At 49.1% G+C, this 230686-nt stretch carries 200 protein-coding genes, 7 tRNA genes, 1 other RNA gene, 3 pseudogenes and 2 riboswitches (1 of these 213 cut by a window edge); of the genes and pseudogenes, 162 read left to right on the plus strand and 49 right to left on the minus strand.

The features are described from left to right. The 31 genes from IEW11_RS11320 to IEW11_RS11470 form a co-directional block, all read left to right on the plus strand. A partial coding sequence (locus tag IEW11_RS11320; protein WP_188531191.1) for a hypothetical protein occupies positions 1 to 249 on the plus strand: 249 nt, incomplete at its 5' end. Beyond that, positions 240 to 316 (plus strand) — tRNA-Met (locus IEW11_RS11325). The genes IEW11_RS11320 and IEW11_RS11325, both read left to right, overlap by 10 nt. A gap of 9 nt (positions 317 to 325) precedes the next feature. After that, a tRNA-Val gene (locus IEW11_RS11330) sits at positions 326 to 401 on the plus strand. Positions 402 to 444: 43 nt separating this feature from the next. Continuing rightward, positions 445 to 521: transfer RNA gene (locus tag IEW11_RS11335), tRNA-Asp, on the plus strand. A 16-nt stretch (positions 522 to 537) separates the two neighbouring features. After that, positions 538 to 613, plus strand: a tRNA-Phe gene (locus tag IEW11_RS11340). A gap of 40 nt (positions 614 to 653) precedes the next feature. Continuing rightward, positions 654 to 739, plus strand: a tRNA-Tyr gene (locus IEW11_RS11345). Positions 740 to 751: 12 nt separating this feature from the next. Then, positions 752 to 827, plus strand: a tRNA-Lys gene (locus tag IEW11_RS11350). 171 nt (positions 828 to 998) lie between these two features. Continuing rightward, entirely contained in the window at positions 999 to 1949 is a 951-nt protein-coding gene (locus IEW11_RS11355) for an MraY family glycosyltransferase (protein WP_188531192.1), read from the plus strand. Positions 1950 to 2045: 96 nt separating this feature from the next. Then, positions 2046 to 3170 (plus strand): PucR family transcriptional regulator, encoded by a 1125-nt coding sequence (locus IEW11_RS11360; protein WP_188531193.1) that lies wholly within the window; start codon positions 2046 to 2048, stop codon positions 3168 to 3170. A gap of 90 nt (positions 3171 to 3260) precedes the next feature. Beyond that, positions 3261 to 4385: an ABC transporter ATP-binding protein gene (locus tag IEW11_RS11365; protein ID WP_188531194.1), complete on the plus strand. Its 1125-nt coding sequence runs from the start codon at positions 3261 to 3263 to the stop codon at positions 4383 to 4385. Between the two features lie 103 nt (positions 4386 to 4488). Continuing rightward, the gene (locus IEW11_RS11370; protein ID WP_188531195.1) at positions 4489 to 4752 is read left to right on the plus strand and encodes a hypothetical protein; all 264 of its coding nucleotides are present in this window, start codon (positions 4489 to 4491) and stop codon (positions 4750 to 4752) included. Between the two features lie 131 nt (positions 4753 to 4883). Beyond that, positions 4884 to 5822 (plus strand): HPr(Ser) kinase/phosphatase, encoded by a 939-nt coding sequence (gene hprK / locus IEW11_RS11375; protein WP_188531196.1) that lies wholly within the window; start codon positions 4884 to 4886, stop codon positions 5820 to 5822. Between the two features lie 15 nt (positions 5823 to 5837). Then, positions 5838 to 6845, plus strand: a complete 1008-nt coding sequence (gene lgt, locus IEW11_RS11380; protein WP_188531197.1) for a prolipoprotein diacylglyceryl transferase — start codon at positions 5838 to 5840, stop codon at positions 6843 to 6845. Beyond that, on the plus strand, positions 6814 to 7485 hold the full coding sequence (gene ppaX / locus IEW11_RS11385) for a pyrophosphatase PpaX (protein ID WP_188531198.1): 672 nt from the start codon (positions 6814 to 6816) through the stop codon (positions 7483 to 7485). Before lgt ends, ppaX begins: the two co-directional genes overlap by 32 nt. Then, positions 7472 to 7963, plus strand: a complete 492-nt coding sequence (locus tag IEW11_RS11390; protein WP_188531199.1) for an acyltransferase — start codon at positions 7472 to 7474, stop codon at positions 7961 to 7963. The genes ppaX and IEW11_RS11390 overlap by 14 nt, the downstream gene beginning before the upstream one ends. A 236-nt stretch (positions 7964 to 8199) precedes the next feature. Continuing rightward, positions 8200 to 9426, plus strand: a complete 1227-nt coding sequence (locus tag IEW11_RS11395) for an ATP phosphoribosyltransferase regulatory subunit (protein ID WP_188531200.1) — start codon at positions 8200 to 8202, stop codon at positions 9424 to 9426. Continuing rightward, positions 9423 to 10067 (plus strand): ATP phosphoribosyltransferase, encoded by a 645-nt coding sequence (gene hisG / locus IEW11_RS11400; protein WP_188531201.1) that lies wholly within the window; start codon positions 9423 to 9425, stop codon positions 10065 to 10067. The genes IEW11_RS11395 and hisG overlap by 4 nt, the downstream gene beginning before the upstream one ends. A gap of 129 nt (positions 10068 to 10196) precedes the next feature. Continuing rightward, positions 10197 to 11486: a histidinol dehydrogenase gene (hisD, locus tag IEW11_RS11405; RefSeq protein WP_188531202.1), complete on the plus strand. Its 1290-nt coding sequence runs from the start codon at positions 10197 to 10199 to the stop codon at positions 11484 to 11486. A 37-nt stretch (positions 11487 to 11523) separates the two neighbouring features. Beyond that, on the plus strand, positions 11524 to 12123 hold the full coding sequence (gene hisB, locus IEW11_RS11410; protein WP_188531203.1) for an imidazoleglycerol-phosphate dehydratase HisB: 600 nt from the start codon (positions 11524 to 11526) through the stop codon (positions 12121 to 12123). A gap of 1 nt (position 12124) precedes the next feature. Continuing rightward, on the plus strand, positions 12125 to 12757 hold the full coding sequence (gene hisH / locus IEW11_RS11415) for an imidazole glycerol phosphate synthase subunit HisH (protein WP_188531204.1): 633 nt from the start codon (positions 12125 to 12127) through the stop codon (positions 12755 to 12757). Between the two features lie 54 nt (positions 12758 to 12811). Continuing rightward, a complete protein-coding gene (gene hisF / locus IEW11_RS11420; protein ID WP_188531205.1) occupies positions 12812 to 13570 on the plus strand; it encodes an imidazole glycerol phosphate synthase subunit HisF in 759 nt (252 codons plus the stop codon). Continuing rightward, positions 13567 to 14232 (plus strand): bifunctional phosphoribosyl-AMP cyclohydrolase/phosphoribosyl-ATP diphosphatase HisIE, encoded by a 666-nt coding sequence (gene hisIE / locus IEW11_RS11425; RefSeq protein ID WP_188531206.1) that lies wholly within the window; start codon positions 13567 to 13569, stop codon positions 14230 to 14232. The genes hisF and hisIE overlap by 4 nt, the downstream gene beginning before the upstream one ends. 18 nt (positions 14233 to 14250) lie before the next feature. Next, positions 14251 to 15057 (plus strand): histidinol-phosphatase HisJ, encoded by an 807-nt coding sequence (gene hisJ, locus IEW11_RS11430; protein WP_188531207.1) that lies wholly within the window; start codon positions 14251 to 14253, stop codon positions 15055 to 15057. 87 nt (positions 15058 to 15144) lie between these two features. Beyond that, positions 15145 to 16095, plus strand: coding sequence for a ribose-phosphate diphosphokinase (locus IEW11_RS11435; protein ID WP_188531208.1), 951 nt, complete (start codon positions 15145 to 15147; stop codon positions 16093 to 16095). A gap of 152 nt (positions 16096 to 16247) precedes the next feature. Continuing rightward, the gene (locus IEW11_RS11440) at positions 16248 to 17993 is read left to right on the plus strand and encodes a HEAT repeat domain-containing protein (protein ID WP_188531209.1); all 1746 of its coding nucleotides are present in this window, start codon (positions 16248 to 16250) and stop codon (positions 17991 to 17993) included. 172 nt (positions 17994 to 18165) lie between these two features. Beyond that, positions 18166 to 19113 carry a thioredoxin-disulfide reductase gene (trxB, locus tag IEW11_RS11445; RefSeq protein WP_188531210.1) on the plus strand — a complete coding sequence of 316 codons (948 nt, stop codon included), beginning with the start codon at positions 18166 to 18168 and terminating at the stop codon, positions 19111 to 19113. A gap of 199 nt (positions 19114 to 19312) precedes the next feature. Next, positions 19313 to 20260, plus strand: coding sequence for an ROK family glucokinase (locus IEW11_RS11450; RefSeq protein ID WP_188531211.1), 948 nt, complete (start codon positions 19313 to 19315; stop codon positions 20258 to 20260). 57 nt (positions 20261 to 20317) lie between these two features. Beyond that, positions 20318 to 21205: an RNase adapter RapZ gene (gene rapZ, locus IEW11_RS11455; RefSeq protein ID WP_188531212.1), complete on the plus strand. Its 888-nt coding sequence runs from the start codon at positions 20318 to 20320 to the stop codon at positions 21203 to 21205. Positions 21206 to 21217: 12 nt separating this feature from the next. Beyond that, complete coding sequence (gene mgfK, locus IEW11_RS11460; RefSeq protein WP_188531213.1) at positions 21218 to 22204, plus strand: gluconeogenesis morphogenetic factor MgfK; 987 nt, start codon at positions 21218 to 21220, stop codon at positions 22202 to 22204. A gap of 5 nt (positions 22205 to 22209) precedes the next feature. Further along, positions 22210 to 23139, plus strand: a complete 930-nt coding sequence (whiA, locus tag IEW11_RS11465; RefSeq protein ID WP_188531214.1) for a DNA-binding protein WhiA — start codon at positions 22210 to 22212, stop codon at positions 23137 to 23139. Positions 23140 to 23269: 130 nt separating this feature from the next. Beyond that, complete coding sequence (locus IEW11_RS11470; protein WP_188531215.1) at positions 23270 to 23539, plus strand: HPr family phosphocarrier protein; 270 nt, start codon at positions 23270 to 23272, stop codon at positions 23537 to 23539. A gap of 101 nt (positions 23540 to 23640) precedes the next feature. On the opposite strand, the gene sda is transcribed toward IEW11_RS11470, so the two are convergent. The 3 genes from sda to IEW11_RS11485 form a co-directional block, all read right to left on the minus strand. Further along, the gene (gene sda / locus IEW11_RS11475; RefSeq protein ID WP_188531216.1) at positions 23641 to 23943 is read right to left on the minus strand and encodes a sporulation histidine kinase inhibitor Sda; all 303 of its coding nucleotides are present in this window, start codon (positions 23941 to 23943) and stop codon (positions 23641 to 23643) included. 265 nt (positions 23944 to 24208) lie between these two features. After that, positions 24209 to 24790 carry an ATP-dependent Clp endopeptidase proteolytic subunit ClpP gene (clpP, locus tag IEW11_RS11480; protein WP_188531417.1) on the minus strand — a complete coding sequence of 194 codons (582 nt, stop codon included), beginning with the start codon at positions 24788 to 24790 and terminating at the stop codon, positions 24209 to 24211. 138 nt (positions 24791 to 24928) lie between these two features. Then, positions 24929 to 25003: transfer RNA gene (locus tag IEW11_RS11485), tRNA-Arg, on the minus strand. A gap of 255 nt (positions 25004 to 25258) precedes the next feature. Here IEW11_RS11485 and IEW11_RS11490 point away from each other — a divergent pair. The 16 genes from IEW11_RS11490 (at position 25259) to IEW11_RS11565 (ending at position 42452) form a co-directional block, all read left to right on the plus strand. Then, complete coding sequence (locus IEW11_RS11490; protein WP_188531217.1) at positions 25259 to 26290, plus strand: sugar-binding transcriptional regulator; 1032 nt, start codon at positions 25259 to 25261, stop codon at positions 26288 to 26290. Between the two features lie 115 nt (positions 26291 to 26405). After that, positions 26406 to 27410, plus strand: coding sequence for a type I glyceraldehyde-3-phosphate dehydrogenase (gap, locus tag IEW11_RS11495; RefSeq protein WP_188531218.1), 1005 nt, complete (start codon positions 26406 to 26408; stop codon positions 27408 to 27410). A gap of 233 nt (positions 27411 to 27643) precedes the next feature. After that, entirely contained in the window at positions 27644 to 27862 is a 219-nt protein-coding gene (locus IEW11_RS11500; protein ID WP_188531219.1) for a hypothetical protein, read from the plus strand. A gap of 238 nt (positions 27863 to 28100) precedes the next feature. Next, positions 28101 to 29282 carry a phosphoglycerate kinase gene (locus tag IEW11_RS11505; RefSeq protein ID WP_188531220.1) on the plus strand — a complete coding sequence of 394 codons (1182 nt, stop codon included), beginning with the start codon at positions 28101 to 28103 and terminating at the stop codon, positions 29280 to 29282. A 16-nt stretch (positions 29283 to 29298) separates the two neighbouring features. Further along, positions 29299 to 30051: a triose-phosphate isomerase gene (tpiA, locus tag IEW11_RS11510; protein ID WP_188531221.1), complete on the plus strand. Its 753-nt coding sequence runs from the start codon at positions 29299 to 29301 to the stop codon at positions 30049 to 30051. 1 nt (position 30052) lies between these two features. Continuing rightward, positions 30053 to 31600, plus strand: coding sequence for a 2,3-bisphosphoglycerate-independent phosphoglycerate mutase (gene gpmI / locus IEW11_RS11515; RefSeq protein WP_188531222.1), 1548 nt, complete (start codon positions 30053 to 30055; stop codon positions 31598 to 31600). A gap of 103 nt (positions 31601 to 31703) precedes the next feature. Then, complete coding sequence (gene eno, locus IEW11_RS11520; protein ID WP_188531223.1) at positions 31704 to 32999, plus strand: phosphopyruvate hydratase; 1296 nt, start codon at positions 31704 to 31706, stop codon at positions 32997 to 32999. A gap of 328 nt (positions 33000 to 33327) precedes the next feature. Next, on the plus strand, positions 33328 to 34104 hold the full coding sequence (locus IEW11_RS11525) for a sugar phosphate isomerase/epimerase family protein (protein ID WP_229725223.1): 777 nt from the start codon (positions 33328 to 33330) through the stop codon (positions 34102 to 34104). Between the two features lie 140 nt (positions 34105 to 34244). Next, positions 34245 to 34481, plus strand: a complete 237-nt coding sequence (gene secG / locus IEW11_RS11530) for a preprotein translocase subunit SecG (protein ID WP_188531225.1) — start codon at positions 34245 to 34247, stop codon at positions 34479 to 34481. A 291-nt stretch (positions 34482 to 34772) separates the two neighbouring features. Then, a complete protein-coding gene (gene rnr / locus IEW11_RS11535; RefSeq protein WP_188531226.1) occupies positions 34773 to 37499 on the plus strand; it encodes a ribonuclease R in 2727 nt (908 codons plus the stop codon). Between the two features lie 142 nt (positions 37500 to 37641). Then, on the plus strand, positions 37642 to 38124 hold the full coding sequence (gene smpB / locus IEW11_RS11540; RefSeq protein ID WP_188531227.1) for an SsrA-binding protein SmpB: 483 nt from the start codon (positions 37642 to 37644) through the stop codon (positions 38122 to 38124). A 183-nt stretch (positions 38125 to 38307) separates the two neighbouring features. Further along, positions 38308 to 38673: a transfer-messenger RNA gene (gene ssrA, locus IEW11_RS11545) on the plus strand. A gap of 273 nt (positions 38674 to 38946) precedes the next feature. Continuing rightward, entirely contained in the window at positions 38947 to 39216 is a 270-nt protein-coding gene (locus IEW11_RS11550) for a hypothetical protein (RefSeq protein WP_188531228.1), read from the plus strand. A gap of 66 nt (positions 39217 to 39282) precedes the next feature. Further along, positions 39283 to 39873 (plus strand): ScaI family restriction endonuclease, encoded by a 591-nt coding sequence (locus tag IEW11_RS11555; protein ID WP_229725181.1) that lies wholly within the window; start codon positions 39283 to 39285, stop codon positions 39871 to 39873. A gap of 1577 nt (positions 39874 to 41450) precedes the next feature. Beyond that, on the plus strand, positions 41451 to 42059 hold the full coding sequence (locus IEW11_RS11560; protein WP_188531229.1) for a DUF8426 domain-containing protein: 609 nt from the start codon (positions 41451 to 41453) through the stop codon (positions 42057 to 42059). Between the two features lie 12 nt (positions 42060 to 42071). Next, entirely contained in the window at positions 42072 to 42452 is a 381-nt protein-coding gene (locus IEW11_RS11565) for a hypothetical protein (RefSeq protein ID WP_188531230.1), read from the plus strand. Between the two features lie 200 nt (positions 42453 to 42652). Here the strand turns inward: IEW11_RS11565 and IEW11_RS11570 are convergent, their stop codons facing one another. The 5 genes from IEW11_RS11570 to istA all read right to left on the minus strand — a co-directional run bounded on the left by IEW11_RS11570 (position 42653) and on the right by istA (position 47012). After that, positions 42653 to 43564 carry a TnsA endonuclease N-terminal domain-containing protein gene (locus IEW11_RS11570; RefSeq protein ID WP_188531231.1) on the minus strand — a complete coding sequence of 304 codons (912 nt, stop codon included), beginning with the start codon at positions 43562 to 43564 and terminating at the stop codon, positions 42653 to 42655. A 319-nt stretch (positions 43565 to 43883) separates the two neighbouring features. Next, entirely contained in the window at positions 43884 to 44252 is a 369-nt protein-coding gene (locus IEW11_RS11575) for a hypothetical protein (RefSeq protein ID WP_188531232.1), read from the minus strand. 5 nt (positions 44253 to 44257) lie between these two features. After that, on the minus strand, positions 44258 to 44581 hold the full coding sequence (locus IEW11_RS11580) for a hypothetical protein (protein ID WP_188531233.1): 324 nt from the start codon (positions 44579 to 44581) through the stop codon (positions 44258 to 44260). 208 nt (positions 44582 to 44789) lie between these two features. Beyond that, positions 44790 to 45533: an IS21-like element helper ATPase IstB gene (gene istB / locus IEW11_RS11585; protein ID WP_174351843.1), complete on the minus strand. Its 744-nt coding sequence runs from the start codon at positions 45531 to 45533 to the stop codon at positions 44790 to 44792. Beyond that, positions 45534 to 47012, minus strand: a complete 1479-nt coding sequence (gene istA, locus IEW11_RS11590) for an IS21 family transposase (RefSeq protein WP_229725183.1) — start codon at positions 47010 to 47012, stop codon at positions 45534 to 45536. A 270-nt stretch (positions 47013 to 47282) separates the two neighbouring features. Between istA and IEW11_RS11595 the strand changes: the two genes are divergently transcribed. From IEW11_RS11595 to IEW11_RS11605, 3 genes are all read left to right on the plus strand, one after another. Next, the gene (locus IEW11_RS11595; protein WP_188531234.1) at positions 47283 to 48146 is read left to right on the plus strand and encodes a hypothetical protein; all 864 of its coding nucleotides are present in this window, start codon (positions 47283 to 47285) and stop codon (positions 48144 to 48146) included. Positions 48147 to 48415: 269 nt separating this feature from the next. Continuing rightward, positions 48416 to 48709 carry an AbrB/MazE/SpoVT family DNA-binding domain-containing protein gene (locus IEW11_RS11600; protein ID WP_188531235.1) on the plus strand — a complete coding sequence of 98 codons (294 nt, stop codon included), beginning with the start codon at positions 48416 to 48418 and terminating at the stop codon, positions 48707 to 48709. A 2-nt stretch (positions 48710 to 48711) separates the two neighbouring features. After that, entirely contained in the window at positions 48712 to 49101 is a 390-nt protein-coding gene (locus IEW11_RS11605; RefSeq protein ID WP_188531236.1) for a type II toxin-antitoxin system death-on-curing family toxin, read from the plus strand. Between the two features lie 377 nt (positions 49102 to 49478). On the opposite strand, the gene IEW11_RS11610 is transcribed toward IEW11_RS11605, so the two are convergent. Together IEW11_RS11610 and IEW11_RS11615 are read right to left on the minus strand one after the other, a co-directional pair. Next, positions 49479 to 52010: an HD domain-containing protein gene (locus tag IEW11_RS11610; RefSeq protein WP_188531237.1), complete on the minus strand. Its 2532-nt coding sequence runs from the start codon at positions 52008 to 52010 to the stop codon at positions 49479 to 49481. A gap of 85 nt (positions 52011 to 52095) precedes the next feature. Then, the gene (locus IEW11_RS11615) at positions 52096 to 52341 is read right to left on the minus strand and encodes a hypothetical protein (RefSeq protein WP_188531238.1); all 246 of its coding nucleotides are present in this window, start codon (positions 52339 to 52341) and stop codon (positions 52096 to 52098) included. Between the two features lie 609 nt (positions 52342 to 52950). On the opposite strand from IEW11_RS11615, the pseudogene IEW11_RS25340 reads away from it, so the two are divergent. From IEW11_RS25340 to IEW11_RS11650, 9 genes and pseudogenes are all read left to right on the plus strand, one after another. Continuing rightward, a pseudogene (locus tag IEW11_RS25340) lies at positions 52951 to 53145 on the plus strand (recombinase family protein); the annotation flags it as partial. A gap of 88 nt (positions 53146 to 53233) precedes the next feature. Continuing rightward, positions 53234 to 54133 (plus strand): recombinase family protein, encoded by a 900-nt coding sequence (locus tag IEW11_RS24895; protein WP_229725185.1) that lies wholly within the window; start codon positions 53234 to 53236, stop codon positions 54131 to 54133. A gap of 35 nt (positions 54134 to 54168) precedes the next feature. Then, positions 54169 to 54252: pseudogene (locus tag IEW11_RS24900) on the plus strand (hypothetical protein); the annotation flags it as partial. Positions 54253 to 54261: 9 nt separating this feature from the next. Further along, a complete protein-coding gene (locus IEW11_RS24905; protein WP_229725238.1) occupies positions 54262 to 54801 on the plus strand; it encodes a hypothetical protein in 540 nt (179 codons plus the stop codon). Between the two features lie 392 nt (positions 54802 to 55193). Next, positions 55194 to 56195, plus strand: coding sequence for an AAA family ATPase (locus IEW11_RS11630; RefSeq protein ID WP_188531239.1), 1002 nt, complete (start codon positions 55194 to 55196; stop codon positions 56193 to 56195). A gap of 12 nt (positions 56196 to 56207) precedes the next feature. After that, entirely contained in the window at positions 56208 to 58769 is a 2562-nt protein-coding gene (locus IEW11_RS11635; protein WP_188531240.1) for a S8 family peptidase, read from the plus strand. Between the two features lie 312 nt (positions 58770 to 59081). Beyond that, positions 59082 to 59372 carry a transposase gene (locus tag IEW11_RS11640; RefSeq protein ID WP_188531241.1) on the plus strand — a complete coding sequence of 97 codons (291 nt, stop codon included), beginning with the start codon at positions 59082 to 59084 and terminating at the stop codon, positions 59370 to 59372. Positions 59373 to 59578: 206 nt separating this feature from the next. Continuing rightward, the gene (locus IEW11_RS11645) at positions 59579 to 60259 is read left to right on the plus strand and encodes an IS3 family transposase (protein WP_308422731.1); all 681 of its coding nucleotides are present in this window, start codon (positions 59579 to 59581) and stop codon (positions 60257 to 60259) included. 81 nt (positions 60260 to 60340) lie between these two features. Then, entirely contained in the window at positions 60341 to 60664 is a 324-nt protein-coding gene (locus tag IEW11_RS11650) for a hypothetical protein (protein ID WP_188531242.1), read from the plus strand. A 30-nt stretch (positions 60665 to 60694) separates the two neighbouring features. Here the strand turns inward: IEW11_RS11650 and IEW11_RS11655 are convergent, their stop codons facing one another. Continuing rightward, on the minus strand, positions 60695 to 62257 hold the full coding sequence (locus IEW11_RS11655) for a copper amine oxidase N-terminal domain-containing protein (protein WP_188531243.1): 1563 nt from the start codon (positions 62255 to 62257) through the stop codon (positions 60695 to 60697). A 160-nt stretch (positions 62258 to 62417) separates the two neighbouring features. On the opposite strand from IEW11_RS11655, the gene IEW11_RS11660 reads away from it, so the two are divergent. The 6 genes from IEW11_RS11660 to IEW11_RS11685 all read left to right on the plus strand — a co-directional run bounded on the left by IEW11_RS11660 (position 62418) and on the right by IEW11_RS11685 (position 69099). Then, positions 62418 to 63209 (plus strand): sporulation protein, encoded by a 792-nt coding sequence (locus tag IEW11_RS11660; protein WP_188531244.1) that lies wholly within the window; start codon positions 62418 to 62420, stop codon positions 63207 to 63209. 133 nt (positions 63210 to 63342) lie between these two features. Then, entirely contained in the window at positions 63343 to 65151 is a 1809-nt protein-coding gene (locus tag IEW11_RS11665) for an AfsR/SARP family transcriptional regulator (protein ID WP_188531245.1), read from the plus strand. Next, the gene (locus IEW11_RS11670; RefSeq protein ID WP_188531246.1) at positions 65135 to 66598 is read left to right on the plus strand and encodes a PP2C family protein-serine/threonine phosphatase; all 1464 of its coding nucleotides are present in this window, start codon (positions 65135 to 65137) and stop codon (positions 66596 to 66598) included. Before IEW11_RS11665 ends, IEW11_RS11670 begins: the two co-directional genes overlap by 17 nt. Next, positions 66588 to 68204, plus strand: coding sequence for a PP2C family protein-serine/threonine phosphatase (locus IEW11_RS11675; protein WP_188531247.1), 1617 nt, complete (start codon positions 66588 to 66590; stop codon positions 68202 to 68204). Before IEW11_RS11670 ends, IEW11_RS11675 begins: the two co-directional genes overlap by 11 nt. 91 nt (positions 68205 to 68295) lie before the next feature. After that, positions 68296 to 68715: an ATP-binding protein gene (locus IEW11_RS11680; RefSeq protein WP_188531248.1), complete on the plus strand. Its 420-nt coding sequence runs from the start codon at positions 68296 to 68298 to the stop codon at positions 68713 to 68715. Between the two features lie 12 nt (positions 68716 to 68727). Then, positions 68728 to 69099: an STAS domain-containing protein gene (locus tag IEW11_RS11685; protein WP_188531249.1), complete on the plus strand. Its 372-nt coding sequence runs from the start codon at positions 68728 to 68730 to the stop codon at positions 69097 to 69099. Positions 69100 to 69209: 110 nt separating this feature from the next. Here the strand turns inward: IEW11_RS11685 and IEW11_RS11690 are convergent. Continuing rightward, positions 69210 to 69625: pseudogene (locus tag IEW11_RS11690) on the minus strand (YfbR-like 5'-deoxynucleotidase); the annotation flags it as partial. A gap of 79 nt (positions 69626 to 69704) precedes the next feature. On the opposite strand from IEW11_RS11690, the gene IEW11_RS11695 reads away from it, so the two are divergent. The 3 genes from IEW11_RS11695 to IEW11_RS11705 all read left to right on the plus strand — a co-directional run bounded on the left by IEW11_RS11695 (position 69705) and on the right by IEW11_RS11705 (position 73233). Next, positions 69705 to 70994, plus strand: a complete 1290-nt coding sequence (locus IEW11_RS11695) for a YecA family protein (RefSeq protein WP_188531250.1) — start codon at positions 69705 to 69707, stop codon at positions 70992 to 70994. A 529-nt stretch (positions 70995 to 71523) separates the two neighbouring features. Then, positions 71524 to 72789, plus strand: a complete 1266-nt coding sequence (hflX, locus tag IEW11_RS11700) for a GTPase HflX (protein ID WP_188531251.1) — start codon at positions 71524 to 71526, stop codon at positions 72787 to 72789. Between the two features lie 216 nt (positions 72790 to 73005). Further along, positions 73006 to 73233, plus strand: a complete 228-nt coding sequence (locus tag IEW11_RS11705) for a DNA-binding protein (protein WP_188531252.1) — start codon at positions 73006 to 73008, stop codon at positions 73231 to 73233. Between the two features lie 177 nt (positions 73234 to 73410). Here the strand turns inward: IEW11_RS11705 and IEW11_RS11710 are convergent, their stop codons facing one another. Beyond that, positions 73411 to 74409 carry an aldo/keto reductase gene (locus tag IEW11_RS11710; protein WP_188531253.1) on the minus strand — a complete coding sequence of 333 codons (999 nt, stop codon included), beginning with the start codon at positions 74407 to 74409 and terminating at the stop codon, positions 73411 to 73413. 101 nt (positions 74410 to 74510) lie between these two features. Between IEW11_RS11710 and IEW11_RS11715 the strand changes: the two genes are divergently transcribed. From IEW11_RS11715 to accB, 11 genes are all read left to right on the plus strand, one after another. Further along, entirely contained in the window at positions 74511 to 75320 is an 810-nt protein-coding gene (locus IEW11_RS11715; protein WP_229725187.1) for a DUF554 domain-containing protein, read from the plus strand. 112 nt (positions 75321 to 75432) lie between these two features. Next, positions 75433 to 76293 carry an MBL fold metallo-hydrolase gene (locus IEW11_RS11720; RefSeq protein ID WP_188531420.1) on the plus strand — a complete coding sequence of 287 codons (861 nt, stop codon included), beginning with the start codon at positions 75433 to 75435 and terminating at the stop codon, positions 76291 to 76293. Between the two features lie 227 nt (positions 76294 to 76520). Further along, a complete protein-coding gene (locus IEW11_RS11725; protein WP_188531254.1) occupies positions 76521 to 77288 on the plus strand; it encodes an IclR family transcriptional regulator in 768 nt (255 codons plus the stop codon). Between the two features lie 248 nt (positions 77289 to 77536). Continuing rightward, positions 77537 to 78412, plus strand: coding sequence for a carcinine hydrolase/isopenicillin-N N-acyltransferase family protein (locus tag IEW11_RS11730; protein ID WP_188531255.1), 876 nt, complete (start codon positions 77537 to 77539; stop codon positions 78410 to 78412). Continuing rightward, positions 78406 to 79866, plus strand: coding sequence for a sodium:solute symporter family transporter (locus tag IEW11_RS11735; protein WP_188531256.1), 1461 nt, complete (start codon positions 78406 to 78408; stop codon positions 79864 to 79866). The genes IEW11_RS11730 and IEW11_RS11735 overlap by 7 nt, the downstream gene beginning before the upstream one ends. Then, a complete protein-coding gene (locus IEW11_RS11740) occupies positions 79867 to 80025 on the plus strand; it encodes a hypothetical protein (protein ID WP_188531257.1) in 159 nt (52 codons plus the stop codon). Positions 80026 to 80116: 91 nt separating this feature from the next. Continuing rightward, positions 80117 to 80884 carry a LamB/YcsF family protein gene (locus IEW11_RS11745; protein ID WP_188531258.1) on the plus strand — a complete coding sequence of 256 codons (768 nt, stop codon included), beginning with the start codon at positions 80117 to 80119 and terminating at the stop codon, positions 80882 to 80884. 14 nt (positions 80885 to 80898) lie between these two features. Then, positions 80899 to 81690 carry a putative hydro-lyase gene (locus IEW11_RS11750; protein WP_188531259.1) on the plus strand — a complete coding sequence of 264 codons (792 nt, stop codon included), beginning with the start codon at positions 80899 to 80901 and terminating at the stop codon, positions 81688 to 81690. A gap of 298 nt (positions 81691 to 81988) precedes the next feature. Further along, positions 81989 to 82708: a 5-oxoprolinase subunit PxpB gene (pxpB, locus tag IEW11_RS11755; protein ID WP_188531421.1), complete on the plus strand. Its 720-nt coding sequence runs from the start codon at positions 81989 to 81991 to the stop codon at positions 82706 to 82708. Beyond that, positions 82705 to 83709, plus strand: a complete 1005-nt coding sequence (locus IEW11_RS11760; protein ID WP_188531260.1) for a 5-oxoprolinase subunit C family protein — start codon at positions 82705 to 82707, stop codon at positions 83707 to 83709. The genes pxpB and IEW11_RS11760 overlap by 4 nt, the downstream gene beginning before the upstream one ends. Positions 83710 to 83764: 55 nt before the next feature. Continuing rightward, a complete protein-coding gene (accB, locus tag IEW11_RS11765) occupies positions 83765 to 84217 on the plus strand; it encodes an acetyl-CoA carboxylase biotin carboxyl carrier protein (protein WP_188531261.1) in 453 nt (150 codons plus the stop codon). Between the two features lie 147 nt (positions 84218 to 84364). Here the strand turns inward: accB and IEW11_RS11770 are convergent, their stop codons facing one another. Beyond that, entirely contained in the window at positions 84365 to 86671 is a 2307-nt protein-coding gene (locus tag IEW11_RS11770) for a PAS domain-containing protein (RefSeq protein ID WP_188531262.1), read from the minus strand. Positions 86672 to 86817: 146 nt separating this feature from the next. After that, positions 86818 to 87459 carry a phosphatase PAP2 family protein gene (locus IEW11_RS11775; RefSeq protein ID WP_188531263.1) on the minus strand — a complete coding sequence of 214 codons (642 nt, stop codon included), beginning with the start codon at positions 87457 to 87459 and terminating at the stop codon, positions 86818 to 86820. 168 nt (positions 87460 to 87627) lie between these two features. Between IEW11_RS11775 and IEW11_RS11780 the strand changes: the two genes are divergently transcribed. After that, a complete protein-coding gene (locus tag IEW11_RS11780) occupies positions 87628 to 89118 on the plus strand; it encodes a phytoene desaturase family protein (protein WP_188531264.1) in 1491 nt (496 codons plus the stop codon). A 97-nt stretch (positions 89119 to 89215) separates the two neighbouring features. Here IEW11_RS11780 and IEW11_RS11785 read toward each other — a convergent pair whose 3' ends face one another. Then, on the minus strand, positions 89216 to 89650 hold the full coding sequence (locus tag IEW11_RS11785) for a hypothetical protein (protein ID WP_188531265.1): 435 nt from the start codon (positions 89648 to 89650) through the stop codon (positions 89216 to 89218). A 329-nt stretch (positions 89651 to 89979) separates the two neighbouring features. Here IEW11_RS11785 and IEW11_RS11790 point away from each other — a divergent pair, with 329 nt between their 5' ends. Continuing rightward, positions 89980 to 94368 carry a helix-turn-helix transcriptional regulator gene (locus IEW11_RS11790; RefSeq protein WP_188531266.1) on the plus strand — a complete coding sequence of 1463 codons (4389 nt, stop codon included), beginning with the start codon at positions 89980 to 89982 and terminating at the stop codon, positions 94366 to 94368. Positions 94369 to 94472: 104 nt separating this feature from the next. Here the strand turns inward: IEW11_RS11790 and IEW11_RS11795 are convergent, their stop codons facing one another. Continuing rightward, positions 94473 to 95291, minus strand: coding sequence for a hypothetical protein (locus IEW11_RS11795; protein WP_188531267.1), 819 nt, complete (start codon positions 95289 to 95291; stop codon positions 94473 to 94475). 355 nt (positions 95292 to 95646) lie between these two features. Between IEW11_RS11795 and IEW11_RS11800 the strand changes: the two genes are divergently transcribed. From IEW11_RS11800 to IEW11_RS11850, 11 genes are all read left to right on the plus strand, one after another. Beyond that, entirely contained in the window at positions 95647 to 96657 is a 1011-nt protein-coding gene (locus tag IEW11_RS11800) for a LacI family DNA-binding transcriptional regulator (protein ID WP_229725189.1), read from the plus strand. A gap of 161 nt (positions 96658 to 96818) precedes the next feature. Further along, the gene (locus IEW11_RS11805; protein WP_188531268.1) at positions 96819 to 98606 is read left to right on the plus strand and encodes an L-fucose isomerase; all 1788 of its coding nucleotides are present in this window, start codon (positions 96819 to 96821) and stop codon (positions 98604 to 98606) included. An 87-nt stretch (positions 98607 to 98693) separates the two neighbouring features. Continuing rightward, on the plus strand, positions 98694 to 100307 hold the full coding sequence (locus IEW11_RS11810; protein ID WP_188531269.1) for a response regulator: 1614 nt from the start codon (positions 98694 to 98696) through the stop codon (positions 100305 to 100307). 15 nt (positions 100308 to 100322) lie between these two features. Continuing rightward, the gene (locus tag IEW11_RS11815; protein WP_188531270.1) at positions 100323 to 102119 is read left to right on the plus strand and encodes a cache domain-containing sensor histidine kinase; all 1797 of its coding nucleotides are present in this window, start codon (positions 100323 to 100325) and stop codon (positions 102117 to 102119) included. Further along, a complete protein-coding gene (locus tag IEW11_RS11820) occupies positions 102101 to 103099 on the plus strand; it encodes a substrate-binding domain-containing protein (protein ID WP_229725191.1) in 999 nt (332 codons plus the stop codon). Before IEW11_RS11815 ends, IEW11_RS11820 begins: the two co-directional genes overlap by 19 nt. Positions 103100 to 103214: 115 nt before the next feature. After that, positions 103215 to 104717 (plus strand): sugar ABC transporter ATP-binding protein, encoded by a 1503-nt coding sequence (locus IEW11_RS11825; protein WP_188531271.1) that lies wholly within the window; start codon positions 103215 to 103217, stop codon positions 104715 to 104717. 28 nt (positions 104718 to 104745) lie between these two features. Then, positions 104746 to 105735: an ABC transporter permease gene (locus IEW11_RS11830; protein ID WP_188531272.1), complete on the plus strand. Its 990-nt coding sequence runs from the start codon at positions 104746 to 104748 to the stop codon at positions 105733 to 105735. Between the two features lie 76 nt (positions 105736 to 105811). Continuing rightward, positions 105812 to 106849, plus strand: coding sequence for an ABC transporter substrate-binding protein (locus IEW11_RS11835; RefSeq protein ID WP_188531273.1), 1038 nt, complete (start codon positions 105812 to 105814; stop codon positions 106847 to 106849). Between the two features lie 91 nt (positions 106850 to 106940). Further along, on the plus strand, positions 106941 to 107585 hold the full coding sequence (gene fsa, locus IEW11_RS11840; RefSeq protein ID WP_188531274.1) for a fructose-6-phosphate aldolase: 645 nt from the start codon (positions 106941 to 106943) through the stop codon (positions 107583 to 107585). 14 nt (positions 107586 to 107599) lie between these two features. After that, entirely contained in the window at positions 107600 to 109126 is a 1527-nt protein-coding gene (locus tag IEW11_RS11845) for a xylulokinase (protein ID WP_188531275.1), read from the plus strand. A 197-nt stretch (positions 109127 to 109323) separates the two neighbouring features. Further along, positions 109324 to 111954 carry a PAS domain S-box protein gene (locus tag IEW11_RS11850; RefSeq protein WP_188531276.1) on the plus strand — a complete coding sequence of 877 codons (2631 nt, stop codon included), beginning with the start codon at positions 109324 to 109326 and terminating at the stop codon, positions 111952 to 111954. 79 nt (positions 111955 to 112033) lie between these two features. Here the strand turns inward: IEW11_RS11850 and IEW11_RS11855 are convergent, their stop codons facing one another. The 3 genes from IEW11_RS11855 to IEW11_RS11865 form a co-directional block, all read right to left on the minus strand. Beyond that, entirely contained in the window at positions 112034 to 114970 is a 2937-nt protein-coding gene (locus tag IEW11_RS11855) for a DEAD/DEAH box helicase (RefSeq protein ID WP_188531277.1), read from the minus strand. Then, the gene (locus tag IEW11_RS11860; protein WP_188531278.1) at positions 114967 to 116610 is read right to left on the minus strand and encodes an SWIM zinc finger family protein; all 1644 of its coding nucleotides are present in this window, start codon (positions 116608 to 116610) and stop codon (positions 114967 to 114969) included. Before IEW11_RS11860 ends, IEW11_RS11855 begins: the two co-directional genes overlap by 4 nt. A 151-nt stretch (positions 116611 to 116761) precedes the next feature. Continuing rightward, complete coding sequence (locus tag IEW11_RS11865) at positions 116762 to 118564, minus strand: cache domain-containing sensor histidine kinase (RefSeq protein WP_188531279.1); 1803 nt, start codon at positions 118562 to 118564, stop codon at positions 116762 to 116764. A gap of 80 nt (positions 118565 to 118644) precedes the next feature. On the opposite strand from IEW11_RS11865, the gene IEW11_RS11870 reads away from it, so the two are divergent. The 6 genes from IEW11_RS11870 (at position 118645) to IEW11_RS11895 (ending at position 125561) form a co-directional block, all read left to right on the plus strand. Next, positions 118645 to 120075 (plus strand): response regulator transcription factor, encoded by a 1431-nt coding sequence (locus IEW11_RS11870; protein ID WP_188531280.1) that lies wholly within the window; start codon positions 118645 to 118647, stop codon positions 120073 to 120075. A gap of 219 nt (positions 120076 to 120294) precedes the next feature. Then, on the plus strand, positions 120295 to 121749 hold the full coding sequence (locus tag IEW11_RS11875) for an ABC transporter substrate-binding protein (protein WP_229725193.1): 1455 nt from the start codon (positions 120295 to 120297) through the stop codon (positions 121747 to 121749). A 70-nt stretch (positions 121750 to 121819) separates the two neighbouring features. Next, on the plus strand, positions 121820 to 122704 hold the full coding sequence (locus IEW11_RS11880; RefSeq protein WP_188531281.1) for a carbohydrate ABC transporter permease: 885 nt from the start codon (positions 121820 to 121822) through the stop codon (positions 122702 to 122704). Between the two features lie 79 nt (positions 122705 to 122783). Next, on the plus strand, positions 122784 to 123638 hold the full coding sequence (locus IEW11_RS11885; protein ID WP_188531282.1) for a carbohydrate ABC transporter permease: 855 nt from the start codon (positions 122784 to 122786) through the stop codon (positions 123636 to 123638). A 21-nt stretch (positions 123639 to 123659) separates the two neighbouring features. Then, positions 123660 to 124691 carry a zinc-dependent alcohol dehydrogenase family protein gene (locus tag IEW11_RS11890; RefSeq protein WP_188531283.1) on the plus strand — a complete coding sequence of 344 codons (1032 nt, stop codon included), beginning with the start codon at positions 123660 to 123662 and terminating at the stop codon, positions 124689 to 124691. Between the two features lie 24 nt (positions 124692 to 124715). Further along, positions 124716 to 125561 carry a sugar phosphate isomerase/epimerase family protein gene (locus IEW11_RS11895; protein WP_188531284.1) on the plus strand — a complete coding sequence of 282 codons (846 nt, stop codon included), beginning with the start codon at positions 124716 to 124718 and terminating at the stop codon, positions 125559 to 125561. A 50-nt stretch (positions 125562 to 125611) separates the two neighbouring features. Here the strand turns inward: IEW11_RS11895 and IEW11_RS11900 are convergent, their stop codons facing one another. Continuing rightward, on the minus strand, positions 125612 to 126667 hold the full coding sequence (locus IEW11_RS11900; protein ID WP_373289321.1) for an ABC transporter substrate-binding protein: 1056 nt from the start codon (positions 126665 to 126667) through the stop codon (positions 125612 to 125614). Between the two features lie 234 nt (positions 126668 to 126901). On the opposite strand from IEW11_RS11900, the gene IEW11_RS11905 reads away from it, so the two are divergent. From IEW11_RS11905 to IEW11_RS11915, 3 genes are read left to right on the plus strand one after another with little or no spacing between them, the layout of a single operon-like run. After that, positions 126902 to 127885 carry a FecCD family ABC transporter permease gene (locus tag IEW11_RS11905; RefSeq protein ID WP_188531285.1) on the plus strand — a complete coding sequence of 328 codons (984 nt, stop codon included), beginning with the start codon at positions 126902 to 126904 and terminating at the stop codon, positions 127883 to 127885. Continuing rightward, positions 127882 to 128928 carry a FecCD family ABC transporter permease gene (locus IEW11_RS11910; RefSeq protein ID WP_188531286.1) on the plus strand — a complete coding sequence of 349 codons (1047 nt, stop codon included), beginning with the start codon at positions 127882 to 127884 and terminating at the stop codon, positions 128926 to 128928. Before IEW11_RS11905 ends, IEW11_RS11910 begins: the two co-directional genes overlap by 4 nt. Positions 128929 to 128948: 20 nt before the next feature. After that, positions 128949 to 129848 carry an ABC transporter ATP-binding protein gene (locus IEW11_RS11915; protein ID WP_188531287.1) on the plus strand — a complete coding sequence of 300 codons (900 nt, stop codon included), beginning with the start codon at positions 128949 to 128951 and terminating at the stop codon, positions 129846 to 129848. Here the strand turns inward: IEW11_RS11915 and IEW11_RS11920 are convergent. After that, positions 129838 to 131076 carry a helix-turn-helix domain-containing protein gene (locus IEW11_RS11920; RefSeq protein WP_188531288.1) on the minus strand — a complete coding sequence of 413 codons (1239 nt, stop codon included), beginning with the start codon at positions 131074 to 131076 and terminating at the stop codon, positions 129838 to 129840. The genes IEW11_RS11915 and IEW11_RS11920 overlap by 11 nt on opposite strands. 198 nt (positions 131077 to 131274) lie before the next feature. Between IEW11_RS11920 and IEW11_RS11925 the strand changes: the two genes are divergently transcribed. From IEW11_RS11925 to IEW11_RS11945, 5 genes are all read left to right on the plus strand, one after another. Further along, complete coding sequence (locus IEW11_RS11925; RefSeq protein WP_188531289.1) at positions 131275 to 132921, plus strand: response regulator; 1647 nt, start codon at positions 131275 to 131277, stop codon at positions 132919 to 132921. 101 nt (positions 132922 to 133022) lie between these two features. Continuing rightward, entirely contained in the window at positions 133023 to 134777 is a 1755-nt protein-coding gene (locus IEW11_RS11930; protein WP_188531290.1) for a sensor histidine kinase, read from the plus strand. Positions 134778 to 135042: 265 nt separating this feature from the next. Then, positions 135043 to 135948: an ABC transporter permease gene (locus IEW11_RS11935; RefSeq protein ID WP_188531426.1), complete on the plus strand. Its 906-nt coding sequence runs from the start codon at positions 135043 to 135045 to the stop codon at positions 135946 to 135948. A gap of 13 nt (positions 135949 to 135961) precedes the next feature. Next, positions 135962 to 136852: a carbohydrate ABC transporter permease gene (locus tag IEW11_RS11940; RefSeq protein WP_188531291.1), complete on the plus strand. Its 891-nt coding sequence runs from the start codon at positions 135962 to 135964 to the stop codon at positions 136850 to 136852. Positions 136853 to 136904: 52 nt separating this feature from the next. Then, entirely contained in the window at positions 136905 to 138458 is a 1554-nt protein-coding gene (locus IEW11_RS11945) for an ABC transporter substrate-binding protein (RefSeq protein WP_188531292.1), read from the plus strand. A 40-nt stretch (positions 138459 to 138498) separates the two neighbouring features. On the opposite strand, the gene IEW11_RS11950 is transcribed toward IEW11_RS11945, so the two are convergent. The 3 genes from IEW11_RS11950 to IEW11_RS11960 are packed head-to-tail and all read right to left on the minus strand — an operon-like array spanning position 138499 to position 142143. Next, positions 138499 to 139617: a Ger(x)C family spore germination protein gene (locus IEW11_RS11950; protein WP_188531293.1), complete on the minus strand. Its 1119-nt coding sequence runs from the start codon at positions 139615 to 139617 to the stop codon at positions 138499 to 138501. A gap of 1 nt (position 139618) precedes the next feature. After that, positions 139619 to 140695, minus strand: a complete 1077-nt coding sequence (locus tag IEW11_RS11955; protein WP_188531294.1) for a GerAB/ArcD/ProY family transporter — start codon at positions 140693 to 140695, stop codon at positions 139619 to 139621. 32 nt (positions 140696 to 140727) lie between these two features. Beyond that, positions 140728 to 142143: a spore germination protein gene (locus tag IEW11_RS11960; protein ID WP_188531295.1), complete on the minus strand. Its 1416-nt coding sequence runs from the start codon at positions 142141 to 142143 to the stop codon at positions 140728 to 140730. A gap of 127 nt (positions 142144 to 142270) precedes the next feature. Between IEW11_RS11960 and IEW11_RS11965 the strand changes: the two genes are divergently transcribed. After that, positions 142271 to 142783 (plus strand): acyl-CoA thioesterase, encoded by a 513-nt coding sequence (locus IEW11_RS11965; protein ID WP_188531296.1) that lies wholly within the window; start codon positions 142271 to 142273, stop codon positions 142781 to 142783. 655 nt (positions 142784 to 143438) lie between these two features. After that, a complete protein-coding gene (locus tag IEW11_RS11970) occupies positions 143439 to 144986 on the plus strand; it encodes an acetamidase/formamidase family protein (protein WP_229725195.1) in 1548 nt (515 codons plus the stop codon). A gap of 72 nt (positions 144987 to 145058) precedes the next feature. Here the strand turns inward: IEW11_RS11970 and IEW11_RS11975 are convergent, their stop codons facing one another. Both IEW11_RS11975 and IEW11_RS11980 read right to left on the minus strand, forming a co-directional pair. After that, positions 145059 to 146336 (minus strand): ATP-binding protein, encoded by a 1278-nt coding sequence (locus IEW11_RS11975; RefSeq protein WP_188531298.1) that lies wholly within the window; start codon positions 146334 to 146336, stop codon positions 145059 to 145061. 93 nt (positions 146337 to 146429) lie between these two features. Further along, positions 146430 to 146975, minus strand: coding sequence for a DUF421 domain-containing protein (locus IEW11_RS11980; protein WP_188531299.1), 546 nt, complete (start codon positions 146973 to 146975; stop codon positions 146430 to 146432). A gap of 153 nt (positions 146976 to 147128) precedes the next feature. Between IEW11_RS11980 and IEW11_RS11985 the strand changes: the two genes are divergently transcribed. Then, on the plus strand, positions 147129 to 148640 hold the full coding sequence (locus IEW11_RS11985; RefSeq protein WP_188531300.1) for an ATP-binding protein: 1512 nt from the start codon (positions 147129 to 147131) through the stop codon (positions 148638 to 148640). Between the two features lie 248 nt (positions 148641 to 148888). On the opposite strand, the gene IEW11_RS11990 is transcribed toward IEW11_RS11985, so the two are convergent. Continuing rightward, entirely contained in the window at positions 148889 to 149617 is a 729-nt protein-coding gene (locus IEW11_RS11990) for a FadR/GntR family transcriptional regulator (protein ID WP_188531427.1), read from the minus strand. Between the two features lie 168 nt (positions 149618 to 149785). Here IEW11_RS11990 and IEW11_RS11995 point away from each other — a divergent pair, with 168 nt between their 5' ends. The 3 genes from IEW11_RS11995 to IEW11_RS12005 all read left to right on the plus strand — a co-directional run bounded on the left by IEW11_RS11995 (position 149786) and on the right by IEW11_RS12005 (position 153225). Beyond that, on the plus strand, positions 149786 to 151201 hold the full coding sequence (locus IEW11_RS11995; protein ID WP_188531301.1) for an FAD-linked oxidase C-terminal domain-containing protein: 1416 nt from the start codon (positions 149786 to 149788) through the stop codon (positions 151199 to 151201). Next, the gene (locus tag IEW11_RS12000; RefSeq protein WP_229725197.1) at positions 151194 to 152567 is read left to right on the plus strand and encodes a (Fe-S)-binding protein; all 1374 of its coding nucleotides are present in this window, start codon (positions 151194 to 151196) and stop codon (positions 152565 to 152567) included. Before IEW11_RS11995 ends, IEW11_RS12000 begins: the two co-directional genes overlap by 8 nt. A 264-nt stretch (positions 152568 to 152831) precedes the next feature. Beyond that, positions 152832 to 152915, plus strand: a riboswitch (cyclic di-GMP riboswitch). Between the two features lie 88 nt (positions 152916 to 153003). Beyond that, positions 153004 to 153225, plus strand: coding sequence for a hypothetical protein (locus tag IEW11_RS12005; RefSeq protein ID WP_188531302.1), 222 nt, complete (start codon positions 153004 to 153006; stop codon positions 153223 to 153225). Positions 153226 to 153294: 69 nt separating this feature from the next. On the opposite strand, the gene IEW11_RS12010 is transcribed toward IEW11_RS12005, so the two are convergent. Both IEW11_RS12010 and IEW11_RS12015 read right to left on the minus strand, forming a co-directional pair. Further along, positions 153295 to 153600 (minus strand): hypothetical protein, encoded by a 306-nt coding sequence (locus IEW11_RS12010; protein ID WP_188531303.1) that lies wholly within the window; start codon positions 153598 to 153600, stop codon positions 153295 to 153297. Positions 153601 to 153625: 25 nt separating this feature from the next. Beyond that, positions 153626 to 153778: a hypothetical protein gene (locus tag IEW11_RS12015; protein WP_188531304.1), complete on the minus strand. Its 153-nt coding sequence runs from the start codon at positions 153776 to 153778 to the stop codon at positions 153626 to 153628. Positions 153779 to 153960: 182 nt separating this feature from the next. Here IEW11_RS12015 and rnhA point away from each other — a divergent pair, with 182 nt between their 5' ends. The 5 genes from rnhA to IEW11_RS12040 all read left to right on the plus strand — a co-directional run bounded on the left by rnhA (position 153961) and on the right by IEW11_RS12040 (position 159107). After that, positions 153961 to 154602 (plus strand): ribonuclease H, encoded by a 642-nt coding sequence (rnhA, locus tag IEW11_RS12020; RefSeq protein ID WP_188531305.1) that lies wholly within the window; start codon positions 153961 to 153963, stop codon positions 154600 to 154602. 73 nt (positions 154603 to 154675) lie between these two features. Next, a complete protein-coding gene (locus IEW11_RS12025) occupies positions 154676 to 154843 on the plus strand; it encodes a hypothetical protein (RefSeq protein ID WP_188531306.1) in 168 nt (55 codons plus the stop codon). Between the two features lie 211 nt (positions 154844 to 155054). Then, positions 155055 to 157160, plus strand: a complete 2106-nt coding sequence (locus tag IEW11_RS12030) for a HelD family protein (protein ID WP_188531307.1) — start codon at positions 155055 to 155057, stop codon at positions 157158 to 157160. Between the two features lie 51 nt (positions 157161 to 157211). Continuing rightward, entirely contained in the window at positions 157212 to 157586 is a 375-nt protein-coding gene (locus IEW11_RS12035) for an antibiotic biosynthesis monooxygenase (protein WP_188531308.1), read from the plus strand. 789 nt (positions 157587 to 158375) lie between these two features. Further along, on the plus strand, positions 158376 to 159107 hold the full coding sequence (locus IEW11_RS12040) for a ZIP family metal transporter (protein ID WP_188531309.1): 732 nt from the start codon (positions 158376 to 158378) through the stop codon (positions 159105 to 159107). A 345-nt stretch (positions 159108 to 159452) separates the two neighbouring features. Here the strand turns inward: IEW11_RS12040 and glpK are convergent, their stop codons facing one another. Continuing rightward, positions 159453 to 160943 (minus strand): glycerol kinase GlpK, encoded by a 1491-nt coding sequence (gene glpK / locus IEW11_RS12045; RefSeq protein ID WP_188531310.1) that lies wholly within the window; start codon positions 160941 to 160943, stop codon positions 159453 to 159455. Between the two features lie 208 nt (positions 160944 to 161151). Next, complete coding sequence (locus IEW11_RS12050) at positions 161152 to 161622, minus strand: hypothetical protein (RefSeq protein WP_188531311.1); 471 nt, start codon at positions 161620 to 161622, stop codon at positions 161152 to 161154. A gap of 213 nt (positions 161623 to 161835) precedes the next feature. On the opposite strand from IEW11_RS12050, the gene IEW11_RS12055 reads away from it, so the two are divergent. Further along, positions 161836 to 163296, plus strand: coding sequence for a CAP-associated domain-containing protein (locus IEW11_RS12055; protein WP_229725199.1), 1461 nt, complete (start codon positions 161836 to 161838; stop codon positions 163294 to 163296). 166 nt (positions 163297 to 163462) lie between these two features. Next, positions 163463 to 164773 carry an MEDS domain-containing protein gene (locus IEW11_RS12060; protein ID WP_188531312.1) on the plus strand — a complete coding sequence of 437 codons (1311 nt, stop codon included), beginning with the start codon at positions 163463 to 163465 and terminating at the stop codon, positions 164771 to 164773. Positions 164774 to 164906: 133 nt separating this feature from the next. On the opposite strand, the gene IEW11_RS12065 is transcribed toward IEW11_RS12060, so the two are convergent. Next, positions 164907 to 165818 carry a J domain-containing protein gene (locus IEW11_RS12065; protein ID WP_188531313.1) on the minus strand — a complete coding sequence of 304 codons (912 nt, stop codon included), beginning with the start codon at positions 165816 to 165818 and terminating at the stop codon, positions 164907 to 164909. A 167-nt stretch (positions 165819 to 165985) separates the two neighbouring features. On the opposite strand from IEW11_RS12065, the gene hprK (IEW11_RS12070) reads away from it, so the two are divergent. The 6 genes from hprK (IEW11_RS12070) to IEW11_RS12095 all read left to right on the plus strand — a co-directional run bounded on the left by hprK (IEW11_RS12070) (position 165986) and on the right by IEW11_RS12095 (position 171719). Continuing rightward, a complete protein-coding gene (hprK, locus tag IEW11_RS12070) occupies positions 165986 to 166897 on the plus strand; it encodes an HPr(Ser) kinase/phosphatase (protein WP_188531314.1) in 912 nt (303 codons plus the stop codon). A gap of 83 nt (positions 166898 to 166980) precedes the next feature. Continuing rightward, on the plus strand, positions 166981 to 168480 hold the full coding sequence (locus tag IEW11_RS12075) for an IMP dehydrogenase (protein ID WP_188531315.1): 1500 nt from the start codon (positions 166981 to 166983) through the stop codon (positions 168478 to 168480). Between the two features lie 394 nt (positions 168481 to 168874). Further along, positions 168875 to 169060, plus strand: a complete 186-nt coding sequence (locus IEW11_RS12080) for a cold-shock protein (protein WP_188531430.1) — start codon at positions 168875 to 168877, stop codon at positions 169058 to 169060. A gap of 153 nt (positions 169061 to 169213) precedes the next feature. Beyond that, positions 169214 to 169699 (plus strand): translation initiation factor IF-3, encoded by a 486-nt coding sequence (gene infC / locus IEW11_RS12085; RefSeq protein ID WP_188531316.1) that lies wholly within the window; start codon positions 169214 to 169216, stop codon positions 169697 to 169699. A 77-nt stretch (positions 169700 to 169776) separates the two neighbouring features. Beyond that, positions 169777 to 170520, plus strand: coding sequence for a glycerophosphodiester phosphodiesterase (locus tag IEW11_RS12090; RefSeq protein WP_188531317.1), 744 nt, complete (start codon positions 169777 to 169779; stop codon positions 170518 to 170520). Beyond that, positions 170517 to 171719 (plus strand): SLC45 family MFS transporter, encoded by a 1203-nt coding sequence (locus IEW11_RS12095; RefSeq protein ID WP_188531318.1) that lies wholly within the window; start codon positions 170517 to 170519, stop codon positions 171717 to 171719. Before IEW11_RS12090 ends, IEW11_RS12095 begins: the two co-directional genes overlap by 4 nt. Before the next feature lie 265 nt (positions 171720 to 171984). On the opposite strand, the gene IEW11_RS12100 is transcribed toward IEW11_RS12095, so the two are convergent. Continuing rightward, the gene (locus tag IEW11_RS12100; protein ID WP_229725201.1) at positions 171985 to 172893 is read right to left on the minus strand and encodes a DMT family transporter; all 909 of its coding nucleotides are present in this window, start codon (positions 172891 to 172893) and stop codon (positions 171985 to 171987) included. 72 nt (positions 172894 to 172965) lie between these two features. Beyond that, entirely contained in the window at positions 172966 to 173844 is an 879-nt protein-coding gene (locus tag IEW11_RS12105) for a helix-turn-helix transcriptional regulator (RefSeq protein WP_188531319.1), read from the minus strand. A gap of 164 nt (positions 173845 to 174008) precedes the next feature. On the opposite strand from IEW11_RS12105, the gene IEW11_RS12110 reads away from it, so the two are divergent. From IEW11_RS12110 to nthA, 12 genes are all read left to right on the plus strand, one after another. After that, complete coding sequence (locus tag IEW11_RS12110) at positions 174009 to 175415, plus strand: MATE family efflux transporter (RefSeq protein WP_188531320.1); 1407 nt, start codon at positions 174009 to 174011, stop codon at positions 175413 to 175415. 47 nt (positions 175416 to 175462) lie between these two features. Further along, positions 175463 to 175507: riboswitch (PreQ1 riboswitch) on the plus strand. A gap of 49 nt (positions 175508 to 175556) precedes the next feature. Next, positions 175557 to 176222, plus strand: a complete 666-nt coding sequence (gene queC, locus IEW11_RS12115; RefSeq protein ID WP_188531321.1) for a 7-cyano-7-deazaguanine synthase QueC — start codon at positions 175557 to 175559, stop codon at positions 176220 to 176222. Beyond that, complete coding sequence (gene queD / locus IEW11_RS12120; RefSeq protein WP_188531322.1) at positions 176219 to 176659, plus strand: 6-carboxytetrahydropterin synthase QueD; 441 nt, start codon at positions 176219 to 176221, stop codon at positions 176657 to 176659. Before queC ends, queD begins: the two co-directional genes overlap by 4 nt. Further along, the gene (gene queE, locus IEW11_RS12125) at positions 176652 to 177398 is read left to right on the plus strand and encodes a 7-carboxy-7-deazaguanine synthase QueE (RefSeq protein ID WP_188531323.1); all 747 of its coding nucleotides are present in this window, start codon (positions 176652 to 176654) and stop codon (positions 177396 to 177398) included. The genes queD and queE overlap by 8 nt, the downstream gene beginning before the upstream one ends. 24 nt (positions 177399 to 177422) lie before the next feature. Continuing rightward, positions 177423 to 177923: a preQ(1) synthase gene (gene queF / locus IEW11_RS12130; protein ID WP_188531324.1), complete on the plus strand. Its 501-nt coding sequence runs from the start codon at positions 177423 to 177425 to the stop codon at positions 177921 to 177923. Between the two features lie 479 nt (positions 177924 to 178402). After that, positions 178403 to 179827 carry an amidase gene (locus tag IEW11_RS12135; RefSeq protein WP_229725203.1) on the plus strand — a complete coding sequence of 475 codons (1425 nt, stop codon included), beginning with the start codon at positions 178403 to 178405 and terminating at the stop codon, positions 179825 to 179827. A gap of 36 nt (positions 179828 to 179863) precedes the next feature. Next, complete coding sequence (locus IEW11_RS12140) at positions 179864 to 180058, plus strand: hypothetical protein (protein ID WP_188531325.1); 195 nt, start codon at positions 179864 to 179866, stop codon at positions 180056 to 180058. A gap of 90 nt (positions 180059 to 180148) precedes the next feature. Further along, positions 180149 to 180991: an ABC transporter permease gene (locus tag IEW11_RS12145; RefSeq protein WP_188531326.1), complete on the plus strand. Its 843-nt coding sequence runs from the start codon at positions 180149 to 180151 to the stop codon at positions 180989 to 180991. Between the two features lie 24 nt (positions 180992 to 181015). Then, positions 181016 to 181807: an ABC transporter ATP-binding protein gene (locus IEW11_RS12150; RefSeq protein WP_229725206.1), complete on the plus strand. Its 792-nt coding sequence runs from the start codon at positions 181016 to 181018 to the stop codon at positions 181805 to 181807. 28 nt (positions 181808 to 181835) lie between these two features. Continuing rightward, the gene (locus IEW11_RS12155; RefSeq protein ID WP_188531327.1) at positions 181836 to 182894 is read left to right on the plus strand and encodes an ABC transporter substrate-binding protein; all 1059 of its coding nucleotides are present in this window, start codon (positions 181836 to 181838) and stop codon (positions 182892 to 182894) included. A gap of 29 nt (positions 182895 to 182923) precedes the next feature. Further along, positions 182924 to 183640, plus strand: a complete 717-nt coding sequence (nthB, locus tag IEW11_RS12160) for a nitrile hydratase subunit beta (protein WP_188531328.1) — start codon at positions 182924 to 182926, stop codon at positions 183638 to 183640. Beyond that, on the plus strand, positions 183630 to 184283 hold the full coding sequence (gene nthA, locus IEW11_RS12165) for a nitrile hydratase subunit alpha (RefSeq protein WP_188531329.1): 654 nt from the start codon (positions 183630 to 183632) through the stop codon (positions 184281 to 184283). The genes nthB and nthA overlap by 11 nt, the downstream gene beginning before the upstream one ends. An 89-nt stretch (positions 184284 to 184372) precedes the next feature. Here nthA and IEW11_RS12170 read toward each other — a convergent pair whose 3' ends face one another. Next, a complete protein-coding gene (locus tag IEW11_RS12170; RefSeq protein WP_188531330.1) occupies positions 184373 to 185359 on the minus strand; it encodes a LysR family transcriptional regulator in 987 nt (328 codons plus the stop codon). Between the two features lie 279 nt (positions 185360 to 185638). On the opposite strand from IEW11_RS12170, the gene IEW11_RS12175 reads away from it, so the two are divergent. From IEW11_RS12175 to IEW11_RS12190, 4 genes are all read left to right on the plus strand, one after another. Then, the gene (locus IEW11_RS12175) at positions 185639 to 186661 is read left to right on the plus strand and encodes an ABC transporter substrate-binding protein (protein ID WP_188531331.1); all 1023 of its coding nucleotides are present in this window, start codon (positions 185639 to 185641) and stop codon (positions 186659 to 186661) included. 18 nt (positions 186662 to 186679) lie between these two features. Next, complete coding sequence (locus IEW11_RS12180; RefSeq protein WP_188531332.1) at positions 186680 to 187030, plus strand: nitrile hydratase accessory protein; 351 nt, start codon at positions 186680 to 186682, stop codon at positions 187028 to 187030. Positions 187031 to 187081: 51 nt separating this feature from the next. Then, entirely contained in the window at positions 187082 to 187714 is a 633-nt protein-coding gene (locus IEW11_RS12185; RefSeq protein ID WP_188531333.1) for a cysteine hydrolase family protein, read from the plus strand. An 81-nt stretch (positions 187715 to 187795) separates the two neighbouring features. Further along, on the plus strand, positions 187796 to 189229 hold the full coding sequence (locus tag IEW11_RS12190; protein ID WP_229725207.1) for an MFS transporter: 1434 nt from the start codon (positions 187796 to 187798) through the stop codon (positions 189227 to 189229). A 68-nt stretch (positions 189230 to 189297) separates the two neighbouring features. Here IEW11_RS12190 and IEW11_RS12195 read toward each other — a convergent pair whose 3' ends face one another. From IEW11_RS12195 to IEW11_RS12225, 7 genes are all read right to left on the minus strand, one after another. Further along, positions 189298 to 190272, minus strand: coding sequence for an aldo/keto reductase (locus tag IEW11_RS12195; RefSeq protein ID WP_188531335.1), 975 nt, complete (start codon positions 190270 to 190272; stop codon positions 189298 to 189300). 22 nt (positions 190273 to 190294) lie between these two features. Beyond that, entirely contained in the window at positions 190295 to 191191 is an 897-nt protein-coding gene (locus IEW11_RS12200) for an aldo/keto reductase (protein WP_188531336.1), read from the minus strand. A 365-nt stretch (positions 191192 to 191556) separates the two neighbouring features. After that, a complete protein-coding gene (locus IEW11_RS12205) occupies positions 191557 to 192441 on the minus strand; it encodes an AraC family transcriptional regulator (protein ID WP_229725209.1) in 885 nt (294 codons plus the stop codon). A gap of 3 nt (positions 192442 to 192444) precedes the next feature. Then, positions 192445 to 193320: a sugar phosphate isomerase/epimerase family protein gene (locus IEW11_RS12210; RefSeq protein WP_188531337.1), complete on the minus strand. Its 876-nt coding sequence runs from the start codon at positions 193318 to 193320 to the stop codon at positions 192445 to 192447. 23 nt (positions 193321 to 193343) lie between these two features. Continuing rightward, a complete protein-coding gene (locus IEW11_RS12215; RefSeq protein WP_188531338.1) occupies positions 193344 to 194414 on the minus strand; it encodes a Gfo/Idh/MocA family protein in 1071 nt (356 codons plus the stop codon). A 14-nt stretch (positions 194415 to 194428) separates the two neighbouring features. Further along, a complete protein-coding gene (locus tag IEW11_RS12220; RefSeq protein WP_188531339.1) occupies positions 194429 to 195592 on the minus strand; it encodes a Gfo/Idh/MocA family protein in 1164 nt (387 codons plus the stop codon). A 260-nt stretch (positions 195593 to 195852) separates the two neighbouring features. Continuing rightward, on the minus strand, positions 195853 to 196179 hold the full coding sequence (locus IEW11_RS12225; RefSeq protein WP_229725211.1) for a LytTR family transcriptional regulator DNA-binding domain-containing protein: 327 nt from the start codon (positions 196177 to 196179) through the stop codon (positions 195853 to 195855). A 247-nt stretch (positions 196180 to 196426) separates the two neighbouring features. Between IEW11_RS12225 and IEW11_RS12230 the strand changes: the two genes are divergently transcribed. The 3 genes from IEW11_RS12230 to IEW11_RS12240 all read left to right on the plus strand — a co-directional run bounded on the left by IEW11_RS12230 (position 196427) and on the right by IEW11_RS12240 (position 201985). Continuing rightward, entirely contained in the window at positions 196427 to 197872 is a 1446-nt protein-coding gene (locus IEW11_RS12230; RefSeq protein ID WP_188531340.1) for a PDZ domain-containing protein, read from the plus strand. Positions 197873 to 197940: 68 nt separating this feature from the next. Further along, positions 197941 to 199845, plus strand: a complete 1905-nt coding sequence (locus IEW11_RS12235) for an LTA synthase family protein (RefSeq protein WP_373289322.1) — start codon at positions 197941 to 197943, stop codon at positions 199843 to 199845. Positions 199846 to 200113: 268 nt separating this feature from the next. Then, positions 200114 to 201985 (plus strand): LTA synthase family protein, encoded by a 1872-nt coding sequence (locus IEW11_RS12240; RefSeq protein ID WP_188531341.1) that lies wholly within the window; start codon positions 200114 to 200116, stop codon positions 201983 to 201985. Positions 201986 to 202082: 97 nt separating this feature from the next. Here the strand turns inward: IEW11_RS12240 and IEW11_RS12245 are convergent, their stop codons facing one another. Further along, complete coding sequence (locus IEW11_RS12245; protein WP_188531342.1) at positions 202083 to 203600, minus strand: VanW family protein; 1518 nt, start codon at positions 203598 to 203600, stop codon at positions 202083 to 202085. Positions 203601 to 203821: 221 nt separating this feature from the next. Here IEW11_RS12245 and ftsE point away from each other — a divergent pair, with 221 nt between their 5' ends. The 5 genes from ftsE (at position 203822) to IEW11_RS12270 (ending at position 209657) form a co-directional block, all read left to right on the plus strand. Then, complete coding sequence (ftsE, locus tag IEW11_RS12250; RefSeq protein WP_308422728.1) at positions 203822 to 204508, plus strand: cell division ATP-binding protein FtsE; 687 nt, start codon at positions 203822 to 203824, stop codon at positions 204506 to 204508. Next, positions 204498 to 205415 carry a permease-like cell division protein FtsX gene (gene ftsX, locus IEW11_RS12255; RefSeq protein ID WP_188531343.1) on the plus strand — a complete coding sequence of 306 codons (918 nt, stop codon included), beginning with the start codon at positions 204498 to 204500 and terminating at the stop codon, positions 205413 to 205415. The genes ftsE and ftsX overlap by 11 nt, the downstream gene beginning before the upstream one ends. A gap of 12 nt (positions 205416 to 205427) precedes the next feature. Beyond that, positions 205428 to 206606 carry a murein hydrolase activator EnvC family protein gene (locus tag IEW11_RS12260; RefSeq protein WP_188531344.1) on the plus strand — a complete coding sequence of 393 codons (1179 nt, stop codon included), beginning with the start codon at positions 205428 to 205430 and terminating at the stop codon, positions 206604 to 206606. A gap of 140 nt (positions 206607 to 206746) precedes the next feature. Then, complete coding sequence (locus IEW11_RS12265) at positions 206747 to 208213, plus strand: S41 family peptidase (protein WP_188531345.1); 1467 nt, start codon at positions 206747 to 206749, stop codon at positions 208211 to 208213. A 151-nt stretch (positions 208214 to 208364) separates the two neighbouring features. Then, positions 208365 to 209657 (plus strand): PDZ domain-containing protein, encoded by a 1293-nt coding sequence (locus IEW11_RS12270; protein WP_188531346.1) that lies wholly within the window; start codon positions 208365 to 208367, stop codon positions 209655 to 209657. Between the two features lie 94 nt (positions 209658 to 209751). On the opposite strand, the gene IEW11_RS12275 is transcribed toward IEW11_RS12270, so the two are convergent. Then, the gene (locus tag IEW11_RS12275) at positions 209752 to 210630 is read right to left on the minus strand and encodes an aldose epimerase family protein (RefSeq protein WP_188531347.1); all 879 of its coding nucleotides are present in this window, start codon (positions 210628 to 210630) and stop codon (positions 209752 to 209754) included. Between the two features lie 164 nt (positions 210631 to 210794). Here IEW11_RS12275 and IEW11_RS12280 point away from each other — a divergent pair, with 164 nt between their 5' ends. Continuing rightward, entirely contained in the window at positions 210795 to 210980 is a 186-nt protein-coding gene (locus IEW11_RS12280) for a YjfB family protein (RefSeq protein ID WP_188531348.1), read from the plus strand. A 57-nt stretch (positions 210981 to 211037) separates the two neighbouring features. Here the strand turns inward: IEW11_RS12280 and IEW11_RS12285 are convergent, their stop codons facing one another. Beyond that, complete coding sequence (locus IEW11_RS12285; protein WP_188531349.1) at positions 211038 to 212045, minus strand: DoxX family membrane protein; 1008 nt, start codon at positions 212043 to 212045, stop codon at positions 211038 to 211040. A 234-nt stretch (positions 212046 to 212279) separates the two neighbouring features. On the opposite strand from IEW11_RS12285, the gene IEW11_RS12290 reads away from it, so the two are divergent. The 3 genes from IEW11_RS12290 (at position 212280) to IEW11_RS12300 (ending at position 218435) form a co-directional block, all read left to right on the plus strand. Continuing rightward, a complete protein-coding gene (locus IEW11_RS12290; RefSeq protein WP_188531350.1) occupies positions 212280 to 216128 on the plus strand; it encodes a response regulator in 3849 nt (1282 codons plus the stop codon). A gap of 107 nt (positions 216129 to 216235) precedes the next feature. Beyond that, positions 216236 to 216955, plus strand: coding sequence for a response regulator transcription factor (locus tag IEW11_RS12295; protein ID WP_188531351.1), 720 nt, complete (start codon positions 216236 to 216238; stop codon positions 216953 to 216955). A 130-nt stretch (positions 216956 to 217085) separates the two neighbouring features. Then, a complete protein-coding gene (locus IEW11_RS12300; protein ID WP_188531352.1) occupies positions 217086 to 218435 on the plus strand; it encodes a putative bifunctional diguanylate cyclase/phosphodiesterase in 1350 nt (449 codons plus the stop codon). Positions 218436 to 218824: 389 nt separating this feature from the next. On the opposite strand, the gene IEW11_RS12305 is transcribed toward IEW11_RS12300, so the two are convergent. Beyond that, positions 218825 to 219043 carry a hypothetical protein gene (locus tag IEW11_RS12305; protein ID WP_188531353.1) on the minus strand — a complete coding sequence of 73 codons (219 nt, stop codon included), beginning with the start codon at positions 219041 to 219043 and terminating at the stop codon, positions 218825 to 218827. 366 nt (positions 219044 to 219409) lie between these two features. Between IEW11_RS12305 and nagZ the strand changes: the two genes are divergently transcribed. Next, complete coding sequence (nagZ, locus tag IEW11_RS12310; RefSeq protein ID WP_229725213.1) at positions 219410 to 220738, plus strand: beta-N-acetylhexosaminidase; 1329 nt, start codon at positions 219410 to 219412, stop codon at positions 220736 to 220738. Between the two features lie 8 nt (positions 220739 to 220746). Here the strand turns inward: nagZ and IEW11_RS12315 are convergent, their stop codons facing one another. Further along, positions 220747 to 221649: a manganese catalase family protein gene (locus IEW11_RS12315; protein ID WP_188531354.1), complete on the minus strand. Its 903-nt coding sequence runs from the start codon at positions 221647 to 221649 to the stop codon at positions 220747 to 220749. Between the two features lie 231 nt (positions 221650 to 221880). Between IEW11_RS12315 and IEW11_RS12320 the strand changes: the two genes are divergently transcribed. From IEW11_RS12320 to pssA, 4 genes are all read left to right on the plus strand, one after another. Continuing rightward, the gene (locus tag IEW11_RS12320; protein WP_188531355.1) at positions 221881 to 223458 is read left to right on the plus strand and encodes an ATP-binding protein; all 1578 of its coding nucleotides are present in this window, start codon (positions 221881 to 221883) and stop codon (positions 223456 to 223458) included. Between the two features lie 106 nt (positions 223459 to 223564). Then, positions 223565 to 224932: a DNA repair protein RadA gene (radA, locus tag IEW11_RS12325; RefSeq protein WP_188531356.1), complete on the plus strand. Its 1368-nt coding sequence runs from the start codon at positions 223565 to 223567 to the stop codon at positions 224930 to 224932. A 13-nt stretch (positions 224933 to 224945) separates the two neighbouring features. Continuing rightward, positions 224946 to 226025, plus strand: coding sequence for a DNA integrity scanning diadenylate cyclase DisA (gene disA, locus IEW11_RS12330; protein ID WP_188531357.1), 1080 nt, complete (start codon positions 224946 to 224948; stop codon positions 226023 to 226025). 117 nt (positions 226026 to 226142) lie between these two features. After that, positions 226143 to 226889 carry a CDP-diacylglycerol--serine O-phosphatidyltransferase gene (pssA, locus tag IEW11_RS12335; protein WP_188531358.1) on the plus strand — a complete coding sequence of 249 codons (747 nt, stop codon included), beginning with the start codon at positions 226143 to 226145 and terminating at the stop codon, positions 226887 to 226889. A 102-nt stretch (positions 226890 to 226991) separates the two neighbouring features. Here pssA and IEW11_RS12340 read toward each other — a convergent pair whose 3' ends face one another. Continuing rightward, on the minus strand, positions 226992 to 227387 hold the full coding sequence (locus tag IEW11_RS12340; RefSeq protein WP_188531359.1) for a nucleoside triphosphate pyrophosphohydrolase family protein: 396 nt from the start codon (positions 227385 to 227387) through the stop codon (positions 226992 to 226994). Between the two features lie 158 nt (positions 227388 to 227545). Here IEW11_RS12340 and IEW11_RS12345 point away from each other — a divergent pair, with 158 nt between their 5' ends. From IEW11_RS12345 to gltX, 4 genes are all read left to right on the plus strand, one after another. Continuing rightward, positions 227546 to 228643 carry a PIN/TRAM domain-containing protein gene (locus IEW11_RS12345; RefSeq protein ID WP_229725215.1) on the plus strand — a complete coding sequence of 366 codons (1098 nt, stop codon included), beginning with the start codon at positions 227546 to 227548 and terminating at the stop codon, positions 228641 to 228643. Positions 228644 to 228779: 136 nt separating this feature from the next. Then, positions 228780 to 229484, plus strand: coding sequence for a 2-C-methyl-D-erythritol 4-phosphate cytidylyltransferase (gene ispD / locus IEW11_RS12350; protein ID WP_188531361.1), 705 nt, complete (start codon positions 228780 to 228782; stop codon positions 229482 to 229484). A gap of 33 nt (positions 229485 to 229517) precedes the next feature. Further along, on the plus strand, positions 229518 to 230000 hold the full coding sequence (gene ispF, locus IEW11_RS12355; RefSeq protein ID WP_188531362.1) for a 2-C-methyl-D-erythritol 2,4-cyclodiphosphate synthase: 483 nt from the start codon (positions 229518 to 229520) through the stop codon (positions 229998 to 230000). A 111-nt stretch (positions 230001 to 230111) separates the two neighbouring features. Further along, a protein-coding gene (gene gltX, locus IEW11_RS12360; RefSeq protein WP_188531363.1) for a glutamate--tRNA ligase crosses the window boundary here: on the plus strand, positions 230112 to 230686 show its 5' portion. 892 nt of this gene lie beyond the right edge of the window; 575 of the gene's 1467 nt are visible here — the first part of the coding sequence; the start codon lies at positions 230112 to 230114; its stop codon lies beyond the right edge, outside the window.

The raw sequence follows: 230686 nt of genomic DNA on the forward strand, positions 1-230686 counted from the left end.
GGGGTGGAAGCGCAGCAATGCGTGCAGCTGACGAATACTAATCGGTCGAGGGCTTATCCTAACAACAGCAAGACAGCTAAAGTAATTCATGACTTTCGCATCCGGTTTTCAGGGCGCAATGCTTTGCATGGCTGCCATCGAGTATGGTATGCTTTGCATAATTTGCACACAGCATTTGGCGATGCTGTATACCTGAATAAATTCCCGAGTGGACAAGCATCGCATCGGGAAACCAATGTGGCGGCATAGCTCAGCTGGCTAGAGCGTACGGTTCATACCCGTGAGGTCGGGGGTTCGATCCCCTCTGCCGCTACCAACTACATAAGGACGCTTAGCTCAGCTGGGAGAGCATCTGCCTTACAAGCAGAGGGTCGGCGGTTCGATCCCGTCAGCGTCCACCATGATTTATTTAGCCATTTTGTATGAGATGGCGCTGCAAAATGTGGAGCTGTGGTGTAGAGGCCTAACATGCCTGCCTGTCACGCAGGAGACCGCGGGTTCGAATCCCGTCAGCTCCGCCATTTAATTCTTGTTTGAGGCTCGGTAGCTCAGTCGGTAGAGCAGAGGACTGAAAATCCTCGTGTCGGCGGTTCGATTCCGTCCCGAGCCACCATTTATTTTTACTTGTCAGCTTCACGGCGGCAAAGTAGTGCGGAGGGCTAGCGAAGTGGCCAAACGCAGCAGACTGTAAATCTGTTCTCTGACGAGTTCGGTGGTTCGAATCCATCGCCCTCCACCACTTCATTTTCAAGAGCCATTAGCTCAGTTGGTAGAGCACCTGACTTTTAATCAGGGTGTCGAAGGTTCGAGTCCTTCATGGCTCACCATTTTATGGACATTAATCCTTGCGGATCTCCGTAAGGATTTTTTTGTGTTGTGCAGTCGTTCTGCATTGTAGTAAGAGGTAAGCACCAATCTCGGTGTAGCTTTGATTACAAAAGGGCAAAATAGTGACTGCGGAAGCAAAATTCATGAAGGTATCCGAAAGGGGAGTCTGAATGAACTATCTGTTGGCAGCTGTAGTTGCCTTTGGGATTGTATATATTGCTGTACCGGTGCTGCGTGCTATTGCGCTTCAAACGGGATTTGTGGATCGTCCTTCTTCAAGAAAAATCCATACGGTGCCGATTCCGCTTCTTGGCGGCGGCGCTATATATATTGGTATTGTTGCTTCTTTTTTTCTGTTTCAAGGCATTACGAATCTCAGTATCACCGTGGCGGTCGGTGGATTGCTGCTTGTTACAATCGGTTTGATTGATGACCGTGCCAAAACGAAGGGCAAGGAATTTCCGGTATGGCCGAGAGTCATTGTGTATGCGGCAGCATCCTTTATTCCTGCCGCAACGGGCATTCGAATCTCAGGGGTTACTGATCCTGGTCCAGGATTGATGTTTATATTCCCTGAATGGGTTTCGGTATCCGCAACCGTCGTCTGGGTATTTGCCTTAATTAATATGATCAATTTCATCGACGGGGTGGATGGGCTTGCATCAGGCGTAGCGACTTTGTCATCCTCGACGCTTTTTATTACTGCACTTGTAAAAGGCCAGTTAGAAATCGCACTGTTGGCTGTAATTCTTGTCGGCTCGTGTATTGCTTTTCTGGTATATAACTTCTACCCCGCCCGTATTTTCATGGGGGACGCCGGTGCCACGTTTCTTGGTTATACGCTTGCTGTTATCGCTGTGGAAGGAGCATTTAAAAGCGCGACGCTCGTTACAATGGCTGTACCTTTATTAGCTTTGGGCCTCCCTATAATGGATACTGTCATTGTAATGACCCGAAGATTAATTAGCGGGAGGGGTCTACACAGAGCGGATAAATTGCACGCCCATCATTTGTTGATGCGCTGGGGTTTAAACCAGGTTCAAACAGTTTCTTTTCTGTATTTGATCGCTGCTTTGTTCTCCTTGCTGTCGATTGTTATTCTGTTTGTTGTGCGAAATTAAGTCCGCTGGTAAATGAGGAAAATATCTATACAAGATGTATCAATATGGTACAATGACGGAAAAGCGTTCTTTAATGCGGATAGGAGTTAAGGCAGAATGAGCGGTACGCAGTGGAAGGAGCAATTGGAACACATACTCGGAAGTCCTTTGCGCTTGAAGCAGATAAAGCTAACGGAGTGGCACAAGGCCACTGCCCTTTCTGCGGATAGTCCTTCATCTCCCGTGCAGTCAGGAGCTGTAAAGGTGGCCAGTGACCAGTGGCTGTGGTTTGCAGTTCAGGCGGACGGCAATAGCGTTGAAGTATTGGAGCTGAAAAACGGCGAGGTTACGGAAACAGAACGTAATTTGATCAGCTGGTCACTTTTGCATCTGCGCCAAGGAAAACGCGCTTCCGCATCTCCTGCGCATGAGGCGGAGCGTCTTGTAGAGGAGCTTGGAAATTGGATTCAAGAGGCGATCGATAAGGGGACGCTTCAAAGTGAAGTGCCTGACCATTTAACAGCGGGAGGGCGGCTTTTTGCGAAGATGATTCCCTTTCTGCTCGTAAGTGAGCAATCCCCACGCAAAAATACCTATGTTGAACTCGAAAAGCTGTTAAAATCCTTTTTCGCAGAAGAAGTCATGCTTATTCCTTTGAAAGAACAGGAATGGCTCATACTTGGCCCGCTGTCCTTGTTAAATGATACGGAAAATGAGGAACGCAGTGTGGAGGATGACGAGACAGAGGAGGATCTGCTCACCTCAATGTGCTCTGCTCTTCATGGGATGCTTGCGACCGAATGGATCGGGGAGTGCCATCTGGCTGTCGCGCACCCCAATACCCCTGCCAAATCGATTGTGGAGACGCTAGCATTGCTTAGGGAAACGGTATACCTTGGCCGGAAATTTCATGTGAGCGTAAACATTCACTTGCCTTGGCTACTTCATTTGGAACGTCTGCTTAATAGCATTCCTGAACCGCAGCGGGGCAGATTTATGGAGCAAGTTCTCAACCGCTCGGACGTGCTGCTTGAGCCGGAAATATTAATGACGCTTGAAACTTTCTTCAGCCTCGACTGCAATGTGAGTGAAACAGCTAAGAAATTGTATATACACCGAAACACGCTGCTCTACCGGTTGGACAAGCTGAAGCAGGAGACGGGATTGGATGTTCGGGTATTCAGAGACGCTGTACTTGTTAAGATTATATTGCTATTGTACAAAGTGACGAAAAGGAAGTAATTTTTTTGTAGAGTTTGTGCATAGTCATCTGAGGACGACTAAGATAAGATAGATTTATAACGAAAACCAATTGTTTAGGGGGAAATTCAAATGGCAGGCGTACGCTTAGAGCATGTTTACAAAAAATATCCCGGTTCGGAAACAGCATCCGTTACTGATGTTAATTTAGATATTAAGGACAAGGAATTCCTCGTTCTTGTTGGACCGTCCGGTTGCGGTAAATCGACGACACTGCGGATGATCGCAGGTCTTGAAGAAATTTCCGAAGGTAAGCTGTTCATCGGCGAGCGTCTTGTAAATGACGTTGCTCCTAAAGATCGTGACATTGCGATGGTATTCCAATCCTACGCTTTGTACCCACATATGAATGTTTATCAAAACATGGCATTCGGTTTGAAACTTCGTAAATTCAAAAAAGCGGACATCGACAAACGCGTTCGTGAAGCCGCTAAAATTCTTGATATTGAGCATTTGCTCGACCGTAAACCAAAAGCACTTTCCGGTGGTCAGCGTCAACGTGTTGCCTTGGGCCGCGCGATTGTTCGTGAACCACAAGTATTCTTGATGGATGAGCCGCTCTCCAACTTGGACGCGAAACTTCGCGGTCAGATGCGTGCGGAAATCAGTAAATTGGCTAAACGTCTTGAAACGACTGTTATCTACGTAACGCATGACCAAATCGAGGCCATGACAATGGGTGACCGGATTGTTGTTATGAAAGACGGGTTCATTCAACAAGCTGCTTCTCCAGAAGAGCTGTACAACAACCCGGTTAACATGTTCGTTGCAGGCTTTATCGGTGCGCCTTCGATGAACTTCATTAAAGGTCAATTGACTGAGCAAGGCGGAGCTGTCCGTTTCAAAGCAACTGGCGTGGATGTTACACTGACTGAAGGCAGAGCACAGGTTGTTCGTGAGAAAGGTTATATCGGCAAAGAAGTTGTTTTGGGTATTCGCCCAGAAGATTTCCATGATGAGCCGGTATTCATGGAAGCATCGCCGAACAGCATCGTCAGTGCGAACGTAGAAGTTGCTGAGAATCTTGGTCACGAGAAATACTTGTACCTGGCTGGACTGGGCAGCGACACAGTTATCGCACGTGTTGACGGCCGTTCCACAATCAAAGAGGCTCAAAACGTCAAGCTTGCAATCGACATGAACAAAATTCATATGTTTGATGCAGCGACTGAACTGAGCGTATTCGAAAACAAATAATAAGGCCACAGGCCCTGTACAATAACCGTCCGATCATTTATCGGGCGGTTATTTTTTATGTACATAGGTGTAACATTTCCAAGCTGTAGCCGTTATATCCACGATGGAGGACCGAAGGTGGGAGCCTGAAGTAGAAATCTGGAATTTTAGAGGGAACCAAGTAAAACCGACCACAGCAAGACGGATTCATGTGGCAGAGGGGAATGCCTATTTCCGGGTAGACTCAGCAGGCGGATGGTCTTCCACCGGAACAGAAAGCAGGTTCGGTTATGCGATACCTGAAGCGTCCTGCAAGCGGCCGTTAACATTTGAAATCAAGCGCTATCCGGGATATATCCTGCAGTCTTTTGAACTGAAAATTCAATAGAAATGCCGGTTGAGACGCCGAAATCATGGTAGACGTTGATTTCGGCGCTTAATTCATTTACGATGGTTACATTGGAAAAAAGCAGATTAATCGTACCCGGCGACATGCATGGGCGTGAGGGAGGCTATCAGATGCCCAAGAAAGTAAAGGTATCCGAGCTTGTTAAGCAATTTCAGCTGGAGATATTAGCGGGAGAAGACGGGCTGAAGCGGGGGATTACGGTTGATGATTTGTACCGGCCGGGCTTGGAGATGGCCGGTTATTTTCACTACCACCCGACAGAGCGCGTTCAAATTCTAGGGAAAACAGAGTTAGAGTTTCTGCAAACGCTTGATAGCGAAAATCGTTTGGATCGCATGTCCAGGTTATGTGATGAAGATACACCCTGTATTATCATTACGCGCGGACAGGAAGCACCGCAGGAGCTGTTGGACCAATCCAATGAGAAAAGCCTGCCTCTTCTTAGAAGTCCGCACGCAACGACCAGCTTGATTAGCCGAATTACGAATTTTCTTGAGAACAAGCTGGCACCAACTGCAACGATTCATGGCGTATTGGTCGACATTTATGGGATCGGCATGCTGATTACGGGCAGCAGCGGTATCGGCAAGAGTGAAACCGCACTGGAGCTCGTTAAACGAAGCCACCGGCTGGTAGCCGATGACGCAGTGGAAATCCGGCAAATGTCGGATGGACAGCTCGTTGGAGCGGCGCCTGAGCTGATCCGTCATCTTCTTGAAATCCGCGGGCTGGGAATTATTAATGTGATGACGCTGTTCGGTGCGGGTGCCGTACGGACAAGTAAACGCATTAGTGTTGTCATCAGATTGGAGAATTGGCAGCAGGAGAAACAGTATGACCGGCTCGGTCTCGACGAGGAAACAACCCGTATTATTGATACGGACGTTCCGCTTGTTACGGTACCGGTTCGGCCAGGCCGAAATCTTGCCGTTATTATTGAAGTAGCGGCGATGAATTATCGTTTGAAGCGAATGGGATACAATGCGGCGTTGCAATTTACGAATAAGCTCACCGAGACGATCGCCGATGATTTTGACGATTACGAATAAAGGAGCCTGCGATTCATGAATGTTTTGAAACTTGATCCGATTGCATTCTCACTTGGTCCAATCAGCGTGCATTGGTACGGCATTATACTGGGCACAGCGGCGCTTGTCGGACTCCTGCTTGCAATTCGTGAAGGGAAACGATTCGGCCTGCCTCCGGATTTCTTCATGGATTTATTGCTGCTTGGCGTGCCATCAGCAATTATTGGCGCACGTATATATTATGTGGCGTTTAAATGGGATGAATATCAGGATAATTGGATCGGGATCTTCCAGATCTGGAACGGCGGAATCGCGATCTATGGCGCACTGATCGGAGCCTTAATATGCGGCTTCTTCTATTTCCGTCACCATGGCTACAACTTTTGGAGGATTGCGGATATTTGTGCGCCGTCGCTGCTTGCCGGTCAAATGATCGGGCGGTGGGGCAATTTCATCAATCAGGAAGCTTATGGCGGGCCTACGACAGAAGAGTTTTTGCGCGGCTCGCTTAACCTTCCGGGATGGATCGTCAATCAGATGAATGTTGATGGTACATTCCATCATCCGGCATTTCTCTATGAATCCATTTGGAGCTTGGTGGGAATCGGGCTGCTGTTTGTGCTAAGACGGCAAAAGTTCCTGCGTGCAGGAGAGCTGTTGGCGTCATACTTTATCTGGTACTCGATTGGCCGATTCTTTATTGAAGGGCTTAGAACGGACAGCTTGGCGTTTCAAGGGCCGGCATGGCTGGAATCTTTAGTGGCGGGCCTTTGGTCCCCCATGACGGGTGTGTTCGAACCGGGTTACCTCGACCCGGGATACGGCAATGTGCGGATTTCGCAAGTGTTGGCGATATTGTTGATTATTGCGGGTATCGCCTTTATCGTCATTAGAAGGCTGACTGGCGCGGCCACGGCACGTTACAGTGATCCGATCGTTTCCAGTAAACAAGCCGCAGTAGAGAATAATGCAGCAGTAAAAGCCGGGTCGAAGGAAGATAAGGAGAAACACAATGACAACAAAGATTCAAACCGTTCTATTTGATTTAGACGGGACGATTCTCGATACGAATGAACTGATCATCCAATCGTTTATACACGCGTTGAAGGACATCGTTCCAACGGATTTTAACAGGGAGCATATTATTCCGAGCATGGGACACCCTCTTGCGGTGCAAATGCAGTTGTTTTCGCAGCTGGAGGATGTGTCGCACTTAGTAGCGGAATATCGCAAAATTAATTTGCAGCTGCATGATGAGCTGGTACGCCCTTTCCCTCATGTGCTTGAGGTGCTGGAAGCTCTTCATTCGGCAGGGCTGCAGCTGGGTGTCGTGACGACGAAGATGCGGATGACAACCGAACGCGGATTAAAGTATGTCGGCCTGTGGGATTGGATGTCGTCCATTGTAACGATGGATGATGTGCAACATCCCAAACCGCATCCGGAGCCGGTGCAGCGTGCGGTACGGGAGTTGAATGCGGATCCGTCATCTACATTGATGGTAGGCGATAGCGGCGTCGATATGGAATCGGCGCTGGCCGCCGGTGTCATTCCCGTTGGGGTGGCATGGTCATTGAAAGGTGAAGCGAAGCTGTGGGAGGCGGGCGCCAAGCACATGCTTCATGATATGCGCGATCTATATGAAATCGTCGGATTGGAGCGGGGTGCGCTTGAGAAAGGTTGAGCGATATCCGGTAGAGGGCCCGAATGCGCTGTGGCAGGTATATCGGACCGTCAGCCCATGGAAAGCGGTACGAAACTTTATCTTTATTCAACTGGCGAGGTACTGTCCGATCCTGCCGGTAAAAAATGCGATCTATAGGCGTGTCCTGGGGATGAAGGTTGGACGCCACACCGCATTTGCACTGATGGTGATGGTGGATGTCTTTTTTCCGGAGCGGATCGAGGTCGGCGATAATTCAATTGTCGGTTACAATACGACGATCCTTACGCATGAATATTTGATCAAGGAATACCGGCTGGGAAATGTGAAGATCGGCGAAGGCGTCATGATCGGAGCGAATACAACGATTCTGCCCGGCGTGACGATCGGCGACCACGCGGTCGTTGCCGCCGGCTCTGTCGTTCATAAGGATGTGCCGCCGCATGCGTTTGTCGGAGGCAATCCGATGAGGGAGCTGCGGAAGGCGCAGGAAAGATAACAGATAGCCGTACAATCAACCTGATAAGACCTGGCGGTAATCTACGCCAGGTCTTTCTCTCATCATAGAGGGTAGTCAATCATGATAAGTATTGTGAAATGAAGGCCGTTGTGAATCCGCGCATCCGGCTTGACGAGGTCGATTTTCCATGATAATATTACGACTAAACTCTTTATTTTGGCAGTATGGTAATATGGTATCGCGTTAATATACTAAAGTGTTTGTGGGTGAATCGATTGTCGAAACCAAAAGTATTTGAAAAACCGATCGGGGTCAAGGATTATTTGCCGCATGCCGTCACAAAGCTGCGCCATATTGAGCGTGAAGTGCTGGGGTGTATGCAGCGCTGGGGTTATGAGCAAATTATGACACCGACGATGGAATATTACGACACAGTGGGCGTAGCAAGCTCTACGTCCGATCAGAAGCTGTTCAAGCTGTTAAATAACCGCGGGACTACTCTCGTGCTGCGCTCGGATATGACGGCTCCAATTGCCCGGGTGGTGTCTTCGCTGCTGCAGGAGGCTCCGTTTCCGCTGCGCCTTTCCTATCATTCGAATGTGTTTCGGGCGATTGAAGAGGAAGCCGGGCGTGAGGCGGAATTTTTCCAAACCGGTGTGGAGCTGGTCGGAGATCCGACTGCTGAAGCCGATGCAGAGGTAGTGGCGCTGGCCATCGCTTCGCTCAAGGCAGCCGGTGTAGACCGTTTCAAGATCGCGATCGGCCATGTAGGTTTTCTTAATGGCTTATTCGAAGAGACGTTAAACGGCGATATCGAGACGCAGGAGGAGCTGAAGGCATGCTTGCTTGGCCGCGACTATGTCGGCTATCGTGAGCGGCTGCGCAAGCTGGAGCTGAGCGAGCCGCTGCTGCATGAGCTGGAAAGTATCCTTAGGCTGCGCGGCGGCAAGGAGATCTGCGAGCAGGCTCTTCATTTGAGCAGCAACCAGACAGCCCAGGCTTCGATCCGGCATTTGTGCGAGGTGTGGGAAGTACTTAAAGCGTACGGGGTATGTGAGGATGTGTTGATCGATCTGACGATGATTGGCGATTTCTCCTATTACACGGGCATGACGTTCGAAGGTTATGCTGCGGACCTCGGTTTTCCGGTTGTCAGCGGCGGCCGTTACGATAATCTGCTGAAGCAGTTCGGACGTCCGGCTCCGGCTACGGGTTTCGCGCTGAAGACAACGCGTATTCTTGAGCTGGTCGGTGATGAAGCCGGAAATGAGCCGAAGCGTGTGTTAATCGGCTATGATGCGAACAGCCGTGAGGGAGCGCTCGCAGCCGCACAGCGTTACCGGGAACAGGGAGACAGCGTCGTAACGGAGAGGGTTGAAGACTGGTCTGATTGGGAGCCCGGAAAGAGCGGCGAGACATTGCCGGTTATTTATAAGGGAGCCGCTTATTCGGTCGTTATTCCGTTTAACAGCGGCAATGCGAAGGGAGGTGCCTCCTCATGAACGGTCAGCGCAGCGATACGTTAAAGGTGGCTATGCCAAAGGGGCGGATTTACAAGCAGGCTTCGAAGCTGTTTCGTGAGGCGGGTCTGCCGATTCCGAGCGATTTCGATGATACGCGCAAGCTGATTATCGAAGTGCCGGAAGCAAGGATGGAGTTCATCATGGCCAAACCGGTTGATGTGCCTACTTATGTGGAATATGGGGTGGCGGATATCGGGATTGTCGGCAAGGATGTGCTGATGGAAGAGAACAAGGACGTCTATGAGCTGCTTGATCTGGGTATTGCCAAATGCCGGATGTCCGTGATCGGTCTGCCGGATTGGAAGCCGGCCATTCATCCGCGCGTGGCGACGAAGTATCCGAATGTGGCATCGCAATATTTCCGTGAGCAGGGGCAGCAGGTAGAAGTCATTAAGCTGAACGGCTCGATCGAGCTGGCGCCGTTAATCGGGCTTGCCGACCGTATCGTCGATATGGTGGAAACCGGGCAGACACTGCGGGAGAACGGGCTCGTCGAGATGGAGACGATCTTCGGCATCACAAGCCGGCTGATTGCCAACCGTGTGAGCTACCGGATGAAGAACGATGAGATTCAAAGCTTATGCGACCGGCTGCAGGCAGCGATTGCTGCGAAGGCATGAGGCGCATGGGTTGGAGATAGATGCATCAGCGCAGAAAGTGAACAATGTGCAGCTGGACGGCGGCGCGAAGGCTGAACAGCCCAAGCGGAATCGTCAGCGGTGCACGTGGAGTGAAAGGAGAGAAGAAGCATGCGTATCATTCCTGCAGAGGAGTTCAAGCTGAGCCGTGAGGTGGAGTATGGCACACCGGAGCAGAATGAAGCGGTCCGGGAGATCGTGGGAGCGATCCGGACTGAAGGCGACGCGGCGCTGCTGCGGTATACCGAGCAGCATGACCGCGTGAAGCTGGATGCGGCGTCACTTCGTGTGACGCAGCAGGAGATTGAGGCGGCGTATGAGCATGTGGACGCCGCTTTTCTCACGGCGATTCGCGAAGCGGCCGTGAATATTCGTGTTTTCCACGAGAAGCAAAAGCGCAGCTCGTGGATGGATCTGCAGCCGGACGGGACGCTGCTCGGGCAGATCATCCGCCCGCTGAAGCGGGTGGGCGTCTATGTGCCCGGCGGTAAGGCAGCGTATCCTTCGTCCGTGCTGATGAACGTGATTCCGGCCCAGGTAGCCGGCGTGCCGGAGATCGTGATGGTCACCCCGCCGGCAACCGGCGGACAGGAAGGGATCAACCCGTACATCCTGGTCGCTGCAGCGGAAGCCGGGGTGAAGGAAATGTACCGCGTCGGCGGTGCTCAAGCGATCGCGGCGCTTGCTTACGGCACGGTGTCGATTCCGCCGGTCGACAAAATTTGCGGACCCGGCAATATCTACGTTGCTCTGGCCAAACGCGCCGTCTTTGGCGTGGTCGATATCGACAGCATTGCCGGTCCAAGCGAAATCGCGGTGCTTGCCGATGACAGCGCCGATCCGGCCTATGTGGCTGCCGACCTGCTCTCGCAGGCAGAGCATGATGAGATGGCCTCGGCGATCCTAGTGACACCGTCGCGCAGGCTTGCTGAGGCGGTAGCGGCAGAAGTGGAGTCACAGCTGGCAGTACTGCCGCGCGAGCAGATTGCACGCCAGTCGATCGACAGCTATGGCGCAGTCCTGCTTGTGAAGTCCTTGGAAGAGGGCATCGACATCATTAACCGGCTTGCGCCGGAGCATCTTGAAGTGATGACCGAGGAACCGATGCAGCTGCTTGGCAGGATTGAAAATGCCGGCGCGATTTTCCTCGGGGCATACAGCTCGGAGCCGGTAGGTGATTATTTTGCCGGACCGAACCACATCATCCCGACGAACGGAACCGCGAGATTCTCCTCGCCGGTTAATGTGGATGACTTTATAAAAAAATCAAGTCTCATTCACTATAGTAAAGAAGCGCTGCTGAAGAACGGAGAGCACATCATTACGCTGGCCCGCCACGAAGGACTGGAAGGCCATGCAAGGGCGATCGAAATCCGGCTCGAGAAGGAACGCGGCAATTAACGATCCAATAAATATTGATTAAGAGAGAAGGGTTACGATGACAGAGAGCGTCAAGCGTGCGGCCGAGGTGGCTCGCAAAACGAACGAAACGGACATCAAGCTGGCATTTGCCGTGGACGGCACGGGTTCGGCTCAGATTGAGACGGATGTACCTTTTCTGAACCATATGCTGGATTTGTTCACAAAGCACGGCCAATTCGATCTGCAGGTCGAAGCGCGCGGCGATGTTGACATTGACGACCACCATACGGTAGAGGACATCGGCATTTGCTTAGGACAGACATTGCGTGAAGCGCTCGGCGACAAACGTGGCATTAAACGGTATGCAAGCGTGTTTGTACCGATGGATGAGGCGTTGGCGCAGGTTGTGATCGATGTCAGCAACCGGCCGCATTTCGAGTATCGTGCGGAGTATCCTTCCCAGCAAGTGGGCAGCTTCTCTACGGAGCTGGTTCATGAATTTCTGTGGAAGCTGGCGCTGGAAGCGCGGATTACGCTGCATGTGATCGTTCATTACGGACAAAATACACACCACATGATTGAAGCGGTATTTAAGGCGCTCGGGCGTGCGCTGGATGAAGCGACGTCAATCGATCCAAGAGTACAAGGAGTCCCGTCCACGAAGGGAGTGCTGTAGGATGATCGCGATCATCGATTACGGCATGGGCAATCTGCACAGTGTGAGCAAAGCGGTTGAGCGGCTCGGCTATGAAACGCTTGTGACCGCCGATCCGAAAGAAATTTTGGAAGCGGAGGGTGCGATTCTTCCGGGCGTAGGCGCATTCGGCGATGCGATGCAAAATTTGCATAATACGGGGCTGGATGAAGTAACCAAATTCTATGCCCAGTCAGGCAAGCCGCTGCTGGGCATCTGTTTGGGCATGCAGCTGCTGTTCAGCACAAGCGAGGAGCATGGCCTGAGCGAGGGGCTAAACCTGCTGCCGGGCAGCGTTGAACGCTTCCAAGGCAGCTATAAGGTGCCCCACATGGGCTGGAACCGCCTGACTTTTCATCAAGACAGCCCGTTGTTCAAAGGCTTGGAGCAGGGACATGTGTATTTCGTTCACTCCTACCATGCCAAGCCTGAGCGCGCGGAGGACCTGCTGGCGACGACCGATTATCATCAGCAGGTGACTGCGATTGTCGGCCGCGGCAATGTGTACGGCATGCAGTTTCACCCGGAGAAAAGCGGCGATCTGGGGATGCAGCTTCTCGATAATTTCCTTGCTATGACCGGAAGCAGCCGGCTGGCGGGAACGGTAACCGAATAATGAAACATAAGTAAGGGTTTTGCAGCGCAAAGCCATTTTGAGGAGGAGCAGCCAATGCTGGCTAAACGGATTATTCCTTGTCTGGATGTCAAGGATGGACGTGTTGTCAAAGGCGTTAATTTCGTCAATCTGCGCGACGCCGGCGATCCGGTCGAGCTTGCGGCCACGTATGACAAAGAAGGTGCCGACGAGCTTGTTTTTCTCGATATTTCCGCTTCCCATGAAGGGCGTGCAACGATGGTCGACGTCGTGCAGCGGACAGCTGGCGAGATTACGATTCCATTCACCGTAGGTGGTGGCATCGCGCATGTCGATGACATGAAAAGACTGCTGCGCGCAGGCGCGGACAAAATCGGAATTAACACAGCGGCAGTGAAAAATCCCTTGCTGGTATCGGAAGGGGCGCGAAAGTTCGGCTCGCAGTGCATTGTTGTGGCAATCGACGCGAAATTCAATCCGGCCTGGGGAGAATGGGAAGTGTATACGCATGGCGGCCGCAACGGCACCGGCATGCGCGCGCTCGAGTGGGTGAAGGAAGTGGAGCGGCTTGGAGCGGGAGAAATTTTGCTGACAAGCATGGATGCGGACGGAACAAAGGACGGCTTTGATGTGAAGCTGACGCGGGCGGTATCCGATCTGGTAGGCATTCCAGTCATTGCGTCCGGTGGTGCAGGCAAGGTGGAGCATTTTCATGAGGTATTTGATGCGGGCCATGCGGATGCAGGGCTTGCGGCAACGATTTTTCATTATAAAGAAATGACCATCGGCGAGGTTAAGGATGATCTCAGAGAGAAAGGAGTGGAAGTGCGATGAGCGAATGGAAGAATGAGATAAAGTGGAATGCGGACGGCCTCGTACCGGCGATCATTCAGGATGCGGTAAGCAAGGAAGTACTGATGATGGCGTATATGAACGAGGAGTCGTTGAACAAGTCGATCGAGAGCGGTGAAACCTGGTTCTGGAGCCGGTCGCGCGGTGAGCTGTGGCACAAAGGCGCGACTTCAGGCCATGTACAAAAGATCCGTTCCATGCGTTACGACTGTGATGGGGATACGCTGCTGGTGCGGGTTGATCAAGAGGGCTCCGCATGTCATACCGGAAGATACAGCTGCTTCTTTAACCAGATTGCAGTTCCCGGGGCAAATGACGATCCGAGAGAAGCAAAAGAGCGGTTTGCGATGCTGAATCAGCTGGAGGCCACGATCTCGCAGAGATATGCGGAACGTCCTGACGGCGCGTATACGACCTATCTGTTCGAGAAGGGTGTCGACAAAATTTTGAAAAAGGTCGGCGAGGAAGCGGCCGAGGTTATCATCGCTGCGAAGAACAAGGATAATGACGAGCTGCGAAGCGAAGTCAGCGATTTGATCTTCCATCTCATGGTACTGCTTCGCGAACGGGGACTGCCGCTGGATGAAGTGATGCGGGAGCTGGGCTTGCGACACAATAAACCGACAACGAACAAAATGCGATAGAAAGGCCGGTGCTGGGTCATGTTTATCGATTACCATACGCATCATGCACGCTGCGGCCATGCGGTCGGCTCGTTGGAGGAATACGTGAAGCGGGGGATCGAGATCGGCTTGGATCAAATCGGGCTGTCCGACCATATTCCGCTGCTGCACGTCGATCCGGCGACTTATTATCCGGAGATGGCGATGCCGATGGAAGAGCTTCCGCGCTATGTGGAGGAATGCTTCGAGCTGCAGGGGAAATACAAGAGCCAGATCGACGTCCGCGTCGGCTTGGAGGCCGATTATATCGAAGGCTGGGAGGAACAGATCGAACGCATCATCAAGGCTTATCCTTGGGATTACGTGATCGGCTCCGTACATTTTCTCGGCGAATGGGATGTAACGGATTTCCGCCAAACCCACGGCTGGGAAGGACGGGACAAGCTGGAGGTGTACGAGCGTTATTATGACGCGGTGCAGAAGGCGGCGGCTTCCGGCTTGTATGACTATATCGGCCATATTGATGTGATCAAACGCTTCGGTTTCAAACCGGAAGAAGATGTGACTGCGCTGGAAAATGCGGCGCTCGAGGCTGTCAAACGCCATGATCTGGCGATTGAGTTGAATGCCTCAGGCCTGCGGATGCCTGCAAAGGAGATGTTTCCGGGCAGAAGGATGCTTGAATATGCGCGGGATATCGGGCTTCCGTTAACTATTGGTTCAGATGCGCACCAGCCGGAGAGGCTTGGGCAATATTTGGATGAAGCGCGCGCACAGTTGAAAGAAATCGGATTCGGACAGCTGGCGACGTTTAAACAACGGAAGCGAATGATGGTCAATTTTTGAAAAATCGATAATTGCATGTATAATAATAGATGTCGAAACAAACTACGGCTAGAATCAGGTAATGGTTCAAACGCTCAGGAGGGTATCATGTTTAGCGACAAGTTGCGTATTTTTTCAGGTTCCTCAAATCCGATGTTGGCGGAGAGGATCAGTGCGGAGCTCGGACTTACGCTCGGAAAAATCAATATCTCACGTTTTAAGAGCGGAGAGATCTACGTCCATTATGAAGAGACGATTCGGAATTGTGATGTATTTATCGTACAATCGCTGTCCCATCCTATTAACGAACATCTTGTCGAATTGATGGTCATGATCGATGCTGCCAAGCGTGCTTCTGCCCGTACGGTGAACATCCTCATGCCATATTACGGTTATGCGCGGCAAGAGCGCAAAGCGGCACCGCGTGAACCGATTTCCGCTAAAATGGTAGCGGACGTTCTGACAACAGTCGGTGCACACCGGGTCATCACCATTGACCTTCATGCTCCAGCGATCCAGGGCTTCTTCAACATTCCGGTGGATCACTTGACCGCTCTGGATTTGATCAGCGATTATTTGAAAGCTAAGGATATCCAAAATCCGATTGTTGTCTCCCCGGATGCAGGACGTGCATCTACGGCTGAGAAGCTGGCAAATAATTTGGATTCTCCATTTGCAATCATGATCAAAAAACGGCCGGCCCACAATGAGTCGGTAATTACGCATGTTATCGGTGATGTAGAAGGCGCGACTGCTATCATAATCGAAGATTTGATTGATACGGGAACAACGATCGTCAATGTCGTGGAAAGCCTGAAAGAGCGTGGAGCAGCGGACATCTATGTATGTGCGACGCATCCTTTGTTCTCAGGCCCTGCACTGCAGCGTTTGGACCATCCACATATTAAAGAGGTTATTATTACGGATTCTATCGCTTTGCCGGAAAGCCATCCGGAACGATTCAAGGTGATTTCCGTTGCGCCAATGCTGGCGGAAGCCACCCGAATTATTATCGAAGGCGGCTCGATCAGCACATTGTTTAAGCATAAGGGAGTTTAATTGCCATGCCGCAAACAGCAAGCAGACATATGCTTGCTGTTTGCCTTCGGAAGAGGCTGCCTGGGTTAATTGCCACATATCAGTTGTGTATTGAACGTCAGGGCTGTGGTATAATCGTACCAAAATCGATGTACGCAGGAGGTGCCTTGCAGGTGAAAGAGAAAAAGCAAGTGGCTGTGAGCAACCGAGCGAAAGTCATTCCCATTCAACTTGATGCCACGTTCTTTTTCGAGAGAGCGGTCCGGTCTTTGGACCGATATCATTATGACAAGGCACTTAAATATTTCAGACGAGCGGTGGAATATGAGCCTGATAATCCGGTAAACCATTGCAACATGGCGGGTATTTTATCGGAGATGGGCAATTATGAAGAATCCAACCGGATTCTCAGCGACGTTCTGGGCAAGCTTGATCCGACAATGACGGAATGTCATTTCTATATGGCCAATAATTATGCGAATATGGAGATGTATGAAGCGGCGGAGGATGCGCTGGTTCAATACCTGGAAGAAGATGCCGAGGGACAGTTCCTTGACGAAGCGGAAGAGATGATGGAGCTGCTCCATTATGAGCTGGAACGGCCGCCTAGGCAGGCCAATGTGAAATCGCGCGAGGGCATGTATGAGCATGACCAGGCGAGGACTTTGCTCGAAGAGGGGAAATTTGTCGAGGCTGTACGCATCCTGGAGAAAATTGTTGAGGAGCAAGCTGATTTTCTTGCAGCACGGAACAATCTTGCTTTAGCCTATTATTACATGGGATTGTTTGATGAAGGCATGAAGACGATCGGCGATGTGCTGAAGCTTGAACCAGGTAACCTGCACGGACTTTGCAATTTGGCGATTTTCTATCAGCATGCCGGCAGGAAAGAAGACCTTGAACAACTGCTGGAGCTGCTGAACAAGACCTATCCATTCCATCACGAGCATGTCTTCAAGCTCGCTACGACAATGGGGATTCTTGGGGAGCATGAAGCGGCGTACCGCCATTTTCAGCGTCTTCTCAAGGATGCGGTACTGCAGCAGGATCCATGTTTATATCATTATACAGCCGTAGCGGCAACGAATATCGGGAAATTGGACGAAGCGCAGCGGTTATGGCGGCAGGCGTGCAAGCTGGACCCGGACTCTGATATTCCAAAGTATTATTTGGATCAATTGGAGCGGGTCCGCAGCGGGTTTGAACCGGCGCCGACAAGTTATCATTACCATCTTCCGTTCGAGGAACAGTTCAAGCTCTGGGAGAAATCATCCGGGGGACTGCCTGACCATCTCAAACGCGATCCGCTTGTGCGATCCTCCTTCTTCTGGGCGCTTAGGCATGGCGATCGCCAAACGAAGCTGCAGGTCATTCAGGCGCTGGGCTTGATTGCGGACAGTGAAGTAAAGGATGCGCTCAAGGATTTCCTGTTAGAGCCGGAGGAAGACGATTATCTGAAACGAATCGCAATATTTGTCCTGCGCACAATAGGTGTCCATGAATCGCTTCATGCGGTTCTCGAAGGCAAAGCTGCCGTCATTGATCCGAACCGTATGCCGTCCAGGCTCCCGGTCTGGGATGAGAAGTGGCAGGCCGTACTGGAAGCGGCGCTTTCCCGCATGAATAAGCATTATGACATGGTGCAGCAGTATGATCTGCTGACCTTGTGGGTGGAATATCTGTCGCGCGTCTATCCGGATGTGCCGAAGGTGAACAAGATAGAGCCCTGGGCCGCGGCGCTAGAGTATCTGACAGCCAAGATGCACCGGCGTGCGATCTCCTATCATGAAGTATCGCAGCGTTACGGAACATCGATCTCAACGGTCAGCAAATATGCGAAATGGATTGATGAAGCATGCGGCATTAAGGAAAAAATGAAATCAATCTTCCCTAAATTCGGAGAATTTCACCGAGAGTAATAAGCCGCAATGCGCCAAGAAACGATTGTCCATTCCAATATAAAGGATAGGGGTAATGATCGATTTAGAGGTGCGGGGTATCCGCCGGTTATCGATGAACCTGTTATTCTAATAAAAGGATGGCGAAGGCCGTTAATGGCTGGGAAGCCTATAAAGCGAGGAGGTTGTTGAAATGTACAAAGCGATTATTATCGGAACCGGTCCTGCCGGATTGACTGCAGCAATTTATTTAGCAAGGGCGAATATGAACCCGCTTATTATCGAAGGCCCGGAACCGGGCGGCCAATTGACGACGACAACCGACGTCGAGAATTTCCCAGGGTTTCCGGATGGAATCATGGGCCCCGAGTTGATGGCGAACATGCGCAAGCAAGCCGAACGTTTCGGTGCGGAATTCCGCACAGGCTGGGTGAATTCAGTGGATACGTCCAAGCGTCCATTCACACTGCAGGTTGAAGGCCAAGGCGAGCTGCAGGCGGAATCATTGATCATCTCAACCGGCGCTTCGGCAAAATACCTCGGTATTCCAGGCGAGCGTGATAATGTGGGCAACGGTGTGAGCACCTGTGCGACTTGCGACGGTTTCTTCTTCCGCGGTAAAAAAATCATCGTTGTCGGCGGCGGCGATTCAGCGATGGAAGAAGCGAATTTCTTGACAAGATTCGCAACGGAAGTCGTGTTAGTGCACCGCCGTGAAGAGCTGCGTGCTTCAAAGATTATGCAGGACCGGGCGCGCGAGAACGGCAAAATCACCTGGGCTTTAAACCGGACGCCGATTGAAGTCGTCACAGGCGGTATGGGAGTAACGGGCTTAAAGGTCCTTAACAATACTACCGGTGAAGAAGAGATAATCGAGACGAACGGATTGTTCGTGGCGATCGGCCATACGCCAAACACAAAATTTTTGGGCGGCCAGATTGATACGGATGAGACGGGTTACATTATAGTAAAACCCGGAACTTCGGAGACGAATGTGCCAGGAATCTTCGCTTGCGGTGATGTTCAGGATAATAAATATCGTCAAGCGATTACGGCAGCGGGCAGCGGTTGTATGGCTGCGCTCGATTGCGAAAAGTTTCTCGAAGGCAGCATGGTGCACGATTGGAGCCAGTCGCTTTAAGAGAGTGAAGCCGGCGTATTCGCTGAGAAATTGGCGAATGCGCCGTTTTCAATTTATAGGAGCCGCTCTTTTGCTTCGGCTCTTGCTTTTGGATGCAGCAGTGCCTTTGTCTACAAGCCCGTCTGTCTTGACCAGAAGGAAGTGTTCGCTTATAGTTGGTACAGAAGCAGTATACTAATTGATTGAGGTGGCAATAGTCATGTCTGAAAAGATCTACGTTGGAGCGGATATCGGGGGCACCACGATTAAAGTGGGTATTTGTAATGTAGAAGGTGTTCTCATCCAAACGTACGAAGGACCGACTGGAGTAGAAGTAGGTACGGATGAAATAATCAATAATATTGCGAAATATGCTCGCCATATCGTTGAAGAATCTCCCTATGCCTGGGAACAGGTAGCAGGAGTGGGAATCGGTATTGCGGGGTTTTTGGATATTCCGAACGGATTCGTTAAGCACTCGGTCAATCTCGGACTTCGTAATGTGAAATTGCGCGATATTCTGGAGGAGAAGCTGCAGAAGGAAGTTCGCATTAATAATGATGCCAACGTTGCGGCACTTGGAGAGGCATGGGGCGGCGCAGGTAAAGGCGTGCCCAATTGTGTATGTTACACTTTAGGCACTGGCGTAGGCGGCGGTATTATTATCAACGGCAAAATTATTGAAGGCTTTTCCGGCATGGCCGGAGAGCTGGGGCATATGCAGATCGTTCCCGATCTGGAAGCAATCCAATGCGGTTGCGGCAAAATGGGCTGTCTGGAAACCGTTTCCTCTGCTACGGGAATTATTCGGATGGCGAAGGATGCGGTTGCACGCGGCGACAGAACGTCTCTGTCACTTGTTGAGGATATTATGGCTAAAGATGTTGTCGATGCGGCGAAAGCCGGCGACGAGGTGGCCATTCGCATCGTCAACCGTGCGGCATTCTATCTGGGCAAATCACTGGCAGCGGTAGCAATTGTGCTTAACCCGCAAAGATTTATCATTGGCGGCGGAGTGTCCAAAGCCGGAGATTTCTTATTTGACCAAATTCGCGAGGTTTTCCAAAAGCTGACTCCTGATATCGCCCAAGAGGGTGTGGAGATCGTTCCTGCTGAGCTTGGAAACAATGCAGGCGTTGTCGGTGCGGCAGGCTTGCTTATCAACTAAAGGTTTGAGAAGCAATGAGCACGGCCTCAAACCTGTTCCGGTTAGGAGGGATTCATAATGGGCACGGAAGCAGCCGTGGCTAAACTTTTGATTATAACAGGCATGTCGGGTGCTGGAAAAACGATCGCAGTGCAAAGCCTTGAGGATCTTGGTTTTTTCTGTGTCGATAATTTGCCGCCTGTCCTGATTCCGAAGTTTGCCGAGTTAATTGAATCATCGAAAGGCAAGATCGGCAAAGTAGCGCTTGTCATCGACCTCCGAGGTCGCGAGTTTTTTACCGCATTATCCGAATCGCTATCTTATATTAAAGATCATTACACGATAGATTACGAAATCTTGTTCTTGGATGCAACAGACGGCGTACTTGTTCAGCGATACAAGGAGAGCCGCAGGCGGCATCCGCTTGCTCCAGACGGCCTGCCGCTGGAAGGGATCAAGCTGGAGCGGCGTTTGCTGGAGGATCTCAAAGGCTGGGCGACACAGGTGATTGATACGAGCAATCTAAAGCCTGCACAGCTGAAAGAGAGGATCATCTCCCGGTTTACGAATCTCGGGCAGAATAGCATATCCATTAATGTCACTTCATTCGGCTTTAAATACGGCATGCCGATTGATGCGGATTTGATCTATGATGTCCGGTTTCTGCCAAACCCTCATTATATCGACCATTTACGGCCGAATACGGGGCAAAATCCGGAAGTGTACGACTATGTGATGAAATGGCCGGAAACTCAGGTATTTTTGACTAAGCTCCTGGATATGCTTAATTTTCTCATTCCTCTCTATCGTAAGGAAGGAAAGAGCCAGGTTGTCATTGGGATCGGTTGTACCGGGGGTAAACATCGTTCCGTAGCGATCGCCGAATATTTAGGGCGCATGCTTGGCAGCAGTGATACAGAAGTGGTACGAGTCAGCCATCGTGATGCCGACCGTGACCGCCATTAACGGGGTGAATCGATGGAGCGAGGCTTGAAAACGATAGCGAAGCCCAGGATCGTCGTCATTGGCGGCGGAACCGGGCTATCGGTCATGCTGCGCGGCTTGAAAGAGAAACCGCTGGATATAACGGCGATCGTAACCGTGGCGGATGACGGTGGCAGCTCGGGCATTCTCCGTAATGAACTGCAGATTCCTCCGCCAGGTGACATTCGAAACGTATTGACGGCGTTAGCCGACGTGGAGCCGCTGCTTGCCGATATGTTGAATTACCGCTTTAGCAGCGGAACAGGTTTAGCAGGCCATAGCTTGGGCAATCTAATGCTTGCGGCAATGACTGATATTTCCGGTGATTTTGTAACAGGTATTCGTGAATTAAGCCGTGTACTAGCTGTCAGAGGGCGTGTGCTGCCGGCCGCCGGCCAGGCGATTGTACTGAAGGCGGAAATGTTGGATGGCACGATTGTCACGGGGGAATCGATGATTCCCAAAGCCCGTAATGCGATTAAGCGGGTGTTCATCGAGCCGCATAATGTCGAACCGCTTGATGAAGCGGTAGAAGCGCTGAAAGAGGCTGATGCGATTCTAATCGGCCCCGGAAGTCTTTATACCAGTATTATTCCGAATCTGCTTGTTCCAAAGCTAGCCCAGACCATCGTCGAATCGAACGCAGTCAAAATGTTCGTATGCAATGTGATGACCCAGCCAGGGGAAACGGACGGGTATTCGGTTAGTGATCATTTAGCCGCTGTGCATGCGCATGTAGGGCATCATCTATTTGATTACGTTATTGTCAACAATGGCGAAATACCTGCCCAGGTGCAAAGCAAGTACGCAGAGAAAGGCGCCAAAGCGGTCCATCTGGATCTGGAGGAAGTCAAGCGGCGGGGATATGAGGTCATAGCTGACCGGTTAGTGTTATTCCGTACGTATCTCCGGCATGATGCCGCCAAGCTTAGCAATCATATTTATCAGCTAGTGGAAAGCTGGATGTTACGAAAGAGGTGAGTCCCTTGTCCTTTGCGGCGCAAACCAAAAAAGAACTGACAATGATCGAAGCGGATCCCTGCTGCGAGAAAGCCGAGCTATCGGCGCTGATTCGGATGAACGGCTCAGTGAATCTCTCCAACCGGAAAGTCATTCTTGACATCTGCACGGAAAATGCCGCAATCGCAAGGCGGATCTACTCGCTCATCAAAAAGCTGTTTTCCGTACACACGGAGTTGTTGGTTCGCAAAAAAATGCGGTTAAAAAAGAATAACGTGTACATTGTAAGGATACCGGCGAAAGTGCAGGAGATTCTAAGCGATCTGAGCATCGTGACGGAAGGCTTCATGTTCAATCAAGGCATCGACAAAGAGATGATCCGTAAATCCTGCTGCAAACGTTCTTACCTGCGGGGCGCGTTTCTTGCGGGGGGCTCCGTGAATAATCCGGAGGGTTCATCCTACCATCTGGAGATTTCATCGTTGTACGAAGAGCACTGCAATGCCATGGTGGACCTTGCTAACCGCTTTAATCTGAATGCCAGATGTATCGAGCGGAAAAAGGGCTTTATCTTCTACATTAAAGAAGGCGAGAAAATCATCGAGCTGCTTAATATTATCGGTGCACACCAAGCATTGTTTAAATTTGAGGATGTACGGATTATGAGGGATATGCGCAACTCGGTCAATCGCATCGTCAACTGTGAAACGGCTAACTTAAATAAAACGATTGGAGCTGCTGTGCGTCAAATCGATAATATTAAGCTGATCCAAAAGGAATTCGGACTTGAGAACCTGCCTGAGAAGCTGCGTGAGGTCGCTGAAATCCGGCTGCAGCATCCGGATATGAACCTGACGGAAGTCGGTGATTTGCTCAAAGGAAAAGTAAGTAAGTCAGGCGTTAACCATCGGCTTCGCAAAATTGATGAATTAGCCGATAAAATAAGAAATGGCTGAACTTTTCAACCTAGTGCTCTCAGTGTTATAATGGATAATAGTGTACAAAAGATCATCCTCTTAATGATCTTGGTAATAAATGAACAATTCTAATTGTAGATTGAAATATGTTATAGGGGGTATGGTTTCCATGACAAGGCATCCTGTGGTCGTTCGATTAAAAACGGGTCTCCATGCAAGACCGGCTGCACTTTTTGTGCAGGAAGCAAATAAGTTTTCTTCCGAAGTGTTCGTGGAGAAGGACGACAAAAAAGTGAATGCCAAATCCATTATGGGGATAATGAGCTTGGCGATCAGTTCGGGCACCGAGGTTCACATCAGTGCCGAAGGTTCGGACGCAGATCAAGCTGTAACCGCTTTAGTCAACTTGGTAAGCAAAGAAGAGCTTGAGAACCAATAAAATGGATTGTGCCGTTGTATGAAAGCTCCTTTAAGGGGCTTTTTTGCGTTGGGACAAAAAGAGACCGCCAGATGAACTGGCGGTCTCGTTATGATTCACTATTATCGATTCTTCATCTCATGAACAGGTAGATTGCGCTGTTCCATTGCGTTCTCGATTAAACGAATGAAATCATCAGATAACCGCATCGCTTGTGCCTCGCGGTATACTTCAATGAGATGTTCGTCATTTAAGGGCTTAAGCAGTATGGTCTTGTCCTGATTAGGGTCATTCTCCACTTCAGAAGCCCGGGCAGGGACAAATCGGAGTGGTTGTTCTAATGATAACCTGCTATCATGACGGCGGCTCGAATAATTTAGTTTAATAAAATTTCTCATACAGAGAAATGGATTCGATATTTTCATTACATTGCACTCCATTTAATGGTTTGAAAAACAACCCTAGAGATGTATGAATATGGGAAGTTTCTATTTATCATCTTAACATGAAATGGGTACATCGTCTTGGTCAATTCGAAGCTCTGAATTTTTGTTGACAAATGTTAAAAATTATGATAAATAAAACTGGATTTTTTTGACCATAATTAAAGGTGTTGTACAGCTATACAAAAAAACGGCTTCCTCCTTCGTGAATAAAGGGGGAAACCGTTTATAGCACAGCGATCTGCGATTAGATTTTTTCGATGACTTTATCGACCAGACCGTAATTCATTGCTTCTTCAGCACTCATGAAATAGTCGCGGTCGGTATCCTTTTCAATACGCTCCAGCGGTTGGCCGGTACGTTCGGCAAGAATGGTGTTCAGCTTATCGCGCATTTTCAAAATCCGTTTGGCACGAATCTCAATATCGCTTGCTTGCCCTTCTGCGCCGCCGAGCGGCTGATGGATCATGACTTCGCTGTTAGGCAGTGCATAACGTTTGCCTTTGGCTCCAGCCGCAAGCAAGAAGGCGCCCATGGAAGCAGCCATCCCTACACAAATTGTTGAAACGTCTGGTTTAATAAATTGCATTGTATCGAAAATGGCCATTCCTGAAGTTATCGAACCGCCGGGGCTGTTAATGTACAAGCTGATATCCTTCTCCGGATCATCGGCTGCAAGGAACAGCAATTGTGCGATGATGGAATTGGCGACGACATCGTTCACACCGCTCCCAAGAAAGATAATTCTGTCTTTTAGAAGGCGGGAATAAATGTCATAAGCTCGTTCTCCGCGATTGCTCTGTTCAATGACCATAGGTACAAAATTCATATCCATTTGGGCTCCCTCCAATCAAAATAGGTGATGTAACCTCATAATAACGGATTCCAAAACAAAAGTCAAAGATAGTCAAACCCAGGTAATAAAAAAACCTGACTTCTGTCAGGATTGAATCAAATTGAAGCTTTATGGCGCGCCCGCGAGGGATCGAACCTCGATCTCAGGCTCCGGAGGCCTACGTCATATCCATTGGACCACGGGCGCAAGAAAGGATAGCGAGGTTTATTATATTGGATACGAAATCAAAAAGCAAGGGGGTAGTGAAAAATAAATTTTGTGAAAATAATGGCGGTAAACGGTTTCAATTGCGTCAATGTTATTGCGTGGTAGAAAAAAATTGGTTACAATAACAGTGGGACTAAAAATGAACTACTGGGACTTATTTGGTCCAATGCATTGCGAGGGCAATGCAAAGCATCATGAATACTATACCCGGGCTTACAGGAGTGAACGCCCATTATGCGCAAAATCATTGAACTGCAGCAGCAGCTAATGCCTGATCTGACGGATGTAATGAAGAAGCGATACAATATCCTGCAGCAGGTAAAACAGTCGGATTTTATTGGACGAAGAATGCTGGCTGCTTCGCTATCGATGACAGAGCGGGTGCTGAGAGCGGAGACGGACTTTCTGAAAGCTCAAGGACTGCTGGAAATTCAACCTTCAGGCATGCGCATTAGCGATGCGGGGAAACAGCTGCTTGATGAGATGGAGCCAATGGTGAAGGAACTTTTTGGCCTATCCGATCTGGAAGAGCGAATTCGCAGGTATTTCGGATTAAAGCAAGTATGGGTTGTGCCCGGTGATTCCGACACATCGCTGCATACCAAGCGGGAGCTTGGACGAGCCGGCTGCCATGCGCTGCGCAAGTACATGGGAACCGATGATGTGGTTGCCGTTACAGGGGGAACAACATTGGCGCAGGTTGCCAATCAGTTAACCTCACAGGCCCCGCTCAAAGGCATACGGTTTGTGCCTGCACGCGGTGGTTTGGGTGAAAGCGTAGATTATCAAGCCAATACGATTGTATCTACAATGGCCAAACGGACGGGAGCGCAATACCGTCTCCTGCATGTTCCGGATCATCTTGGAGAAGAAGCTTACCTATCCTTGATGCAGGAGCCTAACATCCGGGAAATTGTTGAAGTGATCCGTTCAGCCCGCATTGTGCTGCATGGCATCGGGGACGCTATGGTTATGGCCAGGCGCCGCAAGGTGGATGAGGCTATGGTTCATGCCATGAAAGACGAAGGTGCGCTGGCCGAGGCGTTCGGGTTTTATTTTGACCGGCAGGGCGCCGTTGTGCACCGTATGCCTACAGCAGGCTTGAGGCTTGAGGATATCCAGGCTGCCGAAGTGGTCATTGCAATCGCCGGAGGCAAAAGCAAGGCGGAAGCGATCGCTGCAGTCATGCGTTTCGGGCATGACGATGTGCTCGTCACAGACGAAGCGGCCGCACTTGCAATCGCAGAGCAGTTTGAAAATGAGTGAAAGTAGGCAACACTGAACTAGAGATCACGGCGGAAGCGGCATGTTAATCCAGGCTGTTAACGTCTTGAGATATATGCAATAACAAATCATTACACATTTTGGGAGGCAAAAAACAATGGTTAAAGTTGGTATTAATGGTTTTGGACGAATTGGTCGTAACGTATTCCGCGCTGCACTGAACAATCCTGATGTGCAAGTGGTAGCTGTAAACGATTTGACAGATACGAGCACATTGGCACACCTTTTGAAATATGACACTACACATGGCCAATTGGACGCAACAGTAGAAGCTAAAGAAGGCGCGCTGATCGTTAATGGCGTAGAAATCAAAGTATTCGCTGAGCGCGATCCTGGGAACCTGCCTTGGGGCGCACATGGCGTTGAGATCGTTGTTGAATCCACAGGGATCTTCACTGCAAAAGAAAAAGCTGAGCTTCACCTTAAAGGCGGCGCTAAGAAAGTTATCATCTCCGCTCCAGCTACTAACGAAGACATCACTGTTGTTATCGGTGTTAACGAAGATAAATACGATCCAGCTGCACATACCGTTATTTCGAACGCTTCTTGTACTACGAACTGCTTGGCGCCTTTCGCTAAAGTTCTGAACGACAAGTTCGGTATCGTTAAAGGTATGATGACAACTGTTCACTCTTACACAAATGACCAATCCGTACTTGATGTGCCTCATAAAGACCTGCGCCGTGCACGCGCTGCTGCTGAGAACATCATTCCTTCTTCCACAGGAGCTGCAAAAGCCGTTGCGCTTGTTCTTCCTGAGCTGAAAGGCAAATTGAACGGTATGGCAATGCGCGTTCCAACTCCTAACGTATCCGTAACGGATCTGGTTGCTGAGTTGAAAGTAAACGTCACTGTAGAAGAAGTTAACGCTGCTCTGAAAGCTGCTTCCGAAGGCCCGCTGAAAGGTATCTTGAACTTCTCTGAAGAGCCGCTTGTATCGAGCGACTACAACGGCGACCCGGCTTCCTCCACAATCGATGGCCTGTCCACGATGGTTGTTGAAGGCAACATGGTTAAAGTCGTTTCCTGGTACGACAACGAGTGGGGCTACTCCAACCGCGTTGTAGATTTGGCTGCTTATATTGCTTCCAAAGGTTTGTAATTAATCCCCCTAAATCCCCCTTTTCCAAAGGGGGACCCCAAGGGCTCTGCCCTCTGGACACCCGAAACGGTGAACCCGAGGCGGGAGCCGGGCTGCAGGAACGATGCGTTGTGCGGTGAACTGCCCGCTATTGTCCCTGGGGGACACGCTCCCATGCGGAGCACCCCCCCTGGACACCAGCTGCGCTGACTCGCCCCTGACGGGGCTTGCGGCCTGCCGGTGGAAGGGAAGGCTTGGACACCAGCTGCGCTGACTCACCCCTGACGGGGCTTGCGGCTGCCGGTGGAAGGGAAGGCTTGGACACCAGCTGCGCTGACTCGCCCCTGCGGGGCTTGCGGCCTGCCGGTGGAAGGGAAGGCTTGGACACCAGCTGCGCTGACTCACCCCTGACGGGGCTTGCGGCTGCCGGTGGAAGGGAAAGCTGGATACTTGCTGCGCTGACTCACCCCTGACGGGGCTTGCGATAGCAAGTGAATTACATAGGGCTCCGCCTAATGTAATAGCAAGAGTGCAAGATAAAAATTCTCGATTGATCGGAGTTAATTGTATATAGAGCGTGAGAGGAACGTTTCGGCTACCTATTCACTACAGCTTGGATCGCTTCGTCCCGGATTTGCCTAGCAAATCCGGGACACGCTATGATTATTGAGTAAACCTTCTACACCCCCATTATTAAGGAGGTTCCAGTTAATGAACAAGAAAAGTGTAAGAGACGTGGAAGTGAACGGCAAACGCGTGTTTGTACGCGTGGATTTCAATGTACCGGTTGAGAACGGCAGCATCACAGACGACACGCGGATCCGCGAGACGCTGCCAACGATCCAATACCTGATCGACAATGGCGCTAAGGTAATTCTGGCGAGCCACATGGGCCGTCCGAAAGGTGAAGTCGTCGAAGAGTTGCGTTTGAACGCTGCGGCTGAGCGCTTGTCCGAGCTGCTCGGCAAGAAAGTGGCGAAAGCTGACGAAGCAATCGGAGATGCAGTGAAAAGCCAAGTAGCCGCGCTGAACAACGGCGATGTGCTCTTGCTTGAAAATGTTCGTTTCTATGCCGGTGAAGAGAAGAATGATCCGGAACTGGCAAAAGCTTTTGCCGAGCTTGCAGACTTGTTCGTGAATGACGCATTCGGAGCGGCGCACCGTGCGCATGCATCGACCGAAGGCATCGCTCATCACCTGCCGGCTGTATCGGGCTTGCTGATGGAGAAGGAATTGGAAGTGCTGGGCAAAGCATTGTCTAACCCGGATCGTCCGTTTACGGCGATTGTCGGAGGTTCGAAGGTTAAAGATAAAATCGACGTTATTAATAAAATGCTTGAAATTGCGGACAATGTATTGATCGGCGGCGGCCTGTCCTACACGTTCTTCAAAGCGCAAGGCCATGAAATCGGCAAGTCGCTTGTGGACAACGAGAAGCTGGATCTTGCACTGGGCTTTATTAATAAAGCAAAAGAACTGGGCAAAAACTTCCTTCTGCCAGTTGATATTATCGTTACCGATGATTTCAGCGCAGATGCGAATACACGTGAAGTCGGAGTTGACGGCATTCCTGCTGACTGGGAAGGCATCGACATCGGGCCGAAAACGCGTGAGCTGTATGCAGATGTTATCAAAAACTCGAAGCTCGTTGTATGGAACGGACCGATGGGCGTATTCGAAATCGAGCCTTTCTCCCACGGTACTCGTGCGGTAGCGCAAGCTTGCGCGGAGACTTCGGCATACACGGTTATCGGCGGCGGCGATTCCGCGGCGGCAGCAGAGAAATTCGGTTTGGCGGATAAAATGGATCATATTTCGACTGGCGGCGGCGCTTCCCTCGAGTTCATGGAAGGCAAAAAACTGCCGGGCGTAGAAGCTCTTAAAGATAAGTAGAAGGGATGGATCTACGATGAGAAAACCGATTATTGCAGGTAACTGGAAAATGTTCAAAACAGTTTCCGAGGCAACAGCGTTTTTCGCTGATGTCAAAGGAAAAGCGGAAGTTGACGGCGTGGAAAGCGTCATTTGTGCCCCATACATTGCGCTTCCTGCTTTGGTAGAGGCAGCTAAAGGGACGACGATCGCGATCGGCGCGCAAAATCTTCATTTTGAAGACAACGGCGCTTATACGGGTGAAATCAGTGGCGTTATGCTGAAAGACCTGGGCGTGCAGTACGTCATTATCGGCCACTCCGAGCGCCGCGCTTATTTCGCGGAAACGGACGAAATCGTGAACAAAAAAGTTCAAGCGGCATTCAAACACGGCTTAACGCCTATCGTATGTGTCGGCGAGAAGCTGGAAGAGCGTGAAGCAGGACAAACGAAGGATGTTTGCAATGTGCAAACGACTGCAGCATTCCAAGGCTTGTCCGCAGAGCAGGCAGCGCAGGTTGTTATCGCTTATGAGCCAATCTGGGCGATCGGAACGGGCAAATCTTCGACTTCCGAAGATGCGGAAGACGTTATTGCCTACATTCGCGGCGTTGTTGCAGGCTTGTACAATCAAGCAACTGCAGACGCGGTACGGATTCAATACGGCGGCAGCGTGAAGCCGGGCAACATCGCTGAGTACATGGCTCAGCCGAATATTGACGGCGCGTTAGTCGGCGGAGCGAGCTTGGAGCCAGCTTCTTACATCCAACTGATCGAGGGGGCCAAGTAAGATGGCTGCCCCAAGACCGGTTGCGTTAATTATATTGGACGGTTTCGGCCTGCGTGGGGAAACTCACGGCAATGCCGTTGCACAAGCGAAAAAGCCTAATTATGACCGTTATCTCTCCACCTTTCCGAACACGACGCTGACGGCGTGCGGAGAGGCGGTAGGATTGCCGGAAGGGCAGATGGGCAACTCCGAGGTTGGCCATCTGAACATTGGAGCCGGCCGGATCGTATATCAGGATCTCACCCGCATTTCGAAGTCCATTCGCGATGGCGAATTTTTCGATAATGAAACCCTGCTGGGTGCGGTTAATCATGCGAAAAAGAATAACAAGAAGCTTCACCTGTATGGATTGCTGTCCGATGGCGGCGTTCATAGCCATATCGAGCATCTGTTTGCACTGCTTGAACTGGCCAAGAAAGAAGGCTTGACCGAGGTTTACATTCATGCGTTCCTGGATGGCCGCGATGTATCGCCGGACAGTGCACGCACCTACCTTGAGGCTGTTCAAGCGAAGATCCAAGAGCTTGGCGTTGGTCAAATCGCTACCGTTCAAGGGCGTTATTACGCGATGGACCGTGATAAGAGATGGGAGCGTACAGAGAAATCCTACCGCGCAATGGTATACGGAGAGGGTCCTCAGTACACTAATCCGATCGCTGCGGTCGTGCAATCCTATGAACAGTCGATCTTCGACGAGTTCGTGATGCCTACCGTCATTGTCGGTGAAGGCGGCAAGCCTGTTGGTCTGGTGGAATCCGAAGATGCGGTCGTATTCTTCAATTTTCGTCCTGACCGTGCGATTCAATTATCGCAGGTATTCATGAATGAAGATTTCCGGGGCTTCGATCGCGGTGCGAATCATCCTGTTAACTTGCATTTTGTATGCTTGACGCTGTTCAGTGAGACCGTTGGAGGCTATGTGGCTTATGCGCCAAAAAATCTCGACAATACACTGGGTGAAGTGCTCGTGCAAAATAACAAGAAACAGCTGCGGATCGCCGAGACGGAGAAATATCCGCATGTTACGTTCTTCTTCAGCGGCGGCCGCGATGTCGAGCTTCCAGGCGAGACGCGCATTCTCATCAATTCGCCAAAGGTTGCAACCTACGATCTGAAGCCTGAGATGAGCGCTTATGAGGTGGCAGAGGCGGCAGTCAAGGAAATTGAAGCGGAAAACCATGATGCGATTATCCTTAACTTTGCCAACCCGGATATGGTTGGACACTCCGGCATGCTGGAGCCAACGATCAAAGCGGTTGAAGCGACGGATGATTGCTTAGGTAAAGTAGTGGAGGCTGTGCTTGCTAAAGGCGGCGTATGTCTCATTACGGCTGACCACGGTAACGCTGACTTGGTGCTCGATGAGCTGAATCGCCCTTTCACTGCACATACGACAAATCCGGTGCCTTTTATCGTAACGGATGCGAATGTGGAGCTTCGTGAAGGCGGCATTCTTGCTGACATCGCACCGACAGTGCTTGACCTTCTGCAGCTGGCGAAACCGGCTGAGATGACGGGCAACACGTTAATTGCCAAATCTAAGATTTAATTAAGTTTTCTATTTAGAAATAAACGGTATAATAATCATTGGGACTGGCGTTGGTGTGATCCAATGGCCATACAAAAAACATTTAAAAGGAGTGTTTCTTTCCATGTCTATCATTACTGATGTATACGCACGCGAAGTGCTTGACTCCCGCGGTAACCCGACGGTTGAAGTCGAAGTAACCTTGGAATCCGGCGGCACTGGCCGTGCAATCGTACCTTCGGGTGCTTCCACTGGCGCATACGAAGCCGTAGAGCTTCGCGATGGCGACAAAAGCCGCTACCTGGGCAAAGGCGTGTTGAAAGCTGTCGACAACGTAAACTCCATTATTGCCCCGGAAATTATCGGTCTGGACGCACTGGATCAAGTTGCAATTGATCGTAAAATGTTGGAACTTGACGGAACGCCGAACAAAGCTAAATTGGGCGCAAACGCAATTCTTGCGGTATCGATGGCCGTGGCTCGCGCAGCAGCTGACGCACTGAGCATGCCGCTTTACACATACCTTGGCGGATTCAACGCAAAAACATTGCCGGTTCCTATGATGAACATCGTAAACGGCGGCGAGCATGCCGACAACAATATCGACGTACAAGAGTTCATGGTACTGCCGGTTGGTGCAGCAAGCTTCAAAGAAGCGCTGCGCATCGGCGCAGAGATTTTCCATAACCTGAAAGCCGTATTGAAAGACAAAGGCTTGAACACTGCAGTTGGCGACGAAGGCGGCTTTGCTCCGAACCTGGGCTCCAACGAAGAGGCAATCACAACGATCATTTCCGCAATCGAGCGTGCCGGTTACAAACCAGGCGTTGACGTATTCCTTGGTATGGACGTTGCATCCACGGAATTCTTCAAAGATGGAAAATACCATCTCGAAGGCGAAGGCCGTTCCTTCACTTCCGCTGAATTTGTTGACTACCTGGCTTCCCTTGTTGACAAATACCCGATTATCTCGATCGAAGACGGTTGTTCCGAAGACGATTGGGAAGGTTGGAAATTACTCACTGAGAAGCTCGGCGGTAAAGTACAGCTCGTTGGTGACGACCTGTTCGTAACAAACACAGAGCGTCTGTCCAGCGGTATTGAGCAAGGCGTGGGTAACTCCATCCTGGTTAAAGTAAACCAAATCGGTACACTGACTGAAACGTTCGACGCGATCGAAATGGCGAAACGCGCAGGCTACACAGCTGTTATCTCCCACCGTTCCGGTGAGAGCGAAGACAGCACAATTGCCGACATCGCTGTTGCGACTAACGCTGGCCAGATCAAAACAGGTGCGCCGTCCCGTACGGACCGCGTTGCAAAATACAACCAATTGCTTCGCATCGAAGATCAATTGGGCTCCACAGCAATCTATGGCGGAGCTGCTGCATTCTACAACTTGAAAAACTTCAAGAAATAATATCGGCCCCGATTGGCACTAGCCAATAGCCAGCCATTTCGATGGCAGCTGCCTGCAGAAAGCCCTCGCGTCTCAGTCTCAGTCGCGGGGGTTTTTTCTATAGGGAGAAAAAGTAAGAGTATTGGTCCAGGAGGTTTTAGTAATACTTAATAATACACAGTAATACTAAAGTTCCCTCCCTACCTCCACCGGGCGATTGGTCGAGGGGGATCTCCAATCTCACCAAAATTGCAAAAGAATGCACCAAAACCCGGCATAGCATCGCATTCTGTAAGCGCTATAATATAGAGAACGGCGCATAGGCGCGGCGTAACTAAACGAAATGGTGGTGTTCCCTTTGGCAAAACCGCAAGTAGGCATTCAATTGTATACGCTCCGTGATCAGACGGAGAATGATTTTTTGGGTACAATTAAGAAGGTAGCGGAAATCGGTTATTCAGTCGTTGAGTTTGCCGGATATTTCGGTACGCCAGCTAAAGAATTAAAAAAAGTGCTGGATGATACGGGCCTGAAAGCTCCATCGGCACATATCGGATTGAATTGGGAGGACCCAAGCAAACGGGAATCCGAATTGGCCGCTCAGATTGAATATGCACAGGAAATCGGCTTATCTTATATCGTAACGCCTTATGCTCCGCTGCCGGAAAACCCGACGATGGCGGATGTCGACCAATTCGTCTCCGTGATTGAAAAGGCGGCGCAGCAAGTCACTGCGGCGGGTTTGAAATATGGTTATCACAATCATGCGTTTGAATTCAAACAGGTGGAAGGTAAAGCCGTCATTGATCATCTGCTTGAGCGCGTTCCGGCTGACCTGCTGTTCGCTGAATTCGATCTGGGCTGGGTACATATGGGCGGCCAGAAGCCGGTAGATTACATTAATAAATATGCGGGCCGTGTTCCGCTAGCGCATTTTAAAGATTTCGGAGATGGACGCAGCGATACGGAAATCGGCAGAGGTGTGGTTGACTTTGACAGTGTGCTGGCCGTTTCCGAGCAAGCCGGTATTCTCTACTATATTGTGGAGCAGGAACAGTTCGAAGGCTCTTCCCTTGACAGTGCCGCGATCAGTCTGGAATTTTTCAAGCAGCGGGGCATCATCTGATTGCCTGTCTCCTGCAAGAGGGAAAACCGGATAAACCGAGGCAATATTGTCATCATAAGACATTTGTGATATAATTAGAGCACTGTGTTTTGTGAGATGGCTTGGGGTTGTGAATAACTCCTTAAGCAGGAGGTGGAACTGTGGAACTCGCATTGAAAATTGTATTGGTAATTTTCTCGTTGGGCTTGATTGCGGTTGTTCTTTTGCAAAAAGGAAAGAGCGCTGGTTTGGCTGGAGCAATCTCCGGTGGTGCTGAGCACTTGTTCGGCAAGCAAAAAGCCCGCGGTTTGGACTTGTTTTTGCAGCGCTTGACTGTTGTATTGGCAGTTGGATTTTTCCTGCTGGCGCTGGTTGTAGCGTACTTGGTAAAAGCTTAAGAAATAACGCGAAAAGCGAGGGACTAGCCCTCGCTTTTTTTTGTGCAAAGATGCAGCATTGGAGTGATTAAGCTTATTTTCACAGGGAAGACAAGAGACGGCGGCAGCCGTTTTGGGTTTGGTCTGGATGTTTAAGGGATGATGATTTAGGCCAATAGTGGTTAAATTAATAAAAGAGCTGTTATTGCAGCTAATTTGGAAAGAAACGGATGGCGTGTCGCATTTTCGTGTATACTGAAATGTATATGGGAATCTATCAATTAACGTCATGGTCTATGAGGTGAGAAAGTAATGGTAACAGAACAGGAATTGCTTGATTTTATGCGCGAAACCGCTTATAAACCGATGACATATCAAGAGTTGGAACAGCATTGGGGTACGGAGGATGCAACTGAATTCAAGGACTTTTTGAAATTATTAAATGAGCTGGAGGAAAAGGGCAGAATCATTCGCACTCGCAGTGAACGTTATGGTGTGCCGGAGAGGATGAATCTGCTGCGGGGCCGCGTACAGGCGCATGCGAAGGGTTTTGCTTTTCTGATACCGGAGGAGAAGGATCACCCGGATGTCTACCTGCATGCCAATGATCTGAAGACGGCCATGAACGGCGATATCGTGCTGGTTCGCATTACAGCCAAGAGCGAAGGCGGCGGACGCATGGAGGGCGAGGTTGTGCGCGTTGTCCAGCGGGCGATTACGCAGGTTGTCGGAACGTTTGAGAATCATGAGGCGTACGGCTTTGTTATCCCGGATGACAAACGGATTAACCGGGATATTTTTATCCCGCGGGGCGGTTATCAGGGTGCGGTCACCGGGCAAAAGGTTGTTGTGCGGATTGTGAACTATCCGGAAGGGCGATCAGCGGCAGAAGGTGAGATCGTCGAGGTGCTTGGCCATAAGGATGACCCTGGCGTTGACATTCTATCGATTATTCGTAAGCATCAACTTCCGGAGAGCTTTCCGGATGAGGTGATGGCTGAGGCGGAGGCGGCTCCGGATTCAATTACGGAAGAAGAGATTGTAAAGCAGGGCAGACGCGATCTGCGCGATAAAGTCATCGTCACGATCGACGGTGAGGACGCAAAGGATCTCGATGACGCAGTAAATGTGGAGCGCCTGGAAAATGGGAACTATGTGCTCGGTGTACATATCGCCGATGTCAGTTATTATGTGCGGGACAAGTCGGCGCTCGATCAAGAGGCGTTCCGGCGGGGCTGCAGCGTGTACTTGGTAGATCGGGTGATCCCGATGCTGCCGCACCGTTTGTCCAATGGCATCTGTTCCCTCAATCCGCAGGTGGACCGGCTGACGATGTCGTGCGAGATGGAATTTGACGCGAAGACGTTAAAGCGCGTTCGCCATGATGTGTTCACCAGTGTCATCAGGACAAAGGAGCGGATGACGTACAGCAATGTGCGCAAAATTCTGACCGGTGAGGATGACCATGAACAGCTGAAGGAAAGATATGCGGATCTTGTTGACATGTTCAAGCTGATGGAGGAGCTCGCGATGAGGCTGCGCAAGCAGCGGATGAAGCGCGGAGCGATTGATTTTGACTTCCAGGAATCAAAGGTTATTGTCGACAAAGAAGGCAAGCCCGTTGATATTATAAAAAGGGAGCGCTCGGTTGCCGAGCAGATCATTGAGGAGTTCATGCTTGTGGCCAATGAGACCGTGGCAGAGCATTTCCACTGGCTGCGGGTACCATTCCTTTACCGGATTCATGAAGACCCGGATTCAGAGAAGCTGATGAGCTTTGTACAATTTGCGGCCAACTTCGGTTATACCGTGAAGGGCAAAACAAATTCCATTCATCCGCGCGCGCTGCAGACACTGCTGGAGGAAATTCGCGGTACGAAAGAAGAAACGGTCATCTCGACGGTGATGCTGAGATCGATGAAACAGGCCAAGTATGATCATCAGAGCTTGGGACACTTCGGTCTGGCGGCCGAGTTTTATTCACACTTTACTTCACCGATTCGTCGTTATCCGGACTTGGTTATCCACCGAGTCATGCGTGAGGTGCTGGAGAATGGCGGCATGTTGCCTGAGGCTCGGCAGGAGGCGCTGGAGGCGCGTATGCCGGACATTGCGCAGCATTCCTCTGAGCGTGAGCGTGTGGCTGTCGATGCGGAACGCGACACGGACAAGCTGAAGAAGTGCGAATACATGCTGGACAAAGTAGGCGAGGAATTCGACGGTCTGATCAGCAGTGTCACGAGCTTCGGCATGTTCGTCGAGCTGGACAATACGGTTGAAGGCTTGATCCGGCTCAGCGATCTGACGGATGATTACTATCATTTCCATGAGCTGCATATGGCGCTCATCGGAGAACGGACGTCGAAGATCTACCGTATCGGCGACGAAGTGAAGATCCGCGTGGCACGCGTGAATATGGATGACCATACGATCGATTTCGAGATGGTCGACATGAAGCCGCGTGGCGGCGGCTTCCCAGGCGGCGGATTTGGCGGAGCCGCCGGAAAAGGCGGGCGCGGGCGCAGCGGTGCGTCCGGACGCGGTGGCGCGGCTGGGAGGGGTGAGCGCGCTGGCAGCGGAGCCGCCGGCAAAGGCGGTGGGCGCGGCGGATTCGGCGCCGCGGGAGCAGGACGCGGCGCGGCAGGTGGCCGCGGCACAGGAGCAGGGCGCACCGCAGAAGGGCGTGGCGGCGGCCGTGATGGTTCTGCCGCCGGCAGCAGCCGGGGCGGCAAGGACGCGTCCGCCGGCGGTGGCCGTAGCGGGCGCAAGGATATGTGGGGCTTGCCGATTAGCGGGCAAGCCCAGGGCGGCAGCGGCGCGGAAGGCGGCGGCTCCGGTGAAGGATCCCGTGGGGGCCGCGGGCCCAAGGGATTTGGAGGAGCCGGCGGCGGATCGCGCCGCAAGCGGACTGCGGAGAGCGGCGCCTTCGCAGGTGAAGCCGCGGCCGGAGCTACGGGAAGCGGCGGCGGGCCGAAGCCGCGCAAGAAGAAAAAGAACGGTAACGCGATGGCGGCTTTCGTTCGGAAAAAACGCAAGTAATAAATTGGTGATTTCCACCTTGGAACAGCCGGAATCTTGATTTCACGACCTAAAGTTGCTACAATGGACTCCTGATGAATCTGCGCAGGAGTCCATTTTCTAGCAACAGGCTCCAATCATAGCGTTAAAGGAGTGAATACTCATGGGCAAGAACAGCACACATGATCGTCCGCTCGCCCAGAACAAGAAAGCTTCCCATGATTACTTCATTGAAGAAACCTATGAAGCGGGGATCGTCTTAACAGGAACGGAGATCAAGTCGGTAAGGCAAGGCCGTGCGAACATTAACGACGCTTTCGCCACCATAAGAAACGGTGAGATCTTTATTCACAATATGCATATCAGCCCGTTCGAGCAGGGCAACCGCCATAATCCGACGGACCCTACGAGAGCTCGTAAGCTGCTGCTGCATAAATCACAGATTCATAAGCTTCTCGGCTTATCCAAGCAGGAAGGCTACGCCATCGTGCCGCTGAAGATCTATGCGCGCAACGGCTATGCGAAGCTGCTGATTGGCCTTGGTAAAGGGAAGAAGCAGTATGACAAACGCGATACAGCGGCCAAGCGCGACGCGCAGCGCGATATTCAGCGCGCACTGCGGGAGAAACAGAAGGTTGCACGATAATCCGATTTTTACGTTTTCCATCGGTTAACCAACGGTTCCAATAATCGATTGCGACATTGTGGACCGAATCGTGTTATACTATAAACACGGCATTGGATATGCCGAAACAGCAAGTATGCAACGGCTCGAGACCATCCTTTGAATAAGGATGCCGCTCATGATCCGAAGCGACCTTTCTATTAGGGGGGCGTTCTTGGATTCGACGGGGATAGTTCGAGCATGGGTTGCGGGTAGTGGGGACGCGTCCGCTTCATCAACGCTAAAGCCTATTAAACGGCAAACAACAAAACAACTACGCTTTAGCAGCTTAATAACCTGTTAGCGTGCTTCTACCTGGCATCGCCCATGTGACTAGGATAGGGGCTCAACTGTAGTGGGATACGCCGCTCGGTCTCCGCCTGGGGTCGACGGAAGAAGATAATCAGGCTGACCTTGGAAGAAGCCGGTTACGGGGCGTCCTCCTGGGTGACATCAAAACTGTGACTACACCCGTAGAAGTCTGTGTGGCGTTATCTTCGGACAGGGGTTCAAATCCCCTCGCCTCCACCAATACCATCAGAAGGGACACCTCAAGCGGTGTCCCTTTTGTCTTTTCTCTATACATGGTGGTTCCCTGAAGCCTTGATATTACTGGGATTGTACGAACTGGGACAGGGTATCAGAAAAGTTTTTGGCCAACTCAAGGTGTGGTACCGCAATGCATCAGACTAATTCTTTAATAGCACAACAGATATTAAATATACGCCAGTAACCATGTTCTTGAAGGAGATTTAATTCTTTTGCCGAATATACACGAAAAAGATATTCCGTGGAGGTTTGAAAATGGGGTTTTGGGACAAGTTGAAAAGCGTGGCTGACAGTGCGGCGGGTAAATTAGCGGAAAGGCAAGAAGAAATCCGCTCTCTGCAAGAAAAGTATAATTATAGGGATGCTGATTCATTAATTCATGAAATGAAAGCAAGAGTAAAAACTGAAGGTGTATTTTCAAAAGATGCTGCAGCGATAAAACTTGAATTGAGGGATAGAGGATACACTGACCAAGATATATCTACAATTATCCAGATTGATGCAGATATCGAAAGAATGAAATGATAATAAAGTGGGATACACCAGAAATCTACTAAAGGACTTCTGGTGTATTCAATTTAGAAATAGCTTGTGAATAGTCATCCTTTAAAACCTGAGGATATCGTAGAGGCTGTTTTAGAATCGTGGGAAGGTATTCTTACAACAAAAATTGCGGGGGAACTTCAACTTGGAGTTGATGTTTTCCCAGTGCCTCAGATTATGGGGAGTTTCTTACACGAACTGATCCCTGTAAAGCTCAGTAAAAAATATCCAGCTTCTTGGCGGCGTGAAAGGGATAAAGGAGATAAAGATTTGGTTTACATTCCAGAGGACTTCTACTCTATTGAAATTAAGACCTCGTCCAACAAGACAAATATTTTTGGTAACAGAAGCTACGGACAAGAGAACAGCGAAAATAATTCTGGAAAATCAAAGTCTGGGTTTTATATAACAATTAACTTCGAGAAGTTTGAGGACGATATTATACCTGAAATTACAAAAGTGCGATTCGGATGGATAGATCACTCAGATTGGAAAGCACAAAAATCAGCGACGGGACAACAAGCTTCACTTTCCAAAGAAGCAAGAGACTATAAGCTATTGCTGTTATACGAAAAAGAAAAGACGAAAAAGAAATCATCAGTTCTTGTTTTTGATAAAGGAATCATGAATCTATTTTGATCATAGCGATCTAGTATTTACATAATGTATTATGCGACCTCCCTAAACCGCCTCAACATCACGCTCCGGCGAATTGTGGTTTTGCACAGCCACGGTTCGAAAATTAAACCCTTGCCCATATATATAACCGTAATGGTTAATTTAGGACAGGGGTTCACTTATTCGGAATTACGTCTAAAAGCTTGTTTAAGGATTCAACATTCGTATCATCACATAATTATTTAATATTAGGATAAGATGGATTTAAGGAGGCGATGTCTTCTGAAAGGTTACTTTATCACACATCCACTTAAAAGGAGTGGCGATGTGCCTGGGAGATATCCTTTAGAGGCAGAGGTTAAAGTAATCGATCAAATAGGTTTAATTAATAATACATATCTTTCATTTCTAGGCGATGCGTATGGTGTGAATAATTTAGGGCCGAATATGGATCCTTGTATTTTCTCTGATCCGTTGCCTTGGTGTTGGTCGTACTGCAGAATGGGTAAAAGGGGGAATATTCATCAAACCTCACACAATACTGTAGTAGATGCGACAGGTGAAACTCCTTGGTTTCACCACGCCTATTGAACCATGAGGTTAAGTCAGGAGACATTGTTTTTTTTTGGTAATTATCAGTTTGATAATAATTACACAATATCTGAAATATGGGTGGATACGGTCTTTGTGGTTGGAGCCAAGGAAAAGTGGGACATTGGTAAGGTAGGAAGGAAGTTGGAATTAAAGAAGCCACCCAAATCAGATGAGTTTACTACCAACGATGATGTTTGGAAATATCATTTTGACGATCATAGGTTTTCACACCAATTTGTAACGATAAGGAGACCCTATTATTCGATTTTTGCTTCCATGTACCCTCCGAGTTTAGAGTTCCCACATTAGTCGTTCATTCCTTGGGTTTCTGATAAAAAGCCTTTTTCAATAACAGGTTTTCGTTTAACAGAATATCCGTTCAGTAATCTCGTTAAAATTATGGAAAATGCAAGGGTTAAAGTAAAAGCTCATGACGAGAGGGACTTAAGAAGGCCTTTATTGTTTAATGGGGACCTGGCCGCTTCCTTATGGAGCGCCATATGGAACAAGGCTACTTTACGAATCATCAAAGCGAAACCTTCCCCTCAAATACAGCCGTTTTGCCGCACTTGATTAGGCTACCTCCCCGAACAATCTAAGCAGCACGCGACGGCGAATTGTGGTTTGCACAGCCACGGTTCGCTTTTTTGAACCCTTGTCCATATAAAACCACAATGGTTTATGTTGGACAGGGGTTCAATTTCGTTCTCCAATGACGTAACGAGCAGATTTCAATGTGACAGTACCGTCGATTGCGTCTTAGTGACGCTTTTGTCCGTACTGTCTTTTTCTTTTTGATGAAGCTGGGAACAGAAGGATTCATTCAACCACAAGCTGCATGCAATATTTAGACATATCAAGACCATAGAGTTCACGTATGACCTAAAGAACACATTGAAGAGCATCTTCAAGATTGACAAGAATATATATGAGTGTTATTATTTTATATAGAGGTCCTTGAAGATCATCTTCAGGGATGATTAGATCGAGAGGAGCAATCTGCAATGGAGTTATTTCAATGCAAAACATATCCTCTAAATGTAGAGGATAAATTTAATGAGTTTTTGACCGGAGGATTTGTTGCAATTGGTTATCCTGGTTTGGGTGACTTAAGCGGTCTAAACAAACAGGAAATTCGCGAACGTTTAGAGCGTGTTTATCATGAAGATCCCGCACGAACCCGTTATCATCTAGGGATGGTTAATGCTTTTTGTAATACCATGTCGCCTGGGGATTTCGTTCTTATTGAGGATCGAAACAACGGCAACGTTCATGTTGGTATGTTAGGGGCCTATAGTTTCAAGGGGGATTTGGATGACGTGGGATTATCCCATCAGCGTTCTGTCGATTGGAAAGCAGTCATTCCTCGAAGTGAATTGATACCTGAATTGAAGGAATTCATCCGAAATCGACCAAGTATAACACAGTTCAAGCATCCGATTGAGGTCGCAAAGCTTGAAAGATACCTCAATCAACAACCAGCCGCTTTAGGCATTGAAATCAATGAGTTAATTAGCAAGGCTCTTTTGATACTTGCAGAAGAAATGGATTCAAAGGATATTGAGAGGAAAACACGCGCTGCAATAGCATTGTTACAATATTTCAAGAGTTAAGGGGTGTGTCTAATGATCCTCAGTGTTGAATCGGGTAAGGAAATAAACTGTGTTCCACATCGTACCGAGTATGAAAAATGGTTGAAGAAGCTACAAAAATTCGATAATACTGCTTATGATCAGGTACGAAAGGTATTGAATAACATAGCCGATTTAAATGAAGTTATAACATCGAGTTGGATCCCTGGGCATGACTGGCATGGAACGGTTTATCAACCTCTGTATTATGCACTCGGATATGACGATATATCTGCAGCAAAATTTTATGGTCTCATTTTGTTTGAAGTAATTCTCCACCGTCCTGAAACCTGGGGATTCGGTCGTTACTCTAAGGATGGACGTCCTATCAAGGGGATGACGTATTTCAGACTTTCAAATTGGCAGGTGTCCTAAGCCACCTCGCCAAACAGTCTCAACATCACACTCCGGCGAATTGTGGTTTTGCACAGCCACGGTTCGGAAAAATGAACCCTTGTCCATACAAAACCACAATGGTAATGCAGGACAGGGGTTCAGTATGTTAACTTTACAATCGATTGTAATCATTATCTATCGTTGAGACATGATAAACAGGAGTGCAATTATCGCTATAATTAACCATAGCCATGTGTAATTTGGAGTTTGGACGTCTGGTTTTTTGTCTGAGAATTGTGTGCCATTAGATGCCGCGACTTCATGAGTAGAATCAAAAGTTTCAATCTTTGCGGTTTGGTTTTTTTCATTCCATCCATATTCCCCAGTAAACTATAGCCACTTGCCGAGGTGTAAATCCCCTTAATCGAAAAGTTATAGCCCTTTTCTTTAGCGTATTTTTCTGCTGCGCGAAACTTTGCCTGATTAACTGGAGTGTGAATCTCATCGGAGAGTTTTACTTCAATGATGTACGTATCGCCGCTTTTGTACTTTATTAGTGCATCTGGGATGTACATTCTTGTTTTGTTTTCAAATTCATACGGAATTTTAAGTGGCTCTACTTGAAAGAATTCTACTTCCTTATCTCGAATTATTGATCGATAAACACGCTCCTCTAATGGACTACGACAAATAATAGGCCCGTCATGTTTGATGGACTCTAATGTCTTTGGATAGTTAGAATCCCTCTTTATATAGTTAGGTGAAGTATATGTGGTTGATTCATTAGTCGCTTTTACGTGCGTAGAGGTTTTAGATATATCACCCGTCGAATTTGCATATTGAGTTGCTGTTAGTTTTGAAGTAACTGATCGAATTAGCTTTATATTTCTTCTGTTGAGACTTGATAAATCAACTTGGGCCCAAGGGGTAATTGGTCTCTCGCTAGATTCATCAAGAACTCGGCAGATTTCGATTCTTGAAATGCGAAAGGTTCTCCATTCTTTTCTAAAATAACAGTAAGCGACCATATAACTGGCTTTTTCGACAGAAAATAAGTAAGCAGGTTCGACGATGCGATCTTTATCGTTGTAATGCATGTAGAGCTTTCTTCTCTCTTCTAAAGCCAGATCGATCTTTTGCTTTATTGTCATAATCCTTTCACCACCCTCGCCCAATGGATAGCAATATACTGTTGGGCTTAGGTATAGTAATGAAGGGACAACTTCTTGAGCTCACGTTACCTCACCAAACTTTCTCAACATCACACGGCGACGAATTGTGGATTTACTGATCCACGGTTCGGAAAAATGAACCCTTGTCCCTTTAAAACTACAACGGTTAAGATGGGACAGGGGTTCATCTCGTATTGAACGGAGTTACTTGAGAAGAATGCCGTTTTCTACAATTAATCTTAAAGATTAAAAGTAGTGATGCCCTTTTGACAAAGCTCATCGCGTACTTTTTTATGCATCAGCTATTTAAATAGATTGCTAGCCTAGAAAACGTCATTCCATGTGCATTGCGCATTAAGATTTCGAGGTTATCATCAATTCCCAGAGCATATTGATCACAGCATGGACAAATTGCGAACCATTGAGGATTTGGTTCTTCTATTATTGTTTTTGAGACGGTTCTTAATTTGCATCTTCGTTGTACCATATCGTGCAAGGTGTAGATATCAATTTCTACAAGCTCCTGTTCTTTACATTCTGGACATGTTTCTCCAGCATTAAGATTATGAGAAATCACAAGACACTCAAGAATTTTAGGATAGATTTCTTTTAACGTTACTTCTCTATTTTCAAGTTTCCAGTTAATTGATTTATCAAGTTCATACATTATTACTACTCCTCCGATTCGCCTATAGTTAATGTTAACCGCCAACATTCCATTCCTTCAGAATCTAAGCAAGTATCTAGGCTGCATGGGAGTGTAGAATCTATACTGATTCCTTTGCTATTTAGGTCAATTATCATACTTTCCTTATTTACGTTATCTAATCCCTTTTTTGGAATGAAGTATGTAAGAAAGTTATAACCGCTGTCAGACCACAATTGTGACACTATTTTACGGCGGTTATCATATGGAAATTCTTTCGTGCTTTTAACACGAGCATCATCAAATAAAGTCTCTCGTTTCCTTAAGATTTTGGGAACTAGTATTTCCATGTCAAACGCCTCCTCTATATGGTAATATACGACTATTGGTAATAAACGGTTGCAATTATGCAATTCTAGTTATTCGCTCTTAGGGTGAATATTTCGGTGCGGCAGAGCCGCTTGGTTAATGAATGAGAGCCACTATGTTAATGAAATAGAGCCACCTTATCGGAGGGGAGAGCCACCCCGGTTTGGGGCAGCCCTCGGGAACATTATCTTAGAACTGAGGTGCTTTCCTTTTTCTCATGGAATCTTCGCCGTCGATTAGCATTTGATATGAATTATGCACAATTCGATCCAGGATTGCGTCGGCCATTGTATGTTCGCCAATCTTCTCATGCCAACCATCCGGAGCGAATTGGGAGATGAAGATCGTCGAGGCGCTCTGGTGGCGGGCTTCGATGATCTCAAGCAAATCTCGGGCTTCTGTTGCAGTCAGGGGAACCAGCAACCATTCGTCCATAATGAGAAGGCTGATCTTCTTGTATTGGGCAATAACCTTCTTATATGTTCCATCTCCACGAGCGATAGCCAGGTCCGTTAGGAGCTCAGGTAAGCGGATATACTTCGTTGCATATAAATGACGACAAGCTGCGTTGCCCAGCGCGCACCCGATAAAGGTTTTCCCCGCGCCTGATGCGCCCATAATGATGACATTGTGCTTCTCATGAATATAATTGCCAGTTGCAAGCCGCAGGATCTGAGGTTGCTCTAAGCGTCGGTCTGAATGATATTCAATGTCCTCGACGCATGCACTCGGATAGCGTAGCGTTGCCTTTTTGAGAAGCCTGCTTAGCTGGTTCGTCTTCCGGCGTGCCCATTCTGCATCCACTACTAGCCCGAAGCGTTCCTCAAAAGACAGTGTGGAGTAAGACGGGTTCTGCATTTGCTCCCGCAGGGATTCAGACATGGCGCTTAAACGCATTTCATTTAGCTTCGTAATCGTCGTATTGGTTAACATTTAGGATTTCCTCCCGTAATAGTCTGCACCGCGTGTAAAGCCATGAGTATTCACGGAAGGCGCGCTTGGTTGTTCGATCGTTGCAGCTTCCTCAAGAGTGTCCAACCCTGATTTCAGGATGGTGCTGATATGCCTGTAGCTAGGATTGGGTGTGTAGCTAAGAGCCCGTGCACAGGCGGATTCAAGACGAACCAAGGAATACCGGTCTGCCAGCTTTAATACGCCCATGCAAGACTTGTATCCTTGTTGCTCTACCCGGTGACCTGCAAGTATGGCTTTGATGGCTGTACATGTATAAGGCCCCACCTGTTTTGCCCATGCGACAAAGCGCTCTGCATTCCATTCCACATACTGCTTATGCTTTTCCGACATGTGATCTGAAACGGTATGATATTGTCCCGGACGACCGTAAAGCCGGGGATGAGAGCAGATCCGATGATGGTTGTAGAACACTTCGATAACGCCGCGCGTAATTCGGACGTCTACCTTGTGTTTGATATATTCATAGGGAACGCTGTAATGCATATTGTCTACAGCTATGTGATAATTGAACTGTACGGTGGCAACTTTCCAGGTGGCACATTCGTACGCAGAAACAGGTAGCGGCTGCAGGGTGTGCTTCTCCTCGTCAAGAAACGCACTCAGCCTGCTGCCTGGCTTTTTCTGAAACGGCTTACGGTTGAAGGTTTCGAGCTTCACTGAGATGGCTTCGTTCAATTCGGAAAGAGTGAAGAATGTCTGCTTACGCAATGCCGCCAGAATCCATGTGGAGATGATCCCAACCGTCCCCTCCACGCTGGGTTTATCTTTGGGTTTTCTGACTCGGGCAGGGATAACAGCGATACCGTAATGCTCGGCCATTTCATGATAGGTCTTGTTGATAACGGGGGAGTACCAAGAGGATTGTTCCACTCCAGTTTTGAGGTTGTCTGGAACAAGGATTTTGGGGACGCCCCCGAAATGATTGAAGGCATTGACGTGCGCGGAAATCCAGCTTTCTTGTGCTTGAGAAAGAAAGCCTTCCACATATGCGTATTGGCTGGATGGAAGAGTTGCGACGAAGATGTATACCGGCATGATTTCGCCAGTTTCCCGGTCTACCAAAGAAGCTGTCTGACCAGCCCAGTCGACTTCCATATGCTCGCCTGGCTTACGCTGAATGTGCATGGTGGCTTTAGTTGTCGCGGCGTACTTTCGATAGTAATTGCAAAACTGAGTGTACATGAGGGGGATTTCGCCGCTTAAACGGCAGCTCTCGCAGTACTCGTTCCAGAGTAGACTAAGGGTCACGCCACTCTTGGCTAGCTCTCGATGGATGTATTCGCAGTCCGGAATCTTGCGAGATGAGACTTGGGCCTTCTCGGGGTAAAGCAAATACTGAAGGTCTGCTTCGACTACATCCTCCGGCAGCGGCCAGGACACCCCCTTCTCTTTCGCTCTGGTTAATACCTCTGAAACCGTGTTCCGCGAGCATTGCAAGCTTGATGCAATCGCGCTGGCTCAATCCCATGCTGTTGAGCCGTAAAATATCTCGGTACTTGATCATTCGATGACCTCCCATTGGAATTTGTGCTCTGATGACCAGCGGCACATTTCTCCATTCTACCAACGGGTGGCTCTCGCGACTAACATGATGGCTCTATTTGATTAACACGGTGGCTCTCACAGATTAACCAGATGGCTCCTCAGCAGCGAAATATTCATTAGGGCTGGTGTACACAGCATAATAATCAATGATGGGGTGTTTTAATGAAAAGAGATGATTTCTTGCGATCAAATTTAGTTAAGTCCTTCATAGATTGGATTTCAGATAGATTAGATAAACCGGATTCGTTTATCCATGTTTTTGACTTGAAAAAGCCGGTTAAAAGATGGGAATGTTCATCTATTTATTCAGCATTCGAAAATTACAGTTGGGCTTTTACATATAAAGATCCGTTAAGTGGGATGAAAGTAACAGGTAGCTCATTTAATGATAGCTTAGAGTCACTCGCGAAACTATCCAAGGGATTGATAAATAGTATAGAAGTATCAAATACTGAAGTATGCAGAAACCATTGTTTATCAATTTTAGACTGGGGTGGAGTTCTTCGAGGAAACGATAAAAAGATAGATACACTTGGAGCAGGAATCTGTAGTTATCTTGAAAGTACTAGAAGTAGGTTTATTTCCGATATTTCATCAGAATCGTACTATAACGAAAGAGTAATTATGAACTCAGGATTTACCAAAATTTATTCACTTTGTATGGATGACTTTATCATCTATGACGGGCGTGTAGGTGCTGCTTTAGGATTACTGGTTAGGAAGTACTGTGAGGACAATGCATTGAATGAAGTTCCCGTTGAGTTAGTTTTTGCTTGGGGAAAAGGAAGAGAGAGTACCTATATAAGCAGTAGCCAAAATAAACGCAATCCTGGAAGTGTGAAATACTCGTTCCCAGAGTTAATGTATAAAAACCCAGAACGGCATACTGAAAATAATATTAGAGCAAATTGGCTACTAAGTGAAATTGTTAATAATACGAATTCAAAATTTAACGATCTTGACAAAAAAGTTCGAATGAGGGCATTGGAATCGGCATTGTTTATGATTGGATATAAAGTTGTCTAATTCTTTAAAAAATAGAAATCTGTAATTAAGATGCCTGAGGATGGTTTATGCCACCTCCCCAAACATCCTAAGCATCACACTTCGGCGAATTGTGGTTTTGCACAGCCACGGTTCGCCTCCACCAATACCATCAGAAGGGACACCTCAAGCGTGTTCTTTTTGCTATGCAAGCATAGTATTTAACGTTATAATGTTATTACGTATTAACTTTAGTATTTAGTAATGTATTAACGGTTGCGAGTTGATCATACTATAGGAGGAGAAAACAAATGAATGGTGTGGTCAAAGTGAAAGGGAAAAAGGAGCAGGAAAAACGCTACATTCGTAAAATTGGACGGATGGGTAACAGTCTGGGTGTGAGTTTACCCAAAGAACTTGCAGAGAAGCTCAAAGTGAGCCAAGGGGAAGAACTCGAGTTCATTGAGAATCAGCAAGGCGATATTCTGATAAGAAAAGTTCGGCAAAACAAGCTCCCAGAGAATGTGCGTCCTGAGGTTCTAGAGGCCTTCTATGACGTCTTTCAGGAGGACGAGGGGATTCTTGATGATTTGAGGGATCGATGACGATGACAACATTTCTGACCAAAGAAGAGGTAATAGCAGCGCATTACTTTATGATGAAGAGAATGAACGATGCGGAGCAAGCAGGTGTGAAAGACCACTCATTGCTGGACTCCGCAGTACATAGGCCACAGCAGTCACTATTCGGGGAGGATGCATACCCGAACGTGTTTGATAAGGCTGCGGCATTATTAGAATTTTTAGTCAAGAATCATTGCTTTCATAATGGGAATAAGAGAACCGCTTATCTGGTTACGAAATCTTTTTTACTGATAAATGGGTATCATCTAAAAATGGAGCGGGGATCTGCCGTTGAATTTATTGTCGATATTGCTAAAGGGGTACTTTCATTAGACGAAATCAAGAGTGTTCTTGAAAGATTTTCCGAAGAGTAGAAGAGGAAGCGATCGCCTAGGTGACATCAAAATCGTGATTACACCCGTAGAAGCCTGTGAGGCGTTATCTTCGGACAGGGGTTCAAATCCCCTCGCCTACATACCAAATGAACGAAACGACAGCTAAAAGCGGCTGTCGTTTCGTTTTTTTGTATGCATGGAGCCTCGGGGAACCGCAGTACTAAAGGCTCTGTGGTTGCTCTTGCTTCGAATACATAAAACTTCGGACACTGTGCATGGGGGGTTGGCCCTCCGTCACCGTTTTGACGTCTCCCAAGCTCAACCGCAACCGGCTTCGCAAGGGTGCATGCTTCAGTCCTGTTTATATTATAAAAAAGCGGATAGCTGCCTCGATATAGGTTATCAGCCATAAAGCACTATTTCATTTTAATCAGCGGGTTGTCTTTAGTATAGAAAGTGTCAATAAATTCTGTTAGTAATTCTTTTTCTATATGAGGCAATTTGAAATTTTCAAGTACCCATAAGTAAATTACTTTGTTGATAGCATGATTAAGTAAAATTCCTGTTTCTGTGCTCAGCGTATTTCTAGAAATATCAGGAACAATATTTTTGTTGAGTACGTTTATCATAAAGTTTGTAACTTTTACTTTAGAAAGTTGCGTCATAAAGTGATAAGAAAAATCTTTTACAAATATATTTCTAATATATACTTTTCGTATTCGATTGCCGTATGAGTATATTTCATCCTTATGAGAAAAAGGAAAATATATCGTATTATTTTTTTCGAGGAATATGTTGGTCTGTAGCTTGTACACTTTTGTTGGGTATCCAAAGGCTTGACCTAAATTTCTCAAATCAGAGTAATGTAAATTATCAGAAATAATATATGAGTCTTCTGAGACAATACCAACATTAATGGAAGAGTCCGGTATTTCTTTATCGATGAAAATCGTAATCCATTCAAGATCATCAAAATCAGTTAGCTTACTTATTGTTTCATCTCGACTATCAAGTACATCGAATATTTTATCATAATCATCTGTAAAACCGTTACTAATAATAGGGATATTTAAATAGCGAACAGTATGGTCATGACATAAAAGAGATAGATCAAAAGACTCTTCATCATCAATTTTTATTAAGGAATTTCCATCGTAGTAATAGGGGACTCCAGCGTATGATAAATCATTCAAATATGAGTAGTGTAGAGACTTAGAAAGTTCTAGCTCTATGAAACCCTCCACATCAACTAAATAATTAGACAAATTTATAATAATTTTTTCTTTTCCGACTATAACATTATTTTTTAATGAATTTTCGATTGTATATATTTCATTCTCATTCGATCTTACAATTAAATTTAATTTATAGTCGTCGGTAAGGAAAAATTGCTGTAAAAAGTCCCGCACTTTAGTAATATTAAAACTAAATTCATTCATAAAATGATCATAGTTTAAGATCACCTCAGTTCCTTCAAATGATAAATCTTCGACTTCGTTTAAACATATGAAGGGACTGTCTTTGGTCATCTCAAGGTCGTAGCGGGTAAAGTTTTGATAATGTCTTGTTTTTATAACAAGATCATCCGACAACATAAAACACGCTAGAAACCCTATTCCAAAATTCCCAATAGGCTTATAATTAAAGTTTCTTAATGAGAAATCATCCGACTGATAATAGGAAACGCCTATATTCAGGAAATATTTTTTAAGTATTTCCATAGACATGCCTGTTCCATTATCCTTTATAGATACTTGCTTTTTCGCTGCATCTAGTATCACTCTAATGCTTGGGTTGTACTCATCCTCTCCATATTCCCTACGTCCTGCTTCTATCTCCCCACGCACTTTGCATGCGTCAATTGCGTTTTGAATTAGTTCTCGCAATCCTAAAATTCTGTCACCGTATATTTTTTCGCCCATTAATAAATTTGAAATGGCTTTGTAATCTATAGATAACCGTAAATCAGAAAGTGTATATCCTTGGGGCTGGATATTATTCTCTACCGGAAATTGGATTAGTAATTTGTATTTGTCATTCATTTGGGAGGTTATAGAATTAGCACTTTGAATCTCGTTATTAATCCAATCAATGTATCCCAGGATTTTCCTGTGTATTGAAGAATCTGAGCAATGACCATAAAGCACGATGCTTTTTTGGCCAGTTCTTTCATCTGTTTTTATCTTATCTCTATTTTCAATAACAAAGTGTTGTCTCCATTCTTCAGAACTATTCCCTGTTGGCTGAATTAGTTCAAATAATTTAGGAGGTGTTCTCTGACTATCAATATCAAGAATATCTGATAGTCTTAATAAGACTGCACAGAACTGTGTATTGAAGCTATACTCTCCTTTTTCACCATGTCGTTTTAGTTTATTTTTTAACCATGAACTATCTTGTGTATGACTTTCACATATTAAAGCTACTTCTTCCGAGAAGTTAGAAGCCGGTTGAGAAGGGAGGGACAAATAGTTCATTAATTTATTCCTAACGAAATCAGCAGATCTTTTGGCATGAATCCTTCTTATGTAGTCTTGAATGGCCTGAGCATGATCATCATTAAATTTCTTCAAAACGGCGTGATAATTAATTTCTGAAGAAAAACAATGTCCATTCTGTATGTTAATTATTTCTTCTTCGGAAACAAACATCCCAATGTCATGTAATAAAGCAGAGTATATTAGCAAAGCTATGTCTAAATCACTTATTTTTGTAACATCTGGAATTAGGTCATACATTGACTCTATAATTCTTATTGAATGCTCGATATTATGTAATGTATATTTCTTGAATGTTTGATGGATGCCTTCACTTAGGATAGGCTCAACCTCTCTGGCCATTGTAAGAATATTATCGGCAAACTCGCTGTTTTTCTCGATTAGATACTGTAGAAGTCTCGGTTGGTTTAGTTCTAATTTGCTCTTATAATCAGCTGCTCTTTGAGACATGCTTTTCCACGCTCCATATCTATCTTTGTTAATCTACGGTCAATGCAAGCTATTCACTTGTGGTATTTGAAATAGGTAGGTAAGGTTACCTGCTAGATCGCGTATTCAAGAGCTTGTGCGACGACCTCTTGGCTTTCTTCAGCTCGACGATGCCCATGTCGCCAGAGGAGTCGGTGCCAAGCAGATCGGGATATTTGTCGCTCTCGCCTATCGTTGCTCTGACTTGCCGACCGATCCAACGCAAGGTATCACCCTCGTCTTCCTCAAACAATACGTTAAGGCAGTTCTCCAGCCATTGCTCGAAATCATTTTCGTAGTCAATCTTGCCCATGACCACTTTCTCCAATACGCCTGAAGATAACTCATCATCGTTGTAAGACAGGCTGTAGAGTCCCGCTCCCTGTTCGTTAGTACATACTTTTTTTCTTGAATTGAATGAATGGATGCCCTGATATCCTGCCTACCGGCGTATGAGCATACAAAAAAGGTGCATCGTACCAATAATTGTACAACGTACCAGTTCGTTTGACTATGCTTTTGTAGGTCTTTGGGCGTAGTTTCGGATAAATCTTCTCTAACCGGTCAAATTCCTCTTCCAAATCGTTCAAAATTAATAAATACGATACTTCATTACTCTATAACCGGCAGAGAAGTTACTGCAGTCTTTGTATATATCGTACCATACCTGATTTGTAACCCTGTTAGCAAAATATTATTGATCTTATCTCTGTGCCTGTCCGATCAACTTGGATAGTACAGCTCTTGTGCATATAAATAGACAATCGCATAGGCAATCTGTAGTCGAGCGGCGACCGGATGAAGTACGGTTCGTTTTGAAGATGGCTCAATATTCCAATTAGCCGCCGCGGGATATGGGGGTAAGAAAATAGCTCGTATTCTCAATGATCAGCAAGGAGCAAAGTGAACCAATTGGCGACCGTCAACCGTACTGTCGATTTTAGCGAATCAAGCATACTGCGGGCATCGAATATGGAACAAGAAATGCGAGACAACAAAGATAAAAAATCCTCAGCAGAAATGGATTATCAAGAGAAACAGTCATCCTCCGATTATCGATGAACAATTATGGTCTGCGGCACAATCAGCCTTAATGGCCCGTAAGATGAACAAATGAATTGATGTTTTTCCATCGCAGGTATGCCCATTGTAGCGTGCCTGCTTTTTTATGCCCAAAATCCAATATACGAAGGAGATGTATGTAAATGAAAGTGGTATGTTATGTTCGCGTTTCATCAGATCGGCAAGAAGAGAAGGAATTATCAATTCCCACAAAGTTGAAGGCTATCCAACAATATTGTCAGCAAAAGCAATGGATTATCGTGCATGAATTCATCGAGAAAGGGCAGTCAGCTAAAACCGACGATAGGCCTGAATTTCAAAAGATGATTGCCATGGCGAAACGATCAAATCGTAACTTTGATGCTATCATCATTGATAAGTTTAATCGATTTTCACGTAAACGCGACGATCATATCTTCTATAAAGCATTGCTCGGCCAAATCGGCGTGAAGGTAATCTCTGTAACGGAGCAAACGGAAGAAAATACTCCTCAAAATATGCTGCTTGAATCAATGCTCGAAATCGTGTCGGAATACTTCAATGCGAATCTCGCGGCGGAAGTTCGCAAGGGAATGACCCAAAATGCGAAGAAGGGTTACAGCAACGGTGGTATGCCCCCGTATGGCTATCGTACTGAATATGTTGCTCTTGGCAATCAGAAGACGAAGGCTGTATGGGTTCCTAGTCCTCGCGAAGAGATAGATATCGTTCACTGGATATTCAATCAGTACGCCGTAGAGGATAAAGGCTACCACAAGATTGCATCTGAACTCAACGAACGGAAGGTGCCGACGCAAAAAGGCCACACATGGTCAACATCGACGATAAGAGCCATTATTCATAATGAGTCATACATTGGCAGGAGAGTCTGGAACAAGCAAGAGTATCAAACGAAGGGTGTAAAGTGGCGTGATCACTCAGAATGGGTTGTAACAGAGCATGCACATCCGGCGATAATTACGCTGGATTTGTTTGAGAAATGTCAGGAGAAGACCAAGAGACGGCAGAACGGAGGAGGCGATCCGCATCACCTTATTGGTTGAGAGGCATTATGGTATGCGATAAATGCGGTTCACGAATGATTGGCAATGTTACATCGGCGAAGACCGGTGGCCATAGATATTATGTCTGCGGAGGCTATCAGCGGAAGGGTAAGGAATTTTGTTCGTATGTGTCTTGGAGAAAGGAGAGAGCGGAAGAGATCGTATCGAATAAGTTGCGAACGACGTTGCTTCGATTATTAATGGATAACAATCTGGAGGAAGAAATTCGGATGTACCATAACGACAAGAACAAGCATGTGAGCGTCCAGCAATCCAATCTGGAAGCAGAGATCAGCTTTCTGAAGAAAAAAGTTCAAGCTATCGAGACGGACATAAAATCGGGCAAGGGAAAGCCATTCCATCAAGAGATGCTAGACGAGATGAATCAGGAGTTGCGGGTGAAGATGGCGGAGTACGAAGCACTTGCCCAAGGTAATACAACGGTCGATGTATCCGAAGAATACATTGCGTCTGTGAAGTACGACATTCGGACTTTTATCAGTCTGTTGGACGATGAGGTAGCCAATCGGCAGATGTTGCATCAACTCGCAGGGAAGTATATATCGAAGCTGTTAATCCAACGGGAAACCAAGAAAATGTATTTGACGAGACATTTTATGTATGATGACACAGTGTTATTTGAAAAAACCATTGTCATAGAGTGGTAAAGGCATTGTAAATAGCAGGAAATTGTCTGATTGTGTGGAAATTCATAGGGATAAAGGAAGTGAGATGGGAACATGTTCCCATCTCACTGCAAGCAAATATCAGATGGAGTTTATTATAGAGTTTGGTTGATTTATTCGATTTTATGATTCTTCTATAAGACCGAAGGAGGAATTTAGGAATAATAAGTAGAATCGGAGGTAACCATGGAATATTATACGTGTGTGATGCAGGGTCTTTTCTGATTGTTCATTTAAAAGTTTGAAATAACAGTACAGTGACGAGTAGATTGACATCGCTTATAATGACGATAAGATCAAGTTTATGCCCCGTTATTGTGTTAAGACACCATCCACACGTATAAACATTTCAACTGGAAGGGACAAAGTTCAATATGAACGCTGATTTGTTTAAGAGGCTTTTTAAAGCCATTTTTTCTGAGGATATAGTTGCGTTAAAAAAAATAGCTGATCTCATCATTTCGAGTGAACGAGAGAAGAACCATGGGGTTTTAGCTGATTCTCTTGAAAAGATCAAATACACTGAAAAGCCGAGAGTCAATAATGGATTCGCACAATATAGAAATGAAAAAAATAATAGCAGTGGCATGGGGGCATTACCTACGAGTAAACGCAATGACATGCCATTAGTTTCTTATGTTCCTCGTGACCAATTAAAGCATCATATGATTCTAAATGATGAAATTGAAAGCAGACTTTCATGCATTGAAAAAGAATATGCGGCAAAAGAGCGGTTGGCTAAGTACAATCTTACTCCCAAAAAAAAGGTTTTATTATATGGCGACCCTGGTTGTGGCAAGACCTTAGCAGCGGAACGTTTGGCATGGAATTTAGGATTGCCTCTACTAAAAGTTCGGTTTGATTCATTACTATCCTCATATTTTGGAGAGTCTGCTTCAAATCTGCGAGCTGTATTTGATTACTGTAAAAACGAACCTGCAGTTCTATTACTCGATGAGTGTGATTTTATTGCGAAATCTAGAACATCTGGTCAGGATGTAGGTGAAGTTCCACGGATTGTAAATATGTTGTTAATGTTACTTGACGAATATAAATCACCAGGATTAGTGGTGGCTACCACTAATTTGAAGGTTTCACTTGATGAGGCTTTATTTAGAAGATTTGATGATGTTATTGAGATACCGAAACCATCAATTAATGAAATAAGAAAATTATTGATAACTACCTTTTCTGCTATGAACGTAAGTAAAGATATTGATTGGAATGCTTTGTCTAATAAACTTGAGGGGCATTCTGCTGCAAATATTGTGTCTATAGCACAAAACGCAGCTAAAAGTTGCGTCCTTGAGGGATCCAATATAGTAAAAAAAGAACATATCATAGGAGTAATAAAGGATATTACCATGAAATATTAATGAGGTGGAACTATGGCTGATAGCAATGGGTTTTCACATCTTCCCTTACCGTTAGTTTTAGCTGGTAAACCGAAATTCCGGGGTATGAGGACACCTGATCCAAGGACAATGGATAATAGAAGAAATCGGGTGAACCATGGAGGATACATTAAAAGACAAGTTGCTCAGCTGTCTAAATTTTGGAAGGACAGACAAGAAGAACGACTGAGAGAACAATTGCCAGAAATTCAAACAGGGATTCCCATTTTATTGGAGATAGATCCAAGCAGCGATGTGAGTTTTCTGAAAAATCTTGGATTCGAAGTTATATCTGAACTGGAAGATGGTTTTGTAATAGTATCTAATGGAGAATCGGAATTTGCAACTTTAATTAATAAAACAGATGAGTTTATAAATGAAGTATCGAGGAATTGCAATACCCCGGCTCGAATATACGAATTCCATGAGGAAGACACTCGTTTAAAGAAAATACTTGGGAAAAAATTATTGAGCATTTGGACAACATTAAATGATGAGGAAAAATATGAAGTTGATGTAAGCATTAGTTGCTCTGGCAATGTGTTTTCAATTGATCAGCCACCTGAAAAACCTGATGACATTAGTGAAGAAGAGTATAAGAATAGTAGGAAGTATAAAAATTGGAAAGAAAAGTATTATGAGGCATATGATCTTTGGGATGAGTTAAAGTCAGAGAGAGAACAACAGTTTGAAAGAATTATCAGATCATATGGTGGTGAATTTACTGGGTCATACGTAGATGGTGAGCCAACCTTTCTTGAGTTTAGTGATAGTTTTTCTGTTAGAGTTAAGATAAATGGAAAATGCTTAAGGGACTTAACATACAATTTCTCACCTTTATTTGAAATGGAATATGTTGGGGAATTGTGTATAGGAAAATCCGTAGCGGATGTTGTAGAGGAAATAAATCCAAACTTAACAATTCTCCCCCCTGATGAGGATGCACCAATTGTTGCAGTTATTGATAGCGGGATTCAAGAAGGGCACAAGTATATTAGATCAGCAATTCTTCATGAAGATTCAAGATGTTATGTCAAAGGGACAACTTCAGTTGCTGATGAAGTAGGAAATGGGGGACACGGAACAAGAGTAGCGGGAGCCATTTTGTATCCCTTTGAAATTCCTCAGTCAGGTACATATAAGTTGCCATGCTTTATTCGAAACGCACGTGTGTTAGATGAAACCAACGGGCATTCTATTCAAATTAGTATGTTTCCTCCTCTTACTATAAAAGCTGTTGTAAAAGAATTTGCGGTGGATGCTACCAGGAAAACAAAAATTTTTAATCATTCAGTTGCCGAAATTAGCTCTTGTGAGATTGAACACATGTCACCATGGGCTGCTGAGATAGATATGCAAAGCTACGAACAGGATGTTTTATTTATACAAGCCGCAGGCAATGTTTTTGATACTACAATAAAGGAATTATTCAATGAGGGTAAATCATATCCGAAGTATTTATTTGATGACAGGGCAAGAATTGCAAATCCAGCACAGAGCATGCAGGCTTTAACAGTTGGTTCAATCACGAATTTGTATTATGAAACTGAAGATTCTGTTAGCATAAGTGGGGAAAATGAACCCTCGGCATTTTCTCGATCTGGTTCAGGAATTTGGAATTCTGTGAAACCGGATGTTGTTGAATATGGTGGGACTTGGGTGAAGAATAGAGAGGGTACTGATAATCGTCTTACTACACCGGCAGATGTTTGTCCTGAATTGCTTAGGGTGTCACCTGAAGGGGCTGCATTCGCTAAAGATGCAATAGGAACATCGTTTTCAACACCTAAAGTTACATACATAGCGGCTGAAATCCAGAAATTATTCCCTGATTCTCCAGCATTATTGTATAGAGCTCTGATAGCGAATTCTGCTAGATGGCCAATTACTATCAACGATAAATTTGTCAACGCACAAGAAATTATGAGGCATGTTGGTTATGGGCTTCCTAATGTAATTAGAGCAACAAGAAATGATGACTATCGTATTACTTTGGTTACTGAAAACACTACATATCTATCTGAAGGCGAGGCACATATTTATAGAATACCTGTCCCTGATGAATTATATGCCATTGGTGAAGATTATGATATCCGAATAGATATCACTTTATCGTACGTTGCAAAACCAAGAAACACAAGAAGAACAATTAGTAGATATTTATCAACTTGGCTTGACTGGAGATGCAGTAAGATCGGAGAAAGTATTGATTCATTTGCAGAGAGGATTTTTACTAAAGGTGCATCTGTAGATGATGATGGTAATTTTAAATGGGTGATTGGTGAGCAGAGCAATCATGGTCAAGCCAAGGATTTTTCACGTTCTTATAATACATTACAGAAGGATTGGGCTATTATTAAGTCTAACCAATTAACTGATAGTTTCTGCATTGCAGTTCGTGCACACAAGGGCTGGGATGCAAATGAAGCTGCAAGATATTCTTTAGTAGTTAGTTTTGAAGCCATAAACCAAGATATAAAAATATTTGAAATGATACGCAATCTTGTTGAAGTTGAAATTGATAGCTTAGAACAAGAAATTGAAGTGGAGGAATGACTTCAAGAGTAATTTGGCATGGATCCCTACGGAAATGACTGCAAGCATAAAGGCTCACAATTAATGGGATACGCCGCGGCGATGTTTATGTAAGTGCGTCACCGATCGAAGTTTTTACTTCGTGGTTGGCGTTGTCAGGTTTTAAATATGTATAACAGTAATATCCGGAGGAATATGAATGCGAATTAATCTAATTAATGAGTTTTCAGAAGATCTAAAATCGGGGAAGAAGTGGAGTGCTACGATAAAAATGCAGTCGAAAAACCCCCTCAAGTGAAATAAAATTAAAGCAGTCGAGGGGACGTGTTGACAATGAAACGGTACGACAAAGCATTCAAAGAAGAAGCAGTAAGATTGAGCGATGAAATTGGACCAAAGAAAGCTGCCGAGCAGTTGGGCGTAGCCTACCATACTTTGCAGGATTGGAGAAAACGAAGAACCCTGCACGGCGAAGGAGCGCATATCGGTAGCGGACGCGCGTATGCATCTGCCGATAAGACCGTGCGTGAAATCGAACTAGAAAAAGAAATTGTTGAGTTGCGCCGCGCGAATGAAACTCTCAAGGATGCACTCGGTTTTTTCGCAAAAGACCGGAAGCGGTAAAGGCATGCCAGCTCTATGCATATATCCGTGAACGACGGGATCGGTGGACCGTCAAGGAGATGTGCGAAGTACTTGCTATCAGTGAATCGGGCTATTACCGTAGCTTGAAGCCCACACCCAAACAGGAGCGGCAGCAACTTCTTCTGGTCAAAATCAAAGACATTATTGCAGAACATGAAGACAACAGGAATTAAGGTGTCCAGCGCATTCTGCTGGCGCTGTCACAAATAGAGATCACGACCAGCTACAGAACCGTCTATCGAATTATGAAGAAGCACGGCCTGCTGAAGAAAGCCAAGCGTCATCCAAACGGCATTACACGTGAGGATGCCGCAGCTCAGAAGAGCGAAAACCTGATCCGCAGAGATTTCAAATCCTCAGCACCCAACCAAAAGTGGTGGCTATCGGATATCACCGGAGTCCCTTGTTCAGACGGCAAGCTATATCTGTCCGCGGTACTGGATTGTTTCAACGGAGAGATCGTGGGCGTCGCCATGGACGATAACATGCGCAAGCAACTCTGCATCCAATCCTTTGAGAATGCCTGTAAAGCAAGAAATGCTCGCGGAATGATTTTTCACAGTGATCGAGGCAGTCAATTCACGAGCCAGGCATTCCGAGAGTGTCTAGCTAAACGAGGTGCCATTCAGAGCATGAGCGGCACAGGGCGTTGCTATGACAACGCAAGGATGGAGAGCTTTTTTGCTACGCTAAAGAAAGAGAAGCTGTACAAGATCAACACGGAGCGCTATCCGATGGCCTATATTAAATCGATCATCTTCAGATATATCATGGTCTACTACAACAGACGGCGGGTCTACACCTCTAATCCAGGGGGCTGGCCCCCAACTATCTATCGCGAAAGAATGCTGTCACAAGCAGCTTAGCAACTGGATTTCTGTATGAGGGTGTTTTCAAACTGTACTTTTTTTGACAACTCCAGAAAAGCGGAAGAGGTCTTAAACGGCATGACATGGGAGAAATATGTGTATAAATTTGTTATATTCAGTTTGTGCGTGGGCTTGTTAGCCACGGTTATTCGATGGATTTTGGCATTAGTAAATGAAACTGGAGATATAGTAGAATACGTCGGTGGTCCCATTGCTATATTAGTTGATGCTATTCTTGCTTTTGTCCTTTGGAGAGGACCCCACTTGCTTCGTTTTGTATTGAAATCTATTTACTGGTTCATGCCCGTGGGAGAGATGGATTTGAAAGCAGATTTAAGGACAGAAAAACGGGCAGCTGCAGGGCTGCCCGTTTTGAATATAGAACAAGCATCATCGAAGTGATTCGTGCAGCAGTAAATTCTACCGCTCGTACTAGTCTATCCGCGTCCCGGTCTCATACACGCCGTAGGTCGATACGGTAATGCCGGTGTCTGTGCGTGTGACTGTCCAATCCCAGCCGCTCTTATAGTTGGTCAGTAGCAGCTTGTCGTTCACTTCATCGTATGTCCATGTGCCAGTCTGGGCTCCATTCCAGTAGAAGGAAATGGTGCCGTCTTCATGGATCGTCAGCTCTCTGCCGTCCGCTCCACCGGGAACATACATTTTCCAGGTGCCGGTGAAGTAAGCGGACCCGCCTGCGGACGCCTGTGTTTCACTGCCGCTGTTCGCCCCGCTGCTACCGCTGCCGCCCGCCGAGCCTGCATCGGCAGGGCTCGTAATGACGATCTTCTTCGTCACATTGTCGAAGGAAATCTTATGCTTCAGCTGATCGCTGACGAAGCGGATCGGCACCATCGTTACTTTCCCCTGCATGATGGCGGGCACATCCATCATCACGGTCTTGCCATTCACTTTGGCGGCGGACTGATCGAGCACCAGCACAATCGTATCCTGTCCCAATGTAATGGTAATGCTGCGTTCCTTGCCGTTCCATTTCACCCCGGCGCCAAGCGCTTCACTGACGAAACGGAGCGGAATGACCGCACGGCCGTTATAGGTGGACGGTGCGGCTTCGAGTGTATGGGCTTTATTATTGACGTAGGCTGTTTTATTGCCAATCTGCAGTACAATCTGATTCTGCGGTCCGTCAGCGTCATCCGCTGATTGTCCTCCCCCTTCAGGGACGATCGTTACTTTAATCGCGCCGGAAACGTCGATCAGCTCCCCATACTCATCATAGGACACAAGCTTATACAGATAAGTGTGACCGATAAAGGTATAGTGATCTGTATACTCGGTTTCTGTCAGCATGAAATCGGTCATCCTCACATATGGGGCGCCGTTGTCTGAGCGGTAGATGTCCCACATATACTCACCGGGCAGCTGTGTCCAGGGGATCGTAATTGCGTTTTCGCCCTCGAACTCATATTCTGCAAGCGGATTAAGCGCATCTTCCGCCGGAGAACCGATATCCAACGAGAGCGGATAGTCGTCGCCGCCCTGGTCGTAGACTTCTTCCTCCGCCTCGAAGACATAAGAGAACCTGACCTGCGTAATCGAGAGGCCGTTGTCCGGAAGGATGCGGTCGATAAGAAGCTTGGCGTAGGTGCCGTCCTGCAGCATGACGAGGTACAAAGCGCCCTGCTCGATTTTCAATGAATTCGTAAAGCCGGACGTATAGCGGACGGTCGGATCGGTTAATTCCTCCTTGCCAAGCTTACGGATGGACAGCGCTCCAATATCGCCATATTGATTGATGACGATATCCGTCTCCGGGCTTACGCGCGTGTAATCCAACGTGGATAAATTCAATCCTCCCCGGTCCAGCACATCCCCTGACCAATTTAGTGTGTAAGGATGCATCGGGCTGTAGACCGCGCTTTGCTCTTCGGTCCAGTAGATCGTTCCGGCAGCCTGGGCTGTTCCCGGTGCTAAGCCTGACACTGCAAGGCACAACAGCAGCATCGTTAACAATGTGGCAATTTTATTTTTCACAGACTTCACTCCTTGAAAGATATAGTGGAAAAAACTTGCTGCGATTACAATAACAATCCTGGTTTACAAATAACTAACAAGCGATTTTGTGATAAATTTGTGATGGGTTTGAAAGCTGACTGCGTTAAGATGAAGCAATAAGGAAAGGATGGGGATGTCTGTGTCTTTTTTTAAAAAGGCATTGGCCAAAGTCGGAATCGGCGGTGTAAAAGTGGATCTGGGGCTAGCAAGCGGCAGCTTGACCGCCGGGGAAAAGTTTCAGTCCGTTGTCCGGATCCGTGGTGGCAGTGTGGAGCAGCAGCTGCAGACCTGTGAAATTTGTTTGTATGCGGAGTATACGCAGCACCGCGCCAATGCGAATGGCGAAATGCGGCAGATTTCGGCTAAAGCGTTAATTCAAACCTATACGCTTGCTTGTGATTTTACGCTGAAGCCGGGCGAAACCCGTGAGCTTCCGTTGACCCTGCTCCTGCCTCTGCATACTCCTCCCAAGCTTACCCGGGAATCCGTCTGGTTCCAGACGCGGCTTGATCTGGAGAAGGCGGTCGACCCTTCGGGCAAGGACCGGATCGATGTGCTGCCCGATCCTTTAATGAAGCGGATTCTGAATGCCATGGAGCGGCTCGGCTTCCAGCTGGCCAAATCGTATTTGACGGAAAACAGCAATGACCAGCTCAGCCCGGATCCTTTTGTCCAGAAGCTCATCTACAGTCCTTCGGCCGGGTACCAGCATGTATTGGAAGCGGCCATCATCACACCCGTATGGTTGTCCGATATCCTGCAGATCAATATGGAAATCAAGCGCAGACAAGGACTGCTTCACTCGATTACCGGAAAGGACACCGTGCAGGATACCATACAGCTCGTTCCGGCGGAATGGGGGCAGAGGAACGATGAAGCGCTTGCCGCGCAGCTGGAGGGCATCATAAGTTTTGCCGCTAACAGTGAATAAACCGGCGGCGGAACGCAACGCATCATGCAGCAAAAGAGGCGCCGCAAGCGCTTTTTTTTTGCTATACTATAAGCAATAAAAACACGATCTTAACGATGATGAAGGAACGAAGTCAAAGGGTGGTGGCAAGCCTGTGACGCCGGATGAACAGATCGACGGCTTGTTGCGGCAAAAGCGGTTTGCGGATGCATATATACGCATGGAAGGCAAGGTGCTCGAAGGCGGAAAGCTCGATGAGGCAGCGCTTCGCCGATTGCCGCGGGAGAGCCTGCATGCTTCTCCGATTCTGATGCAGGCGCTGGGCGGGATTTGCTGCCGCAAGGGAGAACTCCATGAAGCCAGGCAATGGCTGGAGCTGGCGGTGAAGGGCTTTGGCTCAATGCCTTATCCGGCGGGACTGCTGTCGGCGATGTGTGCGTTCACCCATGTCCTGCTTAGACTGGGTGAAACGGCTGAGGCGGAGACGCTGCTTAAGTTTCTCAAGCAGGAATATGAGCGGATGAAGCCGGAGGAGCACAGCGGCGGGCTGCTGTCCGTTTTGGCAGCCGGCAGCAGGCTGATCGGCTCCATGCGCTTTGCCAAGCAGTGGTATATCGATGCGGTCGAGTTTTACGACCGGAGGCAGCGCATCAGCGAGGCGGCCGATGTTCTGGCAGAGCTGCTGCTGCACTGCGGCGATGAACTGGATCCGGGCGAATGGGCGGATATGGCATGGAGATTGCAGAGGTGGGGCGGCGAGTCGGGAGGAAGCGCCTTTAACAAGGCATGGATGCTGGCGCTTAAGGATGCCCGTCAGCAGCAATGGGAGCTTGCGTATTCGCGATTGCAGCCATTGATCGATTCTGGAGAAGAAGGGGAGAGCTATCTCCGCCGGGTTTATGCGCAGCTGATTTTATTTCGCGCTGCTGCAGAGATTGCCCCTCATGAGGCAGACAGTTCGATGGAAACGCTGCATGTGCTCAGGCGGAGGTATTCCGCCGACCTGCAGCTGCAGCATTCTGTTCTGCTCCTGATCTCGGAGGGCTGCCGGCGGCTCGGGCGGACCGGAGAGGCAGAAGCGGCCCTTACCGAGGCAGGGTTTATCGGCAAGTATTTGCGGCTGCCGGCCGCTCCTGCTGTGGCATCCCCTGCACCGGCTGAGCTGACGGCACAAGTCCCGCAGGAGCGGCCTGCCCGGCAATCCGGGTGGAGAGTGAGCTTCTTCGGCGGACTGTCCTTTGAACGCGGTGCCGATGAGGTCCGACATATTCGCTGGAAACGGAAGAAAGCGCAGGAGCTCTGTGTCTATCTGCTGCTCCAACCCAAATATTCTTCTCCGAAGGAGCAGCTGACGGAGCTGCTGCAGTTGGGAGAAGACCCGGTGAAAGCGAATAAATTGCTCTATGTGATTATTCATCAGCTTAAACAGACGCTCTATGATGAGCTGTCGGTCCACGATGGAATCAGTATGCGTGAAGGCAGCGTCGTGCTGCGCGAGGATGCAATCGAGTATGTCGATGTGGAGCGTTATCTGGCGCTGCTGCGTGTAGCGGATCAGCTCTGGCTCAAGGATCGCTCACTGTCTTATGAGCTGTATCAGGAGGCTTATGTTATATATCAGGAGCTTCTCCCCGAGCTTCCGTATTTCTCCTGGCTGGACAGCATGAGGGAGTATGTGCTGGAAAAACAGACGGCCGTTATCCGCAAGTTGTGTCTGATGGCGGAGGAGCAGCGGGATCATGCCCTTGAAGAAACCTATTGTCAGGAATGGCTCCGGCTCCGGCCTGATCAGGAGGAAGCCTATCAGCAGCTTATACAGCTGCTTATTCGGATGAAGCGCCATGTCGAGGCTGCGAACGTGTATGAAAAGTTTGCTGTGCGGTGCAGGAATGAATTGGGGACGGAACCATCAGAAGAGATCCGCAGACTGTTAAGGGGGAGCGGCGTTGAACATCTTTCGTGATATCCGGCTGCAGCTGATCGGCGTTTATATAGTGCTTGCCGCAGTGGGATCGACCGGTATATTCCTCTCCAACAAATATGTTCACGCCAGCCCGGACGAACATCTGATGAAGGTCTTGACCGGTCTGGTTATCGGATTTCCTGTTATCATTCTATTGCTCAGCGTATTCACTGTCATCCGGCTTAACAATTTGCAGGATCGGCCCGGCCCGGGTCCTGCTTCCGATGTGGAGCTGCGGCAATGGGTCCGGCTTACAAATTTCCCTAGGGAGCTGCTGATTTTTTTTATAGGCAGCAGTATGCTTGTTTCACAGGTATATCAATTCTCGGTCTACGGTCTCCCTCCCTGGCCGGAGAGCACGGCGGTTCGATATTGGAAAAGCACACTCTCCAATCTGAGCACGTTTACGGCCTTCGGGATGATCCACTACAGCGCTGCAAGGTGGTTTCTGCGTTCCCGCATCCGCAGGCTGCGCATCTATTATCAGGAATCGTCGCGGTTCAGAAGTGCCGCGGTGAATCTGATCCTGATTCTCAGCTGCGGTCTTGGCTACATGCTGATCCGTATGCTGTGGTACACATTGAACAGCGGGGCAGCCGGGAGGGAGCCTCAGCAGGCGATGCTGTTTATCATTGGAGCGGTGGTGTTTATTATAACCTTGATTGTCATCACCATGACCGCATTCTATCTGTTCCGCGATTTGGATTGGATGACAATCAGGCTGCGGGAGGTGGCCGGAATGGAGCGGGAAGGGCTGCGGAGCAAGGTGCCTGTCGTTTCACCTTATGAATCCGGACATCTGACCGCAGCATTCAATACGCTTCAAGACCGGTTCGAGATGGAATATGCGAGACTGGACCGCGAATTGGATCTGGCCTTTCGTGTGCAGGAGCAGCTCTTTGCCCACCACCCGCAGGAATGGCTGGGCTGGAAGCTTGACGGGTCGTCCGGCAGGCCGAAGGGTAAGGAGGTCGGGGGAGGATTCTGCGATGTGCTGCCCTTGACCGGCAGCCGGTTTGCCATTACGGCAGGCACTGTTGAGGGTCAGGGAATGCCTGCTGCTCTCGTGATGTCCGCACTGGTTATGCTTCTGCGGACCAACATACAGGGCACATCGTCAGCAGGCGGTTTGCTGACGGAATTGAACCGCTCGCTGGCCGATATCGTCCAGGACAATATGCATGTGCATATCGCGCTTGCCATTATTGATCATGAACAGCGGATCATGGAATATGCTTCGGCAGGCAGGATGCACCTGCGGATCGTTCAGCCGGAAGCATGCATGGAGGCCGCCCCCGGCGCAGAGCCGTTGGGCAGTCATCCTCAGCAGCGTTATGAAGGCATGAATTACCCGCTGCATCCGGAGGAATGCAGGATCGCGCTTTATTCAGACAATCAGAGCTCCATTACAGCCCACAGAAGCGGAGGGGATCGGATTGGGAGCTAACCGGTCGGCCGTTCTGCTGCTGAAGCTGGTAGCCGTATATATCGCAGCGTTGTTCGGCGGGTCGCTATTTATTTTTCTGAATAATATGATTATCCATGGACGTACGCTGAACCAGCTGTTGTCGTTCAATATCCCGTTCGTGCTGCTGAGTGACCTTGTCATTGCGGCTTTGCTGCTCATTATTTCCTGTTGGCGGCTCTATCCGGTGATAAGCAGTTGGCGGCATCCTGAGAGGCAGGTCGATAAAGGTGTGGTGTTCAGACGGTTAGTGAATTTTCCGATGGAGTTATTCAAGGGAATGCTGATAATTTCACTGCTGTTTATGATGATATATCATGCCGTGGAAATTCTTCAGGGATACCGGACCGTCGATACGCTGGAGAGACTGCTCAATCTGCTCGGAAGCGTTGTGAGAGAGCTGGGTATTGCGTTGATTCTGGCCTTCCTGCTGCTCAGCGCTTCGAGGTGGCTGCTCCACGGCTATGTGGTACAGCTCAATGTCACGACATTGATCGGAGACCGACGGCATTCCGCAGTACGATTCATTGCGGTATCCGCATTTTCCTGTTTTATTATTACGTTTGCGCCCGCAGCAAGGTTCATTGACCAGTCGGCTTCCGGTCTGTTTCGGCTCGGAGATTTTCTTCTGTTGGCAGTTATTTATTCGGTCTTTGCCATTGTGATCTTTTCCGTATATATTATCGGACTTCGCAAGGAGCTGCGCTTGCTGATCGACCGGCTCTATGCGTTGTCCCGCGGAATGAAAACGAGTCTGCATCAGCAGGTTCCGATTACATCGCTTGAAGAAACGGGCAGATTGACCGATGCGCTGAACGCCCTTCAATACCGGATGGAATCGGCTTATGAAGAGGTGAATCAGCAGCTTAAGCTGGCATATACCGTCCAGAACCGGCTGCTGCCCAAGGACTTTCCGGACATGAACGGGATGGAGGTCGCGGTTTCCTGTCAGCAATGCCATGAAGTAGGGGGCGACTTCTACGATGTGATCCCGCTCGCAGGCCAGCGCTATTGTGTTGCGATCGGCGATGTGGCGGGCAAAGGGCTTCCGTCCGCGCTGCTGATGTCCGCCATGATGACGGGGCTGCGCACCGAAGCGGTCAAAGGCGGTTCAGCAGGTGACATCCTTACCCGGCTTAACCGGCATGTATTCCAGATGACGCAAGGGAAGCTGTACACCACGCTTGGTCTGGCGATTCTTGATTTGTCCTCCGGTCAGGTGGAGCTGGATTATGCCAGCGCCGGCCATCTCGACCCGTATCTGATCCGCAGCGGGCAAGTGATGGAATGGCAGGGCTCCTCCTATCCGCTTGGCATGGTTTGGGACGAGCGCTATCAAGGAACGCTTCATACGTTGGCCCCGGGAGATATCTTTGTTCTATATACCGACGGCATTATCGAGAGCCGTCATGCCTCCGGAAGTATGCTCGGTTTTGAGTGGTGGGAACAGCAGCTCAGACAATTGTCGCCCGGGCGGGAGTTGAATGAACAGGTTTCGGAGATCATCGGGAGTCTGGAAGCTTTGGGGCAGGAGGGCCCTGACGATGACAGGACTCTGGTGCTTTTGAAATGGCATGAGCAGGAATAATGTAAGATTTCCGTTAAATGCTTCCAATAAAATGGGGTACAGTGTAATTGCTGTCTGTTGGGGAAGAAGGATGAGGAAAGAAGGGAGACGGATGAAGGAAGCCATTTTTGAACAACAATGGGTTATGCCCAGCGCCTACGGCAGTGAAAAAGCGGTCATGCAAAAGGTGAAAACCGCGATTTCCCGGATCTGTCCCGGCGAACAACGAATCGAGGATATGCTGACCGCGATTGCGGAAGCTTGTCTGAATGCCATTGAACATGGAAATCTTGCTGACTTCCGTCTTCCCGTTACGCTTCAATTAACCATCGATGGCGAAAAATATAAATTCCGCATCATTGATCACGGCTCCAATATGCCGGTTGTACAGGATGAACTGCCGCTGCCGGACAAATGGCTGGAGGAGCATCCGCGGGGATGGGGGCTGTTTCTCATCCGAAGGCTTTCCGATCATGCCGCGTTTGGGAGCGAGAACGGAGAGGTCTATTTGGACATCATATTTTATCGATAGGAGGTTGCGGCAATGAATGAATTTCGCGCAGATAAACGGATCGCAGGGGGAACAGTCATCTACGATCTTAAAGGGGATCTGTCCAATCAAGCGGAGGAAGTCATGCTTGAATTGTGCGAGTGGGAGAAGGGGCTGGGCCAAGGCAGACGGTTCCTGATTCTTAATTTCACAGAGGTGCCTTATATCAACAGCATCGGGCTCGCCGTGCTGATCCGAATCATCCGGCCGCTGCTGAGGGCGGGCTGCCAGACGTTCGCTTATGGCGTAACCCCCCATTATCAGAAGCTGTTCCGGATGGTCGGTTTAACGGAGCATATGATGATCTACCCCAATGAAGAAGCAATTGTGCAGCGGATTGAGCACTTGGAGGCGCAAGGTGAATGAGTTAGAAAAAGCTGTATTAAATCCAATATGGCGGATGGCCGTATAGTTCTCTCTTCCCTTGTGGTAGAAAGTCAGAGGAATATAAGAAAGATTGAAAAGAAGTAACATTATTATGACGCTAACGCATCCCTCGTAATCTTATCAATATCTATAGGAGATCTTGATCCTTCACTAACCATATCAGGTAAAATATTTTGAATAAAGTATTTCACGCAATGAAGCTTGATTCCTTTAATTTTTATAAGTGCATTTCGATACATCAGGATGAATTCCTTTTCTGTGTTGCCTCGACCATTCCTTCTTCTACTTTTTGCAGCATCGCTCGAAGTTCTAGCGAGTAGTGCTTCACAGGTGTTTTAATATCTCCTATAAAAATTTCCCCGTAATCATGACTGCTAGTTATTTCGTAGAGCTTTTTCCAATCCACAGTGACTCCATTACTTTCTTCAATATCCGCCAATGTCTTGGCATATTGAACTACCTTCCAGGAATGAGCAGCTACGCTATGCTCCTGAAATTTGAATTTACATTTGTTAATGGATAATTAACGGAAACAGGGAGTTATTACATAAATCTGATAGAATAGTGTTCGTGACATCAAATCTGTGGCTACACCCGTAGAAGCTTACGTGCCGTTATCTTCGGACAGGGGTTCAACTCTCTCGCTATCTTTACCTGCCGCTGGTTTGGGTGCTCGTTATTGTGATAAACTAGTCCCAAATAATAAAGGGGATCGAAATCATATGGCGACTGAATTTTCACACTTATATAAACTCATGCATGCTGAGTATGCGATTCGGGGTGAAGTAAAACAGAATTTGTCGGAGATCTTGTCGCTGCTGAGCAAGATCCGCTTGTCCGACATCGCAAGATCAGTCAACCTGTCCGGACGTTCAAAGATGAATAAGCAGGAGCTTGCTAAAGCTTTGCAAGAGTATATTCTAGACAGCATGTTTGTGGAAGAGCTGCTGCGCTTGGCGCGCGAGGATGAGTTCAGCCTTTATCAAGTGCTAATCCGTGAGTCTTATGTGAAAGACGACAACCTCGTTCCTGGTGTTTGCCTTTTTTTCATGGACAACGGCTTGTTGCATGTATTTATGGATAAAGACGACAAATTGTATTTTGTTATCCCTGAAGAATTCAGGGAACTAAATGAACAACTGGATTGGTTGTCCCTTAATCGTATGCGAGAGCGCCATCAACTAGTTCTTCAATATATTCAGGCAGTAGTTCATCTATATGGAGTTTGTAAGCCCGAGCTGCTCATCGAGATTTTCAATAATCAAAATCATGAGAAACTGCATATGTCGGAGCTTCTGCATATAGCGAATTTTCATTTACGAAGATCCCAGACATACTGCTGGATGGATGGTTACTTGGCAAACAGTTATTTCGATTCAGCTCCTGATGAATTTGAGACATTGCTTCGGAAGATTGAAAACAAACCCCGCTATGTTCCGAACAATGAGGAATTGCTTAGATATGAGGATGATTTTTATTTTGAAATGACTCCGCAGTTGATGCAGCTGAGATTGTTTATTCTTAATCAGTTAAACGATAATTCCGTTTTGGCAGATAATCTTATTCATGATATCCAGCTCCTGTGTTCCATGGAAGAGCCCCTGCAGGTGGTCTTTAACGAATTGGAGAGGAGAGGCATTGAGTTTCAAACCTTCGATCAAGCCAAAAAAATCGCACATTTGGTTACTGAGGTCTACAACCATACCCGACTGTGGTCCAATTGTGGACATACACCCGCAGAATTATCGGCCACAAGGGGAAATCGCGTCAATCCGGTGATACTAGGCCAGAGAGTCGTTCCGCTAAAAATCGGCAGAAACGATCCATGCCCATGCGGGAGCGGCTTGAAATATAAAAAATGCTGTGATAAATAAGCCGCCTGAAGCACCTCTTTTTATCTGCATCATCCGCAGACAGAAACCATCAAAAAGATTTGCCCCTCACGGGCGGTTGTGCTACACTGTAACTAATTTACAGGAACGGAGGGTTACGTGTGATAGACTTTATCCGATTGAGGTCTTTGCGCAGCTAATTGAATAGCGCCAAAGCTCTGCCTGCGTGCAGAGGACTCAGGATTGGTCTGTCCATTTTGAAGGTAACCCATATGGATGAATACGAAGAAGCGACGATCGGAAATGACGACGATTTCGCATTCGCCTTTAGAACGGATGATTTCATAGCACAAGCATGAACGCTTGACGACGGCTCGAACGCTGGATGGGTAATCTTCATCTCACCCGGCGGTCCTGCTGTTCACTGCCATTGAAAGCCAAACATCCCGATGACAGGGACTCCATTTCCTTCATGGAATTTCCTGATTTCCTCGCACGAATATCTGTGAACACAGGCAGAGATGCCTGTGTTTTTTTGTGTGTCAAATTAACTATGAAGGATGATGAATAAATGGAACAACCTAAACAAAAAGCCATTATCGTCGGCGTCCAGCTGCAGAATCAGACCGACTTTGCCTATTCTATGCAGGAGCTGCGCAATCTGGCTGACGCCTGCAATATTGATGTCGCCGATGAGCTTAGTCAGAAAGCAGCCCGCGTGAATCCTTCCCACTATATTGGAACCGGCAAGATCGATGAGCTGCGGGCTTTAGCGGAAGCGCATGATGCACAGGTCATTATTTTTAACGACGAGCTGTCACCTTCCCAAATCCGCAATCTGGAGGCTGCCTTGGAGCGGACGGTCATCGACCGGACGATTCTTATTTTGGATATTTTCGCGGAACGGGCGAAGACAAGAGAGGCCCAGCTACAGGTAGAGGTTGCCCGGCTTCAATATATGCTCCCCCGGCTGGTCGGACTTCGTGAATCATTAGGACGGCAGGGCGGCGGCGCAGGTCTTAAGAACAAAGGCGCTGGCGAAACGAAGCTGGAGCTGGATCGCAGAAGAATCGAAGAGCGGATAACGGCGCTTCAAGGCGAGCTGGAGAAGCTCGTTGCCAGACGCCAAATTCAGCGCAAGCAGCGTCAGAAAAATGAGGTGCCGGTCGTTTGTCTCGTCGGCTATACGAATACGGGAAAATCGAGCTTGATGAATGCTCTGCTGGAGAAATACAATCCGGATACCGATAAGCAGGTTTTTGCCCAGGATATGCTGTTCGCAACGCTGGAAACATCAGTGAGAAGCATTGAGATGCCCGACAACAAATCCTTTCTGCTAACGGATACGGTCGGGTTCGTCAGCCAGCTGCCCCATCACCTGGTCAAAGCGTTCCGTTCCACGCTGGAGGAGGTGGCCGAAGCCGACCTGCTCGTCCATGTCGTGGACTATTCGCAAGACGAATACGAGCAGCTTGTATCTGTCACGAATGATACGTTAAAAGCTTTGGGCGCTTACGACATTTCGACGATTTACGCCTACAACAAATGTGATTTAACAGAGCAGGAATACCCGAAGGTGCAGGATAACAGCGTGTATCTTTCGGTTAAGCAAAATAGCGGACTCGATGAGCTCATCGGGCTTATTCGCGGACAGATCTATGACGATTATATGGAATGCGAAATATTAATTCCGTTCCATCAAGGACGCCTCGTTGCTTACTTCAACGAGCATGCCCATGTTCTCTGGACCAGCTATGAGCCGGAAGGCACCCGCATGAAGTTGGAATGCCGGAGAGCTGACTTCGAGCGTTACCGGAACGATGTTATCGTCATCTAAACAAATTATGGTACAACAAAGCAGAGCACCCAAGGGGTGCTCTGCTTTGTTGCGGACATAGGGATGGGACTGCAGCTATCACCGCTGTTGGATAGCACGATAGTCTCTCACAGGGAACAAAACATACCTCTTAGGAAAAAAGCTTATTATTGTGCTATAATAAAAAGTATTCAGTCCGGAAAAGTTAAGGGCTAAGGATAGAAAGGTTGCAGATCTATGCATGTATTCGAGGACTGGAATCAAAAAGTGAAGAAAACTTTTAATGCTACAAGTAATGAAGTTGTATTAACCGTTACAGAAGCAGGGAATTTATTAGGTCTTACAAAGGATCAAATGAAAACTTACGTAGATAAAAGCGGGCTAACTAAAGTGCCGATCACGAGAAGTGTTCATAGGTACCTTTTATTAAAAAGTGAAATAGATGAGATAGTTAAAGATTCATAAATGACGTATTGTTAACACCGATAAGGTGTTTTTGTTTTTTTATTATTGCGAGGCTGGCCGACTACACCTGTAGTTGGTTTATCGACAAGCTCACCCCGCCTATCAAGAACGATAAGCGGGGTTTTTGCCGGGAAAGCATTCATATTTAATGAGGGGGTTGCGGTCAACCTCCGACAATTACTTAAACCGATATGCCCGCGGCTCGTTAAACCAGAAGCTGCCGTCCTGCGAAAAGTCTTTATAAGGACTTGGCGACACCTGATTCACCTGCGCCAAATCTTCCTCTGTCAGCTTTACCTGCAGCGCGTGTAGGTTGCTTTCCAGCTGCTTCTCATTACGTATCCCTACAACCGGGATGACATTCGGACGGTGCAGCAGCCAGGCTAAAGCAAATTGCCCAAGCTGCATCCCTCGGGATTCAGCCCATCTGCCAAGCTGCTCGACCCGCTCTAATTTGGCGCTGTTTTCGGGGGATTCAAGATTCATGCGTTCTCCCCTGGAATTGTCCGGAAGCGGCTTTCCGGTACGGTACTTACCTGACAGCCAACCCCCATCCAAAGGAGAATAGGCCAATGTTGCGATCCCATGCCGTTCACTGGCCGGCAGGATTTCCTGCTCAATGTAGCGGTTGAAGATATTGTAGGCAGGCTGGTTCGTGACAAAACGCTCCAGGTTCATTTTTTCGCTTACCCAGAGAGACTCGACGATCCGCCATGCTTCGAAATTGGAGCAGCCGATATAGCGGACTTTGCCCTGCGTAACGAGATCATCCAGCGCGCGCAGCGTCTCGTCAAGAGGCGTGTTAGGATCGGGTCTATGTACTTGATATAAATCAATATAGTCTGTATTCAGCCGTTTGAGGCTGGCCTCAACCTGTTTCATGATCCGGTAGCGGCTTGCGCCCTCGCCATTGGGCCCTTCCGCCGTGCGTACCTTGAACTTCGTTGCCACAATTACGCGATCCCGGCGCCCCTGCAGCGCCTTGCCGATGATCTCCTCAGTCGTTCCCTTGCCGTAGGTATCCGCCATATCGAAAAAATTAATGCCCGAGTCCAAAACCCGATCAATGATCGACAAAGACGTTTTTTCATCCAGATCCCAATCCCCGTAAGTCATCGTGCCCAGACAAAAACGCGATACCTGCAGCCCGGTTCTTCCCAAATAAACGTATTCCATATGGACCTCCTGCCGTTTTATGATTAGGTTTTATTTTTTCCATTATACTACAGTACAGTTTGGTATTATAATTGCGAGTATGCGAATAAGCGAATGTTACGATGGAGGGGCGATTCCAGCTTGTGGCCAGCGAACGTTCGGAGATGACAAGCGCTTGTGAAGATGCCTGCGTTGGCGTGGAGGACGCCTTTGCCGGCAACCGAAAGAAAGGATCTTGCAGCATGATTTTATGGGGAAGTATTGTGAATGCGGCTGCCATTATTGCGGGCAGTCTGTTAGGGCTTATCCTGCCGAAGATGAGCGAGCAGTTCAAGCGAACCGTTACACAGGGGATCGGTATTGCGCTGTGCGTGCTAGGCATCATGATGGCGATGAAAACGACGAATTACTTGTGGATGCTGATCAGCCTCGTGGCGGGCAGCATTCTGGGCGAATGGATCCAAGTGGAGCGCAGATTTGAACAGGCAGGGCAGTGGCTGGAGCGCCTTGTTCCAAACCGCAAAGAATCATCAGTGGGCAAAGGATTTGTCACCGCGGCATTGGTGTTCTGCATCGGGGCTATGGCGATCCTGGGCGCTGTGGACAGCGGAGTTCGCCATAACCATGATATTTTGTACGCCAAATCGCTGATGGACGGGCTGCTGGCGCTGATCTTTGCTTCGACGCTGGGCATCGGGGTGATGTTCTCCGCAGTACCGGTCTTTGCATACCAAGGGTTCATCGCGCTCGCTGCTGCGGCCGCTGCCTCACTGCTAAGCTTGGAGCAGGTCCAGTTCCTTACCGTGGAAGTGTCTGCAGTAGGCGGACTTTTAATTATCGGGATTGGAATCAATATGCTGGAGCTCACAAAGATCAATGTCGCCAACATGCTGCCTTCTGTGGTTATCATGGGTATTATAATGGCTGTATGATTGCCGTAATCGAGAGGATATGTATTTAAAGTGGAATGGCGAGTTATAAAATTGGAGACATTAAGCTCAGTGCTTAATAATTCCAGTAATGCAAGAAGAGAGGGTTTGAATGATGGAAAAGGAAATGGCCTATGGTACGGACTATAAATATATTCCTGCAACATCTATAGAAAGCGGCCGCGGCCATGAGGTGGCATCGGACATATTCTGCCAAACCATTCAAATTGTAAATATTTGTTTCGTGGGCCATCCAAACCATCAGGATAAATGGGTGTTGGTGGATGCAGGTATGCCAAAATCCGCGGATGATATTATTTCTGCTGCAGAGGAACGGTTCGGCCGAAAAAGCCGTCCCCAAGCCATTGTGTTGACACACGGTCATTTCGATCATGTCGGGGCTATTATTGAACTCATTAACCACTGGAAGGTTCCTGTGTATGCACATGAATTAGAATTGCCTTATTTGACAGGAAAGCTGGAATATCCCGAACCTGATCCCTCTGTTGGCGGCGGCTTAGTAGCTAGAATGTCCCCAATCTTTCCTAATGAGCCTATCGATTTGGGCAATCATGCAAAGCAGCTTCCATCCGATGGAAGCGTTCCTGGAATGCCCGGCTGGCATTGGATTCATACACCGGGACATACGCCAGGGCATATCTCTTTATTTAGAGAAGGCGACCGTTCGCTCATTGCAGGCGATGCGTTTGTGACGGTTAAACAAGAATCGCTGTATAAGGTTATCACGCAGGAACAGGAAATCAGCGGGCCTCCTAAATATTTTACAACGGATTGGCAAGCAGCCAAGGAATCAGTTGCGAAATTGGAAGCATTGATGCCTTCGGCCGCCGTTACGGGTCATGGAATGCCAATGGAAGGACAAATATTGCTGGATAGTTTACAACAGCTAGTAAGTGAATTTGACCGTATTGCGGTTCCGGATCATGGAATATATGTTGATGAGGTTAAACATTAACAGCTTTAATAACGATGAATAACCTTGAAGAGCACCTTGCCAGCCAGGTGTTCTTTTTGCCGTATCCATCATTAAGGATACGTCTCGCCGAAATGTGCAAGAGGCGTGCCATGTAAATAAAATTAACAAAGCAATACGTCTAATCGATTGAAAAACGCCGAAAACGATGTATAATTATATACTCAGAAATACGATTTTTTTAGTCCGATATTTATGGAGGCTGACAGATGCTCAACAAAAACAAAACCGTTGTGAAATCCCTGGACCTCCTTAATCTTTTCCTTACGAATGAAAAGCTAAGCCTGAATGAAATGGTGCAGCTTTCCGGAATGCCGAAAACGTCTATTCATCGCATGATTGGTTCACTCGAAGATATGGGATTTCTGCATAAGGATGAGGAGAGTAAATATTCGCTAGGTTTATTATTTCTGCAATTTGGCCAATTGGTGGCCGAAAGATTGGATATACGGCAAGCTGCCTTACCGATTATGAAAACGCTTCGTGATGATTTTGAGGAAGCGGTAAACCTCGTGGTCAAGGAGCGGAACGAGTGCATCTACATCGAGAAGCTGGAATCGACTCATCCGGTTAGGCTTTATACGAAAATTGGACGGAGAGCGCCGCTTTATGCTGGTGCATGCTCCCGCATTATTCTCAGTTTTTTGCCGGATCAGGAAAGAGAACAATATTTGAACGAGATTGAATTGGTGCCGATCGGGCTCGGTACCATTACAGATAAGCAGAAGCTCCGTCATGTCTTGGAAGAGTCAAGGTTAAGAGGTTACAGCGTCAGTCATTCCGAGCTTGAGGATCATACCGCCTCTTTAGCGGCTCCCATTTTTGATTATACCGGTCAAGTGGTCGGAGGGCTCAGTATCGCGGGTCCTGATGTCCGGTTTCAGGAAGACCGCCTGCCGGAATTGATTGAGAGTGTAAAGAGCGCAGCCAATGAAATTTCACGGAAGCTGGGCCGGAAGGAGCCAGTTCGGATGTAACGTGTGTTATAAATGAAGATTTTACATGCTCTTCTCCGGGTTTGGGGGAAGGGCTTTTTTTATTCCAAATCGACATACAAAGCTGCTGCTGCATAGACTCATTAATTTTCATGTTATATTTTATGACAAACCCATTGAAAAAAAGTGTCGAATTAGCTATAATTTCTATATTCAACATAAACGGAATGATAATTCCGAAAATCGGAACAAATTGGAGAGTAAATGAACAAAATAAAGGCGGTGAAAAAATGACTGTACCAGGATGCACGATTGCTGCCATTCGGAGCGCGGAGCGTTACCTATTAGCTTCGAACAGCGACAATCCTTGGGATACGAGGACCAAAGTTCGTCTTGCCAAAGGGAAACATTGGAAGTACATAGGGACCGAGCTTGTATGTCCGGATGACAGCCTGCCATGGTCCAATATGGTCACAAGAGGAATCAACGAGAAGGGCATCGCTTTTACGTTTGCTTATGTGGATTGCAATCCTGAATTATACCAGGGAGGCATCGGCTTCAAGGATTTTGGCGATCATATTCTGGGCAGTTTTCAAACGCTGGAAGAAATTGAACAGTATGTGCAGCAAAACCCTGTACAGGTTCATGGCAATTTTTTGTTCGCTGATGATCGCGGTAATCTGTTAGTAAGCGAAATTCATCCTGCGAGAAAGCATTTCGAATGGAATCCCGGTCATACTGTCATCCGCACCAATCATTTTCTGAATCTGCCCTTTGCTAATGATCAGGAAATCGCTGAGACGTGCTCGGTTGTCCGTTACCAATCGGGGATGTATAAGCTGAGCCAAAATGAGTCCAATGATCAGGATCACTTTGGTTGTTTGAAAACGCTTTTAAGCAATCACTATCTTAGGGAACAGGGGTCGCATTGGGGAGGCTCGACCTGTAACCATGGGGAGAAAGTAGGCACGGTAAGCTCGGAAATCCTCGATCCTGCGAATAGGGAGCTCCAGTACTGCTATGGGCCGCCATGCGGAGAAGGCGCAGAGATGCAGGGTTGGGGCCGTTATGTACCGTTCAAGCTGAACGAATGGACAGGAGAAGAAACAACAGCGCTAACAACGTTAGATGGGAACACATTACATGAGGGGGATCACCGATGTTAAACAGCTGGATTGGATATGCCTTGATGATTGCTTTTGGAATTATATTGGTTATCGTTTCTATACTTGCAACACGAAATGGCAAGAAAAATCTCGATGACTTCTTATCAGCACGGGAGAGCATGAGCTTGCCGATGACGATGAGTTCGTTGGTTGTAGTATGGGTGTGGAGCAGTTCCTTGATGGGGGCTGCCGAAGGTGCCTATAATTTTGGTGTAGCCGGTTTTTATATGTATGGAATTTCGGTTCTTATCTCAGCCTTATTGTTAGGGTGGCCAATATTCAAAAGGGTGCGCAAGATCGCTCCTTCAATCAGTACGCTGCCTGAATTTATGAAGGCCCGGATCGGGAAACAGACGCATATCGTGTTTACAATTGTAGGCATATTGCAATCGTTCTTCTGGGCTGTGCTGCAGATGACCGCTATTGGTCTGGTTATGAATGTTTTGTTTGGTATTCCGCATGCAGCATCTATTATGCTCGGTGCGATTATCGTCATTACGTATGTTACAATCGGCGGGCTCAGAGCGTCGATCGGAACCGATGTCATCCATTTCACGATGCTGCTTGTGTTGCTGGCGATTGTCATACCGGTCTGCTTATGGGTTGCCGGCGGTCCTCGTGAAATCTATCAGGGCCTGGTTAACTCGTCTGTCGATACGGCGACGCTGTTATGGACGAAGGAAAGTGTTACGGGATGGCTGCTGGTTAGTGTGCTTTCCTTCATTAACTATGCCATCATTGATCAAAGCGTATGGCAGCGGGTTTACGCGAGCAAGAAAGGATCGGAAACCAAGCTAGTGCTTGGAACGACGTTCATGTGGCTGCCGATTCCAGCAGTTGCAGGGCTCATGGGTATGGTTGGCTTGGCTCAAGGCATGAATGTGAATCCTTCCGAGATTTTCCCTGCTGTTGTGGGCGAGCTTCTCGGTACTTGGGGCGTTTATGCGATGGCGATTATTATGATCGCTACGATTTTATCGACTACGGACTCTTGTCTCAACGCATTGTCTACGTTGATAGTTAAAAATATTTATATCCCTTACATTAAAAAGAACGCTCCGATGGATCCGAATCAGGAATTGAAAGTCGCCCGTATTGTCGTCATTGTCAGCGGGCTGGCAATCGCGGTCTTCAGCTTAGGGCAATTCTCGATTCTTTATCTCAATTACGCAGTAGGCGCATTGACGCTTGCAATGACTTGGCCGTTTGTGTTATCTGTCTTTATGAAGAAGCTGAACAAAAATGCTGCCTACTGGGGTTTGGTTGCCGGTACGGTCTCCGGGCTATTCTTTGCGGTTATCCCTGGGGCGGGACTAATGGAGCCGATCGTACCTTTATGGGTAGGCTATTTGATCTCGCATGCCATCGCTGCGGGTATCCCGCTGATTGGCACTTTAGTCGCACCGGATCATGATTTTGAATTTGAAAAGGCATTTAGTCAGGGGGAAGCTTAAATGGAAATGAGTGAAACTGCATTTGTCATTGTCACCTACGTCCTGTTGACCTGGTTTATTGTCTCTAATTTTATTCTAGCCGGGTATAGTTTTAAGGAATGGTTTGTCAGCACATTTAAACAACCGAAATCTGAGCAGAAAAATCATCAATCCAAGTGAATGTAATTGAATTGTTATGCCATGCAGAAACCTAGCCGCTACACGCTAGGTTTCTGTTCACAGTGAAGAGATCGAAGAGGTGGCGCGCAAGATGATTCGAGTGGATTTAAATTGTGACCTGGGAGAAAGCTTTGGCGCCTATCAATTGGGGCTGGATGAACAATTAATCCCTATGGTGACGTCAGTAAACATTGCATGCGGATTTCATGCCGGCGATCCTGGCGTGATGCACAGGACGGTCAAGCTTGCGCTGGAGAATGGAGTCGCGATTGGCGCGCATCCCGGGCTGCCGGACTTGGTCGGGTTTGGCCGGCGCAGCATGGACATCTCCCCTCAAGATGCGTTTGACATGGTGCTCTATCAGATTGGGGCGTTGGACGGATTTGTGAAGTCGGAAGGCGGCAGCATGCAGCATGTAAAGCCGCATGGTGCGTTATATAATATGGCGGCCAAGAAGAGGGAGCTGGCGGAAGCGATAGCTAAGGCAGTATACCGGTATAATCCGCAGCTTATTTTATTCGGTCTATCCGGCAGTGAGCTGATACGGGCTGGGCAACGAATCGGCCTGCGAACCGCGGGGGAAGTCTTCTCTGACCGCACGTATCAGTCGGATGGTTCATTAACGCCGAGAAATCTTCAGGATGCGGTCATTACCGATCACGATCAAGCCATTGCTAATGTAGTGCGAATGGTCAAAGAGGGTCTCGTACAATCCCGGCAGGGAATCGATATCAAGATTGAGCCGGACACCGTCTGCATTCATGGCGATAATGCGCACGCATTAGTATTTGCCCGCCAGATCCGAGAAGCTCTTGAATCATCAAGCATTTCAGTACGCGCAATAGGACTTAGGGGATGAAAGGATGAGATATTATGAATGATCCCGCAAAAATGCATGCATCAGAGATTCGCTCCTTGATCAGGAATAATGAGTTGGTTAAACCTACATCAGGAATGGCTCACGGATATACACAAGCCAATCTGGCGATTTTGAAAAAAGAGCTCGCGTTCGAATTCCTGTTGTTCTGCCAGCGCAATCCAAAGCCTTGTCCAATCATCGATGTTACGGATCCGGGTTCTCCGATCCCGCTGCTGGCCGCTCCAGGCGCAGATATCAGAACGGATATCGGGAAGTACCGAATCTATAAACATGGAGAATTGGCCGAGGAAGTAACGGATATCATGAATTATTGGGAAGACGATATGGTCGCATTCCTGATCGGCTGCAGCTTCACATTCGAGCATCCATTAATGAATAACGGCATATCCGTGCGGCATATCGAGGAAGATTGCAATGTGCCGATGTACAAGACGAATATTCCGTGCATTAAAGCGGGGAGATTTGAAGGCCCGACTGTCGTTAGTATGCGCCCGATTCCGGAGAAGGACGTCGTTCGGGCGGTTCAGGTCACTTCCCGTTTTCCGGGTGTCCATGGCGCTCCCGTCCATATCGGAAATCCGGCAAGCATTGGCATCCAAGATATTCATAAGCCCGATTTCGGGGACAGCGTGACGATCAAAGAAGGAGAAGTTCCTGTCTTCTGGGCCTGCGGCGTGACTCCGCAAGCTGTGGCTATGCATGTGAAGCCGGAGCTTATGATTACGCATGCTCCCGGGTATATGTTTGTTTCGGACTTGCGGGATGAAAAGTTTGGCATTATCTGACATCATTAGCTAACGATAGCTGACGGCAAGCAAAAGAGAGCGATACCTGCGGGGCAGTCCGTTCGCGCAACGGATAACCAGAGGTGCAGCCGCTCGCACTGCTTACCGTCAGCTATTTTTTTTGTTCGCCATGACGGTTAGAAGCTGCTTCATGAAGAGGAAGGTTGTGTCTTGTGAAAACAGGTGCCAGCCAGTATAATGAAAGTATAATTCATAATTCGGAATTAATATTCCGAAAAACGGAATATGAGAGGATGAAGTGAACCAGATTATGAATATAGATGAGTTTCCGATGCAGATGTTTCCGCTTGGGGAGTCGGCGATTCGAATCGAATTAGGCACAAGTATTCATCCCGATATCCATCGTAGGGTGAAAAGGGTAACAGATTACCTCGATAAGCATCCGTTTCCGGGAATGATTGAATGTGTACCGGCGTTTACAAGCGTAACTGTATTTTACAATCCTTTGCAGGTAAGGAAATTACATATAGATGATCCTGAGCTTAAAGATCAGACTTGTTATGAGATTATCTCTACGATTATACAGCGACTCGCCTCCAGAATGAATGATACGTCCAGTGATCAGCCGAGGGTAGTGGAAATTCCAGTTTGCTATGGAGGAGAGTTTGGGCCGGACCTGAACGTTGTAGCAGAGCATAATGGAATCACGCCGGAGGAAGTCATCGACATTCACGCAGGCGGAGAGTATCTTGTTTACATGATCGGGTTCGCCCCCGGCTTTCCATACTTGGGGGAGATGTCGGAGAGAATTGCGACCCCCAGGAGGCCGTCTCCGCGAACGTCCATTCCTGAAGGAACAGTAGGGATTGCGGGCATGCAGACAGGCATTTACCCGATTTCAACACCAGGTGGCTGGCAGTTGATTGGCCGTACGCCTTTGCGGTTATTCCGTCCGCATGAACATCCTCCAAGCCTTCTGCAATCAGGAGATATCGTAAAATTCCGTTCAATCTCCCAGGAGGAGTATGAAAGCTACAGGGGGGCGAATTGCCGATGAGTATGAGCGTGCTGCAGCCGGGTCTGCTGACAAGCATTCAAGATTTGGGTAGATATGGCTATCAGAAGCATGGCGTAATCGTGAGCGGTGCCATGGATGCTTACTCTCTACGCACGGCCAATCTATTGGTTGGGAATGAAGAGAATGAGGCCGTTTTGGAAATGACTTTAATGGGACCCTCGCTGCTTATGAAGAAGGATACTCTTGTGGCTATCACAGGCGGCGATTTTTCACCTACCCTTGATAAGAAGCCGATGCCGATGTGGAGGCCGGTCTATGTCAAAGCAGGAAGCGTGCTTGAGTTTGGAGCTTGCCGATCAGGATGCCGGGCTTACCTGGCGGTCGCAGGAGGATATGACATTCCGGAGGTTATGGGCAGTAAAAGCACTTACCTGCGGGCGGGAATTGGAGGTTATGAGGGAAGAGCTCTGAAAGAAGGGGATGAGCTTCATTTTCGGCCGCAGGCGGGGCACGCCGTCCGTTTTATGAAGAGGCTGGAAAAAGCCGCAGGATCGGGCTCGTATGCTTCAACCTCTTGGTATGCGGGGAGGGGCTCGATTCCACAGGAAACCGATGACATCCGGATACGTGTCACGAGGGGCAGCCAGTTCGAGCGATTCGATCACACCAGCCGGCATCATTTCTTCCATCAACCGTTCCGGGTAACACCCCAATCGGACCGCATGGGTTATCGCCTAACAGGTCCGGTGCTGCAGCTGCAGGACCCGCTAGAGATGATTTCTGAAGGCGTGTGCCTCGGAACCGTTCAAGTGCCTCCCGACGGCAATCCGATTATCTTATTAGCCGACAGACAGACCGTAGGCGGGTATCCGAGCATTGCCCAGGTCACCGCGGTGGATATTCCGATCATTGCACAGATGAAACCGGGTAAAACGTTCACGTTCCAGGAAATTTCAGTAGAAGAGGCGCAGCGGCTGTATCTCGACCTGGAAAAGGATATGGAAGAGATGAAAATCGCCATTCACTTAAGGATTATGTAAGGAATTGCTTGCAGCCCGTCCTACAGGGATACAAATAAGCTTGAGGAGTCATATCATGTCGAATATAAATGAGCTCAGAGAAATGATTAAAATGGTTGAACAGTCTTCCATACAGCGATTTGAACATGAAATAACGCGCATCGTGATCGTGAAAAATGAGGGGTCTTCAGAAAAAACGGTTAAAGTGGACATCACTTCATCTAACGAAGAGTTCTCAGTTAAAGAATCTTATTCGGAAGCAGGTTCGACTCCGGATCATCAGGATGCCGAGCTGCACAAAATCACCTCGCCTACAATGGGGACCTATTATTCAGCATCGCAGCCGGGTGGCGAGCCATTAGTAACCATCGGTCAGAGCGTGACTTCTTCCACGGTGGTTTGCGTATTGGAAGCGATGAAGTTATTCACCGAAATCGCTGCAGGAGTTGAAGGGGAGATTGTAGAGGCGCTTGTTCAGGACGGGGATTTTATTGAATATGGACAACCTCTGTTTTTAGTTAAACGATAAGAGATTAGGGGGATCGTGATGTTGTGTGGTTGACTGTCAACACGTATCATGGACAACATCACGGATACGGATCAGAAGAGCGCCGGATAAGGCGCTTTTTTCCGTTTTACGGTGGATCACTATCACCATCCACTGCACCGCTTGCCTTTATTTCTCAGTCAACTTATATAATGGTTCGCTGCCTGGCAGATCGAATGGAAGGGTGAAATAAAAAGTCGAACCGGCATTCTCTTTGCTATGAACGCCGATAACGCCGCCCATCAGCTCCACCAGTTTTTTGCAAATGGCCAATCCCAGTCCCGTTCCCCCGTATTTACGGTTGATGGTAGGATGAAGCTGAGAGAAGGATTGGAAGAGCCTGTCCTGCATGTCCTCCGGAATGCCTATGCCTGTATCTTGAACCGAAAACTCGATCATGACCTTGTTTGGGTCGGGTGTAGATTGTTGTCTGGCCTTGACGGATACGCTACCTTCTTCCGTAAACTTAATTGCATTTCCAACTAAATTCACGATGATTTGACGGATGATGCCCTCATCTCCGATGACAACCGGGCTCACGCTGCCTTCCGTCTGACAGGTTAGATCGATGCCCTGCTCTGTGGCCTTAAGGGAGAAGAGATCAAGGATGCCTCCAAGCAAGGCCTGCACTTGAATGGGCTCCTGGATGATCTCCATTTTACCGGCCTCGATTTTACTGAAGTCCAAGATCTCATTCAGTATGCGGAGCAAGCTGCCGCTGCTTTCAAGAATGATCTGGATGTATCTTTGCTGTTCCTCCGTCAGCTCCGTCTCCGAAAGAAGGTCGGCCATGCCTATGATGCCGTTCATTGGGGTTCGAATCTCATGGCTCATGATGGCTAGGAACTCCGATTTGGCTTGGGCGGCCTGCTCCGCCGATTCTTTGGCCCGAATGATTTCCTTCTCTCCGGTAATATCTTTGAAAACAACAACGGCGCCCTTCAGCTCGCCTTTATCGAGCAGAGGCGTCAATTGGTAATCTGCCAGGAAGCTGGATCCGTCCTTCCGCCAGAATACGGCCTCCTTGTTCTGGTAAGGATGGCCGTCCCGGATGGCCCGGAAAATAGCGTTTTCCTCTGCCGGGTGCTGCGACGGATGGGGATAAGGAATCTGCTGCAGCATGTTAAGATAAGGCTTGCCAAGCAATTCTTCAGGTTTAAAACCAAGCATTGTTGCACCGGCCGGATTAATAAACATTGTGCTGCCTTCGGCATCCAGACCGAGGATTCCTTCCGATACGGAATTTAGAATTAACGTATGCTCGGTGCTGAGCTTTTTAATTTGTTCGATGTACTGTTGACGCTCTGTGATATCGCTTGAAATGCCGAAGACACCAACCACTTTCTGATCGACGACGATCGGAATATTGGTTGAATTGATTCGTACCGGGTGTCCGTTTTTATGAATAATGGTTAGGTCATAGCTCTGCGGATAACCTTGCTTGGCAAGCCCGAAGTTATGAAGCGTCTTAGGCAGATCCTCCGGATCGACGATGGGACCCCAATACATGCCAATGAGCTCCTCCAGCGTATAACCTGTCAGCTTCTCCAGGTTCGCGTTCGCCGTCAGATAATCACCGTCCAGATTCATGGAGTAGACTGCCGCCGGGTTATTGTCGAACAGCGACTTATATCGCTGCTGGCTTTCCTGAAGCAGCTGATCGGCTTTTCGGCGTTCGGTGAAATCGCGTGAAATAGAAATAAACTCTTCAATGACTCCGTTTTTATCGAGTATGTAACGGCTGATTGATTCTAACCAAATATACTCGCCATCCTTCCTGCGCAATCGAAAGGTGACTTTATTGCCATCCGTATGCTGTTCTTCGGCCAAAAACGTCCTGACCCTTACCAAATCGTCAGGGTGGATGAAAGATATTCCGCTATGACCGACGATTTCCTCCGGTTCGTACCCTAACATGGTCTTGCAGCTGGGAGATAAATAAATCAATGTAGCGTGTCCGTCAGCCTTATGCCGGGAAATTAAGTCAAGCGAGTATTCGGAGATCAACCGATATGTACGCTCGCTGACTCTTAACTGTTCTTCTCTCAGGCGCTGATCGGTCGTATCGACGGCCTGGACGAGCAATCGCGCGGGAGCGCCGTTATCCCTTGCCTTCAGCAGCGACATATGCAGGGAAACCCAGATGGCGTGTCCCTCCTTATGGAGATATCGCTTCTCCAAGTGATAGGAAGGGGACGTCATTTGTGGCCAAACGCCGGAGATATTCGGATCATCCGTTAATCCTGTGTCTCCAGGAGGGGTTAACGCCTTTTCGGGTATGCCCTGCAGTTCATCTTGTGTGTAACCCAGCATGCTGCATAAAAAAGGATTGGCCTTCACCCAGCGGTCTTCCTCCGGGGCATATACGCCTATTCCGAAAGGGGCGTTCTCATAAGCCTGCCTGAATAAATATTCGTCATCATCATAGTAATGCATATCGGGAAGCCTCCTCAGGCTTGCTTATCGCATAACAACTATTCTTTCTAGTATACATTACTTTACAACCAGTATGGTAATTGATAATGGTGCTGCTATTTTACGCGGACCATGAGAAAAAGCACCGTCTCCGGTGCTCCATCCGTTTAATTGTTCAATGTGATCGATTTTTCCCGCCTACGAAACGAAGCGGCGCCGTAACGTATAATACGGTAAGTCACTTCCGCTAACACGATCCCGCCGATCACATCGAGCAGAGAATGCTGTTTAATAAATACGGTGGAGGCGATGATCAGCCATAACAGCACGATCCATAGGATGCGTAAGGGGGCAGCAAGGTTTAAATCCCGCTTCACGGTAATGAATAATAAATAACTGGTCAAGCAGTGAATGCTTGGGAAGCAATTCAATGGCGCATCCGATTGGTAAATGAAATTAACAAGTGTACTTGTTATATCCGTGGTTTCAATGACCGGACGCGGAACGTAAGTGGCAAAAAACCAAAAGCAAAGATTACATACAAAAAGGGCAGTATTATAGATTGCGAGCGTTCGCCAATAGACCTTGCGATTAACAAAGAAAAAGTAGAGAAAACTTAGGTAAAGAATCGGCATCCAGCTCATATAAGGAAGGACGAACCAACGGATAAAAGGGATTTTCGTATCGATCCAACCATAGTCGAGATAAACATCAAGCCCGACATGCCGGCTGATCCATAGATAAATCATACTCTGAAAAGGGATCGATAGGATGCCTAATAGATGGCTCCAGTGCATTGGCTTTTTCATGTACAATCCTCAATTGATATTTCATGATGATAGTTTTATCGTAACCGTTCGGGGCTGACTTCGCAATAAATCTAATTTTGGCAATCGCAAAGCTGAGACGAAACCCGGCAATTATACGTAGAAAAAGAAGTAGATAAAGAGTGGAATACTCGGGCAGGAGGGTCGCTTATGAATCGATCGGTAGGCATTATAGGCGCGGGAATCGGCGGCCTGACAGCGGCGGTTTATCTGGCACAGTCTGGTTTTGAGGTGACGCTGCTGGAAAAAGCGGTATTGCCGGGAGGAAACGCAAGCAGCTATATACGCCGTAATCGAATGTTCCCGACAGGAGCCACGGTGGCTTTCGGCCTGGAGCCGGGAGGCATACTGTCTGAGCTGTTGATGGAAATGAATGTAGAGATTCCCTGCCGGCCGATGTTTCATTCGATGGATGTGGTGCTTAGTGACCGGAAGGTATCCATCTATGCGGACCGCACCCGATGGGAAGAAGAACTGTCGGCAGTTTTTCATGAACGGGCAGACAGGGTAAGCGCCTTCTGGAAAGAGCTGTCGCGCATAGCGGAAGCTGTGATGGCCGTAACCAGCTCTAGAGTGGCGCTGCCCTTGAGAGGCGTCTATCAATTGGGGAAATTGCCGCGGCTGGCGGTCAGCCGTCCAGGAATGCTGTTCCGGCTGCTGCCTTACAGCCTTCGAACGGTAGAATCGCTGCTGCGCAAACATGGACTGGCCGATTACGCGCCCTTTCGCGCATTTTTGGATGCACAGCTGGTGGATGCTGCACAAACCGATGCCAGTAATGCGGCTTTGCTGCCCTCGGCACTGGCGCTGGACATCTACCGGTATGGCATATTTGCGGTCGAAGGCGGATTCGGGACGTTAATAAGGCAGTTGGAAGAGCGGTTTATCCGCTTGGGGGGACGTGTGCTTTATGCCTCGCCGGTAACGGATCTGCGATGGGAGGGGCGCAGATGGCAAGCTCACACGGAGCGGGATTCATTCCACTTCGATTGGGTGATTAACGCAACCGGTTTGACTTGGAATGGAGCAGCGCTGCAGGAAAGCGGGAACAACGAGGGATGGGGAGCTTTTCGTATTGATGCAATTGTACGCTCCGAATTGCTGGATGACGTGTTGGCCTTGCAGCAGGAGGCCGCGCTTCCCTTTGCCTGTCAGATCATGCCCATGGAGCATGCTGCTTCTTCGCTGTTAGAAGCTGGAGGCCACGGTCCCGTCTATGTAACGTTTCATCCTTCACGTGATGCAGCCGGGCGCTCGTTACCGGATGAAGCTATGGTATCCATCTCCGTTCATACGCGTCCAGAGCGATGGACTCAGCTTAATAAAGAGGATTATAGGAACCGCAAAAGGAAAATGACAGAAGCGCTGTTCGATGAAATGGAGCGTTTATGGCCTGCCTTTCGAACGAGGCTGATTCGCTTTGATGCCGGTTCGCCGCGTACATATGCACGTTTTGTAGGCAAAAGCGCGGTAGGGGGTTACCCGCTAACCGTGCGGAACGCGATTTTGAAACCTTCGGGCAGCAGAACCTCCCATTCCCGGCTCATTCTAGCCGGGGATACCGTGTTTCCAGGCCCCGGCACGTTATCCTCGGCACTGAGCGGTTACTACGCTGCGCGTGCGATAATGCGCCATCGTTGAAGCGGGAAGCAAAAAAAAGACACCATGGGGGTGTCTTTGAGGTTATCGATAACCTTATTTGTTCTAACTCATCATTTAAAGGGAGTTATAGAAATGGCTATTTGTTGGCCTTTCCGAAGACGCTGTCCGTAATAATATCGGTTAGCTCCGATTTTTGCGCGAGATATTGATTCGGCGTGATGCTGCCATTGGCAAGGCGTGAGTCTAACTGATCCGTCAATTCAGCAATTTGCAGATCAATGATGTTTTGCACTTCGACATGATTGCCTTCAGCAATGTCGGCCAGTGATTTCCCGTTATATAAGGCGTCATAGATTTCCTCATCCGACGATACGCCAAGTGCCTGAAGCATATCATCCTTAAGGCTGATCTTTTCATTGTTATGCTGCAGGTCTGCCGCTTTTATTTTCGTGGTATTAGATTTATTCAACGGCCCGAAAACGTGTGCACTCGTCTCATCGCTCCATACCACGCCGCCGATCGTGATGGCAATGGCCATAGTACCGACAATAATGATTCGTTTTGGGTTCATTCCTTACCCTCTTCTCCAAGATAGTTTATGTAGTCGTATTCATCCAGGTCATCGATTGAATATTCCATTATACCATGAATACGAACTGCGCAAGGTTTAGTTGCAACAATAATAATGCCAATTATAGTCAATAACCATTGGCTTCCGTACTATGTCCCATAGTATAATACCCACCTTAAAAGGGGCTTAAACGATTTATAAAATCAGATAAAATAAAGGCAAGTTTTCCGCTCGGAAGATCATGGGGTTGTTTCCATTCCTCTCTCATAAGGGTATGATAAAAGTACTTATTTAATTTGATACGGCATATTGGCGGAGGACCGGCGCTCATGCGAAACAGCAGCCTTCAATTGAGTTCATATCTCAAAGGCAATAAACTAACAGTCAATTCTTTCTTTGCGCTAACGATAGAACTGACCAAGAAAGTAGGCGAGCTTCATCAAAATGGCATATATGCCATTCCCATTAGAGCCGGCAATATTGCTTATGACACAGCAACCGGACAAGCGGAGATTATTGATCTTAGCCTTCAGCATTCTCATGCCTACATGTCACCCGAGCAGACGGGGAAAATGAATCGGGGGGTTGATCATCGGAGTGATCTATACCTCCTTGGAATGCTATTCTATGAAATGCTGGCCGGGCATCCCCCTTTTCAAGCCGGCGATGTTCCTGATGAATGGATCTATATGCATTTGGCCGGCAGCCCGAAATCATTGGCGGACTGCTGTCCGGAATGCCCGTTGCCATTGAGCGGCATAGTAATGAAGCTGCTTTCCAAATCCGTGGACGAGCGCTACCAAAGCGCTCAGGGATTGTTATTCGACCTGGAAAGATGCAGGAGTGAGTGGGATGGTACGGGTGCCGTTACTCCATTCTCCCTGGGCGAATATGATCAGAAGAGTCATTTTCACTTGTCGCAGTCCTTGTATGGACGCGAGAATGAAATGAAAAAGCTGCTTGCCGCGTATGATAGAGTTCGTGCCGGCTCTAGAGAACTGATGATGGTGGTTGGAAGATCCGGATCCGGGAAAACAGAATTGATCAAGGGATTTCGCTCACTGGCGGGCAATGAAAAGGGATATTTTCTAACAGGGAAATTTGAACAGATGAAGAAGGCGATTCCTTATATCCCCATCAATCAGGTGCTGCGCGAGTTGGTTCGCCGCGTATTGACCGAGGATGGGCAGCGGATCGGACTGCTGAGAGAAAAACTCCTGGAAGAGCTTGGACAGAGTGGTGCCGTTATAACGGAAGTCTTGCCGGAAGCGGCCTATATTCTGGGTGAGCAGGCACTGCCTGAAGCTCCTCCGGCCGACGATGTGGTTCATCGCTTTCATCTGTTATTCCGGAGATTTATTCACGTATTTGTGGATGAAGAGCATCCGCTTGTGATTTTCTTTGATGATTTGCAGTGGGCGGATCAAGCCTCCGTGGAATTTCTTAATCTCCTTGCAGGAGACAAGGATAATCGCTCCATGCTGATTATTGGGGCCTATCGGGAAAACGACACACAGGGCTTCGCAAAAATGCGGGAAGGCTTGGAAAAGTTTAAGAGAGAATCGGGGTCCATTGTCGAAGAGCTTTATATTGAGCCGTTTAACATCTCTGAAATTACTGATTTTTTGTCGGATACCCTTCATGAAACAAAGGCAAGGGTACTCTCCTTGGCTGAGATCACCTTTCAAAAGACTGCGGGCAATCCGTTCTACGTCAAACAGTTTATCGAGACGATCCATCGTGCGGGGCTTCTGATTTTTAATCCGGATCAAGCGCAGTGGGAGTGGGAGCCCGGGCTGATCAGGAAGCGGGAGAGCTATACTGAGGTGGTTGAATTAATTCTGGACAGAATTAATAAGCTGCCTATCGACACAAAGAATCTGTTGCAGATGGCTGGAACAATAGGCAATCGGTTTGATATCACGATCCTGTCCATAGTCTGCGGCCAAGATATGAGACAGACAGCGCAAACTTTACTGCCGGCACTGCAGGAGGGCTTAATTCTGATTGATAAGGAAAACAGCTCGCAGTATACGTTCCTGCATGATAAAGTGCATGAGGCGATGTATGCGAGTATGTCCGATCATCAGAAAAAGCTGTATCATCTGCACATTGGCCGGACGTTGCTTGATACCTGGAGCTCCGAAGAGGCGAAGGAGCACATCTTTGATATCGTATATCATCTGAACCTGGGAAGGGAGTCCATCACCGATCGGGCAGAAATAATGGAACTGGCAAGGCTTAACTTGCAAGCCGGCATTAAAGCAAAGGCTTCTATCGCTTATGAATCTGCGTTGAATTTTTTAAACGCCGGTATTGATTTCATGGAATCACGTCATGTTGCCGACCCGTCTTTACAGTTCAGCCTGCTGCTCGAAAGGCCGGAGTGCGAATATTTTTGCGGATACGTTGAACAGGCGGAAACCACTATCGCGGAGCTATTGGAGCTGGCGGCTAATCAGCTGGACCGGGCCAGAGTCATCCGGATCAAAGTCGAAATGTATGCCTATTTGAAGAAGAAAGAAGCTTTGCCGATCGGACTGGAAGCGATGAGGGAGCTTGGTTTGCATATCCCGCCGAGGCCGACGCGGATTTCGATCCTCTGGAAGCTTCTTCGCATAAATTATAAGCTCAAAAGCCAAATGAACGGGCTTCATCGTTTGCCTGAAAGCCAGGACCCGTATCAGGAGGTTTTGTCTGATATTGCGATGGCGGTTGCTTCATCGGCCTTTATCGAGGATCCTGAAGTGGCGGCGGTCTTTTTTCCGGGTTTTGTCATGCATGGTTTAAAACATGGACAAACCGAAGCCTTTCCGTTCATGCTAGGTACATACGCTGCGATTCTGTGCCTTGGCTTTGGCAATTATCGCAGTGCCTCCAGATTGGCGGAAATCAGCTATCAGCTTTCGGAAAATTTTGATAGTCCCAGGCTGAAATGCAGGATTCATTTTATTTTCGGATTGATTTTGCAATACAGGTCTTCAATAGAAGCGGCCGATTATTTCAAAAAATCTGTCCAATACGGATTAGAGTCCGGAGACATGAATTATGTCGGCTTCTCTATGGCTTTGCATGTGAATTGCGTGGCGGGCAATTTGAACCGGCTGTTTGATTTATGCAGCGGATATTATGAGACGGCTTCCCGTTATTTGGATTCCCTGACAATGGGGCATCTGCGAATTATTATGCAATATACATCGGCTTTGCGGGGAATGACAGAGGAGCGTGCGAGCTTCAGCGATGAAACATTTCAGGAAGCGTCTTTACTGCAGGTAACCGATGTCAGCCTGGCACAGAAGAAGCAGTTGTTTTATTATTACACCTGCAAAATTGAGGTTTGTTATCTGCTGGGTTTTTACGAGAAAGCATTGGCTTTGGCAAAGGAATCGGCCATTAGGACTGAACCGACCTATACGCCTGCATTCATCCATCGGCAAAGCATTTATCAGTTTCTGGCGGCGATGGCGCTGTATCCTCATGCTGCTGACAAAGAGAAACGCCATTATCGCGGCTCCATGAAGCGGCTGCTTCGCCAGATGAAGAAATGGGCGCGTACCAGCCCGCAAAACGCACTGCATCTTTATTGCTTGATGAATGCGGAGATGGAACGGTTAAAGGGCAATGACAGCAAGGCGGCCATGCTGTACGATCAAGCGATCCAGACGGCTAAGGCAGAAGGATATTTGCAATATGAAGCACTCGCAAATGAACTGGCTTCCAGATATTATTTATCCAAAGGAAAACAGACGATTGCCAAAGCATACATGCTGGAAGGCGCCCGCAAATATAATGACTGGGGAGCAGCGGAGAAAGTAAAGGCACTATTGGAGTCTTACCCGGATTTCGTATCCGAAAAGGAGCTGGCACATCTTGTAGAGGAGAGCTTTATTCCAATGGAATCCATCGCTGAGGCCGCAGCAGCGAAGGCTTATACTATGGCTCCAGGCATACTCCCTAAGGAAAGAGAGTCCAATGAGATTCTGCTGGCAAGAACGATGTCAACGATGGAGGAGAACGCATCGGGCCTGTCAGAACAGGTTCTTCAGTCCGTGATGGTGAATGCAGGCGCCGAGAGAGGCTGCTTGCTGCAGGAGCAGGACGGGAAGCTGTTCGTAGAGGTGGGTATTGATGCGGGAAGCAGGACGAACGGCACGACGGACCAGCAGTTCTCTGAAGCGGTTATCCAATATGTGATGCGAACGCGAGAGTCGGTGATTCTCGGGGAAGCGGCGCATAGCCTTTTTGGATCGGATCCGTATATTAGAAAAGTACGGCCAAGATCCATTCTCTGCATGCCGCTGTATTATCCGGGCAACCGGCTGGGTATACTTTATTTGGAAAATAATCAGATGGCCGATGTGTTTGATGTGGGCCGGATTGAAATCTTGGATATGATGTTATCCAGAATGTTATATTTGCAGTCTCTGCAGTCGGAAGTGGATATGGGGAAGCCAAATCTCGCAGAGAAGAAATTGGGAACAGCCGCTTCATTGCTGGATCCGCTGACGAATCGGGAGACCGAAATCCTGCAGCTTATGGCACAGGGCCTGTCCAACAAGGAGATCGCGGAGCGGTTTAATCTGACGGAAGGCACAGTGAAAAATTATGCCTATAATATCTATGGAAAGCTGGGCGTAAAGCGGAGGGTGCAGGCTGTCACCAAAGCAAGAGAACTGCAATTGCTGGATGAATCCACACTATCAAAACGCATGGACTGAACATCCGCTGCGGCTATCACAGGCAGCAAAGCCGTGCTTCCGCCGGGATATTCAGCCTGCAAGCAGTCCGCCTGTTACACCCGGTCCATTCCGAAATGAATGAGCTAACGGTTGGAGGCAAGACGCTGCCTCACGCTTCGAATGAGGTCGGCAATCCGGCCTTCCAGCTTGTGAATCTCTTGCTTGTGTCCGACGATTTGCCGGGAGAGGGTCAGAAGTGTCGATAGTGATGCGACAGCGCCGCTTGCATCGTCTTTCCTTGCTTGCTGATTCAGGCTTTTCCATGAGGGAGGGATCTGCTTGTTCGCTGCAGAGGCCGCCTGCTTCAAGGTCTTAATCTGTTGATCAAGCGGACGAATGCCGTTCAATTCTTCCCGCATCGCTTTTATTTTCTTGTTAGCTTCGGTTTTAGCCGCCCGCAGGGCGGCTTCTTTCGTCCGAATGTCCTGCCTTGCAATCTGGACGGCTGTTTTCATCATGTCTGCCTGCATGGCGAGCAGCGCGTTGAGATCCTTGTTCTTCAGCTTTCGCGCAACTTTGATCTGCTTGTTTAGCGCTGTATATTGATCGAGTAAAGGCTTGTAGCGTTCTTTGGTTTGCGTGAGCTGGAGCTGAAGCCGCTGCAGCTTGGCGGCATCTACATTCCGGATGTCCCGGCGAAGCGCTGCCTCCGCTTTCGTATTGGCCGAGCTCAGTGTCTTGATGCGGCTGTCCCAGTTCTGCTCTTGCTTCTGTGAAGCAAGAAAATCGTTATAGAGCGTATTGATCCGGTTAGCTGTCGAGGGCCCGGCCCGGTGTGCCGTGGCATCCAGCGCTTTCTTGGCGGTGGCGGATAACTCCATATACGCGGCCCATCCCGGTGAGGGGGCGGCCATTAGGCAGAGCAAAGCCAGTACTATTACTGCAATATTACGAATTATCATCAATTGAATCCGTCCTTTCCGGTTTGTCGGTCCATGCAATGAAAAAAAGCACCTGCAGGAGAAGGCTCATAGCGGCCTTCTCCTGCAGGTGCTTCCTGCGTGGATGAACAAACGAACATTTGTTTTGTAGGTAAAATATACCTGATATCAATAGGATCGTCAAGGGTCTTATTAAGCGATCTTGAATTGGATTTTCCCAAAGGGCGCTCCCTTCGAGCGACGTGTTAATGAGCGTAAGAGAACCGCATTTTTGATCGGATTGAAGTCCAATAAAATAGGGTTGCAATCCGACAAAAAATGGCTATACTAAAAACATGAAACGTTTCATGTTTGAGTTTGAAAGGAAATAAGGACCATGGCGGGAACGATTAAAGACATTGCAAAGCACACAGGCCTCTCGTTAGGAACGATATCGAAGTTTATTAACGGCGGGAGAGTGCGCGAGGCAAACCGGGACAAAATTGAAAGGGCTATCAAAGAGCTGGATTTCCATGTCAATGAAATTGCCCGCGGCTTGAAGACGAGCAAATCGAAGACGATCGGCATTATCATTCCATCGATGGAGAACTTCTTTTGCACCAGCTTGATCTCCCGCGTGGAGAAGCATCTGTCCAAGCACGGGTACAGCGGCATCATCTGTGATTATCAGGAAGATCCTCAGATGGAAAAGGAGAAGCTGGTCTTCCTCATTAACAAAATGGTGGACGGGATCATTATCGTTCCCTCCGGCGATACGCAGAAGGAAATTCAACAGGTATTGGACCGGGGAATCCCGGTTGTGACGGTGGACCGTATTTTGCCTGATATTGCATGCGATAGCGTGGTTGTCGATAATTTTAAAATATCCGGCGAGGCGGTCGAATATTTCGTCGGACAGGACCACAGGCGGATCGCAATCATCTGCGGACCGAGAAATATCAGCACGGCGGAGGAGAGGCTTAACGGCTACCTGGCTGTCCATGAGAAGTTTCGATTAACGGTGGATCCGGATTTGATCCAATTTGGCGATTACTATATGCAAAGCGGCTATGAGCTCTGCCGCAGGCTGCTTGATCTGCCCGAGCCGCCGACTGCAATATTCGCCACCAACTACGATATCACCTTAGGTGTCATCAGCGCGTTGAATGAGAGGAATATCAGGATTCCGGAGCAATTATCCCTGATCGGCTTTGACAATTTGAATCTGTCCAAGGTGATCAAGCCGGCGCTTTCCTTGGTTGTCCAGCCGATGGACCAGTTAGCGGACGCGACGACAAAGCTGATGCTGGAAAGACTCGAGGGTACATTGCAGGGCATTCCACAGCTTGTTAAATTTGAGGCTGAGCTAGTGATCAAAGATTCCGTTATAAGCCCGTTACACAAATAAATGCCAAGCTTTATCCATCCGTTTTAAGGTGGAGAGCCCCAAGAAATGAGAACGCTTACCTTATGAAATGAAACGTTTCATTTTTGGGTGCGGCCTCCAAAAGCCGGCGGCAGCTGGTTCTGCTTGTTTTTGAAATAACGTTCATAAGGGAGGACTATTTGATGACAAATTATTGGGTTGGGGATCTGCCGCGCATCGGCATTCGTCCGATTATCGACGGCAGAAGAAGAGGGATCCGGGAGTCGCTTGAAGAGAAGACGATGAATATGGCCAAATCGGTGGAAGCGCTGCTGAAAGAGCATCTGCGATATCCTAATGGCGAGACCGTGGAGTGCGTCATTGCCGATACGACGATCGGAGGCGTGACCGAAGCGGCCCGCTGCGCGGATAAATTCGCCAAGCACAATGTGGGATTGACGATCAGCGTGACGCCTTGCTGGGCATACGGATCGGAGACAATCGATATGGATCCGATGATTCCGAAGGCGATCTGGGGTTTTAATGGTACGGAAAGACCAGGCGCGGTATACTTGGCAGCCGCACTGGCCGCGCATAACCAGAAGGGGCTGCCGGCATTCAGCATCTATGGCAGAGAAGTGCAGGACATCGATGACAACTCCATTCCGGAGGATGTGAAAGGGAAATTACTGCAGTTCGCCAGAGCCGGATTGGCGGTTGCCCTGATGAAAGGGAAGTCCTATCTTGCGATGGGAAGCGTATCGATGGGAATTGCCGGTTCGATCGTGGATGCTCCGTTTTTCCAAAAATACTTGGGCATGCGCAACGAATATGTCGATATGTCCGAATTCACCCGGCGCATCGAGGAAGAAATCTATGATCCGGAGGAATTCGCGAAAGCTTTGAAATGGACGAAGGAGAACTGCACGGAGGGCGAGGACCAGAACAAGCCGGAAAAACAAAGATCCCGGGCGGACAAAGATAAAGATTGGGAAACCGTCGTCAAGATGACGCTGATTGCCAGGGATTTGATGATCGGGAATCCCCGCTTGAAGGAGCTGGGCTTCGAGGAAGAGGCCGAGGGGCATAACGCTCTGGCGGGAGGCTTCCAGGGCCAGCGCCAATGGACCGATCATTTCCCGAACGGCGACTTTATGGAGGCGATACTAAACTCTTCTTATGATTGGAATGGCATTCGCCAAGCGTATATGTTTGCGACGGAAAACGATGCCCTCAACGGTGTGTCGATGCTGTTTGGCCACTTGCTGACGAATACGGCGCAGCTGTTCGCCGATGTCCGCACCTACTGGAGCCCGGACGCCGTCGAGCGGGTAACGGGCGCCAAACTGAGCGGGAAGGCTGCGGGCGGCTTAATCCATCTGATCAACTCGGGATCGGCGACCTTGGATGCGACAGGCAAGCTCGAACGAGACGGCGAACCGGTCATTAAGCCGTTCTGGGAGATCACGGAAGAAGAGGCGGCGGCGTGCCTGAAGGCGACAACCTGGTATCCGGGGAATACCGAGTATTTCAGAGGCGGCGGCTATTCATCCAAATTTGTGACAGAAGCTGAAATGCCGGTGACGATGTGCCGGTTGAATCTTGTAGAAGGTCTGGGTCCGGTGCTGCAAATTGCCGAAGGATATACGGTTAAGCTGCCGCGGGAGGTTCACGACGTATTGGATGCCAGGACGGATTATACGTGGCCGACGACGTGGTTCGCGCCGAATCTGACCGGCCGCGGGGCATTTAGGGATGTCTACTCGGTGATGAATCATTGGGGAGCCAATCATGGATCGATCAGTTACGGCCATATCGGCAAGGACCTGATCTCCTTGGCGGCAATGCTCAGAATACCTGTGTCGATGCACAATGTGAAGGAAGAGGATATTTTCAGGCCCAGCACATGGAATGCATTTGGAACGGATGGGCTTGAGGGCGCTGATTACCGGGCATGCGAAACGTTCGGTCCGTTGTACGGCAGAAAATAAACGGATACCCTAAACGATAAAGATCCTTGACCGACATGGCTGAGGATCTTATCGTGTTATGGATCACAAATAAAGGAATGATTGCACATGTATAAACTTCTGCTCGTCGATGATGAGGCTTTGGTACGCGAGGCAATCAAAGAAAATATGCGGTGGGAAGAGCTCGGCTTCGAGTGTGTGGCGGATTGCGAGGACGGGGCCAAAGCGCTGGAATCCATTGAAGAGCTCCGCCCTGACATCCTTTTAACCGATATTTGTATGCCTTTTGTCGACGGCTTGGAGCTGACAAGGCAGGTGACGATGAAATACCCGAATATAAAAGTGGTCATCTTAACCGGGCATGACGATTTCGATTACGCGCAGCAGGCGATTAAGTTAAGGGCTTGCGATTTTATTTTAAAACCGATTACAGCTGCGGAGCTGGGCAATGTACTGAAGAAGCTGAAGATCGAGATGGATGAGGAATTTAAGCGGAAACGGGATTTCGATCTTTTAAAGCAGCAGCTTAATGAGAGCCTTCCGCTGCTGCGTGAACGGTTTTTGGAACGGCTGACGGCATCGCGGCTGACGCAGCAAGAGATCGACGAGCGGCTGGACTACTTCAACCTTTCACTTCGAGGTCCCTATTTTATCATCGTTGCTGTGGATGTTGACGATTTTCTGATCGACGGCTCGCAGCCTTCCGTGAAAAGCAGAGAATTAATGCGATTTGCCGTTTATAATATCGTTCAAGAAGTGGCGGACAGAGAAATGGGTGCTACGGTCTTTCGAAACCGGGACGAGAAGGTGTTGGCGATTTTGTCGGGGCAGAGCCCGGAGCAGCTGCAGGAGCTGGCCTTCCACGCATCGGAGGAGATCAGGCGATCGATATCCTCCTATCTGCCGCTAACGGTTTCGATCGGAATCGGGCATTGCTGCCCGTCATTAAGCACGCTTCAGCAAGCGAGCGAAACTGCATTATCCGCACTCGATTACCGTTTTTTGCTTGGCAACAACGAAGTGATCAGCCTATCGGATATGGAGAGGCGGCATCGATCGGCCGCATTGCCGGCAACGGATTGGGATAAAGAACTGGTATCACGGTTAAAAACCGGCTCGGAACAGGAAACAGACGATCTGATTGAACGGATTTTTGCAAGCTACCGGGATTATTTCCTGACCGTTGATACGTGTTATATCCATATTCAGAGGCTGGTCCTCTCTCTCATCCATACGATAACGGAATTGGGAGGGGAACCGGCGGAGGTGTTCGGTTCGAAAGTGAATCCGCTGGTCGAAGTTCAGCGCTATGCCACGCTGGACGATATCGAACGCTGGATGAAGGAACAATGCCGTGCAGCCGTAGGGGCGGTTATGAGCATCCGGGAGGATTTCAGCACCCATCAGGTCATTAAAGCGCAGGAGCACATCAAGCAATCATTTGCTGACCAACAATTGACCCTCAAGAAGGTCTGCCACCATGTTTCCATGAGCACCAGTTATTTCAGCACGCTGTTTAAAACCCATACCGGCAAAACCTTCATTGAGTTTTTAACACAGCTAAGAATCGAAAAAGCGAAGGAACTGCTGAAGCTGACCGCATTGAAAAGCTATGAAATTGCCGACCAGGTCGGCTTTAGCGATCCCCATTATTTTAGCGTCACCTTCAAGAAATTCACCGGCTGCACGCCTACGGAATACCGTCAACAAAAACTCATGTGAAAAGTGTGATGAGACATGAACAGCTGGCGCTTCAAAAGCATTCAATCGAATATAACGCTCGCCTTTGTCCTGCTGATCGTGCTGACCTCACTCATTTTGAGTCTGGTCTCGTATTATTTGTCTAAAGAGGCGGTACAGACGAATGCGCAGCAATATACAACGGAATTGATCAAACAGGTCAACACCAATATTCAAACCTATGTCACCAGCATGAAGAATATTGCCAATCTGGCGGCGAGCAACCGTGATATCCGGGCCTATTTATCCGGGGAGCAGACCGGCACGCTTGTAGAGAAGCAGGAAGCGGAAGCGAAAATCTCGGATTTTTTCCACTCGATCCTCATCTCCCGCAGCGATATCGCCTCGATTAATATTTTCGGTTATGAAGGGCAGTTCGTTACCGGGCGGCAGAATGCCCGTTTAAATCCGAATATCGATGTCACCACGCTGCCGTGGTACAAAAACGCACTGCGTGCCGAAGGAGAGAATGTGATCTCCTCCTCCCATGTGCAGCCGATATTTGAAGATGAGTACCGCTGGGTCGTTTCCTTAAGCCGGGAGCTTAGGAGCAGTGACGGGACGCACGGACTCGGCATCTTGAATGTCGATCTGAATTTTAGCGTCATGAATAACATGTTCAGCACGATCAACCTCGGCAAACGCGGTTATCTGTTTATTGTCGATGAGAATGGGAATATCGTCTATCACCCGCAGCAGCAGCTGATATACAGCAATCTAAAGACGGAGAGAATCGACCAGGTGCTGGCAACCCGCAGCGGCAGCTTCATGACGGAAGAGGGAGCGGACAGCCGGATGTACACGGTGCAGGATTCCGGGTTCGGATGGAAGGTTGTCGGCGTATCGTATGTGAAAGAGCTTGTGAGCAATAAAAATGAAATGCAGCTTTCTTTTTTGGCGCTGGGCTTAATCTGCGTTGTGATTGCGGTCATGCTGTCGGTCTTCTTGTCGGGCAGATTATCCAAACCGATCAAACAGCTGCAGGAGCACATGAAAGAGGTAGAGAAGGGCAACTTTGATATCCAAGTCCCGGTCAGCTTTACGAAAGAAATCGGCAGGCTGGCCCGCACATTCAACCTGATGGTGGCGAAGATTAAAGAGCTGATGGATCAGGTGGTCAGAGACCAGGAGCTCAAGCGGAAGAGCGAGCTTAACGCACTGCAGGCGCAGATCAATCCGCACTTTTTGTATAACACGCTGGATTCGATCGTCTGGATGGCCGAGAGCAAAAAATCCGAAGAGGTCGTGCTGATGACCTCCGCACTCGCCAAGCTGTTCCGTGCATCGATCAGCAGAGGAGAGGAGCTCGTCCCGATCCGCACGGAAATGGACCACATCACGAACTATTTGACGATCCAAAAAATGCGTTATAAGGACAAGATAGATTACGAGGTTCGGATTGACGAGGCGATTCTAGGCTATAAAACGATCAAAATCATCCTGCAGCCGATTGTTGAGAACGCGATCTACCATGGTTTAAAGATGCAGCAGGGCGTTGGTAAAATAACGATCATGTCGGAGGAGACCGACACGGACATTTTGCTCTTTGTTATCGATAACGGAATCGGGATGGATGAAGAGAAGATGCGGTCGCTGCTGATGAGGGATGCCCGGCGCGATAATGGCCGCGGGGTCGGCATTCAGAATGTACATGACCGGCTGCAGCTGTATTTCGGCAGTGAGTATGGATTAACGTTTGAGAGCGAGCCTGGGGAAGGGACGACGGTAACGATCCGGATGCCCAAGCTGCATGAATCGGCGGGGAGGCGGGACAGTTGGGAAAGCGAATCATGAGCATACGGGCAGTCCTGCTGCTGCTTCTCGCGGCAGGGGGAGCGGCAGCCGTCATGTACGGCATTCATTATTTCTCCGGTCAAATGAATGCCAAGCCCAAACAGATTACGGTTGTGATTAAATCGATGGAGCAGAGCATGGAATTTTGGCAGGTGCTCAGCGATGGCGTGCAGGTAGCAGCGAAGGAGTTCGGGGTTAAGGTGAAGGTTGTAGGCCCTCCTACGGAGTCCGACATCGAGGAGCAAATTGCCATATTGGAGCAAGAAATTCTCGCACGGCCCGGTGCAATCGTAATGGCCGCGACGGATGTGAACCGGCTTGTACCGGTGGCCGAGAAGATCAACCAAGCAGGAATCAAACTGCTGACGCTGGATTCCGGCATTAACAGCAAGCTGCCGCTGAGCTTTATTGCGACGGATAACATCGAGGCGGGCAAGAAGGCTGGCCAAGCGATGAAGGAGCTGCTCGGAGGTTCGGGAAGAGTGGCGATTATCAGCTTTGTTCAGGGGACCGCGACGCAGATCGACCGGGAGCTGGGCGTGCGGTCGGTGCTGGAAGAGAATGAGGATATCGATGTCATTGGCACCTATTACAGCGATGGCGTGGAGCAAAAAGCGTTTGACACGACAAAGCGGCTGCTGCTGGAGCATCCGGACCTTACGGGGATTGTGGGCTTGAATGAAACCTCTACCGTGGGGGCGGGTAAGGCGATCAGGGAGCTTGGTCTGGCAGGGGAAGTCAAGCTGGTCGGGTTTGACAGCTCGATTAATGAAGTGAAGCTGCTTGAAGAAGGCGTCATGCAGGTGACGGTCATCCAAAAGCCATTCAATATGGGGTATTTAAGCGTTAAAGCCGCCCTGCAGACGATTAACGGAGAAAAGGTTCCACCTATAATCGATACAGGATCGGTTGTCATTACAGAACAAAACATGTATAGCGATGAAAATCAAAAGCTGCTGTTTCCCTTTGTGGATCGGTAGTTTTTTTTCGTAAAATTTTCTACTAACTAAAGAAAATATTCAATGTAAGCCCTTTCAAGTAAATGGTAAAGTGAAAAATATCAGCAAGAAAGAGCTCAGGAGGAGAGGTGGTCAAATGAGCGAGGTCCTTGTACAGATGGAAGGGATTCATAAAAGCTTCGCCGGCGTGCAGGCGCTGAAGGATTGCCGCTTGGAGTTAAGGGCCGGAGAAGTGCATGCATTGGTCGGCGAGAACGGCGCAGGCAAGTCGACCTTGATGAAGGTGCTGACCGGCGTTTATCAAAAGGATGAAGGACAGGTCATTTACAGAGGCAAAGAGGTGGATATCCTGAGCACGAGAGCGGCTCAGGAGCTCGGAATCAGCATGATTCACCAGGAGCTGAATCTGGCACCCGATCTAACCGTTGCCCAGAATATATTTATCGGCCGCGAGCCGAGAAAAGCCTGGCGGCTGTTTCTCGATGAGAAAGCCATGAATGAGCAGGCAAGAGCATTATTCCAGCAAATCAATCTGGATCTTGACCCGCGTACCCTGGTATCGGAATTAACCGTCGCCAAGCAGCAGATGGTGGAAATCGTTAAGGCCATTTCCTATGAATCGAAGGTGCTCATTATGGATGAGCCGACCGCAGCGCTCAGTGATGCCGAGATTGAAGACCTGTTTCGCATGATTGAAGATTTGCGCGGCAAAGGGGTAGGCATCGTCTATATTTCCCACCGTATGGTGGAATTGAAGCGCATTACGGACCGGATCACGGTGATGCGGGATGGAAGCTACATTGATACCGTTCCGACGGAAGAGGTCTCGATCGACCAGATTATCGCGATGATGGTGGGCAGGCAAATCTACCATACCTCCACACCGGATCCACGACAGGAAAACAACGAGATTGTACTGGAGGTAAAAGGACTTAATCGCGGCAAGCAGCTGAAGGATATCAGCTTCCAGCTTAAAAAGGGAGAAATTCTTGGCGTAGCAGGCTTGGTGGGAGCGGGGCGTACGGAAGTGGCAAGGGCCATCTTCGGCGCGGATCCGATCGATTCGGGAGAAATCTACATTCACGGCAAGAAAGTGAGCATTGCAGGTCCGCATGAGGCGGTCCGGCAGGGAATCGGATACTTGTCGGAGGACAGGAAGCAGTATGGCTGCCTGCTCGATATGGATGTCAAAGCGAATGTGGCGGTCGCGTCATTGCGCAAATTCTCCAAGGGCTTCGGATGGATGAACGATACGGATATTGCTAACGTGTCGGATAAGGTGGTCGACGAATTGAAAGTCAAGACGCCGAGTATCCATCAGCCGATCAAGTTCCTCTCCGGCGGCAATCAGCAGAAGGTCATCATTGGGAAATGGTTGACCCGGGATTGCGACATCCTGATTTTCGACGAGCCGACGCGCGGCATCGATGTGGGTGCCAAGGGTGAGATTTACAAGCTGCTTGATACGCTCGCCAGGGAGGGCAAATCGATTATTATGATCAGCTCGGAGCTGCCGGAAATTCTGCGATTAAGCCATCGCATTCTGGTGATGTGCGAGGGTCGGATTACAGCTGAGCTGGGGAACCATGAGGTCACGCAGGAGACGATCATGAGCTATGCCACGAAGCGCGTAGGATAATGTTTAATTCAGACAAGGGGGGAGCCGGATGAAAGAGACGTCAGTGAAGAAATCGATGGCGTTCAACTCCGCATTTTTACAGCAGTTTCTTGCCTTCGGCAGTTTAATTCTATTAATTGTATTCTTCTCGTTATCATCGAGTAATTTCTTTCAATTCTCGAATATTATCGGGATTCTGTTATCAACGGCCGTTATCGGCGTGCTTGCCCTGGGTTCTACCTTCGTCATTATTACGGGCGGCATTGACTTGTCCGTCGGAACGGTGATGACACTGAGCGCTGTCATGACCGGGGTATTCATTACCGTGTGGGGAATGCCGGTTCCGCTGGGCATCTTGGGCGGCATTATGACAGGTGCGCTCTGCGGTTTATTATCTGGCGCCGCAGTCGCCCGAATGAAAATTCCGCCGTTCATCGCCACGCTGGCGATGATGATGATCGCCAAAGGACTGGCGCTCATCATCTCCGGCACGAAGCCGATTTATTTTACGAACACACCGGGCTTCTCCGACATTTCACTTGGTTCGCTGATCGGAAAGGTCATTCCCGGCTTCACGATTCCTAATGCAGTGCTGATCTTCTTCCTGACAGCAATTATCGGCAGCATCATTCTATCTAAGACCATTATCGGACGTATGAATTTTGCGATTGGCAGTAATGAAGAAGCGACCCGCTTATCCGGGGTCAACGTCAACTACTGGAAAATCGTCATCTACACCATTACGGGTACATTTACCGGACTTGCGGGCGTTCTGATGGCCTCGCGCCTGAATTCGGCACAGCCTGCGCTGGGGATGGGCTATGAGCTGGAAGCAATCGCTGCGGTTGTCATTGGCGGCACATCGCTGAGCGGCGGTAAAGGGACGATCGTCGGAACGGTGATCGGCGCCCTGATCATGAGCGTGTTAACGAATGGCCTGCGCATTATGTCCGTTCCGCAGGAGTGGCAGACGGTCGTTGTCGGCTTTGTCATCATCCTGGCGGTATATGCGGATATCTTAAGAAGACGGAAGGCCTAGGCGGATTCGGTATGATCTCCGAGCATGGAGATGACATACAACAAAACAAACACATACGGTAAAAGGGGAGATTCGAATGAAGAAGTTTTCACTTGTCTTGGTTTTGATCATCACGCTTATTGCCCTTAGCGCTTGCGGTTCATCAGGTACAAATACGAACACAGGCACCAACCAAGGCGGCAATACAGGAGGCACGGAGACGGCTGCAGGCGGCAATGCGAGTGAACCCGCATCGACAGGCGATAAATTGTACATTCCTGTTATCTCCAAAGGATTCCAGCATCAATTCTGGCAGGCGGTAAGGCAGGGAGCGGAGAAGGCGGCAGCCGAGTTCGACGTGGAAATTACGTTCGAGGGTCCGGAGACGGAAGCACAGGTGGATAAACAGCTGGAGATGCTGCAGGTCGCCCTGGATAAGAAACCAAGCGCTATCGGGTTCGCGGCACTCGACAGCCAGGCATCCATTCCGCTGCTGCAAAGAGCGCAAGAGGCCAATATCCCAGTCATCGCTTTTGACTCCGGCGTAGAAAGCGACATTCCGCTGGCAACCGCTTCGACGGATAACATCGCGGCTGCAGGGCTGGCAGCTGACAAAATGGCGGAGCTCATCGGCGGCGAAGGCGAAGTGGCCATTATCGTACACGACCAAACGAGCCGTACAGGAATTGACCGCCGCGACGGATTTAAGAATACGATCGAAGAGAAATACCCGGATATTAAAATCGTTGACATTCAATACGGCGGCGGCGACCATTTGAAATCAACGGACTTGGCCAAAGCAATCATGCAAGCGCATCCGAACTTAAAAGGCTTCTTCGGCGCCAACGAAGGTTCGGCAATCGGCGTATTAAATGCAGTCAACGAAATGCAGATGGCAGGTAAGGTGGTTGTGATCGGTTATGATTCCGGCAAAGCGCAGATCGATGCGATCCGCAGCGGTGCAATGGCCGGCGCGATCACGCAAAATCCGATCGGTATCGGTTATGAAACGGTAAAGGCCGCTGTTCAAGCAGTCAAAGGAGAGACCGTGGAAAAAGAAATCGATACCGGGTTCTACTGGTACGACAAAACGAACATTGACAACGAAGAAATCCAAGCCGTGCTCTACGAATAATCAAAAGGAGCAAATGATTGAGGAAGAAGCCGATCCTCAGACGTTTGCTCTTTTTTTTTCAAAATGAAATCGCATGGGAGGCATCGCAGTTATGGAATTGTACGTGGACACAGCAAACATCGGGCAGATTAAAGAGGCGGTTAGCCTGGGCATCCTGGAGGGGGTCACCACAAACCCGTCAATAGTGGCGAGAGAAGGCCGGCCATTCAAAGAACTAATTCAAGAAATCGGAAGCATCGTCCCGGGAAAAGTATGGTGTGAGGTCGTCGCCACGGAAGCGGAAGGAATGGTTCATGAAGCGCGGGAGATCTCGACCTGGGTACCCAGGGCCGTCGTCAAGCTGCCGATGGGCGCAGAAGGCATTAAAGCGGCAAGCCGCTTAGCCCAAGAGGGCATTGAGACGAACATGACCCTTGTGTACTCTGTTCCCCAGGCTATTCTCGCGGCCAAAGCAGGGGTGAACTATGTTAGTCCGTATCTGGGCAGGGTAGATGATACAGGCTGGTCGGGCGCCGATTTCATCCGCGGAATCGTGAATGCATACCGGATGCTCGGATTCGATACAAAGGTCATTGCGGCCAGCATACGCGGTCCTAGACAAGTGCTGGATGTGCTGCAGTTAGGTGTGGATGCGGTAACGATGGCCTATCCGGTATTGATGTCCATGATGCGGCATCCAATGACGGATATTGGCTTGCAGCAGTTTCTGAAAGATTGGGAAGATGCAGGTCTGTAAAAAGGAGGACAATGATGGCCGAATACATTCTTGCTCATGATCTTGGCACCTCAAGCCATAAATGTACGGCCTTCGACCGGCATGGACGCATTGCTGCATCCGCATCATTGACTTATCCGACTCATATCGGGCATGGCGGTGAAGTTGAACAGCATCCCTCCGATTGGTGGCATGCGGTAGCAGTTACAACAAGGAAGGTTCTGGACAAAATAACTCCAACGTCGATAGCCGCCATTTCATTCAGCGGACACATGATGGGAGGGTGCCCGATCGGTAAGGACGGCACGCCCCTTCGGGCTTCCTTGATCCATGCCGATACACGCAGCACCGTATTGGAGCGGTATGTATTTGAACGGGTGGATAAAGACCTATTCTACTCCGCAACCGGCAATCGGATTGACAGCCACTATCCGTTATTAAAGATGTTATGGTTGAAAGAAAACGAGCCTGAAATTTACCGCAGTACGGCATATTTCCTGCAGGCCAAAGATTATTTGGCTTACCGGATGACAGGACAATTAGGCGTGACTGATTTCTCCGATGCTTCTTTAACGGGAATATATAATGTGAATGAGGCGGCATGGGATGAAGCGATCCTACGGGAGCTGGGTCTGGAACCGGAATTACTGCCCGAGATTCTTCCGTCTGCATCGATAATTGGCCCAGTATCTCAAGCTGCTGCTCATGAGACGGGGTTGTTGGCCGGCACGCCAGTCGTGCTTGGCGGGGGAGACGGTGCTTGCGCGGCGGTCGGGGCAGGCGCCTTGGAGGCCGGCGATGGATATATTAATATGGGGACGACAGCTTGGGTCTCCAAAGCTGTGCGTCAACCGCTATTGGATGAACAACAGCGGGTCTTCACGATGTGTGGGCAGGACGCTGATTCATACCATGCATTAGGCACGATGCAAACGGCCGGCGCCGCTTATGAATGGGCGGTGAAGGTGATCGGTGGCGGAATCTCTTATGCACAAGCAGAAGCTGAAGCCTCTCGTGTACCATGGGGCTCAGAGGCCATTATCTTTCTTCCTTATTTATTAGGTGAACGCTCTCCCATTTGGAATCCGCATGCCAGAGGTTTGTTCTTTGGTCTGGACGCTGGTCATACGCGCGGCCACCTGCTGCGGGCGGTGATGGAAGGGATCGGTTACCACCTGCGTTCCATTGCCGATTGTTTGGATCCAGACCGGAAAGTTAAGGCCTATCAAGTGATCGGAGGGGCGGCCAGAAGCCAAGTGATGCAGCATATCTTATCCACTGTGCTGGAAACCCCAATTCGCATGAATGAGCATACCGTCGAGGCAAGCTCATTGGGGGCAGCCATGATGGGGGGTGTGGCAGTGGGTTGGTTTGCGGATTATAATGAAGCGAAGCTGCATATGCTCTCACCTGGTGTGAGCTGTCAGCCGGATAAGAGAGGTTCCGGCGTCATGCGGAAAGGTTATCTTCTGCAACAAAGACTGTATGAAAAGCTGATAAGTGAGTACGATGTTCTGGCTGAACTAAAACAGGAATGGAACAAGCAGTTGTCACAGGGCTAACCCGGTGGCGGCTGCTTTTTTTAATTGCTAATGTCAGCCGCTTTTGCTTGCTGTATATTATATCCAATTTTATGATTGACGGCTTGGCGAACGGGTAAAAAGTAAAGTAGTGTGTCCGTGGGGCGATGTACTCGAAACTGGCCGCAGAATATGCAACAACCATATGCAATTTCTTAGCAAAAAGGGGTTGTGACCCGATGATACATATACCAATCCATAATGAATCCTTTTCGAAACGGATCTTCGAATACTCGTCTAACGGAATCGCTTTGATTACGCCCAAGGGGGAGTGGATGAATGCCAATCCGATGTTATGCAGAATGCTGGGTTATTCATGCGGAGAATTGATGATACGTACGTTTATGGACATTATTCATCCCGAAGAACGATTGGATGACCTGAAGCAATTTTTGGAAGGTACGACGGAATCCATAGACACGCAAAGACGCCTTCTACACAAAAACGGCCATGTCGTCCATGTATCCCTTAACCTGTTACGAATCGTAGATGAAATTCCGGCAATGCCAACCTGTATTATGCTGCAATTCAACGATATAACTGAGAAAAAGGAACTGGAGCGTGAGCTGTTAAAGGCAGAGGAGCTGTACCTGCTGATCGCGGAAAACACGCAAGATATTATTTATCAATGCTCGGAGGAAGGCATCATCGCGTACTGCTCTCCGTCCGTTAAGGATATATTAGGTTATACATCTGATGAGCTTATCGGCAGTACAGAGGAGCTTCTGTTTCATCAGGGGGACATTCCTGGTCTTGCCGCGAGCAAAGAACACGGGAATCCTTGCCAGTTCCGGATTCGGCATAAAAACGGCGAATATTTGTGGTTCGAAACCCGGGTAAAGAAGCTCAATGGTGAGAGCGGCAGCATCGTCGTCGTTGTGATCGGAAGAGAAATTACGGAACGCAAAAAGCAGCAGGACATTATCGCCGAAGCCGAGCGAATCGCAATAATCGGCAGTTGGGAGTGGGATATTTGCAGTAACAAAGTTTCCTTCTCTGATCAGCTGCGTCGAATTTATAATTTTGAAGAAGACGAGCTCCAGAACAGGCCGCTGCAGCTGACCGATTTGGTGCCCGTAGAAGATCAACAATGGTTCCATAGGGAGATTGAAATGGCCATGAAGGACGGCCATCATGATCTCGCAGCTGAATTCCGTATGATAAATAAAGACGGTACAGATAAATATCTGCATATCAGAGGCGTTGTGTCCTATTCGGAGACGGGAGTGCCTCTCAGAATCAACGGAACCGTCCAGGACGTTACAGAGCGCAAGCTGGTGGAGTTCAAGCTGCAGGAGACCATCGAACGATATACCTCACTGAAAAAATATAATCACGATGCGGTCATGTCACTCGATTTGGAAGGAAACATCATAAACGCCAATATAGTGGCCCAAGAGATGACCGGTTATGCCATTCAAGAAATGGTAGGGCTTAATATATCCCGGCTTATCGAAAAAAAAGGTATAAAAGAGATCCTCTCTCATTCATTGATGGATGCTTCAGTGGAGAAAAACATCGATCGGATCCATCATAAAGAGGGTTATGCAGTAGAGGTGCTGGCGACAATCGCTCCGATTATCATTAATCGGAGGAACGTCGGTTATTATATCATTGCCAAGGATATTACCGAACAGAAGAAGTTGATCATCGACAAGGAAACGGCCGAATCGACTAACAAAGCAAAGACAGAATTCCTCGCCATGATGAGCCATGAAATCCGGACGCCGATGAACGGCGTAATCGGGATGACGGATCTGCTCATGGAGACCCCAACGCTGGATGAAGAGCAGAGGGGATATTTGGAGGTTATTCGTAAAAGCGGTGATACCCTGCTTAAAATTATTAACGACATCCTGGATTTTTCCAAAATCGATTCCGGTAAGGCAGAGCTCATTGAGTCGCCCTTTGACGTCAGAGCGACTATCCTGGAATCGGTGAGTGTTCTGTCGTATAAAGCCCAAGAAAAGCAGCTTCATATTTCTTTTTCCGTAAGCTCTGACATCCCTGTGATGCTTGTAGGTGATGAGAAGCGTGTGAAGCAAATTTTGATGAACCTGATCAGCAATGCGATTAAGTTTACAAAAACAGGGGGGATTTCAATCGCTGCCTGGAAGGAAGCTCAGGCTGATAAAAAGATAAAATTAAAGTTTATGGTAAAAGATACGGGCACAGGCATCCCCAAAGATCAGGCAGACCAATTATTCGAGCCGTTCAAACAATTGGATAATTTAATGACGCGTGAAGCCGAAGGGACGGGACTTGGGCTGGCAATCTGCAAAAAGCTGGTTAATCTGATGGGCGGTGAAATTTGGCTGGAAGCAACAGAGGAGCCGGGAGCGAAGTTTTTCTTTACCGTCGAGCTGAGAGAGAAGGAGTGGAAGGAGGCCAAAAGTCTGGAGCCTACACAGCTGCATGAACCGTCCCTCCAACAGCCACTGCGAATTTTGGTTGCGGAAGACAATAAAATCAATCAAATGGTTCTCAGTAAAATCCTTGCCAAACAAGGGCACAAGGTGCAGATTGCAGAGAGAGGGAGCGAGGTTGTTGAAATGGCGCTTACCGCGTCCTTTGATTTGATTTTTATGGATGTGCACATGCCGGAAATCAACGGATTTGAAGCGACGACAATCATAAAGGACGCGTTGAAGCCGGCGGATTGCCCAATTATTATCGCAGTTACGGCCAATGCCCTGAAGGGGGACAGGGAGAAATGCCTCGCGTCAGGAATGGATGAGTATATAAGTAAACCGATCCGCAGCCGAGATGTGCTTGAGATGATCCGCAAATTTTTTGCCAGTGAGTGCTGAACCAAACAAGTTGAACAGACAGGCCTGTCCCCACGCTCGTTTCTGAGCGGGGACAGGCCTGAGCTTGCTGATAAATGATCTAATCCATCCAATCTTGCCGTAAGGTAAAGAGGTCCCTCAGCGCATCCGTCGACAGCTCGGTAATCCAGCCTTCGGAGCTGGAGATGACATTGTCGCTTAGCTGCTGCTTGTTCTCCAGCATCTCGTCAATGCGCTCCTCCAGCGTGCCGAGTGAGATGAACTTGTGTACCTGCACGTCACGGGTTTGACCCATGCGGTAAGCACGGTCTGTCGCTTGATTCTCGACGGCCGGATTCCACCAGCGGTCGAAGTGAAATACATGGTTCGCTGCGGTAAGGTTAAGGCCTACGCCCCCCGCTTTGAGCGAGAGAATAAACACGCTGGGCTGCTCATCCTCCGGCAGCGTAGTGGATTGAAATTGCTCAATCATGCGGTCACGGGCGGATTTGGATGTACTTCCGTTCAGGTACAGAACGGGCTCTTGAAGCTCCTGCCGCAGCACTTGCTGCAGCAGCTGTCCCATGCCGATATACTGCGTGAAAATAAGGCACCGCTCGCCTTCTTCCCGCAGCTCCTTCACCATGGCAAGCAGGCGCTCCAGCTTGGAGGACCGGTCGATCAGCATGCCGGAATCGAATCTGCCGCCAGCGGCCCCGGAAGGCTCGGGAAGGGCTTCCTTCGTGATGAGCATCGGGTGGTTGCAGAGCTGCTTAAGCTGGGTCAGCGCGGAGAGAATGGCGCCTTTGCGTTCAATGCCTTCCAGCTTTTGCACCCGTTCCATAAGCTGATTGACGGTCTGCTCATAGAGCGCGCCTTGTTCGGCAGTCAGATGGACATACGTCTTCATTTCATTCTTATCCGGCAAATCGAGCTGTATAGCAGGATCTTTTTTCTTGCGGCGCAGCATAAACGGTTTGACCAGCTTTTGTAAATCTGCCGTTCGTTTCTCGTCACGTTCTTTTTCTATAGCATTGCTGAACCGGTTGTGGAACGCTTGCGAGCTGCCCAGATAACCCGGAATTATAAAGTCGTATATGGACCACAGCTCCGATAGCCGATTTTCGATGGGCGTTCCGGTGAGCGCAATCCGATGTCCGGAAGGAAAGCTTCGAATGGCCGACGATTGTTTGGTCTGGGCGTTCTTGATGTTCTGCGCTTCGTCTAAGCAAATGGCGGCCCAGGTGAAATCCCTGAACATCTCCTGATCAAGCGTTGAAGTGGCAAAAGAGGTAAGAACGACATCGGTCTGTCCGGCCACCGTGTGAAACGCCTCGCCGCTGAGACGTTTGCTGCCATAGTGAAGCATGACGTCAAGTGACGGGGCAAACCGGCTTAATTCCTTCTGCCAGTTGCCAAGCACCGAAGTCGGACAAATGATGAGGGAAGGGCGCTTCGTATCGGAACCCGTCATGTGCTCCTTAAGATGAAGCAAATAAGCGATCAACTGCACGGTTTTCCCCAGACCCATGTCGTCGGCCAGACAGGCGCCAAGTCCAAAGCGCCGCAGAAAAGCCAGCCAGGCATAACCTTCGAGCTGGTAAGGGCGAAGCTCTGCGCGCAGTCCGGCGGGCACCTCAGGCATTGGCCATTCGGACTGCCGGCCGAGCTGGCGGATAAGCTTCTCCATGTGTTCATTCAGTTCAACTTCGAGCTTGATTCCCCCTGAATTCTCCGCCGTGCCATCTTCAGGCGTATCGCCGCTTCCCAGCAGATGAAGCTGGAGGACGTCCTGAAAAGACAGTCCTTGCGTCTTGTCCATGCTTGCCATCGCTCTGCGGATTTGCGCAAGCAGTTCAGGGTCAAGCTGAATCCATTGCCCTTTGAAGCGGACCAGCCGTTCATTGCGGGCGACTAACGCTGCAAACTCGGCCTCGGTGAGATCAGCCTCGCCGATGGCAATGCGCCAATCGAAATCGATAATCGAATCGAGCCCGAACAGCGAGCTGCCGGATCTGCTTCCTGCGCCTGAGGCGACCTTGGCGCGAAGCCTCGGCTGCTTCCGTCTTGCTGCTTCCCACCAAGCCGGAAGCAGCACCTGCCAGCCGGCCTCCAGCAGACGGTTGCTGGAGGCCGTCAAGAACTGCCAGGCCGCTTCATCGTTCAGCGGGCTGTTTAACACATCTTCGCTGCCGCCCGTGAATTGTTCTGCCGGCAGGCATGCGCGCAGGCGTTCCAGCCAGCCTGTAGAACGCTCACGCACGTGAGGCGACCAAGCAGCCGGCCAGGAGCCGGCTGCTGTTCCGTCTGCAGCCAGCTGTATAGGCGCAAGCACCGCCGCATCATGCTTGTCCTGGAGAACGAGCTGAAGGCGCCAAGCCGGCTCGATATCTTCTTCCGGCTCCAGCAATTGCAGAACAGGCCGGAAAGGTGCAGTATCGTCTTTCCAGCCGATCGCAACCAGCCATGCCCGCGCATCGAGTCCTGCAGCTGGCCCCTTATTTCTGGCAAACAGCAGCGGATAATCGCTTCGCAGATCGGCAGCTGCCGTTTCCGTTCCATACCAGCGGTGAAAAACAGCGGCAGAGAACGCCGAGCGCAATCCATCGATCAAGCTCGCGTCCTTCATGTCCAGTGTGGATTGTATGATTTCATTTGACGCGTCGTGTTCATCCCATATCCATTTCAGCTTGCCGTCCTGAAAATCGGAGAAGCTCGGGACATACTTCTTCTCCTTTATACAAGCATCCAGCAAGGGGGCAAGCTGCACGATTTGTGCTGCATTGTCGCTCCATACCCATTCGATATGCCCGAGGAGCCTCGGATCGGCGAAGAAAGGAATGACCAGCTCGGCAGGGAGAACCACCAGCTCGATATTCTGAACCTGCCGGATTGTCAGGTCAGTGCCATAGAAGGAAGCCTCGTGCCATGCGAATAAACGCTGCTTCAGGTAGAGGCCGGGCACATCGTCATGCGTATTTGTCGATCCATATATGAGCGCATCTCCATAGTCGCTCAAGCTGATCTCTACTGTGATGGTTTGGATGTGTTTGCTCATGGTATCAGTTTCCCTTTCCGCAGCTCCTCTTGCAGGGCGCGAAGCCGGCTGTTGCGATCGGTTAATGCGGCGATGAACAGCTCCCAGCGGGCTTCCTGCTTCATTTTTGTATACAATTTGGCAAGCCGCTTTAACAGCTTCACCGCAGATTTATAGCTGTCTCTATTTTTGTTCAGGATATATCGTTCAACGGCCTGGTGATAGAAGGGTAGCAGCATTTCCGGGGCGTGTTTCTCCATCGGCTGCAGCACGCTGACGCGATAATCCAGCGGCTCGCTTCCTCTGCTTAGCTGGTAGTCGATCCACTGCTGCCATTTACCATGCGCGAGCAGTTTTTGCTCATACTGACTGCGAGAGAATGGAAGTCTGCGGATAAGCGCATCCCACATCGGCTGATTGGCCCCGGGCAAGTGCCCAGCGGCTGTTTCCCAATAGACGAAATATTCATCCAAGCTGTCGTTTCGAAGATTGCCCAGAAGGGGGTCAAGCTCGACTAACCAAGCCAATAATCGCGGCCAATCCTCCGCATCCGACAGAGCGGACAAGAAAGGCAATACGCTGTCCGGCTGGAAAGCGTTTATGTTCCTTGTTCCATTTAACAGCGTCCATGCTTCTTGATCGTTAAATAGATAGAAATGCATCCAGCACTGGGCGAGTATCAAGGAGCTCCGTTGAAGAGAGGCGCCAAGCTCCGCTTCGGCAAATGTTAATTGCTGCAGCTCCTCCAAGTAAAACTCCGCGCCGCTTAGGGTGGGGCAAATCCAATTTCTCCAGAGCTGTTCGTATGAATTGTAAAAAAAGTTATTGAATTTCGATTTTCCCAACATATGCCCGCGCAAATAAGCTAACGTCTCGGCAACGCGGTGCCAGTGCTCCGAGTCCGTTGTGATCTTCAGTTCACGATCAAGACGTTGGCGGATGTCCTCCTGTAATTCGGAAGCGGCAATCAGGGTATGATATCCCCAAAAAGCTTCCGAGGTATATAATTGATTCTGCGGCTGTGTCGCCAATGTGCCAAGTACATAGAGGCGCGCGTGCAGTTCAAACAGCTGCTCCAGGGCAGGCGTTAGCGGGGATTTCGCTCTATCGATGGATATCAGGGCGTCACTGGCATACCTCGTATTTCGGGTGTTATTGGCCAGCGGAGCTGTGATCAGTTCAAAGAGCTCATGCCACTCCGATATTTGCATACTTTGTATATAGACTGCTCTTTCTTTTATTTTGGCTTCGTTTCCCGTCTCAACCCGTTGTATCACAGGCCGACCCGGCACATGCCCGGGAGCAGGCTTATAGGCTTGCTTAGGATTGGCCGTTACTTTGGCGTTGACGAGCGCATGAACCGATCGGCCTTGCTGTTCTGTGTAATCAAGCAGGACGGCAATCATGTGTTTACATCCATTTTCAAACGGACAGGTGCAATGGCTTACGCCAAAAGAGTCTAAATTGATCCCGACGCGGTATGGTTCATTTCCTTCGACGATCGCTTCAATCTGCCCAGGATCGGGCATCGTAAACTGATGGACACGCCCTTGTTTATAGTAATTGAACCCTCGCTTTATGGTGAGATCGTCAAAGTTAAGCGCCACATCCTGCAAGAGGATATCCCACTGGGCATCGTTCAAGGTATAGCGTTGTTTCATTGTCGATCCGTCTCCTGATTAACTTGGTCTCTATTCTTTCATTGTCCACTCATTATAGCATTTTTCATTGGCAGCTTCGCTCTTGGCAAAGAACGCTCCAAACGGATGTGATTTTGCATTCCACCCATACCGTTCGTTCCTGCTTCGCGGCTCACCCCTTGAGCGGCACCTGAATCTCTACGAAAGTGCCTTGTCCAGGCTGCGACGTGATGCGAAAATTGACCGAGCTGCCGAATGCCAGCAGAAATCTGCGGTGGACGTTGAAAATACCGGTATGCATTCGGAAATAAGAATCCATCTCCTCGCCGCCGGTTTCAATCAGCTTTGACAGCTTGTTCAGCACATCCGGCAGCATTCCAGCCCCTGTATCGCGAATCGATAGATGCAGCATATGATTCTGCAGCTCGGCCTTCACGGTCAGAATAAACTCTTCCCCGCTCATCGTAGGACTCCATCCGTATTTGATTGCATTTTCGACGAAGGGTTGAATGCTCAGCTTCATAATGGGAATCTCAAGCGCTGCCGGATCCAATTCGAAATGAGCCATAACATCCGTGCCGTTCCGGTAGTAATGAATCCTCAGAAAGTTGTGAATATAGGCGATCTCCTCTTTCAGCGGCGCCCAGCCCCCGTCGTTCCGAACGGTATACCGCATCATGCGCGATACGGACTGCACCATTACACCTACGGCATCCCCATTATTTTTAACGGCGTACGACTCGATGGTTTCCAGTGTGTTGAACAGGAAATGGGGGTTGATCTGTGCCTGCAGCTGGAGCAGCTCGCGTTCCTTTTCTTTCAGCTTAGACTGGTAGACCTCCTGTTCCATGCTCTGCAGCTCATACAGCATTTTGTTGTAGCTTTGGATAACAAATCCGATTTCATCATTGCTGTGGCGGATTTCGATGGGAACGTAAGTCCCTCTTCCCAGGCTTTGGAGCCCCCCTTTTAACTTGTAAAGCGGCCGCAGAATGGTATTCATGACAGGAAAGGAGACGATTAACGCAACGGCCAGACTCGTGATGGCAATAAGGATCGTCAGATTGTAGGCCTGTTCCACGCCTTTGGTCAGGCTGCTTAGCGGAGCCATCCATACGAGCTTCCACTCTCCATAGGGGAGATTGGCATAGGTCGTCTCGTATTGCTCGCCATTCGATGAAAACATCAGCTTCGGATCAGCCCCGGAATGCGAATCGAGTGCGTTCCTAAAGTCGCGGAGCACGGCCGGGTCCGTATCTGCATTGGAAACGGCGGTATGGCTTGCATAATCATACAGAATGAGATTGCCGCCTTGACCGTATTCAATATCACTGAGCATGCTTTTAATTTTGTCTGCACGAATCTCAATCACGAACCAGGAATTGAATTCTCCCGTGCGCAGATTAATGATCGGACGGACGACTGAAAAGACGTTTTCCGGCGTCAGCTGAACATAATTCATTTGATGGGGGACGGTCAGTTTTAGTTTGGTTGTGGAATAAACACTTTGATACAAAGGGTCTTCTTCAAAAGTATAGCTATGGTTCAATTTTTCCTGATAGGAATCAAAATAGACCTTGCCCAAGGTATCCAGATACAGCACGCCGACGGTTTCGTTGCGTAATTGAAGGGCGTTTTTCAATACGGGCCGGAAGTTGATGATATGATTGGCCTGTTGTGCCAAGTCGTTTTCGGGGGCTTCAAGAAATTTTTGAAATTCGGAATTCGTAAACAGCGTATCGAAGGATTGACTTACGTCTTGTAAATAGTTTGTAATATCCCTAGAGACAAATTGGACATACTGGGACGATATGGATGAGGTATACTCTGTGCTGGACCGAACCATGAAATACTGGGAGCTGTAGCTCACCAGCGCAATGGGAAAGATCGTGATAGCCAGGAGGAGGATAAACAATTTATATTTCAGGGACAGGTATCCGATCCTTCTTTTAAGGGAATGCAGCAGGCGTCTCATGAATTTTTGCCCCCTTATGTGCGTGATGTACAGTAATTTCGACATAATGACAAAGAATCCTTGCGAGGGGTTGAAACCGGATGAAGATCTGTGTTGCCGATGATGAAAAAGAAGTCCGCGAAAGCATCATTTATAAATTGAAAACGCTGTTTCCGGAGGAGCAGCTGTTTGATGTGCAGTTCGGGCGCCTTGCCCTGGAGCAGATTGAAACCGTGCAGCCGGATCTGGTATTTCTGGATATTCGCATGCCGGAGATCGACGGGCTGGAAATTTTGCGCGCAATCAAACGCACATGCCCCGGGGCCCATGTGGCCATTTTATCCGGCTATGACGATTTTGGCTATGCAAGGCGAGCGCTGCAGCTGGGTGCGATCGATTATTTGCTGAAGCCTGCGGACCGCGAGCAGCTGCGTGAAATTGTTGAAAGCGTAAAGTCCGACATGGAAAAGACGCTGCGCAAGGAAATAGAGGGTGATCTGGCAAAGCTGTCGGATCAATATGTATTTATTCATGATATTCAATGCTTCAATACGAGCTTATGGTTTGACGAGCGGCAGGCGAAGGAGATTGTCTTTGGCGATCCCCATGCCGAGGAATGGCACAAACGCCGGGAATCAATGCGGCAGCAGACGCTAATGTCTTTTGCCGTCAATCATGATTATGAGGGCATCGCCCTGTACGCCCCCTCGGGAAACAATGGGCTCTTCTTCCGCAGGAAGCAGGAGTTTTTGCCGGCACTGCTGCATGGAATGAACCAATGGGAGAGCAGGCGGTTTTTCAGCGGGGATCCGGAATGGCCGGCCAAATCGGAGCCCATGCGGAAGGAAACGGCAAAACAGGCGGCGGGGCTGCGCCAGCAAATATTATCATTCGCCAAGATCGGCGACGAGCAGCGTCTGGAAGCCTCGCTGAACGCGTGGCTCGTATGCTTGCGGGAGATGAAGTTCGCTTCTCTGAAGAAAGAGTGCGTCAACCTGATGGCGCTGCTTGATGAAGGGCTCGTGAAGCAGGAAGTGATTGTTTTGGAGGAGGAGAAGATGCACTACTGGTCGCAATGGGCGGCCAAGCATAAGACATGGGATGAGCTTCAGGCAAAAATCCGGAAATTTGTGCTGGGAGGCGTGCGCACGTGGATGCTGCTGGAGCAGCAAACGGGCTCGGGATGGTTTGAGCATGCGCTGCGCCTGGTAGATGCCTCCCGCGATCCGAATATCAGCTTGGAATCTGTGGCCGAAGCCGTGGGCGTGCATCCCGTTACGTTAAGCCGGATGTTCAAGCAGCAGACGGGAATTAATTTCGTGAAATATTTGGTCCGCAGCCGTTTGAAGCGTGCGCAGTCCATGCTGCTCACAACCGATAAAAATATTAACGGCATTGCCGATGAGATCGGATATGTCGATCACCGTTACTTCCGCGGCCTGTTCAAAAGGGAATTCGGCCTGACGCCGTCGGAATATCGCAAAACGAATGGAATTATGGCCGTAACTGACGATGCCGAAGATCAAGCCTAATGTTAAAAATTTCTCCCCCCAAGCTAATTTATTCCGCTGTTTACGACTTGAACGAATATCTATACTCAAAGGTGTAAGCAAAAGTAAGCGATTTCACTGCCAAGAGAAACAGAGCGGCAGGAGGAACCGCCCTCCAGCTTACGAAGCTGCTCGAATAGGGCAGCGATTCAGGTATGTGTCACCAGCGGGAAAAATTTGATGAAAAAGGGGCAATTCAACGTGAAAAAGCTGAAAATGGTTTTGATGATTTCGCTTTCGATGCTCATCCTCTTAACGGCTTGCAGCAACAATTCGCCGGAGCCGGCCAGCGAGGCAGCCGGGAATAACCAAAGCGCGGCTGGAGCAGCTGACAAACCGGAAGAATTAAAGGTCTTGTATGCAACGGTCGAGGCGGGCTCCGAGGCGATTATCGATGCGGCCAAAGCCTATGAGCAGCAATCCGGCATTAAAATTTCAGTCGATACCTTTCCTTATAATAACCTGCAGGAGAAAGTGTTCTCCGAACTGGCGCAAAAGAGCGACTATTATGATTTGATCGCGATCGATACGCCATGGGTGCCGAAAATCATCCAGCACATCGAACCGATGACCTCTTATATTCAAAACACAAAATCCCCGGAGCTGCTGCAGCTGGATGATTTTATCGCTAAAGCGTTCCTTGATACCTCTGTATTCAAAGCCGATGCACCACAGCAAAATCCGCCGCAGATGGACACGATTGATCTGGACAAAATCGTCTCCGAGGGCTTTGATATCTGGAGCCTTCCGATTCAATCGAACGTACTGACGGTAAGCTATCGCAAGGATTTATTCAACAATGAGGAGAACAAAGCGCAGTTCCAGCAGCAATATAACCGTGAGCTGGCCGTTCCGCAGACGCTGGACGAATATTTGGATATCGCGAAGTTTTTCACCCGCGACACGGATGGCGACGGGAAGATTGATCTGTACGGCACGACATTGATGGGCAAAAAGCACGAAGCGAACTTCGTGGATTTCAAATCGTTCTTAAGCGACTTTGGCGGATCGATCTTTGACGATAATCTGGTTCCGGTGTTTAACAATGAAGCGGGAGTCAAAGCGTTGGAAACGTATGGCAGCTGGGTCAGCGAACACAAGGTTACGCCTCCAGGCGTACTGACGTATACGTGGGATGAAGTGGCTACCGTGTTCGGCTCCGGCCAGGTAGCAATGGGCATGAACTATCACGACATGAAGCTGGATCCTAAAGTAGAGGGCGGCGATACCGGATATTTCGTGTTCCCGGGCGTGGAGAACGGCGGCGAGATCGTACGCGGGCCGCACTTCGGCTCGTGGGGCATCGGTATCAGCAAATATTCGAACAACAAGCAAGCCGCTTATGAGCTTGCAGAGGCGTTAACAAGTCCGGATGTGCAGAAGGGCTACCTGAACTTTAAGCAGCATGTCACGAGAAACTCCGCTTACGTCGCCGCAGAAGCCTTGCCGGATGCGCTGTCCAAGGAATATTACCAGGTGCTTGGCGAGTCGTTAAAGGTAGGCGTCGGCCGTCCGAGGATTACGAACTACGACCAGGTTTCCGAAGCCGTTCAAATCGCTGTCAGCGAATATTTATCGGGCAAAAAGGATGCGAAGCAAGCGTTGGACGATGGGGCGAAGCAGGTGCAATCGTTAATGGAGCAGGCCGGATACTAATTGAAGATCAGAACCTTGCGGACGCTTGAAGACAGCTTCAAGCGTCCGCATTAAACGGAGTGAACGCCCCATGAAAGAGAATAATCCCAATAAAGACCGTTTGAAATATTTGCTGTTCGTGCCGACAATGGTCATTCTCGTCTCGATGACGATTGTGCCGTTTGTTTTTTCTTTATTGACGAGCTTGACGAATTACAAAGCGACAGAGCCGGACAATTGGCGTTTTATCGGCCTGGACAATTTCACCCGCGCCTTAATGGACAAGGATATTCAAAGCTCCTTTGTGAACACGCTGGTGTATGTGGCTGGTGCCGTTTCCTTAGAGTTTGTGTTAGGAATACTTATCGCATTGCTGTTAAATCGTAAAATGCGCGGCATTACGGTTATCCGCATGCTGCTCCTGCTGCCGATGATGGCGACGCCGGTTGCCGTCGGATTGATGTGGCGGTGGCTGTTAAATACGGATTTCGGCATCATCAACTACTATTTGAGTGCGTGGTTTGAGATCACGGGACCGAACTGGCTGGGGGAATATGCCCTGGCGATGCCGGTCGTCATCCTTGTCGATGTATGGCAGTGGACGCCATTTGTCGTGTTATCGCTGCTGGCGGGATTGCAATCGTTATCAGATGATCCGATCGAAGCGGCAAGCATGGACGGGGCTTCGTCGTGGCAGATGTTCTGGAATATTACACTGCCGCAGCTTAAATCGATTATCCTTGTTGTGCTGTTGATTCGCATTATTGATGCCTTCAAATCGTTCGACGTAGTATGGACATTAACGAACGGCGGTCCGGGAGTCAGTACGGAATTGTTAAGCTTGCGCGTTTATCGCGTTGCGTTTAAGTTCTGGGAAACGGGATACGCTTCCGCGATCTCCTGGTTGTTCTTAATTATAGTGATGTTAATTACTTCTCAGTTTATCAGGTTCTTGTACAAGGAAACGCCAAAGTAGCAGGATTTTCAAAAAGGTACTTCCGGGCTAAAAGCTTTCAAATAGCCTCGAGCTTTATGCAGAGGAGGAAAGGGATGAGATGATGGGGATTATGAATCTTCGAATGAGACGGTTTTTATGGAATCGCATGCTGGATGTTTTGACTTATATGATATTGCTCGTTGCGATCTTCCCGGTCGGCTGGATGGTGCTGACATCGCTCAAGACTTCTTGGGATGCGCAGTCGCTGCCGCCGGTCTGGTTGTTTGTGCCGACCTTCGAAAACTATCAGGCCTTGTTCTCCAGCGGCAGCACCTCCAGCAATTTCGGCGGTTTGCTGTGGAACAGCGTTGTCGTGTCCTTCGTCTCGACCGTGCTTTCCATCGTCTTTGGCGCGCTGGCCGCCTACTCTTTATCGCGATTCAGGCTGAAACGGGGGAAAGACATTGCGATCTGGATCTTGTCGACGCGCATGTTCCCGCCCGCAGCCACTTTAGTGCCCGTGTTTATGATGATGAGCTGGTTTGATCTGATCGACACGTATGCGGCGCTCATTATTCCGTATACGGCTTTTAATCTGTCTTTTGTTGTGTGGATGCTGAAGGGCTTCTTTGACGATATTCCGGTTGACCTGGAAGAATCGGCTATGATCGACGGCTGCTCCAGAATGTCGGCCTTTGTCCGGATCATTCTTCCATTGATCGCTCCGGGACTGGCTGCAACCGCGATTATCTGTTTAATGTTCAGCTGGAATGAATTCATGTTTGCGCTCGTGCTGTCGAGAAATGAGGTCGTGACCGCTCCAGTTATTGCCAATCAGTTCATTACGATGTATGGTGTACAGTGGGGGGAGTTGACCGCGGCTTCCACCTTGATGACCGCTCCTGTCCTCATTTTCGCCATCCTGGTCCGCAATCATATGATTAAAGGTTTGACGATGGGTTCAGTGAAATAACGACAACCGGAGGTTATGGTTATGCAAACAATGAAAGGCGTTGTGTTTCCCGGAAACAAGCAGGTAGAGATCAGAGAATTCCCGATACCCGTGCCTGGACCCGGCGAGGTGCTGGTCCAGATGAAAGCGTCCGCAATCTGCCGCAGCGATATGAGTATTTATTATGGCAATCCGGTGGTGGGCGGAGCGAAAACAGGCGACATTATCCCCGGCCATGAGCCGGCCGGGTTGGTCGTACAGACGGGAGAGGGAGTCAGCTCCATTCAGGTCAATGATCGGGTAGCCGTCTATTTGGCGGTAGGCTGTGGAGAGTGTTCATATTGTAAAAGCGGTTACATGATGTTTTGTCCAGCATGGAAATGTATCGGTTTTGATATCCATGGCGGAGATGCGGACTATATCGTCGTGCCGGAGAAAATGTGCATGAAGCTGCCGGATTCGCTCAGCTATGTGGCGGCTGCTGTATCGACCGATGCGGTGGGCACGCTGTACCATGCGCAAAAGAGATTGCAAATTTCAGGAAAAGATACATTGGTTATCTTCGGGATGGGACCGATGGGCGGTGCCGGCATTCTAGTCGCCAAGGCGATGGGGGCAACCGTCATTGCAGTGGATATGCTGGAGGAACGGCTGGAGATGGCCAAAGAGCTCGGAGCCGATCATATCGTTAACGGTAAAACGGAGGACGTCGTGCAGAAGATTCGCGAGCTGACGGGCCATAAGGGCGCGGATGCAGCGGTTGATTGCTCCGGAAGCCCGATTGCCGAGAATCAGGCGCTCGACTGCGTGAGGCCGCATGGCAGAGTCGCTTTTATCGGTGAAAGCAGGGAGACCGCGATCCGGCCGAGCGATCAGCTGATCCGCAAACAGGTGACGCTGATGGGTTCTTGGTATTTCCCGATCCACGAGTATGAGGAAATTACCGAATTCATCGTTAGAAAGAAAATCCCGGTTGAAAAGCTGGTCACGCATACATTTGCGTTAGAGCAAGCGGAGGAAGCGTTCCGCCTGTTCGATGAAAGAAAAACGGAAAAAGCCGTGTTCGTGTGGTAAAAAACTCAAAAGGGGGAGAATGGTATGAAAGGAATTTCTTTTAATACATGGGTATACAGCGGTTTTCCAAGCTGGCTGCCCTCTTATCCGCTCGATGAGGTGATTCGCCGGTTGTCCGCCATGGGATACGACGGCATAGAGATCGGTTGCGCCAGCCCGCACGCATGGCCGGATCATTTGCCAAAGGAGCGGAGAGCCGAGATTAAAAAGCTGCTGCAAGCAGAGGGCTTGGCCGTTTCGTCGATGCTGCCCGCGCCGGGCGGCGGCCCCGGGGTCAATCCGAGCGCCCCTTCGAAGGAAGAAAGGGACTTCACGGTCCAGCATTATAAAGACGTGATCCGGCTTGCCCATGAGTGGGAATGTCCGACCGTCATCTGGATCGCCGGGTGGGTCGTGTACGGAACGGTACAGCAGCAGGCCTGGAACTACAGCTTGAGCGGCCTGACCGAATGTGCGCGATATGCGAAGGAACTCGGCGTGACGCTGGTCGTGGAGCCGACGCCTACGGACAGCAACCTAGTCGAAACCGCGGATGACGCGCTTTTATTGGCCGAGCAATCCGGGGAAGACAATGTGAAGGTGATGTTCGATACGTTTCATGCGCTCTATCGCAATGAAGTGTCGAGCGATTACGTCTACCGCATGAAGGATAAGCTTCATCATATCCATATCGCGGATACCGACCGCCAGCCGCCGGGCAAGGGCCGCTGCAATTACGATGCCGTGCTGAAGGCGCTAAAGGATATCGATTATAAGGGCTATTTAACGATGGAGGTTGGATTCCATACGAGACAAGCCGATCCGGATTGGTATGCGACCGAGTCGCTGGCGTACCTGAGGAAGAAAGTACAAGAGATAGGGTTAGGCTAAGGGCGTGAAAAAAAGCTGTCTCCCCTCCGAGGGAGACAGCTTTTTGGCGATTACTGCTGTAATCCGTAGATTTCATAGAGCTCGTCAAGCAAGAGATTAGCTGCTTTGACGCCGCCGGCGGTGTTCCAGATGGCATCGCTGACTTTGTAAGCTGTACCGTTCTTCACCGCGCTCAGGTTTTGCCAGAGCGGGTCGTTTGTCCATTCGGTTTCCGTGTGGTTGCCTTTCCCGTCACCGGTATCATACGTGAAGTAGAACAAACGGTCGGCATCTGCCTCCGGCAGGCGCTCTTTCGTAATTTCATCCACAAAGGCGTCTTTTGCGTTCTTCGTCATTTCGGTGCGGGCAAGGCCCAGCTTGTCGAAAATAACGCCTGAGAAGGTATTGGTATGATAGACACGCGTTTTACCGTCCATGAAACGGACGACGGATACGGTCTCGTTCACTTTATCCCCGGCTTTCGCTTTGAAATCGGCAATCCGCTGATCGAACGCGGCCAATACAGCTTCGCCTTCAGCTTTTTTGTTAAGTGCTTCCGCATACAGCATGAAGTTGTTCTGCCATTCGCCGCGCAGATCCTCTGCCATGACAGTCGGCGCGATAGCTTTCAACTGCTCATATACGGCTTCCTGACGCATTTTGTTGCCGATAATCAGATCCGGCTGCAGACCGGCAATAAGCTCAAGGTTCGGCTGGCTTTCATCGCCTACAACCGTAACGCCTTCCATGTCGGCCGCAATATGGTCATACCAAGGGTCGCCTGTCCAAGATTTCACGGCACCGATCGGTTTGACGCCAAGCGCCAGCAGCGCTTCGGTTCCTTCGTTCGTCAAGATAACGACCTTTTGCGGTGTTCCGGTAATTTCCTGTTCGCCCATGGCGTGTTTTACAACATAGGTTTGATTGTCTGCCGGTGCAGCTGCATTAGTCTGCTCGTTGGATGGCGCCGCCGCGCCGGAATTATTAGAAGCTGCAGCATTCGTATTCCCGGGTGACGGTGCCGCATTGCTTCCGCAGCCAGTAAGCACCACGACTAGTATCAACGCCAGCATACCCCACCAAGCTGTAAGGCTGCGATTTTTTTTGATCGAATTTGTAACCATCATTTTCTTCCCCCTACACTGTTTTGAATTTCGAATCATTATTGAAAATGATTATCAATCACAGTTAAAAACTATAAATCCTCGGCGACTTACTGTCAACAACTATTTTGAGAACGATTATCAAAATCATTGACACCTGTTCACTGATCCACTAAAATTCAATTGAACAGATCTTAATAAACGAATTTTTTGTGAAAAAGCAAGTATTATTACCTCTTTGGAAGAAAGTGGACCTTTATGCGTGTTGTTGGCCTGATCCTATCGCTTATCGCGCTTGCTGCCGCTATCGCAGGCAGTATTGCTTTTGGAGTGACGGATATTCCTCTCCGGACGGTCTGGGAATCGTTCACCCAATATAACTCAAGCAATGAACATCTGGTCATTCGTACGACCCGTGTTCCCCGGGCGCTCATAGCGGCCTCAGTCGGTGCCTGCCTGGCGGTCGCCGGGGCGGCCATGCAGGTTGTCACCCGCAATCCGATCGCCTCCCCAAGTACCCTCGGCGTTAACTCAGGAGCCGCGTTTTTTATCGTTTTGTCTGCGGGCTGGCTGGGCGTGTCGGGACTTCAGGCTTTTACCTGGGTTGCGCTGGCCGGGGCGGCTATTAGCGGCGGCATTGTCTTTTTTCTTGGAAGTATTGGAAGAGACGGCATGTCACCGGTTAAGATCACGCTGGCGGGCGCTTCGATGACTGCATTTTTCCACTCGATCACGCAGGGACTGATGTTATCCGACGGTAAAATGTTCGACCAGGTGCTCGTATGGCTGGTCGGCTCGGTTGCCGGACGGGACATGAACCAGCTTATTGCCGTGTGGCCGTATATGGGGGCAGGCATGCTGATCGCGCTGCTGCTCTCCAGGCACTTGAATGTGCTGTCCATGGGCGACGATGTCGCTCAGGGGCTGGGCCAGCGTACCGCACATATTAAGCTATTCGCAGCGGCGGCTGTTATCCTGCTTGCCGGCGGCTCGGTCGCAGTGGCGGGGCCGATTGCATTTGTCGGTATCATCATCCCGCATATCGTCCGTTATCTGGTCGGCACCGATTACCGCTGGATCCTGCCGTACAGCGCGGTGCTCGGCGCAGTATTGCTCGTTACGGCGGATCTGGGTTCCCGTTACATTGCCATGCCGAAGGAAGTGCCCGTCGGAGTAATGACCGCCATTATCGGTGTACCGTTCTTCGTGTACATTGCCAGGAAAGGCAGGCAATCATCATGAGCAAATACAGGTCTTATCGATCTGCCGATTCGAGATTTTCCTTTCTGCTGGAAAGAAGAATGGTATGGGTCGTTTCCATCCTTGGTATGCTGTGTATTGCCGCTATGATCATCAGCACCGGGATCGGCAGCCAATATATTTCACCGTTGGACGTGCTCAAGGCGCTGCTGGGCAAGGCGGAGCCGATGGAGCAGGTCATTGTAGAAAAGCTGAGGCTGCCGCGGATCGTCATCGCGGTGCTCGTCGGAGCGTCGCTGGCCGTTGCAGGTGCGGTCCTGCAGGGAATTATCCGCAACCCGCTTGCTTCGCCTGATGTGACGGGCATTACCGAGGGGGCCTCTCTTGGCGCTGTATTGTTTATCTTCCTGTTCACGGGAACGGTATCGGTACAATGGATGCCGGTGGCGGCGATTGGCGGAGCGTTTACCGTAACTGCGCTGCTGTACATTCTCGCCTGGAAGCAGGGGGTCTCGCCATTGCGGCTCGTCCTGATCGGCATCGGCATATCCGCAGCGATCAAGTCGCTCGCCTATATGTTCATTATCTCGGGCCCGCTGCAGTTAGCCGATCGGTCCCTTACTTTTATGACAGGGAGCATCTACGGCGCTTCCTGGGAGCAAGATGTGCTTACGCTGCTGCCTTGGGCTGTCATTCTGCTGCCGCTTACTTGGCTGCAGGCCCGTAACGTCAATATTCAGGCGCTTGGCGACGATGTCGCAAGCAGTGCCGGGGCCCAGGTGCAGAAGCATCGGCTGCTGCTGCTCACGCTCAGCGTTGCCCTTGCCGGGTCAGCCATCGCAATCGGCGGGGCGATTGCCTTCATCGGGTTGATGGCGCCGCATATCGCCCGCAAGCTGGTGGGCCCTTCATTCGGCAACGTGCTGCCTGTCAGCGCACTGGTCGGCGCGCTGATTCTGCTTATTGCGGATTTGGTCGCGCGAACTGCCTTTTTGCCGCGGGATATACCGGCCGGCGTGTTCACCGCCGCAATCGGAGCGCCTTTTTTCATGTATCTGCTGTACCGTAACCGAAATCGATATTAAATACCGGGAGGAATGCCGTCATGAGTACATTAGAAGCGAAAAGCCTGGGGTTGTCCTACGGAGGCGCCTATATTTTCGAGGATTTGAACTTGGCTGTTCCGGAAGGGAAGATTACCGTGTTCATTGGCAGCAATGGATGCGGCAAATCAACGCTGCTCCGCTCCATGGCGAGGCTTCTGAAGCCGCAGCGCGGAACTGTTGTGCTGAGCGGTTCGGACATTGCCGGCATGTCCACGAAGGAAGTGGCGCGCAAGCTTGCCATTCTTCCCCAAGGGCCTGCTGCCCCGGAAGGCTTGACGGTATTGCAGTTGGTGAAGCAGGGTCGCTATCCGTATCAAAGCTGGCTGAAGCAGTGGTCCCGTGAGGACGAGGCTGCCGTGTTTGCCGCACTTGAAGCGACGGGCATGAACGAGCTTAAGGAGCGCACGGTCGATTCGCTCTCCGGCGGCCAGCGGCAGCGCGCCTGGATTGCGATGACGCTGGCGCAGGAGACGCCGGTTATCCTGCTGGACGAACCGACGACCTATCTGGATCTGACCCATCAGATCGAAGTGCTCGATCTGCTCTATGAATTGAATGTCCGGGAGAAACGGACGATCGTTATGGTACTGCACGATATCAATCTGGCCTGCCGTTATGCAGATCACATCGTTGCTATCCGGCAAGGCAAGATTCAAGCGGCGGGCCGGCCGGAGGAAGTGGTCGACTCCGCCTTAATGGAAGCTGTTTTTCAGCTGAAATGCGAGATCATTCCCGATCCGCTCTATGGAACGCCGCTATGTATCCCGCATGACAAAACCCGGCTGCGGGCGGCCAAGGCTGCGCAGAAACCGGCAGGAGAGACGCGCCGTGAGCCGGTGTCCGGTGAAGAGCTTGTGGGAGTTCGCCGCGCTGACAACGGCGGTTTGGTTATGGCCTAGTGTTCTTGTACTGCCTTGGCGTGAATCCGGTATGCTTTTTAAATATTTTGATGAAGTAGCTTTGGTCATGAAAGTTCAAGCAAGTGCATATCTCGAGCAGTGAATAGTCGGAGAAGGCCAATAATTTTTTGGCTTCTTCGACTTTTTCGCGTTGAATGTATTCGCTAATCGTGATGCAGGTCTCCTTCTTGAATAATTGCGATAAATAGCCGGGACTCAGCCGGGCGGTTTCGGCAAGCTTCGCCAGTGTAATATCCTCGTACAGATGATTGAAAATATAATTCTGGCAGACCGCAATCGCTTTGGAATACTGCATTTTTTTCTGGTTCCGCACACGCTCGGCAAAATCCAACAGCATCTCGGAGCCGGCTTTAATCACCTCGTTAACTTCCTTCAATTCTTCAATGTGCTGGATATACAAATCACTGACGGTATAAGCGATCTCGGGAAATAGACCACCATCGATCGCCGCCCGGGTGGCCAGCGTGACGGAGGAGATCGCCAGGTTTTTCTCATTTCTCAGCCGGCTCTTTTTCGATAAGACGCCAAAGCTTTCCCTGGGCAGGCGATTCCAGTGTTTGATTAATTCTTCCTTTCTTCCGTCCTGGATGCACCGGAAAACATACTTTTCCATCACCGGATTTTGGTGAAACATAAAGCTTTGCCGCCGATTCGACAGACTCAGGTCGATATTTTCGCTGGGGACGGACGGCTGTTCCAAGGGCACATTCGTTTGAATGATATCCGTGATATCCAGCTTGCTGCCATAAATGAGGTGATGAAGCAGCACAGCGGCATGCAGTAACATTATTTTATTTTTCACCGGCAATGAGCGGTAGTAATCGGATAAGGTGTCTCTGTGTTTTCCTGAAATATGATAATCGTTCATAAATCCCCTTAACATCTCCTCCGTCATTTCCGCAACAATGGAGGGGCCCATGACCACCGCGCCGGCAGCACGGCCGTTATGGATCAAGCGGACAGATATATAATGATCGAATACGTTTAATGAGCTCAATACGGGTACGTCGGCAGGAAAGTCATCCGAAGCCAGCCGGCTCTTGAACAGATCGACGGTAGCTGGAAACAAGGGATTGGCAGGCAAGTTTGACGTATATTCTGTTACGGGCTCCATATTCCCGTCCCATAACCAGATTGGAAGCTGGAGGTTATCGTACATGAGCTTGCAGACATATTCGAGCTCATCGAGCTTTGGGGAATATTCCATGAGGGAACCGCCTCTTTTCCTCGGTGCAAAATAATGAGCAGCTTCTAAAATTAACACCATTTTTATAAAAAATATACCATAATGTACACTATATTTTCGCTATAATGATGCTATCGTCAAAATGAAAGCGATTACTTACTATTTAACAGGATAAAGCATATTTCATTGGGTGCGCAGCAAAGACAGGAGGGAAGCGGGATGTACCGGTTGCTTATCGTCGATGATGAAATGATTATTGCCAACGGCATCAAATCGAGCGTGGAATGGGGAGAGCTTGGAATCGTAAGTGTTACGGCGGTGTACAACCTCCGTCAAGCAAAGGCCGCATTCGAGAAACAGCCGATTGATATCATGATTACGGATATTGAAATGCCAAACGGAGACGGATTTGAGCTTTTCGAGTGGGTCCGGGAATTTCACCCGCAGACGGAATGCATCTTTCTCACCTGCCATGCCGATTTTCAATACGCAAAAAAGGCGATCCAGATGGGCAGCCTCGAATATCTGTTGAAGCCGGTACCTGCGGAGGAACTGACGTCCGTCGTAATGAAAGCAACCGGCAAGATCGGCAGGAAGCGCGAATCGCTCTCGATCAGTGAAGCTTACAAGCATTATCATAAGCTCTGGGAAATGCACCAGCCGCTGTTCATCGAACGCTTCTGGCTGGATGTGCTGCATCAATCGATTCCCTCCCGTCTCGACAGCATGATGGAAGTGATCCGGAAACGAAACATACCTTATACCGGGTCTATGCAATTCCGTCCGGTGCTGATCCACATTCAGTACTGGCAAAAGGAATTGACCGCCCGAGAGGAAAAGCTGATGGAATATGCGCTCCGAAACGTGTTAGATGAGCTGCTTATTCAATGTGGCTCGACTACACAAGTCGTCCAAGTGAAGGAGGGCTTGCTCGTCATCAGGGCGATTGAAGATCTGTCGGCGGAAGATAGTGAAGAAGCGAGGAAAACCCTTCAGCAGCAATGCGAAGCTCTGGTAGAGTGCTGCAACCGTTACTTTTACTGCCATCTGTCCTGTTATATAGGCAAAACCGTCCCCATTCAAGAGATGCTGAAAACCTTTCAGGCGTTAGCGGCTTTTCACAAAAATAATGTGAATCTGATCAACCGGGTTGTGTTTGTCGAGGAATGCTCGAAAAAACAATGCAAAGCGCAGCTGCCCCTGCTGCATGTTTGGTCGGAAATGTTAAAAAACGGGGATAAAGATCGGCTCTTTTCCGAGACGCGGCAGTTTCTGGATGCATGGAAGCATGATGAGGGCCTCGATGCCGGGCGGCTGCAACAGTTTTACAAGCAATTCATCCAGATGATCCTTTATACGCTGCAGCAAAGAGGACTGCGGGCCGATGAGATTTATCCTGAACACTTGTCTCCTGAACGAACGTTATCGGCCACCCGGACCGTTCTCGATCTTGAGAATTGGGTGCGGGAAGTGCTTGAGCAGGCGATCGTTCATATCCATAGATTAGAATCAAACGAAACGGTTGTCAGCCGGATCAAGCGGTATATCGCCTTGAACATCGATCAGGAGCTGTCCAGGCAGTATATCGCCGACCATGTCGGGCTGAGCCCGGATTATATCGTCAAATTGTTCAAAAAAGAAACGGGATTGTCCATCTCCGATTATATTATCCAGGAACGGATGAACAGGGCGAAAGATTTTCTGTTAAAAACCGAGCTTCCAATTAGCAGTATCGCCCTTGCCGTCGGCTTTTCCAATTTCGCTTACTTCTCCACTATATTTAAAAAGTCGCTGTCGATGACGCCTCAGGATTTCCGGAAAAATAGGGATAACATCGCGCATAAGGGAATATCAAAATCGGAATAAATGTCGCAAACAGACGGATACAGCTATAACTTTGGAGCAATCGTAAACGATTGCTCTTTCTGCTTATAAGGCATGAACCTTTTAAAGGAGAAATTGGACTTATGTGGATGAAGGCTAAAAACGCGTGCAATTCCATTCGATTCAAATTAATGATCGGTCTGCTGGTTATTATGCTGCCGATTGTTTCTTTGCTGATCTATAACAATTTTTATTCAATGAAGGTTGTGCGGAATCAGGTGGCCCAGTCAAACAGCAATTTGATCAGCTTGTATATGGGGCAGTTGGACCGAAATTTAGAGGATATCGAGAGCATTTTGGTAGAGCTCATTGCGTGGGACACCAGATTGCTTGATCTGGAGCGTTCATCCCATCGTAACATAGACCAATACAATCTGATCAAGCTCAGCTTGTTTCGAACTTTACTGGATAAGAGCGTGTATATTAAAGCGGTCGATTACTTTTATGTCTACACGGCGGACAATAATGATTTTATGCTTATTCCGCGGGATTCGCGGGAGGAGTACCGGATTTTTAATCAGAAACAGCGGATGAAAAGCCACATGGCGGGTGCGCTGCAGGATCAGGATAAGAAGGATCATTACCCAAGCGATCAATGGACAAGCGTACAGATTGGCAATGAATACTATCTTAATCGTGTGATCAAAACCGGCAATGTGTATATCGGTGCGCTGGTTAACGTGAAGAACATTATGGTTCCTCTAAACTATCTGGATATCGGCGCCGATGGGCGATCGCTGCTTGTCAATGAGCGCTATCAGCCGTTGAACGATGTCGCCTTTATTGAGGAGAACGGAATCCAGCTTAAGTATGCCGGAGGCACCTACAGCTTTACGGGAGCCGAGCATCAATATCTGGTCGTCGGCGAGAAATCGGGCAGAGGCGATTTCAGCTTGATCGCGCTCATTCCGGATCGCAACATATTGGAAAAGCTCCCTTATCTGCAGCGGATTATCATGTTCATCGTATGGGGGGCCGTGCTCTATCTTGCGGTATCGCTGCTCGTCTTGCGAAGAGTCGTACTGGCGCCGATCAACCGGATCGTCGTAGAGATGAGAAAGCTCAAGCAGGGTTATTTTATGGCGCGAATCGCCGACCAACCGACCTCAAGCGAATTCGAGCTGATGAACGAAACGTTCAACAGTATGGCTTCGCAAATTCAGCAGTTAAAAATCGATATCTATGAAGAGCAGTTGAATAACCAGAAGGCTGAGCTTAAACATCTGCACCTGCAGATTAATCCCCATTTTTTTCTGAACTCCTTAAATATTGTGTATTATCTGGCCCGGGACAAAAATTTCGCCCTGATTCAGGAGCTCTCCTTATCGCTTATCCAATATTTCCGGTTTATGTTCCGAAGCCATTCGGATGTAGTGCCGCTCCAGGACGAGATCAAATTTACGCAAAATTATTTGCGAATTCAGGAATTTCGATTTCCCGGCAATCTGACCTACCGCATATCGGCCGCGGATTCTTTGCGGGATTGCGCGGTTCCGCCGCTCGTTATCCAGACGTTCGTGGAAAATGCGATTAAGTATGCGATTAATCTGGATGAGCCTGTTCATATCGACATCATCATCGAAGAGATCAAGCAGCATCTCGGCCGGATGAAAATCCGCATTCAGGATACCGGCGGAGGTTTTTCTGAACACATCCTAAAGCAGCTGCAGGAGGATGACAAACCGTTCAGCGATGAAGGCGAAAAGGTAGGCATTTGGAATGTGAAGCAGCGGCTGCGTTTGTTATATCAAGATCAGGCCGATATCACATTTCGCAACGCTCCCGGCGCGGTGGTTGAGATAAACATACCGGTGAATGGACCGCTTCAAGGCCGCTAACGATTCACCGGTAAAAGATGAATTGCAATTCCGCGTCTGGGTTCCAGCTCCCCCCTGACGTTTTTTTTCTTCAATGACGGAAATTCAAAAGTCGGAGGACGGGTTCGTGGTAGTGGCCGTATCGGTTCTCTTATATCATAAGGGTCATGAAGGGAATATAAACAAAGGAGCTGGGGGTATGAGGGTAAGCACGCAAGCACGGGCGCAGGCACCGCTAGAAGCAGAGTCGCAAGCGCAAACCAGGTTGAAAAATTTCAAATCAACGATGAAGCGAATCATGAAATACCGGGTCCTGCTGCTGATGACATTACCGGCTGTAGTGTACTTTTTCATTAACAACTATTTGCCGATGTTCGGTGTGGTTATCGCTTTTAAAAATATAAATTTCGCAGATGGGATCTGGGGCAGCGACTGGATCGGGTTCAAAAACTTCGAGTACCTGTTCAAGACCAATGACGCGTTCATCATTACCCGTAACACGCTGCTGTACAACGTTGTCTTTATCGTGTTGAACACGGTCATTGCCATCGCCCTGGCGATTATGTTAAACGACATCAAGAACCGGTTCTTCTCCCGCACCTACCAAAGCCTGATCCTGCTTCCTTACCTGATTTCCATGGTTATTGTCGGTTATTTAGTCCTCGCTTTGCTGGATGTCGGCAAAGGTTATATGAACAATACGATCCTTCCTTTTATGGGCATGCAGGAAATATCCTGGTACAGCGAAACGAAATATTGGCCGTTTATTTTGACGATTGTGAGCGTGTGGAAAGGCGTCGGATATTTATGCATTATCTATCTGGCGGCGATCATCGGCATTGATCAGGAATATTACGAAGCGGCAACGATTGACGGGGCGAATAAATGGCAGCAGATCAAAAGCATCACCATTCCGCTCATTATGCCGGTCATTACGATCATGACCTTGCTGGCGATCGGCCGGATCTTCTATTCCGACTTCGGTTTGTTTTATCAAGTGCCATTGAACACGGGCGTATTGATGCCTGTCACGCAAACGATCGATACGTACGTATATCGCGCATTGATTAACCTGGGAGATCTGGGGATGTCGTCGGCCGCCGGTTTGTATCAAGCGGTTGTCGGGTTTGTCCTGGTGCTCGTATCCAATTACGTCGTCAACAAAATAAACAGCGATAACGCGCTGTTCTAGAAAAGGGGGATGTATGGTGCAGACAAGCAGGTTGTATCAATGGTCCATTAATATTATCATGTTGATCTTTACGATATTTTGTGTGTTTCCGTTCGTGCTGCTCGTGTCCGCTTCGTTTACCGATGATCTGGAGATTGTCCGGACGGGCTACAAGCTGATCCCTAATCAGTTCAGCACGGCCGCTTACCAATACTTGTGGAATAATTCAGCTGACATCTTCCGTTCCTACGGCATCACGATTTTTATTACGTTCGTCGGTACGCTGGCAGGCATGCTGATGACGACGATGGTCGCTTATCCGCTCTCGCGCAAAGAGCTGCCGTTCCGCAATTTCCTGGCTTTCTATGTATTCTTTACTTTATTGTTTAACGGCGGGCTCGTACCGACCTATCTGCTGTATACGAACTTTTTCGACTTCAAGAATACCATTCTGGCTTTAATTATCCCCGGCCTGCTCGTCAATGGATTTTTCATCATTCTAATGCGTACCTTCTTTGCCACCTCGATCCCGACAGCCGTTATTGAATCCGCCTATATTGACGGGGCGAAGGAATGGAGAGTCTTCTACGGCATCGTGCTCCCGCTGTCGCTGCCGGTACTCGCGACGGTCGGACTCTTCTATGCCATTCTATATTGGAATGACTGGTTTAACGGGCTGATCTACATTACCGACAAAAACTACTTCAGTATTCAAAACCTGTTGAATCGCATCCTGCTTGACCTGCAATTTTTGCAATCGAACACGCAGCAAGTAGGGAAAGGCGCCGAGTTGGTAGCCAAATTACCGCTCGATGCGATGCGCATGGCGATGGCCGTCATCGGGATTATTCCACTGATCTGTGCTTATCCGTTCTTCCAAAAATATTTCGTGAAGGGTCTTACGATTGGAGCGGTCAAAGGGTAAGGCTATCTCCAGCATGCGCTGGTTAGCACATAAATGATAGGGAGGTTATTCAATGCAAAAGGGGAAGAAGCTGACGGTTATATTGTTGGTGATGGTTCTGGCGTTTACAACGCTGCTGGCAGCGTGCAGCTCGAGCAATAATGAGCCTGCAAACACGCCGCAGAACACGGACGCCGCCGCACCGCAGGACACAGAGAATGGCAATTCCGGACTAGAGCCTGTTGAGCTGGTGATGGTATTCCCGGGTCCGGGCGAGCCTCAGGATTTCAAAGAGGTGGAAGCGGCAATCAATGAGGTGACGAAAGAAAAAATCAACGCTACAGTCAAGCTCGTGATGATCGGCTGGGCGGCATGGACCCAACAAACGACGTTGATGCTGGCGGGCAACGAGAAGGTAGATCTCATACTGAGCGGCCTTGGAACTTATACGCAAAACGTAGGCAGAGGTCAATATCTTCCGATGAATGACATGCTTGAAAATGAAGGGAAAGGCATTAAGGAGGCGCTTGACAGCCTGGATCCCGCGTTCCTTGATGCCGTAAAAATAAACGGTGAGGTCTATGCGGTTCCGAGCATCCGCGACTTAGCCGCCGATTATGGGATTACGATGCGCAAGGATTTGGTCGATAAGTACAACATTGACGTCAATGCAATCAAGTCCTATGACGATCTGGACGCTGTATTCCAGATTATAAAAGACAATGAGCCGGATATGATCCCGACAACCAAATATGGAGACACGATTATCGACACCCATCTTAATTACTATAGAGATGCCCTGGATGATGGATTCGGCGTGCTGCCGGATTTGGATAATGGATTGAAGGTTGTCAACTTCTTCGAAACGCCTCAGTATGCAGAGATGCTCAACACTGTAAGAAGATGGTATCAGGCGGGTTATATTGCCAAGGATGCCGCGACAAGCACAGAAACGCAGTACAATATGGTCAAAGCCGGCAAGGCCTTCTCGTTCATGTCCCACATGAAGCCTGGCATTGCGGCACAGGAGTCCAAGAACGTAGGTATGGAACTGATATCTGTTAATTTCCTTCCGGCAACAACCGCGACAGGAAACATCACGTCCATTATGTGGAGTATTGCAAGAAATTCCGAGCATCCGGAACGCGCCATGATGCTGCTTAACCTGCTCTATACCGACCCGGAATTGGTTAATCTGTTCGACTGGGGCATTGAGGGCAAGCATTATGTGAAAACAGATGTAGACAACATCATCGACTATCCGCCTGGAGTGGACGCAGCTAGTCTGGGCTATAACTTGAACTATGGCTGGATGTTCGGCAATCAGTTCCTGTCCCATATCTGGCAAGGAGACAGCCCAACCCTCTGGGATGAGTTGGCTGAATTCAATAAAACCTCTAAGAAATCCAAGGCGCTGGGCTTCAATTATGATTCGGAGCCGGTGAAAACGGAGGTCGCCGCGGTAAGGAACGTGTATGATCAGTACCGTAAAGCGCTGGAGACGGGAACGGTAGACCCGGTTATCGAGCTGCCGAAATATATCAAGCAATTGAAAGCGGCGGGCATCGATAAGATTATAGCCGAGAAACAAAAACAGCTCGATGCATGGGCTGCTGCAAACAACTAGAGCCTATGGCGGTGCGATCGCAATGGATCGCACCGCCATTTCATTGGAATTTGCCGGTATTAATGATTGTGACTTTAACGCTGCATTCAATGTCGGCGCCAGCGTAAGCTTCTTTCCAGTCCAGGCTGTTCCACTCCTTATAACGCATACTGTTGCGGACATGCTGGCCGATGCCTAAGCTGTCCACTTGGTTCGTCTGCATGTGGCGGATTAATTTCATGGCTTCATCTTGTAAATAATCGGATAGCTGGCCTTCTAAGAATGCGATATCCTTCGTATCGTTTAATTCCCGGCTGCCGATATATTCAAGAACCGATCCTTTAAAGTGGAGCCCCAGCAGTACCTTTATTTCACCATTTTGCACCCTCTTCACTTTTACCATGCGGCGGCCGATTACGGAGCTAAGCGTCACGCTCTCTATCTCATTGGCATCTTTAAAATCGACGTTGAGTTCCCCTTGGTTGAGATCTCCGCGCAAACCTGCAAATATCAGGGCATCCTTGAACGATACTTTTGTTCGATATCGGTCATCCCCGAACAATGCGATCCCATCAATCATCAGATGATCTTTATTCATTTTAATGATTGGCGCAACGGGATCAATTCCTTCATCCATCAAATCGCGGGCGAAACTATAAATCGCGATGTCCGGAATGGAGTTATGCTTCTCTTCTTTTTCCAATAAGTCATAAATATATTGTCCGGTAGGCGGCTCATCCGGAAAATCCTTTTTTAATAACTCGGAAGCTTTCCCGTCGACAATAATGATGTTCACTCTTTGTCCGATCGAGGGATCGCGAACGAGTGTATCGATATGAGGCATAAGTCCTTCCGCGGCAAGTTCCATGCCGAACAGCGCATTTCTTAATTGGCCGTTGACAAGGATTCTGCCAGTTTGCCGCGATAACTTCACCCACGCTTGTTTGCTTGATTGGGTAACTGCGGTTAACACTTCTCTTTGTTTGCCAGTCTTTGTGCCGATATTCGGTACACTGGTAGTTACGAGCAGTTTTCTTTCTTCGTTATCCTCTTCTGTATACAAATCATAACTTATGGAATTGGTAAATCCCAGATTCTCCAGTTGCCTTTTGTCTGCAGAGCAGCCGCAAAGCAGCAATAAGGCCATGAATAGGCAGGCAAAGCGTAAGACGCCGCACATATCAGGTTACCTCCTGGCGCTTTTGAATGTTTAAGAGGATGATTAAAACAATCGGGATTAGAAAGTTAAGGCTGATGTGCATCGCAAATAAATAGTGCAGCCAGCGGCTTAGCTTGGTCAGTGTATCCGCAAAGTTCGAGACGATGTAAGTGGCCAAAACAATCATGAAAATGAGAAGCTTCGGATGGGCTTTCGTAAAAATCCGGCCAAGATAGAGCTGAACGATCCAGAACGAAATGATCGTCGTTATCAATACTTTGAAAATAAAAAATATAAACAACAGGTTCTCAAAGCGTTCAACGAAAGGAAGCTCTATAAAGGCAAAGAGATCAAACAAGGGAAAGTTGAGATGCAAGAGCATTGTAAAGCCGAAGAAACCAAAGCTAACTATGCAAACGACGAGATAGACGAGAGATGTATATAGGCTTCCCAAAACGACCGCCCGGAAAAACGGTGAGTTCCGTTCGACATAAGGGATAAGATATAAGCTGACCTCGTAGCCTAGTAGAGATCCCATAATTTGAATGATTCCCTGAATCATACTCGTCTCCCCCTGAAACAGAAACGGCGTCAGCCTTTGCCATTCAAACTCTCCCAGATGATAAAGCATTAAAAAAGGCATCCAACTGGTTAAATAGAAGAAAACAGTAGAAGCTTTGACGATATTATAGATCCCTTTAATGAGCAGAAAGTAAAGCAAAATTTCAAAAAACAGCTTTAATATGTAAGGGGGTGTCGTCTGAAATGAGATCATCTGAAACATTAAAATATATTGTTTTCCAAGCAGGCAGCCGGTAAGGGAGATGACAAAAATAACGAACGCATAGAGAGGGAACAGCACGAATTTGCTGACGGACGATTCCATGATATCAAATACGGAGCGCCCCTTTCCCATGCGATAAACGATATAAAAAAGCGCGATATTTAAACAGACAATGAAAGAAACGACCAACACGGCTAACCAACCGTTTGTGCCAAAATATTCGGCGGTTATACGAGGGAGACTAAATAATCCTACGCCGGATTGAACCATATACATTAACATAAATATATGATAAGGATTGATTTTTTCGCGCAAACCGTCTCACCTCCTGATCTGTTATTATAAAGTTATTTCATTCTCCTTTTATTCGGTGTTTTTACTTGGGAGGGTCTCTTGACGAGCAGCGAGAATGGAAAACGGACAAACGTATCCTTCCAATCATTTGCATTCATTGGGGCAACAGGTGTGAGATACGAGGTGCCCAGATTCGTTAATCCGCATAAATGAATGACAATCAAGGCGATTCCGAACATCAGCCCCCAATTCCCGAAATTTCCGGCCAACACAATCAATCCGAAACGGATCAAGCGAATGGAGGCGCTCATGATGTAACTCGGAATGACAAACGATGCAATCGCTGAAGAAGCAACGGCAATAATCAGGATGTTGCTCGTCAATCCGGCCTGCACGGCCGCTTGCCCTATGACAATACCGCCTACAATGCCGATCGTTTGCCCGATTTTTGAAGGCAATCTTGCGCCGGCTTCGCGAAGCAGTTCAATGGTCAGCTCCATCAGCAGCGCTTCGTATAACGGAGGAAAGGGAACTTTGCTCCGTGATTCCGCCAGATTTAACAATAACGCTTGCGGGATCATCTCATAATGAAAGGTCGTTACGGAAACATAAAAGGCAGTGAAGGTAATCGTGATGATAAAGGCGATGAACCGGAGCAATCGCAGCGCCGTACCCAGCATCCATCGCTGATAGTAATCATCCGGTGAGGAGAAAAACTCAAAGAAATTAGTAGGCGCTGTAAATGCGGATGGGCTGCCTTCAACCAGGCCTGCAATTTTCCCTGCGATTAATTTTGATGCGATGACATCCGTCCTCTCCGAAGTGATAAATTGCGGAAACACGGAATGGGGATGCTCATCGATAAACTGAACAAACATATTTCCTTCAAAAATGCCGTCGGTCTCGATATTTTTAACGCGTTTGATCAATTCTTGCACAAGGCCGTCATTCGCGATCCCTTCGATGTAACAAATATACACACTGGTCTTCGTTATCTCTCCAACAGAGAGCTTTATTGTTTTTAACTTGGAGCTTTTTACCCGCCTGCGGATTAAAGCCAGGTTGGTATTCAAATTTTCCGTAAAAGCATCATGTGGTCCCGTTATAACCGACTCGGTCTCCGATTCTACAACCGCTCTGGAAGCCGGGCCATAGGCGTTAACGACATAAGTGTCGTCCCCATGGAAGACAGCCACCTTGCCATTTAAAATGCTTTCGATCGTTTCAGCTGCGTTTTGCGTCCTTTCAAATTGCGACTGTTTAAATAATCCCTGCAGATCGTTTTTCGTTACTTGATTCAATGGGCGGATCACGTCGCGGTCCAAATCCAGCTTTTCAACAAGATGATCGAAATAAATCAGTGTTATATCCAGTTGAGGAAATGTCCGATATACAATGTCTTCACACTTCTCAAATGCTTTTTGCACCTCGTTGAAGCGGTTTTTCCCACTAGAGCGAAAGAAATTCATATTCTCCTCCTCGGCGATCGTACACAACCATATTTTGATGAAAAATCAGGAAATTATACATAACGAAGCGGGAACTGGGGAAAATGTTCTAAGCGAATAAAAACTGTAAGAAAGTGACGTGAATAGGGTGGAAAAGAAAGCTGTGAAAGAAACCCGTTGCTTTAAAATTTCCCGCGTTTTCCCGACGGATGTTAACAATCATGATACTTTGTTCGGAGGTAAGCTAATGTCGCATATTGACGATATCGCTTCAATATCCGCATCCAAGCTGTGCCGTGTTACAGCCGTTACGGCTTCTACCGATTCCGTGGATTTTCTGCAGCCGATCAGGCCTACGGATTCGGTATCTTTAGAGTCTTTCGTAACTTGGACAGGCAAGAGCTCCATGGAGGTATTTGTGAAAGTGATCCGAGAGGATCTAAGAAGCGGGGAAAGAAAGATTGCTGCGACTTCTTTTCTAACATTTGTGGGCCTGGACGAAGAGAATAAACCGCTGCTCGTCCCGCAAGTCGTGCCGGAGACAGAGGAGGAGAAAAAATTATTCGAAACGGCGGTGCATAGGGCTGAGATGAGGAAACACCGGAGAGAGGAAAGCAAGAAGTTTGCGGATTATTTGCTGACGGTATATCCGTGGGAATAGCCATGGCAAATAAGCTGGTCCATGGTATATTCGATGTACAAAAGAAGCCTCTCCTTTGTTCATGTTTGGTCGTACTTACATGTTAACAAGGAAAGGCTTCTTTTTATTTGTTTTTAGAAAAGAAACGGTTACGCCTAAACGAAGCAGATCGAATGATTCTGCAGAAGCGTCAGCGGTCGCCTTTGTTCCCGGATTCCCACCTCGTCCTATTCATTCAAGGGAATCCGGGAACAACAGCGATCGGAAGAACATTCGACTGCGCAGTGAACGTCTACGCTATGCTCAAGAAAAGGCAGCCTTACACTTTTAATCGAATCCAATATCCATAGACTTCCATAATATGGAGGTTTATTTGTCATGCTCGAAAACATTATAACAAATTTCTGATCTCTTCACTAAGCGGTAGTCTTGACAATGTATTAGCTGGTGGTTTTATGTGTTTTATCATAACTAATAAGCTTAATTGTTATTAAATTTAACAACTTATGTTATTAAAAATAACTTTATTTTTATGTAAACGTTATCTAATAGATAATTTTGGAACTAAATGTTACATATGGTTTGTAGATCTGATCTATATTTGATATATTCTCATAGTCCTAGATTTATATGTTACATAAGTGAACAGACACAATTGGAGAGGGGAAAACATTACATGAAGAAATTCAAATTCATTACTGCATTGGCAGTATGCGGCTTGGCGCTTCAAGTGGCAAGTGCGCCGGTATACGCTGATTATGCCAAGGAGAACGCCTACCAACCGAAAACGCATTACCTTGCCGCTAATTCGGACAATGTCCGCTGGGGGAACCTCGGGATCGGAGAGCCGGCTCTCAGTGTGAATTCCGGCGATATCGTTACGGTGGAGGCTATAACCCATCACTCGGGTGACGATTATGAAAGAATGATTAAAGGAGATGCCGGGGTAGAGGATATCTTTCATTGGACAGCAGACGAGAAGCACGAAGCAGATCGGGCACCCGGCGTTCATATACTCACCGGACCGATCGAAGTGAAGGGAGCCGAGCCGGGCGATGTCCTGGAGGTCCGTATTCTGGATATGAATTTGCGTCCTAGCGGCAATCCGGAGTTCGAAGGGAAAACATACGGCTCCAATGCAGCTGCGAACTGGGGTTTTCTGTACGGTGATATGATTGAAGAGCCTAAGACGCGTGAGGTTATCACGATCTATGAGATGGAATCAGACGGCTCCACGGACTGGGCAAAGGCGGCATTCAGCTACACTTGGACACCGCAAACAGATCCTAACGGCGTGGTTCATGAAACGATCGATTATCCCGGTGTTATCGTAGATCCCGATACCATTGTTAAAAAACATGACATTCTTAAAGATATAAGAGTTCCGGTAAGACTTCATTTCGGTACGATGGGCGTAGCGCCGAGAGAAGCGGATGTTGTGGATTCGATCCCTCCGTCCTATTATGGCGGAAATATCGATGATTGGCGTGTAGGGAAAGGGGGCACTATGTATTATCCTGTAGCAGTTCCCGGTGCGCTGCTTTCCGTGGGTGATCCGCACGCGGCTCAAGGCGATTCGGAGCTGAACGGTACAGCGATTGAAACCTCGCTGACAGGAGATATCCAGGTTATTCTGCACAAGAAAGAAAACTTAAATAGTAAGCTGCAGGATTTGAATTTCCCGCTGCTTGAAACGGAGAAAGAGTGGGTTATTCATGGCTTCAGCTATGCCAACCATCTGGCAGAGCTTGGTGAAGATGCGCAAAAGGCCATTTATGCCAACTCCTCTTTAGACAAAGCGATGAAAGACGCCGCATATAAGACGCGTTTGTTCTTAATGAAGGGTATGGGATTAACGGAAGATGAGGCCTATTCCCTGATGTCGGTATCTGTAGATTATGGTGTTACACAGGTGGTTGATGGAAACTGGGGTGTCCATGCTGTCATCGACAAAACCCTCTTTGCCAAAAAAGAAACCAAATTCGTATCGCTGCGCACCAGCTTTGAAAGAATCGGCGCTGAACTGACATGGGATAACAGGGCGAAAACAATTACCACTACGCACGGAAGCAATGAGCTTGTAATCAAGATCGGTTCGACTGAAGGAAGCTTCAATGGCAAAGCGTTCGAGCTTGTCACACCAGTCAACATTGATAACGGAGTGGCAGTGGCCAATGAGTACTTTGTAGAGATGTACCTTTCTAAACTGTTAACGTCCAGATAATGAGAAAAAGCTAGAATGCCATTCCCTTAGAAGAAGGCCTGCCTGAGTGAAGTTTCGCTCGATGGGCCCCTTCTAAGGGATGTTTTTTTTCTGCTGGTTTTCTAACGGGAGTTCGATTGTAAATGTCGTTCCCTTGCCCTTCTCACTGGTTGCATGGATCCTGCCTCCCATGGAGCGGATGATGCCGAACACGACCATCATGCCAAGTCCGGTTCCTTTTTCTTTCGTTGAAAAATAAGGCTCTCCAAGCCGCTGCAGTTCGTTAGGGGTCATCCCAATACCGGTGTCGGTGATGATGAGCATCATTTTACTGTCGGCTTGAGCCATCTTGATATCGATTTTGCCTCCGTTTGGCATCGCTTCGATGGCGTTTTTCAGGAGGTTCGATATACATTGGTGGAATTTTTGCGGCTCCCCTGTTACGATAAGCTCCTTGTCGTACGATAAATTGAGCTGCACCGACTGCATATTGGCGTAAGGGGTAATAAACTTGACGATTTTGTTCATTTCCAGGGCGACATGAAGCGATGTTGGATTATCAAGCGCCGGCTTGGCAAAGGTTAAATAATCGTTAATCACGTTCTCGGCATGGATTAACTCCTCCTGAGCCATTCTCAGATGCTCTAACGTAATTTCGGGGAGGGGCTGGCGGGTCACAATCTGTAAAAAGCCCTTTGTAACCGTTAAAGGATTTCTTATTTCGTGTGAAACGGCTGCAGCCAGCTCACTGACAATTTTGGCTTTTTCCGATTTGTGCAGGTTCATTTCGATAATGGCATCCCGTTTTAGCTTCTCAATGGAATAAATAATGATGAATAGTCCAATAGACTGAACGACAAATAACTCGGAGGTGATTAATAACACGACAGCAGCATTGGACTGCAGAACGAGAATAAAATAGAGATTGATCAAGATGGACGAGAACAAAGTAAGCAAAGTGGTTAACAAAAATTTATAATGAACAGGTAAGGAATTAAACTTGCTTCTCACAAAGAATAATGCAATGATAAGGCATGAATTAACAAATAGAGCTCCGTAGAACCCCTCACCGCCCCAATAGCTTCTCGCAATGATTAAGGATATAAATATGATAACCCCGGTTGTTCTGCTCACATAAAAAAAGCCGATGATTAAAGGGATCTGCCTTAGATCAAACATATGGTTATCGATTATCGTAATTGGAAAGGTCATGCATAGGATAACGAGTATACTTCCGGCAATGCCTGAAACGATGCTTTTAGCGCGCATGGAGGAATTATTCTTCTTATTTCCAAATAACAGGAATAAGTAAGGGGGGAGGATAACAAACAGTAGATTAATCAGCAGGTCTTTAAATAGATCATCATTCATCTGTGCCGTCACATCCTCTTTGCCATAGTACACTTCAAGATTCGACAGATGCGATCATGACTCCTGTTTTTGTTTGTTTATTACTTTTCTTTCTTATTTCGGGCTTTTACGCACTTGTTTAAACACATCGTGTTTTGCTGGTTCCTCCTCCGGCGCCGGTTCAACTTTTAAAAGCTTCATGAGCTGTTTTTGCGTTACAGGCCTGGCCGATGGGATGAGCTCATAACCGAATTGTCCGTTGATTTCGATCGTACCTGTACGGATATCTGAGAGATTCGATATGCCGTTCTGCCGGATGCGCAGCTCCAATTGTTCAACTGTCATGCGCAGCTTTGATAAATTTTCCATTAATATCATGCCATCTTTAATGACAATGGTGGGTTTGCCGACGAGTATTTTTTGAAAGACGTCTGATTTCAGGGTGATCGATTGAAACACAATCAGTACGGTGATAAAGATCCCCATGGTGAGAATGGTTTTCCATAAGGCGTGCTCGGAGACTGCATGCCCGATTATCGTACCGACAGCGAGCGTTGTAACCAACTCTAACGGCGTCATTTCAGCGACGACTTTCTTTCCTGCAATCCGCAGCAATACAAACCCGGATAAAATAACGATCAATGCTTCCAGAGCGAACATGTTTTAAACATCCCCCGTTAAAAAGAAGTGTTATCAATTATGTCCCCTTGAATCATCGATCATACTTGGTGTGCCGAGGTTTTACTTGTTGTTGCAACGAACCCCAGATGTTATGATATTTTTATATCTCATCTGCACAAGGAGTTACTTTCGATGTATAAGAAATTGAGACTAGCTATGAACAGGAGGAGTATTTTCTTATATAGTTTGATTGTGATTCTGCCGCTTTGTATGTTCAGTGCGATCTATCTGAACGTTAAATCGAAGGATGCATATTCCTCAATAGAAGAAACGGCCCATCGATACTCAAGCTTCCATGCCTTGTATATTGAAAGCTTTATAGGAGAGACGATTGGCCGATTGGAGAGCTTGGCACTGGCTTTGGGCAGCCAACCGCAAAATGACCGGCTGATCGAACATTTGTTAAAGGAAACGCATGCAATGGATCCCCGGTTCTCCGGATTTTATTGGGTGAATTCAGAGGGTGACATCACGATAGGTTCAAATCTGGTGACGGACAAGGTGAACCTGACGGATCGGCCATACTATCAACAGGCGCTCGAAACCGGCAAAACTCAAATCTCTGAAGCGCATATTGGCAGGATTACCGGAAGGTATATTTTTTCGATTGCGACCCCGGTCATGAATGCATGGGGTGAAGTCAATGGAATGCTCGTTGGCAGTGTTCAATTAGTCGTGATGGAGGACGTTATTCGTGAATTAGTCCGGGGCGAGGCTGTCCAGCTCATCGATGAACGTGGACAGGTTCTGCTGCAGACCCGGGAGATCGGCAATACGGGCGATTGGGTAGGCTCATCGATCAATCTTGAAACCGTGCCTTGGAAAGTAAACTCTCTGCTAAACCTGGATGATAACCATTTAATTTTAAAACCGTTTTTATTCAATCTGCTGCTGAGCCTTTTCGTGACGCATATCATCTTTCTGCTGGTTCAGTCTTTTATGTCCAAGCATAAAATGGCACGGGAGCTAAGCCAGAATGAAGCGGACAAGCTGCGGCTGATCGGCACAATTGCTGCGAGCACGGCGCATGAGATCCGCAATCCGCTTACGGGGATTAAAGGTTTCGTGTCACTGCTCAGCGCGAAGTATAAAGATGATAAAGATCAATATTATTTTTCCTTAATTCAAAAAGAAGTGGATCGAATTAATACTATTGTGAGTGAGTTGTTATTTGTCGGTAAGCCGACTATAACATCTAAGGAGATCAATCACGTCAATAGTATTCTTGATGAGATTATTCCTCTGATCGAATCAGAGGCGAATTTGTACAATGTGCAGCTGTCGATTCGTTTGACGAAGGAACCGGTGTATATCGAGGTTTCCAAAGACCATCTCAAACAAATCGTATTGAATCTGACGAAGAACGCTTTAGAATCGATGGACTCGAACGGCAAGCTGCTTGTAGCTACTGAAAGGGTCGGGGATAGTGTCTTGTTAACGGTAAGGGATACCGGAAAAGGTATGCCGTCGGAAGTGTTGAAAAATATATTTGTCCCTTTTTTCACCATGAAGGAGAATGGCACAGGGCTCGGCCTTGTCGTATGCAAGCGGATTGTTGCCAGCTATGGGGGCGAGCTGGATATACAAAGTCAAGTGGGAGAGGGAACGCAAGTAACAATCCGGCTCCCATTGGTCAAGGCCTAGCCACCATTAAGTCGTAGAAAAAAAGTAGAAGTAGATAAAAGGTAAGCAGTTGAGTGTAGGAAAGGCGAGCGAGCATCTCATGCCACTTCAATTACAGTGGTATGAGATGCTTTTTTTTGAGCCATAAGCACATGGCAAGCTCCCAAGGTTGGTTTGCCGCAATTTTAGTGCAAAAATGCACCTCATGAGAGTAAATCCGCCGCATGAGTCTCAACCAGGTGCAGAAATGCACCTTGTGAGAGTAAACTCTATAAAGGTTTGTGCATTGCAACCTTTCCGTCAAGCACCTGCTCCACCTTCGTGATATGCAGCCCCATGCGTGCCGACGCTTCTTTGGCGTTTCCATCCTTGATTGCTTCATAGATCGCGTAATGCTCCCGCAGCAAACGTTCGCTGCTCGATCGCTCCGCATAAAACCACAGCGCCCGCATATCTTTTATACTGTCATGAAGCTTTTGGGACAAAGATTCCATCAGCTCGCCGAGCAGGGGATTATGCGTTGCCGCTGCGATTTGCTGGTGAAAACGGACATCCGCCTGTTCGTTTAACGATTCATTCTCGAGATTGTGCTCCATGCTCTGGAGTGTCTCTGAAAGCGCCGAGAGATCGCTTTCAGTCCGGTTGCCCGCGGCCAGCAAGGCGCAGCCCGTTTCCAGCACCCGGCGCACTTCCAGCACATGGCGAAGCGAAGCGGCGCGTCCTTCCCAGAGATCCTGATACAGCTGTCCGGGGTGCATAGGCTGGCTTTCGGCAGGAGGTGCTTTGACAAATGTTCCTCCGCCCTGCTTAATATCAAGCATCCCCATCGCTTTCAGCGCGCTTAAAGCTTCTCTGACGGTAGAACGCCCAACGCTGTATTGCAGCGCCAAATCGACTACAGAGGCGAGGCGATCACCTGGGGAAAGCTGGCCCTGGGTGATTTTCTTTTTAATATCATTCATGACCCATTCGGAGCTTTTCATCGGCCGATCATCCATAGTACCCACCGTCTATCGCCTTCCTTTTGTACGAACTTTTTTATGGGACTTCATTTGTACGAATCCGCTTTCGTGTTCTTTTATTTTAGTGTATACTTAATCGCAACAAAAGTCATCAGATGACCTGATTAATTAAGGTGCAACTATTTTCGGTTAGGGGTGTTCGGCTTGCTGCAGGAAGATGTCAAACGCGAATTGAGATCGATCGTTGGCAATGAAGATTATAAGGATGACATGCAATCCCTTGTTACGCACTCATACGATGGGACACCGATGCTGCAATCACTGCCCGATGGAGTGATTTATCCGGCGGATACGCGTGAAGTATCAGAGGTGATGAAGGTACTTAACCGCTACCGTATCCCTCTGATCAGCCGGGGTTCGGGTACGAATCTGTGCGGCGGCACAGTGCCGGTTCAGGGCGGTGTTGTGATGGTGATGCACAGGATGAACCGGATTCTCGAGGTCGACTTGGAGAATCTGACGGCCACCGTGCAGCCGGGCTTGAATACAAAACAGTTTATTACTCATGTCGAAGGGCTCGGGCTCTTTTATCCGCCGGATCCGGGCAGCATGGCGGTGTCCACGATTGGCGGCAATATCGCTGAATGCTCCGGCGGGCTGAGGGGCTTGAAATACGGCACGACGAAGGATTATGTGATAGGGCTGGAGGCTGTGCTCGCAAGCGGCGAGATTATCCGGACCGGCGGGAAGCTGATGAAGGATGTTGCGGGATACGACCTGACCAAGCTGCTTGTCGGCTCGGAAGGAACACTCGCGGTTATCACTGAAGCGACGCTTAAGCTCATCCCGCCGCCGAGGTATAAGAAGACGATGCTTGCAATGTATAAGGATATTTACGGCGCGGCGCGGACCGTATCGAAAATTATCGAGAATCGGATCATACCGGCAACGCTGGAATTTTTGGATAATCCGACGATACGCGTTGTTGACGATTTTGCGAAGCTGGGTCTGCCCCGCGACATGGAGGCGATTCTGCTGATTGAGCAGGATGGGGACATGGAATCTGTTGAACGCGATATTGCCAGCATCGAGATGATTTGCCACAGTGAGAATGCGGCCCAGGTCAGCGTAGCGGAAAGTGCGGAAGAGGCGCTCAAGCTGATGACGGCACGGCGCAGCGCGTTCACGGCCCTGGCTAGGCTTAGACCGACTACGATATTGGAGGATGCTACCGTACCCCGCTCTAAAATCGCGGACATGGTGCTGGAGATTAACCGGATTGCGCAGAAGTTTCAGGTGCAAATCTGTACCTTCGGCCATGCCGGTGACGGCAATCTTCATCCGACTGCGACGACGGATGCGCGGGATCAAGAAGAGATTCACCGTGTAGAAGCGGCATTTGAAGAAATCTTCGAGGCGGCGATTAAGCTTGGCGGCACAATTACCGGCGAACATGGCGTAGGCCTGGTGAAGGCGCCTTTCCTGGAATGGAAGGTAGGCAGCGCCGGCATCGAAATGATGAAGGCGATCAAGCAGGGCTTTGATCCGCTGAATTTACTTAACCCGGGCAAGATGTTTGCCAAAGAATCCCGCAAACGGGTGGTGATCGATCGTGGCTGATGTGAGTTTGCAAACCCGGTTAAATCCGCTGGCGGAGAAGCTGAAGCTGCGTCTGGACGAGGATCAGCTGATGAACTGCATGCGCTGTGGATTCTGTCTTCCGGCCTGCCCGACCTTCCGGGAAACGGGCATCGAAGCGGAGTCGCCGCGGGGCCGGATCGCGCTTATGAAGGCGGTGGCGGACGGGATCATGTCACCGGACGAAGTGTTCGAGGAGCAGATGAACCACTGCCTCGGCTGCCGCGCCTGTGAGCCGGCCTGTCCGGCCGATGTGAAGTACGGCCAATTAATCGAGCAGGCCCGCGATGCGATCGAGGATCATACAGAGCAGCACCGCTGGTGGGTGAAGCTGGCCCGAGGCGCTGCTTTTGAACTAATGTTTCCGAACCAAAACCGGATGCGCTGGCTGGGCAAGGGAATACGCTTCTATCAAAAATCCGGCTTAAGAACTTTGGCGCGAGGGATTGGCGTGATGAAGCTGCTGCCCAAGCCGATGAGGGACATGGAGAAGATTATGCCGGATGCTTCCTCACATGGGGTTGTGGAGCAGATCGGAACCCGCCACCCGGCTAAAGGGGAGAAGATTGCAACTGTAGGCCTGTTCCGCGGATGTATAATGGATGTGCTGTTTACCGAGACGAACATTCATACGGTGGAATTATTAATGGAAGCGGGCTTCGAGGTCGTCATTCCCGACACGCAAAATTGCTGCGGCGCACTGCACGCGCACAGTGGGGAAGCGGAGGGAGCACGGGCGCTGGCCCGCCGGAATATTCAAGTGTTTAAAGACGCCGGCGTGGATTACATCATATCCAACGCGGGAGGCTGCGGCGCCATATTAACGGAATATGACCATCTGCTGCACGAGGACCCCGAGTGGAAGGAAGGTGCGGCATGGTTCGCGGAGCGTGTCCTGGACTGCAGTGATCTGCTCGTTCGTTACGGACGTCTGCCGGGCTTTAGCGAGGATGAATCGAAGAAGCCGGTGAAGGACAGCGAGCCCGTTCGCATTACCTATCAGGATTCATGTCATTTGCGCAATGTCATGCGCTCGTCAGACGCGCCGCGCCGTTTAATGCGCCAGGTTGCCGGAGTGGAGTATGTGGAGATGATGGAAGCAGACCGCTGCTGCGGCTCTGCGGGCATCTACAATCTGGTGCAGCCGGAGATGGCGGGGCAAATTCTCGACCATAAGATGGAGCATGTGAAAACGACGGAAGCGCATTACTTGCTGACCAGCAATCCCGGCTGCCTGCTTCAGATGAAGAACGGTATCGAACAGCATGGCCTCAGCGACCGGATGAAGGCGGTTCATATCGTGGATTTCCTGCATGAGCGAATGTGCAGCGGATGCGGTTCGAAGTAAAATGATGCTGTAAAAAAGATCACTGTAAAAGGCTTAGTGCCGCTGCAGTGATCTTTTGTGTTATTAAGGTTGCTACAGCTAATAATTAAAGTTCTAAATGGTTTCCTGGACAGAAATCAAAGCAAATATTAATGTGGTTAATTTGGCCGCCATAAGTAAGCCTGGTGAAGGGACGGTCTTTGTGGCATCACTTCCTTTGCAGCCAAACAATGGAAGAGAGTAATTATATCTGATATAATATTAAATAAGTATTAATTTCACAAAACCTGATAAAGGCAAAATCATCGAAAGATGATGACGCAAAGCTAGAGGGGCTAAGGGTACAAACTATGCCAGCCAGTTGCCAAGAGAAGCGGATCTTATTTAAGCTTGTCTATGCTTGGCATGGATAAGCTTTTTTATTTTTTTGATCTAGATGGGAAGGAGGAAGGCATTGATGGACCTTACTAACTGCGCTGGATGCGGACAATTAATTCTGAAGAAGCAATCCTTGTTTTGCAATCCTTGCATTGAGGAACAAAAAGCGGATGTTGAGAAGGTGAAAGATTATCTGCAGACGCATCCCAACCCTTCTTTGCTGGATCTACATGAAGCGACGGGAATTCCGTTAAAAACACTTCACTTATTGATGAAAGACAGCGTGATATCTGAACTGTAATCGTTCAAAGCTTTTAAATCAAAGGGGAGCAGCTGCTTTTTAAGTGGATGCTCCCCTCTTTCCGTGGGCTCACATGATGTTCATTTGTTCAATGTGGTTTTTAGTTTCTTTCGTTCCCAGCTCATGCAGCTTTTTATAAATTTCGATCAGATAATAATCGTAATTATCATTTTCATCATCGATGTGATAAGGGATGCCGGGGAGAGAAGCGCGGATCATCGTGCTTTCTTCTGCTTTCATTTTCTCGTCAAACAACTCTTGCAGCTGGGCGAGATCTTGATCGTCGGCCAGTATTTCCAGCTCATAGGAAGCTGCTCCCTGATTGTCCAGTATCGAATTGGCTATAACAGACACATAGTATTTTGTTTTATCCATGGGTGCGACCTCTTTCGTATCGATATTATCGCTTGATAAAGTTGTAAATAATAGCACCGATGATAACGATGATTGGCGTAATAATGTAGAGAAGTAGAATCGGGTTTTTGGCCTTCGGATATTTCTTAGCGGCTTTGTAAAGCTTGGGTCCCATCATATCTTTCTTCGTTTTTTCCATCGTTATCGTCCCCTTGGCGTCAAGTTTATTCTTTTCATAATTTGCCCTGCGTGCAAAGAATTATCCGTTTGTTTGACTGATGCTTGACTGTACTTTCACGCGTGATACGATCATAATGGCTATTGATTACATATCGACAAGCACTTCATATGCGGTTCGAACGAAAGGCGGTTAATTACGGAATGGCTAAACAGAAATATTATGTAGTCTGGGAAGGCAAACTGCCGGGAATATACGACAGCTGGGCAGCATGCCAAAAGCAGGTGAGCGGCTTTCAGGACGCAAAGTTCAAATCGTACGAATCGAAGGAGCAGGCGGAAAAGGCATTCAAGGAAGGCTGGAAGAAGCATTGGGGACAAGGAAAGGGCGGTCCGAAAACGACTGTAAAGCAGTCTGCATTAATGTTGTCCAAGGAAGAGATCGATTATGACAGCATCTCCGTCGATGTCGGCACAAGAGGCAATCCAGGCCCCGTTGAATATAAAGGCGTCGATACGCGTACAGGGGAGATTCTCTTCTATGTGGGCCCGATTGAGAATGGCACGAACAATCTGGGGGAATTCATAGCGATTATCCATGCGCTGTCGTATCTTCAGAAAATCGGCAGCAGCAAGACCGTCTATACCGATTCACGGACGGCTTTGAGCTGGATTCGGAACAAGAAGGTGGCTTCATCATTGGTTCGAAATGAATCAACAAAGAAAATATGGGAGCTGACGGACCGTGCGGTGCAATGGCTTCATTCCAATACCTACAACAATAAAATTTTGAAATGGAATACGGAGGAATGGGGAGAGATCAAGGCGGACTTTGGGCGGAAGTAAAGCAAGCATAGAATAGTATCAACTTGCGCATACTGATGGATGCAAGTCATTAAATGGGTAGGAGATGGTCAGCATGCCCTCATCCAGACAGCACCAGCAGGCACATGGCATTGGTCAAATCGAAAAGCAGCTCAATAATCAAGCGGAAGCGGCCGAGGAAATTCAAGGCGATACAACGGATATATTAACAGCTGAGGCTTCTGTGGCGGAAAACAAGAAAAGCAAAAATAATAAGCAATAAGCGGTGAATTTTCCCGATTTCATCAACAAAACCCGGCCAAATAGGGGCCGGGTTTTTATCATGTTATTTGCAACCCTACATAGATTTGTTCGGGGTATTTTAGGCATATCCGTATACAACAGCATATCAAAAAGTGAAATATAAGTCTATTGTTTTTTGTCCCGATATGTCAAAATAGTAAAGATTTTATATTTTGCAAGGAGGTAACTGAATGGACGTTCAAAGTGCCTACCGGGAAGAACAGTCTAGGCTGAATGAGACATTAGAAGAGATTCGGCGGCAGCTTGCGGGCATTGGTTCGCGGTATTATGGGGACGACTTTGTGGAGCAGGTGCTGGATACGAGAAGAGAAGAAGGCCGGCAGCGTTTGGAGTTACTGCATGCGGAGCCGTATTTCGGACGCCTTGATTTCCAGGAGGAAGGCAAGCAGGGCGCTGCACCGCTCTATATCGGCAAAAGGGGAATGGAGCGCACGGAGACGAGTGAACCGTATATTGTCGATTGGCGCGCACCGGTGGCCAGTTTATTTTATACGTTTACAGGAGGAGAAGCGCCGGTTACGTATGAGGCGCCGGAAGGCGAAATCCAGGGAGAAGTGCATTTAAAGCGCAATTTATCGATTCGCGAGCAAATGCTGCAGCGCGTTGTGGACAGCTATGTGCGCGGTGGCGACAATCTGGGCTTAAGCGATGAATTTCTACTGTACCGGCTTGGGGAGAAAAAGGATAACCGATTGCGCGATATCGTCTCTACGATCCAGGCAGAGCAGGATCGGATTATCAGAGCTCCGCGGCAGATGGCGCTTATTATTCAAGGGGCTGCCGGTTCAGGTAAAACAACGGTTGCGCTGCACCGGCTTGCTTACCTGTTATATCAGTATCAAGGTCAGATCCGCGCTGAGCGGATGATTATTTTCGCACCCAATGCCATGTTTCTTGATTATATTTCCGGCGTGCTGCCTGAACTCGGTGTCGGCAATGTGCGGCAGACGACATTCATCGATTGGGCGCTGGAGCTGCTCGGAGATCAGGTGAGGCTGGCATCGGATGAGTCAGAAGGCCGGCGGTGGTTCTCGCTTGCAGGCGTGCGGCCCGCCATCAACGCTTTAACGCCGGGACGCTTCAAGGGCTCTATTGCTTTCAAGCTGTGGATTGACCGGAACCTTAAGCATTATGAAGAGAATTATCTTCCGAACCTGGGCTTCGAGCCTTGGGATGGCAAGATGCTGCCGCATGAGGCGATCAGAGAATGGTTCGATGTTGAATACCGGCATTATCCGCTTGCCGCGCGGCGGGAGAGGTTGATTGCCCGGTTAAACCGCTGGCTGGAGATGATGCTGAATACGATTGCCGACCCCAAGGTCCGCAAGGACCGAAGCAAAACAGGCAAACAACGGCTGCGCGCATATGCCAAGAAGCTGCCTGAGATCAGTGCGGTTGCAATCTATGCAAGTCTGTTCGAACGGGGCAAAGCTGCGGATGCAGAGCAGATCGGCGAGGAGGGCATACCGCAGCAGATCTTGGAGAGCACAAGAAAGGATATGAAGATGCGGGTGGTCCGTCAGGAGGATCTGCCGCCGCTTGCCTGGATTCATCTCGCTTTCCATGGACTGGATGGACCCAAATTTGATCATGTGGTCATAGACGAAGCGCAGGATATATCCCCATTTCAAGCGGGACTGTTGAAAGCGTGCATGAATGAGCCATCCTTCACGATACTTGGCGATTTGGCGCAAGGTATCCATGCCTATCGGGGAATTCATCGGTGGGAGGAGCTGTCAGCGCTCTTTGAACCGGATCAATGCGCTTATCACGAATTAAAGCAAAGCTACCGATCGACACTCGAGATCATTGAATTCGCAAATAAGATTCTGCCTTATACCGATACTTCCTTATCCCCTGCACAACCTGTATTCCGGAGCGGCGAACCGGTGGAAGTGGTCTATCTGCAGCAAGCGGAGCGATTGTCTTGGATACAGGACTTCCTTGCGGCTAATCGCCAAAAGGGGATGAGCACAACAGCTGTCATCGGGAGAACGGATCAGGATTGCAAGCTGGTGTATGAAGCGCTTCAGCAGCGAGGGGTAGAGGTCAGCCTGATTGCGGAAGGGCAGCGGGCCTATCGCGGCGGCGTTTCGGTCGTTCCGGTACACCTGGCCAAAGGCTTGGAGTTCGATGCGGTTCTCCTTCTGGATGTGGACCGGGAGCGGTATACGGCAGCAGCCCAGGATGCGAAGCTGCTGTATGTCGGCTGTACGCGCGCCCTTCACCGTCTGGTGCTCATGTATACAGGAGAGGAATCGCCTTTGATTGTGTAGGATACTTTTTGCTACACTAATAGAGAAGAAATGGAGAAGGAGGAATGATTCATGATCGTAGCTACGAATACGATATCGATTAAGACCGGCCATGTCGATGCTGTGGCGGAACGTTTCAAAAATCCTAAAGGCGTGCAGCATGCACCGGGTTTTATCCGGATGGAGCTGTTAAAGCTTGAGGGTGAAGAGCATGATGAATTAAAAGTGTGCACAACCTGGGAAAACCGGGAGTCGTTTGACGCTTGGGTGAACAGCGATGCTTTCAAGCAGGCCCATGCTCGTCCTGCAGGAGGAGCAGGCGGCGGCCAACAATCCGCGGCAGGCGGCCCTCAAGGTCACGGAGACCAGCAGGCAGGCGGCCCGAGCATCATGCTGGGCGCGAAATTAACGGTTCATGAAGTCGTCTTCTCCCATCCTGGGGAATAACAGAAGCAGTACTACTGCATGACTTGAGGCACCCTGAGGGGTGTCTTTTTCGGTGGCTGGAAAATGATGCATATCCTTGAAATAGTGGATAAGTTGCAGCGCCTGCGCCGGACGGACATTTCTGTAATGGTCACCACGGAGGCGTAGACACGTAATCGCACAAAGTGACGCCTCGCCGGTTTCCGGTCACATGTCCTTCTAATAAAGCGTATAAGCCACGATATTTTCGATTGCGCGCCGCTGAAGCGGGCTCATGAATGCTTACGGCAATTTTTCATGGTCTTAGCAATCTTACACGGTTTTTCATAATCGTCTTTGTCCTTTATACTTATAAGAGATCAGAATCATAACAACTAGGAGGTTGGCATCATTGACTTATGTTGAAATGTTGGGACGTCGGAGTGAAATGTTGAAACGGGATATTGGAAATATGATCATGATGCATAATAAGCGGGGACTGAATGTGCAGGAAAGCTATTTCTTCAGAAACATGGTAAAACAGCTGCATCAAAATGAACATGAATTACATGCAAACCGAAAATAATTCATCCGAATCTTAGATAGCGATAACGCATTAAGACGCCGGCCTCGAGAGGCCGGCGTCTTGTATGTATACGGGGTCCCCAGCCCGGAGCGGACCGGATGAAAAGCGGAGTGCCTGTCTTCATCCGTCTTCATCTAATCCTAATGACATGAAGATTGATATTACGTATAATCCATGTTTAGAGTGCTATCGTTAATTTATGCGGAAGCATCCTACTAACAATCATGGTTAAAGGGGTTATCACGATGGAGGCAGCATTAATCGGAAGTTTTATTTCCGCTATGGCGACCGTATTAGGTGCAGTGCCGATCTTGTTTATCAAGCGTTTGTCCGAGAAGTGGAAGGACATCCTGATCGCATTTACCGCCGGTATTATGGTCTCGGCCTCAACCTTTGGCTTAATGCCCCAATCGATCGAAGAGTCGGGAATTATCGCTTTGACGATCGGTTTTCTTTTGGGGATTGTCGTATTGGATTTGATCGAGAAAAATATTCCTCATATTGACGTGGAGAATGATTCGGGGATCAGTTCTTTTGATTCCAAATCGCTGCTCGTTATCGTTGCGCTCATTATTCATAATATTCCCGAAGGGCTGAGTACGGGATTTAGCTATGCAAGCCAGAACGAGGCGCTGGGACCGATGGTTGCCATTGCGATCGGTGCACAAAATATGCCGGAGGGCCTCATCTTGGCGGTTTTTCTGTTAAATTCCAAAGTAAGCAAAGCAAAATCAATGCTTATCGTTACATTGACGGGGCTGGTCGAGGTTCTGTCCGCTTTTATCGGCTATTTTACGGCAGGTTATATCCAATCCTTAATCGGTGTCGGCCTGGCCTTTGCCGCAGGTGCCATGATGTTTATCGTTTACAAGGAACTAATCCCTGAAAGCCATGGACACGGATATGAACGATCCTCTACTTATTCCTTTATCATTGGTTTACTGCTTATGGTTTATATTAGTTATCTATTTGGATAATCCAATGCCCTCGAGTCGGAAAGCGCGGAGCGTCTATTTTCAATTCGTGTCAGGATCTATCGCGGCTTCATCGTTGAGACAGACTTATATTGATATTTAGTTGTGTTTATGTAAAATAAAAGGGGGTTAGGAAAAGGAGGCCATTCGATATGGATGTACCTATAGGAGTATGGATTGCCGCTGGCGTAATTACGGTTTTCTTGATATGGGCTACTATCTTTGCGACGAATAAAGCCTATTCGAAGAAATGGGAAGATTCGGACGAATAGAAGTGGGAAATAGAAGACGCTGGTCCTTGGTGATCAGCGCCCCTATTTGTTCTAACTTATCATTTTTGCAGCGCTCTTATTTGAAAGCCATGGCGGCGCGGACGGCTTTTTTCCAGCCTGCATACAACTGCTCGCTTTTGTCGGAATCGGCAGAAGGGGTATAGATATGACCGGACTTCCACTTGCCGCATATTTCATCCCTGCTCTTCCAGAAGCCTACCGCCAATCCGGCTAGATATGCCGCTCCAAGCGCAGTCGTCTCGTTGATTACCGGACGTTCCACATTTACGCCGAGCAGATCGCTTTGAAATTGCATGAGCATTTCGTTGTTAACGGCACCGCCATCCACGCGCAGCGTTTTTAACGTAATTCCTGAATCCTCTTCCATCACACGCAGTACATCCTTGGACTGGTAAGCCAGTGACTCCAGTGTCGCACGGATCAGATGCTCCTTGGTGGTGCCTCTGGTTAATCCGAAGACGGCACCGCGGACATCACTGTCCCAATAGGGGGTGCCAAGGCCGACAAAAGCGGGGACGACATATACGCCTTCGGTGGAGTCCACTCTGCGCGCATACGTCTCGCTGTCTTGGCTTGACTTAATCATGCGCAGCCCATCCCGCAGCCATTGAATGGCGGAGCCTGCGACGAATACGCTGCCCTCCAGCGCATAACTCACTTTCCCGTCGATCCCCCATGCTATGGTGGTCAACAGCCCATTCTTGGACGCTACCGCTTCTTCTCCCGTATTCATGAGCATAAAACAACCGGTTCCATACGTGTTTTTGGCCATGCCCACTTCGTAACATGTTTGTCCGAATAACGCGGCTTGCTGATCTCCTGCACAGCCTGCGATCGGAATGCGATGGCCGAAGAAATGATGCTCCACCGTATGGCCGTATACTTCGGAGGAAGCACGCACTTCCGGAAGCATGTTTGAGGGAATGTCCAGCAGCGATAACAAGTCAGCGTCCCAACGAAGATCATAAATGTTGAATAACAACGTCCTTGAGGCGTTGGAATAGTCGGTTACGTGTTTTTTCCCGCCGGTAAATTTCCAGATTAACCACGTATCAATCGTTCCGAACAGCAGATCACCGCGCTCGGCCTTTTCCCTGGCGCCTTCGACATGATCGAGAATCCACTTGACCTTCGTTCCGGAGAAATAAGGGTCGATCAGCAGGCCGGTTTTCTCCAGGACAAGCTTGGTATGCCCGGCGGCTCTTAAGGATTCGCATAGGTCTGCAGTTTGTCTGGATTGCCACACGATCGCGTTATAAATCGGACGTCCGGTATGGCGATCCCATACGACCGCCGTCTCCCGTTGGTTTGTAATGCCGATGGCTTGCACTTGTTCGCCTTTAATGCCAGCCTTGGATAGCGTGGAGGCAATGACCCCCAATACGGATACCCATATTTCCTCTGCATCATGCTCCACCCAACCGGGCTTTGGATAATATTGCTTGATCTCCTGCCCAGCGGACTGAACAATCTCGCCGTCATGGTCAAATAAGATGGCCCTTGTGCTTGTTGTGCCTTGGTCGATCGATAAAATGTAGTTGTTCATAATGCCTCCTGCTTCAGATTTATAAAATGCAGCCAGAGAGTAAATTGTAATCGCTTTCGGTGAAATAAACGGATATATGCGAGATTATAATATTAATCCTATGCAATTGGAAGGCAATGCAGCATATTGGGTGTTAACGAGTTCAATAAAAAAAGAACAAGCGCCCCTCATGTGGATCGGCTTGTTCTTTTGTCTTCCATCGCATCATTTAACCTTCCGTAAAACCTTCTTCCCGTAAATACTCTACCGCTTCTTCACGCGTCTCGAATGCGCAATCGAGGTTATTTCCCGCATATACGTACCATAACTCGTCTTCGTATTTCAACACGAGTGATTCGTTGCCATGGCCGATCCACCGTTCCTTTTGCGCCATAACGGGCTTCACGAAGGACACCGCCGGCTGGTCGGTAAGGGAACGAATCGACCTGTCGATGAGCGAACGCAGCTGCTCGGCCGTATAGTCACGGATATTCACGAAACCTTTATCGTCGGTGGGGATATCCTGCAGTCGTCCGGCGTAGACAAAACCGTTGCCGCCCGGGTGCAAATGATAACCCACCGTTTTTTTGTCATAGGCGCTATCTTCATAATGAAAGTTCACGCGTCCAAGGGAAACATCCTTTCGCTGCAACTGGGGAAAGGATTCGAAAATCGTTAGCTTTTCTTCAAAACTGAGCATACCTGCCTCCGCTTCACGCTTGATTTTGCTAGTGATTATACCATATGGCCCCGGCGAAAACCATCTTGATGAAGGGAGATCACACGGAATCCGGGGGTACGCGTTTAGATTAGATTATTCTTATTCTTGCAAAATAGCATTGTCTAATTGTTCCTACCTCTGCTAAGGTAGAAGTAAGAAGTTGGAATTATGTAAACTTTGGGAGGGAGCACATTGACCATCATCGAGAATAAACCAACCGGATTCAGAGTATTGAAGGTAATCATGGCATTTCTGTTAGTTCTGGGTGTATCTCCGCTGTTCACAAGCCAGCCGGCAGAGGCGGAAGGGGTAACCTTTATAGATATACAGAAGCATTGGGCAAGGGATACGATCCGGTGGGCAGCCCAAAACGGTATTGTCCAAGGTTATGGAGACGGCATGTTTCGGCCGAACGGCAACGTGACGGAGCCTGAATTTTTATCCATGTTATTCAAGGCATATCCTGATATTAAATTACCTGCCGTAAATACGAAAGCGCCATGGTATGACAACCTATATCAGGCAGCTAATGAATATAATTGGCCTGTGATGCTGGACTTCAAGGGGACCCAATTCAACCGGGGACAGGTGGCGCGAATTTTGGCTGCGTCCCAAGGAAAAGTGCTGGATGTCAATTCATCGGTGCAATTTCTGCTCGACAACAAGCTGGCCAGCGGCAAAACGTCAAATACGATCAGCGGGTTTGGCGCAGATGACAAGCTGACACGGGCTGAGGCGCTTGTCTTCATCAAGAGGGCCTTGAATCAAAATTTAACGCTTGGCAAAGCGGCCGCTGTGAAGACGAATAAGGAATTTACAGTCCGCGGGCTGACAATCGGAAATACGGAACAAACGGTGCTTGCGCAGCTGGGGCAGCCGGCACGGAAAGATGTAAGTGAGTATGGCTTTACTTGGTATATCTATAACAAAGACTATGCTAATTATGTGCAGGTCGGCGTTCAAAACGGCAAAGTGGTCGCATTGTACTCCACATCCGATAACTGGTCGTCGAAGAAAGGCTTGCGCCAGGGCAGTGAATCCAGCGGGCTGAATTCGCTGTACGGCAAACCGCTTAATGGATTGCTCAAGGGAAATGTCCTTAATTTATTTGCCAAATCAAATACCGAGTACGTATTTGAGATTGACAATGCCTACACGACAATCTTCCTGGATAAGCACAATAACAATCGCGTAATGGCTGTTTATATTGTAGACAAGGCTGTGGAGGATGCGGCGAAACAGATCTACGGAACGCCGAGTCAGGCGCTGCGCCAAAGCTACGAGAGACAAGTGTTCGATCTTGCGAATGCGGCGAGGGCAAACTTCGGCAAACCGGCATTTGTATGGGATGATCTCATTGCAGGTACAGCACGCAAGCACAGCAAAGATATGGCGGTTAACCGTTACTTCGATCACAATAACTTGCGGGGCGAGAGTCCGTTCGACCGGATGGAAGCTGACGGCATCGCATTCCGAATGGCAGCGGAAAATATTGCAGCCGGCCAGCGCAATGCAATCTTTGTTCACGCCGGGTGGATGAATTCGCTCGGTCACCGCAAGAATGTACTGGGCGATACGAAAAGGCTGGGCGTAGGCGTTGAGTTTGGCGGCGAGATGAAAATCTATTACACACAAAATTTTTACACGAAGTGAACGAAACGAATCAAACAAGCACCCGGAACCGCAATGCGGCTTCAGGTGCTTGTTTTTTTGCCGTTCAGGCGCAAAAATCGGCGGTTTAAAAACAGGGGGAGTACGTATTGCCGCAGAATGTGTTATAGTAGACGCGAGTAAATAGGACCAGAGGATGGTGACAGCGATGAGAGTGGCTTTAACCGACCAGATCGATATTTCAAATGGCGCTCATATTTTATATGTCTATAATTCCTTGGAAGATTATATTGACAATGCAGCGGCGTTTATCGCGACAGGACTTGAACAAGGCCAGCATGTTGCCGTCATAGACAGTCTCGATCAATACCGTCTTATCCAAGCGAAGCTGCAAGGAGTAGTGAAGGAGGAGTTGCTTCAACGGATCCACTTCAAGGAGCAAGTCGAATTTTATCTGCAATATGGTGCTGTTCATGCCCATGCGGTGATCCGGAATATGGAGGAGCTGCTCCATCCATACCTCAGCAATGATATTTCCTTGCGTACTTGGGGACGCGTATTTTGGAAGAGCCAGGAAGATATTTATGAACAGATTATCTCTTATGAACAACATTGTGACAGCGCTATCAATGATTTCGGTGTGCTGGGGGTTTGCATATATGATGGGAAGGCCATCTCTGCCTCCATCCAGAATGAGCTGTTGAAAAGCCATGAATACTTCATGACAGATACGGAATTGGTACGCTCGAGCTTGTATGGAAAGCCGGATCGGACCGGCATCTTTCCATCCTTTTCTGTTCATAAAGAAATGCAATCGGAAGTCGATTTATATAAGCAAAAGCTTGATTTTGTGCATGTGGTCTCCCATGAAGTGCGCAATCCGTTAACGGTAATCAAGGCCTATGCAACGATGCTGCTGGGCGATAATCTGGATGGGAGAAGCATCGAAAAGCTGATAGCGATTAAAGATTATGTGGATGTCATCGATAATGAAATCACGCACATCATTAATACCGAACAGATGCTGACTACGGAATCGCTGTGGAGCAAAGCGGAGCTCGTCATTTCTCCGATTCTTGATGAGGTCGTCTCCATTATGGCAACGAAAGCCCGAACGCAAAATATTGACCTGCAAAGCAGCATCGCGTTATCGGATGAAAGGTTAATCGGCAATGCGATTGGACTGAAGCTTATTGTTTCCAATCTGCTTGGCAATGCGATCAAATACAGTGAGGAGGATCATATTGTCAGGCTGGATGCCTACAGCAGCAATGATGTTCTAACCCTGGTCATCACCGACAAGGGCATCGGAATGAGCTGTGACCAGGTACAGAAGCTGTTTCGAAAGTATGAAAAGATCAATATGGAGAAAAGCGGGCAGGGGATCGGATTGTTTATGGTTAAAAATATCGTGGATCACTTTGCAGGAGAAATTCAAATCGAGACTGCGTTGAACAAAGGCACGACTGTAACCGTCAAGCTGCCCTTGAAATGTGCGGCCGCAGGAAAACATGTATAACCCGGTTCGTGAACTTTTAGTGCAAAAGCCACTAACTGAGGATCGGGGCCGCAGCCTTCTGCCTGTCCTTTTTTGCGTTCAAAAAAAGCCAATCCCTAAGTGAGATTAGCCTTTGTGGGTGAAGACGTTCGGATCAATTGTTTTGCAAAAATGTCTGAATGAAATGAAGTGCATTCTCAGGATGCTCGGCTTCGACGCGAATGCCGGCAATCATCTCTTTGTAGATGAGGGGAAGCTTCCCGTTAAGAGAGCTTTCGGTAATATCAATGCCATAGACGCGCGGCGACGGATCGTCCTCGGTCTGCGAGGTAATCGCTATGTCCGGCGATAGCAAAGGCTTCAAAACGCCCTCGGCCGCATCGTCGAGCGGCTGCAGCAACCCTTGCCGAGACAGATTGTCAAAGCTTGCACGGTCCAGAATGTAAACATCGCGTTTTTCTGTCATGAGATTAAGGATGCTCTTCTGTAAGGAAGCCATGTCGTGCTCGTTTTGCGGTTCGATCGGAACATAAGTGATGCCCGCGATCACGCGCTGCCAATCCGGAAATAATGCCAGAATGGATTGTTCCAACGCTTGGGTTTCATTGCTGCCGTCACTCATATAATATTCGCCGTGGTACATCACAGTGACATCGGCTGGAGGCAGGGCGGCCAGACGGGCCTGCTCGGCTCTATTATCTAAGTAGCTGTTAATGCCGATAACTATAAGTATAATGAGTGCAATGGCTCCAATCAGATGAAACTTATAATAATGAAAGAAGTGGTCTGCCTTCTCGGCAAAACCGGCCATATTTTTATACTTTCCATATTTATCCGTATTAAATTCAGTTAAAGCTTTATGATCCTCATGTTCTAAAATTTGCTTGTAAGCACGGTTAACGGCTTCAAAATTAATCGGTTTGTGATTCGGGGAGCCTTGATCGTCGGGGCGTGATTCCTGGGCACGCGCTTGACGCATGAGCAACATATAACGTTTCTCAATTTCTTCCTTGGTTGCATCCTCTGGAAGGCCGAGCAAATCGTATGCTTGTTTCAAGTTGTCCATTCAATTCGTCACCTCTATTCAATTCTACTTGATCTATGGCAATTGTTCAAACAATCTGTGGACATTCATTTACGATTGCATAAAAAGGGAGGGAAATCCTATCCATTGTTGAATAATAAGTCTAACAGACCCGCTTTCGATGTGAGAGAGGAGGAAGAGATTTACGTATGAAAACAGTTACAGTACAAGAGGTGGCCAAGACGTTTTCACTGGAAATATTGGCCGGTGAAAAGAACCTGACCCGAACCATTTCCAAATCCCGGCTGTACCGCCCGGGGCTTGAATTCGTCGGCCACTTTGATTTTTTTCCGCAGGAGCATGTTCAGGTATTGGGCAAAAAGGAGATTACTTATTTACATAAATTAAGTGAAGAAGAGCGAAACCTTCGGATCGGTAATGTTGTCAAATACCACCCGCCTTGCTTTGTGGTTACCGCGAATCAAGAGGGATTGAAATATTTAAAGAAATATTGCGATGAGGAAGGCATTCCGCTGCTGCGCACGAAGCTGCCGACGTCTGAGTTTCTAGGCCGGCTGGATGCATATTTAACGAAGGCGCTCGCACCGGAGATTGCCGTTCACGGGGTGTGCCTGAATGTGTCGGGTATCGGCATTTTGCTGCGCGGCAAATCGGGTGTCGGGAAAAGCGAGACGGCACATACATTAATTAGACGCGGCCACCGGCTTGTTGCCGATGATATTGTCGTGTTGAAAAAGCTGAGTCCGCAAACTCTGCTCGGTACTCATAACGAGACCACGAAGGAATTTTTGGCTCTGCGCAGCATTGGGCTTGTTAATGTTTCCCGCCTGTACGGCAGGAAGGCATTTCAGGATGAGACCCGAATCTCGCTTGATATTGAATTAACAAAATGGCGTGAGGATGCGCTGAATAATGAACTGGAGATGAAGACGGAGTATACGGAATATATGGATGTCAGAATTCCGCATATCGAGATCCAGCTTCAGCCGGGCAGAGATGTCGCAGGTTTAATCGAGGCGGCAGCAAACAACTGGTATCTCAAGCAGCAGGGCTACAGTGCGGCGGAAGAGTTTATGAAGCGGCTCGAATCCGAATTTTAATTGACAGGGCCAACAGGACTGCCTATAATAGCTATAATCATTTTTCCAGGGGAATTATTCTAGCTATTAAGGGAGGTAGTACGATGGCACACTATTATAATGAACCTTCAAGAACGTTCAGCGAGTATTTGCTTATCCCTAATTTAACGACGAAGGATAACGTTCCGGCCAATGTGCAGCTCAAAACGCCGATTGCCAAGTTTAAGAAAGGCGAGAAATCCACGGTTGAATTGAATATTCCTTTTGCCTCGGCGGTTATGCAGGCGGTTTCCGATCATAATATGGCGGTAGCGCTAGCTCAATGCGGAGGCATTTCTTTTATTTTCGGTTCGCAATCGGTTGTAGATCAAGCGGAGATGGTGCGCAAGGCCAAGAACTATAAAGCGGGCTTCGTGGTCAGCCGTTCCAATCTCACGCCGGAGCATACGCTGCAGGATGTGCTGGATTTAAAGGATCAGAATGGGCATTCCACCGCTGCGATTACGGATGACGGTACGCCGACAGGGAAGCTGCTGGGGATTGTCACGAGCCGGGATTACCGGATCAGCAGAGATTCGCTAGGTAAAAAAGTGCGGGAATTCATGACGCCCTTCTCATCCTTAATCTACGGCAAGATGGGGATGACCTTATCGGAAGCCAATGACATGATCTGGGAGCATAAGCTGAATTGCCTGCCGATTGTGGACGAGCAGGGAAATCTTGTCCATCTCGTGTTCCGCAAGGACTATGACCGTCACAAAGAAAATCCGAATGAGCTGCTTGACCGGAATAAGAGCTATGTTGTGGGAGCCGGGATTAACAGCAAGGATTATGCAGAACGTGTTTCTGCCCTAGTTGCAGCGGGAGTGGATATTTTGTGTATCGACTCGTCGGACGGATACAGCGAGTGGCAGCGCGAAACGATCCAATTCGTGAAGAACAACTTTGACGTTCCGGTCGGAGCGGGCAATGTAGTGGACCGGGAGGGCTTCCTGTATCTGGTGGAATCCGGCGCGGATTTTGTGAAGGTGGGGATCGGCGGCGGTTCGATCTGTATTACGCGCGAGCAGAAGGGAATCGGCAGAGGGCAGGCATCTGCTCTAATCGAGGTTGCACAGGCGAGGGATGAATATTATGAGCGCACGGGCATTTATGTGCCGATCTGTTCGGATGGCGGCATCGTCCACGATTACCATATGACGCTCGCTTTGGCGATGGGCGCTAATTTTGTTATGATGGGTCGTTACTTCGCCCGCTTTGATGAAAGTCCGACGAAAAAGCTGAAGGTCGGGAACAACTACGTGAAGGAGTTCTGGGGAGAGGGCTCCAACCGTGCGCGCAACTGGGAACGGTATGATATGGGAGGCAAGCAAAGCTTGGTCTTCGAGGAAGGTGTGGATTCCTATGTTCCTTACGCCGGCGGCCTTCGTGAGAATATGGAGAAAACGCTGAGCAAGATCAAGTCAACCATGTGCAACTGCGGCTCCAATACGATCGCGGAGCTTCAAAGCAAAGCGAGAATTACGTTGGTTTCGGCAACGAGTCTTGTAGAAGGCGGAGCGCATGATGTGATCTTGAAGGAGAGCAGCCTTTCTGCAGAGTAGACGATCCCGGTATAGACGAAAGAGCGGAAATTAAAAAACAGGCATCCAAAAAAGTACTAATCGTCAAAAAGTTGGATAAAATAAAGTAACGCACTGAGCAGCCTCCTGCGTATAGCTGACCTTGCGGCCTGATGGCTGAAGGATCGAATGCAGCAAAGACGATGCTTACAAAGCTGGTTTATCGAGAACGAACGAAGTCGGATTTCCTTCAGAAATCCTGGGTAGTTGCTTACGAAGTCGGATTTCCTTCAGAAATCCTAGGTAGTTGCTTACGAAGTCGGATTTCCTTCAGAAATCCTAGGTAGTTGCTTACGAAGTCGGATTTCCTTCAGAAATCCTGGGTAGTTGCTTACGAAGTCGGATTTCCTTCAGAAATCCTGTAGGAGGGATCGTTATTTATTATTCCAAGAAAAATGTAGAGCCCATTCCAGAAGAACAAACGGCGATTTGGACATGCAGCAGCGACAGCTGTAGTTGTTGGATGAGGGATGACTTCTCCTTTCAAACGGAGCCTGTCTGCCCGATCTGCAATTCTGTTATGAGTGAAGACTCGAGACTGCTCCCTGTGCTTAAGCCTTGAATGCCTGTTTCAAATCTACGAAAGCCCGGCCCATCTGCGGCCGGGCTTTTCGCTTCTCCCTATACCCGTTTTCCTTGAAATAGTGTATGTTTAACGTAGAGAGCAAAGCTTCCGCACATTTACATAACCGGATAAATTATGGAGGACACAGAGATGATGATCAATGAGAAAATTAAAGCTTCCGAGGTTCACTTAACTGGGCTGCGGGGAGAAGATTTGGGGATTGTAGACAGGGAGGAGGCGCTGCAGCTGGCTAAGAAGCTGAAGGCGGATTTGGTCTGCACTTCGCTCATGAGCAGCCCTCCGCCTTGCAAACTGATGGCACGGGGAGCCGCGAAGCAGCAAGCCCAGCAGGAGAAGCGGGATGAGAAGAAGAAGGCTGGACCGGTCAAAGAGAAGGAAATCCGACTGACAGCCAATATTGAGCAGCATGACTATGATACGAAGCTGAGGCAGGCGGACAAGCTGCTTACAGCCGGGAATTCCGTTAAGCTTGTCATTCGTCTTCAAGGCAAGGAAGGACCGGCCGCAAAGGCAGTGCTGGAGCAATTAATCAAGGATTTGGCTGCCGTGGGCACAAAAGCCTCAGGCATCCAGTTGAGCGGAAAGCAAGCGATGGTACAGATCAACCCGCGTTAATTCATAATTTCGATTATACAGGCATAATGTTCGACAACTATAATGATCTTATAAATTGGAGAATGGAGGCGTATGCCTTGGACTCGGTCTTAAATATTGCCCATCGCGGAGCGTCAGGTTATTGCCCGGAAAACACGATAGCCGCTTTTGAAAGGAGCATCGAGCTAGGTGCTGATGCCATTGAAACGGATGTTCAAATGACCAAAGACGGTCATTTGGTCCTTATCCATGATGAGTCGCTGAAGCGGACAACAGGCTCGGCTCAATGGGTTCAGCATATTACGCTGGAACAGTTGAAAGCTCTGGATGCCGGTTCCTGGTTCGATCGGTCCTTTCACGGGGAACGTGTCCCAACGCTAGAAGAGTTGTTCGAGATTGCCAAGAGGCACCCGGTTCAGCTTAATCTTGAGCTCAAGAACGGCGTTGTGCTGTATCCCGGGATCGAGGAGGCCGTCATACGTGCCATTCGTCAATATGGGCTGAGTGACCGGATCATTATCTCCAGCTTCAACCATTATTCGCTGGTAGAGTGCAAGAGACTGGCGCCGGAGATCAGAACCGGAGCGCTTTATATGGAGGGTCTGTATCAGCCATGGGAATATGCGCAGCGGATCGGAGCGGATGCACTCCATCCCTTCCATTATGCGGTTATGCCAGAGTGGGTGAAGGAGGCGAAGGCACGGGGAATTGCTTATCACCCTTTTACCGTCAATGATCCTGAGCAGATGAAACGGCTGATCGATGCAGGGGTAGCCGGAATGATTACGGACTATCCTGACAGACTGGCTGCGCTGCTGTTGAACAAGGAGGCGAAGGAATGAAAAGGACCTGGCTGCTTGGCTTCGGATTTTTCAGCATTAGCATTACATGGGCGTTGTACAATGCTTTTGTCCCTTTCTTTCTGGATCCCTATCTGAAAAGCGCCGCGTTGATCGGGTTCATGATGACCATTGATAATTATTTTGCATTATTTCTGCAGCCATGGATCGGCAACAAAAGTGACCGCACCGTCTCGCGATTCGGCAAGCGGATGCCGTATTTGCTGATCGGCATGCCTCTGGCCGCCGTATTTATCGTTTTGATTCCTTTCCATACCAGCCTGATTACGCTCGTGTTATTTATGGTGCTCATGAACCTGGCTATGAGCATCTATCGCTCGCCCACTATTGCGCTTATGCCGGATATCACACCTGAAGCGTTCAGGACGAAAGCAAACGGCATCATTAACTTTATGGGGGGCGTTGGGGCGATTATCGCGTTTGGGGCGGGGTCGGTGCTGTATAACGCCAATCCTTCCTTTCCTTTTCTCGCGGCTTCGATCGTCACGCTGTTATCCATGCTCATTTTGTACAAATATGTACGAGAGAAGCGGGACGCCCTTATACCTGTAACAGCAGCTCCACAGCGGATTAAACTCCGCGGGGAGCTGGACCGGACTACGGTATTGCTGCTGGCGGCCATCTTCTTCTGGTTTGTCTCCTATCAAGGCGTTGAGGCGCTTTTCACCTTGTATGGCAAACATCACATGGGATTGGAAGAAAGCGTCTCCGCCTTCTCTTTAACCTTCTTTTCCTTGTTCTTCGTCTTGTTTGCAATCCCAAGCGGCTGGCTGGGCAACCGGTACGGCAAGAAAAAAATGATCCTGATCGGAATCATCGGGTTATTCCTCGTATTCGCTGCGATTCCGCTTATAGACACCGTCTTGCTGCTGCGTGTCATGCTTGGACTTGGAGGGATCTGCTGGGCATGCATCAACATCAATTCCTATCCGTTCGTTGTGTCAATCGGAAGCGAGCGCAGCATCGGTACGAGAACGGGATTATATTATTTGGTCTCCTCGCTGGCGGCCATTTCCTCGCCGCCGCTGCTGGGCTTAATGATTGACCAGTTTGGTTATGGCTCGTTATTTATCTGTGCATCGGGAGGCATGCTGCTCGCACTGCTGTTCCTGCTGCTCGTGAAGCATGATGGCAAGACTGTTCAAGCCGCGCCGGAAGTAACGCAGCATACAGGCGGCTAGGTTTTTAACGGGTTGTTTTCAAGCTGCAGTAACAAAAGCATAGAGAAAAAAGCCTTCCTTACGGATGGCTTTTTTGTGTGTCAATTATGTTATGAAGATCCGATCGGGAGCGATCGTTCATCAACAGCTCAGGCCGTCAGAGTCATTTTAGATGCTCTTTATCTGCGGTGATTCGGGAAATTGCAGTGATTGCTCCATATCGGAGACATCGCAGGCCAGATGGCCGATTCCTTTGATCATTGCTGTTCCTCCTTGGTGAATTGGATCAGATTTCAAACAGCTGGAGCAGCACCACGCCGAGCATTGCTGCAGTCATTCCTGCAAGCTCGACCTTCTTGAATTGGTCTTTTAGAAAAATGCGGCTGTATAACAGGATGATGACTACACTCATCGCAACTACGGCCGATACCAGTCCGGTGATACCGGTTGCAAAAGCGGTGACGATAAAAATCATGCCCAGTGCATTCGCTGTGCCGACCAGCATACCGCAGATAAACGTTTGCTTCTCCGTCCATCCCTTCTTGCCGGCTTGGCTGTGCTCGGCTTGTGTCTGCTCCTGCGCGCTTTTTCCTTTGCTCCGGTCTACTAACCAGCCGATGCAGAAGAAGATAGAGCCTGTCAGGAACATGACGAACAGGGTCGGAAACAGATCGGCATCGAGCTTGGTCGACAGCTTGCCCGAGATATCGTTCAATCCGAAAAACAGCATCGCCAGCAGGCCCCATTGCGCTCCCTGCAGGTTGCCAAGCCGCAGGTCATTCGAATACCGGACGAGCAGGATGCCTGCTACGATCAGCGCAAATGCGGAAAACTGCATCAATGTTAATGTTTCATGCCAAATGAGATAGCCGAGAATGATGACGACGACAGGCGGAAGGCCGGTAAGTATGGCGACGATCGAGGCTTTACCTACCGCAAATCCTTTGAAAATACAAGCGTTTGCAGCGTATGAGAATACACCCATTAAGATTCCGGTCAGCACGCTGTACGTCCACTGCTGTTGAAACAGCAAGGCGCAGGTCAGACAGACGAGTGCGCCGGTACAAAAGACGCCCAGAAGCATCAGATTGCGTTCAAGCCCTTGCTTGGAGGCCCAGTGATACAGGGCGCCGCGGACTCCGAAACATAGTGCTGCTAGAGATGCGTAGAGTAGCCACATATAGTTGAGTTGCACCTTCCTTCTTCTCCCTATCCTAAGGAGTATTGGGTTGATGTGTCAAGAGTTGGAAATGACACTGCCGATGAATTATCCATGCGAGAACCGCTGCCGGTATTTGCGCGGGGGAATGCCTTCGTGCTTGGAAAAGCTGGAGCTGAAGTAAGCGGCTTGATTAAAGCCGACCTCCTCCGCGATCCGGGAGATGGTCAGATCCGTCTGCAGCAGCAGAAGCTTGGCTTGTTCGATGCGGTAGCGCAGCAAGTATTCGGAAGGCGAACACCCGAATGCGCCCTGCATGCACCTGGCGATGTAAACCGGATGAAAGTTCAGGTGATCGCCCAGCTGCTGCGCGGTTAATTTCTCTTTGTAATGCTGTCTTAAATAAGCGGCCGCTTGCTCGGCGCACGCAGCAGAAGGAGAAGGCAGGGGTCTCTCGACAGATGCAGACAAATGCTGCAGAACCTCTTGAAAGATTATCTGTTGTTTCCACCGCGCGCCGGCTGACAGGTCTTTTTGAAGCAGCAGCTCAAGCTGGCGCAGCAGCTCGTATAATTTGCCGGGCTGCAGCAGCTTTGTGAATTGGGGCAGCCGAGTTGTAAACGTTTGGGTGGTGTGGGCATTGGACAATGGCGATGCTGCGGGTTCTGCCCAAGCTTGATAATCGGATAATGCAGCGGTGCTCCATGGACCTGTCGTCTGAAAATGAAGCCAGAAATAGCCGGTGTCCTCCTGGCATTCGCGTGTTGCATAATGAAAGCTGTCCGGTCTTAATATGAGCGCGTGGCCTGGTAAAACTTCATAATGCCGGTCTTCTTCGCCCATATATAAACAGCCTGATGTGACGGCCAGCAGGTCGAATACTTGGATGTTTTTGCGGCTGGGATGCCTGCGGCCGGCCGGCGCAACCGTAAATCCGCCGATCATGTAATGTGGAAGAGGCGGTACCGTGAACTGCAGTAGTGTCATGCCATCACCTGCTTTGATCATTAAATTAGGTTGGAATAGTGAAAGTTTGGGTTGAAAAATTAAACCATGGAACCCAGTATAACATCTATAATTTGATAAGACTATGATGATTCGTCTGCTGACACCGGAGAGTCCGGGTCTGCAGGCAGGGGGTTTAGGTTATTGTGACGCTTGAAAATAAGCAGGAGAAAAATAAGTTTACGCTATGGCTGCTGGCGTGGCCCATCTTTATCGAATTGTTTCTGCAGCTGCTGCTGGGCGCAGTGGATATTTTAATGGTAAGCAGAATCTCGGATGATGCGGTGGCGGTGGTCGGATTTTCTAACACGCTGTTTCACGCTTTAATGACCTTGTTTATGACGATAGCCAGCGGGGCGGGCATCTTAATTGCGCAGAAGCTCGGTTCAGGCAAAGGTGCGGATGCCCGGACTATTGCGATCATGGCCTTTAATGTGACCGTGCTGATCGGGATCGTCCTCAGTGTGATTTTGTATTTGATCCCGCGGAAGATTGCTGCGCTTTTTCAGCTTTCGGAGCAGCTTTTGCCGCTTGCGGAGGTTTATATCTCTATCGTTGGCGGCGGCATGGTGTTGACGGCGATGATGGCGACGCTGAGCACGGTGATTCGGAACACGGGGAATACGAAGGCACCGATGTATATTGCAATTGGCATGAATATTGTGCATGTATTTCTAAATTATGCGTTTATATACGGCGCCTTCGGTTTTCCGCAGTGGGGATTGACCGGTGTTGCAATATCGACGGTTGTCAGCCGTTTACTGGCGACTGTACTTCTCGTCATTATGTTTGTAGGGGCCTTTGAACAGCGTATTGCGTGGTCGGACTTCAAGCTCTTTAATGGAAAGCTGTTCAAGGAGGTATTGAAGATCGGGTGGCCGCTTGGCGTCAACATGTCCAGCTGGGTGTTTACGCAGTTAGTTATTTTCACGTTCCTTGCGGTGCTTGGCACGCAGGAGCTGGCTGCCAGGACTTACATGAATACGCTGGAATCCTTCTGCTTCATGCTCGGGTACTCGATCGCTCTGGCCGTTCAGATTCAAATTGCGCATCTGTTCGGAGCAGGCAGGACAAAAGAGGCGTATTCCAGCGCCTACCGCGCGCTTCGCATTGGGCTCATTGTCGTGTCCGTTAATGCGCTGCTGCTTTACGTATTCGGCTCTCAATTGTTAGGGTTATTCACATCGGATCAGGAGATCATTGCGCTGGGCGTATCGCTGTTAGGGCTTAATCTGGTGCTTCAGCCGGGAAAGATGCTGAATATGGCGCTGGGCAATTCACTTAATGCGCTCGGGGATACCCGGTTTACGATGATCGTTGGAATTTTGTCGATGTGGCTGATTGCGACCGGCCTCTCCTATGTGGTGGGGATTCATATGGGCTGGGGATTGGTGGGTATATATCTGTGTATGATTGCCGATGAATATGTCCGCGGCGGACTATCTCTGTACCGGTGGCATGACCGTAAATATTTGAAGAGGGCGGAGCAAAAACAAGCGCAACAGACACTGGGTGTGCCAAAGTCTACCCAATCGTCTTCGAGTGTGGTATAGTACGTATGACAATTAGAAATCCGGGCGTGCCGCAGGCTGCGGCTGCTTCGGGAGAGGTTCGTTAGCTACCCTCTATAAAAAACTAAGGAAGAACGGTATCTCCTTGGGGTGCCGTTCTTTTCTATTTGAGGTGAATGAAAGGTGAAAAAAGATAAAGCAATCGTCGTATTCAGCGGCGGACAAGATAGCACGACCTGTTTGTTCTGGGCGATGGAAAGATTTAACGAAGTCGAGGCCGTCACGTTTAATTACGGGCAGCGCCATAAGCAGGAGCTCGAATGCGCAGCCGGAATTGCGGCTGAGCTGGGCGTCAAACATCATATATTGGATATGTCCCTTCTGAATCAATTGGCGCCTAATGCGTTAACGCGTACCGACGTCGCGATTGAGGCGAAGGAAGGCGAGCTTCCGTCCACCTTTGTGGACGGACGGAATTTATTGTTTCTTTCCTTTGCTGCGGTTTTGGCAAAGCAAAGCGGGGCAAAACATATCGTCACCGGCGTCTGTGAAACGGATTTTAGCGGTTATCCGGATTGCCGGGATGTATTCATCAAGTCGTTGAATGTGACGTTAAACCTGTCGATGGATTATCCTTTCGTCATTGATACGCCGCTGATGTGGCTGGATAAAGCACAAACGTGGGAGCTTGCCGACCAGCTGGGCGCGTTTGAATTTGTGCGCAGCCGCACGTTGACCTGTTATAACGGCATTATTGCCGATGGCTGCGGTGAATGTCCGGCTTGTGTGCTCAGGCGCAATGGCCTGGACAAGTATTTGGCAGCGAAGGAAGAAGGTGGGCGGTTATGATGCAGCAGATCTATCCGCAGGTCAACCATTCCTATGCATATGAGCTGAATAAAGATTTTCATTTCGCGGCGGCGCATTATATACCGAGCGAGGAAGCGGGACAGTGCAGGCGCGTGCACGGGCATACGTATTTCGCTAACGTGACGATCGCCGGTGATACCCTTGATTCCACGGGATTTCTGATTAATTTTGCAACGATAAAACAACTGATTCACGACCGCTTTGACCATCGGGTGTTAAATGAGGATGCAAGCTTTGACGATGAAAATCCGGAGCTGTTCCCAACCACTGAGGTTGCGGCCAGAACGATTGCGGACATCATTCAAGCCCATTTGGATACACTGCCGCATCGGCCTGTTTGTGTCCAAGTATTTTTGCGGGAGACACCAACCAGCTACGTCGTCTACCGTCCGAAAGCGGGGCGTCGGCATGGCTGATAACGGCAGGAAGGAAAGCCGGATTCCCGTGCTCGAGATTTTTGGTCCTACCGTGCAAGGGGAGGGAATGGTCATCGGGCAAAAGACGATGTTCGTCCGGACAGCCGGCTGCGATTATTCATGCGCTTGGTGTGACTCGGCATTTACTTGGGATGGTACGGCAAAAGGAGATATTAAACGGCTTACAGCTGAGGAAATATATGAGGAGCTGCGCGCGATTGGCGGAGATTCGTTCGGACATGTCACGCTCTCAGGCGGGAATCCAGCGCTTATTGAGCCGCTAGGTTCACTTATAAAGCTGCTTCACGGGCATGGTATCAAGGTCGCCCTGGAGACACAGGGCAGCCGCTGGCAGGACTGGTTCTTGCAGATCGATGACCTTACGCTGTCGCCCAAGCCGCCCAGCTCCAAGATGGAAACCAACTGGGCCGAGCTGGATCGGATCGTGAATGCCCTAACCGATCATCGGCATCAAGGCGTTAGTCTTAAGGTAGTTGTATTTGATGAGGCCGACCTGGAATATGCGGTTTCGGTTCATCAGCGGTATCCGGCAGTCCCGTTCTATGTGCAGGCGGGCAATGATGATCTTGCCGAACAGGACCCGTCCCGGATGCTGATCCGGCAGGTTCAGCGGTATGAGAATCTTGTAGAGCGTGTCATGCGCTCCGCCGAATTAAAACATGTCCGTTTACTGCCCCAGCTCCACACCTGGTTATGGGGTAATAAACGGGGCGTCTAACGCAATTAGAGAGGAGAATAAGCAATGTCTTCAGGCAGACAAAAAGAGGAATTGCAAGGTGTGACCCACCTGGGCAATCAGGGGACCGCTTATCATTTTAACTATGCCCCTGAAATTTTAGAGGTATTCGACAATAAACATCCCGGCCGGGATTATTTCGTGAAATTTAACTGTCCGGAGTTTACGAGCTTGTGTCCGATCACCGGGCAGCCGGACTTTGCGACAATTTATATTTCCTATATTCCGGATGAGAAGATGGTAGAGAGCAAATCGCTGAAGTTGTATTTGTTCAGCTTTCGCAATCATGGGGACTTCCATGAGGATTGCATGAACATTATTATGAATGATCTGATTGATCTCATGGCGCCGCGTTATATCGAGGTGTGGGGGAAGTTCACGCCAAGAGGCGGAATCTCCATCGACCCTTATTGCAATTGGGGGCGGCCTGGCACGAAATATGAAGCAATGGCGGAATACCGCCTGATGAACCATGATCTGTACCCGGAGAAAATCGATAATCGTTAACCTCAGCTAATCTACTTTAACTAGTGGAAAACCTCCCGTTAATTCAGCTCATCTCGCTATAAACCGGTTCAAGCGGCCGATTAGCTGGAGCTTTTCCGGGCAGTTAGTGCAGACACGTGGATTAGTTGAAAATTTAAATAAGAGGCACGCAATCGGAAATGCGCGTTTAAACGAAAAATGAGGTTGGCCAACTGTAGTTAAAATCTACTTTGGGTCAGCTTCTTTTTTATTTTTCGGAAGGGTAAGCTTGCTCTTATGCCGGTTTAGACCCACTGCGAACGGAATCCTGTCTAGCAAAGACCTCGCCAGTCGTTTCTGCTTCTCCCTCTTTTAATTCTTATAAAATGTCTTTATATGTTATTTATATGTAAGTTTTATCTATAAAATAGGCTATCAGCATTTCCTATTAGCTGTATTTTCATATTTGATGTTATTATATGTACAAATACATGACATGAAAATATCGAGGAGGTGGTTAAGTGGAGAAGCTTATGGATAAATCGATCCTGGAACTGGCTCCTCTTCTTCAAACGAAGCAGCTGTCTCCGGTGGACTTGGTAAAGGAATGTTTGCAGCGTATTGAGGAGACCGAACCTACGCTCAATGCATACATTACAGTTTTGCATCGTGAGGCGATGGAGAGTGCCGCCTTGGCGGAGAAGGAGATTCTGGGCGGGCATTATAAAGGCGTGCTGCATGGCATCCCTTATTCCGCAAAAGATCTATACACGACCAAAGGAATACGCACGACCGCGGGGTCAAAAGTTCTTGAGCATAACATACCTGACTACGATGCGACAGCGATTATTCGCTTACGGGAAGCTGGGGCTGTGCTAGTAGGGAAAAACAATTTACATGAATTCGCGTTCGGCGGAACGAATGAGAATGAATATTTCGGGCCGGCGCGCAATCCGTGGAACCCGGCAATGAATCCTGGGGGTTCGAGCGGGGGCTCAGCCGCTTCGGTCGCTGCTTCAAGCTCAATTTTCTCATTAGGCACTGACACGGCCGGTTCGATTCGTATTCCGGCTTCCTTCTGCGGTATCGTCGGAATGAAAGGGACTTACGGCCGCGTAAGCCGCAGGGGCGTCCTTCCTCTCAGTTCCTCGCTTGATCACGCGGGCCCGCTGGCCAAGACGACATGGGACGCTGCTGCCGTGATGTCGGTCATCGCAGGTTATGATCCCTTGGATCCCTCCTCATCTTCTCATCCGGTGCCGGATTATACAGAGGCATTTTCCTGCGAAGGCTCCAAACCTTTTAAAGGAATGAGGGTAGGGGTGTGTGAGCGGTATTTCTTTGAACGACTTGATCCGCAGGTTGAACGGGCCGTCCGCAGTGCGCTGCTTCGCTTCGAGGAGCTGGGGGCAGAGTTGGTCGCTGTTGACGTGCCGGATATTTATGATGCTGTAAATGCCCGTGGAATCATCTCGTTATCCGAGATATACGCATACCATTCGGGGATTCTGAAAACATCCTACGAGGAGTATGGATCTAATATCCGCAAGCGTCTGGAGACGGGGCAATATATTCCGGCATGGGCTTATATCAATGCACAGAGGCTTCGGACGCAGCATCTGAAAGCGTGGGATGAGGTCTATCAAAAGATCGATCTGCTTGTCAGCCCGACAATGGCGATACCGGCTTTTCCAATCTACGCCGATACCATTTCATTAGACGGCAACGAGGTTGATCCGCGTAATTTGGATGTATCGAGCCGAACGCCTCCGAGCAACTTTAATGGTTATCCGGCTGTTTCGATACCATGCGGGTTGACGGAAGAGGGGCTGCCGATCGGTCTGCAAATACAGGGAAGGCCATTTGAGGAAGGGCTGGTTTTCAGGTCTGCCTATTTTATGGAACAGCTTTTGGCCAGTGGGGTATCGCTCTCCGCGGCTGTCTAGAATCGATGAGAAACAGGGTTAAAGGGGGTGTGAACCATGAATGCGGAGTTGTTGATTGCTGTGTCCGACAAATTGAACGGAAGGGTGCTGCATCCTGAGCTGTTGCCTTATTTGGAACAGTTCTCCGCCTGCTTGCCTGGCATGCTGGATCAAGTCCGATCGGTTTCGGATGGGTTCCCCTTCGATCTGGAGCCGGCAGCGGTCTTTGTGCCGGTTGTCACGCGCGCCTAACAAATGGGAATGGTCACTAAAAATCGCCGCTTCTGTCATTGGGAGACGGCGGAATAATCTGGTTTGGATACGAGAGGAGAGATGACTACGATGAATACGAGTCAGAAGGCAGCAGAGGTGACGGGCATTGACCTGTCAAGTTTTCCTAAACGCCAATGGAATAGGTTCTATTACAGCAATGAACGATTTATTTTGGGGGCAAGCGGGGTTGTGTTTTTATTGGCTTTGTGGGAGCTGATCGTTCGGGTAAATCTTGTCGATCCGTTGTTTACGAGTTCCCCGGCGAGAATATGGACGGCAGGAATCCAGTATGTGTCCTCGGAAGGTTTTGTGAATGACTTTATTGCCAGCGGCAGCGAGCTTTTGGCCGGCTTTGGCCTGGCTCTGGTCATCGGCATTCCGCTGGGTATCGTGATGGGCTGGTATCCCAAGTTCAATTATTTGGTTGATCCGATCTTCAACTTTCTTTACGCTTCGCCGCGGATCGCGCTTGTGCCGCTGTTCATTATCTGGTTCGGGATCGGGATGGGCTCGAAGGTGGCCATCATTTTTCTGAGTTCAATATTCCCGATCGTCTTCAATACGCTCATGGGTGTGAAGACGATTGATCCGGTACTGTTGAATGTGCCGCGTTCATACAATGCCAAGGATTATCAAATTTTCAAAACCGTCGTGCTGCCGAGTTCGGTGCCGGCGATTATCTCCGGGGTTCGCCTTGGGCTTGGGCATGCGCTGATTGGCGTTGTTGTTGGCGAGATGACCGCCGCTACAATGGGTGTAGGCCATATGATGTTTACGGCCGGTCAAACCTTTCAGACCGATCTTGTATTTGTCGGGCTCATCATTATCGCGGGATTTGGCGTTATTTTGACCAGTCTGGTACAGCTCTTGGAAAGACATTTCGACAAATGGCGTGTGGATATTCATAAATAATGTAACCTAAGGGAGCGATTGAAGATGGCGATGAAGATGCCGACGGAGTATAAGCTGGTTGCCGAGCATGTGGGCATTGAATACCGGGTGAAGCGGACGGGTGAATATTTGCAGGCGGTTCGGGATGTATCGCTGCAAATCAAACCCCAGGAGTTTGTATGCATCGTTGGTCCGAGCGGATGCGGCAAATCCACTTTTCTAAATGCGGTTGCAGGTCTGCTTCCGTTTAACAAAGGTCATTTGATTCTCGACGGAATCAAAATATCCGGACCGGGTAAGGATCGGGCCGTCGTATTCCAATCGCCCGCACTGCTTCCTTGGAGGACGGTTGTCGGCAATGTGAAGTACGGATTGGAGCTGCGCGGGACAGACGCGGCGGTCATGGAGGAAAAATCGATGGCCATGATCAAGCTGGTTGGGCTTGGCGGGAATGAGCATAAATATCCTAACGAGCTATCGGGGGGGATGCAGCAGCGGGTCAATTTGGCCCGTGCCCTTGCTTCCGATCCGGAGCTGCTGCTGCTGGACGAGCCGTTCTCCGCACTGGATGCGCAGACACGGGAAGTAATGCAGAATGAGCTGCTGCGCATCTGGCAGGAGACGAAAAAAACGGCCATGTTTATTACCCATCAAATCGATGAGGCAGTTTTTTTGGCAGACCGCGTCATTGTTTTATCCAAAGGGCCGGGAAGTGTGGTTGCGGCCGATCTTGAGATCAAGCTTCCGCGTCCGAGGAATGAAGCGACAAAAGCCGATCCGGAATTTTTGGCAAAGGTTGCTGAGATCCGTGAGTTAATTCTGAACGAAAAAAAATAAAGAATGCCGAGGGGCTGGGGAGAAAGTCATGCAAAAACACAAGAATAGACAGAAGAGTGCATTACTATTATTGCTTGTCATAATGATGGTTTTAGCTGGCTGCGGAAATGGCGGCAGCGGCGCAAGCTCAGGAACAGAAGTCGCTGCATCGGCTGAGGCTTCCGGTACAAATTCGGGGAACGCGCAGACTGAAGAAGCGGCGGCGAGTCGAGAGCTTACGGAGGTCACCGTTGCGATGACGGCCTCCGGCATCGCGTACGGCCCGATGTATTTGGCGCAAGAGCAAGATATTTGGGCGAAATACGGCCTGAAGGTTAATCTGGTGTCCCTTGATGTTGCGGCCATTACGGCCGGCCTCATTACGGGTCAAGTGCCGATTGCCTTCTCGGGCGCTAATGTTGTTGATGCGGCGGTCAAATCAGATAAAGTCAAGATAGGCGGGACGATCGGATCTGTTCCGTATATGTTATACGCCAAAGGAGTTGGAAGCTTAGAGGATTTGAAAGGCAAGGTTGTAGGCGCATCTGCCCCTGGGGGAAATAATGAGTATGCGATGATAACCCTGCTTCAATCCATCGGGCTGGCGCCGGGCAAAGATGTGGAGGTTTTGTACGTAGGGGCTTCCATTTTGCCGACGATCAGCGAAGGGAAGGTTGCTGCCGGTCTTCTCGTGCCGCCGATGTCCTTTCAAGCTGAAAAAATGGGGCTGACTAATCTTGCGACCTTAAGCGATATTGAGGGGATTCAAGGGACCTACATGGTTGGAGGGGTTCACCAGCCATTCGCTGAGAAAAATCCGCAGGTCATCGAGAATTTCTTCAAGGCTTATAAAGAGGCGAGTTTGTTGACGCAGACGGAAAAGGAAGCGACGCTGGACGCTTTGGAGAAATGGACGAAAGTGACGGATCGGGAAGCGTTGGACGGCGCGTATGAGTATTTCAAATCGCACTGGCCGACTGAATTCCAGGTTCCTGAAAGTGAGATTGAATTCCTGTTGAATCAATTGGCTGCAACGACGAATCCCGACGCGAAGAACGTGAAGGCTGCGGATATTATTGATAACAGCTATGCCGATGCTGTCGAGTAATCGTAACGAAGGGGAATGGGGTTGATGAAATGAATGGCATTCATGATGTAGGCGGAATGGATGGATTGGGCCCTGTACAGTATGAAGAGAATGAGCCTGTTTTTCATGAGCCGTGGGAGGGTCGTTTGACCGCAATGCAAACGCTGATGAGGAGCAAACACCGCTTGTTCCATCTTGATGAAACGCGGTATGCCATCGAGCGGATTGATCCGGTGTACTACATGGGCTCGAGCTATTATCAAATATGGCTTTTGCGAACGGAAGCGCTGTTGAAAGAGAGGGGCGTGTTTACGGAAGAAGAGCTGCAGGGGAAGATGGCGCAGTTGTCGCCCGGCATCTCTCCCGCGCCTCATCTTGGAGCTTTTCGGAAGGTGAAGCCTCCGATGTCTTCGGCGATTAGAAAGGTAGTGCTGGAAACGGCGGCGGGGACGGCGGAGCCGTCCGAAGCGATTGTGCCTAAGTTTTCACCTGGTATGTCCGTCAGGGCGAAGCTGATGTCGCCGCTTGGGCATACGCGCATCCCCAGGTATGTCCGCGATAAAGTAGGCGTTATTGAGGCGATACACGGCCTTTTCATCTTGCCTGATACGAAGGTCCATAAAGGAATCGATCTTTATCAGACGGTGTATCGGGTGCGCTTTGAAGCTCAGGATCTATGGGGAGAGGATGCATCTCCCCATGACAAGTTATACATCGAACTCTGGGAAGATTATCTGGAATTGGAGGGGGTGCAGGATGAAAAGTAAGGAAGAGCTTTACCGCGATAATCATATCCATGACCACGATCATCACGACCATGATCACGATCATCCGCATGTATTGTCGGATTCATTCGAGGAGCTGAGGACGATGGCGATCGAATCCTTGCTCATTGAAAAAGGGTTGGTAACGATGGAGGAGATCGATCGGTTGGTCCGCCATTATGAGCAGGAAGTCGGACCGATGCTGGGTGCGAAGATCGTTGCGCGGGCATGGAAGGATCCGGCGTTTAAACAAAGGCTTCTGCAGAACGGAAAAGAAGCGGTAGCGGAAATGGAGCTGCAGGCCGAATTGGTTGTGCTGGAGAATGAACCGGGCATTCATAATGTAGTCGTATGCACGCTTTGCTCTTGTTACCCCCGCACGTTATTGGGCTTGCCGCCGACTTGGTATAAAAGCACGGCGTACCGTTCCAGGGTTGTGATTGACCCTAGGAGTGTGCTAAAAGAGTTCGGATTGGAATTGAATGAATCGGTGGAAATCAGAGTATGGGACAGTAATGCGGAGATTAGATATTTGGTGCTGCCTGAGCGTCCGGAGGGTACGGAGCGTATGAGTGAAGAAGAGCTCGCTGCTCTTGTAAGCCGGGATGCGATGGTTGGGACAGCCATTGTCTCAGCGGTAGTGTAAAGTTGCAGGAAGTGAATAACCCTCAGCCATCCGGTATGGCTGAGGGTTATTTGTGCTCGATTAGGAGTAAGGGTTGATCATGGACATTCTTATATTTTTGCAAAATGCAGCGCTTCGTTCGTTTGATAGACGGATGCGATATCTTGAACGATCTGGCGTAAAGGGAGCTCCGAATCCCAGTTATCAGGGTAAACCAAGTAGAGGGCCCGTGTGGGGAAGGAGGGCAGGAAAAAAATAGTGTAAGGGATGTTCTTGTGATCGATGACGGAGAAACCATGGCCCAAAGGCTCCCGGGCGAGCTTCTGCAAATCGAAGGCGTCGTATATATAGGAAGCCGGCAAAATGGTATAACCGAAACCGGTCGAAGCCAGATTTACCAGTGTATTTGTATCGTTTACTTCATGGATCACGTCCGGCAGCTGTCCGAGCAGATCGTGCAGCGCGCAATCAATGATTTTTCTGAAAGGGAACTTCGATCCGTACAGATAGAAAGGCCTGGAGAGTAAATGCGACTTCCAGCGGCCTGTCGCGAGCTCTGTCCGAAGGGGGTCTTTTTTTGGCGCGAGCAATACGATTTCTTCTTGGAAGAGAGTAACCGATGATAAGCCTGGAAACGGCTTGAAATAAGGCATGATGCCGAGATGAATCTTGCGCACGGAGATCAGCTCCATGAGATAGCCGGTTAACCCGGTGATCACGTCGTATTTAATATCCGGATAATCCTGCTTAAGCAGCTGCAGAGCGGGAGAGATAAAGTATGGGCCGAGCGGCCGGAGCACTCCCAGCTTCAGCTTCTCGGCTTGGGCTGGAGTATCTGGAATGAGCTCGTGCAGTTTTTCGCTCATCTCTTTGAATTCATCCAGTACCTGCACGGCATAAAGCAAAAATTGATGACCCTGCATCGTTAACTCCACGCCCTTCCAGTTGCGCTCCAATAAGGGTGTGTTGAATTCCGCTTCCAGTTTCTTTAACCGGGCGGTAAGGGTGGGTTGAGAAATATGAAGGATTCGGGAGGCTTTCGAGATGCTTTGCTCACGAACGACGGTCACAAAATAATGGATATCCATCCAATCCATATCATCACACTCCATTCGAATAGTACATGATAGTAGCATGTTCCCTAAATGTAATAAATAGTTACACAATAGGTTACAAACAAGCGAGATTCGAATGATTTTTAATGAAAACAGGCTATCAGCATTTCCTATTACGTGTAAATTATTCTTTGATGTTATTATATATTCAAATACATGACATATCAAGGAGGTAGCTTCACCGAGCATCTATTTATATAGCAGGGCTGTTGAGCAAATACAGTATAAAACAAAAAAAGAAGCTGGGGAGTTGGAGTAGCTGTGATTCAAAAAAACAAGTTTGCGTATCTGTTCTTGATCGTTATTCTGATCGCGCTTAGCGGCTGCGGCGGCGGCAGTACAAGCAACACCGTTACCGGCACAGGCGCGGAGGCTGGTGCGGGTGCGGCCGAAGAGCCTGCCGACCAAGAGCTTGAAGAGGTCACAGTCGCTATTGCGGCCTCCGGTATTGCTTACGGACCGATGTATCTGGCTCAGGAAGAGAATATTTGGGCCAAATACGGCTTAAAGGTCAATCTGTCTTCCATGGATGTTGCGGCAGCTACGGCTGGCGTTATAACGGGTGACGTTCCAATCGCTTTTGGCGGAGCCAATGTTGTCGATGCGGCGGTGAAAACGGATAAGGTCAAATTGACCGGCACAATCGGTTCTATTCCGTTCATGTTATATGCCAAGAATATTGATAAGGTGGAGGATTTGAAAGGCAAGGTAGTCGGTGTGTCGGCTCCCGGCTCTAATCCGGAATACGCGATTCTCACTCTTGTGCGGTCCATCGGAATGGAGCCCCGAAAAGATGTGGAAATTTTGTACATCGGCAACACAGGCCTGGCTGCAATTAGCGAAGGGAAGGTAGAAGCCAGCCTTCTTGTCCCGCCTATGTCCTTTCAAGCGGATGATATGGGTCTCAAAAAAGTGGCGACGATGAGCGAATTGGATGGGATTAAAGGATTGTACATGATCGGGGCGGTCCATCAGCCTTATGCAGAAAAAAATCCGGAAGTGATCGAGAATTTTTACAAAGCCTATGCCGAGGCCAGCAGCCTTGCGAAGACAGAGAAGGAAGCGACGATGGAGGCTCTTTCCAAGTGGACGAAAGTAACGGATATGGAGGCGCTTGATGGCGCTTATGAGTATTTTAAAGCCTATTGGCCGACCGATCTTCACGTGCCTGAAAGTGAAATTCAGTTCCTGCTGGATGAATTGGCGGCAACGACTAATCCGGCGGCGAAGGATGTAAATCCAGAGGATATTTTGGACAATCGTTACGCCGATGCCGTGGAGTAAATGAAAGGGAGGGTGCAGATGAGCCAGGATGCCAAAGCTTTGATCAGCGATATTCAAGAGTCGATGAAATTGCCCCGCGACAATGGCGAGCTTGTGTTTAAAACGCCGTGGGAAGGAAGAATCTTTGCGATGGCGGTGCTGATGACCGAAAAGGGAGTTTATCCGTGGAAGTCGTTCAATGGCAAGTTTGCCCGCGAGATTGGTGAGGCTGAGCGCGGCCAACCCGAGGCGGAGATGGTTGCTTCTTATTATCACCACTGGGTAAAGGCTTTCGAGAAGGTGCTGCTTGAGGCGGAAGTGCTGAAATCGGAGCAGCTCGAGACAAGGACGTCCGAATTCCAGACGGGCAGGCGGCATCATATTTGTTGATCCGGTATGCGAAGGATGGCTTGAAGTGAAAAAATTAGTGAGGTGATTCAGATGGAAATGTCGAATGAGCTTTTGCATCCCCGCAAAGCGGCGGTTATCGTCGTGGATGTGCAGAATGATTATTGTCATCCGGAAGGGGCTTGCGCGCAAAGGGGAAGTGATGTCAGCAGCATCTCCGATATGATGCCCCGCTTGCACCTGCTGTTGGATAGCGCTAGAAAAAGTGGCGTTCCGGTCATCTACATTCAAACCCTCCATGAAGCGGCTACCGATTCCGCTTCATGGACGATGCGTACCAATGGAAGATCGGGTAAAGTGTGCAGGACTGGAACCTGGGGGGCTGAATTTTATGAAGTGTCTCCGCTCCCGGGTGAAATCGTTGTAAACAAGCACCGTTACAGCGCGTTCATCAATACCCGTCTGGATTCGGTACTCCGGACCTTGAAGGTGGAGACGCTGGTATTAACCGGGGTTGCGACGAATGTATGCGTGGAGTCGACAGCCAGGGATGGATTTATGATGGATTATAACATCGCCTTGGTAAAGGATGCATGCTCCGCATACTCCGGGAGGGCCCATGAAATGACGCTGGAGAACATTGATAACCATTTTGGAGCTGTGGTGGATACGAATCAATTAATGGTCACATGGGCCGCTCAGACAGAGATAAGCGTTCCGAGCTAGGACGAGATCAATAGGAGGAAGGAGGTTCTCTTATGGGGGCCTCCTTCCTTTGTACTCCATGAAATGCAGGTGAGCCGCATCTTGAAAAACAATACGCAATCTCATGTTCAATATGTGATCTGTCTGGGGGCATTTATCTCCACGTTGACAGCTGGCATGTTCAATATCACGTTAGTGGATATCGCAGCCGATTACGGGCAATCTATCCAGTCGGTTCAGTGGATCGTAACTGGTTATTTACTTGCCGTATCGACCTGCCTCCCTTTAATGGGACGGTTAGGCGATATAAAGGGGAAGCGGTTGATTCATAATTCGGGCATTCTTCTGTTCATGCTTGGAAGTTTGTGCTGTGCACTGTCAACGAATCTGGGGAGCTTGATCGCCTTCAGAGTCCTTCAAGGAATCGGAGCCTCCATGTATCAGGCGACGAATATGGCGCTTGTCGTTTCTCTTTTTCCGCCGGAGCGAAGAGGAAGCGCGCTTGGCTTGACCGGTACCTTCGTCGCGGCCGGTTCCATGATTGGACCGAGCCTGGGAGGGATTTTCCTGCAGTGGTTTTCCTGGCAAATGAATTTTTGGTTCCTCACGGTATTTTCTTTGATTGCATGGCTGTTGGCCCAGGCTTTTATTCCGAAGGATCAGCCTGCCGGCAGCTCACGGCTCGATTGGATGGGTGCGGCATTATTCGGTGCCTCGTTAACCGGATTAATTACCGGATTGAATCTGGGCAGTGTATGGGGCTGGGGTTCACTCGCCGTTCTGCTTCTTTTTGCACTTTTCACCGTATGTTTGGCCGGCTTCATCTTGTGGAGTGTTTCGAGGCGCTGGGACCGCATCGGGCATACGCCTTTTATCCAATTGGGGATATTCGGGCAGCAGCGGGTTCGATTGGGGATGGGCACGACGCTGATTACGAATATGGCCGCATTTTCGGCTCAATTGGTCCTGCCTGTATATTTGCTCAGCGTTCTGCATCTGCAGCCGGCGCTCGTCGGGCTTATTCTGCTGTCCTATCCGGCCACGCTCATTATCGCTGCGCCCCTTAGCGGCAGGTTATCCGACCGGCTTGGCTCCATGCCGATCATTTATGCGGGGCTTACATGCATGGTGGCTTCCTTGTCGGCGCTTAGCTTTCTGTCCGCAAATTCAACGGTTCTTTATGTGATTGTTTTTACGGTGCTGCTCGGGAGTTCGATGGGGATGGTCAATTCGCCGAATAACAGCCTGACAATGGGGAGCGTGCCGAAACATTACCTTGGGCTGATCGGCAGCATGATTGCGCTTAGCCGGAATATGGGCATGATATTCGGGACTGTGGCTGCAGGCGCATTGGTGGTTTTATCTCCGGGCGATCCATCGTCATCGTATATGCTTACGGAAGAGAAGGTAAGCTCAGGCTTTGGGGCGGTATTCGCTTTAGCTGCCATTCTAGTTGCGGTCATGTATGCTGTGCATCTGTTTTCAGCGTTTCAGCATAAGAGAAGGGCGTTGGCCGCACACCAAATAAGCCGTTGATTCTGGAGTTCATGATTAGAACTTCAGGATCAACGGCTTTTATTAATGACCGAACTAATCGGCTTTTATTATGGTAAACGTTTGCCGCGCGAGCTCAGGTAGAGGCTATACCATTCCTCACGGCTGAGCGTAACCTTCTCGGCTTCTCCGCAAGCGCGGATGCGGCCGGCATTGGAGGTGCCGATAACCGGTTGGATGCCGGCCGGATGCCTCATAAGCCAAGTCAGCACGATCGCTTCCGCTGTTGTTTCTTTTTGCTTAGCCATGAGCTGCACCAATTCTGCCGTTTTCTTTATATTTTCGGGCTGATCCTCTACGGAACGGCCGGAAAAATAACCTTGTGCAAGCGGGCCCCAGGCTTGGATTTGAATATTTTCCAATTGGCAGTGCTCCAGCAGGCCTTCAGGGAAGGTATTGTCTCTTGCGGCATCCTGATTGACATGTACGCCGGTCTCGAGCCAGCCGATGCGGGAGAGGCTCATCTCAAGCTGATTGACGACAAGGGGCTCGTCGCTGTAGGCCTGAAGCAGGCGGATTTGACCTGCGCTCATATTGGAAACGCCGAAATGGCGGACTTTTCCGGCCGCTTTCAAATCGTGGAACGCACTGGCGACTTCTTCCGGTTCCATCAGCGGATCGGGACGGTGCAGCAGCAGGAAATCGAGATACTCAATCCCCAGCCTGGTCAGGATGCCGTCGACACTGCTGAGAATATGGTCCTTGGAAAAATCAAAGCGATGCGGAACGTCTGGACCGTCTTCGAATCGGATACCGCATTTCGATTGAATAAACATTTTTTCCCGCAGCCCCGGCTGTTCTTTAAGGACTTGTCCGAAAACGATCTCCGCTTTGCCCATCGTATAAATATCGGCGTGGTCAAACATGTTGATGCCGATTGAGAGGGCGGCTTCTACAGCTGCGCTTGCTTGTTTGAAGTGCTCTTGTGTAATCGGGTCTTGATTCCAGCCGCCGCCAAGCGGCATGCAGCCCAGAATGAGGCGGCTGACGGGGATGCCGCGCCGCTGTAATGGGATAGTTGTCATGTCAGGTCTCCTCTGTTGAAAATTATTGTAGTCCGATCCAGTCTGCTGCAGCGGTTTCTTTCCACGTGGAGCGTATGGTCCGGTACCGTTCCTCTGATAAATTGCCTTGAGCGATTAGTTGAGCGTTCTCTATCCAACGGTTTGGATTGCTCGTCCCGACAATAGCTGTGTGCACACCCGGGACGGAGAGCGTGAACCGCAGTGCGGTCTCGACAGATTGCGGCGACCTGGCTTCTATGAAGTCGTAATCGAGTGCCTGCAGCCGGTCCCAGTAGGCATGGCTGTATTCGGATTCAGGCTTGCTGCCTGTCAGCCAGGCTGCATTGGCGATCGGCCGTTTGACGACAACGCCCATGCCCTGCTGGGCAGCCAGTGGAAGGGTCAGATCAATAGCTTCTTGGTCTGCGATATTCACTGAGGTTTCCAGGGAATCGAACAGCCCGCTCTGAACTGCGTATAAGGCAGCTTTATGGTCGCCGCTGTATCCGATAAATCGGGTTTTCCCCTGCTGTTTTGCCCGCTGCAGCACTTCGATGACCTCGCCGCGGCGCAGCAGCTCCTCGCTGCAGCTGTGCAGGTGAATCACATCGATATAGTCTGTTTGCAAGTGCTTAAGGCTTCGGTCAATGCTTTGCTCCAGGAGCTTGGGATCCCAGTCCTCCAGCTCGATGCCGGAGGCATGGCCGCATTTCGTGAATAAATAATAATCATCCCGCCGGTGGGATACGGTCTTGCCGATCAGTTCTTCGCTGTTTTTGTAACATTCGGCGGTATCGATAACGTTTAGGCCTGCATCGAGCGCAGTGCCAAGAAGTTTCTCTACATCGGACACCGATGCGCCCCTGTAGCCGATTTCTGCGCCTCCAAACCCGAGAACGCTTACTTTCATGCCCGTATTACCGTACAATCGTTGTTCCATGTTTCATCCTCCTCGTAACGTTGATGATCCCCTTTTCTATTATAGAGAAAGAGAGAGTGACAATTAAAGTAGTGAAATTTAATATACGTAGTTCGCTAAGGTATAGTAGCCGTGAAAAAACTAGTGGCCAAGAGGGAGAAGCGGGTATTTGGGTTTGCCTATTCGTTGGAAGCCGTGGCCCTCGATTCCGGCTCCATTGCGCAGAACCTCAAAGAAGATCGCTAGGCACCCCGCCAAGCGATCTAAACAGACACCATGCTAGCAAAGCTAAAAACAGAAGGCTGCCTCTAAAGGGCAGCCTTCTGTTCAGTATGCAAAATTAGGCTCAGGACCTCGGATGCTGCTCCGGGGCCGTCTTGCTTTGCTTACTCGCTTTCTGCAGTCTCGCTTTGCCTTACTTGCTTTCTGTACTGCTCCGGGGTAACGCCGATATGCTGTTTGAACAAGCGGCTGAAATGGGCCAGATGTTTAAATCCGACCTGGAACCCCACATCAGTCACCGATAATTGCGGTTGGATCAAAAACAAAATCCGGGCCTGATTAATCCGCCATCTGTAGACAAAATCGAATATCGTTACCCCGGTTACTTCTTTGAAAATTTTGGCGAGATACGATCTGCTCAAGTGCATGTGCCCTTGCAAGTGCTCCAAATTCAGATCTTCCGCATAATTTTGCTCCAAAAAAGAGATGATGCCCTGTACTGTCCGTTCTTTCTCCGAGGGCAGCTCCGGCCTGCTTTGCAGCGGCTGCAGGCACCGTTCATATACGAAATACAGCAGATCCGCAAATGCGAGCCGCATCCGGTTGTCACCGATCCGATCCTGCCGCTGCTGCTGCTCGTGCATAAAGAAAAGAATTCGCTCGGCCTCTTCCTTATCTTTGCCGCGCAATTGAATGCGGTGGTTCTTGAGCTCCTGAAAGGGCTGCAGCACATTAATCGTAAACGGCGGCTCAAGAAACGGACGCAGGATATCCGGTTCGAAATGAACGATGGACCTTACATATTCGACGCTTTTGTCGATTTTGGCGCAGTGCAGCGTCATGCCGTACATGATGATTAGATCGCCGGGCTCCAGGACAAAGATTTTATCGCCAATCAAATAATTGCATTTTCCTTCGTGAAAGTAGTACACCTCATAGTACGAATGCGAATGCAGTACCGGATCGATCGGACTGGTGGAACGGAATGTGTAATCAATCATGCCTTTTCGGTCGGAAGCGGTTGGCAGCATAGACGGAGTCTTCCACACGTGTTATAACTCCTCGTTCAGCAGCGTGTTCATCCGTTCAGCGTAATAATTCAGCATGGCGACGGAATCGAATTGGCCGCTGAAATCCTCCAGGCCGAGATATCCGGTATAGCCAACTGAACGGAGGTCGCTGATGAATGGCTTCCATTGTACGATTCCGGCCTGCAATCCGGCCCACTGCGATACCCATTCTACCGGAGAAGTGGCTGTGCCTTCGCCTTTTGAATCGTGTGATTGGAACCAACCGGCATTCTTGACATGGACGTGGGCAAGGTAAGGGCCCAGCAATTCCAAGCCCATTCGGTGATTCTCGTAGCCTTCGTGTACCATGTTGCCTGGATCATACAGGACGCCGACCGCTTCCGGATCCAAGCCTTCCACAAGGCGGTAGGCCGATGAGGCGCTGGGTGCAATCGTATGGTGGTGGGTTTCGATAACGCCTTTGATGCCGTACTGTTTGCAAAGCGCCGCGGCTTCGCGCAGATAGGCTCTGCTCTGCTCGAACAGCTCGTTAAAATGCCGGCTTCGGTTATAAGCGGGAATGCCCAGGCGAATCATAGAGGCGTTCATATAGCGGGCCGCCTGCAGCACGCTTTCGGTCGCCTCGAGATCGCCGGATGTTAAGTATGGTGTGACGCTTACCGTTTGGAGGCCGCTCTCGGCGGTGATTTGCTTGAAGCGTTCCAATTCCGCTTCTCCGCCAAAAGGGGAGATGGAACACAGATTGTTGCGCCAAAAGGACGGAGCTTCATTCTTGGCCTCCTCCGGCACTTCCTTGTACCGCCATTCGATGCCGTGGAAGCCGGCTGCCTTTGCGGCTTGAGCCAGCGCCTCGGGCGTCAGGTCAGGGGTGGATACCGTGAATATGGAAAGTTTCATCGTTAGGTTCAACCTCCATCCGATTATTCAATGCGCTGTGCTTGCTGTTGTGCAATCAAACAAAGTTCTGCTGCCTTGAAGGTGTGTGCTTGCGTCATCGCGCGTTCTGTCCGGTGCAAGCAATCCAGAATCAGCTCCCCGAAGAAAGGGAACCCGACCTGTCCTTCGAGCTCAATGCGCCGCTCTCCCTCACCGTTGACGAGGTACAGCTGATTGCCGCCGCCCCGGGCGATATCGGCGTATTTGCGAAGTTCGATGTAACCGTCTGTGCCCAGTAATAATGTGCGTCCGTCACCCCATGTCGAGAGTCCGGACGGTGTCAGCCAATCGACGCGGAAATAATGCGTTGCGCCATTGTCTCCCCGCAGTGTAGCGTCGCCGAAATCTTCGAGCTCAGGGTAATCTTTATTGTTATAATTCGCTACTTTGCTGTGCAGCACCTGCGCATCGGTACAGCCGGAATAATACAAAAATTGTTCGATCTGATGGCTGCCGATGTCGCAAAGAATGCCGCCGTATTGTTCTTTTTTAAAGAACCAGTCGGGCCGCGACGGCGCATTCAACCGATGTGGGCCGAGCCCGAGCACCTGTACAACCCGGCCGATCGCACCGTCCTTGATAAGCTGTCCGGCAAAAACTGCGCTCTCCACATGAAGCCGTTCACTGTAATATACAGCGTATTTTCGGCCTGTTGCGGCAACGGCGGCCCGGGCTTCTTCCAGCTGCTCCAGCGTAGTGAATGGCGCTTTGTCGGTGAAATAATCTTTGCCGTGCTTCATGACTTTGACTCCCAGCGGGCCGCGGTCGGAAGGGATAGCCGCCGCAGCGACCAGCCTGATCTCGGGATCCTGCAGGATTTCCTGTTCTGAGGAAGCTACGCCGACGCCGGGATAGGTGTCGCAGAACCGGCTTACCTTGTCCGGGTCCGGGTCATAGACCCATTTTAATGTTCCGCCGGCTTCGATTAGTCCATTGCACATGCCATAGATATGGCCGTGCTCCAATGACATCGCGGCGAAGGAAAACTCTCCCCGTTCCACGACTGGACGGGGTTTTCCTTGCGGCGCGTAGTTCATGCCGTCTTGTTTGCTCATTGTTTTTACCTCCGTTAATGGGTTCCGCTGACGTTCAGGGTTTTATAGTCATCTGCTTTTTTGGTGCTGTCTGAGCGCTCGATTTGTTCCTGCAGCTTGGAATAGAACAGTTCCTCGTTGATCGGCAGGTCTACCCAGTTGTCCGTCCAAGTGGAAAGCAGCATCGCATTGGATAACATCAGGCCTTTTATGCCTTCTTCGCCCGGAGCGAGCAGTGGCGTATCGTGCAGGATCGCGTTAACCCAGTCCTGTGTAATGCCCAGATGCTGCGCTCCGCCGCCTGCGATGGGGATATCGCATTTCCAGCATTCAGGCTGGCCGAATCCGCCTTTGTACGTCCTGTTAAATTCCGATTCGGGAACGCGGAGCCGCCAAAATGTCATTTGATCGTCCTCGATGACGATTTTGCCGCGGTCGCCGGAAATTTCGAAGCGGTTCGTGCCCGGCGCTTCATAAGTGGAGGTGACAAATAATCCGGTAGCTCCGTTCTCGTATTCCACATATGCGGTGACATCGTTCTCTACCTCGATATTGCGATGCTTGCCGAAGGAGCAGAATGCGCGGACGCGAGTGGGCATGAGTCCCGTCGTCCACTGCCATAAGTCAAGCTGGTGCGGATCCTGATTGATTAATACGCCTCCGCCTTCGCCTGCCCATGTCGCGCGCCAGCCGCCGGAGTCGTAGTAGCTCTGGGCGCGGTACCAATTCGTAATAATCCAGTTGGTTCGCCGTATTTCACCGAGCTCGCCAGATGAGATCAAGTCCTTGAGCTTTGCATACATTGGATTGGTGCGCTGATTATACATGATGCCGAATACTTTTCCGCTTGCCGCAGCGGCTTCATTCATACGCCGTACTTGGGCGGTGTATACGCCGGCCGGTTTTTCGATGAGTACGTGCAAATTGTGCTGGAGTGCAGTGATCGCTTGCTCGGGATGATCGTAATGCGGAGTACAGATCAATATGCCGTCCACCGTGCCGGATTGACACATCTCTTCGAGGCTGGAAAATCGGGCGACATTGATGCCGAGTTCGGCTTCAGCCCAATTTAATCGTTCCGGGCGCGGATCGCATACGGCTGTCAGTATGGCGCCTCTCACTTCATTGCGAATCAAATACTGAGCGTGTCCGGTCCCCATATTGCCAAGGCCGACGATCCCGATTCTAACGGTTTCCATTTGTGCACATCCTTTCGGGAATAAGAAAATCAAAGCGTTTTCATTTTTTTTATTGTAACATGGATTTGATCTGAAAAACTTTACCTCGGTTATCCGATCTGACGTACTCATTTAACTGTGGTTGTACTGAGCAATACAAACAAAAATATAAACTGTGAATATGCCGTTAAACGTAAAGGAACCGTCGGGGAGATGAATCCCTGACGGTTCCTTTAATTGCTCTTACGCTGCCAAAGGCGGCAGCAGCCGTTGCTGTTTGTTTAAGAACGCATAATGTCCTTGATCAACTGCTGTTTTCTGCGGGTGACGGGGATCGCTTTGCAATCGCCGTTTTTCTGGCCGAAATAGAGATGATCATCTTCGACGGAGCTGATTTTCCCGACATTCACGTAACAGTCCGATCTGACTTGGACAAAACCGGTCTCGGCAACTAATTTTTGCAATTGTTCGGCAGACATCCTTTTCTTTATATGATAGTTCCTGCCATGAAAGCTGACTAAGTTATGCGACCCGACTTTGAAAAAAAGAATGTCCGTTGCTACCTCAAATTCATACACACTTTTGGCTTCCAACGCTACACTCATCATTTTCAAGCTCCCCCCATAAGAGAATTAACAAATAATAATTTGTTAGCGCTTACATTATATCATACCTAGATGGGGTGTGAAAGGGTTTTCTTTTGTCGAATCATTGTTTATAAGCATATAATAGCTGCTTTGTATGCGTCTGCCTTTCGTCAAACAGGTTAATAAATCGCAAGAGTGATCCATGAAATGGTATGATAAGGTAAATTTCGATTCGTCATGCAGCAGCATGGAGGGGGCGGGGACAATTATGAGACGTTGGCAGCAAATGTACGTATATGGAATGGCGGCAGCCATTTTGTTGTTTGTGTTGGGTGAATTGATCTGGCTGCCGGACCGGTTCCGCTTCGGTCCCTCATTATATTTGATCGACCTGCTGGATAGCTTGATATACCTGCTGCTGATTCCCCCGATGTTATGGATGGTTGCTTCAATTGACGGGATTATCGCCGCGCGTAAGGAAACGGCGGCATTTATGGCTGAAGCGCGCGGCCGGGGCAAGTTTATGAAGGGTTTAAGCAAGATTTTATATGGGGATGTATTACGGCGCGGGCTGACACTTATCGTTTCAGGCGCCGCAGCTGCCATTCTGATTGTCATGGGTGCAAGCAAGGAATTGACGCTGTCGTTAACCGTCAGTTTTATCGTGATGATGGGCTGTGGATGGCTGCTTGCTATATGGGATATTTGCGCGTATGAGTGGAGGCGCAGGCCCCGTATATTACCATGGCGGGGCTTAAGCGGTTTGCTGCTTTCGTGCGCCATATTATGGGCCTTGTTTTGGCCGACCTCTAATCTGGTGACCTATCCGGGAGTAACGGTCAATATGAACCGTTATGCGGTTGTCGAAGGCGGTGTCGTCAAGGGGGAAATTCTGGGCCTGCTTGTGTTTGACCGGCCGGCGTTTCCCGCTGACTGGTTGTATGCGAAGCTGTTTCCGCACTATGTGTTCCGTCCGATTGAAAGGCTCGGTATGCCGATCGGCTCTTATGAAAGCCTGGTGAGGAACATGAAGATGGAAGCAGACGAGCTTGGAAGCGCCGTGGCGTTCCAAGCCGCGGGGATCGGCCGGGGGGCGACATCGCATGGCGCTATGGTGCTCAATGTGGAGGTTGACGGACCGGCTTACGGATATTTGCGCCCGGGTGATGTGATTATTGAGCTGAATGGCGAATCCGTAGTGTCAACCTTAGACCTCAGAGACCGGATGCGCCCTGTGCAGCCCGGTGCATATGTTCAGTTGAAGGTGCTAAGGGCAGGAGCGGAGCAATCGCTGAGGATTGAGACGGTAGAGCATCCCGATTACCCTGGCCGTTCTGCGTTCGGGATCCAGGTTATGGATGATCTGATACTTGATTTGCCGCGCAAGGTTGAGTTCCGCTCTTATTTTGCCCATGAGGGAGGACCCTCGCACGGCGCGGCGCTTGCGCTTACGCTGCTTGATCAGCTGACGCCGGGCGGCGTCACCCGAGGGAACAGGGTATTCGTTACCGGCACCATTCAAGCCGATGGTGCGGTCGGAAGAATCGGAGGGCTCCGCCAAAAAGCTTTTACAGCTGCACGCGCAGGTGCAGATGTGTTCTTTGTGCCGCGGGGACAGGAGGAGACGGCGCGGCTGGGCGCGCCTCAATTAAATATCGTTCCCGTCGGCTCGCTTAACGATATGTTGGAGTGGTTGGCTGATAATCCCAAATGAGGTTTTTTATTGAATCCATAATGAGGTATAATGGTCCTGTCAAACCGTGGGTTTAAGGAAGGAAGACGATGATGTTCAATCGTAATCGGCTGCCGGGTGAATCGCATTCATACGCGGCTGACGCCAGCGGCTTTATCAGGGGGATCTGGACAAAGCCTTTTGTTATGTTCTCATGCATTATGCTGGTCAAAATCTATCTGACCTGGTTTGTCATCTTTGAAGGCGGATGGACATGGAAGCCGCTCGTTACGGATATTTTCTCCGTATGGGTGCTGTTTTGCCTCATTGAATGGTTTGCTTCCAAGCGAAAATTAGCACTCTATATGTCGGTTAACCTTCTGGTAACGACCGTCTTTTTCGCAGCGATTATGTATTATAAATATTATGGTGTTATCGTGACCTACCATGCCTTAATGCAGGTGAATCAGGTAGCGGAAGTGAAGGACAGCGTATTCTCGCTGGTTGATCCGCAATATTTGCTGATCTTTATTGATATTATCGTGCTTAGCGTCTGGTTCTTTGCCGGAAGGATGGCGCGGGAGCGGAGAAAGCGGATCGCAAGAAAAACGCAGGGCAGATTCACTGGGGCCGCTTTTGTGTTATTAATAACTATCTGCTTTGTTAATGTATGGCCGCATCGGGCGAGCATGAATGAATTGAATCAGGCGGCCGGAATGGGGCTGCTCAATTATGAGGCTTACACAATTATCGCCGACAGACAGGATGCAGCGGTACCTCTGGAATCCATAACGCCTGAGGTGATTCGCGAGTTGAAAGGCGTCCAGCCTTCAGTTGCACCGGAGCTCTGGGGCGCGGCCCAAGGGAAGAACGTCATTATCATTCAATTGGAGGCATTTCAAGCCTTTTTGCTCGGTCTGGAGCTTGAAGGGCGTGAAGTGACGCCAAGGATGAATCAATTGCTCTCTGAAGGGCATTATTTCCCGACATTTTATCAGCAGGTTGGGCAAGGCAATACATCCGATGCGGAGTTTGTCGTGAACACCTCGTTCTATATTCCGCCGCGGGGAGCGGCATCACAGATATACGGGGATAAGGAGCTTCCGAGTATGCCTAAGCTGCTGCGGGAGCATGGATATTTTTCGGCGACGTTCCACACGAATGATGTAGCCTTCTGGAATCGTGACGAGATGTATAAGGCGATCGGATTTGACCGTTATTATGATCAGCCGTTTTTTGGCGATGAAGATATCATCTCGTTTGGTTCCTCCGATGAGGTGCTGTATGCGAAAACAGCCGGAGAGCTGCAGAGGTTAAGCGAGGAAGGGAAGCCGTTCTATGCCCATGTCATTGCGTTAACGGCCCATCATCCGTTTGAAATTCCCAGCCATAAAGTCAGGATCGGGCTTCCGGAGGATTATGAAGGCACGTTCCTGGGGGATTATATGATTGCCCAGAATTATGCGGATTACGCACTAGGCCTTTTTGTTGATGAGCTGAAAGCGAACGGGCTGTGGGAGAACAGCTTGATCGTTATATATGGCGATCATCTCGGTCTGCCGATGTATTCGCTCGATGATAAGGATGGGCAGCTCCTTCATGACATTCTTGGGCGAAAGTACGACTATTCGGACATGCTGAACATTCCATTGATCCTTTCCATTCCAGGTGTTGAGGGGCATCGTACGCTGAATCAGCCGGGGGGCCAGAGCGATATTATGCCCACTGTCGCCAACTTGCTTGGCATATCGCTAAAGGATCGCATTTATTTCGGTCAGGATCTGATAAATCAGTCCTCAAATCTGCTGCCCCAGCGATACTATCTTCCGTCCGGTTCCTTTATTAATGATAAACTTATATTCATGCCGGGCAGCGGTTACGAGGATGGGACTATCCATGCGATTGGAGATCATACCGTAACCGAATCCGACGTAACGGAAGAGCAGTATGCCCGGGCGCTTGAGCTGGCTCGTTTATCCGACAGCTACATCAGGCAGCTTCCGGAGCATAAATGACCGGTGTTCGACAGCTTTAATTGGAAAATTCAAGAAAATCGAAGATAAAATTCATATTTCCGCAACAAATCGTGAATTTGAACCGTTTAGAACATGAGATGGAGCTAAATTCCTTTTGACATCGCATGAGCTGGCGTAGCATAATAATTCCTGTTCAATTCAAATTCATACGAATCTTTGATGCATTTCAGGGCGATGACTATTAATCGGGAAATGGGCGGTTAGAACGGAACCGGCCTGTTTTCTTTTGGGAAAGAAGGAGAGCACAATGTCACTGGCAACTTCGTTGCGGTCTTTGAAAACAAAACCGTTTGTCTTTTTTTCTATTATTCTGCTTCTTAAAAGTTATCTTGCTTATCTCGTGATATTTGACAGCGGTATTTCGTTGACGCCGCTGCTTACGGAAATTCCGTTCATTTGGCTTGTATTCTGCTTGATCGAGTGGTTTGCGACTAAACGCAAGCTGACTTACTATCTGCTCGTCAATCTGCTCGTAACGGGGATATTTTTTGCCGCCATTATGTATTATAAATATTACGGCGTTATCGTCACGTATCACGCGCTTGATCAGGTCAATCAGGTAACGGCGGTCAAAAATAGCGTATTTTCTTTAATGGATCCCTACTATTTGTTTATCTTCACCGATATCATCATTCTCGGGTATATGTTATTTAGAAATAAAAAGATTGCTTCCTGGAAAAACTTTGCGGCCAAACGGGAGAAGAGAGGCGTTGTCATGGCGCTGTTCGTTCTGTCGTTGGTCCTATGCTTTGTGAATATTATGCCTAACCGGGCAAGCATGAATGAAATCAAGAAGGCCGAGGACATGGGCATTCTCAACTATGAGGCCTATACAATCTTCGCCAATGATGATCAAGAATTAACGCCGATGGAAGAGATTACACAGGATGCAATTGACCGGGAAAAGGGCATTCAGCAGCCGCTTGCGCCGAATTATTGGGGAGCAGCAAAAGGAAAAAATCTGATTATTATCCAAATGGAATCCTTCCAGGACTTTTTAATCGGGTTAAAGCTTGATGGCCAAGAGGTAACGCCAAATATGAACCGGCTGATGAAGGAAAATTTCTACTTCCCTAACTTTTACCAACAGGTGGGGCAAGGCAACACATCGGATGCGGAGTTTATTGTAAATACGTCGTTTTACATCCCGCCGCGCGGCGCGGCATCAGGCGTATATGCGGGCAAGGAGCTTCCTAGCTTGCCGAAGCTGATGAAAGAGCTTGGTTACAGTACGGCAACATACCATACGAATGTCGTGGAGTTCTGGAATCGCGGTGAAATGTATAAGGCGCTTGGCTTCGACCGGTATTTCGATCAATCTTACTTCGGAACGGATGATACCGTGTTTTTCGGTCCATCGGATGAAGTATTGTACAATAAGACGATAGACGAATTAAAGAAGATGCATGAATCAGGCCGTCCGTTTTATTCGCAAGTCATATCGATGACGGCCCATCATCCGTTCACGATTCCCGAGAGCAAGTATAAGATGAAGCTTCCGGAACGTTATGAGAATACTTTTGTCGGCGATTATATCCGCTCCCAGAATTATGCCGATTATGCGCTTGGGCTATTTATTGACGAGCTGAAGAAAAGCGGAATCTGGCAAGATAGCATGATCGTCATCTATGGCGACCATCTCGGCTTGCCGATCTATTCTCTGGATAATGATGATAAAGCGCTCATGGCAGAAATATACGGCCGTGAATATGGTTATACGGACATGATTAACATCCCGATGGCTATCATTTCCGAAGGGATGACTTATCCTGCCGTATTCGAGCAGATCGGCGGACAGGTGGATTTGCTGCCGACCATCGCCAATTTGATGGGCATGTCGCTTGACAATCATATCCACTTTGGCCAGGACCTGATTAACCAAACCTATAATGTGCTTCCGCAGCGTTACTATTTGCCTTCCGGTTCCTTTGTCAGCGGCACGTCGCTGTTCATGCCGGGAAGCGGGTACGAGGACGGAACCCAATATCCGCTTTCAGGTGACGGCGGAATGGGCAGCGGCTCTTCGGAGGATGAATACAACCGGGCGCTGAGGCTGCTCCATCTCTCGGACAGCTATGTAAGCCAACTGCCGGACCGTGAGCCAAAAACGGAAGAGTAACGTAACGTCTACTACGCTTCTCCAGAATTCTCATCATTCGGGTTTATAAATAAGCTAAGCCTTCTCCAATATGGAGAAGGCTGTTTCTATTGTTTGACTAACTTTGAGACAAACGTATACCATCTTCGATGAGCGGCTTCTCTGACTGGGATAGGCTGCTGCTTTGGCTTACATCCTCGCCGGTGATCCGCTCTTCTCTGCCGCCTGGTAGAGAGGGTATGCCTACAATAGCAGGCTGAGCCCGGTAAGTATCCTTTGAAATCCGCTCCCTGTACACCTCTTTACCGTCCTGCAGCTTGATGCGGACCGTCTCTACCTCATATCCGGGTTTCCCTTCCTGCAGCGTAACCCGACCTCCCGGCGGCACTTCCGCGCTTGGCACTTCGTTAACCGGAGGCTCGATGATCCTGACTGTTTCCGATTCGATTCGGTACTCGATCTGGTTAGGCATGGTGCCGAACAGCTTAACTGTCAGCTTGCCGTTCTTCGTTTCCGTGCGTATCAGCAGATGCTTTCCGGTTGTATTCCGAAACCGGAAGTTTAAATAACCGTCCGCGAAGGTGGCGTCGCGTCCCAATGGCACATAGGAAACGGGGAGCGAATGATTGCGCCGTTCGACGATCTCCAATCCTGCGAGCAGCACGGCATTATACAGGGTGCTGGATACTTGGCAGATGCCCCCGCCTATGCCCGGAACAAGCTCGCCGTTAAGGATGACGGGAGCTTCCCGAAATCCGTAGTGCTCCTCTGCAGTATGGATGACCTTGCGGTAATCAAATATCTCGTCCGGCGCAAGTTCCCAGTCCTGCAGCGTGCGGGCGGTAGAAGTGACGTTAAAGGCACGCCCGGAGGAGCTGGCTGTAAAATCGGTGGTGTAGGACATGATCTTGCGCTCTATGCCCTGTGCCTGCAGCCGTTCCAATGTCATAGCAGGCTGGATAATTTTCAGCGGCAGCTGGAATGTTGTCTGATCCTTGGGCGGGACTTCCAATGAAATCGTGGCGGAATTGCCTTCGAACAGCTCATTTTCCGGGCGCGGGTGTCCGCCTGTTACCGCCCAGGCCTGGATCTGCAAGAAGAGCGTCTCCACATCCAATCGGTACGCATCGATGTGCGGCTTATAGATCACCTCATCAGCGGCATTGATCTCCCGCCCGGCATTGGCCGGCTCACTGAATTCGAGCCAATTCCACTGTTCGCGGATTTTCTTCTCGAACAGCTTGCTATTCCATTGGAGCTTCAGTTCATAGGAGCGGGGAAAATAATAGCGGTACTTTGCCTTCTCGAGCAGCGTTCCCTCCCGCAGCTTCAAGATTGCAGAGCGGACCTCGCTGCGTTCGACCTGAAAACCAAGCTCCCCCAACGTCCATGTTTTCTCATCGGCGGCAGCTGCGCCTGCAGTGATGTGGATTTCCCGTTGTTCAAAGCCATCCCAGGCCTTTTCTAAATGATCCAATGCCTGATCGATAGCCAGTCCGCCGATTGCCGTTCCTCCCACAACGGTATGGCCGGGCACCTTATTCTGCGATGCGTATACATACAGAAGGCCCCAGCTTGTCGTTATAAGCAGGAGGAGCAAACATCCGGCAATCCATGCAGCATGAAGCTTTTTCAATTGTGTATCACCTCTTCCTGTTAACCCGCAGTGGCTGCTAGTTATATTTATGCGCCGACGTCCCGGAATCTGCCATTGAAATAAAGAGGTTAGCTGCGGAGCAGCCGGTCAGGAAAATGATGAGAATTATTAGAATGGTGTCGATTTGATCACTTTTAAAAGGAATTGTGGGCTTTATGTCGAATATTTATATGCTGGAACTATCTACAGGATGTGATAATGTGATTGAAATGCAAGATATATGGAAGACCTACGCTGACGGTAATCATGCGCTGCGTGGTGTTTCCGTGCGTATAGATCGTAATGAATTCGTCTATTTAGTCGGCCCTTCCGGTGCCGGTAAATCGACATTTATGAAGCTGATTTACCGTGAGGAGGTGCCGACCAAAGGGCAAATCTCGGTAAACGGTTTTAATATAGGCAAGCTTAAACAGCGCAAGATCCCGTTCGTCCGGCGAAATATCGGCGTTATCTTTCAGGATTTCCGCCTGCTGCCCAAGCTGACTGCTTACGAGAATATCGCTTTTGCTATGGAAGTGATCGAAGCTCCGCGACGCATCATTAAACGCCGCACGATGGAGGTTCTGGAGTTGGTCGGGTTGCGCGGCAAACATGCCAGTCTGCCGGCGCAGCTGTCCGGGGGCGAGCAGCAGCGGATTGCGATTGCACGCGCGATCGTCAACAACCCGGCGGTGATTGTCGCGGATGAGCCGACAGGCAATCTTGATCCTGAAACGTCATGGGGAATTATGAATCTGCTGGAAGAAATTAATTTTCGCGGGACAACGATTGTCATGGCAACCCACAACCGCGAAATTGTGAACCGTTTACGCAAGCGCGTCATTGCAATTGAGAATGGCATCATTGCACGCGATGAAGCGCGAGGGGAGTATGGTTATGAAATTTAGCACTATTCTCCGTCATCTGCGCGAGGGCGTAAAAAATGTCGTCCGCAACGGTTGGATGTCATTTGCTTCCATCAGTTCTATCGGCATCTCGCTCTTCATTCTAGGCGTATTCATGCTGTTAGCGATGAATGTTAACAATCTGGCCAGCCAGATTGAAAGCCAGGTACAGATTCGCGTCTTTCTTCAATTAAATACCGAGCAAGCCAAAATCGAACAGTTAAACAATACGATCGGCAATATGCCCGAAGTGAGCAAAGTGAAGTTCGTTTCGAAAGAAGAAGGGCTGGAGATGCTTCGCACTAACCTAGGCGAAGATGGCAACGAATTGCTCGAAGGTTACGATAATACGAACAATCCGCTCCCCGATTCGTTCACGGTGGAAGTGGTAGATCCGCAGACGATTGCCTTTGTCGCCAAAAAAATCAGCGCGATTAATGAAGCGGAAGGCGAACAACCGATCAGCAGTGTGAAATACGGACAAGGAACCGTAGAGACGCTGTTTAAAGTGACGACCGCCGTGAGGAATATCGGATTGGTTATTGTCGCAGGTTTAGCAATTACAGCGATGTTTCTCATTTCCAACACGATCAAAATCACGATTTTGGCAAGACGCAGAGAGATTGGCATCATGAAGCTCGTGGGCGCGACGAATAATTTTATCCGTTGGCCGTTCTTCATTGAAGGTGCATTGATTGGACTGTTAGGTTCGCTTGTCACGGTCGCTCTGCTGCTGTTTGGTTACTCTCAGCTGGTACAGGTATCCCAGGTGGAATTGGGCTTGATGATGATAAAATTAGTCACCGTTGAAGAGTCAGGACTGTTGGTTGCAGCGTTGTTAATCGGCATGGGAACGGCGATCGGCATTTGGGGCAGTACGATTTCCGTCCGAAAGTACTTGAAAGTGTAGGTGATTGAATTAGTGAAGAAACAAGCACTCACAATTCTAGCGGTCGTCATAGCAGCGGCGGTTCTATTTCAACCAACTGACGGTGAAGCGGCCTCAGAGGTAGACAAGATCAACAAAGAGATACAGAGAGTCCGCACCGAAATGAAAGAGGCGGCAAATAATAAGACGCAAGCCGAGCAAGACCTCAAATCCGTTGAGGAACAAAAAGAGCAGACGGCACAATCGATCAATGAAGTGATGAATCAAATCAACACGGTGGCCGTAAACATGCAAAATGTTAACGGGCGTCTTGTGGAGACCGAAGCGGAATTGCTGGCAGCGGGACAAAGCCTTGAAGATGCGGAAATGCGCATTCAAGCGCGGGACGAGCTGCTGCAATCGCGGATTCGCCTGCTTTATACAAGCGGGTTCGTCTCCTATATGGATGTACTGCTTAGCTCAACGAACTTTACCGACTTTATCGACCGTTTCGATGCGCTTCAATCGATCCTGAATCAGGATAAAGATATTCTGGATGAACACAAGAAGGATAAAGAGCTGATTATACAGAAAAAGCAGGAAGTAGAGACTAAGCTGGCCGAAGTTCGTGATCTCTACGGCCGTTTAGAAGCCTATCATACCCAATTGGTTGCAAAAGAGAAGGAAAAAGAAGTGATGATCCTCCAATATAACAAACGAATGGAGGAGCTTGAAGATATCTCAGCAGAGCAGGAAGAGCTTCTGATGGCACTAGCCAAGAAGGTGTCTGCTTTGGAAAAAGAGAAGAATAGGGTAGAAACGCATTACAAGGGCGGCAAGCTGCTGCGCCCAATCGGCGACGGTTACCGGATGAGCTCACAGTTCGGGCCGCGTACGCATCCGATAACCGGAGTGAAGGGCAAGATGCATAACGGTGTCGATTTTGCGGCACCGCAAGGGACGGCCATCTATGCTGCGGAATCGGGTGTTGTCATCGTCGCGCAAGCAACGAGCGGATATGGAAATACGGTCATCATCGATCATGGTGCAGGATTATGGACATTATACGCTCATATTAAGCCGGGCGGAATCAAGGTGGAAAGCGGCGAAAAGGTTAAACGCGGACAAAAAATTGCAGAGGTCGGAACAACGGGGAACTCGACCGGACCGCATCTTCACTTCGAAGTGCGCCAGGATGAGAAGCCTGTCAATCCACTGAACTATATTCGCTAGCCAAGTGCCTGCCTTCTTTCGTTTATCCATTTTGCAGTCTTGTGACAGCCTCATGGGGCAGACGCAAATAATTTCCAGCGGCTTGTCATATACTAGCAGGGGCAATGAAAACCGGTTAAGTTTTGAAGGTGGTGGCTAACATGCAGTTTAAAGGCCGTACAGTATTCGCGTTTGTATTATTAACGATGGTTGCGTCGGTTATTGTGACACTGACATTTGCAGACCGTGCGGTACTCAGTGAAATCGGCAGCCGGACCGGGCTTGCCTCCGCGGAGTCTCAACAGGCTTCAGAGAGCTTGAATAGGCAGGAGATGGCCAAGCTCAATGCCGTTCTTTCGTTAATTGAGACAAAGTATTATAAGGAAGTCGATCGCGACAAGGTAATGGACGGTGCGATAAGCGGGATGATCTCTGCGCTTGACGATCCTTATTCGGTCTATATGGAGGAGGAAGCCGCCGAACATTTCTCCGAGTCGATCGAAGGATCGTTTACGGGAATCGGCGCAGAAGTGACGATGGACAATGGGAACATTACCATTGTGGCGCCCATTAAGGATTCACCGGCGGAGCGCGCGGGATTGCTACCCAAAGACGTGCTTTTATCCGTAAACGGGGAATCATTGAACGGTTTGAAGCTTAATGAGGCGGTCGCCAAAATCCGTGGGCCGAAAGGGACAAAGGCGAAGCTTGAAATTCAGCGTGAAGGCGTTTCTCAACCGATACAGCTGATCATTATTCGCGATGATATCGATGTGGAAACCGTGTACGCGAAGATGCTGCCTGATCAAATCGGCAAGATTGAAATTCGCCAATTCTCGATGAATACAGGAGACCGGTTCAATGAAGAGCTGGAGCGTCTGGAAAGCCAAGGCATGAAGGGTTTAATCATCGATGTTCGCAATAACCCGGGAGGGGTGCTGCCGGTCGTCGTCTCGGTGGCGCAGCCGTTCGTTCCAAAAGGCAAACCAATCGTTCAAGTCGAGGAGCGCAACGGAAAGGTCGATAAGACGCTGTCTCAAGGGTCGAGCAAGCCTTATCCGGTTGCCGTTCTGGTGAACAAAGGCAGCGCGAGCGCTTCGGAGGTATTGGCGGGCGCGCTGAGCGAGGAAGCCGGAGCGACGATTGTGGGCGAGACGACTTTCGGCAAAGGAACCGTACAGGTGAGCTATAATAAGGCGCTGGGTGACGGGAGCCTGGTGAAAATGACGATCGCAAAATGGTTAACTCCTCATGGCAACTGGGTCAATGAAAAAGGGATTGAACCGGATATCGAGGTGCTGCCGCCGGATTATTACAGCGCTCCTCGATTAGCCAAGTCAACCACGCTTACAAAAGACATGCTCGGAGAAGAAGTGCGCAGTATGCAAATGATGTTAAGCGGCTTGGGTTATAAAGTGGACCGTAAGGATGGCTACTTTAGCAATCAGACCGAACAAGCGGTTAAAGCGTTCCAAAGTAAAGAGGGAATACCGGTGACAGGGAAAGCCGATCCAAAAACAGCAGAGCTTCTGGAACAGGAGTTAATCAATTGGGTTCGCGACGATAAAAACGACGGACAGCTGGCTGAAGCGGTTCGCGTGATTCAGGAACGTCTGGGTACACAATAAATTTGCAGCAGGATTTTCAGGCAGGTTTGTCGAATGATTAGAAGGTTGGAATCGGCCGCTGGCGGCGGCTGATGCCCGGCCTTCTTTTTTTGTGACTGATTATGAAGTTGCGTTTGAGATAACGTGTAAATCTCAGTAGGGAGTGGAAGTATTGGACATTGCAATGGAGCTTTTGCGGCAGGCTGGCACGGCCGCACTGCAGCTGCTAATCCAACCGTTTTATTATATTGCTGTATTGCTGATTGTACTGCTCTATTTCAGGCAGACGAGAATGGAACGCAAGCTGTTCCATGTCAGACTGCAGGTTTGGCCGATTTTGCTCGTACGCACGCTTGTTTCCGGATTGGCGGCAGGCATCGTGGTTTCGCTTGCTGCCGCTTTTATCGGCGTCATGATTACGCCCGAAGCGATTTATTGGATATGGGGGATGGCTGCGATCCTGGTTCTGTTCCGGGTCCGGTTCTTATGTTTTGCTTACAGTGTGGGATTGCTTGGCATATTGCAATGGCTGATAGGCTGGTTCGATCTAAGCGGAAGCGGAGAGTGGATCAAGGCCACTGCCGAATCGCTTGCGTCGCTCGATATCCCCGGCCTGCTGCTGCTTGTCGCATTGATGCATGCGGCTGAGTCGCTGCTGCTGCGCAGGCAGGGCAGTCGAATCGTGAGCCCAATGTTTCTTGAGGGGAAACGCGGCAGGCTTGTCGGCGGTTTTCAGCTGCAGGGCTACTGGCCGGTGCCGCTGCTGCTGCTTGTTCCGGCTCACACCGACAGCGCGGCCGCTGCGTTATTGCCTTGGACACCGCTGTTTGGAGGCGATATATGGGCAGCCGGGTTTACGATGATCGGTCTTCCGATGGTCATCGGTTTTAGTGAAGTGACGCGTTCTTTGCTGCCGGGCCAGCAGGTAAAGCAAACCTCTAAAGGGCTGTTGTTTTACAGTCTCTTGTTAATCCTTATTGCAGGAGCTGCTGCTTGGTGGCCGCCGCTAACGCTGACCGCCGCGTTATGTGCATTGCTGCTGCATGAGGCCATGGTATGGATCAGCTCGCGCAGGGAAGCACAGAGCAGTCCGCTTTATGTACATGATGACAGGGGCTTGCGCGTGCTTGCCGTCGTGCCGGGCACCCCGGCGGATGAACTGGGGATTATGGCCGGAGAAATTTTGTACAAGGTAAACGGGCATCGTGTACGGACGAAAGAGGAGCTGTATGAAGCTCTGCATGAGAATTCGGCATTTTGTAAGCTTGAAGTGCTCAACCACGAAGGGCAGATCAAGTTTATGCAGCGTGCAAGATTTGCCGGCGAGCATCATCAACTGGGGGTCATACTCGCGCCGGATGAACGCGCCGATTACTATGCGGCTTCCAAGCCGGCATCGTTACTTGATGTCGTACGGCGGGAACGCACGGTTTACCAGCGGGATTCTTCATCTTTTACGCAATGAAGGTAATGGTTATCGTTACGGGGTTGTTTTATTTCTTAACAAGTTGAAGGACCTGCCGTGTTTCGGACAGGTCCTTCTTTTCGCTGTGCGACTATTATACGCTGCCCGTCTTCTCGCAAGAAATGGACAGCCAGGCATCAACCGCTTCTCCAGCAGGCACCACCGGCAGCTCCTCTTTGCGGTTCAATTCGTTGGTCTTGGCCATCCATGGCTCTACACATACGAAAGGCTTTCCTTCCACCGACCACAGCACAACGTAGGTAAAATGCTCGCTGTAGGCCATCTTCACGCGGCAGCCTCCCGATAAATCAAATTTGATTTCCGGTTTGCTCGCATCAAGAAGGGCTACCGATTCAACCAACCCGTTGAGATCGATCGGACCTTGAATCTTTTTCTCAAGGTTATCGTTGTAGTCAAAGTAGGTTGTAGCATCCGTCTCATAGGTTATGGCCTTGTTGTCGGTTCGGAAGTACGGGTGGAAGCCGGCATACATCGGCATCGGCCGATCGGACAGGTTGCTGTAGTGCTGCTCCAGGCGAAGCTCGCCATCCTGCAGAATATAGGTGAACAAAAGCTCAAATTCAAAAGGATAGGCTTGCAGGGTCGCCGCGTCATTTCGTAACCGGATCGTTAACGCGGCATCATTGTCTGCCCGGGTGCTGACGACCTCCCAAGGCATTACTCTGGCTACGCCATGGTTTTTCATCGTATAGGTATGTCCGTCCCACTCGTATTGCATATCGGTTAATTGACCGCAAATCGGAAACAGAATCGGATTGCCGCCGCGTATATTGGCCGAAGGATCGAGAAAAGTGCTTTCGTCCAGATAGAACAGCGGTTGTCCGTTTAACGTTAGCTCTGTGGCGATCCCGCCCCGTTCAGGGCAAATGCGGACAAAAGAACCGCTTTTTTCGTCAACAAGCTCGTACATTGTATAGGTTTCTTGGGATATATTCACTTTATAATTCGCCATTTCGAAAAGCCCCCTTGATTGCATCTTTGGATGTGAATTTGCTTACGAATGGAGTTTATCATATTTTTATAGACTAAATAAAGCGAGCGGCCATGCCGATAATGTAGATACCGCTGAGTTGTTTCCGGGCGGATATGCTTATTCATAAGATGGGAGCGAGAAGAATGGACGTTTCAAGTGCCGCGGCCGCTTCAACAGCTATGTCTACGGCCAAGCTGCAGCAGGATGTAGGAATTGCAGTGCTCTCAAACGTGATGGATTTTGCCAAACAGCAGAACAACCAGATGATTGAGATGATGGCACAAAGCACCCATCCTCATCTAGGCAAAAACTTGGATATCAAGATTTGACCTGAACAAAGACAAAAGGGCATCCTCAACAGAGAATGCCCTTTTGTCTTTGCCTCATCAAGGCGCGAACCGGTAGTAGATAATCATAAAGGTTGCGAGCACGAAAATAAAGTTGAGCGAGACAAACACCATCTGGTCAAGCCTGGATCTGTGCATCGCTACCGGCGGTTTGTAGAAGCTGACGCCTTCAATAATAAACAGGACAAGCACAATATGGATCATGAAGTGACCGATCAGTTCGGTCATGCCGAACAACATCGTTGTCGAGATGAAAATCAGCGTCAGTACAAAGGCTAGCAAGCGGTTTAAGATGCCGACCACGAGCAGATAGCCGACGACAAACTCGATGAAACCCGTCATGACGATAAATGCTTCCGGCGGAAAGCCGAAGGTTGGCACGCCATGGTTTTCAATAATATCCTTCGCCATGGACGGGTAGACCCATTTTTCTACAGCTACCCAGCACAAGGACAGCCCTGTACCAAGATAGAGAAGTGGGAATCCAAGCTGCGATTCCTTCGTTTTCTCGAGCAGCAGCACGCCGACAATCGCCAGGTAAAATCCGTAATCGAGCATATGGAACCAGCCTGCTTTATCGATCAGCAGCACGAGCAGCACGAATAAGGCCGAGGCTCCCGCTTTCCCGGCATACCTGTGCGGGATGACCAGCAGCACGATGGCTGCCCACATGAATGCCAGCTCCGGCGTGGTTTCAATCTGGAATTCCGGTGCAAGCATCGTGCCTGTAAATACTTGGATCAGCAGTGCAGCAGCTGTACCGTATTTTAGGATAAGGGAGGAGTAAGGCCGCAGCTGATCAAGCCGGTTATCGATTCGCTTGGCAAAGGCGCGGTCTGTCAGCGCCGGCCACACCTGCGTGAGCACCGCGAGCAGCACGGCGACAGCGATGGCGAGCATCATGAAAAAGGGCGAGAGGATGGATACGATCGGTTCTTTAACCGGCTCTACCTCTGTAAACCATTTTACATGAGCATGCGCTGCAGCCGGCGTTAAAGCAAGCAAGAGGATGATGATGGGAAATAAGTAAGGTGTTTTCTTAATCATAACAAGTCCTCCCCAAAGATGATCTCTAAAAATATGTCTGTAATTAACATAACCGAATTTTAGTAGATTGACTATGATATTTCACACATCTACTTTAGATCGACATAATAGGAGCCTATCATCCTGTGCAGGCATTTTTCCAGTGCTTTGCCTGCTGCCTGCTAAATTTTTGTTTATCATGCATAATTTACCCGGTATACTTGAGAGAAATGAACGGATATGGAGGGAATAACCGTGAAGGCTTTGTCACTGCGATCCAAAATGCTGCTGTTAGTGCTGCTTGTTACCGTTATTCCGTTAACGTTTGTTGGAATCGCTAATTACCAAGCAGCGCGAACAACGATTATGGACACTCTTGTTCAAAATGCCGGGGATCGGATTGCCAACAGCGCTTATGGATTCTCATCCTGGCTGGATGCCCGACTGGCTGAGGTGCAGGTGATGAGCCGCACAGACAAGGTACGCTTTGGCACGGATGAAGAACGGTTGGACTATTTTAACCGTGAAATGCGGCGTGCAGGTCAGGCATTCGCTGCGATCGGCTTTGCCGACTCGGACGGAAAGCTCTCGCTTGGAATGAATGAGACGATCGATATCACCTCGCACCTTTCTTTCAACCGGGTGATGAATGGCGGCGTTGTCGTTACCAATCCATTTCGGAGCTCTCTCTCCGGTGAAATAATATTTTTGATTCAGGTTCCTGTCTACGGGAGCGAGGATCAAGTGATCGGATCGATCAATGCTTCGATTCTATCGGAAACCGCATTCCGCCAATTCAGCCGCATTCAGGCGGATTCGTCGGATGTGCTGCAATTAATCACCAGTGAAGGGGAGGTCATTTATCACCCCGATCCTTCTTACATCTTTCAATCGAATATTAAGGATGACAATAATCCGCTGCAATCGATCTCGGACTCGCTGTTATCCTCTTCTACAGGGGTTATTGAGCTGGGTGGAGAACGATCTGCATTGGTCTTTCATACTGCGATAGAAGGCACCCCCTGGCGGATGATCCTAGTGAAGCCTTACGATGAAATAACACAACCGCTCTCTGTATTATTATGGCGGACTGTGTTCTTTATTGTGGTAGCCGAGCTGTTGATTGCAGGCCTGATCATCTCGTTGTTCAATCGGGTGATCTCGCGGATCAGCCGGATTCTTTCCGTCACGGAGAAGGTTTCTGCCGGTGAATTCATCGCGGAGCCGATTCCGGCAGAAACTGAGGATGAAATCGACCAGCTTAACCGTTCAGTGAACGGCATGATTGAGCATTTACGGGAGCTGTTCGGCCGATTGGATGCAATCATTAACCAGAACGGGTTTGCCTTTATTGCGTTGGATGAGCATTACCGTGTCGTTTATTTCAGCAAAACCGCTGAACGGATGCTCGGTTATCAAGCGGAGGAAGTCATACACCACGCTACGCTGCTGACTTTTATCGATCCGGAAGAAATCCGGGAGGCAGCCAGCCAGCTATCCGAGCGATTGGGGCGCGTTGTACCTGCCGACCTGTCGGTGCTGATTGAACTGCGCAACGAACAGTTTTCTTATGACAAGGAGTGGACATTTATCCGCAAGGACGGTACCCGTGTACCGGTTGCATACAGCTCCAATGGACTGAGAGACCGGAATGGCAAATTTAACGGTGTTGTAGGTATAGCAAGAGATATTACAAGATTGAAGCACTCGGAGAAGGCAAGAGACAGGCTGCTGGAAATCTTGGAGGCAGCCAAGGATATGATCGCTTCCGTGGACGAGAGCGGCAAACTCATCTATTTGAACCCTGCCGGGCGCGCAATGATCGGCTTGGAGGAAGACGGCTTCAAGCCCGGCAAGGTTCAGCATCCTTTGCTGAGCGCACCGCTGCATGAGGGGATGGAGCAAGCGAGTAAACAAGGCTACTGGGAAACGGAGACATCATTTGTAAGCCGCAGCGGACAAGTCATCTATGTCTCCCAAATCATCGTCGTTCATCGCAATGTAAAAACCGGAGAAGTCTTTTATTCCGTCATTGCCCGCGACATCAGTGAGCAAAAGCGCGTGCAGCAGGAGATGGAACAGGCCAAACGGGAGGCGGAAGAAGCGAACCAGGCAAAGAGTCACTTCCTCGCCCGGATGAGCCATGAGATTCGAACACCGCTCAATGGCATTATCGGTCTAACCGGACTGATGCAGAAGACGCAATTGAACGAGCTGCAGCGTGACTATATCGGAAAGGTTGGCGCTTCATCCGAAGCGCTGCTGCATATCATTAATGATATTCTGGATTTCTCGAAGATTGAAGCCGGCAAATTGGAGCTGGAGGAAGCGGCTTTTGTACCGGATGATCTGCTGTTGAAGCTTTGCGATACGATGAGCGTTTATCTCAGCGGTAAAGAAGACATTGAGTTCATGGTGCAATCGCCAGACCGTATGCCTACTTTATTGATCGGAGACGCGTACCGGATTCATCAGGTTCTGCTTAATCTATGCGTGAATGCGGTCAAGTTTACTGAAAAAGGCATTGTTACCTTGTCGATTGAAACGGTCGACTACGCCGGTGCCGAAGTGAGTGTCCGTTTCTGTATCACTGATACCGGAATCGGGATCGCTACGGATCAGCTGGGACGGTTATTTGAGCCTTTCACGCAGGCCGATGGCACATCAAGCCGTAAATATGGCGGAACCGGGTTAGGCTTGATGATTGTAAAAAGCCTAATCGAGCAAATGGGAGGCAAACTGGAGGTAGAGAGCTCCCCGGGACAAGGAAGCCGTTTTTCCTTTACGCTCTGCTTGGCCAAATCGCCAAATTCGGAGAATCAGTCTGTTGTTCAAACCTTAGAGCTTCACGAAGGGCTGTCAGCTTGGGTCATTGAGGATCATGAAATGATGAGAAGCCATTTATGCGACCGGCTGGAATCGATGGCTGTGCAACCAACCGGCCTGGACAATTGGAAGTCTGCGATCCAATTGCTGCTGAACCCTTCAAGCGAACAGGACAATGAGCTGCCGAATTTTGCTTTGGTGGATATGGAAATGCCGGATATGTTCGGGCATCACACCTGGCTTGAATTCCATCGCGGAGCAAGGCAGAGGGACGTCATGACGATCGTGATGACAACGGCGTATGGGCGTGATGAAATGCTGAAGATGGCTGCAGAGGAGCGTCCGGATGCGATATTGCTGAAACCGATCAGCCGGGCGGGGCTGTACCGCGCATTGATTGTATTATTGGAAGGAAATCACGATAGAGCGCGGGAGGCTGCAGAGGCGTCTGCTGAAGCGGAGAGCCTTAAGCCTAAGGGGAAATTGCTGTTAGCCGAGGATAATCGTATAAATCAATTGGTGACGGTTGAAATACTGAGGCAGTATGGCTACGAGATCGAGGTTGCGGAAAATGGCCTGGAAGCGCTGCGCCGGCTTTCCGAGGAGCGTCCGGATGCGATTCTAATGGATATCCATATGCCGGAGATGGATGGTATTGAATTGACGCAGCGAATCCGTGCTCAGGAAATTTATGCCGATCTTCCGATCATCGCCCTGACGGCGAATGTCATTCAGAAGGATCACGATCATTATCTTGAGATCGGAATGAATGATGTCATTACAAAACCGATCCATGAGGAGAGGCTGGTCGCCGTCCTCCGCAAATGGGTGGACAAGGCGGGCGAAGTTCACGATCAAACCGAAGCGGCACGAAACAGCACCCTTGGATCGAAGAGCGAAGCGGCAGCCGGAGCTGTACGATTAGGATATGACCGCGGCAAAGTGTTAGAACGATTAAACGGGAAAGAAGTGATACTAGAACATGTGCTAAGCCTCTTCCTGCGGGACTATCAAAACTACCCTGCCCAGATTCGCTCGGCGTTAGAAGCGGGGGATGTTGGAACCGCCGTCAGGCTGGCGCACACACTGAAAGGTGTAGCAGGCAATTTATGTGCCGATGAGTTGGCAGAAGCAAGTGAAAAGCTTGAACATACCTTGAAAAATAATTCTTCAGACGGAGGCAGCTTAGCGGCTTCACTGAAGCATATTGAGTCCTTCATCGCTTATGTTATTAGCCAGATTCGGGAGCAGGATGGTTCAAATCACGGCAGCTCCTAACATTTTTCTAACAATTGTATTGTTGCTTCTATTCCAAATATAGTATATTAATAGAAGATTCATAATTCGACACGATCTTCACTCCTTTCAAAAAGGGGGGACAGTTAATGTACAAAGTATTGGTGATAGAAGATGATACCATCATGGGCGATATGTTGTCCATGTACTTGTCAGAAGAGGGTTATTCGGTGAAGCAAGCCGCGAACGGGGAGGATGGTTTAGCGATCCTATCTGAATTCGAGCCCCATATTGTGCTGCTCGATTTAATGCTTCCGGATTGGGACGGGATGGAGTTATGTGTCGAGATTAGGCGGAGTTCGAACGTGCCCATTATGATTGTCTCCATGAAGACAGAGGTATCGGAGCGGGTTCATGCCCTCAAAGCGGGCGCGGATGATTATCTGTGCAAGCCGTTTAGTATGCATGAGCTAACAGCCCGTGTCTATGCTTTGATCCGTCGGGCGCAGACGATGGGAGCGCAGCGGGAAACCGTCCAGGTTGAAGAAACCGTCCCGGCAGCCGGCGAACTGAATCAAAGCCGAGTGAAGCTTGATATAGACAGGCGATCGCTGCAGGTAGGCGGTCAGAGCATCGAGACGACCTTCTCCGAATTCGAAATCATGCGGCTTTTTTTGGCACATCCGGGAAAAGTGTACAGCAGGGAAGATCTGATCAATGCCATTCGAGGATTTGATTCGTTTGTGACAGACCGGGCAATAGATGTGCATATCGTGAATTTGAGGAAGAAGATTGAGGCGAATCCGCGGGAACCGAAATATATTCGGACGGTCTGGGGTGTAGGATACAAATATATGGTGTCGGACTAATTGATCTGATTATTAAGGATTCTAACATTCTCCTAAATATTAACATCGTACTTTCCTAATTCGTTTGTAGGACAATGAAGTTAACGACATAGCGAAGACACGGAGTTGAATGCGGAGGAGAAGGGGCAGCTTGGTTAACCACATGCAAGAAATCGACACCCCCATTGAAGAAGAACGGCAGAAGAAGCTAGGATCGGTCGACCGGATTACGGGGCTGTTTGGAAGAGATGCGGCCCTGGCTGTTGTGGAACAATTGATTAATGACGGTACACGCAGTGGTGAAGGTTCGTATGGTCTTATGCTTGTTGATCTGAACGATTTTTACCGGGTCAACGAAACGTGGGGAACCGCCTTCGGCGATACTGTGCTAAGCGTGTGCGCACAGGCCCTTTCCAATGCGAACAAACATGCGGGCTATCCGGTGTGCCGTTATGGCAGCAATACATTCTTGCTTGTGTTAAAGGGTGACGCTTTGGAGGCGGAAGCTGTACGGCTGCGGGCAGTGATCGAGCAACCCGTCGCGATTCAAGATCAAACGGTGCATCTGAGTGCAACCTGCGGCATGATCATCTTAAACGCGCACAATAAGAACGCTGAAAAACTGTTAAGACATACGGACACTGCACTTCACGAAGCGAAAAGCGCCAAAGGCGGCTGCCGCTTCGTTGTTTATTCAAGTGAGCTTATGAAAGAAACCTCAAGAAGAATGCTGCTGGAGAGTGAATTGCGTCAAGCGCTGCATCATAACCAGCTGCGGCTGCATTATCAACCCCAATATCAAACGGCTACCGGCCGGTTGAGGGGGTTCGAAGCGCTGCTTCGCTGGCAGCATCCTGAGCTTGGATCTATCCCGCCTGGGGAGTTTATTCCGATTGCAGAGGAAACCGGGCTGATCATTCCAATCGGAGAATGGGTCATCCGGGAGGCCTGCCGCAAATATGCGGAGATCGATCCTATAAGCTGCTCTGAACTTATTTTCTCTGTTAATGTCTCTGCGGTACAACTGAATAATCCCTGTTTTGAACAGGCGCTGATGCAGATTTTGGGAGAAATGAATCATCCCCCCGGACGGTTGGAGCTGGAAATTACGGAAAGCACTTTGATTCAGAATAAAGAAGCATCCATTACAGCGTTGAACCGGCTGCGAAGCCAGGGGATCAGGATTGCGCTGGACGATTTCGGGACAGGTTATTCCTCTCTCAGCTATTTGATTCATCTTCCCATTCAATGCCTGAAAATGGACCGTTCATTTGTGAAAAATATCGATACCGAAATGACGGAGCGCCGCATTGTGGAGTCTATCATTACGCTTGTTCATCAGCTTGGCATTGAAATTGTGGCCGAAGGAATAGAGACCCGCGAGCAGTTGGCCTTGTTAAAGGAATGGGGCTGCGACTTTGTACAGGGCTATCTCCTTGGCCAGCCTCAAGAAGGCCGGTTTTTGCCACTGGTTCTCAATCCTGCAGACATAGGTAGGTGAGACGTACCCACAAACAAACATCAAAACATCCCGCTGCACGTTACCCGTGCCGTGGGATGTTTTCGTTATCAAGGGGGAGAGGGAGTATCTCCAGGTATATATGTGTTTCCGGATGTTAAGGCCATAGGCTGCTGTCATGAGGTGTTCGGCACGCAGAAGCTGCTTGCTTCCATGCTGGAGGAGATGAAAGGGATCAAGGGCATCGACCGCCGTGACATTAAGGTTAACGTATTTGGCATTAATCATTTCACCTGGCTTGATCAGGGCTCTTATCAAGGGATGGGCTTATTTCCATTGTATAAGGATTTTGTAGCGAAGCATTACGAAGAGGGTTTTGAAGGATACTGTGCGTTCCTGGAAGTTCGGGTTAACCAATGTTTTTTTTATATTCAAGATACCTCAAGGTACAGCTTTGTGCCGTCGTTATATTGGAAGATGGCGACATCGCGGACAACTTCAACCGACTTCACCATTTTCCATCTTTTGCGAAATTCGAAGTCAAGAGACATTTCATCGAGTTTCGTATTCAGAAGGTCATAATACTGCCCTTTTTCAGCCGGGAAATACACGGGGATAGACTTGTTTTTAAACGTAATGACTTTCATCATAGCGCTTCACCTCCAGGATTTTCTTCATTATATGCCTAAGAATTTAGATGGTTATAAAGCAAGGGTAAGACCTTTGTTTGATTTGCTAACAGTCTCTTAATAATTAGAGAGTCTATATCTATTTTGATTGATCATTGTAAAATAAACGGGGCTCATTGCAGCTCCGTTTTTTCATATATTCAACCTGATTAACTAAAATAGTTAATTGTATGAAATAATGTACGGTTTTTTTGTATTGGCATTTTGCAGGATTTAAATGTTCGATGAGCCGTTAGTCCGATTGGTTCGCCTCATTCCCTCCTGAACGCACTGTGATAAAATAAAAGGAATTCCATTATGATGGTATGGTCTTTGGAGGGATGAGATATGCAGGCTATTGTGTCAAATGCAAAACTTGCAATGAGCATTGTCATTCTCGCTTTGTTCGTTTTGGTGATCGGAGGGTGTGAAGGGAAGCAGCAATCCGAATCCGTATCGGAAATGCCTCCTAACAAAGAAAACGCCGAAGCGGTGGAAACCATAACGCCTGAGGATGCCGGGAATAGGCCTGATCAGGCAGTGAATAAGCCAGGTCCGGCTGCTCAAAATCAGGATCCGGCGGCGGACAAGCTGCTTGCCTTGTCCACGGAAGAGAAGATCGGACAGCTTGTTATTATCGGCTTGCAGGGGGAGAAGATCAATGCCGATACGAGCAAGCGGATACTGGCGGACAGGGTCGGGGGATTTATATTGTACAGCCCCAATCTTCGGACGGTACAGCAGTCCGCTGAATTGATCAACTCGCTCAAGGCTTTAAATCAAACCAATCCATTCCCTTTGTGGATAAGTGTGGATGAGGAGGGCGGAAGAGTAAGCCGGCTGCCCGAGCCAATCCATAAGCTCCCCGGCAGCCGGGAGATCGGAGCGGCGGATAATCCGGAATGGGCCGGGCAGATCGGCACGATGATCGGCAGGCAGCTGGATGCCTTTGGATTCAATATGAACTTTGCTCCGGTGCTCGATGTGGATAGCAATCCGGACAATCCGGTCATAGGCGAACGTTCCTATGGCTCTACGGCAGATGTTGTCAGCCGCATGGGGATTGCAGCTATGAAGGGGCTTCAGAAGGAAGGCGTTGTTGCCGTCGTCAAGCATTTTCCAGGCCACGGGGACACATCGGTGGATTCCCATATTGGTCTGCCAGTCGTTGAACACGATATGGAGCGGCTGCGCAGCCTGGAGCTCATCCCGTTTATGGATGCCATCAGACAAGGTGCGGATGCGGTCATGGTTGCGCATCTGCTGATGCCTGCAATTGATCCGGAACGCCCTGCCTCGATGTCTTCAGCTGTCATTAATGAACTGCTCAGGGGTGAACTTGGATATGACGGAGTCGTCATAACAGATGATATGACAATGGGGGCAATTACAAGTGGATACGATATCGGCGAAGCGGCCGTACAGTCGATCCTGGCGGGCTGCGATATCGTCATTGTCGGCCATGATCCGGCTCATCAAGCCCATGTTATAACGTCATTGAAAGAGGCCGTTGCCAGCGGAGTGATTACGGAATCGATGCTGGACGAGAGAGTCGGTAGAGTTGTTGCGTTGAAGGAAAAGTACCGTCTGAATCACGAAGCGGTAACAATCCCTGACACTGCATCCTTGAATCGGATGATTGAAGAGGCTTTGGAAAGTCAGGAGCGTGCGGAGTAGTGGTCCGGCTAAGCTTTGAAGCCTGCGGAGCGCTGCAACCTTTTCACAATTTCCAAATAGTCTTCCGCTGAAATGCCTGGAGCGAACTCCTCCGGCAGTTCCCTCAGCTCGGGAATAGGGCCGCCTTCAGGCGTACCGAACACGACTTCGAGCTTGCCGCCGCTCTCCGGATGTGTTCCTTTCCAGATCTGCCCGACATCCCGGTAATCATCGGCGCTGAACGTATACAGCTTGTTTCCGAGCCCCATGGCTTCAAATTTCCGTGCTGCTTCGAATTGGCTGTTGCTGAGGTCGGGAATAGGAATCAGCTTGGTTATGTCCACACCGGTAGCTATTTCGAGCGCTTTGGCATAGGCCAGCACATGAACGCCGCCGCGAACAAGCAAATAACCGATCATTTCTCGTGCAACCGGATGGTTGGTCATCTCATAGACCCGCATTTTATGCGTTCTGGCACCGCACTCGAGGAAGAAATTGTGAACCAGATCAAGCACTAAATTTCCGCTGTTAAATACATAATCGCCGCGCCATGGATTTCCCATAGAGTCGCCGGCCAGCGCGGTTTGAGCGGTTGCGATAAAAAAGTAGGAGTTTCGTTTGTTCAGCCCTTCATGCAGCGGGGTGGAATCAGGCCGTCCCGGACTTGTGGTTCCGGTTAACACCAGGTTAATGGTATGGGCGACAAGCTCAACATGGCCGATTTCTTCCGCTGTGATGCTGGCGACTAAATCATAGAACGGTTTCAGCTTTGTTTTGCCCCTGAAGTTAAAGGATTGATATAAATAATTGTTGAGTGTGGACATTTCTCCGAATTTTCCGCCCAGCAGCTCCTGTACGGCAGCTGCGGCATTGGCATCCGCGAAGGTGGAAGCCGGCAGCGCGATTTGAAGTTTATTGATTCGGGTAAACACGTGCGCTTCACCATCCCAATTCGATTTTTAACTCAATTTATGAGGTTTATTGAAGCGATAGACCATGATTTCCATTAGATTTGTCCACAATATCGAGATTGTGAAGCAGATGCTGCGGGTGGTACAGAGTGGATGGTTTGGTGTACAATTAGAAGAAGCGCCCAGGAAATTTGGTATGAAAAAGCCTTTTTTGCCTTATCAATCTCATAGGCTGGGCGGAAAGGAAGCGCGATGGAGTTTTCCAAAGTGTTCTTTGTGAATATCAGTTTGCTGATCACGTTTGGTTATATTTTCAATTTGGTTTATAAATATTTGTTTCTGCACGCAGCGCCGAAGTTGAAGAATGGCTTCTCCGTCGCCCTGTTTATTTTTTCAGGCTGGTTTACGATGCTGTTTGGCCTGCAGTTAACGGACATGGCCTTGTTTGATTTGCGATTTGTGCCGATCATTTTTGCAACGCTTGTATTTCGTAAGCCGTCAACGCTGATTATTATCGGAACCGGAATCGGCTTGGCCCGGTTGACCTTTGGCATTAATGAGGCCTCCTTGGCAGGATTTTATAACATGACGATTCTGGGGATCCTGGCATCCCTGCTCACTTATTATTTTCAAATATCAGCTTGGTCCTATAGGAGAAAAGCGGCAGCAGCCATATTAATTATTAATACAGTGAATATTTTGAATATCGCTTTGCTAGGCGTTATCCCGATCTGGATTTACTTATCTGAGATTGCTATTTTCACCTATCCGCTCGGAATCGTGCTCAGCGCGTTTTTTATATTTATCATCCGTGATTTTTATAAGGAGCAGAAGCGGGTAATCGAACTGCGGAAAATGAATATTATTCTTCGCAGACAGACGCGCGAGCTGCGGGAGGCCAAGCGGGCGTTAGAGGAAAAGGCAAGGCAGCTCATGCTCGCTTCCAAATATAAATCTGAATTTCTGGCGAATATGTCACACGAGCTCAAGACCCCCTTGAACAGTATTATTCTGTTATCCGAAATGATCCGGGAAGCAAGGGAGGAACGAAAAGAGGATGGCGAAGGCGATGAAGCCCGTTATGCGGAAATCATACATGCGGCAGGCAATGATTTGCTGCAATTAATTGATGATATTTTGGACTTATCCAAGGTAGAGGCCGGCAAGATGGATGTTATGCTCGAGAAGGTGGTCACCTTGGATATGCTGCAGCTTATCCATGATCAATTTCTTCCCATGGCCCAGCAGAAGGGGCTGGCCTTTGAGCTGCGCGTAAGTGAAGAGGTTCCGGGCACGTTATATACCGATGCGCTTCGCGTCAATCAGATTTTGAGGAACCTGCTTGTCAACGCCTTTAAATTCACGGAGCGCGGCAGTGTAACATTGGATGTACAGCTCGAACGGGAAATTGTCAGCGTGGAGGAAGGGCGCGGTATCGCCCGGAGGAAACGCCCATGGAATTTGCCCGCATGGCAAGGGAGATTTAATCGTGACCGGTGTTTACTCAGAAGCACTTCGGGCAAATCCGGCATTCAATCGGGAACGCGGCGGTCGGGCACGGCGCAGCCTGTGATCCATACCAGGGAATGGCTGTCTTTTTCCGTAATCGATACCGGGATCGGAATTGAGCCGGAGAAGCAGCAGCTTATTTTCGAAGCATTCAAGCAGGCAGACGGCGCGATAAACCGCAAATACGGGGGCACCGGCCTTGGATTGTCAATCAGCCTGCAGCTGGCACGACTGCTCGGCGGTTCGCTCTCATTAACGAGCCGTTATGAGGAGGGCAGTAAGTTTACGCTGCTGCTTCCGGTACTGCAGGAACCCGAATAAGTCGTGAAAATAATGCAGGAAATGGTAAATAGAAGTTAGGGACTTTATCCAATGGATAGAAAATGATAAACTTTGAAAGAACTCGTATCTGTAAAAGGAGCCAATGATGGCCAAAATAAAAATAAAATTCGCATGCACCGAGTGCGGTACGGAAGCTCCGAAATGGCTGGGCAAATGCCCGGGCTGCGGTGCATGGAATACGATGGTTGAAGAGAAAGAAACGGTAATCAAGACCCAAGGAATCGGATCGCCGCTTATTCAGACGAAAGAAAAGGCGCAATCCATCATAAGTATAGACGGCGGGCAGGAACCGCGTATAGAAACAACGATGATCGAGCTTAACCGTGTGCTTGGAGGCGGTGTAGTGCCCGGTTCTTTAATACTGGTCGGAGGAGATCCGGGAATCGGCAAATCAACGCTGCTCCTGCAAACGTCTCATGCGTTAGCTGCCAAGGGACTTACCGTGCTGTATATTTCCGGGGAGGAATCAGTCAGGCAGACGCGCTTGCGCGCTGATCGGCTGGGAGCGCTTACGGATAAACTTTATGTGCTCTGCGAGACGAATCTGGAGCAGATTGGCGAAGCGATTGAAGCGGTCAAGCCGGATTTCCTCGTCATTGACTCGATCCAGACCGTGTATGAGCCATCGGTGCCTTCTGCGCCGGGCAGCGTGGCGCAGGTTCGCGAATGTACGGCCCATTTCATGCGGATTGCCAAAGTAAACGGGATTGCGACGGTGCTTGTCGGACATGTAACGAAGGAAGGCGCGATTGCCGGGCCGAGGCTGCTTGAGCATATGGTCGACTGCGTGCTGTACTTCGAAGGCGAACGGCATCATTCTTATCGGCTGCTGCGGGCAGTCAAGAACCGCTTTGGTTCGACCAATGAGATCGGTATCTTCGAAATGGGCGAAGGCGGGCTTCGTGAGGTGTCCAATCCTTCGGAGCTGTTTCTCTCCGAGCGGCCGCTCGGCGTATCCGGCTCCACGGTTGTCGCAAGCATGGAAGGAACGCGCCCTGTGCTTGTAGAGCTGCAGGCGCTGGTCGCAACAACAAATTTTCCTTCGCCGCGGCGCATGTCCACCGGTATCGATCATCATCGGATGGCATTGATTATTGCCGTGCTGGAGAAAAGAATGGGCATGTTTTTGCAAAATCAAGACGCCTACTTAAACGTAGCAGGCGGAGTCAAGCTCGACGAACCGGCTGTCGATCTGGCTGCTGCGGTCAGCCTGGCTTCGAGCTTCCGGGATGTGCCTACAAAGCCGGACGATGTCATTTTCGGCGAGGTGGGTCTAACCGGTGAGGTGAGGGCTGTTTCCAGAGCGGAGCAGCGGGTAAAGGAAGCGGAGAAGCTCGGATTCAAAAGGGTCATTATGCCGGAAAAAAGTCTCAAAGGCTGGAAACCTCCAGCCGGCATCAAAATTGTTGGCGTGAGCACGGTGTCGGAAGCACTCGCGGCAGCGCTCGGATAGAGGAGGCCATAACATGACGAAGGAACTCAATCAACAAGAAATTACGAACCAATTGCTGCAGCTGGTCGCGCCGGGCACTGCATTCCGTGAAGGGCTGGAGAACGTGCTGCGCGCCAAAACCGGTGCACTGATAGTTGTAGGTTACAGCCCCGAATTAATGGAAGTGGTGGATGGCGGCTTCTCGATCAATTGCGACTTTTCGCCCAACTATTTATATGAATTAGCCAAGATGGACGGGGCGATCATACTAAGCGAGGATTTCCGCCGGATTTTGTACGCGAATACTCAACTGATTCCGGACAGCTCTATTCCGTCCATTGAGACGGGGATCCGCCACCGGACCGCAGAGCGGGTTGCAAAGCAGACAGGGAAGCTTGTCGTTTCGATTTCCCAGCGCCGGAACGTAATTACGCTGTATCAAGGCTATTTGCGCTATTCGTTGAAGGAAATGGGTGTTATTTTAACAAAAGCAAATCAAGCGATCCAGACATTGGAAAAGTACAAAGCTGTGCTTAGTCAGGCATTTACAAATCTGTCCGCTTCGGAATTCGAGGAGCTTGTCACCCTGCAGGAAGTTGCCAATGTCATTCAACGGGTTGAGATGGTGCTGCGGATCAAGACGGAAATTAAACGTTACGTGAATGAGCTTGGAACGGAAGGCCGTCTCATCAGTATGCAGATGGAGGAGCTCGTAGGCGGCGTGGAGGAGGATGCATGGTTCCTTCTCAAAGATTACGCGAGGGACAACAGCGATGATAAAATCAGGGACATTCGCGCAGGGCTGAAGAAAATGAGCTCAGAGGAGCTTCTTGATATTCATCACATTATTCGATTGCTCGGCTATCCTTACTCAGGAACGATCACAGAAGAAGCGATCCTGCCCAGAGGCTACAGACTGCTGCACAAAATTCCACGGCTGCCGATTATCATCATGCATAATTTGGTCGAGCGCTTCCATCACCTTACTCAAATGGTTGCGGCAACGATCGAAGATTTGGATGAGGTCGACGGCATCGGCGAGGTGCGCGCACGGGCTATTAAAGAAGGGCTGAAACGGATTCAAGAACAGGTGTTCATTGACAGGCAAATTTAAATCCCATACAATGTAAGAATGCCTATTTCCACGATTTTAATCCATTGGATAAAAATAAAAAACGTTTTGCAAAGCAAGATGAACGGAATTGGGTATAGTAAAGATGAGGTGGAATTGATGATTACGAAGTCGATACCGAGTCTTTTCACGGTTGGTAATCTTTTCTTAGGTATTGTCGCCATTATTCTTGTCTTCAACGAGAAGCCGGATTATGCCGCGATGATGGTTATTATTGCAATGCTGCTCGACGGTGTAGATGGCCGGGTGGCCAGGGCGCTTAATGTGCAGAGTGAGTTCGGAAAAGAACTGGATTCCTTGTCGGACGTGATCTCTTTTGGTGTAGCTCCGGCTTTTATTATGTATGTAGTGGCTTTTCAACAGTTGAACCCCGCAGCAGCGTGGATTGTTACCGCGTTGTTTCCGATTTGCGGAGCTTTACGGCTGGCAAGGTTCAATGTAATCTCCGGTACGCCTGGTTATTTTATCGGCTTGCCGATCCCGGCAGCCGGCGGTGTATTATGTACGCTTGCTTTATTCTATAAGGATATTCATGTCGCTGTATTGCTGGTGAGCACGCTTGTGCTTTCGTTCCTGATGGTAAGCAATATCAAGTATCCGAACTTTAAGAAGGTCGGCATGCCAAAAGGGGCAATATGGATCATCCCGATTATTGTCGTCGTGACAATTACACTCGGTATTATCTTTCGTGACCATTTGTCAAAAATCATTTTTGTTCCACTTGCGCTCTATGCGCTGTACGGCCTAAAAAAAAACGTTGATCGCCGGCTCTCCGGAAGGTCCCGCAAACGCCGTAAAGCGTTAAAAAACCAGGAAGAGACGGCGCAATCCGAACATAGCGCATAATGAAAAAAGCAGCCCAGGGCTGCTTTTTTGCTGTTTATTGCATGGTTTTATTGCATGGCTTACAGATTCATTCCATCCCATTGATGATTCAATTCGCATGTCTCACGTTAAATTAAACAAACCAAGCGTCGAGCATTTTTTGGATTCGTGCGTGACAACCTCGTCGAGGCTGATCTCAAGCTGATTGCATAATGCTGACATGTAGAACAGATTTTTGCCCAGCTCTGATCTGAGGACATCCTTGCAGTGCTCGCACAGCTGGCCCGACATATGCTTCTCCAGCTTCATCTTCGCTTGTTCGAGCTCAAGTTCATCAGGAAAATCTTGTTTCCGGGCATTCAGTTCAATGCATCCGCATTCGGTAACCGCCTTAGTGACAGCCCGGTTGACAGACGCTCCCGTTTGACCGTATTTCGATAGGATATCAAGCAAACTGCGATGACGAAGCAGCAATTCCGACACCTGCTGCTGAAATTGCTCCAGCGTGGGGGCGCTCATCTGTTCCACCTCATTTCATGATTTGCTTTCTTTAATCCCATTATAGAGCAAACTGGCCTAACATTTCAAAAGCATTTTGGAGTAATTTTTCCTGAATTTCCTCCAGCGACGATTAGTTTACGCGAAATTGGAACATAATTGTAATGGAGGTGATAGAGTTGTTAAAACGAATCATACAAATCATTGGACTCGTGTTCGGCGGAATGATAGGTGCGGAGTTAAGCGATACGGTGCGGGGCGGAGCAATGTGGACGGAATCGTCCCAAGGTCTGCTGCAATACTCAGGAACTTATTATTCAAGTGTTGGTCTTGGCGCATTCTGCGGACTCGCGGCAGCGACACTGCTGGCAGGCCCGGTTGTCCGCTTCATGCAGCAAGGGACGGAGCGCGCGGCAGGTTTGCCTACCGTGGAGCTGGTTTCGGGAGCGGCAGGATTAATTGGGGGGTTGGCAGTATCCGCTTTGCTCTATCCCGCTTTATCGGGCTTGAGCGGCGTCTGGCTGTTCGTGCCTGCCGTAATGACGTTATTTTTCGGTTATATGGGCCTTCGTATCGGATTGTTGAAGAAGGACGAACTTGCTATCGGTTATTCCGCTTACATGTCGACGCGCATTGCGAAGGAACCAGAGCAAGAGGAAAGCTGGTTTGAAGAGCACAAAATATTGGATACCAGCGTCATCATAGACGGGCGCATTGCGGACATTTGCAAAACCGGCTTTATCGAAGGGACGCTTGTCATTCCGGAGTTCGTGCTTGAGGAGCTGCAGCATATTGCCGATTCTTCAGATTTGCTGAAGCGCAACCGGGGACGCCGGGGACTGGATATTTTAAACAAAATACAAAAAGAGCTCGACGTTCGGGTATTGATCTATGAAGGCGATTTTGAGGAGATCGGCGAAGTCGACAGCAAGCTTGTGAAGCTCGCCAAGGTGCTGCGCGGCAAGGTGGTAACCAACGACTTTAACCTGAACAAGGTTTGTGAGCTGCAGGGTGTATCCGTCCTGAATATCAACGATCTGGCCAATGCGGTAAAACCGGTCGTGCTGCCTGGTGAAGAGATTATCGTTCAGGTTATTAAAGACGGCAAAGAGCACGGGCAAGGGGTCGCCTATCTGGATGACGGCACGATGATCGTCGTGGAGGGCGGCCGGGAGTTCATCGGCTCCACGATGGAAGTACTTGTGACAAGCGTGCTGCAAACCTCGGCCGGACGCATGATTTTTGCCAAGCCGAAGCTGCTGGAAAAGGCGCAATGACAATCGGTACGGAACCTGTCTCTATGGAAAGCGGGGCTTTTACATCCCACTCCGGCATTGTATGATAGGAGTATTCCAATTTCAGATCTATAAGGATATAGTAGACCTTATAGTTCACAGTGAGGCAGGTAAGGAAATGAACAACGCGGCATGGGGCGTGGTGGTCGTGGCCGCCGGACGGGGAACCCGGATGGGCAGTGCGCAGAGCAAGCAGTATCTGCTGCTGCGGGATAAGCCGATCCTAGTCCACACGCTTGAGCGATTTGAACAAATGGAAGAGGTAGCCGAGGTGGCGCTCGTGGTTGGCGAGAAGGATGTCAGCCGCTGCCAGTCTTGGGTGTCCGATTATGGCTTATCCAAGGTGAAAGCAGTCGTAGCCGGAGGTAAAGAGCGGCAGGACTCTGTCTACCGGGGCTTACAGGCGCTCGACAGCGAATGGGTCATGGTGCACGACGGTGTTCGGCCGCTCGTCACGGCGGAGGCGGTACGCCGCTGCTGCAAGGTTGCCCGTGAGGCTGGGGCGGCTGTGTTAGCCGTGCCTGTAAAAGATACGATCAAACAAGTAAATGAAGAAGGAGTCATTATTGCGACTCCGGACAGGCGAAGCTTGTGGGCGATCCAAACGCCGCAGGCTTTTCGTCGTGCGCTGCTGATGGAGGCTCATGAGCGCGCATTGGCCGACGGCTTTCTGGGCACGGATGATGCGATGGCAGTCGAGCGGATCGGTGTAAAGGTGGCCGTGGCGGAAGGGGATTACACGAATATTAAGATTACGACGCCGGAGGACCTGCCGCTTGCCGAGTTTTGGCTGGCGCGGCATGATGCCGCCGGAGGGGAATAGGGCTTGAAGATCGGAAAGGGGAGGAATACGAATATGATTCGAGTGGGACAAGGGTTCGATGTGCATCAATTAGTAGAGGGCCGGCCGTGTATTATCGGGGGGGTCACCATCCCGTACGAGAAGGGGCTGCTGGGCCATTCCGATGCTGATGTGCTGCTGCATGCGGTAGCCGATGCAGTTCTGGGAGCGCTGGGACTTGGCGATATTGGCAAGCATTTTCCCGATACAGATCCGGAATTTAAGGATGCGGACAGTTTGAAGCTGCTGGAGCATGTATGGTCGCTGGCCAAGGAAAGGGGGTATAAGCTGGCTAACATTGATTCGACAATTATTGCGCAGCGGCCCAAGATGGCGCCTTATATTCCGCAGATGGCCGAAGTGATCGCAAAAGCGCTGGAGGCTGACGTATCGCAGGTGAACGTGAAAGCGACGACGACAGAACAGCTCGGCTTCACCGGCCGCGGCGAAGGGATTGCGGCGCAATCGGTTGTCTGCCTGATTCAGGATATGCTATGATGTGGAACAAGAAATAACTGTACGCTTACGAAGTGCTTTTGCTGCGCAAAACCTAGCACACGCTTACGAAGTGGTTTTGCTGCGCAAAACCTTTAGGAAGGATGGATCGAGATGACAGAGGAAGTTCGCGTTCGTTATGCGCCTTCACCAACAGGACATTTACATATTGGCAACGCCAGAACGGCATTATTTAACTATTTGTTTGCCCGCAGGCATGGAGGCAAATTTATTATCCGGATTGAAGACACCGATGTGAAGCGCAATGTGGCCGGCGGTGAAGAGAATCAGCTGAATTATTTAAAATGGCTTGGCATTTCCTGGGACGAGAGTATTGATGTTGGCGGCGGTTACGGACCCTACCGGCAAATGGAACGGCTTGATATTTACCGGGAATGTTATGAGGAGCTGCTCGAGCGCGGGCTCGCGTACCGCTGCTACTGCACCGAAGAGGAGCTCGAGCAGGAGCGGGAGGAGCAAACCGCACGCGGCGAGATGCCTCGGTACTCCGGCAAGCACCGTGATCTGACCGAAGAGCAGCGCGCGGCCTTTGAAGCGGAAGGGCGTGTGCCAAGCATTCGTTTCCGCGTGCCGGAAGGAAAGTCGTATTCCTTTGATGATATGGTAAAAGGCTCGATCAGTTTCGAGTCAGATGGAATCGGCGACTTTGTCATCGTGAAGAAGGACGG

Source organism: Paenibacillus abyssi (assembly GCF_014640295.1).
In the GTDB taxonomy this organism is placed as follows: Bacteria; Bacillota; Bacilli; order Paenibacillales; family Paenibacillaceae; genus Paenibacillus_D; species Paenibacillus_D abyssi.

What these genes read in the sequence shown, in the direction of transcription:
- gpmI (WP_188531222.1), top strand. Translation starts at nt 30,053, where the DNA reads ATGGCTGCCCCAAGACCGGTTGCGTTAATTATATTGGACGGTTTCGGC.
- trxB (WP_188531210.1), top strand. Translation starts at nt 18,166, where the DNA reads ATGTACAAAGCGATTATTATCGGAACCGGTCCTGCCGGATTGACTGCA.
- IEW11_RS11760 (WP_188531260.1), top strand. Translation starts at nt 82,705, where the DNA reads ATGAGTATGAGCGTGCTGCAGCCGGGTCTGCTGACAAGCATTCAAGAT.
- hisD (WP_188531202.1), top strand. Translation starts at nt 10,197, where the DNA reads ATGCGTATCATTCCTGCAGAGGAGTTCAAGCTGAGCCGTGAGGTGGAG.
- ftsX (WP_188531343.1), top strand. Translation starts at nt 204,498, where the DNA reads ATGAAATTTAGCACTATTCTCCGTCATCTGCGCGAGGGCGTAAAAAAT.
- IEW11_RS12065 (WP_188531313.1), bottom strand. Translation starts at nt 165,818, where the DNA reads ATGGACAACTTGAAACAAGCATACGATTTGCTCGGCCTTCCAGAGGAT.
- IEW11_RS11905 (WP_188531285.1), top strand. Translation starts at nt 126,902, where the DNA reads ATGCGTGTTGTTGGCCTGATCCTATCGCTTATCGCGCTTGCTGCCGCT.
- IEW11_RS11860 (WP_188531278.1), bottom strand. Translation starts at nt 116,610, where the DNA reads ATGAAACAACGCTATACCTTGAACGATGCCCAGTGGGATATCCTCTTG.
- IEW11_RS12320 (WP_188531355.1), top strand. Translation starts at nt 221,881, where the DNA reads ATGGAGTTTTCCAAAGTGTTCTTTGTGAATATCAGTTTGCTGATCACG.
- IEW11_RS12170 (WP_188531330.1), bottom strand. Translation starts at nt 185,359, where the DNA reads ATGGATTGGATGGATATCCATTATTTTGTGACCGTCGTTCGTGAGCAA.
- IEW11_RS11550 (WP_188531228.1), top strand. Translation starts at nt 38,947, where the DNA reads ATGGGGTTTTGGGACAAGTTGAAAAGCGTGGCTGACAGTGCGGCGGGT.
- IEW11_RS11880 (WP_188531281.1), top strand. Translation starts at nt 121,820, where the DNA reads ATGAAAGAGAATAATCCCAATAAAGACCGTTTGAAATATTTGCTGTTC.
- hisIE (WP_188531206.1), top strand. Translation starts at nt 13,567, where the DNA reads ATGAGCGAATGGAAGAATGAGATAAAGTGGAATGCGGACGGCCTCGTA.
- IEW11_RS11595 (WP_188531234.1), top strand. Translation starts at nt 47,283, where the DNA reads ATGAAAAGAGATGATTTCTTGCGATCAAATTTAGTTAAGTCCTTCATA.
- IEW11_RS11770 (WP_188531262.1), bottom strand. Translation starts at nt 86,671, where the DNA reads ATGCATTACTATGATGATGACGAATATTTATTCAGGCAGGCTTATGAG.
- gap (WP_188531218.1), top strand. Translation starts at nt 26,406, where the DNA reads ATGGTTAAAGTTGGTATTAATGGTTTTGGACGAATTGGTCGTAACGTA.
- IEW11_RS11890 (WP_188531283.1), top strand. Translation starts at nt 123,660, where the DNA reads ATGCAAACAATGAAAGGCGTTGTGTTTCCCGGAAACAAGCAGGTAGAG.
- IEW11_RS11910 (WP_188531286.1), top strand. Translation starts at nt 127,882, where the DNA reads ATGAGCAAATACAGGTCTTATCGATCTGCCGATTCGAGATTTTCCTTT.
- IEW11_RS11885 (WP_188531282.1), top strand. Translation starts at nt 122,784, where the DNA reads ATGATGGGGATTATGAATCTTCGAATGAGACGGTTTTTATGGAATCGC.
- IEW11_RS12305 (WP_188531353.1), bottom strand. Translation starts at nt 219,043, where the DNA reads ATGATGAAAGTCATTACGTTTAAAAACAAGTCTATCCCCGTGTATTTC.
- IEW11_RS11720 (WP_188531420.1), top strand. Translation starts at nt 75,433, where the DNA reads ATGGAAAAGGAAATGGCCTATGGTACGGACTATAAATATATTCCTGCA.
- hprK (WP_188531196.1), top strand. Translation starts at nt 4,884, where the DNA reads ATGCCCAAGAAAGTAAAGGTATCCGAGCTTGTTAAGCAATTTCAGCTG.
- nagZ (WP_229725213.1), top strand. Translation starts at nt 219,410, where the DNA reads ATGCAGGCTATTGTGTCAAATGCAAAACTTGCAATGAGCATTGTCATT.
- pssA (WP_188531358.1), top strand. Translation starts at nt 226,143, where the DNA reads ATGATTACGAAGTCGATACCGAGTCTTTTCACGGTTGGTAATCTTTTC.
- IEW11_RS11865 (WP_188531279.1), bottom strand. Translation starts at nt 118,564, where the DNA reads ATGAGACGCCTGCTGCATTCCCTTAAAAGAAGGATCGGATACCTGTCC.
- IEW11_RS11355 (WP_188531192.1), top strand. Translation starts at nt 999, where the DNA reads ATGAACTATCTGTTGGCAGCTGTAGTTGCCTTTGGGATTGTATATATT.
- pxpB (WP_188531421.1), top strand. Translation starts at nt 81,989, where the DNA reads ATGTTTCCGCTTGGGGAGTCGGCGATTCGAATCGAATTAGGCACAAGT.
- IEW11_RS12285 (WP_188531349.1), bottom strand. Translation starts at nt 212,045, where the DNA reads ATGATTAAGAAAACACCTTACTTATTTCCCATCATCATCCTCTTGCTT.
- IEW11_RS11925 (WP_188531289.1), top strand. Translation starts at nt 131,275, where the DNA reads ATGTACCGGTTGCTTATCGTCGATGATGAAATGATTATTGCCAACGGC.
- IEW11_RS11730 (WP_188531255.1), top strand. Translation starts at nt 77,537, where the DNA reads ATGACTGTACCAGGATGCACGATTGCTGCCATTCGGAGCGCGGAGCGT.
- lgt (WP_188531197.1), top strand. Translation starts at nt 5,838, where the DNA reads ATGAATGTTTTGAAACTTGATCCGATTGCATTCTCACTTGGTCCAATC.
- IEW11_RS11710 (WP_188531253.1), bottom strand. Translation starts at nt 74,409, where the DNA reads ATGGAATACGTTTATTTGGGAAGAACCGGGCTGCAGGTATCGCGTTTT.
- IEW11_RS11845 (WP_188531275.1), top strand. Translation starts at nt 107,600, where the DNA reads ATGGCCGAATACATTCTTGCTCATGATCTTGGCACCTCAAGCCATAAA.
- IEW11_RS11470 (WP_188531215.1), top strand. Translation starts at nt 23,270, where the DNA reads ATGACAAGGCATCCTGTGGTCGTTCGATTAAAAACGGGTCTCCATGCA.
- IEW11_RS11435 (WP_188531208.1), top strand. Translation starts at nt 15,145, where the DNA reads ATGTTTAGCGACAAGTTGCGTATTTTTTCAGGTTCCTCAAATCCGATG.
- IEW11_RS11705 (WP_188531252.1), top strand. Translation starts at nt 73,006, where the DNA reads ATGCATGTATTCGAGGACTGGAATCAAAAAGTGAAGAAAACTTTTAAT.
- IEW11_RS11815 (WP_188531270.1), top strand. Translation starts at nt 100,323, where the DNA reads ATGAACAGCTGGCGCTTCAAAAGCATTCAATCGAATATAACGCTCGCC.
- IEW11_RS12235 (WP_373289322.1), top strand. Translation starts at nt 197,941, where the DNA reads ATGATGTTCAATCGTAATCGGCTGCCGGGTGAATCGCATTCATACGCG.
- hflX (WP_188531251.1), top strand. Translation starts at nt 71,524, where the DNA reads ATGGAACAACCTAAACAAAAAGCCATTATCGTCGGCGTCCAGCTGCAG.
- rnhA (WP_188531305.1), top strand. Translation starts at nt 153,961, where the DNA reads ATGGCTAAACAGAAATATTATGTAGTCTGGGAAGGCAAACTGCCGGGA.
- IEW11_RS11610 (WP_188531237.1), bottom strand. Translation starts at nt 52,010, where the DNA reads ATGTCTCAAAGAGCAGCTGATTATAAGAGCAAATTAGAACTAAACCAA.
- IEW11_RS12060 (WP_188531312.1), top strand. Translation starts at nt 163,463, where the DNA reads ATGAGAGTGGCTTTAACCGACCAGATCGATATTTCAAATGGCGCTCAT.
- sda (WP_188531216.1), bottom strand. Translation starts at nt 23,943, where the DNA reads ATGAAAATATCGAATCCATTTCTCTGTATGAGAAATTTTATTAAACTA.
- IEW11_RS12005 (WP_188531302.1), top strand. Translation starts at nt 153,004, where the DNA reads ATGGACCTTACTAACTGCGCTGGATGCGGACAATTAATTCTGAAGAAG.
- IEW11_RS11975 (WP_188531298.1), bottom strand. Translation starts at nt 146,336, where the DNA reads ATGAATGATGATCTATTTAAAGACCTGCTGATTAATCTACTGTTTGTT.
- IEW11_RS11490 (WP_188531217.1), top strand. Translation starts at nt 25,259, where the DNA reads ATGCGCAAAATCATTGAACTGCAGCAGCAGCTAATGCCTGATCTGACG.
- IEW11_RS11570 (WP_188531231.1), bottom strand. Translation starts at nt 43,564, where the DNA reads ATGACAATAAAGCAAAAGATCGATCTGGCTTTAGAAGAGAGAAGAAAG.
- IEW11_RS12340 (WP_188531359.1), bottom strand. Translation starts at nt 227,387, where the DNA reads ATGAGCGCCCCCACGCTGGAGCAATTTCAGCAGCAGGTGTCGGAATTG.
- rapZ (WP_188531212.1), top strand. Translation starts at nt 20,318, where the DNA reads ATGGGCACGGAAGCAGCCGTGGCTAAACTTTTGATTATAACAGGCATG.
- IEW11_RS12035 (WP_188531308.1), top strand. Translation starts at nt 157,212, where the DNA reads ATGATCGTAGCTACGAATACGATATCGATTAAGACCGGCCATGTCGAT.
- IEW11_RS11985 (WP_188531300.1), top strand. Translation starts at nt 147,129, where the DNA reads ATGTATAAGAAATTGAGACTAGCTATGAACAGGAGGAGTATTTTCTTA.
- IEW11_RS11735 (WP_188531256.1), top strand. Translation starts at nt 78,406, where the DNA reads ATGTTAAACAGCTGGATTGGATATGCCTTGATGATTGCTTTTGGAATT.
- IEW11_RS11745 (WP_188531258.1), top strand. Translation starts at nt 80,117, where the DNA reads ATGATTCGAGTGGATTTAAATTGTGACCTGGGAGAAAGCTTTGGCGCC.
- IEW11_RS11580 (WP_188531233.1), bottom strand. Translation starts at nt 44,581, where the DNA reads ATGGAAATACTAGTTCCCAAAATCTTAAGGAAACGAGAGACTTTATTT.
- IEW11_RS11630 (WP_188531239.1), top strand. Translation starts at nt 55,194, where the DNA reads ATGAACGCTGATTTGTTTAAGAGGCTTTTTAAAGCCATTTTTTCTGAG.
- IEW11_RS11725 (WP_188531254.1), top strand. Translation starts at nt 76,521, where the DNA reads ATGCTCAACAAAAACAAAACCGTTGTGAAATCCCTGGACCTCCTTAAT.
- IEW11_RS12265 (WP_188531345.1), top strand. Translation starts at nt 206,747, where the DNA reads ATGCAGTTTAAAGGCCGTACAGTATTCGCGTTTGTATTATTAACGATG.
- IEW11_RS12215 (WP_188531338.1), bottom strand. Translation starts at nt 194,414, where the DNA reads ATGAGCAAACAAGACGGCATGAACTACGCGCCGCAAGGAAAACCCCGT.
- ispD (WP_188531361.1), top strand. Translation starts at nt 228,780, where the DNA reads ATGAACAACGCGGCATGGGGCGTGGTGGTCGTGGCCGCCGGACGGGGA.
- queF (WP_188531324.1), top strand. Translation starts at nt 177,423, where the DNA reads ATGTCTTCAGGCAGACAAAAAGAGGAATTGCAAGGTGTGACCCACCTG.
- IEW11_RS11945 (WP_188531292.1), top strand. Translation starts at nt 136,905, where the DNA reads ATGCAAAAGGGGAAGAAGCTGACGGTTATATTGTTGGTGATGGTTCTG.
- IEW11_RS11830 (WP_188531272.1), top strand. Translation starts at nt 104,746, where the DNA reads ATGAAAGAGACGTCAGTGAAGAAATCGATGGCGTTCAACTCCGCATTT.
- IEW11_RS11960 (WP_188531295.1), bottom strand. Translation starts at nt 142,143, where the DNA reads ATGAATTTCTTTCGCTCTAGTGGGAAAAACCGCTTCAACGAGGTGCAA.
- IEW11_RS11365 (WP_188531194.1), top strand. Translation starts at nt 3,261, where the DNA reads ATGGCAGGCGTACGCTTAGAGCATGTTTACAAAAAATATCCCGGTTCG.
- istB (WP_174351843.1), bottom strand. Translation starts at nt 45,533, where the DNA reads ATGTTAACCAATACGACGATTACGAAGCTAAATGAAATGCGTTTAAGC.
- IEW11_RS11940 (WP_188531291.1), top strand. Translation starts at nt 135,962, where the DNA reads ATGGTGCAGACAAGCAGGTTGTATCAATGGTCCATTAATATTATCATG.
- IEW11_RS12010 (WP_188531303.1), bottom strand. Translation starts at nt 153,600, where the DNA reads ATGGATAAAACAAAATACTATGTGTCTGTTATAGCCAATTCGATACTG.
- IEW11_RS12180 (WP_188531332.1), top strand. Translation starts at nt 186,680, where the DNA reads ATGAGCCAGGATGCCAAAGCTTTGATCAGCGATATTCAAGAGTCGATG.
- IEW11_RS11915 (WP_188531287.1), top strand. Translation starts at nt 128,949, where the DNA reads ATGAGTACATTAGAAGCGAAAAGCCTGGGGTTGTCCTACGGAGGCGCC.
- IEW11_RS11575 (WP_188531232.1), bottom strand. Translation starts at nt 44,252, where the DNA reads ATGTATGAACTTGATAAATCAATTAACTGGAAACTTGAAAATAGAGAA.
- IEW11_RS12040 (WP_188531309.1), top strand. Translation starts at nt 158,376, where the DNA reads ATGGAGGCAGCATTAATCGGAAGTTTTATTTCCGCTATGGCGACCGTA.
- hisG (WP_188531201.1), top strand. Translation starts at nt 9,423, where the DNA reads ATGAACGGTCAGCGCAGCGATACGTTAAAGGTGGCTATGCCAAAGGGG.
- hisB (WP_188531203.1), top strand. Translation starts at nt 11,524, where the DNA reads ATGACAGAGAGCGTCAAGCGTGCGGCCGAGGTGGCTCGCAAAACGAAC.
- IEW11_RS12230 (WP_188531340.1), top strand. Translation starts at nt 196,427, where the DNA reads ATGAGACGTTGGCAGCAAATGTACGTATATGGAATGGCGGCAGCCATT.
- IEW11_RS11920 (WP_188531288.1), bottom strand. Translation starts at nt 131,076, where the DNA reads ATGGAATATTCCCCAAAGCTCGATGAGCTCGAATATGTCTGCAAGCTC.
- IEW11_RS12200 (WP_188531336.1), bottom strand. Translation starts at nt 191,191, where the DNA reads ATGGAACAACGATTGTACGGTAATACGGGCATGAAAGTAAGCGTTCTC.
- queE (WP_188531323.1), top strand. Translation starts at nt 176,652, where the DNA reads ATGGCTGATAACGGCAGGAAGGAAAGCCGGATTCCCGTGCTCGAGATT.
- hisF (WP_188531205.1), top strand. Translation starts at nt 12,812, where the DNA reads ATGCTGGCTAAACGGATTATTCCTTGTCTGGATGTCAAGGATGGACGT.
- IEW11_RS11615 (WP_188531238.1), bottom strand. Translation starts at nt 52,341, where the DNA reads ATGGGCAAGATTGACTACGAAAATGATTTCGAGCAATGGCTGGAGAAC.
- IEW11_RS12240 (WP_188531341.1), top strand. Translation starts at nt 200,114, where the DNA reads ATGTCACTGGCAACTTCGTTGCGGTCTTTGAAAACAAAACCGTTTGTC.
- ispF (WP_188531362.1), top strand. Translation starts at nt 229,518, where the DNA reads ATGATTCGAGTGGGACAAGGGTTCGATGTGCATCAATTAGTAGAGGGC.
- eno (WP_188531223.1), top strand. Translation starts at nt 31,704, where the DNA reads ATGTCTATCATTACTGATGTATACGCACGCGAAGTGCTTGACTCCCGC.
- IEW11_RS12050 (WP_188531311.1), bottom strand. Translation starts at nt 161,622, where the DNA reads ATGCTCAGTTTTGAAGAAAAGCTAACGATTTTCGAATCCTTTCCCCAG.
- nthA (WP_188531329.1), top strand. Translation starts at nt 183,630, where the DNA reads ATGAAAAGTAAGGAAGAGCTTTACCGCGATAATCATATCCATGACCAC.
- smpB (WP_188531227.1), top strand. Translation starts at nt 37,642, where the DNA reads ATGGGCAAGAACAGCACACATGATCGTCCGCTCGCCCAGAACAAGAAA.
- IEW11_RS12025 (WP_188531306.1), top strand. Translation starts at nt 154,676, where the DNA reads ATGCCCTCATCCAGACAGCACCAGCAGGCACATGGCATTGGTCAAATC.
- IEW11_RS12095 (WP_188531318.1), top strand. Translation starts at nt 170,517, where the DNA reads ATGAAAAGGACCTGGCTGCTTGGCTTCGGATTTTTCAGCATTAGCATT.
- IEW11_RS12220 (WP_188531339.1), bottom strand. Translation starts at nt 195,592, where the DNA reads ATGGAAACCGTTAGAATCGGGATCGTCGGCCTTGGCAATATGGGGACC.
- IEW11_RS11680 (WP_188531248.1), top strand. Translation starts at nt 68,296, where the DNA reads ATGAAGGAAGCCATTTTTGAACAACAATGGGTTATGCCCAGCGCCTAC.
- IEW11_RS12105 (WP_188531319.1), bottom strand. Translation starts at nt 173,844, where the DNA reads ATGACACTACTGCAGTTCACGGTACCGCCTCTTCCACATTACATGATC.
- IEW11_RS24895 (WP_229725185.1), top strand. Translation starts at nt 53,234, where the DNA reads ATGAAAGTGGTATGTTATGTTCGCGTTTCATCAGATCGGCAAGAAGAG.
- IEW11_RS11360 (WP_188531193.1), top strand. Translation starts at nt 2,046, where the DNA reads ATGAGCGGTACGCAGTGGAAGGAGCAATTGGAACACATACTCGGAAGT.
- IEW11_RS11805 (WP_188531268.1), top strand. Translation starts at nt 96,819, where the DNA reads ATGACAAATTATTGGGTTGGGGATCTGCCGCGCATCGGCATTCGTCCG.
- IEW11_RS11810 (WP_188531269.1), top strand. Translation starts at nt 98,694, where the DNA reads ATGTATAAACTTCTGCTCGTCGATGATGAGGCTTTGGTACGCGAGGCA.
- IEW11_RS11600 (WP_188531235.1), top strand. Translation starts at nt 48,416, where the DNA reads ATGAATGGTGTGGTCAAAGTGAAAGGGAAAAAGGAGCAGGAAAAACGC.
- mgfK (WP_188531213.1), top strand. Translation starts at nt 21,218, where the DNA reads ATGGAGCGAGGCTTGAAAACGATAGCGAAGCCCAGGATCGTCGTCATT.
- IEW11_RS11825 (WP_188531271.1), top strand. Translation starts at nt 103,215, where the DNA reads ATGAGCGAGGTCCTTGTACAGATGGAAGGGATTCATAAAAGCTTCGCC.
- IEW11_RS12140 (WP_188531325.1), top strand. Translation starts at nt 179,864, where the DNA reads ATGAATGCGGAGTTGTTGATTGCTGTGTCCGACAAATTGAACGGAAGG.
- IEW11_RS11930 (WP_188531290.1), top strand. Translation starts at nt 133,023, where the DNA reads ATGTGGATGAAGGCTAAAAACGCGTGCAATTCCATTCGATTCAAATTA.
- tpiA (WP_188531221.1), top strand. Translation starts at nt 29,299, where the DNA reads ATGAGAAAACCGATTATTGCAGGTAACTGGAAAATGTTCAAAACAGTT.
- IEW11_RS11785 (WP_188531265.1), bottom strand. Translation starts at nt 89,650, where the DNA reads ATGAACCCAAAACGAATCATTATTGTCGGTACTATGGCCATTGCCATC.
- IEW11_RS12030 (WP_188531307.1), top strand. Translation starts at nt 155,055, where the DNA reads ATGGACGTTCAAAGTGCCTACCGGGAAGAACAGTCTAGGCTGAATGAG.
- IEW11_RS11870 (WP_188531280.1), top strand. Translation starts at nt 118,645, where the DNA reads ATGAAGATCTGTGTTGCCGATGATGAAAAAGAAGTCCGCGAAAGCATC.
- IEW11_RS11775 (WP_188531263.1), bottom strand. Translation starts at nt 87,459, where the DNA reads ATGAAAAAGCCAATGCACTGGAGCCATCTATTAGGCATCCTATCGATC.
- IEW11_RS11715 (WP_229725187.1), top strand. Translation starts at nt 74,511, where the DNA reads ATGGAGGGGCGATTCCAGCTTGTGGCCAGCGAACGTTCGGAGATGACA.
- IEW11_RS11980 (WP_188531299.1), bottom strand. Translation starts at nt 146,975, where the DNA reads ATGTTCGCTCTGGAAGCATTGATCGTTATTTTATCCGGGTTTGTATTG.
- IEW11_RS11605 (WP_188531236.1), top strand. Translation starts at nt 48,712, where the DNA reads ATGACAACATTTCTGACCAAAGAAGAGGTAATAGCAGCGCATTACTTT.
- IEW11_RS12075 (WP_188531315.1), top strand. Translation starts at nt 166,981, where the DNA reads ATGGCACACTATTATAATGAACCTTCAAGAACGTTCAGCGAGTATTTG.
- IEW11_RS12295 (WP_188531351.1), top strand. Translation starts at nt 216,236, where the DNA reads ATGTACAAAGTATTGGTGATAGAAGATGATACCATCATGGGCGATATG.
- IEW11_RS11950 (WP_188531293.1), bottom strand. Translation starts at nt 139,617, where the DNA reads ATGTGCGGCGTCTTACGCTTTGCCTGCCTATTCATGGCCTTATTGCTG.
- IEW11_RS12150 (WP_229725206.1), top strand. Translation starts at nt 181,016, where the DNA reads ATGGCGATGAAGATGCCGACGGAGTATAAGCTGGTTGCCGAGCATGTG.
- IEW11_RS11780 (WP_188531264.1), top strand. Translation starts at nt 87,628, where the DNA reads ATGAATCGATCGGTAGGCATTATAGGCGCGGGAATCGGCGGCCTGACA.
- nthB (WP_188531328.1), top strand. Translation starts at nt 182,924, where the DNA reads ATGAATGGCATTCATGATGTAGGCGGAATGGATGGATTGGGCCCTGTA.
- IEW11_RS12185 (WP_188531333.1), top strand. Translation starts at nt 187,082, where the DNA reads ATGGAAATGTCGAATGAGCTTTTGCATCCCCGCAAAGCGGCGGTTATC.
- IEW11_RS11795 (WP_188531267.1), bottom strand. Translation starts at nt 95,291, where the DNA reads ATGATAATTCGTAATATTGCAGTAATAGTACTGGCTTTGCTCTGCCTA.
- IEW11_RS11560 (WP_188531229.1), top strand. Translation starts at nt 41,451, where the DNA reads ATGGAGTTATTTCAATGCAAAACATATCCTCTAAATGTAGAGGATAAA.
- hisJ (WP_188531207.1), top strand. Translation starts at nt 14,251, where the DNA reads ATGTTTATCGATTACCATACGCATCATGCACGCTGCGGCCATGCGGTC.
- IEW11_RS11855 (WP_188531277.1), bottom strand. Translation starts at nt 114,970, where the DNA reads ATGAGCAAACACATCCAAACCATCACAGTAGAGATCAGCTTGAGCGAC.
- IEW11_RS12210 (WP_188531337.1), bottom strand. Translation starts at nt 193,320, where the DNA reads ATGAAACTTTCCATATTCACGGTATCCACCCCTGACCTGACGCCCGAG.
- IEW11_RS11750 (WP_188531259.1), top strand. Translation starts at nt 80,899, where the DNA reads ATGAATGATCCCGCAAAAATGCATGCATCAGAGATTCGCTCCTTGATC.
- IEW11_RS11800 (WP_229725189.1), top strand. Translation starts at nt 95,647, where the DNA reads ATGGCGGGAACGATTAAAGACATTGCAAAGCACACAGGCCTCTCGTTA.
- IEW11_RS12195 (WP_188531335.1), bottom strand. Translation starts at nt 190,272, where the DNA reads ATGACAACTATCCCATTACAGCGGCGCGGCATCCCCGTCAGCCGCCTC.
- disA (WP_188531357.1), top strand. Translation starts at nt 224,946, where the DNA reads ATGACGAAGGAACTCAATCAACAAGAAATTACGAACCAATTGCTGCAG.
- IEW11_RS11640 (WP_188531241.1), top strand. Translation starts at nt 59,082, where the DNA reads ATGAAACGGTACGACAAAGCATTCAAAGAAGAAGCAGTAAGATTGAGC.
- glpK (WP_188531310.1), bottom strand. Translation starts at nt 160,943, where the DNA reads ATGAACAACTACATTTTATCGATCGACCAAGGCACAACAAGCACAAGG.
- queD (WP_188531322.1), top strand. Translation starts at nt 176,219, where the DNA reads ATGATGCAGCAGATCTATCCGCAGGTCAACCATTCCTATGCATATGAG.
- ppaX (WP_188531198.1), top strand. Translation starts at nt 6,814, where the DNA reads ATGACAACAAAGATTCAAACCGTTCTATTTGATTTAGACGGGACGATT.
- IEW11_RS11685 (WP_188531249.1), top strand. Translation starts at nt 68,728, where the DNA reads ATGAATGAATTTCGCGCAGATAAACGGATCGCAGGGGGAACAGTCATC.
- IEW11_RS12145 (WP_188531326.1), top strand. Translation starts at nt 180,149, where the DNA reads ATGAATACGAGTCAGAAGGCAGCAGAGGTGACGGGCATTGACCTGTCA.
- IEW11_RS12280 (WP_188531348.1), top strand. Translation starts at nt 210,795, where the DNA reads ATGGACGTTTCAAGTGCCGCGGCCGCTTCAACAGCTATGTCTACGGCC.
- accB (WP_188531261.1), top strand. Translation starts at nt 83,765, where the DNA reads ATGTCGAATATAAATGAGCTCAGAGAAATGATTAAAATGGTTGAACAG.
- IEW11_RS11450 (WP_188531211.1), top strand. Translation starts at nt 19,313, where the DNA reads ATGTCTGAAAAGATCTACGTTGGAGCGGATATCGGGGGCACCACGATT.
- IEW11_RS12275 (WP_188531347.1), bottom strand. Translation starts at nt 210,630, where the DNA reads ATGGCGAATTATAAAGTGAATATATCCCAAGAAACCTATACAATGTAC.
- IEW11_RS11370 (WP_188531195.1), top strand. Translation starts at nt 4,489, where the DNA reads ATGGAGGACCGAAGGTGGGAGCCTGAAGTAGAAATCTGGAATTTTAGA.
- hprK (WP_188531314.1), top strand. Translation starts at nt 165,986, where the DNA reads ATGAAAACAGTTACAGTACAAGAGGTGGCCAAGACGTTTTCACTGGAA.
- clpP (WP_188531417.1), bottom strand. Translation starts at nt 24,790, where the DNA reads ATGAATTTTGTACCTATGGTCATTGAACAGAGCAATCGCGGAGAACGA.
- IEW11_RS11990 (WP_188531427.1), bottom strand. Translation starts at nt 149,617, where the DNA reads ATGGATGATCGGCCGATGAAAAGCTCCGAATGGGTCATGAATGATATT.
- IEW11_RS12015 (WP_188531304.1), bottom strand. Translation starts at nt 153,778, where the DNA reads ATGGAAAAAACGAAGAAAGATATGATGGGACCCAAGCTTTACAAAGCC.
- IEW11_RS11505 (WP_188531220.1), top strand. Translation starts at nt 28,101, where the DNA reads ATGAACAAGAAAAGTGTAAGAGACGTGGAAGTGAACGGCAAACGCGTG.
- IEW11_RS11935 (WP_188531426.1), top strand. Translation starts at nt 135,043, where the DNA reads ATGAAGCGAATCATGAAATACCGGGTCCTGCTGCTGATGACATTACCG.
- IEW11_RS11790 (WP_188531266.1), top strand. Translation starts at nt 89,980, where the DNA reads ATGCGAAACAGCAGCCTTCAATTGAGTTCATATCTCAAAGGCAATAAA.
- IEW11_RS11895 (WP_188531284.1), top strand. Translation starts at nt 124,716, where the DNA reads ATGAAAGGAATTTCTTTTAATACATGGGTATACAGCGGTTTTCCAAGC.
- IEW11_RS12225 (WP_229725211.1), bottom strand. Translation starts at nt 196,179, where the DNA reads ATGATGAGTGTAGCGTTGGAAGCCAAAAGTGTGTATGAATTTGAGGTA.
- IEW11_RS11740 (WP_188531257.1), top strand. Translation starts at nt 79,867, where the DNA reads ATGGAAATGAGTGAAACTGCATTTGTCATTGTCACCTACGTCCTGTTG.
- hisH (WP_188531204.1), top strand. Translation starts at nt 12,125, where the DNA reads ATGATCGCGATCATCGATTACGGCATGGGCAATCTGCACAGTGTGAGC.
- fsa (WP_188531274.1), top strand. Translation starts at nt 106,941, where the DNA reads ATGGAATTGTACGTGGACACAGCAAACATCGGGCAGATTAAAGAGGCG.
- IEW11_RS11850 (WP_188531276.1), top strand. Translation starts at nt 109,324, where the DNA reads ATGATACATATACCAATCCATAATGAATCCTTTTCGAAACGGATCTTC.
- IEW11_RS11565 (WP_188531230.1), top strand. Translation starts at nt 42,072, where the DNA reads ATGATCCTCAGTGTTGAATCGGGTAAGGAAATAAACTGTGTTCCACAT.
- IEW11_RS12155 (WP_188531327.1), top strand. Translation starts at nt 181,836, where the DNA reads ATGCAAAAACACAAGAATAGACAGAAGAGTGCATTACTATTATTGCTT.
- IEW11_RS11970 (WP_229725195.1), top strand. Translation starts at nt 143,439, where the DNA reads ATGAAGAAATTCAAATTCATTACTGCATTGGCAGTATGCGGCTTGGCG.
- IEW11_RS11650 (WP_188531242.1), top strand. Translation starts at nt 60,341, where the DNA reads ATGACATGGGAGAAATATGTGTATAAATTTGTTATATTCAGTTTGTGC.
- IEW11_RS11635 (WP_188531240.1), top strand. Translation starts at nt 56,208, where the DNA reads ATGGCTGATAGCAATGGGTTTTCACATCTTCCCTTACCGTTAGTTTTA.
- infC (WP_188531316.1), top strand. Translation starts at nt 169,214, where the DNA reads ATGATGATCAATGAGAAAATTAAAGCTTCCGAGGTTCACTTAACTGGG.
- radA (WP_188531356.1), top strand. Translation starts at nt 223,565, where the DNA reads ATGGCCAAAATAAAAATAAAATTCGCATGCACCGAGTGCGGTACGGAA.
- IEW11_RS11900 (WP_373289321.1), bottom strand. Translation starts at nt 126,667, where the DNA reads ATGATGGTTACAAATTCGATCAAAAAAAATCGCAGCCTTACAGCTTGG.
- IEW11_RS11835 (WP_188531273.1), top strand. Translation starts at nt 105,812, where the DNA reads ATGAAGAAGTTTTCACTTGTCTTGGTTTTGATCATCACGCTTATTGCC.
- rnr (WP_188531226.1), top strand. Translation starts at nt 34,773, where the DNA reads ATGGTAACAGAACAGGAATTGCTTGATTTTATGCGCGAAACCGCTTAT.